This window comes from Agrobacterium sp. rho-13.3, assembly GCF_033957765.2.
GTDB lineage: Bacteria > Pseudomonadota > Alphaproteobacteria > Rhizobiales > Rhizobiaceae > Agrobacterium.
Genome location: NZ_CP192774.1, coordinates 2,425,001 through 2,655,686 on the forward strand (window position 1 = coordinate 2,425,001; position 230,686 = coordinate 2,655,686).

Below are 230,686 nucleotides of genomic sequence, written 5' to 3' on the forward strand. Positions count from 1 at the left end.
TATTCAATTGTCAAAAAACAGACACCTAATCGTGTCAAAAAACCTAAACCAAAACCCGAAGGCCTTGATAATAAAGACTAAACTCATTCGCTCAGTCTTCGGTTTTCTCTAGAACGAAGGACATCGTCGCTAGCAGCGCCGCCGCCCTCGTTCAGTGAGCGGGTTATAGAACTACACCCAATACATAGTCAACAGGGCTCCTGTAAAAAAACTGACATATTTATCAAGGTACTGATTTTAAAGATTATTTTCGACACCACATATCTCAGTGGTCATTTAGGCCTCTGGAAAGCCAATACTGGCCCTGCTTTGTGAAACATGCGATAGGATAAGCCAGTTCCCCCGGCCATCCATGCCGGTCATTGCCATTATATAGGATTGGACATCCCGTGCGCATTCTTACAGAAGCCGTCATTCCCGAACTTCCCAAATATTATCGCGGCAAGGTTCGCGAGAATTACGACCTGCCTGACGGCAACCGGATCATCATCTCCACAGACCGCCTTAGCGCCTTCGATCGCATATTGACCTGCATTCCTTATAAGGGGCAGGTTTTGACGCAGACGGCGCACTACTGGTTCGAGCAAACAAAAGACATCTGCCCCAACCACGTCGTGTCCTATCCCGACCCCAATGTCGTGATAGGCAAACGCCTTGATATTCTGCCGGTCGAAGTTGTCGTGCGTGGATATCTCGCCGGAACCACCGGCACGTCTATTCTGACACTCTATAAGAAGGGAGAGCGCGACATGTACGGCGTGACCTTCCCGGATGGTATGAAGGACAATCAGATATTACCGCAGCCCATCATCACGCCGACCAGCAAGGAATTCGATGGCGGTCATGATGAACCCCTCACACCTGCCGACATTATTGAAAAGGGATTGTTGACGCAGCAACAGTGGCAGACACTCTCCACCTATGCGTTGGCGCTCTTCAAACGTGGACAGGACGTTGCTGCCCGCCGCGGACTTATTCTCGTCGACACCAAATATGAGTTCGGCACCGATGAAAACGGCACCATCATTCTGGCCGATGAGATTCACACACCCGATAGCAGCCGTTACTGGATGGCAGATAGTTACGAAGAAGCCTTCCAAAATGGAACGCGACCAGCGAGTTTCGATAAGGACTTCGTCAGAGCATGGGTCGCCGAGCGTTGCGATCCGTATAAAGACGACATACCGGAAATTCCAGAAGACCTCGTGCTGGACACCTCGAAAGTGTATATAGAGGCTTATGAGCGCATTACCGGCCAACCCTTTCATCAGGATGATACGGAAACATCACCTCTTGAAAGAGTACGGAAAAATCTGGAGCCATTTTTCCAAGGAGCGTAATCTTGGCTAGAGCAATCGGTCAAACATCACCATCGCGGAAAGACGAAGCGGGCGGCCGACAAATCCGCCCGCGTCGTTCGGCAGAAGAAACCCGCTGCGATATTCTGACAATGACCGAGCGGCTTTTCCGTGAGCGTGGATTCGGTGCCGTATCGATTGCAGATATCGCTGCCGCGCTCAGCATGTCGCCCGCCAACATCTTCAAGCATTTTCACTCGAAGAACGCGCTCGTTGACGCAATCTTCCTTCAGCAAATCCGGCTTCTGGAGCAGAAGATCGATCTGCTGGACGCCAGCCACTCTCCATTTGAAAGACTGCGGCATCTGGCACGAAATCTCATGGAGAACCACCGTAGCGATCTCAACGACAATCCTTACATCTTCGAAATGATTTTGATGACAGCCAAACGCGAACTTGCGTGTGGCCGTTATTATGAGAATGTGATCACCACACTCCTGGAAGATATCATTCATGGTGGCGTGGAAGAGGGTATTTACCCCCAAACGGACGCCAACAAAGCCGCACGCGTAGCCCTATATGCCTTTACAAGCATTTTGCATCCCGCATTGATCGCCCATGAGGAACTCGACATTTTGGCAACACGATGCGAGGAACTCGCCGAATTCGTAGATGCTGCACTGCGATATCGGATTGCTAAGTGACGATGCGGCCTATACGTCACTTACTCCATTTTGATAGCCTCATCCGCTATTTGCGAGTGCAGTGAACGAACTGAAGTTTTCGCCGGGCACTTTAAAGAAACCGAGATTCGATCGTTGGACATGAGAAAAATGATGAAAAGACGTCTATATCCTCTATTCACAACATTGCTCATGGCAGGCGTTATCGCCGGATGCAGCGACAGCGGCGATAACAAGCAGGCCGCTGGGCAAAACCAGCGCCCGCCCTCTCCGGTCAGCGTCATCACGATGAAATTGAGCGAATATCCGCTCACCACCGTTTTGCCCGGCCGTGCAAGCGCTTTCCAGACCGCAGACATCCGGCCGCGGGTAACCGGCATCATCCGCGAGGTTCCGTTCAAGGAAGGCAGCGAAGTCAAGCAAGGTGACGTTCTCTACCAAATCGAAGACGACACCTATCTCGCAGAGGTGGCGCAGGCCCAGGCAAGCCTTTCCAAAGCCGAGGCCGGCATTCCGGGTGCGCAAGCCAATCTTTCGCGTTACGAGCGGCTTGTGAACAGCGGCGCGACGCAGATCGAATTCGAAAACGCCAAGACGACCTTGGCGCAGGCGCAGGCCGATGTCGCTCAGGCGAAAGCCGCCCTCGATACGGCAAACATCAATCTCGACCTGACAAAAATCCGCGCGCCCTTCGATGGCATAACCTCATCGACCAATTTCACGATCGGCAATGTGGTTACGGCGAACCAGACATCTGCGCTGACCACGCTGCGCCGCATTGATCCGATCTACATTGGTCTCATCGAATCCAGCACCAACCTGTTGCGCTTGCGCAATGCCATGTCATCCGGCCAGGTCGGTCAGGGTGACAAAACCGCCGCTATTCACCTGACATTGGAAGACGGAACCGAATATTCGCAGGACGGCAAGATCGATATGGCAGACATGTCGGTCAGCGAAACGACCGGCACCTTCTCCATTCGCGCCCTTTTCCAGAACCCGAACAATCTCATCCTGCCCGGCACCTATGTGCGTGCAACATTGACGATCGGCAATGAAAAAGGCTTCGTCATTCCGCAACGCGCCGCATCCAGAAACGCCAATGGCGAACTGACGGCGAAATTCGTGACTGCGGAAAACAAGATCGAAACGCGCATCTTCCCGATCAGCCAGCAGTCTCGTAATTCCTGGCTGGTGACGGAGAATGTGAAAGAGGGCGACAAGCTGGTCGTGGATGGTTTCCAGTGGATAACCGAGGGAGCGACCGTCGCGCCCGTGGAAGCCACAATCGATGAGCGTGGCATCGTCGTGCCGCAAAAACCGGCGCAACCGGCCGCTGCACCGGCAACTCCCAAGTGAAGCTCAACACAAGCTCGTTTCTCCCATTCAGAAATTCCGAAAAAAGGTAAGGCGCAGTTCATATGGCCCACTTTTTCATAAGGCGCCCCGTTTTTGCGTGGGTTATTGCAATCGTCATCATGCTTGGCGGTGTGTTGGCAATTTCCACGCTGTCCATCTCGCAATACCCTGAAATCGCGCCAACGACGGTGCGCATCAGTGCGAACTACAATGGTGCGAGCGCCGAAACGGTCGAGAAGTCAGTCACTACAGTCATCGAAGACGGCATGACCGGCCTTGATGACCTGACCTACATGACGTCATCGTCATCCACCGGCAGCTCATCCGTGACGCTGACATTCGGCAACAGCATTTTGCCGGATATCGCGCAGGTTCAGGTTCAGAACAAGTTGCAGCTTGTGCAATCCCAGTTGCCTGATGTCGTGCAGCAGCAAGGTATCGAAGTCAGCCGTTCGACCTCGAGTATCCTGATGGTCGGCGCGCTGATTTCCACCGATGGAAAACGCACATCTGCCGATCTTGGCAACGTGTTCTCGGTCAGCCTTGAAGACCAGATCAAACGTCTGGAAGGCGTGGGCAGCATCAACGTCTTCGGCTCCGAATATGCCATGCGTATCTGGCTGGATCCCTTCAAGCTCAACAAATACCAGTTGACGACATCGGACGTGACAAGCGCGATCGAAAGCCAGAACACGCAGGTTTCGGTCGGCTCTCTCGGCGCGTTGCCAGCCGTTCCCGGCCAGCAACTCAATGTCACCATTACCGCGCAAAGCCAGCTCACCACCGTTGCTGATTTTGAATCGGTCATTCTCAAAGTCGAAAAAGACGGCGCTGCTGTTCGCCTCAGCGACGTCGGACGCATTGAGATCGGCCAGGAAACCTATGGCGGTGATTCGCGTTCCAATGGCCGTCCTTCTGCGGGCTTCGCCGTCAATCTGGCAACCGGCGCAAATGCGCTTGATACCGCAGCCCGCGTAAAAGGCGCTCTCGCCGCGTCTGAAGGCTCGCTGCCGGAAGGCGTTGTCATTGAATATCCTTACGACACGACGCCATTCGTGAAGCTCTCCATCGAAAAAGTCGTGCACACGCTGATCGAAGCGATCATCCTCGTCTTCGTGGTGCTTCTGGTGTTCCTCCAGAATCTGAGAGCGACGTTCATTCCGATGATTGCGGTGCCTGTTGTGCTGCTTGGCACATTCGGCATTCTGGCGATAACGGGTTATTCGATCAACACGCTGACGATGTTCGCCATGGTACTGGCCATCGGCCTTCTGGTGGACGATGCCATCGTCGTTGTCGAAAACGTCGAACGCATCATGTCCGAAGAGGGATTGTCTCCGCTGGAAGCGACGGAAAAGTCGATGGGCGAGATCACCGGTGCCATCATCGGTATCGCCCTTGTTTTGACGGCCGTGTTTATTCCCATGGCGTTCTTCGGCGGCTCGACCGGCATCATCTATCGCCAGTTCTCCGTTACAATCGTCTCGGCCATGCTTTTGTCCGCCGTCGTCGCCATCGTTTTGACGCCCGCGCTTTGCGCAACCATGCTGAAGCCGATCAACCACGAAAAAAAGCAGCGTGGTCCCGGCGCATGGTTCAACCGTAAATTCAACCGCACGACGGATGGCTATGTTTCCTCCATTGGATATCTGCTCAAGCGTCCGCTGCGCGTCACGATCCTTTTCCTCGTGGTCATCGGCGGCTGCGCGTGGTTGTTTACCCGCCTTCCAAGCTCGTTCTTGCCACAGGAAGATCAGGGCGTTCTGCTGACGATCGTTCAAACCCCGACGGGTTCGAACATCGAGCGCACGAACGACGTTGTGAAACAGGTTGAAAGCTACTTCCGTGAAAAGGAAGGCAACAACGTCGAATCGGTGTTTGGCGTTCTGGGCTTCAGCTTCGGTGGGTCCGGTCAGAACAACGCGATCGTGTTTACGCGTCTCAAGGACTTCTCCCTGCGCACAGCGCCTGAACAGCATGCTTCCGCAATCATCCAGCGTGCCATGGGCACATTCCTGTCTATCCGCGATGCACAAGTCTTCCCGCTTCTGCCTCCGGCCATTCAGGGCCTTGGCAACTCCAGCGGTTTCTCGATGTATCTGGTGGATAGCGGCAAGAACGGCACTGACGGGCTGACGGCGGCATCGAAAGAGCTGATACAGCTTGCTGGCAGCAACCCGAACCTCAGTTCCCTGCGCAGCAACAGCCGCGATGAAGAATCTCAGATGAAGATCAATCTTGATCAGGAAAAGATGGGCGCGATGGGTGTGAACCTCGCATCGGTCAACCTCATGCTCTCGACGATCTTTGCTGGCCGCGATGTCAACGACTTCACACTGAACGGCGAACTCAAGCCCGTCTATGTTCAGGGTGACGCACCTTATCGTATGCAGCCAGACGACCTCAAATACTGGTACGCCCGCAATACCAATGGCGAAATGGTGCCCTTCTCGTCGTTCAGCGAAGTCTCATGGTCCAACGGACCGCCGACGCTGGCTCGTTACAACGGCACAAGCGCCATCTCCATGGAAGGTGCCGCAGGGCCCGGCGTTGCCTCCGGTGACGCCATGAACGAGATGGAACGCCTGACGGCAAGCCTGCCAGGTGGTTATACGGTGGCATGGCAGGGCATTTCCTATCAGGAACGGCTCTCCGGTTCGCAGGCACCCATGCTCTATGCGTTGTCTGTCCTGATCGTCTTCCTGTGCCTTGCAGCCCTTTATGAAAGCTGGTCCATCCCCTTCTCCGTCGTCTTGGCTGTGCCGGTGGGTGTGCTGGGCGCTTTGACTGCCGCGCATTTCTTCGGGCAATCGAACGACGTCTACTTCAAGGTGGGGTTGCTGACGACGATAGGCCTTGCGGCGAAAAACGCGATCCTGATCGTGGAGTTTGCAAAGGAACGGCAGGAGCATGGATTGAGCCTGCTGGAAGCGACACTCGAAGCCGCAAAGCTTCGTTTGCGCCCGATTATCATGACGTCGCTTGCCTTTATTTTGGGTGTCGTGCCGCTGGCAATCGCCAATGGCGCAGGCTCTGCGGCGCAAAACGCAATCGGTATAGGCGTTTTGGGTGGTATGCTTTCTGCAACACTCCTCGGAATTTTCTTCGTTCCATCCTTTTTCGTCGTTATTCGGAGGCTATCGAAGCGTTAACAAACTTAAAATATGCTAGTAAAGCAGGAAGACGTTGATAAAACTGTACCAGATTCGTAATTCTGGATGTTTCTTCAGCGTACAGCTACGCTACGCTCGTTTTGACTGAGGCTGCCAAGTGCGCCAACATTAATTGGGATAACTTCATGCTGTCTATTCGCGTTGCCATTCCGCTCACCATGCTCCTGCTTTCGGGTTGCGTTGTTGGTCCAGATCACAAAACGCCTGAAATCCAGTTGCCGGGTAAATTTGCGGAAGGTGGAAAAACCAGCAACGGCGACGTTGCAACCGTTGCTTGGTGGAACGCGTTCGGCGATAGCCGTCTGAACGGCTATGTTTCGACAGGCCTTGCCCAGAACCTCACGGTCCTGCAAGCTCTGGAGCGCATCAATCAGGCGGAATCGAACATCACCGTTGCGGGCGCTGGTGCGCTGCCAAGCCTGACTGCCTCTGCTTCCCATTCCACAAGCCAGACCAAAGGCAGCCTCGCGACAGCCGATACGCCTGTGCGGAACGTGACCAGTGGTGGCGCTGACGTTTCCTGGCTGCTTGATCTTTTCGGCCAGTATCGCCGACAGAAAGAAAGCGCCAGTGCGTCTCTCGACCAGGCCTATGCCACTGCCGACGTTCAGCGCCTGACGCTGATTTCTGCCGTTGCTTCTGCCTATATCGATGTTCGTTATTATCAGGAACGTCTGGCAATCGCCCGCAAGAACCTTGGTTCGCGCCGCGAAACACTCGATCTGACCAAGCTTCAGCTGGAAGCGGGTGCCGCCTCTCGTCTGGACGTCGTTCAGTCCGAAGGTCTCGTGAATTCCACGCTGGCTGAAATGCCGAACCTGGAAACCAACTTCCGCCGTGCTGCGCACCGCATCGCCACATTGCTTGGTATGCCTGCTTCATCACTTGTTACGGAACTTCAGCGCAGCGCGCGCCAGCCCGTAGCCCGAAGCGTTCCCCGCACCGGCATTCCGGCTGATCTTATCCGCAACCGTCCGGACATTCGTGCAGCCGAGCGTGCGCTTGCCGCCGCAGTCGCCAATATTGGCGTTGCGGAATCCCAGCTTTACCCGAGCATTCAGCTTAGCGGTTCCATCACGCCAAGCTTTTCGCGTTTGAGCGGCGTCAACAGCGGCACGTCGAATGCGTGGTCGTTCGGCCCCAACCTTGTTCTTCCGATTTTCGATGGCGGCCGTATTCGTGCCAATATCGATATCGAGAAGTCACAGGCACGCGAACAGTATCTCGCATGGAAATCGACGGTTCTTAACGGGATCGAAGAAGTTGAAAATGCGCTCGCAGCCGTTAATCGCGATCAGCAGACAGCAAACGCGTATCGCAAGACTGTAACATCCTATCAGGAAGCCCTGTCCCTCGCGACCGCAAGCTATCGCGATGGCGCATCTTCGCTGCTGGACGTTCTTGATGCACAGCGTCAGGTGTCGGTTGCGCAGGCCAATCTTGCAACAGCAGTTCAGCAGACCGCGCAAGATTATGTCGCCCTCAGCATCGCACTGGGCGGCGGTTATGCCGTTGGTACTCCACAAGCTGTTGCCAACACAAAGATTGCAGCAAACGTTCCCAAGGGCATGTAATCCTTCGATCGACATCTCGATTAAATCATCCCGCAACTTCGGTTGCGGGATTTTTTGTTTGTGACCCAGGCAATAAAAAAGCCCCGGATCACTCCGGAGCTTTTTCAACCATCAGATCAAACCAAAAAGATCAGTCCTTGGCGCGCTCGACGTAGGAATTGTCTTCCGTCAGAACGACAACGCGAACACCGGCATTGACGTGCGGCGGCACCATCGTGCGAATGCCGTTGGAAAGAATAGCAGGCTTGTAGGAAGACGACGCTGTCTGCCCCTTCACGACCGGCTCGGTTTCAACGATTTCAAGCGTGGCGTGGCGCGGCAGTTCCATGGAAAGAGCCACACCTTCGTAGATCGAAAGAATGACAGTCATGCCTTCCTGAAGATAGGCCTTCTGCTCACCAATGGTTTCAGCGTCAACTGCAACCTGATCGTAGTTCGCAGGGTTCATGAAGTGGAAGCCTTCGCCGTCTTCATAAAGGAACTGGAAGTTAACATCCTCAACGAAAGCGCGTTCAACCTGCTCGGTCGTGCGCCAGCGCTCGGACACCTTCACGCCGTCGACGATGCGACGCATATCGACCTGCGTAACAGGCGTGCCCTTGCCGGGGTGAAAGTTATTGGCAGTGAGAACGACGTAGAGCTTGCCCTCAACTTCGAGAACGTTACCCTTGCGGACGGATGAGGCGATGACCTTGACCATATGATTTCCTTGTAACTCAATGAAATGCGTCGTAAAGGACGGCGCGATTGCACTGACCCAACGGACATTTTGTCTGTTTTCTGGGGCGCAACTACCTTAAATTTGCAAGAATTGCCAGCCTTCAAGAGAACAGACGGAAAAGAAAGCATCAAATGGGCTCGAGCATCGACACAATGTCTGCATGGTGGACGCCCGATGTGCATCTGGATCGCCGTCCCTTCCTTTTGGGACGCAACGCCATCCAGTCTGCCATGCGCGGCTTCTTTGCAGCCCGGGGCTTTCTGGAGGTCGACACCGCGACCTTACAAATCTCCCCCGGCAACGAAGCTCATCTCCATGCATTCGCAACGACCGGCATAACAACGAGCGGTCATCCAACGCCGCTCTACCTGCATACATCACCGGAATTTGCCTGTAAAAAGCTGTTGGCGGCGGGTGAAAAACGCATCTCTTGCTTTGCCCATGTTTACCGCAACCGCGAACGTGGGCCTCTGCATCATCCCGAATTCACGATGCTGGAATGGTATCGCGCAGGCGAAACCTATGAAACGCTGATGCGCGATAGCGCCGAGCTAATGGCGCTTGCGGCAGACATCATGAAGACGAAGACCTTCACCTATCGTGGTCGCGGCGTTGATCCCTTTCTTGAACCGGAACGGCTGAGTGTTGCCGAGGCCTTCCAGCGCTATGCCAACATCGATCTGCTGGCGACAATCGACAGTGATGGCGGAACGGATCGCGATCATCTGGCTACAAAGCTGAAAGACGCAGGCATTCGTGTTGCAGAGGATGATAGCTGGGCGGATATGTTCAGCCGCGTCATCGTGGAGCGTGTTGAGCCGGAACTGGGGTTCGGCAGGGCGACGATCCTTGACGAATACCCGACCAGTGAAGCGGCCCTTGCCCGCCGGTCGCCTAAAGACAGCCGCGTGGCGGAACGTTTCGAGCTTTATGCCTGTGGCGTGGAACTGGCCAATGGCTTCGGCGAATTGACGGACGCGGCAGAACAACGCCGCCGCTTCGAAGCCGAAATGCTCGAAAAACAGCGCGTCTATGGCGAAACCTATCCGCTCGATGAAGACTTCCTCGCTGCCCTGACAATCATGCCTCCAGCCAGCGGCATCGCCCTTGGTTTTGACCGGCTGGTCATGCTGGCAACCGGCGCGCCGCGCATCGATCTCGTTATGTGGGCACCCGTTGCGGTTTACGGCTCATGACAGGACAAAGCTTGAAAACGGCGCATGATCTTTTCGATGCCGGCTTGATCGACGAGCCAACGCTGGATCGCATTCGCCCGGTCGTGGAACGATATGCCGTGGCGCTGACATCCACCGTTGCCAATCTGATCGATACGCATGATGCAAACGATCCCATCGCGCTGCAATTCATTCCCCGTGACGCGGAGCTGGTGCAGACACCGGAAGAACGCGCTGATCCCATCAGCGATGAGGCGCACAGCCCCGTCCACGGCATAGTCCATCGTTACCCGGATCGCGTTTTGCTGAAAGCCGTGCATATCTGCCCGGTCTATTGCCGTTTCTGTTTCCGCCGCGAGATGGTCGGGCCGCAGGGCAATGGGACGATGAGCGCCGATGAACTTGCAGCAGCGCTGGCGTATATTCGCGACCATGAGGAAATCTGGGAAGTAATTTTGACGGGAGGCGATCCGCTCGTTCTCTCGCCGCGCCGCCTGACCGCCATCATGGAAGGCTTGAAGGCCATTTCGCATGTCAAAATCGTTCGGTTCCACACGCGTGTTCCCGTGGTCGATCCAGAGAGAATCGATGCTGATCTTGTCGAGGCGCTCAAAGCCAGCGGCAAAACCACTTATATCGCGCTTCACGCCAACCATCCGCGTGAAATGACAGACGAAGCACGAGACGCCTGCGCACGGCTGATCGATGCCGGGATTGCCATGGTCAGCCAGTCTGTCCTTCTCAAAGGCATCAATGACGATCCCAGCATCCTTGCGCAGTTGATGCGCGCCTTTGTCGAAACGCGGGTCAAACCCTATTATCTGCACCACCCGGATCTCGCACCGGGCACCAGCCATTTCCGGCTGGACATCGAAGAGGGGCAGCGAATCGTCTCTGCTTTGCGCGGCCATATCTCCGGTCTGTGCCAGCCAACCTATGTTCTGGACATTCCGGGTGGACATGGAAAAGCCGTCATCGGCCAAAATGCGGCGACGAAACATGCCGATGGTTGCTACGCCGTTTCGGACTTCAACGGCAAGGATCACCTCTATCCGCCGTCTTCGGAATAAGAAAAACCGCAAAATCGATGTTTCTTAGGGCCTTCGTACACAACCGGCCCGATGAAACAAAAATTTCACAATTTCGCCTTCCTCCTGTCATCATAAAGAAAAATATTCTACCTATATTGATAATCATTGATTCCGAAGCAAATCCGGGATATCAATGTTTCAACTGGAGAGTGATTCTCCGGTATTCCGGATCAACACGCAAGCAAGGAGAGTGTCATGTTTAAACTTAAATGCATCACCGCGATCCTTGGTCAGCGAATTCCGAATGCCGGGCGCACGTCCATGTGGTCCCGCTGCTGTCGAATGTGACCTAACCCGTCCACCAATCTTTCAAAATTCGACTCGATGAAATGCTGTGAAAAAAGCCACGGCGGGAGAATGTCTATGTTTAAGCAAGTTATTGAATTCGCAGGTGAAGCAGTGGGTATCGTTGTTCCAGAGGACAACCGCCTGAAGTTCATCGCCGTAAAATTCCACGTCCACGATCTAGACGAGCAGCGCTTCGATAGCGCAGACGATGTGCGGATTGCCATTCGCAACCTCGTTCGCGACCGCAATGTTGCAGCCCTCGTGTAAGACATGGCAGAAAGCCATGCAGGAATGCCGGTTTTCAGTGTGAAACACCGGGACGCTAAAAAACACAAAAGGCGTTGCCTCCATTTCGGGACAACGCCTTTTTCATGCTTTGCATAAACCAATCAGAACGCCGTGAAGGTCAGCGTCGTCAAGGATCGGACAATACCGGGAATGCTGACGATATTCTCATTGATGAATTTGCCGACATCCTGCTCCGGCGCGACATAGACCTTCAAAAGAAGATCATATTCCCCGCTGGTGGAATAAAGCTCGGAAACCAGTTCCGTTTTGTAAATAGCATCGGCAACATCATAGGTCTTGCCGGGTGTGCATTGAAGCTGCACGAAGATGGGCTTCATGATCCGTTTCCCGTCATAGATTGAAATCAGCACAAACCGCAGACCGCCTTGCGCGCATTCCGCACTATTGTCCGAGCCGGGTGATGGTTTCAAGCACATTCCCTTGTGGCATGACATAATGACGATATGTCGGTATTCACAAGTGAAACGCGGTTGTAAGCTCGGCAATAATCGTGATCCCTGAGCCGCGCTTTGGTGACAGGGCATTGCGCATGACCTTTCGTTTCCTGGGTGATTTCGATGTACAACGATCCACGCTCTCACGGCCTTTGGGAAAAAACTGCACCGAAACCGCCTGTCACATCCATGCTTCAAAGCGCGGAAAAAGCCGAGGTCGTGGTCGTGGGCGGTGGCTTTACCGGCCTTTCCGCAGCGCTGCATCTGGCGGAACGCGGCATTCGGGTAATCGTGCTGGAAGGCAAGGAAATCGGTTTTGGCGGCGCAGGTCGCAATGTCGGCCTTATCAATGGCGGCATGTGGGTCATGCCCAAGGAACTGCCAAACGTCCTTGGTCCGATCTATGGCGAAAGGGTCCTCGATCTTTTGGGCAACGCACCCTTCGTCGTGCGCGCTCTGATCGAACAACACCAGATCGAATGCGAACTTGAAAAGAACGGTACGCTGCACTGCGCCGTGGGTGAAAAAGGGCTGGTGGAAATTCGTGAACGTTGCGCGCAATGGGCAGCACGCGGAGCACCAGTTCGCGTTCTTGATGCGCAGGAAACCGCTGCGCGTATAGGTTCCACAGCCTATTCGGGCGCGTTACTGGATGAACGTGCCGGAACGCTGCAACCGCTTGCCTATGTTCGCGGACTGGCCCGCGCCGCGCAAAAAGCGGGAGCAACCATCTACACCTCCAGCCCGGTGATCGGCACCGAACAGCAGGGCAATGGCTGGACAGTCAAAACCGCCAATGGCTCAGTGTCTGCAGACTGGATTGTGGTTGCCACGGAAGCTTACAGCACCGGCCCTTGGGAAATCATCCGCGAAGAACAGGTCTACCTGCCCTATTTCAATTTCGCAACGAAGCCGCTGGGCGACAATCTGCGTCAATCCGTGCTGCCAAACCGCGAGGGCTGCTGGGATACGAAAGAAATCCTGTCCTCCTTCCGTATGGACAAGGCCGGACGTTTGGTTTTCGGCAGCGTCGGCGCTTTGCGCAACACGGGTGCTGCCGTCCACCGCGCATGGGCGAAGCGCTCACTCAAGCGTCTCTTCCCGCAATTAGGTGAGGTGGAGTTCGAATGCGAGTGGTATGGCCAAATCGGCATGACCGACAATGCCGTTCCCCGCTTTCACAAATTCGCGAGAAATGTCGTCGGTTTTTCCGGTTATAATGGTCGCGGCATCGCGCCGGGCACGGTTTTCGGTAAGACACTTGCCGCCCATATTGCCGGTGACATCAACGAAGACGCCCTTCCCCTGCCGATAACTGCGCCGGAAGCCCGGAGTTTGCGGGCCTTGAAGGAAGCCTATTACGAAGCAGGCGCACAAATCGCCCACATTGCTGGCGAACGGATTTAGACGAAACGCAATAAACAGCCTCTGAAACGAAGCTTCTCATGATCATCGATATATTCTTGAAAATATAAAGATGCCCCTCTATGACAGTCGTTATATTTATCAAAATATCTCGAAAAGGGGCAAGGGAATGAACGTTCTTCGTCGTAATCTGATCAGAACCACAGTGGCAGCCGTTGCGGGCGTATGGCTAGCAACCGTTGGTGTGGCCACGCCAGTCTTCGCACAGGAAAAAGTCACGGTTTTCGCCGCCGCCAGCATGAAAAATGCGCTCGACGCTGCCAATGCGGAGTGGACCAAACAGTCTGGCAACAAAACGACGGTTTCCTATGCCGCAAGCTCGGCACTGGCAAAACAGATCGAAGGTGGCGCACCGGCCGATCTCTTCATCTCCGCTGACCTTGCCTGGATGGACTATGTCGCGGGCAAAAAGCTGATCAAGGAAGACACGCGCACCAACCTGCTGGGCAACCGTCTGGTTCTCGTTGCCCCTGCGGACAAGGCCACGCCTGTCGAGATCAAACAGGGCTTCGACCTTGCAAAGCTGGTGGGTGATGGCAAGCTGGCCATGGGCGCGGTGGATAGCGTGCCTGCTGGCAAATACGGCAAGGCAGCACTGGAAAAGCTCGGCGTCTGGTCATCGGTTGAAGGCAAGGTCGCAGGCGCGGAAAGCGTTCGCGCAGCGCTCGTTCTCGTGTCTCGCGGTGAGGCACCTTACGGCATCGTGTACCAGACCGATGCTGCTGCCGATCAGGGCGTCAAGATCGTCGGATCCTTCCCGCAGGAAAGCCATGAGCCCATCATCTATCCGGTCGCCATCCTGTCTGAATCCAAAAGCCCGGCTGCTGCCGCCTATCTCGATTTCCTGAAGTCAGCAAAAGCAGCACCTTTCTTTGAAAAGCAGGGCTTTACTATTCTCAAGTAAGATCAAATCATCACATTGATCGTTATGGCTCTGGCCGCCGCCAGAGCCATAACCCGTCGACGGGAATGGCATAGTGGACTGGTTATCGCTCAGCGCGGAAGAATGGACGGCGATACGGCTCAGCCTCTGGGTGTCCAGCATCGCCATGTTTGCCAGCCTTCCCTTCGGTATACTCATTGCATTGGCGCTGGCGCGCGGCCAGTTCTGGGGCAAGTCGTTGCTCAACGGCATCGTCCATCTGCCGCTCATCCTGCCGCCCGTCGTTACCGGCTTCATTCTTTTGGTCGTATTTGGACGCCGGGGCGTTATCGGCCAGTTTCTCGACCAATATTTCGGTATCGTTTTCTCATTTCGCTGGACAGGTGCTGCACTCGCCTGCGCCATCATGGCGTTCCCGTTGATGGTGCGCTCCATCCGGCTTTCGATTGAAGCGGTGGACCGCAAGCTGGAAGAAGCTGCCGGAACGCTGGGCGCAAGTCCGCTCTGGATATTCCTCACCATTACCCTTCCACTGACCCTGCCTGGTATCATCGCAGGCATGATCCTCGCTTTCGCAAAAGCCATGGGCGAATTCGGCGCAACAATCACCTTCGTGTCGAACATTCCAGGCGAAACACAAACGCTGTCAGCGGCGATCTATACCTTTACGCAGGTTCCGGGCGGCGATGCGGGCGCGTTGCGACTGACACTGGTGGCCATCGCGATATCCATGATCGCCCTGTTGGCCTCAGAGTTTCTGGCCCGCATCGTCGGCAAACGGGTGAACGCGGAATGACCCTTTTATTCGACGTCAAACATAGGCTTGGCTCCTTCACACTGGACGCAAACCTCTCGACTGGCAAAGGCGTCACGGCGCTGTTTGGCCGCTCCGGCTCTGGCAAAACCTCGGTCATTCGCATTATTGCGGGCCTGACGAAACCGGAGCACGGCAGAATAGAACTCGATGGCGAAGTTCTGGCAGATAGCCAAAAGCGGCTTCTCGTTCCCTGCCACAAACGCCGCTTTGGTTATGTCTTTCAGGAAGCGCGGCTGTTCCCGCACCTGACCGTCGAACAGAACCTGCATTATGGTTGGCGGTTTTCCGGCAAAACGGCAGAGCAAACGGAAAGCGCAAAGATTATCGATATGCTCGGCATCGGCGACTTGCTGAAGCGTCGCCCGGAAAAATTATCGGGTGGTGAAAAACAGCGGGTTGCGATTGGCCGCGCCCTTTTATCATCACCGCGCCTGCTGTTGATGGATGAGCCATTGGCCGCGCTGGATGAAGCGCGCAAGGCAGAAATCATCCCCTATCTGGAGCGGCTTCGCGACGAGACTAAAATCCCGATCATCTATGTCAGCCATTCGGTCAGCGAAGTCTCACGCCTGGCAGATACAATCGTTGTGATGAAAGACGGCAAGGTTGATGTTGCGGGACCGGCAGCGGAAATCCTGTCTCGCCCGACGTTCAGCACTCATCTGGAGCGTCGGGAGGCTGGAAGCATTCTTTCGGGCCGAGTCGCTGCTTTTGACACCACGCACAGCTTGGCATCCATCGAACTGACCGGCGTAACGTTGCACGTCCCGGCCCCATCAGCAGCGGTGGGCAAACAGGTTCGCGTCCATATTCCCGCTCGCGACGTGATGCTGGCAACGGTGAAGCCCGAAGGTTTGAGCGCACTCAATATTCTTCAAGGCCATATTGCGGAAATAACATTGTCGGATGACGGAATGGCGATGGTGCAGGTGGATTGTGGCGGCGATATCGTCCTGTCACGCATCACCAGCTTGTCGGTCGAAAGACTGGCGCTGGAGCCGGGGAAACCGATCTTCGCCATCGTCAAATCGGCAGCGCTGGATCCCTATTGATCAGAATTGCGACTGGCGTCCAGCCAGTCCAGATCGGCTTGAAGCGCGTCTTTCAGGCGTTGCTCCATGCCACGATAACGCTCAAGCAACTCCTGCCCGAACGTGGTTAGTGCGGCCCCGCCGCCCTGCTTGCCACCGCGCTGCGATTCGATGACCGGCTCTTTAAACATATGGTTCAGCGCATCTACCAGCAGCCATGCGCGGCGATAAGACATGTCCATCGCTCGCCCGGCAGCGGAAATGGAGCCTGATGAGGCGATCAATTCCATCAGTTGGATTTTGCCACGGCCAAGCCTGTGGTCTGGCGGAAAGTCGATGCGAAGCACGGTTTTCAGCGGCAGTCTCTCCCTCATTCAGTGCGCTCCCCGAAATGATCCCGCCATGATGTCTGCGCGCCCTCATGCGGCAAGGCGGTCGCCTCATAAACCCCGCGTGCAATGGCCCGGCTCATGACGATGCTGGCAAGATGGCACAGTTCCGTAAAATCGCTCGCGGCACTCAAGGGCTTTTTACCGGTCGCAGCGGCAAACATTGTGTCACCATCACTGGAGAGATGCGATGGCAGAACGGCCCGTGCCAAACCACCATGCGCCATAATCGACAGCCGGTACGCCTGCGCTTTCGTCAAAACCGCATCGGTCACGACGGCGCCTATAGTCGTTGCTATCAGCGTCACGCCTTTGATGCGCAAGGCCGTGTCGGCAGCAGCGAATTGAGGTGAAAAACCCAAGCCACCAAACTCGTCTTCTCGCTCAAACGGCGCTGCCCAAAAATGTCGGCTGGCTCCCACGGTCGCGGAACCCATCGCGTTAACGGCAACGATGGCCGCAATCTTGTGCCCACCAGACGTCACGGCGCTGGCAGAGCCAAGCCCACCCTTGAGCGTCGCGGTGGTTGCACCCGTTCCCGCGCCAACGCTGCCTAGAGAAAACGGCTGATTGGACGCGGCTTTGAAGGCTTCATATCCCATATCGCGATAGGGCGAATGCAGGCCCCAATCCTTGTTGCCACTATTCAGCAGGTCCATCAGAATGGCCTGCGGTACGATGGGAACGCGGGTTGAACCGACCTGAAATCCACGCCCAATTTCCCGCAGCCCGGCCTGCACGCCACCGGCAGCATCCAGACCGAAGGCCGAGCCACCGGACAACACAAAAGCATCGACCTTTTCCACCGTCATGGATGGATCAAGCAACGCCGTATCCCGCCCTCCCGGCGCACCGCCCAGAACGGAACCGGAGGCAATGGCCGGTTCATCGAAGATGATGGCGGTCACGCCCGATCCCAAGTTGAGGTCGGTCACATGACCAACCGCAATGCCGTCAATATCGGTCAGCAGATTGTGCAAGGGCGGAATACTCCTCTGTCTCTGCCGGTATCCCGCCCTAAAGCGTGGTTGTCAACGTCAGGAAAACACGGCCGTACCGATAACGGGTGTCGATGGCACAGCCATATCGCGTGGCTCTAACATGCCTGCCAGATAAGCCTCGCGGCCCGCCGTCACCGCCTTGGCGAAAGCCCCCGCCATGATGACCGGATTGCCTGCACCGGAAACCGCCGTGTTCAGAAGTACCGCATCGTACCCCAGTTCCATCACCGTTGCGGCATGGGATGGGCGTCCCAATCCGGCATCGACGATCATCGGCACATTCGGGAAATGCGCCCGCATAGACCGCAACGCCGTGATGTTCAGCGGCCCCATCGCGCTGCCAATCGGCGCGCACCACGGCATCAAGACCTTGCAACCGGCATCGATCAGCTTTTCCGCCACCACCAGATCATCGGTCGTATAAGGAAACACCTCGAAACCCTCGTCGCTCAAAATGCGCGCCGCGTCCACCAGCCCAAAAACATCCGGCTGAAGCGTATCGTGATTGCCGATCACTTCCAGCTTGATCCAGTTGGTCTTAAAGACCTCCCGCGCCATTTTGGCGGTCAAAACGGCTTCCTTGGCGGTGTGGCATCCTGCCGTATTGGGTAAAATATGGCGGTCCAATTCACGGATCAGTTCGAAAAACTGCCCACCCTTTTTACCGCCCGCCGTTTCCCGGCGCAGAGAAATAGTCAGAATATCCGTCTTGCTGGCCCGCACCGCATCCGCCAGCACCGCAGGCGAGGGATAGCGTGCCGTGCCAAGCAGAAGGCGGGAACCAACCTCACGTCCATAAAGCGTCAGCATGGTCTATCCTCCCTGCATGGGTGAAAGAACTTCGATTTTGTCGAAGTCCTTCAACTGAAAATCGGAGCGATCCTCGGCATGGACGAGATCACCATTCACGGCTGTCGCCAGCCAATCGCCTTCATAGTCCAGCACGGTCAGAAGCTGAGACAGCGTGGCGGTGGCAAGATCATGCTCTTGCCCGTTTACGAGAATTCTCATGGGAAAACTCCTTTAGAAAAACAATGTCGGAGGCCTGCCGTGCCATGGCGGGCGAAAGCAGAAAGCCGTGCCGATGTGCGCCGTTGATGAAGAGCGTGTCGCCTTTCTGGCTGATCGCAGGAAGATTGTTGGAGAAAGCCGGGCGGATGCCTGTCCCCGTCTCGATGATTTGAGCCTCCCCAAACGCTGGATGAAGCGCATAGGCGGCATTGAGAAGTTCCATCATCGAGCGCGCCGAAATCGGTCCCGCCTCGTCCGTTTCAATCATCGTCGCACCCACCATAAAACGTTCCGCTGCACGCGGCACGATGTAAAGCGGAATGCGCGGATGAAGCAGCCGCACGGGGCGTGAAAGCGTTACCTCTGTCGTAACCAGATAAAGCATCTCGCCGCGCACGCCGCGAAGCCCAGTCAACTTGCCGGTCTGCGCGTGGCCCGTGCAATCAACGACGCAGTCGAACGCAGTTTCGTCCGTTTGCTCACCAAGATGGAAACCAACGCACATCGAAATGAGGCGTTCGTAAAGCGCAGTCAGAGCGAGGCGTGGATCAAGATGCCCTTCGCCCGAAAAGAACAGACCCGCGCGGAACCGTCCTGCAAGGTCCGGTTCCAACGCTGCGATCTCATCCTCATCAACCCAGCGATACCCCGAGGTGCGGGAGGCGAAGCGGGAAAGCTCCGCCTTGTCCCGCGCCGGTGCCACCACCAGCGTACCCTTGCGCGTCACCAGCCCCGGCGTTGCCTCATCCCACCAATCAAGCGCAGATTGGCCTAATGTCAGCACGGCCTCCTCTGCACTTTCACGCTCACACCAAGGCGCCAGCATGCCGCCCGCAAACCAGGACGCACCGCGCCCCGGTTTGTTTGCCAGATCGCAGACTTCGACACCCACGCCCCGGCGCGCAAGTTCAAGAGCAGCCGTTAGACCGGAAACGCCTGCACCTTTAACCAGAACGCGCATCTCATTCCCCCGCCACCGGCTTTTCCAGCGGCATATAAAGATCGCCACCCTGCTGGAATTTTTGCGCCATGGCCTCCAGACCTTCCTTTTGCGCCTCGGCACGAATGTCGTGCGAGATCCGCATGGAGCAGAATTTAGGTCCGCACATGGAGCAGAAATGCGCAACCTTGTGCGCTTCCTTCGGCAATGTCTCATCATGGTAGGAGCGTGCCGTTTCCGGGTCGAGCGACAGGTTGAACTGGTCTTCCCAACGGAACTCGAAACGGGCACGAGACAAAGCATTGTCGCGGATTTGTGCTGCCGGATGACCCTTGGCAAGATCGGCAGCGTGGGCGGCAATCTTGTAGGTGATGACGCCGACCTTCACATCATTGCGGTCCGGCAGACCCAGATGCTCCTTTGGCGTGACATAACAAAGCATCGCCGTACCGAACCAGCCGATCATCGCCGCACCGATGCCGGACGTGATGTGGTCATATCCGGGCGCGATATCCGTCGTCAGCGGTCCAAGCGTGTAAAAAGGCGCTTCGCCGCAGACCTTCAGCTGCTTGTCCATATTCTCTTTGATCTTGTGCATCGGCACATGGCCGGGGCCTTCGATCATGACCTGGCAGTCTTTTGCCCAAGCGATCTTCGTCAACTCACCCAGCGTTTCCAACTCGGCAAATTGCGCCGCATCATTGGCGTCGGCAATCGAACCCGGCCGCAGGCCGTCGCCCAACGAGAAAGACACATCATAAGCGCGGCAGATATCGCAGATTTCATCGAAGTGCTCATAGAGGAAGGATTCCTTGTGGTGATGGAGACACCACTTGGCCATGATCGAGCCGCCGCGTGAGACGATGCCGGTGACGCGATTGACGGTCAGCGGAATGTAATGCAGCCGCACGCCGGCATGGATGGTGAAATAATCCACACCCTGCTCGGCCTGTTCGATCAGCGTATCGCGGAACACGTCCCAGTTCAGATCTTCAGCAATGCCATTGACCTTTTCCAGCGCCTGATAGAGCGGAACTGTGCCAATCGGCACCGGCGAATTGCGGATGATCCATTCGCGGATGTTGTGAATGTTGCGACCCGTTGAAAGGTCCATCACCGTATCGCCACCCCAGCGAATGGCCCATACCATCTTGTCGACTTCATCCGCCATGGAAGACGTGACCGCCGAGTTACCGATATTGGCATTGATCTTGACGAGGAAATTGCGCCCGATAATCATCGGCTCGGCTTCGGGGTGGTTGATGTTGGCGGGGATAATCGCCCTGCCCGCCGCCACTTCCTGACGCACAAATTCCGCGGTCACGAAATCTGGAATATGCGCCCCAAAACTTTCACCATCGCGTGCCAGCGTTTCCTTTGCCGCCTCGCGCCCGATGTTTTCGCGAATGGCAATGAATTCCATCTCAGGCGTAATGATGCCCGCCCGCGCATAGGCAAGCTGCGTGACCGCTTTGCCGTCCTTGGCCTTCAATGGCTGATGACGTAGAGAAAATTCCGGCGTCAAACGTTCGCCGGTGGCAAAGCCATTGTCCTCCGGTTTGACGTGTCGGCCCTCGTAAGCCTCGACATCGCCGCGTGCCACAACCCAGTCATGGCGCACACGCGGCAAACCGCCTTCGATGCTGACCGTGTGGGATGGATCGGTATAAGGACCAGAGGAATCATAGACCGTAACCGGCGGTTCGCCAGCGGTGGGGTGCACCGCAATTTCACGCATCGGTACGCGGATATGGGGATGGATGATGCCCGGCTTGTAGATTTTGGTCGAAGCGGGAAGCGGACCTGTCGTGACAACAGGGGAGAGATTTTTAGCAGCAATGTTCATCGTGAGGCTCCAAAGCAAAAACAGTGGAGACCCAGTTCGAGCATGAAAGACGAAAAACCACGGGAAAGGCAAGCCGATGATTCGGCCCAGTTGCTCGGCACTGCCGAACTGCTTTTCCCGCGTTTGCACCGTCCCTACGCCAGTATGAACTGGATCAGGTTCAACGGGTCACTGCGCGCTGTAGCAGTATCTCAGCCCCTTGACGGGACTCCCCTGGTGAATGCCTAATCAGAAACCGGCCATGCCACTTTGTCAAGTATGCTGTGGATGAAGTCACATAATCGCGTTGGGTTACACCAAATTAACCTAGCCATTTATTAGGATGTTATTTTTTAGGGTGTAACTTGAAGAATGCGCTATGATAGCATCCGATCGAGGGAGACTACTTGAGATGAATTCAACTATTCGTGAAATACTATCTAAATTCGGCCAACTCCCGGTACCGATCGATACCATCGCCGACGAATCTGATCTTTACGCAGCCGGACTTTCTTCTTTCGCATCCGTACAATTGATGCTTGGCATAGAAGACGCGTTCGATATCGAGTTCCCGGACAATATGCTCAACCGCAAGTCTTTCGCCAGCATCAAGGCGATTGAAGAAACCGTGAAAACAATTCTCGACGGCAAAGAGGCGGCGTGATGAACCTGTCTGTCGCCCCACCGAATGCCACGCTGTCTGCGCGCGCATCGCGTGTTGCGGCGATCGCCGCGCAACACGCTGACGATGTAGACAGCGCCGCACGTTTCCCAAGAGAAGCTGTGGAGGCCATGCGCGCTGAGCGCCTTCTCGGCATTCAAGTTCCCTTGCATCTGGGCGGCGAAGGCGCAAGTCTGACGCAAATCGCCGATATTTGCTGCACGCTTGGCCAGTCCTGCTCGGCCACGGCAATGATCTTCGCCATGCACCAGATCAAGGCATCCAGTCTGGTGGAGCACGGAGAGACAAGCGAATGGCACACCGGCTTCATGCGCCGTGTGGCCGCTGAACAGCTCCTCATTGGTTCTGCCACCACCGAAGGCGGCATTGGCGGAAATCTGCGCAATTCCATTTGCGCCATTGACGTTGACGGGGCCAATTGCTCTTTGGAAAAAGACGCGACCGTCATTTCCTATGGCAGCGAAGCCGACGTCATTCTCATCACCTCCCGCGCCCATGCGGATGCCGCACCTGCCGATCAGGTGATGACGGTTTTTCTTAAAGACCAATATAGTCTTGAAAAAACGCATGTCTGGAACACGCTTGGCATGCGCGGCACCTGTTCCGATGGTTTCCTGTTCAAAGGCAAGGCGCCTTCGGAACAGATTTTTCAAAAGCCGTTTGCAGAAATCGCGGCACAATCCATGCTGGCCACATCGCATCTTTTGTGGAGCGGTGTGTGGTATGGCATTGCGGCAGATGCCGTGTTGCGGGCGCAGGCTTTCGTTCGCGCAGCCGCCCGCAAATCACCCGGCGTCACGCCACCCGGTGCTATCCGTCTGGCGGAAGTGTCCAACAAGCTTCAGATCGTCAAATCCAACGTGATTGCCGGTCTAAAAGCGTACGACGATACCAAGTCCGATCCGGACAAGCTGATGTCGATGGGGTTTGCCGTTGCCATGAACAACGTCAAGATTTGTTCTTCCGAAACGGTTCTGGAAATCATCAATCACGCCATGCTGATTTGCGGCATCATGGGCTACAAGAACGGCACGCCTTACAGCCTCGGCAGGCATTTGCGTGATGCGCATTCCGCCCAGCTGATGATTTCAAACGACAGAATTTTAAGCAATTCCGCCCATCTCCTGCTTGTTCAGAAGCAGGACACCAGCCTTTCAGGATAAGCACCATGGACATGCAAACATCGTTTCTCGATCGCCTGTTCGAAAAGGGCCTGCTGATCGATACTGGCGTGGACGGCCTTTATGGCCGCAGCGGCCAGTTTGAAGACGTCATCGTCGCTTTTGAACGGTTGATCGACACCGTCGGCGGCCCGGACAAGGCGGAAGCCATTCGCTTCCCGCCCGGCATTAACCGCGCTTTTTTTGAAAAAAGCGGTTACATGAAAAGCTTCCCGCAACTGGCGGGCACGGTCCATTCGTTCTGCGGCTGTGAGTTGGATCATGTCAGCCTGCTGAAAAGCATGGACGAGGGCACGGACTGGACGAAAGATCAGAAGGCGACCGATATCGTCTTGACGCCTGCGGCCTGCTACCCGCTTTACCCCACCATTGCCAAGCGCGGAAACCTGCCCGCTGGCGGCGGTCTTTACGACATTCAATCCTATTGCTTCCGCCATGAGCCTTCCAAGGATCCGGCCCGCCAGCAACTGTTCCGTATGCGCGAATATGTCTGCATGGGCACGGAAGCAGATGTCACGGAATTCCGCCAATTGTGGATGGATCGCGGCGTGGCAATGATGGAAAAAATCGGTCTCGACGTGAAGATCGATATCGCCAACGACCCGTTCTTCGGGCGCGCGGGCAAGATGCTGGCCAACAACCAGCGTGACCAGAATTTGAAGTTTGAACTGCTGATCCCGGTCACATCGACCACCAACCAGACCGCCTGCATGAGCTTCAATTACCACCAGGACGCTTTCGGCACCAAATGGGGTCTCAATCTCGCAAACGGCACTGTGGCCCACACCGCCTGCGTCGGTTTTGGTCTGGAGCGTATTGCGCTGGCACTGTTTGCGAAACATGGACTGGATGTGGATGCATGGCCGCAGCCGGTTCGGGATGTGCTTTGGGGCTGAAGACGAGATGGCAAGCATTTTTCCGGCCCTGAGCGCTGAAACCTATGTTCCGCACCAGCTCCACGCATCTGAGCGGATGTGGCCGGAAACCAATTGTTATGTAGATCTGTGGATCGAACTTCTGGCCTCCAGCGGTTTGCCGCCGGAAGCCATGCTCGGCTTTACGCTGACACAGGATTTCGAGGGCGACCAGTTCACTTTCTTTAAAGTACCGCTGGAAGACCTTGAGGCGCTGTATGGCATCCGCGTCACTGAACTGGCAATTTTCGACAGGCTGGAAAGCCATATCGCAACACAGTTGCAGCGCGGTCGTATCTGCCTGATCGAAATGGACAGTTTCTACATGCCGGATACCCAAGGTGTGGGTTATCGTAAGGAACACGGCAAAACGACGGTCGCCATCAACCGCATGGACTTGGCAAACCGCAAGCTGGAATATTTCCACAATGGCGGCTACTACGCGCTGGAGGGTGATGATTTCTCAGGCATTTTCCAACACCACCTCACGCAAGACGATCTTCCGTTTTTGCCCTACACCGAATTCGCGAAATTTCCCGAAAAGCCCGTGTCCGATAAAGAACGACGCGCAATTGCGCTGCGGCTTTTGGCATTACATTTTGCAAAACGGCCCGAGCAAAATCCGATCAAGGCCTTCGCCGAGGTCTTTCCGGGGCAGGTGGAAAAAGTGGCCGACCGGCCCTTCGGATTTTTCCACAAATATGCTTTCAACACGCTTCGCCAGTTCGGCGCCAATTTCGAGCTGACCGCCACCCATCTGGAATGGCTGGGTGGAGACAAACAGTTCGGCGAGGCGGCAAGCCACGCGCTTCGCATTTCGGAAGTGGCGAAATCCGTCCAGTTCCAGCTTGCCCGCGCCATCGCCCGTCGCAAGTTCGAACCACTCGCGACCGTTCTTGACCCGGCTATCACGGCTTGGGACGAGTTGATGGGCGCACTGGAGACATCGCTGAGCAAAACAAGCGAGGCGGCGTGACCGCGCCCTTCGCTTTGCATGTGCCGGGTGGGCAATTGTTGAGCGAGGGTTGGACCCTGACGCTAACGCTGCCGCATGCTTTCACCACACCGGTCGATATTCCATTTGATGTCGAGGTCATCACGGCGCCCGTTCCCGGCACTGTTGCGCAAGCACTGGAAACCGTCGGAAAATTTGATCGCCTTCTTCCACAACCGCTGAACAATCAGGATGCCTGGTATCGCCTGACCCTCGTTTCCGACGAAACCGGACCGGCTATTCTGCGCTTCGAAGGTCTGGCAACGATTGCCGAAATTTTTCTGAACGGAACACTGGTCGCCCATGCCACCAGCATGTTTGAAGCGCTGGACGTGCCCTTTGAATTGAGCGGCGCGGATGAGCTTGCCATCTGCTTTCGCGCCCTTGCCCCACGGCTGGAGAGACCTGGCCCCCGCGCCCGCTGGCGTCCACAGATGATGAGTTCTCAAGGCCTGCGGCTGATCAGAACAACCGCGCTCGGTTACATGCCGGGCTGGTGCCCGGAAATCCATGCCGCTGGACCATGGCGTCCCATTCGGCTTATTCGCGAAAACCAATCCGCGTTCGAACTCCTGTCTTTTCAATCGGAGCTGGGTGCTGATGGAACGGGGCATCTGCGTATGTCCGTTCGCAGCCACCGCCATATTGGATCAATGGACATCGGCTGCGCCGACCGCTGGGCAAGGCTACAGGCGACCAGCGAGGATGTCTTCGAAGGCGAATTGTGGCTGGAAAACATCGAACCATGGTGGCCCGCCACCCATGGAACGCCAGCGCTTCACGATCTCAGCCTGCGCCTGGATGGACAAACCCACTCCATAGGAAAAACCGGGTTTCGCCGTATTGAGATCAATCCCGGCACCGACGGAAAAGGTTTCGGGCTGAAGATAAACGGTCAGCCCATTTTCTGCCGGGGAGCGGTGTGGACGACTGCCGATATCGTGCGCTTGGGCGGTGAGCGCAAAGATTACGAACCCTGGCTCCGCCTCGCTGCTGAGGCGGGTATGAACATGATCCGCATCGGCGGCACAATGGCCTACGAGACCCCGGATTTCTTCGCGCTTTGCGATGAACTCGGCATTATGGTGTGGCAGGACATGATGCTCGCCAATTTCGATTACCCGGCTAAGGATGAGGCTTTTCTCGCCCATGTCGAAAAAGAAATCTCGCAGCTTCTCAAGACCACAGCGCTGTCGCCCTCCCTCGCCGTGTTGTGCGGCGGCAGTGAAATGTACCAGCAAGGCGCAATGCTGGGGCTTTCCGAACAGTTTTGGAAAGGTCCGCTGACGGAAGATATTCTTCCGGACCATGTCAGGCGTTTACGGCCGGATATTGCCTATGTGCCGAACTCACCCTTTGGCGGTGCATTACCCTTTGTCCCCAACGAAAAGGTCGGCCATTATTACGGTGTCGGCGCCTATTGCCGACCGCTTGAAGATGCCCGCCGTGCCGATGTGCGGTTTGCAGGCGAGTGCCTCGCCTTCGCCAATGTCCCTCAACAGTCCACGCTGGACGAATTTTTGCCCGCCCGCCCGGTTCACGACCCACGGTGGAAAGCCCGCGTACCGCGTGACAGAGGCGCGTCCTGGGATTTCGAGGATGTGCGCGACCATTATCTGAAACTGCTTTACGACGTTGACCCGGCAACCTTGCGCCGCGAAGACGCGGACCAATATCTAGACCTCTCCCGCGCCGTATCCGCAGAGGTTATGGAAGCAACATTCGCTGAGTGGCGGCGTGATGGGTCATCTTGCCAGGGTGCGTTGGTATGGACGTTGCAAGATCTCCAGCCCGGTCCCGGCTGGGGCGTCATCGACGCGACCGGCGAACCCAAACCGGCTTGGTATGGATTGAAACGTGCTTTCCGGCCCGTGAACATCCGCCTTATCGACGAAGGCACAAACGGCCTCGATATTCATCTCAACAATGAAACACCGCAAAATATCAATGTGATGGTAGAGATCACATGCTTGCGGGATGGTCTCCAGCCAGTCGTCACCGGCAGGCGTGCACTGGCTTTGGATGCCCGCCAAAAGCTGAAAATCGCCGCAACCGATTTGTTCGGCGCATTTTTTGACACTACCTATGCCTATCGTTTCGGACCGCCCTCTCACAACGTCACCGTCGCACGGCTTTTGGAGCCGGAGACTGGCGCGCTTTTGGGTGATGCCTTCCATTTTCCACTCGGGCGTCGCTCTGTCATGCAGGCCGTCACGCTTCAAACCGAACTGAAGCAAGACAATGATCGGTGGTTCCTGCATCTGAACACAGACCGCTTCGCGCAATCTATCCATATCGAAACGGAAGGTTTCCGCCCCGCAGATGACTGGTTTCATCTGGCTCCCGGTCAAGGCAAGCAGGTGGAACTTCTGGCTCTTGACCTACAAAACACAAAAGCACCACAGGGTGAAATTCGCTCGGTTGGAAGCAGCCACGTATTTCGTTTTTGACGAAACACGCTATAACGCAGCCTATTCATGAATATTTGTGACAGAACGAACCACGACATCATCAGTGTCGTATGACGCTTTTTCCACTGCAAAACACGCATCAGCGTTCATTTTCGAAGCTGCATCCCCGACAGGCAACTGCGGCTTTGACGCAATCGAAAACATCAACTACCCTCGATCCAGAGCGGGATTTAAGGCGAAAAATGTCAGCGGTTTTCGCCTTAAATCCCGCTTTGTTTTTTTAGATGATCATCAGGATTGTTTCTCCTGATCTCGCCCTGCAAGGCATAGAAGTCCTCCATGGAAAAAAACTTAACACGCTATATCTGGACGCATACGAGACGGCAGCAGCTTTCCATTCTGCTGATTGTCGCCCTGTCGATGATACCCTATTTTCTGGCCTTCGATCTTCCCAAGCAGATCGTCAACGGACCGATACAGGGCGATGGTTTTGAGGGCGTAAACTCCACACAGCTTTTCATGCATCTGACCATGGATATTCCCTATCTTGGAAAGATCACGCTTTTTCCAGGCATCGAACTGACGCGTCTTGGCATGTTGATGGGACTGAGCCTGACATTTCTGGCGCTCGTCATCATCAATGGCCTCTTCAAATATTACATCAATACCTACAAGGGTCGCCTTGGCGAACGCTTGTTGCGCCGCATACGTTTCGAGCTAATCGACCGCATCCTTCGGTTCCCGCCCAGCCATTTCAAAAGGGTGAAGGGCGCGGAAATTTCCAGTATGATCAAGGACGAAGTGGAGCCACTGGGCGGCTTTACGGGTGATGCCTTCGTTCAGCCTGCTTTGCTGGGCGGACAGGCGCTATCGGCCCTGTTCTTCATTCTCTTCCAGAATTTCTGGCTTGGCCTGATCGCCGCTTTTATGGCCGCCATTCAGGTCGGCATCATTCCCAAAATGCGCCGTCGGCTGATCGAACTCGGCAGGCAGCGCCAATTGGGCGCACGGCAACTGGCGGGCAGAATCGGCGAGATGGTGGACGGCATCGGCACGATCCACGCCTATGACACCTCGAATTACGAGCGCGCCGACGCGGCCCACAGGCTCGGTGAAATCTTCAAGATTCGCTACGATCTGTACCAGTGGAAGTTCATCGTCAAATTCATCAATAACTTTCTTGCCCAGCTGACACCGTTTTTCTTTTATGCGCTCGGCGGTTATCTGACGCTCAGAGGCAGTCTCGATGTCGGTCAGCTCGTGGCTGTTATCAATGCATACAAGGAACTTCCCGGACCCTTGAAAGAACTGATCGATTGGGATCAGGCGCGTCAGGACGTTCAAGTCAAATACGAACAGGTCTTCGAACAGTTCGATTCTCCAAGCATGATCGACCCAAAGATACAGGCGCTTTCTCCAGAAGCTGCGGCAGCTATTGCCGGGCCAATCGTCATCGCCGGGCTTTCGCTGGATGACGATAGCGGCACACGTCTGCTGGATAATGCCTCTTTGACGATCAATCCCGGGCAAAGCATCGCAATCGTCGGCGCGTCCGGTGCGGAAGCTCTTGCCGATGCGCTTGGCCGCACGCTCTGGCCAACCTCAGGCAAGATCACGCTCGGCGACATAGACCTTCACGAATTGCCCGAATCCGTCACCGGCCGGCGCATATCCTATGTGTCTGGCGATACCTATTTCTTCCACGCCAGCCTCAAGGAAAACCTTGTCTACGGCTTGAAACATGCTCCCCTAAAAGCGCGCGAATACGCCGGTGCTGAGTTGGAGCATCGCAAATGGGAGATCCGTGAAGCCAAAATGGCCGAAAATCCGAACATCGACATCAACAGCGACTGGATAGATTACGCATCCAGCCCGTCTGGAAGCGATGACGAGGACAAGTTCCTCAAGTCGATGCTGGCCGTTCTTGATACGGTTCAGCTTTCACCGGATATTCTCGAATTTGCCCTGCGATCTTCCATCGATCCGCTGACCGATCTGCATCTGGCCGCCCGGATTGTGGAGCTGAGACAGGCGCTGCGCACCGAGTTGGAGAAGGAGAACCTCAGCGGTCTCATCGTTCCGTTCGAGCCGAACAGCTACAATGCCGAGGCAACGGTTGGCGAAAACATCATGTTCGGAACCATGCGGGACGCCTCGGTGGCCAGCCGTATGATTATCGATAGCAACTATTTCCGCTCGCTGATGCGCGGCAGCGGATTGTCACAAACGCTGTTCGACATGGGGTATACGATTGCGGAAAACGTGGTCGAAATCTTCAGCGATCTGCCGCCTGATCACCCGTTTTTCCAGCAACTCACCTTCATGACAGCGGATGATATTCCGGGCTACCAGCAGATGCTGCAACGCCTTCAGGGCAAAAGCTACAATGACGCGACCGAGGCAGAACGGCGGGCAATGTTGCGGTTGAGCTTCTTCTATATCGAGCCAAGACAGCGTTTCGGCCTTCTGACACCAGAGGTCATGCAGAAGATCGTCGATGTCCGGCACATGTTCCATGAAAAGCTGCCGGATGATTTGCGCAGCTGGATCGAGCCATACGATCCCGGCAAATACGCAGCCTCGACCAGCCTTCTGGACAATATTTTGTTCGGCAAAATCAGCCATCGTTATGCGGATGCCTCACGACGGATCACAAAGATCGTTGCCGATGCCATGAAAAAGCAAGGGCTTTACGAGAGAGTGCTAGCGGTTGGGCTTGAATTCAACCTTGGGGCTGGCGGCAAGCGCCTTGGGCCGTTGCAGCGGCAGAAACTCAATCTGGCGAGAGCACTGATCCGAAAATCGGACTATTATGTTCTGAACCGACCTCTCCCCGGCCTTGATCATCGTTTGCAGCAGGAAATTGTTGAGAATGTCATCACGTTCCTGAGAAGCAATGGCGCCAATCCTGCGATATTGTGGGTGCTTTCCAACGCGGCGCTGTCAAAAATGTTCGATCGGGTCGTGGTCATCAATCAGGGGTCGATCATTGCCGATGGAACATACGAGACTCTTGTGGAAGAAAACGGTACATTCAAGGAAATGATCGCGGCTTGAGTGGCTTAGCGTGAACAATCAGGAACACGGACAGGAAAAGGCAATGCTTTTCAAAGACGAAATTCAGATGCTGAAACGCGTTCCCTTCTTTAGCGAGATGGAACCATCCAAGCTGAAGTTGCTCGCTTTTGCGTCGGACCGGGTGTCCTACCACGCCGGGGACGAGTTGTTTCGGCAAGGCGATATCGGTGATGCCGCTTACGTCCTTCTGACGGGCAAGGTCGATGTTCTGATCGACTCCCCTTCTGGCCAGATCAAGCTGACCGAAATGAGCGGCAACGCCATCGTGGGTGAAATCGCTATCCTATGTGACAGTGTCAGAACCGCCACCGTTCGCGCCTCCACCTCCGTTGAGGCATTGCGGATCGGCAAGGAGCAATTCTTCAAGCTGATGTCCGATTTCCCAGATGTCACAATCAAGGTCATGCGCGTGTTGGCCGAACGTCTGACGCAGACGACCACAGAGTTGAGCAAAGCACGGTCGGGTTCCAACGCTTAAACGAAACAGTGTTTTCAATAGCCACCAGTCACCAGAAAAATAAAAGTGGTACTATTGTAATAAAACTGAAATGCTGGTCGGAGTAAGGACTAGACAGTAGAAGGGCCGGCTCCATGGGAGTTGGAGCAGCGGCTCTTGTTTGGCGTCTGAAAGGACGCAACGGCGCTCTGGCGGAGGAAGCTTGAAAGAGTGCCCGTGATGTAATTTGGGGTGTATCATGGCGTTGAATTCCGACGGTCTGCGTCGGGACAGTGAGCAGGAATTTCGGGTTAAGATCTGGGGTGCGCGGGGAACGCTTCCTGTATCGGGAGAAAAATTCCGTAAGTATGGTGGAAACACGATCTGCATCGAAGTGAGGTGCGGAAAGCACGTTCTTCTGTTCGATGCAGGCTCGGGTCTTTTGCCGGCTGGTCAGGCGCTGAAGGCTGAAGGCATTGGCGACGTGAACATGTTCTTCTCCCATTGCCATTACGACCACATTGTCGGCTTTCCTTACTTCAAACCCTTTTTCAACCGTGAAAACGATGTGCGTATCTGGTCTGGCCATCTGGCAGGACAGAAGACGACCCGTGAAATGCTGGGCGAATTCATGAGTCCGCCATGGTTTCCCGCACCGCTCGACATTTGCTGCGCGCAGATCAGCACCAGAGATTTCAAGGCCGGGGACGTGCTACCAGTTCATCCCGATCTGAACATCACGACCGGCATGCTCAACCACCCCGGAAATGCCATTGGCTATCGCATCGACTGGCAGGGCCGCAGCTTCGCGATCATCACCGATACGGAACATGAGCAGGCCAAGCCGGACAAATCCGTTTTGAAGCTGATCGATAACGTGGACCTGTTTCTCTACGATGCAAGTTTCACCGAAGCCGAAATGGAAACATACCGAGGCTACGGCCATTCTTCATGGCAACAGGCCGTCCGTCTGGCCAAGCTGGCCAATGCCAAAAGCGTTGGTCTCATTCATCATGCACCTTTTCGCACCGATGATGAGCTGGATGTTATCGATGCCGATGCCAAAAAGGAGTTTGCCGGTGCATTTGCAGCGCGGGATGGCCAGACGATAGACCTTTGAAGGCAACCGTCGACCGGGCCGTCGCAACGCTCTTAAAAAATGCCGATGACGTGATCGCCGCGCTATTCTGATTTTTCAATCATGGGAGTATAGCAGCGAGCGGTTATCCAGCAGAGATGTCTCCCTGGCGATCCACCGAGAGACAACCCGGAGACAGCGAGCATGGCTTACATCGTGTCGGAAACGTCGCTCAGACGTGCACGATTGCTGTCGGGCCTCATCATGCTGGCCTTTGTTTTCACGCACTTTTCGAACCATGCGCTGGCGCTCGTTTCGATTGACGCTGCCGAATATGGTCGCATGTGCTTCAGCCTCGTCTGGCTTAATCCCCTCAGCAGCCTGATACTCTATGGTTCGGTGCTGACCCACATCGTGCTGGTCTTGCGCTCCATCTATCTGCGCCGCTCGCTCAAAATGCCCATGCGGGAAGCGCTTCAGATCATCATTGGCCTTCTTATTCCCTATTTGATCATCGATCACGCCACCAGCATTCGCCTCTCGCGGATGCTCTACGGCATCGATATTGGATACGAGAACGTCATCTACAATTTCTGGGTTCGCAACCCGTTTTTGGGCCTGCGACAAAGCTTTGCCGTGGTGCTGATATGGGCGCACGGCTGTCTCGGCATATTTTTCTGGCTGCGCTACCGCGACTGGTACAAGAGGATTTCGCCCTATCTGCTGACGGTGGCCGTGCTCTTGCCGATCCTCGCCCTGCTGGGCTTCAGTGATGCGGGCAGGGTTATGGAGCAGAACCCTCCACCGCCTCGCACCATTCATGCCAATCAGGCGGAAATCGAAGCAAAGGTCGAACAATTCACCAGCATGGCGAAAATGATATTCGGCGGATCTGTTCTGCTGGTTTTTGCTCTGCGCGGGGCTCGCAGTTGGCGGCAGAGATCGAATTCCATTGAGATACGTTATGATCACGGCGCGCTTGTTCGTGCGCCTATCGGCCTCAGTGTGCTGGAAGCCAGCCGTTCGGGTGGAGTCGCCCATTTTTCAGCGTGCGGCGGCAAAGGGCGATGTTCCACCTGCCGGGTGCGGATTATCGATACGGAAGGACCATTGCCGGAACCCTCCTCGATGGAAAGCGCAACACTCCAGCGTATCCACGCCGATTCAGATGTCAGGCTAGGATGCCAGCTTCGGCCAAAGCACAATCTGAATGTTGCCTTGCTGCTGTCATCCAAACAACAGAACGACATTCCCGCCAGCGGCGAGCCGATCCGCCCGGGCCGCGAAGAGGAAATCGCGGTCCTGTTCTGCGACCTGCGCAATTTCACGGCGCTGTCCGAAGCGCGCTTGCCTTACGATATGGTGTTTCTTCTCAACCGTTACTTCACCGTCGTTGGGCAGGCCGTTGAGCAGGCGGGCGGCAGGCTTGATAAATTCATCGGCGATGGCGCTATGGCGCTGTTTGGCCTTGAAGCCAACAAGGACACCGCAAGCCGCGATGCCTTGAAGGCTGCCGCGCTTATCCTGCGCGATATCGATATGCTCAACGAGGAACTAGAAAAACAGTTTTCTGTCAAACTACGGGTCGTGGTTGGCATCCATGCCGGTCCATCGATCGTGGGCGTCATGGGTTACGGGGCGGCCAAAAATCTGACCGCCATCGGCGATACGGTGAATGTTGCCAGCAGATTGGAAACCGTCGCCAAGGAATTCGGCACAGCAATTGTCGTGTCCGAACCGGTCATGATCCAGTCAGGGCACGACGCCAAGGCGCTGCAAAGCCGCACCATACCCATCCGTGGCAAACGCTGGGAAATGAAGGTTTTTCTGATTTCCGAGACGGAAAGCCAGCAGTTTTTGTAGCTTGCCTATAGTTTCCGGTAGAGGAAATAGCGGTCTGTTGGAACGGATGCGGGAACGGGAAGTGGGTTGAGGCTTTTTTCTTCCAGCGGAAGTCCGCTCACCGCGACACCGCCTTTTGCCAGCATTCCCGCCACAAGCTGCGGCAACCAGGTCAGCGTAACGGCGTCTTTCTCCGGATAACCCGTGCCGATATCGGCATGCACCAGCGCCGCTTCCACACCCAGATAGACCTGTGCCGTCTGCGCGATTTCGCCAATCACCAGATCGTCTTCATCCGGCACCGATGACGCGTGCGCACCCATCGCCCGGTCGAACGCAACGATGCGGCGATCCGGAAAAAGTTCGCGTAGATGGTTGAAGGTGCGCCCGTTGCCAAGTCCGATTTCCATAACCGGACCATCTGAAGGAATATTCAGATCGGCATGGACGTGATTGAGAATATCCCGCTGCGCCGTCAAACGGCGAATGAAGCTGTCCAGTCTGCTCATCTGTTGCTTTCTTCCGTCAGGCTTTGATGATGTGGCTTGCGACGATGCTGCGCCGCGCAAAGGCATTGCGCGTATCGATAATCAGCGGCGACCATTCGGCAAGGCTTTGGTAATCGATATTGTCATGGTCGGTCGCCACCAGAACCGCATCAAAATCGCTTATGGTTTTTTTGTCCCAAGCCACGGATTTCATGCCCAGCAGATCGCCATATTCGCGGGTCTTGGGAATTTCCGCCACATAAGGGTCGAAATAGGACGGCTGACCGCTTCGCTCCAGAATGAGTTCGATGAGCTTCAAAGATGGGCTTTCACGAATATCCGGTACGTTTTTCTTGTAGGCCAACCCGACGATCAGAACCTTGGAACGGCTGAGCGCCTTGCCGCGGTGGATATCCAGCGCTTCCGCAAGCCGACTGACAATATGGCGCGGCATGGCAGTGTTGATCTGGCCGGCCAACTCGATGAAGCGCGTCGGCAATTCATATTCGCGCGATTTCCACGTCAGGTAAAATGGGTCGATGGGGATGCAGTGCCCGCCAAGCCCCGGACCGGGATAAAACGGCATATAACCGAACGGCTTGGTTTTGGCCGCATCGATCACCTCCCAGATATCAATGCCCATCGCCTCGTAAACGACCTTCAATTCGTTAACGAGCGCGATATTGACGGCACGGAACACGTTTTCAGTGATCTTTACCGCTTCCGCAGTCGCATTGGTGGAGACCGGAATGACCGTTTTGACGACAGAGCCATAAAACGCCGTCATCACTTCAGCCGCATCCGGTCCTTCACCAGCAATGACCTTGGGAATGGTCGAGGTCTGGAAATCACGATTGCCGGGGTCTTCCCGCTCTGGCGAAAAACCGAGGAAGAAATCGGCAGCGGATTTAAGCCCGGTCTTTTCCAGAATGGTTTTGACCACACCATCCGTCGTGCCGGGATAGGTGGTGGATTCCAGCACCACAAGCTGGCCCGGACGAAGCGTTTTGGCGATTTCCCGGCAGGTATTTTCCACGTAGGAAAGGTCCGGATCGCGATATTTCGTCAGCGGCGTCGGCACACAAATGGCGATGACATCGCAATCGGCAAGCTTTGCGAAATCGCACGTCGCCACGAAACCATCATTCTCACGGGCCGTCTTCAAAACTTCGTGCGGCACGGCCTCGATATAACTTTCACCGGCATCGATGGCGGTGATCTTGCCGGGATCGATATCAAAACCCACCACCTTGAACCCGGCGTGAGCGATGGTCATGGCCAGCGGCAGTCCGACATAACCGAGGCCGATGACGCCCGCCGTGGCCTTTTTGGACTGGATGAGGTCGAGAAGTTGCTGTGCGTTTGAAGAGGAAGTCAAAGCTGATTGCGCCCCGCGCATGGATAAAACATGCCCATCAGTTGGGCGAGAACAGCCGCACTGTCAAGGTTTGGCGCAGTCGAAATCCAGACGGCAAATTCAGGTTGACGAAGTGTTGAGCGGCAACGCAAAACTCAAGCCATGAAAATCGCATTCTATTCTCCGCTGAAATCCCCCAACCACCCCGTCCCATCCGGTGACCGGCTGATGGCGCGTCTTTTGATGAAAGCCATGCGTCTCAGTGGTCATGAGGTGGAGGTGGTTTCAGAGCTACGCAGCTTCGTGCGTGAGCCTGATGGAGAGGATGCGCAAACTCTGAAGATTGCGGCAGAGGCAGAGAGAGATAAAATCGCCACCACATGGGCGACAGGCGAGACACCCGATATCTGGTTTTGTTATCACCCCTATTATAAAGCGAGAGACCTGCTGGGGCCTGTGCTTTGCCGAGATTTCAATATCCCCTACGTCACAGCGGAAGCCTCCTATTCTCCGAAACGCAACACCATGGGTTGGGGAGCGGTTCAGGCAGAGCTTCTGGCCGACCTTCATTTCGCCGCTGTGAATATTTGCTTCACGAAGCGCGACCACGACGGTCTTGAAAAGGCGGACGTGAATATCCGCTGTGCCATGCTGCCTCCCTTTATCGATGCTTGCGCCTTTGCGAAAATCCTCCCATCGCCCACCCGCTATCGCTTGGCGACCGTCGCGATGATGCGTCCCGGCGATAAGCTCAGCAGCTATCAGGCACTGGCGAACGCGTTGAAAACAGTGCCGAGTGATCTGCCATGGACGCTGGATATCATCGGCGACGGCCCGGAACGCGAGGCTGTGCATGGTTTTTTCAACGAAATCGATCAGAGCCGCATTATCTGGCACGGCGAACAAAAAGCCGAAAAGATAGCCGATATCCTGTCGTGTGCATCCCTCTATGTCTGGCCGGGCCACGGCGAAGCTTACGGCCTTGCCTATATGGAAGCACAGGCTGCGGGCTTGGCGGTGATCGCCGAACGCATCGCCGGTGTACCGGAAGTCGTGAGAGATGGTGAAACAGGTATTCTGACCGACCCCGGCGACGTGAAAGCCTATGCAGATGCGCTGATAAAACTCATGACGGAAGACGATTTGCGTCAGACGATGGCTACAAATGCCCGCCACTTTGCAACTGTTGAACGCTCGCTTGAAAACGCTGCCATCACACTGAATAAAATTCTCAAAAACCTGCCGGAGCAGACATCATGAGCGAAAAACTGCTTCTGGAAACACTGGATGATTTCGCCAGCAAAAACATCATCGCGGACCTTTGGCTGCGGGATGATGATGCGACGCTTCCCGGCCCGGCACTGGACCGACTTCTTGATCTTTCGGAACGATTTTCCGTGCCGATGACGCTCGCCGTCATCCCAGAACCAACAGGAGAGGCACTGGCGAGGCGCATTGAGCAGACGACAAATATCGATATAGCGGTTCACGGCTGGGCACACCAAAACCATGCGAGGCCGGATGAGAAAAAACGGGAACTGGGTTTGCACAGACCGCTGGACACCGTGCTTGATGAGCTGCAAACCGGCCGGACGAAACTCCAGTCGCTGCAGGGCTCTCGCTTCGTGCCAATGCTTGTGCCGCCATGGAACCGGATAGACCAAGTCGTTGTCGAACAGTTGCCGCAGGCAGGTTACAAAGCACTGTCTGTTTATGGCCCTGAAAAAACGGGCGGCATTCCACTTCTCAACACTCATATCGACGTCATCGATTGGCGCGGAACACGCGGTGGTAGGGATCACGACCTGCTGTTTGCCGAAATAGCTGCCCGGTTACGCGCAGCGCAAGACACCAAAGGAATGGCGGGCATCCTCACCCATCATCTGGATCACGATGATAGCGTCTGGGCTTTTCTTCAATCGCTTTTCAGCCTCACGGCCAATCACCCTGGTTGCCGCTGGCGCTCCTCGCGGCAATGGGTAGAAGGGCTTTCACCATGATTTCCAGGCAATCAGCAAGCCATCGTCATTTGCGTCCAGAGTAGAGCGAACCGCTTCCACCTCACTGAAGGGTGCGCGATCCGCCACGAATGCCGCGACGAAATTCCCGCCAGCCAGACACACCGAACCTGACCGCGCGACGACCGTAAAAATCAGCGGCCCCGTCGCCCACCAAGCGGGCGCCTTTGGCAGTTTCTGGAAGATTTCGGGAAAAGCATCCAGCATCCGGGCAAACACTGGATGGCCGGGCGGCGTGGCGATAAAGGAATTGGCCAGCAGCACACTGCCCTGCCCGGTCTTGCGCGGCACGTCTTCGGCAAAAGCCGTCAGTCCGATCATCGGCAGCACATCATCAAAACTCAGATCATCGCGGGCAGGATAAAAATCGCAGTCCAGATAGATGCCGCCAAACCGCGAAAGGATGATGTACCGCGCCACATCCACCGCACCGGGATAATCTCCATCCGCCAGCATGGCAGCAAATATCGGGTTGGAGAGAATACCCGCCCGCTCAATATCGGCTTCACGCCACAGCCGATATTCAAGCCCATGTTTGTCCGCATGTGCTGCCCAGGCCTCGGTCGACACGGGCACTGGCCTGTCGCCGATCCATATCTGGTGGATAATCTTCGGCACCGCCTCGCGGTTTTTGGCGGCAATGACCCGACGCTCCTCAGCGGAAAAACGGCCATATGACTCAAAAACCTCCGGTGGCGGAACCAGCAGATATTGATAGCCGGTGCGGCTCACCACATCATTCTCCGCTTTGGCAAGTTTGAGAAACGCGGAATGAAGCTTGCGTGGAAGCCCCAGCGCCGTCCGCTCCCCCATTAGGTTTTGGTCAGCCTCCTGCGAAAGCTGATCGAGAATCCTGCGGGCTTCGTCAAAATTTCTCTCGACAAGTAATTGCCGCACCGAAGCAAGCTTTGCATCAAAATAAACCTTGTCGGGCATAGCCGCTCCCTGCGCTTGTAATAACTCAGACATATCTTCCGAATAGACGTTTTTCTACAGGCCCATAACCTATGCAAGTTCCCAAAATTTTCGCTGTTTCAGGAGCATAGACAGAACTACATGCCTGCGTTAACGTAACTTTGATGGCCCTTGAAATGACTGCCACAGCTAAGAATAAGAAATGGTGAGGACACCTCTGGCATGAGTGCAGGCGCCGATTTGCTTCGTATTGAAAATCTACAGGTTTCGTTCTCCATCATGGGCGGAAAAATCGAAGCTGTGAGAAATGCCAGCCTGCGCATTTTGCCGGGTAAGGTCACCGCGCTTGTCGGTGAATCAGGCTCCGGTAAATCCGTCATCGGCCAGACCATCATGGGCATTCAGCCACGCACGGCAAGCGTCAAAGGCCGCGTGTTGTTTTCCGATCCGCTGCGTCCTGACGATGGCCCTGTCGATCTGCTGAAGCTGGAACCCGATGGCAAACCCATGCGTGCGATCCGGGGAAACCGCGCCGGTCTGATTTTTCAGGAACCGATGACGTCGTTCTCACCGCTGCACACCATCGGCAACCAGATCGATGAAGCCCTGAGAATCCATTCCGTGCTTACGCCCAAAGAGCGTCAGGAAAAGCTTGAGGAAACACTCGATCTCGTCGGCTTTCCCAATCCGGTAAAGATTTGCAACATGTACCCGTTCGAGCTGTCGGGAGGCATGCGCCAACGTGCCATGATCGCCATGGCGCTGATCTGCCGTCCCGCGCTTCTCATCGCCGACGAGCCTACCACGGCACTCGATGTCACCATACAAGCACAAATCCTCAAGCTTCTGCGCGATCTGCAAAGCCGCCTGAACATGAGCATGCTGCTGATTACGCACGATCTTGGCGTCGTTGCCAACATCGCCGATGAGGTCGCCGTGATTTATCAGGGCGAGATCATGGAGGCGGGAACGGTTGATGAAATTTTCCGTGCGCCCTCTCACCCCTATCTCAAAGGACTGATGGCTGCCGTGCCGCATTTCGATATGAAACCCGGCGAACGTCTGAAAGCGCTGCGTGAAGTCGTCATCGACAAGGAAAGCCTGATCGGCAAAAAAACCGCCACCGTCGATAAGGCGGAAGGCGTGCTTTTGACCGTCAACAATCTCAACAAGACCTTCACCACCCGCAAATCAAGCTGGTTCACCGCTGGAAAAGCCAGCACAACCAAGGCTGTCGATGGTGTCAGTTTCGAAATCCGGCGCGGTGAATGCCTTGGTCTGGTGGGTGAAAGCGGCAGCGGCAAAACCACTGTCAGCAAAATCCTCATGCGTGCGGTACGACCGGATGAAGGCTCCATCACCTTCCACAGCCGCACTGGCGATATCGATGTTCTGGACGCCAAGGGCGATGACCTTCGCGAATTGCGAACCAAGATACAGATGGTGTTTCAAGACCCCATCTCGTCGCTTTCACCGCGCATGACGATCAGCAATATTTTGAGCGAACCTCTGGAAATTCACGGTCGTGGTGATGCGAAATATCGGGCTGAGAAGGTCCGGGGACTTCTGAAAGCCATCGGCCTTGGTGAAAGCGCGCTGAACCGTTATCCGCACAGCTTTTCCGGCGGCCAACGCCAGCGTATCGGCATTGCCAGAGCGCTGACTTTAGGGCCAGAGCTTCTGATCTGCGATGAGCCGGTCTCCGCTCTTGACGTGTCAGTACAGGCACAAATTCTCAATCTGCTGAAGGATTTGCAAAAAGACCTCGGCCTCACCTACCTCTTCATTTCGCACAATCTTGCCGTGGTGGATTACATGGCAGACCGCGTGGCGGTGATGTGTGAAGGCAAGATCGTGGAACTTGCGCCGCGCGAAACGCTGATGCGCAACCCGGTTCACCCCTATACGAAATCACTGCTGGCTGCCGTGCCGTTTCCCGATCTGGACAGGCCGCTGGACTTCAGCACGATTGCGAAAATCAGCGCTACAGGCAAATTCGACTGGGGCAAAGAGTTTCGCGATAGTGGTGATGGCGATATGGTCACCGCTGATCTTGGCGGCGGCCACCTCGTGCTTGCCAATGGAAATGCGGATATCAGGGAGTTACGCTCGTGATTACGCGCCGCACCACGCTTGCCTTGCTCGCTTCGGTTTTTGCGCCGTGGAAGGCATTTGCAGCCTATATCGAATCCGACTTCTTCAAGGAAAAACGCGAGAAAGGTGATCTGCCGCCGGTCGATCAACGGCTGCCGAAAAATCCGCGCGTCATCAATTTGAAAAACCTCGGACGTGAACCGGGCAAACACGGTGGTTCTGTGCGTATGCTCATCGGTGGTCAGCGCGATATCCGCCTGATGCCGATCAACAGCTATGCGCGACTTGTGGGTTATGACGAGAGCTTCAACTTCCAGCCGGATATTCTGGAAAGCTATACCGTCGACGAAGAGCGTATCTTCACGCTGAAACTGCGCGATGGCCACAAATGGTCAGATGGCAGCGATTTTACCACTGAAGACTTCCGTTATTTTTGGGAGGACGTGGCGCTCAACCGTGAAATCCACAAGGGTGGTCCACCAATCGAACTGCTGGTTTATGAGAAACCGCCCGTCGTTGAAGTCGTCGACCCCCTGACCGTTCGCTACACATGGGAAGGTCCAAACCCGGATTTCTTGGCCAAGCTTGCCGGTGCGTCACCCGCCCGCGTTTGCCTGCCCGCCGTCTATATGAAGCAGTTCCACGTCAAATATCAGACGCCTGAAAAACTTGCCAAGCTGATCAAGAAAAACAAGGTGGATGACTGGAGCAGCCTGCACATCAAGATGTCGAGGCAGCTTCGTCCGGAAAATCCCGATCTGCCGACGCTCGATGCCTGGCGCAACATCACGCCGCCGCCCGCCGAGCAGTTCATTTTCGAGCGCAACCCTTATTATCACCGCGTCGACGAAAACGGCCTGCAACTGCCTTATCTCGACCGTTTTCTGCTCAACATCACCTCCTCGGAAATCATCGCTGCGAAAACCGCGTCCGGCGATAGCGACCTGCAATTCATGGGGCTGGATTTCAACGACTATACCTATCTGAAGGATGCCGAAGATCGGTTTCCGTTGAAGGTGAATTTGTGGAAACGCAGCCAAGGTTCGCGTGTCTGCCTGTTGCCGAACCTGAATTGCGGCGACGACGTCTGGCGCAATCTGTTCCGTGATGTGCGCATGCGTCGCGCTTTGTCTGTTGCCATCGACCGGCACGAGATCAACATGGTCTGTTTTTACGGACTGGCCAAGGAGAGCGCCGATACGGTTCTGCCGGAAAGCACGCTGTTTCGCCCGGAATTTGCAGCGGCATGGGCGCAGTTCGACCCGGATATGGCCAATGCGCTGTTGGATGAACTCGGCCTGACGAACCGCAATGACCGCGGCGTTCGGCTGCTTCCAGATGGACGACCCGCCCATATCATCGTGGAAACCGCAGGCGAAAGCACACTGGAAACCGATGTGCTGGAACTCGTGACCGATCATTGGCGGCATATCGGCATATCGCTTTCCAGCCGACCCACCCAACGCGATGTTTTCCGCAAGCGCGCCATGGGCGGCGAGGTTATGATGTCGGTCTGGTTTGGCATGGACAATGCCGTGCCGACACCGGACATGCTGCCAGCAGGCCTTGCGCCCACGGGTGACGATCAGCTGCAATGGCCGGTCTGGGGCGTGCATTACCTGTCAGGCGGTCGCGAAGGCAAGGAGCCGGATTTGCCGGAAGCCGCCCACCTTCTTGCCCTGCTCAAACGATGGCGTCGTAGCGTGACGGAAGAAGACCGTCGCGCCATCTGGCTGGAAATGCTAGCGCTTTATTCGCAGCAGGTGTTTTCCATCGGCATCGTCAACAGCGCCCTTCAACCCATCGTGCACACCACGAAGATGCGCAATGTGCCGGACAAGGCGCTCTACGGTTTCGAGCCCACCTCCTATCTCGGTGTCTATATGCCAGACGCGTTCTGGTACGACGGAGACGCATGACATGCTCAGATATATTCTAGGGCGCCTGCTCGTCATGATCCCGACACTGATCCTCATCTCGATGCTGGTCTTCACCATCATCGAACTGCCGCCGGGTGATTATTTCGAGAGCTATGTCTCGGAAATGAGGGCCATGGGCGAAACCGCCAATCTGGCGGAAATCGAGGAGCTGCGCGTCCGTTACGGCTTCGACCAGCCAGCACCCATTCGGTATTTCCGTTGGGCGACCGGGATGCTGGTGGGCGATTTCGGCTTCTCCTTCGAATATCAGCTGCCCGTCAACGAAGTGGTGGGTGACCGCCTTTGGCTGACCATGCTGGTATCTTTCGTCACCATCATCGTCACATGGATCGTCGCTTTCCCCATCGGCATCTATTCCGCCACGCATAAATATAGCTGGAGCGATTATAGCCTGACGTTCCTCGGGCTTCTCGGCATAGCGATCCCGAACTTCATGCTGGCGCTGATCCTCATGTACTTCGCCAATATCTGGTTCGGAACGTCCATCGGCCACCTTATGGACCGCGAATATCTGAACCAGCCGATGAGCTGGGACAAGATGAAGTCCATTCTGGAGCATCTGTGGATCCCCGTTCTCATCATCGGAACGGCGGGCACGGCGGGCATGATCCGCAGATTGCGCGCCAATCTTCTGGATGAACTACAGAAGCAATATGTCGTCACGGCCCGCGCCAAAGGCCTGCATCCGTTCAAGGTTCTGACGAAATATCCTTTGCGCATGGCCCTGAATTTCTTCATCTCGGACATCGGCTCCATTCTGCCTGCCATCATCTCTGGCGCAGAAATCACCGCCGTCGTTCTGTCGCTGGAAACAACCGGCCCGATGCTAATCCGCGCGTTGCAAAGTCAGGACATGTATCTGGCAGGTTCATTCCTGATGTTCCTAGCCTTCCTGACGGTTATCGGCGTTCTGGTGTCGGATATCGCGCTGGCTATTCTTGATCCTCGCATCCGCTTTGGGGGTGGAAACATTAAATGACCGCCTCAATTCCAAAGCCCGGCGAAGCATTGCCGCATTACGTATCGACAGCGCCTTTCGATCCTAACCTTGTAGAGCCAACGACATCGGGCCTTGCTGCATTCAGCAGGGCATCGCAGTTCAAGCTCATGTGGTGGCAGTTCCGACAGCACAAGCTCGCGGTGTATTCCGGCGCGTTCCTGCTGTTTGTTTATGTGTCCATCGTCATCTGCGAATTTCTGGCGCCGTATAATCTCCACACGCGCAACGTCGAAAATATCTATGCGCCACCGCAGGCGATCCACCTTTTCCATGATGGTGAATTTGTCGGGCCGTTCGTTTACGGGCGCAGCATGAGCCTCGATATGGAAAACCTGCGGCGCGTTTACAATGATGTGCCGACCGATGTGCAGAAGCTGCGATTTTTCTGCCGCGGCGACGACTACATGTTCTGGGGTCTGTTCAATAGCAATGTGCATCTCGTCTGCCCGGCAGAAGGCGGCCAGATGTATCTGCTTGGAACCGATCGTCTGGGCCGCGATGTTCTATCGCGCATTATTTATGGCGCCCGTATTTCCCTGACCATCGGCCTGCTGGGCGTTGCCATGAGCTTCGTTCTCGGCATCGTGATCGGCGGTTTGGCCGGTTATCGTGGTGGTGTGTTCGACCTCATCGTGCAGCGTATTATCGAAGTGCTACAATCCATTCCCAGCATTCCGCTCTGGCTGGCGCTGGCCGCCATCATGCCGGTGACGTGGAGCCCGCTTGTCGTTTATCTCGGCATTACCGTCATCCTTGGCCTGCTGGACTGGACCGGACTTGCCCGCGCCGTGCGCTCCAAACTGCTGGCGTTGCGCGAGGAAGATTATGTTCTTGCCGCACAATTGATGGGTGCCAGCACGCCCCGCATCATCGGCAGGCACCTCATTCCCGGCTTCATGTCCCATCTCATTGCCTCTGCGACCCTGACAATTCCGGGCATGATCCTGGGTGAAACAGCGCTCAGCTTCCTTGGCCTTGGCCTGCGTCCACCGATCACAAGTTGGGGTATTCTGCTCACGGAAGCGCGAAGTGTCAGTGTGATTGCCCTGTATCCATGGCTTCTTTTGCCCACCGTTCCGGTCGTGCTGGTTATCTTGGCCTTTAATTTCTTTGGCGATGGACTACGTGATGCGGCAGACCCTTTTAAATAATCACGGACTTTCCAGTGAAACATCGATCCAACAACCGTACGAATCACCCGACCCGGAACAAGAGGTGCAGCCAGTGAGCACACGTCTCAACGACGCCCGCATCCTCATGTACAGTCATGATTCGTTCGGTCTCGGGCACCTGCGCCGTTGTCGCACCATCGCCCATGCGCTGGTCGAGGACTATCGCGGGCTCAACGTCCTGATCATTTCTGGCGCCACCATCGCCGGCGCTTTCGATTACCGCGCCCGCGTCGATTTCGTGAAAATACCGAGCGTCATCAAGCTCAGAAACGGCGAATACACATCGCTTGATCGGCATATCGATCTTCAGGACACGCTAAAAATGCGCCGTTCGATCATCTATCACACCGCGGAAAGCTTCCAGCCGGATATCTTCATCGTCGATAAGGAGCCCATGGGCCTGCGCGGTGAAGTCGAAGAAACGCTGAGCTATCTGAAGGAACGAGGCACAAAACTCGTCATCGGCCTTCGGGACGTGATGGATGCGCCGCAACTCCTGGAGGCCGAGTGGAAACGCAATGATGTTCTGAGCAAGATCGAGCATTATTACGATCACGTCTGGGTCTATGGTCCACCCGATTTCCACGACCCACTGACCGGGCTGGATGTGCCGCCGACGGTGCGCGACAAGATGGACTTCGTCGGCTTCCTGCAACGCTCGAAAACACAGTCGGAAAGTACGTCTCACCGCACCGAAGGTGACTATATTCTGATCACGACCGGTGGTGGCGGTGACGGCAGCGAACTGATCGACGACGTGATCAACGCCTATAAGGCCGACCCGGAACTGACGCACAAAGCCCTGATCGTGCTTGGCCCCTACATGCCGGGCGAACAGCGGCTACGTTTCATGCAGAACACCTCGGATATCCCCCATATCGAAATCATCGAATTCGACAATCGTATGGAAGATATCGTTGCGGGTGCAAAGGCCGTCGTGTCCATGGGCGGATACAACACCGTTTGCGAAATCCTGTCTTTCGATAAACCGGCCCTCATCGTACCCCGCATCGTGCCACGTGAAGAGCAGTTGATCCGGGCCAGCCGCGCATCCGACCTCGGCCTGTTCGATATGCTGTTGCCGGAAGATGCCGAAAATCCGCTGCTTATGGCGCAGGCTCTCAAAGATCTTCTCAAACGTGCACCACCATCCGCCAACGGCAGGAACCTGAAGCTGGATGGGCTGGAAAATATCTCCAGACGGGTTTCCGAATGGCTACAGCCAGACGACGCCAACCAAGGCGTGAGCGTTAACGCTTAAAACGCGGAAAATCACCTGACAGAAAGAGACGCGGACATCGTGACCGTAAACAAAAAAATCGTGGTCTTGCTGAAGGGATATCCGCGCCTTTCAGAAACCTTCATCGCGCAGGAGCTTCTGGGTCTGGAAAAGGCCGGGCTGGCGTTAGAACTCGTGTCCATGCGCCGCCCGACCGACAAAAAGCGCCACCCTGTGCATGACGAAATTCGTGCAGCCGTTTCCTACCTGCCGGAATATCTGCATGAAGAGCCGTTGCGTGTGCTGAAAGCCTTGTGGGCTTGCCGCACGAAACCCGGTTTTGGAAAAGCTCTGCGCCGTTTCGCCTGCGACCTGCGCCATGATTTTACCCGCAATCGCTTTCGCCGTTTTGGGCAAGCCGCCGTGCTAGCGCATGAATGGCCCGCTGACGCAGCGTGGCTGCACGTGCACTTCATTCACACACCCGCATCCGTCGCTGCCTACACGCACCTGATTGCCGGCGTTCCGTGGACGATTTCGGCCCACGCCAAGGATATCTGGACCTCAAGCGACCGCGATCTTTCTCGCAAGCTAGACAGCGCCCGCTGGGCTGTGACCTGCACCGCCAGCGGTTTCAGGCACCTGCAAAATCTCTCTGGCGACAAGGGTAATGTGCACCTCAGTTATCACGGCCTTGATCTGACGCGCTTCCCGCATTTCGAAGAGACCCGCACGCCCCGCGACGGCTCTGATCCTAACGATCCGGTCCGCATTTTGAGCGTCGGCCGCGCCGTGAAGAAAAAGGGTATCGATATTCTTTTGCGAGCGCTGGCTTCCCTGCCATCTTCGCTGCACTGGCGTTTCACCCACATTGGCGGTGGCGATGAGCTTGCGACGCTGAAGGCGCTGGCAGATGAACTTGGTCTTGCCAACAGGATTGTCTGGACCGGTGCGATGGATCAGAAACAGGTGCTGGAACACTACCGGCAGGCTGATCTGTTCGCGCTGGCCTGCCGCATCACCAGCGATGGTGACCGGGATGGCCTGCCGAACGTGCTGGTGGAAGCCGCAAGCCAGAACCTCACCTGCGTCTCCACCCATATTTCAGGCATTCCCGAATTTTTCATCGATGGTGAAAATGGATTACTAACTGCACCGGACGATGCGGCGGCTTTCGCGCAAGCACTTCAAACTGCTATCACCAATCCGCAGCTTCGCGCACGCCTTGGTGCGGCGGCGGAAAATCGGGTTCGCACCTCTTTCGACCACCGCAACAGCATCACCGAGTTAAAGGCGCTGTTTGAGCAGGAATGGGAGAAACCCCTTTGACATCAGCCAAATCCGCCCCCCGCGTTTTCTTTTATGTGCAGCATCTGCTTGGCATCGGCCACATTGCCCGCGCCAGCCGCGTTGCCCGCGCCTTGGTTGCAGATGGTTTCGATGTAACTTTGGTAACAGGTGGCACGCCGGTTCCGGGCTTTCCCGGTGAGGGCATTCGCCATATCGAACTGCCACCGATCGCCGTCAGCGATGGTAATTTTTCCGGCCTTGTGGATGCCACGGGACAGCCGGTGGATGACGCGTTCAAGGATCATCGCACGAGCATGTTGCTGGGTGCCTATCACGGGGCAAGGCCCGATATCGTCATCATCGAAGCATTCCCGTTTGGGCGCCGACAAGTACGCTTCGAACTTATGCCTTTGTTGAGTGCTATCGAGAAAAGCCTTGAGCGCCCGTTGGTGATGACGTCTCTGCGCGATATTCTGCAAGAGCGTGCCAAACCGGGTCGTGATGAAGAGACCATCGCGCTCGTCAAAAAACACTTCGACACGGTTCTGGTGCATGGCGACCCCAACTTCGTGCGGTTGGAAGAAACCTTTCCGCTGGCAGACCAGATCAGCCAGCGCATCGTCTACACCGGCCTCGTTTCTCCGCCTAAGCCGGAAAAACCACGGGAACGTTTCGACGTGGTGGTGTCCGCAGGTGGCGGTGCCGTTGGCTCCACCCTCATCCGTGCCGCGCTCGACGCAGCACCGTTGATTGATGGCGTCAAAAGCTGGTGCCTCATCACCGGACCGAATATGCCGCAGGCGGATTTCGATGCGATTGCGGCACAGGGATGCAATGGCATCTCTGTCTTCCGTTTTCGCAAGGATTTCGCCAGCCTGCTTGCCGGTGCACGTCTTTCCATCTCGCAGGCGGGCTACAACACGGTTTGCGATATATTGCAGGCCAAATGCCGCTCGCTGCTCATCCCCTTCGCTTCCGGTGGAGAAACGGAACAGGACGCACGGGCTTCCCGCCTCGCAAAGCTGGGGCTGGCGCATGTGCTGGAAGAAAGCGCGATTACCCCGCAGTCCATGGCACAAGCTATTGACCTAGCGCTCAAACTTCCAGAACCGGGGCATATCGATCTCGATCTCGATGGCGCAGCAGGAACTGCCCGGATACTGCGCCGCCTTTACGACGAGCGTTAGAGCCAATCAGTATTTCAGCTTCTCCCGCCGAAAGCCGAGACCGATCAAGCGGCCTGCCAGATGCGCCAGCAACGGAAAACGCATGATGGCCAGCACGAAGGCGGGTGGGCCTTTGGATGTTTTGGCATCGGACTGATGTTTTTTGTTCTTGCTGCGCATCATCAACTGCAAGCGTTGTGTCGCCTTTGTTGGGAAAGACCGGCGTTTTTCGATGGCCGCAAGATCGGCATCGGAAATGGAACGGCCAACTGCCAGAACCGGAATCAGTACATTCGCAGCCGCCACCGCATCCTGAATGGCCAGATTGACGCCCACCCCGCCAATCGGCGACATGGCGTGGGCCGCATCACCAATGCAGATCACACCCGGTTTCCACCATTGTTTCAGCCGGTCGATGCGCACGGTTAAAAGGCTGACGTCATCCCAACTTTTGATTTCCAGCAAGCGCTCACGCGGCAGCGGGCAAACCTCGGCCACACGGTCGCGAAATGCTTCCAGACCCTTGGTTTTAATGTCTGCGAAGAACCCCTTGCGCACGACATAACCGCATTGCCAATAATCGCCACGGTCTATCAGCACGAAACCCTGCTGCGGCCCGGCATGTCCCATCGTCTCGGTCGGATCATCTGGTTGTTTTGACAGGCGCATCCAAAGCACTTCGGTTGCAACGCCGAAGCGTTGAATTTCCAGTCCTGCTTTTTCCCGAACCACGGAATTGCGCCCATCTGCACCGACCACCAGATCGGCCTCGACGGTCATGGTTCCTTCCGGTGTCGCGAGCTTAAGGCCGCGCACCCGGCCATTGTGCTGAACCAGATCCGTCACCGGCGCATTCATCAGCAGACGAAAGTTTTCATATTGCCCGGCCTTTCCGGCCATGAAGTTCAGAAAATCCCATTGCGGCATGAAAGCGATGAAGCGGTTCTTCACCGGCAGCCATGAAAAGTCAGCAATCGTTACCTTCTGATCGCCAATTTCCGCGTGAAGTTTTTCCGCCTGCGTATGGGGAAGCGCCAGAAACTCCTTGATGAAGCCGAGTTGCTCGATGATTTCCAGCGTCGAGGGATGGATCGTATCACCACGAAAATCCCGCAGAAAATCACCGTGTTTTTCAATCACGGTGACGTCCACACCGGCACGGGCCATCAAAAGGCCAAGCATCATACCGGCAGGCCCACCGCCCGCGATCGCGACTGTGGTTTTTATGGACTGCACTGAACGAATTTCCGTATTTTCCATTAGCAATCCCGTTAAGCCGTCGGACGTGGTTCGTTTTTCGGATGCGGCCAGCCGTTCGCATCGAAACGAAACAGCCACTCCGCCCGCGCAAAAATGAAAGCAAAAGCCATCGCCGTCCATGTGCCAAGCAACAGACCCGCCGCCACATCACTCGGATAATGCGCGCCGACGATAACGCGCGACACGCCGATGACCAGCGCAAGAGCGATGAACACGAAACGGAAGCGCGGTGCCAGCATCAGGAAAGCCCCGAAGAATGCACCCGCCGCCGTGGAATGACCGGACGGAAAGCTCTCATAGAGATCATTGCCGGTAAAAGGCGTGAGGCGGTAAGCCCCCAACTCCGGAAACAATTCAGGCCTTGCGCGACCAATGAGGAATTTTAGCAAATGCACCAATATGCCAGCAGTGGCGATTGTCAGAAAGAAATAGAGAAACAGTCGCCATGCCGTACGGATGCGGCTGGCATATGAATGGGTCGTAAGAACACGCGCCACGATATAGGCAATAATCGCTAGCAGACCAGTGCTATAAAGCATCCAGCGGAAGGTGCCGAAATTGGTAATCTCTTTGTTGAAACCAACAACGGGGCCGGGAAGTGCCTGCGCCTTTTGAGAAATGCCCGCGTCAAACGGAATGAAGACCAGCACCAGAATAAAGGTCGCCGCGAAAATCCATCCACTGGAAACGAAAAAGCGTCGCATGCAATTCCTCTGTTTCAACAGCTTGGACTATGTATCTCGGAGGTAGCAAAAACAATAGCGGGGTTTTCCTCCTTGTTATGCCCACCTTTCACTTGTAGAGGCTTGAAAGACGTCGTTAAGAAAATCCGGATTGACATGACCAACCCACAGGGCACGCCTTCGCCTGAAAAACTGACCATTCTTGGCTCCACCGGCTCCATTGGAACCAACACGCTGGATGTCATCCGCCAACTGGGCGGGCTTGATCGTTTCAACATCATGGCGCTCACCGGCGCGGGCAATATTGCGCTTCTGGCACAACAGGCTATCGCTTTTGGCGCCAAATTGGCCGTCACGTCAGACGATGAAAATTATCTGGCGTTGAAGGACACGCTTGCGGGCAGCGGTATTCAAGTTGCCGCTGGCAAAAGCGGTTTGCAGGAAGCAGCTGCCATGGAGGCCGATTGGGTCATGGCCGCTATCGCAGGCACCCCCGGTCTTGAGCCGACACTAACGGCTGCCAGGCGCGGCGCAAATATTGCGTTGGCCAACAAGGAATGCCTCGTTTCCGCAGGCGATGTTTTTATCCGCACCGTCAACCATGGTGGCGGCACGCTGATACCGGTGGACAGTGAACACAGCGCCATTTTTCAATGCCTTGAGCCGGCAAACAAACAGAACGTCGAACGCATCGTGTTGACGGCATCCGGTGGACCATTCCGCACCTTCAGCCGTGAACAGATGGCTGGTGTCACGGCAGATGTCGCCCGCGCTCACCCCAACTGGTCGATGGGCCTGAAGGTTTCCATCGGCAGTGCCTCCATGTTCAACAAGGCACTGGAAATGATCGAGGCGAAATATCTCTTCGATCTCCGTCCGGACCAGATCGAGGTGATCGTACATCCGCAATCGATCATTCATTCCATGGTTGCTTATACGGATGGCTCGGTCATCGCCCAGCTTGGCTGCCCGGATATGCGCACCGCCATCGCCTATGCCCTGACCTACCCTGCCCGTGGAAAGATCGATGTCGAACGACTGGATTTTGCCAAACTTGCGCGGCTGGATTTTGAGGCACCCGACGAGGTTCGCTTTCCGGCTCTGCGGCTGGCAAGAACCGCATTGCAACGCGGCGGCGCACAGGGGGCGGTGTTGAACGCAGCAGATGAGACCGCGTTTCACGCATTTGTCGATGGCCAGATCGGTTTCCTCGACATGGCCGAGATTGTGGAGATCGTCATGGACCGGATGAATGACGGGCAAAAGGCCGACACGATCGAAGAGGTTTTTGCTGCCGACGATCAGGCCCGCATCTATGCGCAGGAAGTGATTCTGCAAAAGCAAAAGGCCGCATAAAAACCGCTCCTGATCAGCAAATCGAGACAGGCTTTTTTATATTGGCACTTGTCAGCAGAGAGAAAGCAAGGATATAGTTGCATCATTCAACTATATCCTTGAGGCCCTATGTCTGCCCCATCACCGATCATCGATCACATCCGTCTTGCATCGCGGCAGCTTGTTCGTGAACTGGGTTTCATGGGAGGACCATTTGCAGGAACGGCCCTTCCGCCCTCCGCTGTCCATGCGCTGATTGAAATCGAAGCAAGTCAAGGCATTACCGCCCAAGAGCTTGCGGTACTTTTGCGTTTGGAGAAGTCGAGCGTCAGCCGGATGCTGCGCAAGCTTGTGTCATCGGGAGATGTTCTTGAAACACCGTCCAAACTCGACAGCAGACGCAAACACCTGACCGTAACCGCCGACGGAAACCGACGCGTGGCCGCAATCCATGACTTTGCCCGCTCTCAAGTTGCCCGTGCGCTTGATCGCCTTCATCCCGGCGATGAGCAGGTGGTGTTCGACGGGCTTCGCCTTTATGCCAAGGCACTCGCCGCTGAAGAACAATATCCGCAGCCGCCACAGATCAAAATCGTCTCCGGTTATCGAACCGGCTTGATCGCAAGCATTACCCAGATGCATGCGCTGTATTACGCTCGCACCTCCGGTTTCGGCCAGCAGTTCGAATCCGTCGTCGCCAGCGGCCTTGCTGAGTTTTGCAATCGCCTCGACCGCCCGGTCAATGCGATATGGCTGGCACTGCGCGGTGCTGAGGTTGGCGGTTCTATCGCCATCGATGGAGAAGATATGGGATCGGGAGTTGCGCATCTGCGCTGGTTTATTGTCGATGACAGCATTCGCGGCGGTGGTATCGGCAAGACGCTATTGGCGTCCGCCCTGTCATTTGTCGATGAAAGGGGATTTTCGGAAACCCACCTTTGGACCTTTTCAGGTCTTGATGCCGCCCGCCGTCTTTATGAGGCGAGCGGTTTTTCCATCATTGAGGAACGTCCCGGCAACCAATGGGGTAGCAAAGTGATGGAGCAGCGATTTGTACGAAAGCGCCCCGCTCACGAGCCATGATAAGTCTCAGGCGACCGCCCTTGCCAGCGCGCAGCGCGCCCACAGCTGGTGAAGCGCTCCGACCAGATGCTCCAGATCGGCATCGCTGTGCAGCGGCGTGGGCGTGATGCGCAAACGTTCCGTTTTGCGTGGCACCGTGGGATAGTTGATCGGCTGCACGTAAACGCCGTGGTCATCCAGCAGAATGTCGGAAATCCATTTGCACTTCGCCGCATCACCCACCAAGACAGGCACGATGTGGCTGGGGTTTGGCATATGTGGAATACCGCTTTTATCCAGCATCGAGCGCAATGTGCGCACGCGTTCCTGATGACGTGCGCGCTCAAACGGGCTTGCCTTCAGGTGCTGAATAGAGGCGACCGCACCGGCGGCCAATGATGGCGGCAGCGCTGTTGTGAAGATGAAGCCGGACGAGAACGAGCGAATGAAATCGCACAGCGCTTCGGACGCGGCAATATAACCGCCCATCACGCCAAATGCTTTGCCGAGCGTTCCCTCGATGACCGTCAGGCGATGCATCAGGCCTTCGCGCTCGGCAATGCCACCGCCGCGAGGGCCGTACATGCCAACCGCATGGACTTCATCAAGATAGGTCATGGCGCCGTATTTATCGGCCAGATCGCAAATGTCCTTGATCGGAGAAATATCGCCATCCATAGAATAAACGGATTCGAACGCAATCATCTTCGGCGCGGCAGGGTCGGCTGCTTTCAGCTTCGCCTCAAGGTCCTCAAGATCATTGTGCTTCCAGATGACCTTTTCACAACGACCGTAACGAATACCTTCGATCATCGAGGCATGGTTCAGCGCATCGGAAAAAATAATCAGTCCAGGAATTTTTTGGCCCAGCGTCCCAAGTGTCGCCCAGTTGGAAATATAACCGGACGTAAAAATAAGCGCCGATTCTTTGCCGTGCAGGTCAGCAAGCTCTTGCTCCAGCTTGACGTGATAATGGTTGGTGCCAGAAATATTCCGGGTGCCTCCCGCACCCGCGCCACAGTGATCGATGGCTGCCTTCATGGCCTCGATGACTTTGGGGTTCTGGCCCATGCCGAGATAGTCGTTGGAGCACCAGACGGTCACGTCTTTTTTTACGCCATTGGCATCATACCGTGTCGCGCGGGGAAAGTTCCCCTGCTGCCGTTCCAGATCGGCGAATACGCGGTAGCGACCTTCCGAATGCAAACCATCCAGTTCGGTCTTGAAGTATGCCTCAAAGTCCATTCCATGCTCCAGAATTCTTAATCGCCGTTGTCGGTCCACGCCCCTAAACCGTCAACCCCCTTGACGCTGTTTGCGACAAACTGCGTCAATTCGCCTCCACTTTTGAACCATTCCAAGAAACATTTATAGAAGATTTTTTAAAGCGTAAAATTGATTCACATCAAACCATCATAAAAATGGAACTTTTATCTCTTGACCCCGTTCAGTAGGGCACAATCGATTTGGGCCGGGAGCGTAGCCTCACATAAGGAAAGGCTTCCATAAACACATTCGACTTGTTAGATATCTGTTGCGGTCGGAGGTTGCAGTCGCCGCAGACATCTATGGGACGCCTACCAAGAGCCATAGAGCTCATTTGTAACGTTGGAGAGAGTTCATGAAAAAGGCTATTATTTTCGCCGCTATCGGCTTGGCGCTTGCAGGCTGCACGCAGACTGAAAAGACCACAGGCGGCGGTGCCGTCATCGGTGCTTTAGCAGGTGGCGCAATCACCGGTAACGTTCGCGGCGCAGCTGTCGGCGGCCTCATCGGTGGCGCAACGGGTTACCTGATTGGACGCGCTTCCGAACCTGGCTACTGCTATTATCGTGACCGTAACGGCGATCGATACACTGCACGTTGCCGCTAACATCGCCTAAAATGGCATGTTTGGAAGCCCCGGTTCGCCGGGGCTTTTGCGTTTCTGGGTATAAAAGGCGCTTTTCTGGGTGCCCAATATGACCTTTTATGATTAAGCTGGCATATTAACGGACGGGAAACCGGTGGGGCCGATAATAAATGCTCAACCATAAAGTAGCGTATGTCGATTACACGGACTGACCAGAAAAAGAGTATGGCGTACTGGAAGGCAGGCACTGCGATCGCGGTCGCGGCATCCATGGTCCTATATCCGGGTTTCGTTCGTGAGGCTTATGCTCTCAAGATATTCGGCATCAATCTTTGGGGGTCGGACAAGGAAGAAGAACAGTTTCTCGATCCGGTTTCCTTCAAAGTCACGCTGAACGCGCCGGGCGCCGACGAGAAGCTGAAGCAGAGCCTTGAAAATAGCTCGCTGCTGACATCCGAACCCGACAAGCCCGCATCCGGTGATCTCGGCCTTCTTATCCGTGCACGTGATGACCGCGAAAGACTGATCGCTTCGCTTTACGAAAACGCCCGGTATGGCGGCATCGTCAAAGTGACCGTCGCCGGTCAGGATATCGATTCCATTCCGCCCAATCCGTCTTTCAATCGCTCCGGCCCTGTCCCCGTTGTTATAGACGTCACACCCGGCCCGGTTTTCACGCTTGGAAACATTCGCCTTGAAGGCGATGTCGTTGGGCGCGACCTTGCCGAATATGGACTAGTCGCAGGCGGCGATGCTGGCTCTCTGGCGATCATTCGTGGCGGCAACAAGCTTATCGACGATCTGAAATCGGAAGGTCGCCCACTTGCGAAATTGACCAAGCGGGAAGCGGTCGCCAATCACGCCAACAACACGGTTGATCTGACCTTGTCTGCCGAAGGCGGCCCAGTTGCGCCTCTGGGCGACGTCGCTGTCAAAGGTCAGCGTACGGTCGATGAGGATTTCATCCGGCGTTATTCGCGTCTGAACGGTGGTGAACCCTATTCGCCGGAAAAACTGCGCAAGGCCTCAGATCGCCTGCGCAAACTCGGTGTGTTTTCCAGCATCACCATCAAGGAAGCCAATGCGCTGTCACGCAATGGCAGCATTCCGCTGACCATTGAAGTGTCGGAAGGAAAACACCGTTACCTCGGCGTTGGCGCGCAATATTCCACGACGGAAGGCATTGGCCTTCAGGGATATTGGGGCCACCGCAATCTGTTTGGAAAAGCAGAATCCCTGCGTATTGAAGGTGCCATTTCACGGCTCGGCGAAGCATCCAATGTGCAGGATATGGACTATTCCGCCGGGATTATCTTTACGAAACCGGGCGTGTTTAATCCCGCCACGACATTCACCACCAGCCTGAAGGCCAAAACCGAGCATCCTGATACTTATGACGCACGATCCGTCACCGGTTATGCTGGCTTCTCTTACGAGTTCAACGACTACGATACCGCATCAGCCGGACTGGAAGTCGAGTGGACCGATACGGATGATGCATTCGGCAACAACCAGTATCTGACAACATCCATACCGCTGGAATTCGTGCGGGATATGCGTAATGACAAACTGAACCCGACAGAAGGGTTCCGCGCTTCGGTTTCTGCGAAACCGAGTTATGAGGCGCTGAACGGCACATTCTTCTCCACCTTTGAAGGTTCGACGACGGGCTATAAGGGCCTAGGTTCAGACGATCAGGTGGTGCTGGCCGGGAAGGTCGCAGCGGGTGTTCTGGTTGGCGCAAGTGCGCTGGAAGACGTTCCCGCCACGAGACGCTTTTATGCAGGCGGTGGTGGCTCGGTGCGTGGCTACAGCTATCAGGAAATTTCGCCGTATAACGCGGCGGGTGATGCGACGGGCGGGCGGTCTTATGTCGTCACCTCGCTTGAAGCACGCTTCAAGGTCACGGAAACCATCGGCCTCGTGCCGTTTGTGGACGCAGGTGTGGTATCGTCCGATATTGCGCCGGATTTCTCCGATATTCGCGCCGGTGCAGGCATAGGTCTTCGATACGCCACGCCTTTTGGCCCGTTGCGTCTTGATGTCGCCATGCCGCTGAAAAAATATGAAGGCGGAAGCAACTTCGGCATCTATGCCGGAATTGGACAGTCGTTCTGATAAGAACGGCATCACGAGATAACCTTAGAGTGTAGATTACCTTTGATGACCGCATTGATTCGATTGCTGAAATGGTTCGTCTACATTGCTCTTGGCAGTGTTGGTTTGCTGATGCTCGCAGTTCTGTTCATCGGTTTTACGCCAACAGGCGCGCGCTTTGCTGCCGATAAGATTTCCGCACTCGTTTCCACACCCGACCAGACAATCGAACTCTCGACACCGACGGGGCTTCTGACTGGCGATCTTCGGCTTGGCAGTGTGGTACTTTCAGACCGTGAAGGCGTCTATGCACGCCTCGGCGGTATCGAGGTCGACTGGACGCCCTTATCTCTTCTACGCGGCACATTTCACGCGGAACGGATTGCCGCTGGCAGCGTCGAATTCGACAGGCTTCCCCTACCTCCGACAGAACCATCTCCAGAAACGTCGAGTGGCTTTTCTTTACCTGTAAACGTCGCCATCGATAGTCTTTCCTTGCCGGATATCAGTCTGGGAGAAAAACTCGCCGGTCGCCGGTTTGAACTGGCAGCAACAGGAAACGGCACCGCGACCAGCAACACGATTGCGCTGTCCCTTTCGGCCAACCGCAAGGATGAGCCGCGGGCGCTGGTGACGGCAGACATTGCCTTTGTGCCCAATGAAAACGTGTTGAAACTGGACGCAGCCCTCAACGAACCGCAGGGTGGGTTGCTGGCAACCCTATTGCGCCTGCCGGATGCTCCGGCTGTGGCGCTGAACGTCAACGGCGAAGGCCCGCTTTCCAACTGGACTGGAAAGGTCAGCGGCGCGGTCGCGGGAAACAAGGTTCTCGATCTGACAGGCCTTCATCAGCTTGCGGCTGACGGCACGCGCCGTGTCGAGCTTCATGGTGGTGGCCGGCCCGATATGCTACTTCCGCCGCTGGTACGCCAACTGTTTGCGGGCCAGACGAAGCTTGATCTGGCAGCAACACTCACACCTGAAGGCCGCGTCAGTGTCGAAAGCGGCAATCTGGAAACCGGAAAACTGCTGCTCACCGCATCCGGCGTGCTGGACCCCCAGGGGCAGAATGATCTTGCGGCAAATCTCATCGGCACAAATGGGCCGGTCGATATTCGCTTTCCGCTGGACGGTGGAGACCTGAATGCGCTGGTCAACGGTATTGACCTGACCCTTCGCGGCAATGCGCGTGCGGCCCGTCTGAATATGACGACATCGCTTCGGTCTCTGGACATACCGCAGGGCCGGTTTGATGAGGTCAAAGTGTCGGCAACCAGCGACGATCTCAATCTCGCAAGCCAGACCGGAACAGTGAAAACCTCCGTGAGTGTCGCGCAATCGGCGATGACGTCGTCCGATCTTGAGCGAGCCATCAAAGCGCCGTTAAAGCTGAACGCACCACTGCGTATCTCGCCGCAGAACATCTCATTTGAAGGCGCCACCCTGGAAAGCGCCAGCATTGGCGGCACTGGCAGCGGCACCTATGATCTGTCTGCGCGCAATATCGCAACCAATCTTCGTCTTTTCATTCTTCCGTCCGTCTTGCCTCCGGCGCTCGCTGAAAAATTCGATACGACCATCGCCGTCGATGCCTATGTGAACAGCACGATTGGCGGGGCGACCCGTGTTGAGAACCTCGTCGTCAAATCCGGCACTGTCGAAGCAAATGGCAATGTTGCGCTGGAGAACGGCAATGTGGTCGCAACGCTTGGCGGGCGCTTGCCCGCGCTTGAAAAGCTGACGCCACAGGCAGCCGGTGCACTGGGCTTTTCGCTGGAAGCCAATGGCCCACTGACCGCTGCCGATTTCAAGGTCAGCCTCAATTCGGCCAAAGCCACGCTGGCAGGTCGCGCGCTTGAAGCGCTGAAGGTCTCTGCCAACGGCAAAGCCGATCTCAACGCGCCGCAAGCACAATTGCAGGCCAGCGGTTCGCTGGATGGGCAGGTCATCGATGCTTCCGCTCAATTGCTTCAAGCCGAAAACGGCACCGCGATCCCGCAACTGAATGTCACGGTTGGGCGCAATGTGCTGACTGGCAATTTGCAATTCACACCACAATTCCTGCCATCCGGCACTCTCAGCTTCGACTTCCCCGACGTTTCGTTGCTGGCGGCGCTTGCTGCCCAGCAGGCCAATGGTGATGTAAAGGGCGACGTGGCGCTTTCCAATGCGGATGGCAAGATAGCCGCAACCATCCGTGCTATCAGCGGCACCATCGGTCAGGGAACCACCAAGGTTTCCAAGCTTGTGGCCGATCTCAAGATCGATGATTTGGTCGCACTTGCAGCCAATGGCAAGGTGACGGCGGAAACGATCAATGCCGGTGCTGCCAACATTTCCAGTTTGAACCTCGATATCAATCACGCTGGAACGGCAACCGCATTCGACCTGACTGCGCGTTACGACAACGCACCGTTGGTGCTCAAAGGCAGCGCCGATACGGGTGCAGCCCCGATGACGGTGAAGGTCGATGCCTTTTCGGCTTCGCCCCTCGGCATTCCGGTGAAACTTGCGCAGCCGACCTCTATCGCCATTAACAACGGCACGGCGCGTATTGCCGGCCTTACCATTCAGACCGGAAATGGGCGTGTGGACGTCAACGGCACGGCAGGATCGGCGCTTGATATCAACGCCACCATACGCGCCCTCCCCGCCAGTCTGGCCAATGCCTTTTCCCCAGGCCTCGATGCGGCTGGAACCATATCCGGCACGATAACCGCGAAAGGTGCCTCCGCTGATCCGTCAGTCGATTATGACCTGACATGGGCCGATGCGGCGGTCAGCCAAACCCGTGCAGCCGGTCTCGATGCGCTTGGCATCAAAGCCAACGGCCGTTTTGCAGGCGGCACATTGCGTCTGGACACCAGTGTCACCGCGCAGGGTGGCCTTGCGCTGTCCGGCGGTGGCACGCTCGGCATTAGTGGCAACCGGCCTTTGTCGATGGCGTTCAAAGGCAATTTGCCGTTTGGCGCAGTGGCTGCGCAAACAGCGGCACAAGGGTTTGATGTCGCTGGCTCTGCCGCTATCGATGTCAAGATAGAAGGCACCGCCAGTGCTCCCATCATCACCGGCGGCATCACCACAAATGGCACGCGCGTCACCGATGTGCGCCGCAACCTCACGGTCAACAACCTTGGTGCCGCGATCAGTTTTGATCGCGATAGGGCCACGATTTCCAGATTGACCGGCCAGCTTGCGGGCGGGGGTACGATATCCGGCTCGGGCACCATCGGCATCACGCCCGGCTCCGGTTTCCCTGCCGATATCACCATCACCCTCAATCGCGCCGCCTATAATGACGGAACGCTGTTCACCACCAATGCCAGCGGCACCCTGACACTGAAAGGCCCTGCCCTGAACTCTCCTGTGCTGGGCGGCACGATTACGCTTGAGAAAAGCGCTATCACCATTCCAGAACGTCTGCCCGCGTCTCTGGCGCAAATCGATATGAAGCACAAAAACGCGCCCGCCGCCGTGCGTTTGCAGCAGCAAAAGCTGAACGCCGACAAGGGCGGCAGCGGCAGTTCCTCCCCCATCACCCTGGATCTTCAGGTCAATGCGCCGAGCGGTATCTTCGTTCGTGGCCGTGGCATCGATGCGGAGCTGACGGGTAGCTTGACGGTCAAAGGCACAGCCGTTGACCCGGTGGTGTCCGGTGGCTTCGAGATGAAGCGTGGCAGATTGGAAATTCTGACCCGGCGTCTGGACTTCACCACCGGCGACATCACCTTTGGCGGGGGCCTTGTGCCCGTCCTCAATATGGCCGCGGAATCGACGGCCGGTTCCACGACCGTCACGATTTCAGTCACCGGAAACGCCAACGATCCGGCTTTTGCATTCACCTCATCGCCAGCCTTGCCGCAAGACGAAGTGATGGCGCAGCTGATTTTCGGACAATCCATGTCCAAGCTTTCGGCTCTGCAAATCGCAAGGCTGGCAGATGCCGCAGGGCAGTTGGCGGGCGGGCGCTCGACATCGCTCTTTGATAGCCTGCGCAGCAATCTGGGCATTGACGATCTCGACATTTCCACGGATTCGGAAGGTCAGGCGCGTGTTTCTGCCGGCAAATATTTGAATGAACGCACCTATCTGGAACTTCAGCAGAGCGGAAGCTCCGGCGCCAAAGCCATCATCAATCTGGATGTCGGGCGCGGCGTGAAGTTGCGCGGAGAAGCGGGCGGCGACGGAGAAGGTGCGGCAGGTATTTTTTACGAAAAAGAGTACTGATTTTGTTACAGGCAAAGCCGCCGTTACTATTTTTTGCGTAAAGCTTTAATCGAATGTCAACATTCAGCAAATTCAGATATTCTTAAATATGTTATTGTAGATGAATTGTTGTTGCCTTGAACAGTTGGCGGTTAGAACGAAGCCAAACTGATCTTGTCCGCGCGCAACAGCAAAAGCCGCAGGGGCACGGGTTGCTCATTGCAACGGAGTTTCATCCACATGCTCTCTTTTCTTGGAACGCATGCAAAATCTGTTCTCACTGCTTTGGGCCAGTCCCAAGCAATGATCGAGTTCGATACCAACGGAAAAATTCTGTCTGCCAATGAAAACTTCTGCCGTGCGATGGGCTATAGCGCCGAGCACATTCTTGGCAAACACCACAGCATGTTTTGCGAACCGGCCTATGTGCAAAGCCCGGAGTACCGTACCTTCTGGAAAAATCTGGGCGAAGGCAAATACGACGCGCAGCAGTACAAGAGAATTGCCAATGGTGGTCGCGAAATCTGGATTCAGGCGTCCTACAACCCCATCATCATCGGCGGTAAGGTCAAGAGCGTCATCAAGCTCGCAACCGTTATCACAGATGCACGGCTCAAATCCGCTGAAGACGCAGGAAAACTCGATGCGATCTCGCGGGCTCAGGCGGTTATCGAATTCACGACCACGGGTGAAATCATCACCGCCAACGAAAACTTCCTCTCCTGCCTCGGATACAGCCTGAACGAAATTCGCGGTCAGCACCACCGCATTTTCTGCGAGGAAGAGTTCCGAAACAGCACTGCGTACAAAGACTTCTGGCACAATCTCGCTGCAGGCGAGTTCATCTCTGCCGAGTTCAAACGCATTGGCAAGGGCGGCAAAGTGGTGTGGATTCAGGCCTCTTATAATCCGATCATCGATGAGGATGGCAAAGTCCTCAAAGTCGTGAAGTTTGCCACGGACGTGACCGAACGGGTGCGCGCGGTTGACGAGCTTGCCGAAAGCCTCACAGCGCTTTCCAATGGCGATCTGACAGCCACGATCCACACGCCCTTCATACCCACACTGGAAAAGGTCCGTCAGGATCTGAACAGTTCGCTGGAAAAATTGCAGGGCGCGATGCGCAATGTCGCTGACAGCGTGGGCGGCATCGCAACCGGATCACGGGAAGTCAGCGAAGCCTCGGACAATCTAGCCAAGCGCACGGAGCAGCAGGCGGCAGCTGTCGAGCAAACCTCTGCGGCGCTGAATGAAATCACCAGAACCATCGCCCAGAACACGGTGCGCGCCGAGGAATCGGGGGAACTGGTTGCAAAGACAAAGGCAGGGGCGGAACATTCCGGGGCCGTGGTCAGCAAAGCCATTCAGGCGATGGGCCGTATTTCGCAATCCTCGAACGAAATCAGCAATATTATCAGCGTCATCGACGACATTGCGTTCCAGACCAACCTTCTTGCGCTGAATGCTGGTGTCGAGGCCGCCCGCGCCGGTGAGGCGGGTAAAGGCTTTGCAGTTGTTGCACAGGAAGTGCGTGAACTTGCGCAACGCTCTGCGCGGGCCGCCAAGGAAATCAAGACGCTCATCACCACATCGTCTGAACAGGTCAAAGAAGGCGTCGATCTGGTGGGAGAAACCGGCAAGGCGCTGGACAAGATCGTTATGCAGGTTGCAGAGATCAACAACAACGTCGTTGCAATCGTGGAAACAGCTCGTGAACAGGCCGGCGGCCTGAAAGAAATCAACCATGCTGTTGAGGCAATGGACATCAATACGCAGCAAAATGCGGCGATGGTGGAAGAAACAACGGCTGCCAGCCACAGCCTTGCACATGAAGCTGATGTTCTGCGCGATTTGTTAACTCAGTTTAGATTTGGGAAACAATCTTCTGTTATGAATACGCGAATGAAGCCGGAAGAAAGAGCACCGGTTGTTCGTACACCAGGCAGGATGCCAAAATCCGGATACGCAAGCGTCGGTGCGCTTGCACTAGCCCAGAACAAGGATTGGGAAGAATTCTGATGGTTACGATTAATTCTGCGAATTTCGGCGGCGACACTCTGGAAATCATTGCGTTCCGGCTGCACGATCAGGAGTTCTGCGTCAAAACCACCACGATCCGTGAAATTCGTGGCTGGGCTCCCTCGACACCTATTCCTCATGCCCCCAAAGACGTCATCGGCGTGATGAACCTGCGCGGCTCGGTTATTCCGATTATCGATCTTGCCTACAAGCTCGGCATGAAAAGCACTGTCGCCAATGAGCGCAGCGCCATCGTCGTTGCTGAAGTGCACAACATGGTCATCGGCATGTTGGTGGATCGCGTATCGGACATTCTGACGATCCCTGCGATCCAGGTTCAGCCCGTGCCGGAAGTATCCGCGTCTTTTGACAAGTCCTTCTCGGAAGGTATCATTGCCAATGAACATGGCATGATTTGTTTCTTGAACCTCGCCAAGATGTTCAAGGGCTCGGACTTGGAAGATTTGGCTGCTTAAGTGCCGCTTCTCCAAAAATCCGCAATAAAAGTTGAACACGCTGCCTGAATAATTCGAGCGGCGTGTTTTTTGGTTCTACTTCGGCTTCGCGCGCCATAAAGCGCCATTGTGCTGCAATTTAAAAATTGAACTTACTTCCTTAATCTCGTCAACGTAGTTTTAATATTAATAATATCTAATAAAACTAGAGAATGAAATTTATCGTTCCCGCAACTTGACCCGGGAATCAACACGCACGCGACATTGAATTAAAATGCACTGCCGCGGCATTTCAGCTCGTTTGGAGGCACTATGCTTTGGCTGGGAAAAAACGCGGATAATAGAAACGTCCTGAATGCTTTTTCGATGTCTCAGGCCATGATCGAATTCGATCTGACGGGCACGATCCTGACTGCCAACGAAAATTTCTGCGCGGCACTGGGGTATACGCTGCAGGAAATCGTCGGCCAACATCATCGTATTTTCTGTGATCGCGAATACGCCGACTCCGCAGATTACGCCGCTTTCTGGAAAAGTCTTGGCGGCGGAAAATTCGATGCCAGCCAGTACAAACGCGTCCGAAAAGACGGCAAAGAAATCTGGATCGAGGCGTCTTACAACCCTGTTTACCGCAACGGCAAGGCCTACAAGGTCGTGAAGATCGCCACCGATATCACCGCCAAAAAACGCAAGGCTGAGGAAGACAATAGCAAACTGGAGGCCATATCCCGGTCTCAAGCGGTCATCGAATTTACACCGACCGGTGAAATCATCACCGCCAATGAAAATTTTTGCAAAACACTAAACTATAATCTAGGCGAGATTGTTGGCAAACATCACCGTCTGTTCTGCGAGCCATCCCATGCTGCCTCCAGCGCCTATGCGGACTTCTGGAAACGTCTGGCCAGCGGAGAATTTATTTCCGACGAGTTCGTGCGTTACGGCAAAAACGGCAAGGAGGTCTGGATTCAGGCCGCATACAATCCCATCCTCAATGATAAGGGCCAGGTCTACAAGGTTGTAAAATTCGCGACCGACGTAACGCCGCGCATGAGTGCAATCTCGACACTGGGACATGCCTTGCGTTCACTGGCCGAAGGTGAACTTCGCCAGCATCTGGATACGCCGTTCGTTCCCAGCATGGAGGCCCTGCGGGCTGACTTCAACGAGGTCATCAAGACGCTACGATCGACGATGCAGACGGTGTCGCATAATGCCTCAACCATAGCCTCCGGCTCCTCAGAAATTCGCGCCGCCGCAGACCAGCTGGCCCGCCGCACCGAGCAGCAGGCTGCCTCTCTGGAGGAAAGCGCGGCGGCACTGGAAGAAATCACCACGACTGTGACGGATTCCAGCCGGCGCGCCGATGAAGCAGGCAAGCTGGTGAGTTCCACCAAGCAGAGTGCCGAGCGCTCCGGTGCCATCGTTCACCGCGCCATCGGCGCCATGGACGAGATTTCCCAGTCCTCTGGCGAAATCACAAACATCATCGGCGTCATCGACGACATCGCCTTCCAGACCAATCTGTTGGCTCTGAATGCCGGCGTGGAGGCCGCGCGTGCAGGCGAGGCTGGAAAGGGGTTTGCGGTGGTGGCGCAGGAGGTTCGTGAGCTTGCCCAACGCTCCGCAAGTGCCGCCAAGGAGATCAAGAATCTGATCAATAAATCACGCGAACAGGTTTCCAATGGCGTGGAACTCGTCGGCCAAACGGGTGATGCGCTGAAACAAATCGCAGAACAGGTCGGCCAGATCGATATGAATGTTTCGGCAATTGTTGAGGCAACGCGAGAACAGGCCACCGGACTTGCTGAAATCAATGACGCCGTGAACCTCATGGATCAGGCCACCCAGAAAAATGCCGCGATGGTGGAAGAGACCACCGCCGCAAGCCATGGCCTCGCCCGTGAAGCGGAAAGCCTGCGGCAATTGCTGACGCAGTTCAATGTGGGGCACACGACGGCAGCAACGCAAGACAATGCCACCAGCACGCACGATGCCTCGCCGGTTCATCGGCTGGTGTCCGCAGCCAGACACGGCATCTCCGCATCATCATCGTCTGCGGCAGCAAAATGGACCGAGTTCTGACAATCAGACCTCACAAATGCAAAAAGGCGGCCCGAAAGCCGCCTTCTTTTTTTGCTCTGATCAGGTGAACAGAACGAACGTCTTCTGCAACGTGATCCAGATGCCCCAGACAATCGGGATACCGACAACGGCCCAGGCAATCGCAGCCTTGGCGTCAAAGCCGCCCTTGCCAATGCCGAAGGAGCCGGATGGACCGCTGCTTGCAGCCGTTGTTTTGGCCTGAAGTGCCGCCACTTCCGCGTCCGACATGTACCACTTGTCCTCAAGTGGCTTGACGAGCAGGTTGGCGATGAGGCCGAGAACCAGCATGCCGGCCAGAATATACATGGTGAAGTCATAGACCTGCGCACGCGGAATGCCGGCCGCGATCTGTGCTTCACGAATGTAATTCACCACGACCGGACCGATGATGCCAGCCGTTGCCCACGCCGTCAGCAGACGTCCGTGAATAGCACCGACGAATTGCGTACCGAAAATATCGGCCAGATAGGCCGGGATCGTCGCAAAACCACCGCCATACATCGAAACGATGATGCAGAGCATACCCACGAACAGCGCCTTGTTGCCAATGCCTGCCGCCCAAGGCGCAGATGCATAAAGCACGATGCCGAGAGCAAAGAAGGTAAAGTAGGTTGCCTTGCGGCCAATGCGGTCAGACAGCGACGCCCAGAAGAAGCGACCCGCAATATTGAAGACCGACAGCAGACCGGTGAAACCGGCGGCAATGGCGGCAATCGATGCCAGCTGTTCGGTGTTCAGATCCGCAAACTTCACATCCGGCAAACCGAGAAGCGAACCGGCAAAGATTTCCTGCAACATGGGCGATGCCATGCCGAGAACACCGATGCCTGCCGACACGTTGAGGCAGAGAACCAGCCAGATCATCCAGAACTGCTTGGTCTTGTGCGCGTTTTTCAGGTGAACGTGACGGGTGGTGATCATCGAGTTTTTGGCAGCAGGTGCTGTCCAGCCTTCAGGCTTCCAGCCCGCAGGCGGAATGCGATAACCAAATGCACCGGCCATCATGAATACGAAATAGATCGCCGCCATGACAAGGAACGTTTCCCAAACGCCGATGGAAACATCGGTGCGGAAATGGCGCATCAGCGCGTCCGCAAGCGGCGCACCGATCATCGCACCACCACCGAAGCCCATGATGGCCATTCCGGTTGCCATGCCGCGACGGTCCGGAAACCACTTGATCAAAGTAGAAACCGGAGAAATATAACCGAGGCCAAGGCCAATACCGCCGATGACACCGGCGCCGAACCACATCAACCACAATTGGTGTGTCATGATGCCGATGGCAGCAACCGTCATGCCACCGCACCAGCAAATCGCCGAGACGAAACCGGCCTTACGCGGCCCGGCCCGTTCCAGCCAGCCACCCCAGATGGCCGCAGAGCAGCCCAAAAGCACGAAGAACAGCGTATAAATCCAGCCAAGGTCGGAAACGCGCCAGTCGCAGGTCGTCGTAAACAGAGCCGAAGCAAGATTGAGATCGGTACAGGCGACCGATGAGGTGATGCCGATAGCCTTGGTCAGCGGCAGCCAGAATACCGAAAAGCCATAGGCCATGCCGATGCAAAGGTGGATGGCAAGCGCCGCTGGTGGAACCAGCCAACGGTTGAAGCCAGGTTTGGCGATGATTCTTTCACGGTCCAGAAGACCGGCATTCGTCGCCCCTGGCGCGAATGTTTCGTTGGTCGCAGTCATGTGTGTGTCCCTCCATTCATCGCAGCCAATGCGATGAATTTGGATGTTGCTATTCGCTTCGGTCCTCGTTGCGTGACCTGCGGCTGAACTTGCAGGCCACGCCCTCACCCTTCCGAAACAATGTCCCAAGCCCACGGACCAATGCGCGGCGGCTCCTTCTTCGGGACGCTCTTACACAAAGGCCTAGTGTTGCCCACACCTCTCAGCAATTCGCGTGCCAGACACTAAATTGTTGTTTATCAAAACGATAGCTCTAAGGGATTGGTCTATTGAGACAAAATGTCCAAGGCGGCGCGACAAAATGTCCATATGTCCGCCGTTTTTTCGTCCGTGTTAGATGGGCGGAAACACCAGTCAGCGCGCCTGCGGCAACCACACCGTAAATGCCGTTCCGGCACCCAACGCGCTTTTCACGCTGATCTCCCCGCCCTGACGCGCAATCAACATTTGGCTGACGGAAAGACCAAGGCCCGTACCTTCTTGGCGTTTCGTCGTGAAGAAAGGATCGAAAATTCGGCCCACCACTTCTTCGCTCATGCCGACACCCGTATCAGACACAGTGATGGCCACGCCTTGAGAGCCATGCCGGTCCTCGTCCACGCAACCAAGCGAGAGGGTGCCGCCATCCGGCATCGCATGTGCGGCATTGACGATGAGGTTAACCAGCACCTGCTGCAATTCCGTCCGGTTCATGGCCAGAAGCCCCATCGCCTCGTCGCGACGTATAACCTCAATGCCAGCCCGGTTGAGCACATGTTTCACCAACGGCATACAGTCCGAAATGACAGTCGAGGGGCTTTGACGCTCTACGTAGCCGGCAAATTCTTCCGGTCGGGCAAATTGCAGAAGTTTGCCGACAATTCTACTGATGCGATCAACCTGCTCGTCGATCAGGTTGAACTCGGTTTTCGCCACATCGGCCTGATCACCCAGCATGCTGCGCGCCACTTCCAGATTGCCCTGAATGACGGCGATGGGGTTGTTGATCTCATGCGCGACGCCAGCCGTAATCTCGCCGATGGTCGCCAGCTTTTCGGACATGACCAGTTGTTTGGTGGTGGCCTCGAGGCGTAAGTTCGCAAGCTGCAATTCCTGCGTCCGCTGCTCTACACGCACGTTCAACTCTTCATTCCAGGCCCGAAGTTCCCCTTCCCGCTGCTGAAGCCGCTCCAGCAACTCATCCAGATGCACGGCCACCTGACCGATTTCATCTCCGGTTGGGGCAAGCCCGGTGCGCGCGCCCAGATCACCCTCATCCACCTGGGAAATGGTCTGCGTCATCCGCTCCAGAGGTTTGAAGATGCCTCTCGCCCAACGCAGGAACACCGGAATACTGAGAATGGTGATGCCCAAAAACGCCGCGATAACGGAGCCCAGTGTTTCGTATTTTGCCCGCGCAAATGGCGCTTCCAGAAAGCCGACATACAGCATACCGACACGTTTGCCGTAGCTATCCACCAACGGTTCGTAGGCGGAAATATACCAGTCATTGACGACAAAAGCGCTATCCAGCCAGACCTGACCCGCGCCGAGCACGGCGGAATGCACCGCCTCTGACACCCTAGTTCCCAAAGCCCGGCGATTTTCAAAAAGCCGGACATTGGTGCTGATGCGCACGTCATCCAGAAACAAAGTCGCTGTGCCTTGGCTGCCTTCGGGCAGGCTGGCCTCGCGGTATACAAGATCGTTGATCGTATCGATGAAATCGAGGTTTTGATTGAGCAGCTTGCCGCCGACCAGCGCCATCGGCTCGCTACCCGGCAGACGCAAGGGGCTTGCCGCGTGGATCATCATCCCACGCGTTTCGACTTTGTGTGCTTCACTGTCCACATTCGTCGTCGAAACAATCTCCAGCCGCGCCCTTTTAGCCAAGGACGGAGAAAGAGCCTGCAATTCCTTTTCTGAGAAAACATCCATCGCATAGGATGCTTTGCCGGCAAGAGCCGTGGACCGTACCGGCCAGTCAACACGCAATTGCGTTGCTGCCGTGCCAGCACTTGCGGTCACGGCACCCTTGCCATCGACAACCAGCAAAAAATCGAGGCCCAGTTTTTCGCGGTTTTCTTCCAGAAAGCCTGCCAGCGGGGCAGCTTGTCCTTCAACAACAATGTCGCGCAAACGCGATGAACCGGTGATGGCCTCCAGACGCTCTCCGGTGTTTTCCAGAATGGTCGCTAGATATTGGTGCGCCACTGTCAGGTCGCTATTGACCTTGGTGATGAGCAACGCATCGAACTTGCCGCTCCATCTCACCATGGTCACACCGAGCAACAACGGCAATATCACCAGCGTCGGCAACAGCGCGATGGCCAGCAACCGAAAACGGACTGACCGCACAGGGTTTATGGGGTTGGGCGCAGCCGGTTTCTCAGCCATGCCAGAACGACATTTTGCGGTCTATCGTTTTGCGGGATATGCCGAGCCTCCGCGCCGCCTCGTCCCGGTTACCCGCTACTTCCTCCATCACCGCCAGAATATGCCGCCGCTCCACCTCTTCCAAAGTGCCGGATGCGGTGGGGGCGGAAACGCCACCCCGCAAGTCCAAGGGAAAACGACCGAGAATAAGGCTGCGCTCAATGAAGTTGCGCAACTCCCGCACATTGCCCGGCCAATGATAGGCGAGCAACATGGCCCGCACCGTATCATCAATGGCAACGGGCGGCATACCGAGTTGTTGCGATAACTTATTCATGAAAAGATCGGTCAGTTCGAAGACGTCATGTTCGCGGTCTCGCAGCGGCGCGAGATAAATCTGCATGACGTTGATGCGATAAAACAAATCCGCCCGGAACCGCCCGCCCTCCACCTCAGCCGCCAGATCGGCATTGGTGGCGAAGACGAAACGTATATCGACAGGAACTTCCCGCTCGGCACCCACCGGTCGCACCTTGCGGTCTTCGATCACACGCAGCAGCTTGCTTTGCAACGCAACGGGCATTTCGCCAATCTCATCCAGAAACAGCGTGCCGCCCTGCGCATGCAGAAACAGCCCCTCACGACGACTTTCTGCACCGGTGAAAGCGCCTTTGACATGCCCGAACAGTTCCGTTTCCAGCATATCGGCAGGGATGGCCGCGCAGTTGATCGGAACAAAGGGTTTGCTGGCCCGGTCCGACAATTCATGGATGGAGCGCGCAAGAACCTCCTTGCCCGTACCGGATTCGCCGGTCAGCAAAACCGAGGTCGGAAGTGGTGCGACGCGGCTGATCATATCGCGCGTCTGTTGAACCGTAGCGGAACTCCCCACCAGCCGATCACGCAGGAAAATATGGTCGGACGCGGTTTTCAATTGGTATTTCAGCGCGGAATTTTCGCGCCGCAGATTGGACCTGTCCAATGCACGCGAGATGGCATTGAGGATTTGGTTGGATCGAAACGGCTTCAGCACGAAATCAGCAGCGCCAGCCCGAATGGCCTGAATGGCCGTATCAAGATCGGCATAGGCGGTCATCAGGATGGCGTCCGCGTAAAAGCCGATCGCCCGCTGCTCCGCCAGCCATTCCAAGCCGGTTTTCTTCGGCATGATATTGTCGAGAATCACGATATCGAAATGCCGCTCATCCAGCTTGCGGCTGGCTTCTGCGGTATCGGCGGCTTCATCCACAAAACCGCAACGGCTTTCCAGCGTTCGCATGAGGAAATTACGCATGCCCGGTTCGTCATCGATAATCAGCACGGATGCCTTGGCGAGCCACGGACCAAAATCGGTCTCCGGGGCAACGCTGCGCACTTTCGGAATCATGTCATGCTGCATATGGCTCTCCCGGAACAAGCCTCACAAGGCAGCCCGTGCCGCTATTTCGGGTATGATGCATATGACGAATATCAAAGCCGACGCGAAATTCAAAATGAATGCTGGCTATTACTCGACATCGAGCCCGTCTATCTCGATCCGGCTTGAATGCGTGAAGATTTCCAGATCATCCCCTCGCACAAGCGCAACGAGGGTCATTCCGGCTTTATCTGCGGTTTCGATGGCAAGCGCCGTGGGGGCGGACACCGCCGCCAAAATCGGACTGCCAATAATGGCGGCCTTCTGCACCATTTCCACAGAGATACGGCTGGTGACAACCACCACGCCTTCTGACCCCCTGCGGCCTGCACGCATCACCGCACCGGCCAACTTATCCAACGCATTGTGCCGTCCCACATCTTCACGAACCGCAACCAGGCCCTCACCCGGAATATAGAAACCGGCTCCGTGAACGGCGCGCGTCTCGCGATAAATCGGCTGCGCATCATTCAATGCGCTCATCGCAGTGGTCAGTTCATCGGCATGCAACGTCAGCTGCGACCGTGAGACATCGGGAATAGGACGCACGGCCTGCTCAATGGATTCGATGCCACAAAGCCCGCAGCCGACCGGCCCGGCCATATGACGCCTACGGGCGCGCAAGGCATCGGCCTGCTCATTGAACAGCGTCACCTGCACATCGTAGCCCTGCTCGGTTTGTAACACCTCAATGGACTCGATTTGGGAACGGTCCGCAATAATTCCTTCTGTCAGGCTGAAGCCAATGGCAAAATCCTCAAGATCGGCAGGGGTTGCCATCATCACCGCATGGGTCGATCCGCCATAGGAAAAAGCCACCGGCACTTCTTCTGGAACAGCGCGATTGCCCACTGAGACCACACCATCGCGCCGGGATATACGGTTTACCATTTGATAAGCAGATTTCGCGGACATTCCAAAACCTCGAACGATCGACAACGCAACTGACCCGGAGCGGAAAGATATTCATCTCTACAGACTTCGTACGCATAGAAAACCGCAATCATGCGCAATATCTTAAAAACAAAAAGCGGCCCATAAGGGCCGCTCGATGTTTCCGCTTTTGTGGGCAGTCATTCTTTCGAACCCGCCCGGTGCTTTCAAGCGGCGACGAGAACCTCATGCAGGTTCGTCAATTCATAGAGATGCTTTTCGAGCTTGGTGAGATGCTCGTGGTGATGGTTGCCTTCCTGAATTTCAGAGCGGGCAGCATCGATACGCTTCTGCAAATCATCCGGGCTGATATCATCAGCCGATGTCGCGGACTCGGCAAGCAGGGTGCAGCCGGTCTGCAAAATATCTGCGAAGCCACCGAAAACCACGTATTTGTGTGTTTCACCAGAAGCAAACTTCACGGTCACCAGACCCGGCTTGATGGTGGTCATCACAGGCGCATGGTTCGGCAGAATTGTCATTTCGCCAAGCGTGGCCGGAATGACAACTTCAGTGACCGTTTCGGATACGAGCAGGCGCTCCGGAGAAACAAGTTCGAATTTGAAAGTGTCGGCCATGGCTATTCACTTCTTCTATGTTGCGCGACGGGCAAAGGCGCGTGAAAAAGCCACGCGCCCTTTTGATAGATTATCAGGCGACTTCAGCAGCCATCTTCTTGGCCTTTTCGACGGCTTCTTCCATCGAACCGACCATGTAGAACGCAGCTTCCGGCAGGTGATCATACTCGCCGTTAACCAGACCCTTGAAGCCCTTGATCGTGTCTTCGAGAGCCACGAGCTTGCCCGGAGAACCGGTGAAGACTTCGGCAACGAAGAACGGCTGGGACAGGAAGCGTTCGATCTTACGAGCGCGCGCAACAGCCAAACGGTCTTCTTCAGACAGTTCGTCCATGCCGAGGATGGCGATGATGTCTTGAAGAGCCTTATAACGCTGCAAGGTCGACTGAACCTTACGGGCGATATCGTAGTGCTCCTGGCCAACGATCAACGGGTCGAGCATGCGCGACGTGGAGTCGAGCGGGTCAACAGCCGGGTAAATACCCTTTTCAGCGATCGAACGCGACAGAACCGTCGTTGCGTCCAAGTGGGCGAACGATGTTGCTGGCGCCGGGTCGGTCAAGTCATCGGCAGGCACGTAAATAGCCTGAACCGAGGTGATCGAACCCTTGGTCGTGGTGGTGATGCGTTCCTGCATCTGGCCCATGTCGGTTGCCAACGTGGGCTGATAACCCACAGCTGAAGGAATACGACCCAGAAGAGCCGACACTTCAGAACCAGCCTGCGTGAAGCGGAAGATGTTGTCCACGAAGAACAGAACGTCCTGGCCCTTGTCGCGGAAGTCTTCAGCGATTGTCAGACCTGTCAGAGCAACGCGCGCGCGCGCACCTGGGGGTTCGTTCATCTGGCCGTAAACGAGCGCAGCCTTGGAGCCTTCGCCGCCGCCCAGCTTGTTCACGCCGGACTCGATCATTTCGTGGTAAAGGTCGTTGCCTTCGCGGGTACGTTCACCCACGCCAGCAAACACCGAATAACCACCGTGCGCCTTGGCGACGTTGTTGATCAGTTCCATGATCAGAACGGTCTTGCCAACGCCGGCGCCGCCGAACAGGCCGATCTTGCCGCCCTTTGCGTAAGGCGCGAGAAGGTCGACGACCTTGATGCCGGTTACAAGAATCTGGCCTTCGGTGGACTGATCAACGTAGGAAGGCGCTTCCTGGTGGATTGCGCGCTTGCCGGATGTGACCAGCGGACCTGCTTCGTCAACCGGCTCGCCGATGACGTTCATGATACGGCCGAGTGTCTCAGGACCAACAGGAACGGTGATCGGTGCGCCCGTGTCACGAACGGCCTGACCGCGAACCAGACCTTCGGTCGAGTCCATGGCGATCGTGCGAACAACGTTCTCACCGAGGTGCTGAGCGACTTCGAGAACCAGACGGTTGCCGTTATTGTCAGTTTCTACCGCGTTGAGGATCGCAGGCAGTTCGCCTTCGAACGCCACGTCGACAACAGCGCCGATAACCTGCGTAACCTTGCCGGTCGCGGTTGTGCTCGCTGCGGTTTTCTTGGGGGTAGCTGCCTTAGCCATTATCCTTACCCTCTTTCCTTAACCTCAGAGCGCTTCCGCGCCCGAAATGATTTCGATCAGTTCCTTGGTAATCTGAGCCTGACGTTGACGGTTGTAAGACAGCGTCAACTTGTGGATCATTTCACCGGCGTTGCGCGTGGCGTTATCCATCGCGCTCATTTTAGCACCCATTTCGCCCGCAACGTTTTCGAGCAGTGCCCGGAAAACTTGAACCGAAATGTTGCGCGGAATAAGGTCTTCCAGAATGGAAGCCGCATCCGGCTCATATTCATATATTGCGGTCGTCGCGTTCTGCTCAACCTGAGTGGCAGGAACCGCAGCAGGAATAAGCTGCAAACCTGTCGGAATCTGGCTGATAACCGATTTGAACTCGGAATAGATCAGCGTGCAGACGTCGAACTCACCGGCATTGAAGCGCGCGATGATCTTCTTGGCGATGCCATCCGCGTTTTCGAAACCAACCCTCTTCACGTCGCGCAGTTCAATGCGCTCAATGATGTTGGATGAGAATTCGCGGCGCAGGCTGTCGTAGCCCTTTTTGCCGACGGTCATGATCTTGACCGTCTTGCCTTGGGCGATCAGCTTGCGGGCTTGATCGCGGGCAAAACGGGAAATCTGGCTGTTGAAACCGCCACAAAGCCCGCGCTCGGCTGTGCAGACGACGAGCAGATGCACATCGTCCTTGCCCGTGCCAGTCATCAGAACCGGAGCAACGTCTGCCTCTACCGCCTGAGCGATATTGGCGAGCACGGCACCCATGCGCTGCGAGTAAGGCCGGGCGGCCTCCGCAGCTTCCTGGGCGCGCCGAAGCTTCGCCGCAGCGACCATTTTCATCGCCTTGGTAATCTTCTGCGTCGCCTTTACGGAGGCAATGCGGTTTTTCAGATCCTTTAGTGAAGGCATCCGTTATCCGTCCCAGTCATGAGCCTAATCAGGAGAAAGACTTGGCGAAGGTCTCAAGAGCAGTTTTCAGCTTGCCCTTGGTGTCGTCGCTAACAGCCTTTTCCGTGCGGATGGTGTCGAGGATCGCCTTGCCTTCCGAATGAAGGTAGGAAAGCAGACCCTGCTCGAACCGGCCGATGTCGGCAACAGGAACCTTGTCCAGATAACCGTTTACACCAGCAAAGATCACGGCAACCTGTTCTTCCGTCTTGAGCGGGGAGAACTGTGGCTGCTTGAGCAATTCTGTCAGACGTGCACCACGGTTCAGCAAACGCTGCGTGGAGGCATCAAGGTCAGAACCGAACTGGGCAAACGCTGCCATTTCGCGGTACTGAGCAAGCTCGCCCTTGATCGACCCGGCAACCTGCTTCATCGCCTTGATCTGCGCGGCAGAACCAACGCGGGACACCGACAGACCGACGTTAACAGCCGGGCGGATACCCTGATAGAACAGGTCGGTTTCAAGGAAGATCTGGCCGTCGGTGATCGAGATCACGTTGGTCGGAATAAACGCGGAAACGTCGTTACCCTGTGTTTCGATGACCGGCAGAGCCGTCAGCGAACCGTTGCCAGCAGCGTCACCCATCTTGGCAGCACGCTCGAGCAGACGCGAATGCAGGTAGAAAACGTCGCCAGGATAAGCTTCGCGGCCCGGAGGACGACGCAGAAGAAGCGACATCTGACGGTAAGCAACAGCCTGCTTGGAAAGGTCGTCGTAACCGATCAGCGCATGCATACCGTTGTCACGGAAATATTCACCCATCGCGCAACCGGCAAACGGTGCGAGATACTGCATCGGAGCAGCGTCGGACGCCGTTGCAGCAACGATGATCGAGTACTGGAGAGCGCCACGCTCTTCCAGAACCTTCACGAACTGGGCAACAGTCGAACGCTTCTGGCCGATAGCAACGTAAACGCAGTACAGCTTTTCGCTGTCCGGGCCATTGTCGTGAATGGCCTTCTGGTTCAGAATCGTATCGAGAATGATCGCGGTCTTGCCGGTCTGTCGGTCGCCGATGACGAGCTCGCGCTGGCCACGACCAACCGGGATCAGAGCATCGATGGCCTTGAGGCCGGTCGACATAGGCTCATGAACCGACTTACGCGGAATGATACCAGGCGCCTTGACGTCAACGCGCGAACGGCGTGTTGCGTTGATTGGGCCCTTGCCGTCAATCGGGTTACCGAGAGCGTCGACCACGCGGCCGAGAAGCTCTGGACCGACAGGAACGTCAACGATAGCGCCAGTCCGCTTTACGGTGTCGCCTTCCTTGATGTCACGGTCAGAACCGAAAATAACAACACCGACGTTGTCGTTTTCGAGGTTGAGTGCCATGCCGCGAATGCCGCCTGGGAACTCCACCATTTCGCCGGCCTGAACATTGTCGAGGCCGTAAACGCGGGCAATACCGTCACCGACGGAAAGCACCTGACCGACTTCCGAGACTTCCGCCTCGTTGCCGAAATTTTTGATTTGATCTTTTAGAATTGCGGAAATTTCCGCGGCGCGGATATCCATCAGCCAACCTCTTTCAGTGCAAGCTTAAGGGTGGAAAGTTTGGTGCGAAGAGACGTATCGATCTGGCGCGAACCAACCTTGACGATAAGACCGCCAAGAACGGATGGATCAACGGTCAAAGCAACCGTTACATCCTTGCCAGTGACGCTCTTCAGCGCCGCTTTCAGTTCAGTTTCCTGCGCTTCATCCAGCGCATGTGCCGAGGTAACTTCGGCAGTGACTTCGCCACGATGAGCGGCAGCGATTTCGCGGTAGGCAGTGATCATGCCGGGCACGGCAAACAAACGGCGATTGCCCGCAACGACCTTTAGAAAATTAGCCGACAGACCGGAGATACCGGCCTTTTCTGCAATGGCGGAAATAGCCCTTGACTGCTCTTCGGCGGAAAACACCGGGCTCGCAACCAGACGCTTCAGGTCCGCGCTTTCATCAAGCATAGCCTGAAACGTGTTCAGGTCGGAGCTGACTGCCTCAACAACACCCGCTTCCAGAGCAAGCTCGAAAAGCGACGACGCATACCTTTCCGCCACACCGGATGTTCTATGGGAGGTATCTGCCACGGGCACCTTTTCCCTGCTAATCGTCCAAGAAGCAGCCGCCGATCCCTCGGCGCGCCAAATTCTTGAAATCGTTTCAATTTCCCCGAAAAAGGCCGGAATTCCCCCCTGCCTTATCTCGATTTCGCGGTCCGTCTAGCATAGGATGCCGGGACTCGCAACACGCGTAGTAACGGAAAGTGTCTTTTGGACAAGACCTAGCGCGTTAAATTTTCACAATTACGCACTCGTGACCACCAACAGCGGCATAATTGACGCAAAACGCGTCTTACACCAATCCGAAAACGTAAATCAGCGGCAAAGCGGCAAGCACCGAATGCACAACCAGAAGTAAGCAATTCCGCACAGTTGCGCCTCCATCCGACAGAATGGAGAGAACGCCACCGAAGACCGCAAGCGCAAAAGAGGCGCCGAATGCGAGGTAGACCATCGGCTGCGCGAGCAGCAACGCACTGGCTCCAAAACCGAGATAGAAGCCCGCAAGCGAAGAGCGGATCAGCACCAGACTGTCACGACGCTCTCCAGCAAATTGCAACCCAAAAAGACGAAACGTCAGGCTGGGCGCAAACATGATGACCAGGCCGATGACCGCCGAGAACAAAGCGGCACCGAATGCCAGTTGTTCGCCAAATTCTGTTGGAAAATAAAATTCCATAACTGTCCCCAAATCAGTATTCCCCTGCCGCCTTATGGCACGGCGGGCCTTGCATCGAAAGAAGGTCAGAGAAAACTTTGCGGATCGATATCCACCTGCACATGGATCGAACCACGCTCTTTCGGCCCACCGGCCAGCATGGCGCGCATGAAGGACTGCATGTCCGAATTGCGTTTGCCGTGAACCAGCAGCCGGAAGCGATAACGTCCTCGGATCAGCGCCAGAGGCGCTTCGGCGGGCCCAAGCAGCATGATGCCGGAAGCCTGTGGCGCAGAGGCACGCAAACCGCGCGCATGGGTTTCCGCCTCGGCACGGGTATCAGCAGAAACAATAAGCGACGCCAAGCGCCCGAATGGTGGCAGCAGCGCTTTTTCGCGCTCAATCACTTCCCGCTCATAGAAAGCGGCGGCATCGCCCGACACGATGGCCTGCATGACGGGATGTTGTGGCTGATAGGTTTGCAACAGGCCGTGGCTCTTCAGACCCGTTCGGCCCGCGCGGCCCGTCACCTGCGACAGCAATTGGAACGTACGCTCTGCCGCACGTGGATCACCGTTGGCAAGACCAAGATCGGCATCGACGATGCCCACCAAAGTCATCAGCGGAAAGTTATGCCCTTTGGCCACCAGTTGCGTGCCAATGACGATATCCGCCTCACCCTTGACGATGGCTTCCAGCTCCAGCCGCAGACGTTTGACGCCCATCAAATCGGAGGACAGCACAATGGTTCTAGCGTCCGGGAAATGTTTCTCGACCTCTTCGGCAATACGTTCAACGCCCGGTCCGCAGGCGGCCAGATGATCGAAGGTGCCGCATTCCGGGCAGTGGTCGGGTGTCGGCTGGTGATATCCGCATTGGTGGCACTGTAGCTGGCTGCGAAAACGGTGTTCCACCAACCAGCTTGAACATTGCGGGCACTGGAAACGATGGCCGCACACACGGCACAGTGTCAGTGGCGCATAACCACGCCTGTTGAGGAACAGCAGCGACTGCTCCCCCTTTTCCATGGTTTTAGCCATGCCGCGCAGCAATACCGGCGACAGAAACCCACCCCGCTCTGGCGGGTGGCGGCGCATATCGACCAGATGCAGATCCGGCATCGCCGCATCACCAAAGCGCGTGTGCAGATGAATGGTGTTGTAACGGCCCGACGTTCCGTTGACCTGGCTTTCCACAGAGGGCGTTGCCGACACCAGCACCACCGGAAAATCTGCGATTCGCGCTCTGACGACGGCCATGTCACGGGCATTATAGTAGACGCGATCTTCCTGCTTGTAGGCCGGGTCGTGCTCTTCATCGACAATGATAAGGCCAAGATTATCGAAGGGCAGGAACAGTGCGGAGCGCGCACCGGCCACCACACGCACCTCACCCGTTACCGTCTGACGCCAGACCTTTTCGCGCATACGCGGCGATAGATCAGAGTGCCATTCGGCGGGTTTAGAGCCGAAACGATCGTGAAAACGATCCAGAAACGACGCGGTCAACGCGATTTCGGGCAGCAGAATGAGAACCTGTTTGCCCTGGCGCAGCGTTTCGGCAACGGCCTCGAAATAGACTTCCGTTTTGCCGGAACCCGTCACGCCATCAATCAGCGAAACCGCAAAGCTGCCCTTCTGCACGTCCTCCAGAATTTCAGAGGCGGCCTGTTTTTGCGGTCCTTCGAGGCGCGGCTCCGTATAATTCGGGTCCGGTTCTGCCACAACCGGCGGAGCAGGCAGGAAAACACTTTCGAAAATGCCCTGTTTGGCAAGACCATCGATGACGCTGGTGGAAACGCCCGCTGCATTGGCGAGACCGCTTTTGGTCCAGGCATGTCCTTCCGCAGCAAGCTCCATCACCCGCTGACGCGCAGGCGTCAGCCGCTCGGGCCGCGCTTCCGTCAGCCGCAGGCCTTCGATCATCGGTTCAGGGTCGAAGGCGGCAGGCGCACGCAGTGCCATGCGCGCCACCAGACCCGGTGGCGACAGCGTATAGGCGGCCACCCAATCGATAAAACGGCGCATTTCATCGCGCAAAGGCGGGCAATCGAAGCTTTTGGTAATGGGACGCAGCTTTTTCGGATCGACGGGCTTGTCGTCGCTGTTATCCCAAACGATGCCGATCACTTGCCTGGGACCAAGCGGCACCTGCACCACAGACCCCGGCACCACCACCATATCATCAGGCACGGAATAGCTATACGGCCCCGGCGCCGGAAGCGGCACCAGAACCGGTACGGCCGTAGTGGCGGCAGACGGGGCGGGCTTTTGCTGATCAAACAGCGCCCCAAACAGATCGGTCGAATCTTTTGCCATGATTGCGGCGACAATGCCTTTTTGGAAACGGAAAGGGAACCTCTAGCGCATCGGCCCGAAAATCGGAATCGATTTTCGGAAAGCACGATGGCTCTTTTTATTCCTTCGATGGCTCTGGCCTGTCATCCGCATTTTAACCAAATGCAGATGGCAACTGTTTTAGTATGCGCTTGAAACGATGGGACACGACCTTGGACGAAATCCTCACCTTTGCCGATCAAGAGCTGTTGAACGAGCGACAGGCGTGGCTTTCTACGCTCGAAGGTGAACGCCGGCTGGCGGATAACACGCTTGAGGCCTATGAGCGCGACACAAGGCAATTCCTGATGTTCATGACCGGTTATCTCGGTAACTCGACCCGGATCAGAGACATCCACAATCTGCGTCCGGTCGATCTGCGTGCCTTTCTGGCATCGCGCAGAAAAGAAGGGGCAGGCGCACGGTCGCTCGGTCGCCATCTTGCCGGGCTTCGATCTTTTCTGCGACATCTGGAAAAGAAAGGCCTTGTGAATGCGGCGGGTGCCACCGCCATGCGATCACCAAAACAGCCGAAATCCCTGCCCAAACCGCTGACGGACCGACAGGCGTTAAATATCACAACGGTGGATGCGCAGCTTTCCGAAGAGCCTTGGATTGCAGCGCGCAATGCAGCCGTGCTGGCTCTGCTTTATGGTTGCGGGCTGCGCATTTCCGAGGCTTTGAGCCTCACACCAGCGGATTTGACCCCGGGAACACGCAGCCTTCGAGTTACGGGTAAGGGCAACAAGATGCGGATCGTGCCGCTTCTTCCAGTCGTTCAGGAAGCAGTCGAAACCTACCGCAACCTCTGCCCGTATCATCTGCCCGCTGATGAACCGCTTTTTCTCGGCGCACGCGGCGGAAAGCTTCAACCGGCCATCATTCAGCGGGAAATGCAGAAATTGCGCGGTGCCTTCGGCTTGCCGGATAATGCCACGCCGCACGCTCTGCGCCACTCTTTCGCAACCCATCTTCTGGCCGGTGGCGGTGATCTTCGCACCATTCAGGAATTGCTTGGCCATGCCAGCCTGTCCACCACGCAGATCTATACAGGCGTGGACACGGCACGGCTGCTGGAGATTTACGACAACGCCCATCCGCGTGCGTAAATTTCGTTAACCATAGACGTTAACCGTCCGTGCAAATGCCCGGCCTTATAAGCGATGGCAGAAAACCGGGGTGATTCGATGACCGTTCTTTCCAGGCCTCAAAACCTGACATCGCTGCTGATGGGCCGCATGGGCGATGCGCTGTTGTGGCTGTTTGCCTCAATGCATGTCGCAGCGCTCGCTATTCTGCTTGTGACGTTGGTATCGCTGAGTGAAGCCAATGCGGCGGAGCAGCCGATCACCTGCGCTGGAAGTGATCTGCTGGTCGACATGCAGAAAAACGATCCGTCAGGCTATGCTGCCCTCGTTGCTGAGGCAAAAAAAATTCCGAATGGCGAAGGCATATTCTGGAAGATAGAAAAGGCCGGTGCTGAACCCTCGTGGCTTCTCGGCACAATGCATATTTCCGACCCGCGCGTGGTGCAAATGCCGAAAGGCGCAAAGGAGGCTTTTGCCAAGGCAGGCACAGTCATTGTCGAGTCAGACGAAATCACCAACGAGAAGAAGGTTGGGTTGTCGCTTCTGACGAGACCGGAACTGACGATGTTTCTCGACGGTCAATCCATAACCGATATGCTGTCCAAAGACGACGTCTCAAAGCTGGAAAGCGGCCTGAAAGATCGCGGCATACCCCTCAATGCCGTCATCAAAATGAAGCCGTGGATATTAGCGAGCTTCATTGCCCTTCCCGCATGTGAATTTGCCCGTAAGGCAAAAGGCGCAAGCTTTCTGGATATGAAGCTGGCCAATGACGCGGTTTCCGAAGGCAAACAACTGATTGGCCTCGAAACACTTTTGGAGCAAATGACGGCGCTGTCCGAACTGCCGATGTCCTTTCACATGCAAGCTCTCATCGACACATTGCAACTCGGCAACCGGATGGAAGATGTCATGGCAACGATGATCGACCTTTATCTGAAAGGCGATGTCGGCATGATCATGCCTTTGATGAAAAGTCTCGACCCCACGAAACAGTCCGATGGACAGAATGAATATGCCGCCTTCGAACAGCGCATTATCGATGATCGCAACCATGTGATGGCGGACGGTGCGGCGCCGCATCTGGAAAAAGGCAATGTCTTCATGGCCGTGGGTGCGTTGCATCTGCCGGGCAAGGTTGGTGTTATCGAGCTTTTGCGTCAAAAGGGCTTCACGGCTACGTCCGTTCAATAGCGCCATTTCCACCACTAACCCACTGTAAATTTAGAATATTCTAAATCTAAAGATGAGCGCGCCATGCAACTATCTGGCGCGCAATTCATTCTCCCTCGCATGGCATCGCGCAAGCGTTGCTGGACGCATGCATTTTCGAGAGGGGACAGATATGGCTGAACAGGAACCAGTCGCGCCAAAAAGGCGCGTGGGTTTAACCGAGGGCGTCAATAAACCCGTCTTCATATGGTCCGTCGCGCTGACGCTGGCCTTCGTCATCGCGGGCGTGGTGACGCCGCAGGGATCAGCCGCTGTTTTCAGTGGCGTTCAGTCGTGGATTGTCCGGGAACTCGGCTGGGTCTACCTGCTTTCCGTCGCCGTTTTCCTGATGTTCATGCTGTATCTCGGTTTTTCCAGCCATGGCCGCATCAAGCTTGGTCCCAACCACTCGGAACCGGATTACAGTTACGGCGCGTGGTTCTCCATGTTGTTTGCCGCGGGCATGGGCATCGGCCTTGTCTTCTTTGGCGTTGCAGAACCTGTCAAACATTTCACCGCGCCGCCAACCGGTGATCCTGCAACCATCGAAGCTGCGCGTACCGCCATGGAAATCAGCTATTTCCATTGGGGCCTTCATGCATGGGCGGTTTATGCCGTCATCGGCCTCTCGCTTGCCTATTTCTCGTTCCGCCATGGTCTGCCGCTGACCATGCGCTCAGCGCTCTATCCGCTGATTGGTGACCGTATTTACGGCCCGATTGGCAATGCCGTCGATATCTTCGCGGTGATCGGCACGCTGTTCGGCGTCGCGACATCGCTCGGGCTTGGTGTGTTGCAGGTCAATGCCGGTTTCAACCACGTCCTCGGCTGGCCGATCAGCTTCTGGATACAACTGCCGCTAATCGTCGTGATCACGGGCATGGCGACTGTCTCCGTGGCAACAGGTCTGGATAAGGGCATCAAGTTCCTATCAAACCTCAACATGCTGATGGCCGTGGCGCTGATGCTGTTCGTGTTCGTCATGGGACCGACGACCTTCCTTCTGCGCGCTTTCGTGCAGAACCTCGGTGCCTATCTCGACCATTTCGTTATGCGCACTTTCTACATGTATGCCTATGCACCAGATCAGGGACCAGCCGACTGGCTGGGTGACTGGACATTGTTTTACTGGGGCTGGTGGATCGCGTGGTCGCCTTTTGTCGGCATGTTCATCGCCCGCATTTCGCGTGGCCGCACCATCCGCGAATTCATCGCTGGTGTGCTGCTAGTTCCTGCCGGTTTCAGCTTTGCATGGATGACAGTGTTTGGAGACACCGCCCTGTCGATGCATCTCACCGGCGCGACAACCGCCGTGTCAGAAGCGGTGGCAAATGATGTGACCCTTGCGCTTTTCGTTTTCCTCGAGCAGTTCCCGCTAGGCGTTTACGTCTCATGGTTCGCCATGGCGCTCATCGTGTTTTTCTTCGTCACAGGTGCCGATTCGTCTGCTCTCGTCATCGATACGCTGACATCCGGCGGTCGCGAGGATGGACCTGTTGCGCGGCGGGTATTCTGGGCCATCGTCTCAGGCATCATCGGCGCAATTCTGCTCTCGACAGGAGGACTGGACGCCTTGCAAACGGCCTCGATTGCCGGCGCTCTGCCCTTCACTTTTGTCATGCTGCTGATGTGCTGGGGTCTGTGGAAGGGTCTGCAACGCGAAGGCTTGCGCCAGAATGCGCTCGTGCAAAGCTTAAGGCCGCGTCAATCTGCCAGCTGGCAGCGCCAGTTGCAGGGTATTCTCAACCATCCCGGCAAGGCGGAAACGGAGCGTTTCATGCAGGAAACCGCAACACCCGCCTTGGAAGCGGTTGCTCTTGAGCTGGAAAAACGCACGCTCACGTCACAGGTGGATAACAAGCCGGATCGTCTGAAACTCATCGTGACGCCGGGCGAAGCGGAAGAGTTCATCTATGGCATCCGCATGCGCCGTTATGAAACGCCGGGCTACAGTTTCTTCGAGAGTCAATCAAACCGCAAGCGCGCCGAATATTATTACCGCGCAGAGGTTTTCCTTTCAGACGGCGGGCAGGATTACGATGTGATGGGCTTCACCAAGGAAGAACTCATACAAGACGTGCTGCAACAATATGACAGGCACTTCCAGTATCTCCACGCCATCCGGGTTTAATCCGGGCGGCGAATATTGGCTCAATAAAAAAGGCCGCAGTCCTAAGGATATTTCCCAAGGACTGCGGCCTTTTTTGTGAGTCTGGAAGCTTACATATGGATCGGCTTGAAGAAGGTGGCGAGTGCCGCTTCTTTCACTGCTTCCGACATGGTCGGGTGCGCGTGGCAGGTGCGGCCGAGGTCTTCGGAGGAACCGCCGAATTCCATCAGCACGGCGATTTCGTGGATCAATTCGCCAGCGCCGAAGCCAACGATGTGGCCACCGAGAACACGATCCGTGTCCTTGTCAGCCAAAATCTTCACGAAACCATCCGTGACCTGCATGGCGCGGGCGCGACCGTTTGCCGTGAAGGGGAACTTGCCGACCTTGTAGGCAACGCCTGCGGCCTTCAGTTCTTCTTCAGTCTTGCCGACGGATGCGACTTCCGGCTGCGTGTAAACAACGCCCGGAATGACGTCATAATTCACATGGCCATGCTGACCGGCCAGAATTTCCGCCAGTGCAACACCTTCATCTTCTGCCTTGTGTGCCAGCATTGGACCCTTCACCACATCACCAATGGCGAAAATGCCAGCAACGTTTGTCTTGAAGTGACCGTCGATTTCAACGCGGCCACGGCTATCCAGCGCAACACCAGCTTCAGCCAGACCCAGACCTTCGGTGAAAGGTCTGCGACCGGTGGAGATCAGAACGACATCGGCGTCCAGCGTTTCAGCAGCGCCGCCCTTAACAGGCTCGAACACGACCTTCGCGCCATTGCCGGACTTTTCAACGGCAGTGACCTTCGCGCCCAGTTTGAAGTCGATACCCTGCTTGGCAAACAGGCGCTGTGCCTGCTTGGATACTTCGCCGTCCATGCCACCCAGAATGTTGTCGAGATATTCAACAACAGTCACCTTCGCACCGAGGCGCTGCCAGACGGAACCGAGCTCCAGACCGATAACACCACCGCCAACAACGATCAGCTTTTCTGGAACCTTGGAAAGCGCAATCGCACCTGTGGACGAAACGATCACCGTTTCATCGATGGCTACCTGAACGCCCGGAATGCCCGCAACGTCAGAACCCGTCGCAATAACAATATTCTTAGCTTCGATTTCCTGAACTTCGCCCTTGTCGTTGGTGACGGAAACCTTGCCAGCAGACACGACTTTCCCGAGACCCTGGAACGCATCGATCTTGTTCTTCTTGAACAGGAAGGCAACGCCATCGACATTGGCCTTCACGACGCCGTCCTTGTGGCCCATCATCTTTTCAAGATTAAGCTTAGGGGCTGCAACTTCGATGCCGAGGCTATCGACGCCATGGGAAACATGCGCGAACACTTCGGATGCGTGCAGCAGTGCCTTGGATGGAATGCAGCCAACGTTGAGGCAAGTGCCGCCGTAGGTCGCGCGCTTTTCCACCACAGCGACCTTGAGGCCCAGCTGGGCAGCCTTGACCGCACAAACGTAACCACCGGGGCCGGTGCCAATAACAACTACATCATATGCCATGTTTCTGTTCCTGATTGATTGCGGACAGCACAATAAGCCGCCCTACTTTCACTTGGTCTGAAAATCAGACCGACTTTTCCGTTGCAAGTTTGATACCGAGCGCGATGAACACCACGCCGCTGGTGCGGTCGATCCACTGGCTCGCGCGGGCAAATGCCGCCCGCATCCGTGGCGTCGTCATGAACATGCTGACGCCGACGAACCATAGGATGAGGCAGCTTGCCATGACGAGGCCGTAGCCGAATTTGATCGGAACCGGCGTATGGGCATGCACCACAGTCGAGAAGATCGACAGAAAGAAGAACACTGGTTTCGGGTTCAGCGCATTGGCCGCAAAACCGAGTGTGAATGACTTGAGCGCAGACTGGCGTTTTTCGACCACGACACCATCACCGACCTCCGGCAGTTCCGTCTTGCCAGCCCGCAATGCCTTGATGCCGATATAGATCAGATAGGCAACGCCCAGCCATTTGACGATGTTGAAGAGGTAGATCGACTGGGAAATGATCAGCCCAAGTCCAAGGATCGTGTAAGTCACATGGAACATTAGCGAGGTGCCGACGCCGAAGCTGGTGATGATCGCTTCGCGACGTCCATGCACCATGGCCTGACGCATCACCATGGCCAGATCGGCGCCCGGAGACACGATGGCAAAGGTGAAGATTGCCATGAGAGATGCAAGTTCGATCAGATACTGATGCATGCGCTGTGCTCCGCCGACCATAAAAGCGGGGGCAACGTTGCCGCAGCCCCCGGCTTGAATTCTGCTTAGAGATCGAGAACCAGACGTTCTGGATCTTCCAGGCTTTCCTTGACGCGAACGAGGAAGGTCACGGCTTCCTTGCCGTCAACGATGCGGTGATCGTAAGACAGTGCCAGATACATCATCGGGCGGATGACGACCTGACCGCCGATGGCGACAGGACGTTCCTGAATCTTGTGCATGCCAAGAATACCGGACTGCGGTGCATTGAGGATCGGCGAGGACATCAACGAGCCGTAAACACCACCATTGGTGATGGTGAAGGTGCCGCCCTGCATGTCCGCCATGCCCAGCGAACCGTCACGCGCCGACTTGGCAAGACGACCGAGTTCCTTTTCAACGCCAGCGATGGACAGCTGATCGGCATCACGGATAACCGGAACCACAAGGCCCTTGTCCGTGCCGACAGCCATGCCGACGTGACAATAGTTCTTGTAGATGATGTCTGTGCCGTCGATTTCAGCGTTAACGGCAGGCAGTTCCTTCAGCGCGTGGGTCACGGCCTTGGTGAAGAAGCCCATGAAGCCGAGCTTGACGCCATGCTTCTTTTCGAAAACGTCCTTGTAGCGGTTGCGCAGGTCCATAACCGCCTTCATGTCCACTTCGTTGTAAGTGGTCAGCATGGCAGCCGTGTTCTGCGCGTCCTTGAGGCGACGCGCGATGGTGGTGCGCAGGCGCGTCATCTTCACGCGCTCTTCGCGAACCGCATCATGCTCGGCAGACACCGGACGTGGTGCAGAAACAGGTGCCGGTGCTGCGGCAGGAGCTGAAACGCCCTTGGCAACAGCCGCCAGCACATCACCCTTCAGAACCTGACCGCGCTTGCCGGAACCATCGACCTGATCGGCAGACAGATTGTTTTCAGACAGAAGCTTTGCAGCGGAAGGCGCAGCCGGAACAGCAGCGCTTGCAGCAGGCGCAGGCGCCGAAACGGCAGGTGCGGCGGCAGCTTTTGGTGCTTCTGCGGCAGCAGGAGCCGATGGGGCAGCGCCAGCAGCACCTTCGGCGATGTTGCCGAGAAGCGCGTCGAGACCAACCGTGTCGCCATTCTGCGCAACGATTTCAGTCAGAATGCCGGACTTTGGCGAAGGAACTTCAACTGTAACCTTGTCGGTTTCCAGCTCTACCAGTGGTTCGTCAGCCTTGACGAAGTCGCCAACCTTTTTGAACCAGGTTCCGACAGTCGCTTCGCTGACGGACTCGCCGAGGGTTGGTACGCGGATTTCAGTGGCCATGATCTAGTTCCGTTTCATCAGATGTCTGTTTTGCGAGGGTGCGTGCGGGAGAGATTTACTCTCCCAACGCGTCTTCCAAAAATGCCGCGAGTTGCGCGAGGTGCTTGGACATCAGGCCCGTTGCAGGCGATGCAGCAGCCGGACGGCCGGTGTAACGAACCTTCTGGTACTTGGCATCGATGTGCGCCAGAACCCATTCCAGGTAAGGGTCGATGAACGACCACGCACCCATGTTCTTCGGCTCTTCCTGGCACCAGACCATCTCGGCATTGCGGAAGCGGGACAGCTCGTTGATCAGAGCCTTGGCCGGGAACGGATAGAGTTGCTCGATACGCAGCAGGTAGACGTCGTCGATGCCACGCTTTTCGCGCTCTTCGAGAAGATCGTAATACACCTTGCCGGTGCACAGCACGACGCGGCGGATCTTCGAATCCTTCTGGAGCTTGATCGGACCGTCCTTGATGACCTCCGCATCATCCCACAGCAGGCGGTGGAACGACGATTCACCAGCCAGTTCGGCCAGCGAAGACGTTGCACGCTTGTGACGCAGCAAGGACTTCGGTGTCATCAGGATCAGCGGCTTGCGGAAGTCGCGCTTCACCTGACGGCGCAGAATGTGGAAGTAGTTGGACGGAGTGGTGACGTTTGCGACCTGCATGTTGTCTTCGGCGCACATCTGCAACCAGCGTTCCAGACGGGCAGACGAGTGTTCCGGACCCTGACCTTCATAGCCGTGCGGCAGAAGGCAGACGAGACCGGACATGCGAAGCCACTTACGTTCACCAGAGGAGATGAACTGGTCGAACACGACCTGCGCACCGTTTGCGAAGTCGCCGAACTGGGCTTCCCACAAGGTCAGCGCATTCGGGCGGGCCAACGAGTAACCATATTCGAAACCAAGGACGGCTTCTTCCGAAAGCATCGAGTTGATGACTTCGTAGCGGGCCTGCGTTGGCGCGAGGTTGGCCAGCGGAATGTAACGCTCTTCGCTTTCCTGATCGTAGAGAACCGAGTGGCGCTGCGAGAAGGTGCCGCGTTCGCAATCCTGACCGGACAGGCGGATCTTGTGGCCGTCGACAACGAGCGAGCCGAAAGCAAACGCTTCCGCCATGGCCCAATCGAGGCCTTCACCGGTTTCCACCATCTGCGCACGGTTTTCCATAAAACGCTGAATGGTGCGGTGCGCCTTGAAGCCTTCAGGAATGGTCGACAGCTTGCGGCCGATTTCCTTGAGCTGCTTCATCGGAGCGCCCGTCTTGCCACGACGCTGCTCATCGGCATTGTCGGCGGCACGAAGACCGGACCACTGACCATCCAGCCAGTCAGCCTTGTTTGGCTTGTAGCTCTGGCCTGCTTCGAATTCCTGCTCAAGATTGGCGCGCCAATCAGCCTTCATCTTTTCGAATTCGCCATCGGTCAACAGACCTTCGGCAATCAGACGCTCGGCATAAATGGCCGCAACCGTCTTGTGTGCACGAATGACCTTGTACATCTTCGGCTGCGTGAAGGAAGGCTCATCGCCTTCGTTATGGCCAAAGCGACGATAGCAGAACATGTCGATGACGACAGGCTTGTGGAACTTCATACGGTATTCTGTCGCAACCTTAGCCGCATAGACCACAGCTTCCGGATCATCACCATTGACGTGGAAGATCGGTGCTTCGATCATCTTCGCAACGTCGGACGGATAAGGCGACGAACGCGAGAAGCCCGGATTGGTGGTGAAACCGATCTGGTTGTTGATGATGACGTGCATGGTACCGGCGACGCGGTGACCGCGCAGGCCGGAAAGGCCGAGAATTTCAGCAACAACGCCCTGACCGGCAAATGCAGCATCGCCGTGCAGCAGAAGCGGTAGAACCTTGGCACGCTCAGACAGCGGAATGGTATCGCCGTCCCAGATTTTCGCCAACTGGTCCTGCTTGGCGCGGGCCTTGCCCATGACGACAGGGTTGACGATTTCAAGGTGCGAAGGGTTGGCTGTCAGCGACAGGTGAACCTTGTTGCCATCGAATTCGCGGTCGGAAGACGCACCGAGGTGGTACTTCACGTCGCCCGAACCTTCGACGTCATCCGGCTTGAAAGAACCGCCCTTGAACTCGTGGAACACGGCGCGGTGCGGCTTGCCCATGAAGTTTGTCAGAACGTTCAGACGGCCACGGTGAGCCATGCCCAGCACGACCTCTTCCAGACCTTCCTGACCGCCACGCTTGATGATCTGCTCCAGCGCCGGGATCAACGATTCACCGCCATCCAGACCAAAACGCTTGGTGCCCTTGAAACGAACGTCAAGGAACTGCTCGTAACCTTCGGCTTCAACCAGCTTGGACAGGATTGCCTTCTTGCCTTCTGCGGTGAAAGCAACGCCCTTATCCGGGCCTTCGATGCGCTCCTGAATCCAGCCTTTTTCTTCCGGGCTGGACATGTGCATGAACTCGACGCCCAGCGTGGAGCAGTAAGTACGCTCCAGAATATCGATCATCTCACGAACGCTGGCATATTCGAGGCCGAGCACGTTATCGATGAAAATCTTGCGGTCGTAATCGCTTTCTTCGAAGCCATAGGACTTCGGCGACAACTCATTGTAGTCCTCAACCGCACTGGCAATACCCAACGGGTCGAGCTTGGCGTGGAGGTGGCCGCGCATACGGTAGGCACGGATCATCATGATGGCGCGCACGCTATCGCGTGTCGCCTGAAGAACTTCGGCTTCGCTGACGCCCTTGCCCGTCGCAGCAACCGTGGCTTCGGCCTTGGCCTGAACCTTCTTCTCGATGGCCTTTTCGACGGTTGCCCAGTTGCCATCAAGAGCCGAGATCAGATCGCCATTGGCGGCAATCGGCCAGTTCTTGCGCTGCCAGGACGCGCCCTTGGCCGCCGCCTTCACGTCATCAGGATTGTCGGCGAGCGCTTTAAAAAAGCTCTGCCACTCCGGCGATACGGAAGAGGCGTCCTCTTCGTACCGGGCATAGAGCTGCTCGATATAGGCTGCATTCGCGCCGTCGAGAAACGACGTGACCTGAAACTGCTCGTTGGCTTCTTGCCTTGCCATGGTGTTTTCGCAGACGTGTCCGTCCGCCTCCTCAATCCCGTTGATGACCGTTACCGGCCTGCCGCTTCATTCGACGCCACCTTGGTATTCTTAACCAACGCAGCGCTTAGTCCTTGTTATTGCGGCTTCGGGCAGGCTGCCGTTTCCGACCCCTGCCCGCTGCCAAATTCTTGCTATCTCAGCCCTTGAGGACTTCAACCAGCGTCTTGCCAAGGCGTGCCGGGGAAGGCGAAACCTTGATGCCCGCTGCTTCCATGGCAGCGATCTTGGATTCTGCGTCGCCCTTGCCGCCAGAAACAACAGCACCGGCGTGACCCATGGTGCGGCCCTTTGGAGCGGTACGGCCAGCGATGAAGCCAGCCATTGGCTTTTTGCGGCCCTTCTTAGCTTCGTCGATCAGGAACTGTGCTGCTTCTTCTTCAGCCGCGCCACCGATTTCGCCGATCATGATGATCGACTGTGTGGCTTCGTCTGCAAGGAACATCTCAAGCACGTCGATGAACTCGGTGCCCTTGACCGGGTCGCCACCGATGCCGACAGCCGTTGTCTGGCCGAGGCCTTCGTTGGATGTCTGGAACACGGCTTCATACGTCAGTGTGCCGGAGCGCGAAACGATACCAACCGAACCCTTGCGGAAGATGGAGCCCGGCATGATGCCGATCTTGCACTCTTCCGGCGTCATGATGCCTGGGCAGTTAGGGCCAAGCAGGCGCGACTTGGAGCGATCAAGGCGAGCCTTGACGCGAACCATGTCCAGCACTGGAATGCCTTCGGTGATGCAGGTGATGAACGGAATTTCGGCTTCGATGGCTTCGATGATCGCATCTGCGGCACCGGCTGGCGGCACGTAGATAACTGAGGCATCAGCGCCGGTCTTTTCCTTGGCTTCCGCAACGGTCGCGTAAATCGGCAGGCTTTCGCCCTTCGATCCGGTCCATGTTTCGCCACCCTTCTTGGGGTGAATACCGCCGACCATCTGCGTGCCGTAATAAGCAAGCGCCTGTTCGGTGTGGAAGGTGCCGGTCTTGCCGGTCAGACCCTGAACAAGGATCTTTGTGTCTTTATTTACAAGAATAGACATTATTTCCGGTCCTTCAATTAGCCGTTGATCGCCGCAACGATCTTCTTGGCTGCATCGTCCAGGTCGTCAGCAGCCGTAATCGCAAGACCCGATTCGTTCAGAAGCTTCTTGCCCAGCTCAACGTTGGTGCCTTCGAGACGCACAACGAGAGGAACCTTCAGACCGACTTCCTTCACCGCAGCAATAACGCCCTCGGCAATGACATCGCACTTCATGATGCCGCCGAAGATGTTGACCAGAATGCCTTCAACCTTCGGATCAGCCGTGATGATCTTGAACGCTGCCGCAACCTTTTCCTTGCCAGCGCCGCCACCGACGTCGCAGAAGTTTGCAGGCTCTTTGCCATACAGCTTGATGATGTCCATGGTTGCCATGGCAAGACCAGCGCCGTTGACCATGCAGCCGATGTTACCGTCGAGAGCCACGTAAGCGAGATCCCACTTGGATGCTTCGATTTCCTTGGCATCTTCTTCGGTTTCGTCGCGCAGCAACTTCACGTCGTCGTGACGGAAAATCGCATTGCCATCGAAGGACATCTTGGCGTCGAGAACGCGCAGGTGGCCGTCAGTCATGACGATCAGCGGGTTGACTTCGAGAAGAGCCATGTCCTTTTCAACGAACGCTGTGTACAGCGCTGGGAAAAGTGCCTTGGCGTCTTCGGCAGCCGCGCTCGACAGCTCGAGAGCCTTGGAAATGGCTTCGATGTTTTCAGCCGTTACACCGGCTTCAGGCGAGATAGCGATCGTGTGGATTTTCTCAGGCGTATCGTGAGCGACAGCTTCGATGTCCATGCCGCCTTCCGTGGAAACCACGAATGCGATCTGACCAACCGAGCGATCCACCAGCAGCGAGCAATAGAGTTCGCGGTCGATGTCTGCGCCGTCTTCGATGTAGAGACGGTTAACCTGCTTGCCAGCATCGCCGGTCTGCGCTGTTACCAGCGTGTTGCCGAGCATGTCCTTGGCGTGAGAAACGACTTCCTCGATGGACTTTGCAAGGCGAACGCCGCCCTTGGCGTCTGGGCCGAGTTCCTTGAACTTGCCCTTACCGCGGCCACCAGCATGGATCTGGCTTTTGACGACGTAAAGCGGGCCGGGAAGCTGCTTTGCTGCAGCTTCGGCTTCTTCAACCTTAAGAATGGCGACCCCTTCGGCCACCGGCGCACCATAGCCCTTCAGAAGAGCTTTGGCCTGATACTCATGAATATTCATGGATTAATCCCTGTTTACAGCCGAAAAGGCAATTACTTCAGCGACGGAGCAATGTTGATGCAGGCTTCGCAAAGACCAGCAACCGCGCCGACGGACTTCTGGAAGGCAGCTTCCTCGTCCTTGTTGAGTTCGATTTCGATGATACGCTCGATACCGCCGGCACCGATGATTGTCGGAACGCCGACATACATATCGTTCACGCCGTACTGGCCGGAAAGGTAAGCAGCGGCAGGAAGAACGCGCTTCTTGTCCTTGAGATAGGATTCAGCCATTTCGATAGCCGAGGCGGCAGGCGCGTAATAGGCAGAGCCCGTCTTGAGAAGGCCAACGATTTCAGCACCGCCATCACGGGTACGCTGAACGATCTCTTCCAGACGCTCGGCTGTGAGCCAGCCCATCTTCACGAGGTCCGTCAAAGGAACGCCGCCAACTGTCGAGTAACGTGCCAATGGAACCATGGTATCGCCATGACCACCGAGAACGAACGCTGTGACGTCCTGAACGGAAACATTGAATTCTTCAGAGAGGAACAGGCGGAAACGCGCGCTGTCGAGAACGCCAGCCATGCCGACGACCTTGTTTTTTGGCAGACCAGAGAACTTCTGGAGAGCCCAGACCATTGCGTCGAGCGGGTTGGTGATGCAGATCACGAAAGCGTTCGGGGCATATTTCTTGATGCCAGCGCCGACCTGTTCCATGACCTTGAGGTTGATGCCGAGAAGGTCATCGCGGCTCATGCCAGGCTTGCGGGCAACGCCTGCGGTGACGATGCAAACGTCTGCACCTTCGATGGCGGCGTAATCAGAAGCGCCCGTCAGCTTGGCGTTGAAACCTTCAACCGGACCGGACTGGGCAATATCGAGGCCCTTACCCTGTGGAATGCCGTCAGCAATATCGAAGAGGACGATATCGCCCAGTTCTTTCAGGCTGGCCAGATGCGCCAGCGTGCCGCCGATCATGCCAGAACCAATAAGTGCAATCTTTTTGCGAGCCATCGAATGCTTCCTCTAGAGCTTCAATTCAATTTCACCGCTTAATGTATGGCGGCCTTAAATTGTCGCACTCGACTTAGCTTTATTGACCTTAAATGGCAACAGATTCTTTATGCGCAAGGATTTTCAATCGTTTAGATGATAAAAATCTTACGTAAACGTAAGAAAATAAGTTACAAATCTGTCATGAACTTGCCCGTTTTTCGTTATGCAAGGCCAGATAATCGGCGCTGCGCATCTCAAACAGCCGAGATGCGGTTCGGTCGAACTCGAAACCTTCCGTCCCCTTGCGCTTGCCCAGCAGGGCTTCGGGCATGGCAGCAGCAGAGGCAAACAACCGCACGCTGTGGTCGTACAATGCGTCGATAAGGATAATAAACCGTTTCGTCTCGTTGCGTTTGTCTGCATTCAGCAGCGGAATATGGTCGATGAATATCGTGTCGAAACGATCTGCGATTGCCAGAAAATCCGATGCGCCAAGCGGCTTTTCGCACAGGTCGGTAAACGAAAAACGTGCCGTCCGGCCTGCCGCCTTTGGCACAAGGATCAAACGACCCTTCATCGGAATTTCGGTCGGTGCGGCGACGTGGCCTGCCGTCAACTGGTTCCATGCCATGTCCATGGCCTGATCCGCATGTGCATCCAGTGGCGTGACATACACCGGCAGGCTCTTGATCTTTTCCATGCGGTAATCGGTCGGGCTGTCCAGCGTCACCACCTCGACATGTTTTTTGAGCATATCAACGAAGGGCAGGAAAAGTCCGCGATTGAGCCCGTCCTTATAGAGATTATCGGGCACCACATTCGACGTCGTCACCAACGTGCAGCCATGGGCAAACAGCTCGGTGAAAAGCCGCGCCAGGATCATCGCATCGGCGATATCGGTCACTGTAAATTCATCAAAGCACAGAAGCTCTGCCTCTGCCAGAAGCTGAGCAGCAACCGGCGGAATCGGGTCCGCCTGCTTCGTTTCGCCACTCTTCAATTTCTGACGATGGGCGTGAACGCGATTGTGCACATCGGCCATGAATTCATGGAAATGGCAGCGACGTTTCTTTTCGACTGGAGCAACCTGAAAGAACATGTCCATCAGCATGGTTTTGCCGCGACCGACGCTGCCGTGAACATAAAGACCCTTCACCGAGGGGGCCGGGCCTGCCTTTTTGGCAAACATCCACCCAAGCGCACTCTTTTTCTTGGCCGGCTTACGGATTTTGAGGTCAGTGAGGATACGATCCAGATGTGCCGCCACATCCAACTGCGCGGCATCGGCTTTCAACTCGCCAGACGCCGTCAACGCGTTGAGCTGTTCAACGACACTATGATTGTAATCGGGCAATGGCTGCATGGATGCGCCTCATACGCGGGCACCAGAAGCACCCGCGTGACAGGAATTATCGGCTGAGGCTGAGCGGCTGGCCAATGTTGGTGGTGCCGTCATAACGTGTCGTGCCGGTCTTGTAGACGCGACCGATCGTATCGCCAGACCGGTTCTTGAACACAACCGTCTTGGCAGACACTTCCCATGACCCCATGGACGACAGTTCGCCTGCGCAACCGCGCGTACCGCCGCGTGAACCGCTGCCCAGATTGGTCAGCGTCAGGAACATATCGCAGCTCGCGCCGCCATTCGAAACGCGCCAGTTACCGACCATGGATTCCTTGGTGACATCCAACGCCGTCGCAGGCGCTGCCGACGCGACATTGACGCCACCAGGTGCAGCACCACCAGCAGGCGCTGTCGGGAACTGACCGGGAGCAGCAGCACCAGGAGGCGGAAGCGCACCGGACTGAACGGACGGCACAGGCTGTGCCTGAAGCGGCGGCGTATAACCGGGATTGTTGTTAGGGGTGCTGTTGTAATCGTAAGAGGTACGCTGGCAACCGGCGAGGCTCATAACCACCGCAAGACCCGTCACCACATATCTGAATTGCATCTCTAGCTCCCGATTCTCTGCATTTCGGAAAGAACATGTCTACACAAAACGGCTGAATTATTACCAAAGGATTAGCTAAGGCAAGCTACCGCCACGATAATTGCCATTTCAGTCGAATTTTATAGAAAATTTCCGCTTCTGTTATTACCAAACAGGCCACGACTGGAAGTCGCGGCCTGTTTGTAGCGTTCAATTTTTGGGGTGCATTTAAACGCGGCGCTCGACCATCATCTTTTTGATTTCGGCAATCGCCTTAGCCGGGTTCAGACCCTTGGGGCAGGCTTGCGCGCAGTTCATGATGGTGTGGCAGCGATAAAGGCGGAAGGGGTCCTCGAGGTTGTCGAGACGCTCACCCGTCGCTTCATCACGACTGTCGATCAGCCAGCGATAGGCTTGCAGCAGAACGGCTGGACCGAGGTAACGGTCGCCATTCCACCAATAGCTGGGACAGGAGGTGGAGCAGCAGGCGCACAGAATGCACTCATAAAGACCATCCAGTTTCTGGCGGTCGTCATGGCTCTGCTTCCATTCCTTGGCAGGTGCTGGCGAAACCGTCTTCAACCAAGGTTCGATAGAGCGGTGCTGCGCGTAGAAGTTCGACAGATCGGGAATAAGGTCCTTCACGACAGGCATATGTGGCAAGGGATAAACCTTAACCGTGCCCTTGATTTCTTCCATGCCCTTGGTGCAGGCCAGTGTGTTCGTGCCATCGATGTTCATGGCGCACGAACCACAAATGCCTTCACGGCAGGAGCGGCGCAGCGTCAATGTCGGGTCGATGTTGTTCTTGATGTACAAAAGCGCATCGAGAACCATCGGGCCGCAATCATCGATGTCGATATAATAGGTATCGATACGCGGGTTCTGACCATCATCAGGATTCCAGCGATACACCCGATACTCGCGAACATTCTTCGCGCCAGCAGGCTTCGGCCAGACCTTGCCCTCGGTCATTTGAGAGTTTTTAGGAAGAGCGAGTTCAACCATGTCCAGTTCCTCTCAAATCAGTAGACGCGCGCTTTTGGCGCGATCTTCTTGGGATCGATGCCATCAGCGATGAGTTCGGTGTGAACCGGACGATAATCGAGCTTCACGTCGCCCTCGGCGTTAACCCAGGCCAGCGTGTGCTTGCGCCAGTTGACGTCATCGCGACCGGCAAACGGACCATCGACGAAGTCTTCGCGCGCATGGCTTCCACGGCTTTCCTTGCGGGCTTCCGCGCCGTAAACCGTGGTGATGGCGTTGGCCATGAGGTTTTCAAGCTCAAGCGTTTCGACCAGATCGGAGTTCCAGACCATCGAACGGTCCGTAACCTTGATGTCCGGCAATTCCTTCCAGATGGCGGAAAGACGCTGGCAACCGCTTTCCAGCGATTCCTGCGTGCGGAACACGGCAGCATCGTCCTGCATGGCGCGCTGCATCTTGTCACGCAGAACGGCCGTTGGTGTGCTGCCATTGGCGTTGCGCAGACGGTCAAAGCGCTCCATGATCTTGTCGCACGCAGCGATGTTCAGTTCAGGAACGGGCGAAGCGCGGTCGATAACTTCCGCAGCACGGATTGCAGCAGCGCGACCGAACACGACAAGGTCGATCAGCGAGTTGGAGCCGAGACGGTTTGCACCGTGCACCGATGCGCAACCTGCTTCACCGACGGCCATCAAGCCCGGCGCGACGCGCTCTGGATTGTTGGCATCCGCGTTCAGTACTTCACCCCAATAGTTGGTTGGAATGCCACCCATATTGTAATGAACCGTCGGCAGAACCGGGATGGGTTCGCGCGTGACGTCCACGCCCGCAAAAATCTTGGCGCTTTCGGAAATGCCCGGCAGACGCTCATGCAGGATGGCCGGATCAAGGTGATCCAGATGCAGGAAGATGTGATCCTTGTTCTTGCCAACGCCACGGCCTTCGCGGATTTCCATGGTCATGCAGCGCGAGACAACGTCACGCGAGGCAAGATCCTTGGCGGAAGGTGCATAACGCTCCATGAAGCGCTCGCCTTCAGAGTTGACGAGATAGCCGCCCTCACCACGTGCACCCTCGGTAATCAGGCAGCCCGCACCGTAAATGCCGGTCGGGTGGAACTGAACGAATTCCATATCCTGAAGCGGTAAGCCGGCGCGTGCAATCATGCCGCCGCCATCGCCCGTGCAGGTGTGCGCGGATGTTGCAGAGAAATAGGCGCGGCCATAACCGCCGGTCGCCAGCACCACCATCTTGGCAGAGAAGCGATGGATCGTACCGTCATCGAGGTTCCAGGCGACAACGCCCGTGCAACGGCCATCATCGGACATGATGAGGTCGAGCGCGAAATATTCGATGAAGAATTCGGCGTTGTTGCGCAGGGACTGACCATACAGCGTGTGCAGAATGGCGTGGCCGGTACGGTCGGCGGCAGCGCATGTGCGCTGTACCGGCGGGCCTTCACCGTAATTCTGCATGTGGCCGCCAAACGGGCGCTGGTAAATCTTGCCTTCGGCGTTACGCGAGAAGGGCACGCCGTAATGCTCCAGCTCATAGACCGCCTTTGGCGCTTCCATGGCGAGATATTGCATGGCGTCGACGTCGCCCAGCCAGTCAGAGCCCTTGACGGTGTCGTAAAGGTGCCATTGCCAACAGTCAGGCGTCATGTTGGTCAGCGAGGCGGCGATGCCGCCCTGCGCCGCAACAGTGTGCGAACGGGTTGGGAAAACCTTGGTGATGCAGGCCGTTTTGAAGCCCTGCTCGGCCATGCCGAGCGTGGCGCGTAGACCCGCGCCACCTGCACCCACGACAATCACATCATAGGAGTGGTCGACGTAGGTATAGGCCTTGCCGTTCTGAGATGGTGAACTGATCGATGCCATGACGGATTATCCTGCGAATGCGATTTTCAGAACGGCGAAGAGACAGAGACCGCCCACGATCACCGTGAAGAAAGTGTTGAGCATCAGAAGCACGAGCTTTGGAACTTCGGCGTGTACATAGTCTTCGATGATGACCTGCATGCCAAGCTTCATGTGAATGAGGCCGGAAATCACCACCAGTGCCATCGTCACCGCAACAAGCGGATTGGACAGGGCGGAAGCAACCTCTTCATACGGTGCGCCGCCGTACATGACGAGGAAAACAACGAAGAACAGCAACAGAGGAACGTTGGCAACGGCCGTGACACGCTGGCGCCAGAAATGCTCTGTGCCTTCCTTGGCGGAACCAAGACCGCGAACCTTACCGAGAGGTGTACGCATATCCATGACAGTATCTCCTCAGCGCACGATCAGGGCAACGACCCAGATCAGCGCGGTCAGACAGATCGACGCCACAAAAGAGGCCTTGGCCATCTTCGTGGTAAAATGCTTATCGAAACCATGCCCCAGATCCCACATGAAGTGGCGCAGACCGCCGAGCAGGTGGTGGACGAGCGCCCATGTGTAGCCGATCAAAACGATCTTGCCGATGATGGAGCTCATGGCCCACTGGACCCAGCTATAGGCATCGACACCGGATGCGGCCGCGACCAGCCACCAGGCAACGAGCAGTGTGCCGAAATACAATGCACTGCCGGTAATGCGGTGCACGATAGACGCAATCATCGTTGGAATAGGCTTATAAATTTGAAGATGCGGCGACAGAGGCCGATTGTTTGTCGTATTCGCCATATGAACCTCACGGCGTTTCTTGGCACTCCGAATTTCGAGCGCCCCCAAACAACACACATGACGAAAGAATGTGCATTGCACCAACCGCGACCTTTAATCGCCAGATGCCATCACCACAAGCACAATTGACAGTCGAATTGAATTTAATCGATTGTGTATGGGCGAATCTTTGAAAAAAGATGGATCGAAAATAAAATATCCAGCGTTTCCAAGTCTCACAAAGGTAAAATTCTTACGTTTACGTAAATAAATAACGCCAGATCGATGGTCGACAGGGCGTAAAAATCCGGAGGATATCGCTCATGTTATCGACCCGAATCGCAGCCATAACCATCGCAATGACAGCCTTCATATCTGGCAATTCTAACGCCCCTGCGACGGAAGCACCACGTTATAAAATGAACAGGCATCAGGAGCGCTCTTTCTATGGTGGCGATGGTTTGCCAACTTATCTGAGAGGAATTGGCACCTATGTCGGAGGCATTTCTGGGGTCCGTGCGCCCTATAATGGCATCTATTTTGCGAGAGATGGCGGCAGATATTCGGACGCACCCTCGGCGAACAATGCCCCGAGATCTCGCATTATTCACGTCAATCAAAGAACAGTGGGGGCAGAATGCTCGTATGAAGCAGGGGTCTGTATCATCCGCGGTCGATAGCGAACTTAAACGAACTGCCAGACGGTGGTTTTCTTGACTTCACTGTCTTCCAGCGAACGCGTGACCGGCACCTTGTAAGTAGCACAAGCTTGTAATTGCTCTTTCGGCAAATAGGCGCGACCGGGATCGCCGACCAGAACGGTGACACCTTTCCGAGCCAGCGCAGACAACCATGGCGTCAACGCCTCGGCAAAGGAACGATCATAAAATACATCGCCCGCCAGCAGCACATCTGCGTCGATATCCGTGCCGATGATATTCTCACCAGAAAAACCGATCGCCACGCTATTTTCCGCAGCGTTGAGTGACACAGCGGTTTGCGTCCACGGATCGATATCAACCGCCTTCACCGCAAGCGCACCGGCCTTCGCGGCCGCGATTGCCACCAGCCCGGAGCCGCTGGCAAAATCCACCACACGCTTGCCCGCCACAACATCGGGATGATCCAGAACATAACGGGCAAGTCCCTGCCCGCCAGCCCAGGCGAACGCCCAGAATGGCGGCGGCAGGCCGATCTCCTGCAATTCCTCTTCGGTTTTCAGCCAAAGCTCATGCGCTTCGCTGGCCAGATGCAGCCTGATTTCCGGCACATGCGGCGGCGCCATGACGCTCGTATTGGCGAGGATGAATTGCCTGGGATCGGTCTTCAAACGATCTTCAATCCGGTGAACGCGGCGGGTTGTCGACGTTGCCCATGCGGCAGACTTCCAGATATTCCTCCAGCAGAACCGGCTGAACGGAAAGCCGCATGGAGGTGACGAGAGACATCTTGGCGAGCTTTTCGCTGGCCTTCACATCCTTGAGCGTAACCGGTTTCGGCACATCGCAAACGGCTTTGATATGCACACAGTCCCAGCGGGCATCGCCTTCAGCCGTGGAATCTGGCCTCGACAACTCACAGACTTCCACGATGCCGACGACCTCCAGCCCCTCATTGGAGTGGTAGAAGAAGCCTTTATCGCCAATTTTCATGGCGCGCATATTGTTGCGCGCCTGATAATTGCGGACGCCGCCCCACTCTTCGCCTGCCTCGCCCTTGGCCTTCTGCTGCGCCCACGACCATGTGGACGGCTCGGACTTGAAAAGCCAATAATTCGCCATATCCAATCACGCTCCCGGATTGTTGAAGACCCAATTATAGGGCTTCACGTCAACGCTTTCGAACAGACCAGCCTTTGCGTAAGGGTCCGCATCGGCCAACGCCTTCGCCGCATCGATATCGGCGGCCTCAACGATAATCAGGCTGCCATTCGGCTTGCCCTCGGCATCCAGAAACGGACCGGCAATTTTCAAGGTGCCCTCGGCGTTCAATTTGTTCAGGTGCTCCAGATGCACCGGACGGGTTTCCATACGCACATGCAGATGGTCGGGCTTGTCTTTGCAGATGAAGGCAAACAGCATTTTCGTCTCCTCTTGAGCGCATCACTCGGTGGTAATGGGCCGTGTCATCAATTGTTGAATGGCGGTTTTGATATCGAGCCGTCCGTCGATAATCGCCGCAACAGCATCGGTAATCGGCATTTCGATGCCTAGACCATCCGCAAGGCGTGAGGCGACGGAGGCGGCATAAGCGCCTTCCACCAACCCGCCATGGAAGGATGCCGGATCACCGCCCTGCCCCAACAAAATGCCGAAACGCAAATTGCGCGATTGATGGCTGGTGGCCGTCAAAACCAGATCGCCAAGGCCCGAAAGACCGCTCACCGTATCTGCCTTGCCACCCATGGCAACGACCAGCCGCGACATTTCCGCCAGGCCACGCGAAATCAGGGCGGCACGTGCCGAATCTCCAAGGCCCGCCCCTTCGACGATACCGGCGGCAATCGCCAGCACGTTTTTCAACGCTCCGCCAAGCTGTACACCAGTGCGGTCCGTCGAAGCATAAAGCCGAAAGGTACGCCCGGAAATCGTTTGCGCCAATTGCTCGGCAATGGCCGTGTCGTCAGCAGCAACAGCCATGGCGGTTGGCAGGCCCTTGGCAATATCGGCAGCAAAACCGGGGCCGGAGAGAACGCCGACCGGGTGATGCGGCAATTCCTGCTCCAGCACATCCGTCAACAAATACCCGGATGAACGGTCGATACCCTTGGCACAGGTCACCACAACGGCATCCTTAGCCAGATAAGGACCGTAGTTGCGTGCCGCGTCAGCCTGCGCTTGCGATGGCATGGCGAAGAGAACGATGCCAGCGTTCCGCAGCACCTCAGGTTCCGCAGAATAGTGAAGCGAATCCGGCAATGCGATGCCCGGCAGCGCCGCATCGTGCACGCCATCAGTCTGCAAATCCGCCATCAGAGCAGGATCACGGCCGAGCAATGTCACATCATGACGGTTTTCCAGCGCCACCATCACGGCAATCGCGGTCCCGAAGGCACCTGCACCAATGACCACGACTTTTTGGCGTGCCGTCATGCTTTCGCTCCGCGCTTGCCAAAACCAATCAGCGTTTGCGCCTGTGCGTCCAGCGGCCAGCGGGAGCGCGGCTGAACATCGAAATCGTCCGGCTCTAGTCCTTTAGCCATACGCTCCAAACCGGCCCAAGCAATCATCGCGGCGTTGTCGGTGCAAAGCTGCAAGGGCGGCGCGATAAAACGGAAGCCATTTTTGTCGCACAGTTCCTGAAGGGTGCGGCGGATTTCCTGATTGGCAGCGACACCGCCAGCAACCACCAGCGCCGGGCCGCCATCCACATCGCGAAATTCTTCGAGGAAGCGTTGCAGGCCACGGCCTATCCGGTCTCTCAAGGTGCGCGACACCGCCTTCTGGAAAGAGGCGCAGATATCGGCAATATCCTGATCGGACAGAGGCGCAATCGCCGTCGCCGCTTGTCTCACAGCCGTCTTCAAACCGGAGAAAGAAAAATCGAGCCTTGTTTCACCCACCATCGGGCGTGGCAGGGCAAAACGATCCGGGTTGCCATTTGCCGCCGCCTTTTCCACCGCAGGCCCACCGGGATAAGGCAAGCCGAGCAGCTTCGCGGTCTTATCGAAGGCCTCACCCAGCGCATCGTCAATCGTCGTGCCCCAGCGCTCATAGTGGCCCACGCCACGCACGAGAATGAGCTGCGTATGCCCGCCGGAAACCAGCAGCATGAGGTAGGGGAACGAAAGCCCGTCCGTCAGCCGCGCGGTGAGCGCGTGGCCTTCCAGATGGTTGATGGCATAGAGCGGTTTATCCGCCGCTTTGGCAATTGCCTTGCCGGTCATCAAACCGACGATCAACCCGCCGATCAACCCCGGCCCGGACGTGGCAGCAACGGCATCGATATCGGCAAGCGTCACGCCTGCCTCGGCCAATGCTTCTTCCACCAGCGTGTCGAGTGCCTCCACATGGGCGCGCGCAGCGATTTCCGGCACGACGCCACCATATGCGCTATGTTCTTCAAGCTGCGACAAAACGACGTCGGAGGCGATCTCACCGCGCCCGTCCACATGCCGAACCACCACGGATGCAGCGGTTTCGTCACAACTTGTCTCAATGCCGAGGATACGAAGAAAGGGGGTCATCAGCCGGTTCGTTCATTGCGGTGCTTCGGAAACTTAGGTACGAACACCTCCGGTAACAACGGATAGAAATGGATGCAAACAAAACCTTTCCGAATCGGCACACGCGGCAGCCCCTTGGCGCTTGCTCAGGCGTTTGAAACCCGTGACCGGTTGATGCAGGCGCATGGCTTGCCAGAAGCGATGTTCGAGATCGTGCCAATCACCACCAAGGGCGACCGCATCGCGGATCGCGCTCTGTCAGAGGTCGGCGGCAAAGGCCTGTTTACCGAGGAGCTGGAAACAAAACTTCTGTCCGGTGAGCTGGATTTTGCGGTGCATTCTTCCAAGGACATGGCGACGACGCTGCCGGAGGGCTTGCATCTTTCCGCCTTCCTTCCCCGTGAAGATGTTCGCGATGCCTTCATCGGGCGCGCCGCCTTAAAGCTGATCGAACTGCCGCACGGCGCTACTGTCGGTTCCGCATCCCTGCGCCGACAGGCGCTGATCCGCCGTGTCAGGCCAGATCTCAACGTCATTCTCTTTCGCGGGGCTGTAGCAACCCGTCTGCGCAAGCTGGAAGACGGTTTGGCAGATGCGACATTGCTGGCCTTCGCCGGTCTCAAGCGCCTCAACATGGCAGACGTCCCCACCGAGCTTTTGGAAATCAAGGACTTCCTCCCCGCCCCGGCGCAGGGCGCGATCGGTATTGAAAGCCGTATCGGCGATACCCGCGTCAACGATCTGCTGTCTGCCATCAATCACTGCCCTACCTATGACGCTGTGTCCTGCGAGCGCGCTTTCCTGTCGGTGCTGGATGGCTCCTGTCGCACGCCGATTGCCGGTTATGCCGTGTGCGATGGTGATGACCTGCATTTCTCGGGGCTTATCCTGACGCCAGATGGACGGACGGAGCATGGCATCGAACTATCCGGCAAACGCGGGCAAGCGCTGGAACTCGGCAAACAGGCCGGTGAACAGGTTCGCACTGCGGCTGGCACCGGCTTTTTCGAAGGCTGGACGTAACCATGCGCGTCGTCGTCACCCGCCCGGAACGTTCGGGTCAAAAGACGGCGACACTTTTGCGTGAACGCGGGCATTGGCCAATCCTGTTATCGCTCACAGCACCTGTTCATTACGCCGAGGTCGCCATCGCGGCCTTGGCAAAACAGCCCGCAGCGTTGGCAGTGACAAGTGCCGAAGCCATTCGTGCACTGTTAGAAACGGACATTTCTGCCATTCGTCACACGCTTTTGTTTGCGGTCGGCCCGGCATCGGCAGGCGCAGCCCGCGATGCGGGCTTCCAAAATATCGTCGCTGGTGAAAGCGACGGCTCGGCACTGGCGCAATTGATAGCGCAGGCACAGGCACCAAAAGCCTCGGTTCTCTATCTGGCAGGCAAGCCAAGAGAGCCCGGCTTTGAAGACAGGCTTTTCGCGCTGAACGTGCCGTTCGAAACAGCCGAAATTTACGAGATGCAGCCCGTGTTTTGGACACGCCCGCAACTCGAAGACCTCCTCACGGCATCACCAATCAACGCCGTGCTTTTTTACTCCACCGAAGCTGTGCGAATATTCTTTGCCCTCATGTCAGAACACGCACTTTTTGAACGGCTGAATACATGCAAATTCATTTGCATCAGCAGCAAGGTGCTTTCCCATATTCCAAAAGCGTTTCAACACGCAGCGCAGGCCAGTGCCACGCCAAGCGAAGCCGAAATGTTCGATCTTCTTGATCGCGCAGCGGGAACCTAATTCCCTCTAGCCCCTTTCCTTTGCCGCCATCACTGACTAGATTTAAGGAAATGCAGGCAGAATGAGGTTGTCATGGTAACGGGAAAACCGCCACGCCACTCCAAGTCCACAACCGAGCCGGTCACAATTGACCTGGACGCCAAGGACGTGACGGCTATCAGCGAAGACAAGGATGCCGTTTCCTCCGAGGCCATGGCTCAATCCGTACCAGAGGTGCCGAAGGATACGGCATTTAACCCGGCTGGCGCTTCGAAAGAAAACCTCAAGCCTGTTTGGGACCAACCGGTCAAAACCCCGATTGAGCCGCAGCCGAACGTTCAGAAATCGGATGAAACCGTCGGGTCTGAATCATCTGCGAAAACGACATCTGCTCCACCCCTGAAATCTGAAGCGCCAAAGACGTCCGAGACCAAACCGGAACCGCCGAAACCAAAGCCAACCCCACAAGCTTCAGAGGCCAAACCATCCAGCAGCACGCCGGCCACAGCCAAAAGTGACACGGCACATCGCGCCGGAAATTCCGGGCTTGTTGCCGCTGGCATCGTCGGCGGGTTGATTGCGCTTCTGGCCGCCGGCAGCATGCAGTATGCCGGTTATCTGCCACCGTTTTCCAGCAACAGCAGTTCCGCAAGTGAACTTGCCACACTGAAAACACAGGTCGCCAGCCTGCGTGAGCAGATTGCCAACGCGCCACAGGCAACGGCGGACACATCGGCGTTGGAGACACGCCTCGCTGCTTTGGAAAGTTCCACAGCGTCCAGCAGCGGTAGCGATCTCGCGGGTAAGCTCACGGCGCTTGAAAGCACGGTTTCGACACTGCAATCAGAAAAATCGGCGCAGGACACCGCCAATGCAGAGCTGATACGTCGCTTGACTGACGCAGAAACCAAGATCAACGAACCGCGTGACGATATCGAGGTGGCCCGCGCCATCGCATCCGCCGGTCTGAAAGCGGCAATCGATCGCGGCGGCCCGTTCCTCACCGAACTCGACACGCTGTCCCGCGTCACACCGGATGACCCTGCCATCCAGTCATTGCGACCCTTCGCCAATACGGGCATTCCGTCGCGCTCCGAATTAACGCGGAATTTCCCGGATGTCGCCAACGCCATGTTGAATTCCCTCAATCAGACGGACCCCAATCAGGGCATATTTGACCGGCTGACGGAAAGTGCGCTTTCGCTGGTCAAGGTTCGTCCCGTCGGCAATGTCGAAGGTGAAGGCGCAGACGCCAAAATCGCCCGCATGGAAGACAAGCTGCGCAATGGCGACCTCAAGGGCGCGACATTGGAGTGGGATGGCCTGCCTGAGCCAGCCAAAGCTGTCTCTGCCGATTTCAAAAAATCGCTGGATGCCCGCGTTCAGGTGGAAGACCTTGTGAACGGTACGCTCACACGCGCCATCACCAGCACCGGCCAGCAGGGATAAGACATGACAAAAATCATCAGTTTCGTCGTCATCGTTCTTCTCATCGGCTTCGGCTTCTCATGGCTGGCGGATCGCCCCGGCGTGCTGTCGATTGTCTGGCAGGGCCAGCTCATTGAAATGAGCCTGATGGTTGCCGCCTCCATCGTTGCGGCGCTGATCGCGGCGGTTATGATCGTCTGGTGGCTGTTCAACACGGTCTGGAATTCTCCCCATGCGGCGCGCCGCTACTTCCGCGCCCGCAAACGGGACCGTGGTTATCAGGCGCTATCCACCGGCCTCATCGCAGCCGGTGCAGGCAACGCTATTCTCGCCCGCAAGATGACCGCCCGCACACAGGGTCTGCTGAGTGCCGATCAGGAACCTCTGATCCATCTCCTAGAAGCACAGGCCGATCTTATCGAAGGTAAATATGATGCCGCCCGCCGCAAGTTCGAGGCGATGGCGCAAGACCCGGAAACGCGCGAACTTGGCCTACGTGGCCTCTACATGGAAGCGCGCCGTCAGGGTGCCAACGAAGCAGCCCTTGAATACGCAGCCGATGCCGCCAAGAACGCCCCCTATCTGCCATGGGCCGCACAAGCGACGCTGGAGACAAAATCCCGCAACGGTGAATGGGATGATGCCATCCGCCTGCTCGACCAGCAGAAGGCAGCACAGGTTATCGAACGCGGCGAGGCAGAGCGGCTGAAAGCAGTTCTGTTGACAGCGAAAGCCGAAGAGAAATTCGAGGCGGACCCCAAAGCTGCGCGTGAGGATGCCAAACAGGCGCTGAAACTGTCCAAGGCTCTGGTGCCCGCGGCGCTGGTGGCCGCGAAGTCCTATCTGCGTGAAGACAATTTGCGCAAGGCAGCGTCGGTTCTGGAGCCGGTGTGGCGCATTGCGCCGCACCCGCAGATCGCCCAGCTTTATGTTCGCGCCCGCAGCGGCGATACAGCTGTTGACCGTCTGAAACGCGCCGAGCGGCTGGAAAGCCTGAAACCCAACAATGTCGAGGCATTGTTTGCCGTGGCGCAGGCCGCCCTTGATGCACAGGATTTTGGCCGTGCCCGCGCCAAGGCCGAAGCCGCCGCTCGCATAGAACCGCGCGAAAGCGTTTTCCTGCTGCTGGCGGATATCGAAGAAGCCGAAACCGGAGATCAGGGCCGCGTTCGCCACTGGATGGCGCAGGCTCTGCGCGCACCACGCGACCATGCGTGGGTGGCCGATGGCATCGTTTCGGAAAAGTGGCTGCCCGCATCCCCCGTCACCGGTCGTCTCGACGCCTTTGAATGGAAAATGCCCTTCGGCCAACTGGAAGGCCCGGTGGAAGATGTCAGTGTCGATAGTGCACTGGCGTCGTTGCCAGCCGCGGTAAAGCCTGAAATTCGCGAAAAGATCATCGAAATTCCGGTTCCGGTAAAGGTCGTTGAACCCGCAGCACCTGCTGTCGTGGAAAAACCCGCTGTTGCGAAAAATGACGCCGCCAAAACCGTGGAAGAAAATCGACCGAATAAACAGCCGGAACCCGTTGCCTTTTTCGGCGGATTGCCTGACGATCCGGGTGTAAAAAAACAAAATATTGAACCTGACGAAAAAACGCGCCTCAAGTTGTTTTAAATCATTCAAGGAAACCCATGCTCGAACGTATCCAGTCGTTTTTCCAGAACCTTGCGCATGGAGGGTCATCGCAGGAGTTTCCGCCGGATGATTTGCGCGTTGTTATCGCCGCTCTCTGTTTTCAGGTAATGGAGGCCGATGGCACGGTTTCAAAGGTGGAACGCGAACGACTGAGAGAGCTGCTTCAGGAGCATTATCACCTCAGCTCCGGAAAGCTGGATGCGCTTATGGAAGCCGGCCGCGAGGCTGGTCGGGAGGCGGTGGATTATTATCGTTTCACCGCAGACATTCGCCGCCATCTGAACGAAGATCAACGGATCGAACTCATCGGCATTCTGTGGGACATCGTCTACGCCGATGGCGAACGCAACGAGATGGAAGACCACGTCATCTGGCGGGTTGCCGATCTGCTCGGCGTTTCCGTCCGTGACCGCGTCCTGCAACGCCAGCAGGCTGCGACCCATAAAAATGTTTCCGAAGAAAGCGAAAACACGCAAGATGCTGTTTGACCCCGCCCGTCAACAGGCCAGACAAGACAGCATTTTGATCGTCCTCCACCAAGAGCGGTCCACACCCGGCAGGGTCGGGCAGATGCTGGTCGAAAAGGGCTACAGGCTGGATATTCGTCGCCCTGCGCTGGGTGATGAGCTTCCCACGTCCTTATCCGCCCACAAGGGTGCAATCATTTTCGGTGGCCCCATGAGCGCCAACGATCCCGATCAATTCGTCAAGAAAGAAATCGACTGGCTGGATGTGCCGTTGAAAGAGGGCAAGCCGTTTCTTGGCATCTGCCTCGGTGCGCAAATGCTGTCGAAAAACCTCGGCGGCAAAGTGCATCCGCATAAGGAAGGCAAAGTCGAAATCGGCTGGTATCCCCTCCAGACCACCGAAAAAGGCCGCCTGCTGATGAAGCACTGGCCGCAGATGGTTTATCACTTCCACCGTGAAGGTTTTGATCTGCCGCGTGGTGCAGACCTGCTTGCTTCGGGCGAAACCTACCCCAATCAGGCGTTCCGTTACGGACACAATGCCTGGGGCGTACAATTTCACGCTGAACTGACCCGCGCCATGATGCACAGCTGGGTGGTGCGCGGTGCCGGGCGTTTCGGAATGCCGAATGCGCAGGTGGGCAGCCAACATCTGGAAGGCCGCATGTTGTTCGATACGGCCCTTAAAGCGTGGTTATCGCATTTTCTCGATCTGGTCTTCGAAGGCACGCCGCAGCGTTAGACATAGCGCTATCAGGTGCGCAACACTTCCGTCAGCTTGACCCCGATGATGTTGTCGTGATGATCAGACACGATCTCACCCCTGCCGATGGTCTGCCCGTTAACCCTGATTTCCACCGGGTCGCCAAACCGCTTGTTGAGCAGAATGACCTGATCCCGCGTCAGCGACATGAGCGCGGAGACCGGCACCTGCGCCTGCCCTATCACCACGTCCATCGTCAGCGGAATTTCCTCGAAGCTTTTACCGGCGGCCTGCTGCAAGCCAGCAATCACGCGGCCACCATCGTGAGCGGGTTTACCCCAATCCGTCAGCTGCGCCCGAACCGCCTGCGGCCCTGAAGCCGGGATGCTCTTCGCAACCTCGACACTGTAAGGCTGGTTAAAACCGGCACCGAAAGCTGGCCACGCGAAGGGCGCGGTATCGTCATTTGAATCCATCATGGAACACCCTCAGCACATCGAATCAGCCCCGCTTTCGTGGGTCGATTGCATTTTAGTGTTCTGATTAAAGCGAGTGGTTAGAAATTTATTAAACAGTGAAGCGACAGTTAAGGAAGCTTTAACATCCACAGGCTGCCACCCTTGGGCGCTGGCCACCGGTGATAACCGCATCAAAATGGCACGGATTTTCAAATTGACGCAATCCTTGAATGGGCATTCAGCAACAGTGTCACATCGCCGTACACTCCGCCGTCCATCGTCATAGACCACGCGCATGGTGAGAGAGGCGCATTCGGAAAATCGAGAAAACAACTGAATGCCCCGTCACAAAGGCCGCAAAATACGCGGCCACTTGCCGGTTGGTTCGCTAATGTCTAAATGTCATCCAACACATGTTATGGAGACATTGATGCTTGCCCTGTTTCAGACAATCGATCTGGCCTTGAACCTTTATACCTGGGTGTTGATTATCAGCGCCATCTTCTCCTGGCTTTACGCCTTCAATGTCATCAACTCTTCGAACCAGTTCGTGAGCGCGATCGGCAGCTTTCTTTATAACGTCACCGAACCGGCGCTACGCCCCATCAGGCGCGTTCTGCCGAACCTTGGCGGGATCGACATTTCGCCTATCATTCTGCTGCTGATCATTTTCTTCATCCGTTCGCTGATGTGGAACACGATCTACCCGCTGGTTGCGTAAGCGGTAGACATCAGACGAGACGAACAAAAAATCCTCCGGGTCGATACCGAACCGGAGGATTTTTGATGTTTAGCGCAATGAGATGTGCCGCTAATATCAGGCCTGCGCTTTGTAGCGCTCAATGGCTTCAACAATCAGCTTCTTGGCAACGGTCACGTCCTGCCAACCAGCGATCTTGACCCACTTGCCAGGCTCCAGATCCTTGTAGTGCTCAAAGAAGTGCTCGATCTGCTTCAGTGTGATTTCCGGCAGGTCTGTGTAATTGTTGACCTTGTCGTAACGCTGCGTCAGCTTTGGTGCAGGCACGGCGATGATCTTTTCATCCTTGCCGCCATCGTCTTCCATGATCATCACGCCAATCGGGCGGACATTGATGACACAGCCTGGAACCAGTGGGCGTGTATTACAGATCAGAACGTCAATTGGATCGCCATCTTCCGAAAGCGTGTGCGGCACGAAACCGTAGTTACCCGGATAGGTCATCGGGGTGTAAAGGAAACGGTCAACGACCAGAGCGCCGGCTTCCTTGTCCATCTCGTACTTGATCGGATGGCCGCCAACTGGCACTTCAACGATCACATTGACGTCATCCGGCGGGTTCTTGCCGATAGAAATTGCATCGATACGCATTCGCTTCCCTCGATTAGGTGGGTTGAACTGGCATGTCGATACTGGGAAAGTCACAGCTTTGCAACACGGCATTGTCACCATGTAGTTCGCACATGTCGGGAAAAGGCTGAAAAATCAGCGCCAGACGAAACCAAGCTTGCGCAACTGCGTGCCGGCAAAGTCTTCCATGCCTTCGGCAACATCTTCCCCGCCATGCGAGCGGAAAAAGCGGCCCGCGACATCGCTGTCTTCAAGGCACCACACCACCACCCCGTTGCAGCCCAGAGATGTCAGCAGACGGCGCGCTTCGGTGAACAGATAGGAACCCAGCCCGATACCCTGATATTCGGGCAGAAGGTAAATCTCATAGATTTCGCCGTCATAGGGCAGCCCACGGGCGCGGTTGAGGCCAAGCGTTGCGTAACCGGCCACCACGCCTGCGACATCGACCACCAGCATGGTCGCTGAGCCGCGTGTGGCCTTGCGCCACCATGCTTCGTCACGACGCTCCACCATCTGCCTGAGCGGTTTATGGGGAATGAGACCCGCATAGGCCTGCTGCCACGACGATCTGTGCGCATCGGAGATGGCACGCGCGTCACTTGGCTCTGCTCGGCGAATATCTATGGATAACGTTTTCATAACGCGATTCTGGCCCCGGCGGAGGAAACTTGCCAGCCATAAAGGTTAACGGCACCAAGCTTACCCACAGCCTATTCATGTGGACGACCGGAAAAAATTAACGCAATTTTTACCATTGAGACAAGGTGCTTCGACTCAATCCCACACAAAAAATCAGGCCCACACAAAAAATCCGCCAATAAACAAAAAACCCGGCACAAAGGCCGGGTTTCTCAAAGTGTCGATGGTGGCAGCAATCAGCCAGCAAGCTTTGCCTTGTCGAAGCGCTTGCGGTCGTTTGCGTCCAGGAACATCTTGCGCAGACGGATGGACTTTGGTGTCACTTCCATCAATTCGTCGTCCTGAATCCAGGAGAGCGCGCGGTCAAGCGTCATGCGGATTGGCGGTGTCAGCTTCACGGCTTCATCCTTGCCAGCGGCACGAATGTTGGTGAGCTGCTTGCCCTTCAATACGTTGACTTCGAGGTCGTTGTCGCGTGTGTGAATGCCGATGATCATGCCAGCGTAAACCTTTTCGCCTGGCTCGATCATCATCGGGCCGCGATCTTCAAGGTTGAACATGGCGTAAGCAACAGCTTCACCGGAACCGTTCGACAGCAGAACACCTTGGACGCGACCAGCGATAGCGCCCTTGAATGGCTGGTAGTCATGGAACAGACGGTTCATGATCGCCGTGCCGCGTGTGTCTGTCAGAAGTTCAGACTGATAGCCGATAAGGCCACGGGTCGGAGCGAGGAACTTCAGACGAACGCGGTTGCCGCCGGATGGACGAAGCTCGGTCATTTCAGCTTTGCGCTCAGACATCTTCTGAACAACGATACCGGAATGTTCTTCATCCACGTCGATGACGACTTCTTCGATCGGCTCGATGGTCTGGCCGTTCTCATCCTTCTGCATCACAACGCGAGGACGCGAAACGGCAAGTTCGAAGCCTTCGCGACGCATGGTTTCGATCAGAACAGCAAGCTGCAATTCGCCACGACCGGACACGAAGAACGAGTCCTTGCCTTCGGCTTCTTCGATCTTCAGCGCAACGTTGCCTTCGGCTTCCTTGTACAGACGGTCGCGAATAACGCGGGACGTCACCTTGTCGCCTTCGGTGCCAGCCAGCGGGCTGTCGTTGACGATGAAGGACATCGTCACGGTTGGCGGATCGATTGGCTGCGCCTTCATCGCTTCGGTGACGGAAGGGTCACAGAACGTGTCGGCAACCGTGCCCTTGGACAGACCAGCGATAGCGACGATGTCGCCTGCATGGGCTTCGTCGATGGCAGTGCGCTCGATGCCGCGGAATGCGAGGATCTTGGAAATACGACCTGTTTCGATCGTCTTGCCGTCCTGGCCCAGAACCTTGACAGCCTGGTTCGGCTTGATCGAACCGGAAGCGATACGACCAGTGATGATGCGACCGAGGAACGGGTTGGCTTCAAGGATCGTGCCGATCAGACGGAACGGACCTTCTTCAACTGTTGGCTCAGGAACGTGCTTCAGAACCAGATCGAGCAAAGGTGCAAGACCTTCATCCTTCGGGCCTTCCGGGTTGACGTTCATCCAGCCATCGCGACCAGAACCGTAAAGGATCGGGAAATCGAGCTGCTCGTCAGTTGCGTCGAGGTTTGCGAAGAGGTCGAACACTTCGTTGATGACTTCCTCATGGCGGCCATCCGGACGGTCGATCTTGTTGATCGCAACGATTGGGCGCAGACCAACCTTGAGAGCCTTGGACACCACAAACTTGGTCTGCGGCATTGGGCCTTCAGACGAGTCAACGAGAACGATCGCGCCGTCCACCATCGACAGAATACGCTCAACTTCACCGCCGAAGTCGGCGTGGCCGGGGGTGTCTACGATGTTGATGCGAACACCCTTCCACTCAACCGACGTCGCCTTGGCGAGAATGGTGATGCCGCGTTCTTTTTCGAGGTCGTTGCTGTCCATGACGCGTTCTGCAACGCGCTGGTTTTCGCGGAACGAACCGGACTGTTTCAGAAGCTCGTCAACGAGCGTCGTTTTGCCATGGTCAACGTGCGCGATAATCGCGATGTTGCGAATTGCCATTGTTCAAGATCTCTGAGGTTGGGCGCTATCAATTGAGTGTGCGCCAATTTAGTTTTGCGCGCTCATAACCTTTTTTTTGCAAATATGAAAGGGGGCCTATGACATAAGCCCCTTGCGAAAACGCTGTAGCAGAGTTGTGTGACCGTTTTTTACGACCGCAAAAGACCTCAAATGACCTGGTAAACGATGTCAGGCCGTAACCAGCCCCCGCTTTTTCAGCATAGCATCCGGGCTTGGCATCTTGCCGCGAAACGCCTTGTAGGTTTCTTCCGCGTCGACCGAGCCGCCAACCGAATAGATATTGTCTTTCAGTTTGCGCGCCAGGTCAGCGTCGAAAGCGTTGCCGGTTTCCTCAAATGCCGCAAAGGCGTCGGCGTCCAGCACTTCCGACCACATGTAGGAATAATAGCCGGCGGAATATCCATCGCCGGAAAACACATGCTGGAAATGCGGGGTGGCGTGGCGCATGACGATGGATTTCGGCATGTTGAGCGCCGCCAGAACCTCACCCTGCACCGCCATCGGGTCGGCAACCTCGCCACGCGTATGAAACGCCATGTCCACCAGCGCCGATGAGGTGAACTCAACCGTGTTGAACCCGGCATTGAATGTTTGCGCAGACAGAACCTTGTCCAGCAATGCCTTTGGCATCGGTGCGCCGGTTTCGTAATGCAGGGCGTATTTTTCGAGGATTTCAGGCACGGTCAGCCAGTGTTCGTAAAGCTGCGACGGCAGTTCCACGAAATCGCGGGACACGCCGGTTCCTGAAACGGATGGGTACGTGACGTTGGACAACATACCATGCAATGCATGTCCAAATTCATGGAACAGGGTGCGCGCATCGTCCAGCGAGAGCAGCGCGGGCTTGCCCTCCGACGGCTTGGCGAAATTGCAGACATTGTAGATGATCGGCAGTTCGCCGGTCACGCCGTTCTTCAAAGGCAATTTGTGCTGCGACTGGAATGAACTCATCCATGCACCCGAGCGCTTTGAAGGCCGGGCGAAATAATCGCCAAGGAACATCGCCGTGAGGTTGCCTTTTTCGTCACGAATTTCAAACGTCCGCACATCCGGGTGATAGGCCTTGGCACCTTTCAGCTCAAAGGCGCGAATGCCGAACAAACGCTCGGCCACATCGAAACTGGCTTCAATGATCTTTTCCAGTTGCAGATAAGGTTTCAGCTCGGCTTCGGAAAAACTGAATTTCTTTGCGCGCAGCTTTTCGGAATAATGGCGCCAGTCCCATGGCATAACATCGTGGTTCTTGCCTTCGTCGGCAATCAGCGTTGCCAGTTCGGCCTCTTCTTCGCTAGCCCGGGCTACGGCCTTTTCCCACACTTGGGTCAGCAGCGTGTTGACCGCATCCGGCGTTTTCGCCATCGTGTCATCCAGCTTGTAGGCGGCGAAACCCGCATAGCCCAAAAGCTTGGCCTTCTCCTCACGCAGTGCCAGCGTGCGTTTCACCGTCTCGCGATTGTCTGTTTCACCGCCGTTCTCACCCCGCGCCACCCACGCCTTGAAGGCCTGTTCGCGCAGGTCGCGACGCTCTGAGAACGTCAGAAACGGTTCAATGATCGAACGCGACAGCGTCACGGCAAATTTTCCATCTTCGCCATGCTCACGCGCAGCACCGGCCATCGCGTCGCGCAGGAAATCGGGAATACCGGCAAGCTCGTCGTCGGTGGACAGAAACAGTTTCCAGCTTTTTTCGTCGGCCAGAACATTCTGCCCGAATTTCGCGCCAAGCCCGGCAAGTTCCTCATTGATCGCGGCAAGCCTTTCCTGATGTGGCTTGGCAAGCCTGGCACCGGCGCGCACAAAACCCTTCCAGTGCCGTTCCAGCACGCGCAATTCCTCACCGGTGAGACCCAGCGTGTCGCGGTTTTCCCACAGCGTGTTGATGCGCTTGAACAGGGCTTCATTCATGCCGATCTTGGAATAATGCCGCGACATTTTGGGTGCAACATCGCGTTCCAGCGCCTGAATCTCCGGGTTGGTGTGCGCGCCAGCCTTGTTCCAGAACAGCGCCGAAACACGCGACAACTCATCCCCCGCTGTTTCCAGCGCAATGATGGTGTTGGCAAAGCTTGGCGTTTGCGCATCATCCGCAATCGCGTCGATCTCCAGATCATGTGCCGCTAGTGCCGAATCGAAAGCACCAGCAAAATCCTCGTCACGCACCGCCTCAAATCGTGGCAGACCGTTGGTGCCGTTCCATTCGGTCAGGGCGGGATAATGCGCGGCGGTGGATGTCATCGGTCAAGTCCTCATGCAGATGCGATTATTGAGGCATATGGGCATGACTGCCACCGCGTTTCAACTCTAAGGCCGCAAAACTATTTCTTTCCAGCCGGCCCAACGGCCTGGGCGAAGCTTGCCAGAAGGCCGCGGAAATTTTAGTAAGAAACACTTACGGAACAGGCGCGCCATGAACACCCCATCCGAAAAAGAATCGCTGGCGTTTTTGCTGAACAGCAGCACCCGCTTTTTAAACAGCGCTTTTGAACGGCGCATCAGCGAGGCGGGTCTGGGCCTGACACCGGGCGAGGCCCGCGCCCTTTTGACGGTTGCCTCCATCAATGGCAGCAAACAGGCGGACATCGCCGCGCGGATCGGCCTGGAGCCTATGACGGTCTGTACCTATCTCGACAAGCTGGAGCAGCTCGATCTGGTGGAGCGCAGGCCCAACCCGGATGATCGCCGCTCCAAATGTATTTTTCTGACGGAAATATCGTCGGATCTGCTCATCGCCGTGCGTGCCGAAGTCGATAGCCTCATCAATCAGGCGACCGATGGTTTCAGCCAAAGCGATATCGCCAAATTTCATGATCTCCTGACGATCGTGCAGAAAAACCTGCAATTGTCCGTCGGCGACAAGAACAAGCAAAACCCGGAATGACCAGCACCGCCCCCATCATGTCGGTTCGCCGCACGGCCATGCTCGGCGCGATGTTGACGGCTCTCGGCCCTGTTTCCATGGCGATCTACACGCCTGCCATGCCGGAACTGGTGAGGGCATTTGCCACCACCGAATCCGCTATCAAAATGAGCCTGACGCTCTATTTCGGCGGCTTTGCCATCGCGCAGCTTGTGTCCGGCGCAATGTCCGATGCTTTCGGTCGGCGCAAGGCAACCATTGCTTTTCTGCTGATTTATCTGGCCGGCGGACTTCTGGCTGCCTTTGCGCCCAATGTCGACGTTTTGCTGGCAGCACGTCTCATTCAAGGGATAGGCGCATCGGTGGGTGTCACCGTTGCCCGTGCCGTGGTGCGGGATCAGTTCAGCGGCGCTCAGGCGACCGGCATCCTCAACCTCATTGGCATCATGCTGGCGGTTGGCCCGGCGGCAGGCCCGACAATCGGCGGCCTGTCACTACTGGCCTTTGGCTGGCAATCGGTCTTTGTGCTGATGCTGGTCTTCGGGCTGGTATCGGTTATCACCATCGTGCTTTGTCTACGAGAAACGACGATCCCGGACCCAACCCGCCTTTTTCCATCACGGCTGCTGAGTGCTTACCGCGAACTTCTGGCCTCGCCACGTTTTCTGCTTTCGGCGCTGGTGCTGGGCGGTTCGGTCGGCGCGCTCTTTGCGCAATCGACGATGCTACCGTTCGTGCTGATCAACGAGGTTGGCCTTTCACCAACCGCCTTTGGAGTGGGAATGCTGATGCAATCCGGCTCCTATTTTACGGGGTCGATAGCCTTGCGCTTCATTGCGCGCAGGATCGGCAATCGCCACGCGGCATTGATCGGGATTTGCATGTCGGCAACAGGGGGTGTGCTGATTTTCCTGTCCATCCATTTCATTCCAGCGTCGTTCCTATCCGTTATGGCACCGGTTGGCGTGGCGACATTCGGGCTGGCACTGATAACGCCCTACATCATCACCGCTGGCATGGCTCCCTTCCCGCATATTGCAGGGTCGGCCTCCGCCATGATGGGCTTTATCCAGATGAGCGCTGGGTTTACGGCAGGCGTCGCAGCCTCTTTGCTCGGTTCGCCGCTGACGAGCTTCGGCACCATTATCCCGTTGATGGAATTGAGCGCAGTCGCCAGCTACATTGCGTTTGAGATCATCATCCGCAAGCAGACATGAAAAAGCCCCGGAGAACCGGGGCTTTGAACTTTGTATCACCGCAGACGCTTATTTTGTCAGATTGCGCTTTGCCAGCGTGCGCAGGCGAAGGGCGTTGAGCTTGATGAAGCCCGCAGCGTCCTTCTGGTCGTAAGCGCCCTGGTCGTCTTCGAACGTCACCAGCTTGTCGGAATAGAGCGACTTTTCGCTCTCACGACCGATGACCATGACATTGCCCTTGTAGAGCTTCAGCGTCACTTCACCGTCGACATGTTCCTGGCTCTTGTCGATCAGCGCCTGCAACATTTCGCGCTCTGGCGAGAACCAGAAGCCGTAATAGATCAGCTCGGCGTAACGCGGCATGATCTCGTCCTTGAGATGCGCTGCACCACGGTCGAGCGTGATGGATTCGATGGCGCGGTGCGCTGCCAGCAGGATTGTGCCACCCGGTGTTTCGTAAATACCACGGCTCTTCATGCCAACGAAGCGGTTCTCGACCAGATCGAGACGGCCGATACCGTTGTCACGACCGTAATCGTTCAGCGTCGCAAGGATCGTCGCAGGCGACAGTTCGACGCCGTTGATGGATACCGCGTCACCCTTGCGGAAACCGACCTTGATGATGGTTGCCTTGTCCGGGGCTGCTTCCGGCGAAATGGTGCGCATGTGCACATATTCCGGCGCTTCCACCGCTGGGTCTTCCAGAACCTTGCCCTCGGACGACGAGTGCAGCAGGTTGGCGTCGACGGAGAACGGAGCCTCACCCTTCTTGTCCTTGGCAACAGGGATCTGGTGCTGTTCCGCAAAGTTCAACAGGTCGGTGCGGCTCTTGAACTCCCAGTCGCGCCAAGGCGCGATGATCTTGATGTCGGGGTTCAAGGCATAGGCCGAAAGCTCGAAACGAACCTGATCGTTACCCTTGCCGGTCGCACCGTGGGCAATCGCGTCAGCGCCGGTCTTTTTGGCGATGTCGATGAGGTGCTTGGAAATCAGCGGGCGGGCAATCGATGTGCCCAGCAGATAAACGCCTTCGTAAACGGCGTTGGCGCGGAACATCGGGAAGACGAAATCGCGCACGAACTCTTCGCGTACGTCTTCGACATAGATTTCCTTGATGCCCAGCAGCTCAGCCTTTTTGCGCGCTGGCTCAAGCTCTTCGCCCTGGCCGAGATCTGCGGTGAAGGTTACGACTTCCGCACCGAGTTCGGTCTGGAGCCATTTGAGGATGATCGAGGTATCAAGCCCGCCGGAATAGGCGAGAACGACTTTCTTAACGTCTTTCGGAAGTGCCATCAGTGAAATCCATTTGCGTGCCGGCGAAGATCGGAACTCGCCATTTCCTTGGGAATGCGGCACTTTTAGCGGGTTTCTCTTTTGTTGCAACAAAAATGCAAATGTGAAGACAGATGGAACGCTTTCATCGCCCTGTGACTTAAAAGGCTAAAAATACTAAACTTCACACCGCGTAACGAAAACGCATGGTTCCATGGGACGTCACTGCCGGAGATTTGAAGCGGTAGTGAAAAGGAGAAACCAATGACGACACTTCACCCCGCATTCGTTGAGGATAACGTGGCCGTTGTCACCGGTGCCGCTTCCGGCATCGGCCTGGCTTCTGCGCACAGGTTTGCAAGCTTCGGCATGAGCGTCGTGCTGGTCGATCTGGACGGCGAGAAACTGGCCGCCGCGCAGCGCGAGATTGCCGAACGCACGGAAGATGGCGAGGCAAAAATCGTCGCAATTCCGACCGATGTGTCCAAACTGGAGGAGCTGGAGGCGCTGGAACGCGCCGTCATCCAGCGCTTCGGGCGTGTGCATGTGTTGATGAACAATGCAGGCGTTCAACCCGGCAGCGCCATTTTCGGGCCGCAAGCCAACTGGGAAAAGGTTCTGGGCGTCAATCTTTTCGGCGTTGTGAATGGCAGTCGTGTGTTTGGTTCAGGCATGGTCACACACGGTGAGCCGGGGCTTATCATCAACACCGGCTCCAAACAGGGCATCACCACACCGCCGGGTGATCCAGCCTATAATGTCTCCAAGGCCGGCGTCAAAGCCTTCACCGAGGCGTTGCAGCATGAGCTTCGCAATACAAAGAACGGTGCAATCTCAGCCCATCTGCTGATCCCCGGTTTCGTTTTCACCGGCCTGACTGCCAATGGCCGGACCGAAAAACCATCGGGCGCTTGGACGCCGGAAGAAACGGTGGACTTCATGGTCGACAGCATCAGAAATGGTGATTTCTACATCCTCTGCCCGGATGGTGAGGTGGACCGCAAGACCGACGAAAAACGCATTCTCTGGGCCGCAGCCGACATCGTGGAAAACCGCCCGCCCCTGTCGCGCTGGCACGAAGACTTCACGGATGATTTCAAGTCGTTTTTGAACGGCTGAACATTCGTTTGAACCAGCAGTTGGCAGGCTTTGGAAACGGCGTTATGAACATGCATCAAACCTTTGCGAGTGGTGCTGCCGTGGATTTCATACCAAGCCTGCCAACCCTGATTGCCTTTACCATTGCTATCCTGCTTCTGGCCGTCACACCCGGCCCGGACATGACGCTGTGGATCAGCCGGTCACTGCGCGAGGGCCGGACATCCGGCTTCATGACACTGATCGGCACCAATCTTGGCATTACCGTCCACACCCTGCTCGTTGCCTTCGGCGTGGCGGCGCTCATCGTTGCTTCTCCCACTGCTTTCATGGTGCTGAAAACGGGCGGCGCTGCCTATCTCGTCTGGCTGGCCATTCAGGCCATCCGCAAGGGCTCGAACTTTGTGATGGAACGCCCGAAAGAGCTGAAGACACAAAGCTCCAAGAGTGCAGCTTTGTTGAACGGCGTGTGGGTCAATCTTCTCAACCCAAAGGTCATCATCTTTTTCATGACCTTCCTGCCGCAATTCGTCAGCGCGTCTGATCCACATGTCACCGGCAAGCTGATCTTCCTCGGCCTGTGGTCGATCATCGTCGCTCTGCCCATCGGTATTGGCATTGTCGTGGCGGCGGATGGTCTGTCCGGCTGGTTGCAACGCAACCGCAAGGTTCTGCGCGGGCTAGATTATACGATTGCCGGGGTCTTTTCGATTTTCGCGATCAAAATTTTCTTCACGCAGGCGAAATAGCGGCTTGGCGACCCTTTGGGCTTGTGGCGGGATGAAGTGATGCGGCACGATGACCTGAACACTTTGATAGGCCGCGTTGCATTGTCGGACCGCAAAGCATTTGTTTCACTTTATAAACAAACGAGCCCGAAACTTTTTTCCATATGCCTGCGTATACTCAAAGACCGGACGGACGCCGACGAGGCGCTGCAAGAGGTCTATGTCAAGATTTGGCAGCGTGCTCGATTGTTCTCGGCCATGGCCGGTACGCCAGAAAGCTGGCTGGCAACGGTTGCGCGCAATCAGTCCATCGACATGATCCGCATGCGCAAACCCATCGCCAGCGAACTGGACGACGTGCCTGATCTGGCAGACGGTTCACCGGACCCGGAGCAGGCGACTTTGAACAGAGATATGGGTCGCAGCATCGACCTGTGCCTTGCAGAACTGGAAGACAGCCGTGCAGACGCCGTGAGGCACGCCTACCTGGATGGCATGAGCTATCAAGAGCTTGCAGAGCGTTACGCGGTGCCACTGAATACGATGCGGACATGGTTGAGGCGCAGCCTCATCAAACTCAAAGAGTGCATGGAGAGATGACGGCATCCGAGCAAAATAACGGGGAAACACCCCGCGATGAGGTGATAGCCGCAGAATATGTTCTGGGCGTTCTGTCCTCTGACGACCGCAAACAGGTCGAAAAACGCATTGTTGCCGATGATGCTTTCGCACGTCTCGTACAGGGTTGGGAGACACATTTTTCCGGCCTGAACAGCGCCTATGAGCCAGTTGCACCGCCTGCTGCCATATTGCCGCAGATCGAAAAACGACTGTTCGGCGCTCCAGAGGAAACACGCGGTCTTTTCCCCGGACTGTGGGGTTCACTCGCCTTCTGGCGCGGCATGACGGCCACGACGACCGCTGCTGCCGCAGTCGCTTTGGTCATCACCACCGTCAATGTACCGCAGCAGCCAACACGCATGTCCTACATGGCCGAACTGTCTTCACCGGATGTCCCGATGGCGGTGATGGTCGCATACAATGCGCAATCGGGAAAAATGGTGCTGACGCCGATGGCCTCCGGCGGCACCGAACAGAAGTCGCTCGAACTCTGGCTGGTGAATGCAGACGGAACGCCGCGTTCTCTGGGCGTCATCGATCCGCATAAGGATGCGGAAATGGTCGTTCCCGTGGAAATGCGCGATCAGCTTCGCGATGGCATGACCCTTGCGGTCAGCCTTGAGCCTTACGGCGGTTCTCCCACCGGCAAGCCGACCGGTCCGGTTCTGGCCAGCGGCACCACACGCCAACTGTAAGCTCAAATCTTTTCTTAATCTTTTTTTAAAAAGATTTGCCGCGGCTGAAACTTCGTGTGAACACCATCCGTACTTCCTCATGTACCGGATACGTCACTTGCAAAAACGCATGTGACGATTGGCGGACCAGAGGAGAAAACGCCATGATAAAGTCCAGCCTGCGCACACTCGCGCTTGCAGCAGCCGTTTCCACCGTTGCATTCGCAGCGCAAGCCAAAAACCCGATGGTTGGCGGCGCCGCGATGTACGAAAATAAGAACATCGTCGAAAACGCTGTAAACTCCAAGGATCACACCACATTGGTTGCTGCCGTAAAGGCTGCCGGACTGGTGGAAACTTTGCAGGGCAAAGGCCCGTTCACCGTTTTCGCTCCCACCAATGAAGCTTTCGCCGCCCTGCCAAAAGGCACGGTAGAAACGCTGCTAAAGCCTGAGAACAAGGCAAAGCTCACAAAAATTCTCACCTGTCACGTCGTTGCGGCTGACGCCATGTCCTCAGCCATCGAAAAGATGATCAAGGACGATAACGGCACACACGACGTGAAAACCGTTGGCGGCTGCGTGCTGAAAGCCAAATACGACATGAAAAAAATCACGTTGACCGACGAAAACGGCAACGTCGCGCATGTCACCATCGCTGACGTCAAGCAGTCGAACGGCGTCATCCACGTTATCGACAAGGTCTTGCTGCCAAAAATGTAATTTGTATCGGTGCAAGAAAAAACGCCGTGCGTCCTCATGGATGCACGGCGTTTCTGTGACGTCGGATATTATCCGATCAGCAATTCATCGTCATCGATGGTCTGTCCGCGTATCTTGCGGAACATCTCGATCAGGTCTTCCACCTGTAGACCCTTGCGGCTTTCGCCAGACACATCCAGCACGATCTCGCCGCCATGCAGCATGATGGTGCGGTCACCGTAATCCAGCGCCTGGCGCATGGAATGCGTCACCATCAGCGTGGTCAGCTTGCGCTCTTCCACCACTTTCTGGGTCAATTGCATCACGAATTCCGCCATGCCGGGATCAAGCGCTGCCGTGTGTTCGTCGAGAAGCAGAACATCAGAACCGGCCAGCGTGGCCATGACCAGCGAAACCGCCTGCCGCTGACCGCCAGAAAGCAGGTCCATGCGGTCTTTCAGACGATTTTCCAGCCCGAGGTTCAGCGATGCTATCCGCTCCTTGAAGAAAGCGCGTCGCCCGCCACCAAGAGCGGGAAGAAGCCCGCGCGTTTTTCCACGCGCCGCAGCCAGTGCGAGATTTTCTTCAATGGTCAAAGCGCCACAGCTTCCCGCCAATGGGTCTTGAAACACACGGGCAACCTGGCCTGCACGGCTTGCGGTGGGCTTGCGCGTGACGTCCACGCTGCCAATCGTTACCTTGCCGGCTGTGGGCAGAACATCCCCCGCCAGCACGCCGAGCAATGTCGATTTTCCCGCCCCGTTCGAGCCGATAACAGTGACGAACGAACCGTCTTCGATGGTCAGATCGATCTTGGCCAGCGCCTGTTTTTGCAGCGGTGTGCCACGTCCGAAAATAACCTGAATATCGGAAAGCGAAATCATGATGTTGCTCCCCCACGGCGCAGGCGCGGCAGGATCAGCGCAACGGCGACCAGTACGGCGGTGACAAAATTGAGGTCGGAGGCTTTCAGGCCAAGCGCGTCGCTGGACAGTGCAAGCTGGATAGCCAGACGATAAGCAATCGAACCCAGAACACAGCCGATCAGCGCAATCAGAATTCCACGCGCCCCAAACAGTGTCTCACCGATGATAACGGCGGCAAGACCGACAACGATGGTGCCGACACCGGCAGTCACATCGGCAAAACCATTGGTCTGTGCAAACAGGGCACCACCAAGCGCCACCAGCGCATTGGAAAGCGCCATACCGAGATAGATCTGGTTGCCCGTCTTGATACCCTGTGCCCGCGACATACGTGCATTCGCGCCGGTTGCCCGCATCGCAAGGCCCGCGTCGCTTTCCAGAAAACGCCAGACGAGAATAACGGCGATTAAAACCAGCGAACCGACGAACAATGGGCGCACCAGATATTCTGCCAGACCGAGCCCGTAAAACGGCTCAATCACCGTTTCCTGATTGAGCAGCGCGATATTCGGCTTGCCCATCACCCGCAGGTTCACGGAAAACAGCGCGATCATGGTCAGGATCGAGGCCAGAAGATTGAGGATTTTGAACCGGACATTCAGCACCGCCGTCACCATACCGGCAGCGGCTCCCGCGACCATTGCGATACCCGTGGCCAGCCAAGGGTTCAGCCCCGCGACGATCAGCACGGCTGCCACCGCGGCACCGAGCGGAAACGATCCGTCCACGGTCAGGTCCGGAAAGTCGAGCACGCGGAATGCGAGATAAACGCCGATAGCGACAAAGGCAAAAACCAGCCCCAGTTCGACGGCACCCCAGAAGGCGATTTGGCTCACGAGATAAGTCCTTGGTTTACCCGCCGCATACCAGATTGTGTCGGCTGGGATAGCAAAAGTGCCGCACGCATGCGGCACTCAAGATTGATTGCAAAGTTTTCCTCCGTCATCCCGGACCTGATCCGGGATCCAGTGCGATCAAGTCCTTGATCGCAGGAGACTCTTTCTCGCCGCAGACGCGGCGAACTGGATTCCGGCTCAAGGCCGGAATGACGGAAATATTTTAGTCGATGATCTTTGTCGCACGCTTCGTCACCGCCTCAGGGAACGTCACGCCAGCCTTGGCAGCAGCCGTCTTGTTGAGAACCAGATCAGTGCCAACAGCCACAGTCGCCGGAATCTCGCCAGCCTTCTCACCCTTGAGGATGCGAACCACGACAGCGCCGGTCTGTTTGCCAACATCGAAATAGTTGAAGCCGAGAGCGGCAACAGCGCCACGCGCAACGGAATCCGTATCGGCAGCAAACAATGGAATCTTGGCTTCGGACGCAACACCGGCAGCGGCTTCAAAAGCGGAAACGATGGTGTTGTCGGTCGGAACGTAGATCACGTCTGCCTTGCCCACCAGCGCACGGGTTGCGCCCTGCACTTCGGCAGATTTCGTCGCGACGGATTCAACGACCTTCAAGCCAGCCTTTTCTGCTTCAGCCTTCAAAAGCGCCAGCGTGGAAACGGAGTTGGCTTCGGCAGAGTTGTAGATGTAGCCTATCGTCTTGGCGTTAGGGACGATTTCCTTGATCAGCGCCAGATGCTCGTTGACCGGCAGCGCATCGGAAAGACCCGTCACGTTGCGACCAGGCTTTTCCATGGACTTCACCAGCTGCGCGCCGACAGGATCGGACACGGCGGTGAAGACCACAGGAATATCGCGGGTCGCAGCAGCGACGGCCTGCGCTGATGGTGTGGAAATCGGCACGATGACATTAGGCGCATCACCAACGAACTGGCGGGCGATCTGTGCTGCCGTGCCGGGGTTGCCCTGCGCGGACTGGTAGACGAATTTCAGATTTTCGCCTTCCTTGTAACCTGCTTCTGCCAGTGCAGCCTTGACGCCGTCACGGGCCGCGTCGAGCGCTGGATGCTCAACGATGGCGGTAACGGCAACGGTAACGTTTTCTGCCTTGGCAGGCAGAGCAATGGCCGTGGCCGTGGCAAGTGCCAGAATCAATGAGCGCATGGGTATCCTCCGATTGTTTTCTCTTTTCCCGCTCTCTTTAAGAAAGGGTTAAGTCGAAATCAATCGCACAAGTCTGAACTGACCAATCAATTCTTTTTAAGTCATCGGACCGAAAAGTGCGAAGCGGTTTTCGGATAATCCGATGCGTCGGGAAAAATGTCAGTCGTCCGCGCCGTGATTGGCGATCATCATGGCTTCGAAAGCCATCCGCTCGGTCTTGCGCATACGCTCGGATTCAGACTTCAACTGCCCGCAAGCCGCCAGAATGTCCCGTCCACGCGGCGTGCGGATTGGCGAAGCGTAACCTGCGTGATTGATGAAATCCGCGAATTTCTCGATCTGTTCCCAGTCCGAACACTGGTAATTTGTGCCCGGCCACGGATTAAACGGAATGAGGTTGATCTTGGCCGGAACGCCCTTGAGCAGTTGCGTCAACATCTTGGCGTCTTCCAAACTGTCATTGACGTCCTTCAGCATCACATATTCAAAGGTGATACGGCGGGCGTTCGAGACACCGGGATAGTTGCGGCAGGCTTCGATCAGCTCTTTCAGCGGATATTTCTTGTTGATCGGCACCAGCATGTCGCGCAGGTCGTCGCGCACGGCGTGCAGCGAGATCGCCAGCATCACGCCGATTTCATCGCCCGTGCGGAAAATTTCCGGCACGACGCCCGAGGTGGACAGCGTCACGCGGCGCTTGGACAGAGACAGGCCATCGCCATCGGTCGCAATCAACAGCGCCGTCTTCACATGCTCGAAATTATAAAGCGGCTCGCCCATGCCCATCATCACGATGTTGGAGACCTTGCGGCCTTCCGCTGGCATGATCGTGCCCTGCGGCGCTTCGCGGTCTGGAAAATCGCCCAGTCGATCACGCGCCACGAGAAGCTGCGCCAGAATTTCTTCCGCCGTCAGGTTGCGCACCAGGCGCTGCGTGCCGGTGTGACAGAAGGAGCAGGTCAGCGAGCAGCCGACCTGGCTCGAAATGCACAGCGTGCCACGACCTTCTTCGGGAATATAAACGGTTTCGATTTCCACCGGACGACCAGCGCCACGCGGCGGAAAGCGCATCAGCCACTTGCGGGTGCCATCGTTGGAGACCTGCTCCTCGACGATCTCAGGGCGGGCGATGGTGAAATGGCTTTTGAGCTTTTCGCGCAGGTCTTTCGCCACATTGGTCATGTGGTCGAAATCGGAGACGCCGCGCACGTAAAGCCAGTTCCACAACTGGCTGACGCGCATCTTCGCCTGCTTCTGCGGAACGCCGACGTCCAGCAGCGCATCCGCCATCTCTTCGCGCGTCATGCCAATCAGCGTCGGCTTGCCGGACATGGCATCGCTGTTGGATACCATCGGGTGTTTAATTGCCAAACCGGCAGTCGCTTCCAGTACGGACATCGTCCTCTTATCCCATGATCCATTGCAGAGCGGAACCAGCCCGAAAGAGAGGCTGAAATTCGTTTGCATGTCGAGAAAAAATCAAAGGCGAACGGCTTTTCGCACGAGCACCTGTCTATGTTGCCGGGCCTTTAGCATCAAAACAGCCAAAACGCAAATGGCCGGTCAATGACCGGCCACTCCAAAATTCGATATGACAAGCTTACTTGCAGGTTTCAATCTGCTTGAAAGCAGCCGAAATGCCGGACAGCGAATAGGAATAGGACGTTGCCGTGCCACGAAGGGATACGGCTTTCACCGTCATCGACTTGCCGGTCTTCATCGCGGCGACGAGGGCTGGCTCTTCAGCAGCGTTCTCGACCCAGGCGGCCTTGTCCTTGGTAAACATCACAAACGTCTTGTTGTCGATGATCACATTGACTTTGGAACCTTCTTTCAGCGTATAGCCGACCATCGCTTGCGGCTCATAGGAGATATTCTGGCCCGGACGCTGTGATACGATGAAGAAGATATCGCCGTGATCAACGCTGGCTGGCTCCTTGGCCGTGGGGATGGAAAGAACATAGCAAACGGTGCTTTTACCCGACTTGTACGAATAGGCACCCCAAGCATTGAACTGCTGGATGCGCGTGGGCGACTGTGCAGATGCTACACTGATGCTGGCCAGCAAAATGGCGACTGCGGTTGCTACACTTCTTACAAACATTGAATTTCCTGCCGGGTTTAGTGTCTTCCAGTTGGCCGAATGGGCTATGCCGGGCCGATGCTACCGCGTTTAACGATCTTTCAGATCGCGATACGCTTTAGTGTTTTTTGCTTTTCGCATGTCGTTGTCGCAAAACCGCTTCACACTTTTGCGCGACATGCTGCGTTAAGTCCGTCATCCTGATAATGGCTAAAGATCGGTTACCAAACCGTCAACGCCAACGTTAAAATCCGAGAATTGCACTGCTGTGTAACAGAATGGCGACGTTTCACGTCGTTGCGAAGCAAACACAGACGTGCTTGCGTCATCAGCACTGACACAAGAATTCAGGCAAGAATTTGTCAGTCTTTATAACAGCTTCAAACAAAGCATCACAGAGCCGTTACTCTGTCTTCAACCGCTCGATTGCGGCGTCGGCCGCTTCGTAGTGTTCCATTTTGATATGGGCGCGGATCATCGCAAGCGCTGCCGTCAACACGGCAATGTCATCGGTAAAACCAACCACGACAAAGATATCAGGCACCACATCGACGGGCAGGATGAAATATCCAAGGGCGGCCAGAAGAATACCCTTGGCGCGAAGCGGTGTCTCGCGGTCCATTGCGCAGTAATAAGCTGCCGCCGCATCGCGTGCGAAGGGCACCTTGCTCATCACCCGCTTCAACTTCGGCCAGAATTTGGCGCGAACGTCATGTTCGCGCTTCTCCTGCGTGTCCGGCTCACCCGGCAGAAGAATTTCACCGATTTTCACGTCATCCATTGTCGTGTGCCCTTTGATCATAAACTGAATATAGGGGACGGGCCGCCTTGTTCAATCACTTCGGCCCGCCGAAGCCTTCTGCATGGCCGTTGCCAGAAGAATGTCGCGTTCGGTAATGCCCTGAGAATCATGCGTCGTCAGGCACACTTTCACCCGCGAATAAACATTCGACCATTCGGGATGGTGATTGAGCTTTTCAGCCACCAGCGCGCATTCCGCCATAAAACCGAAGGCCTCCGCAAAGTTGGAAAATTTGAACGCCCTGACGATGGCAAGACCGTCCTCTCGCAAAGACCAACCCTCCAGCTTGGCAAGCTCACTATCAATGGCGTCTTTATCGAGTTTGGGATATTTCATGAACAGTCCTTTTCATTGGTACGGGTATATGAAACGCACAGCAGTCCTATTTGTTTGCATGGGAAATATTTGCCGCTCGCCGTTGGCGCAGGGCATCTTCTCACATCTTGTCGAAAAACAGCAAATTCGCGAGCGTTTCACGATCGACTCCGCCGGAACCGGCGGCTGGCATGCGGGAAATCCACCCGACCCCCGATCCATCGCGATTGCACACCGTCACGGCATCGATATTTCAGGCCAGAGCGCCCGGCAAATCCACCAGGCCGATTTCGAAATCTTCGATCTCATCCTTGCTATGGATGAGGATAATCTGGCTCGGCTCCGCGCATCATGCCCGGAGCAACACAGACATAAACTACATCTCTTCAGCCACTATGCGTCCGGTCGCCGCGAAAGCGTCCCGGACCCCTATTACGGCAGCGAAGACGGCTTTCAGACCGTCTACAACATGCTCTTTGATGGATGCATATCCGTACTGGAAAAGATGGGGTTGGGCCGCGCCTCGTGAAGAGGAAAGGCCTCTTCCACGATGTAAGGTCCACCACCGACCGATTCCTTGGATGACATCAGCACGAAACGCCCGACCTTGAACGGCGAAGTGCGAAAATCACCTCTTCCAGAGAGATAATGCACCACATCATCCAGTCTGGAGTTTCGGAGCCGCGCCAGTGTGACGTGCGGCGTAAACTTGCGCGGGTCTGGCGGCAGGCCCAGACGCTGGCAGATACGCTCGATTTCTCCTTGCAACGCCGTCATTTCCGCAGAGGCCGAAACACCGGCCCAAATGGAGTGCGGTTTTTTGGAGCCGAACGACCCTATGCCCGTCAGATTGACCTGAAATTCAGGTCTATCGATGCGGTCTAACCTGTTCACCACCTCATCGGCAGTGCGACCGTCGATATCTCCGATAAAGCGCAGAGTTACGTGGTAATTCTCCACATCAATCCACCGGGCACCCGGCAGACCACCGCGCAACAATGAAAGGCTCATCGCCGCATTGCGCGGAATTTCGAGGGCGGTAAACAGTCTCGGCATGGCGAGCTCCCCGAATCTCTTGGCAGAACAAGTACAGCGAATCATGCAACGCTGTCTGGCGCAAGCGCTTATTTTTTTTGCGCACTGATACCGTTAATGAACGCAGTTACCGTGGGCATCGATTTGTCGACCATCACACCTATACCCTTGGTATTGGGATGCATTCTGTCTTCCAGTTGCAGACTTTCATCCAGCACGACGCCATCCAGAAAGAACGGGTAAAGCGGCAAGCCATGCTTTTCCGCAAGGCGTGGATAGATAGCATTGAACTTTTGGGCGTAATCATCGCCCATATTCGGCGGCGCCATGATGCCCACCAGAAGCACCGGAATATTGCGCGTCTTGAAACCTGTAATCATGGTTTCAAGGTTCTTTTCCGTGTCATCGGGAGAAATGCCGCGCAGCGCGTCATTCGCGCCAAGCTCGAGGATCACTCCGTCCGCTCCATCCGGCACGGACCATTCCGCCCGCGCCAATCCGCCAGAGCTTGTGTCACCCGAAACGCCGGCATTGGTGATGGTCACATCAACGCCCTTGGCCTTCAGGGCGGTCTCAAGCTGGGCGGTGTAACTGTCTGTCGGCGGCAGTTGATAACCGGCCATCAGACTGTCGCCTAAACCCACCAATTGCAGTGTGCGGCCTTGCGCCTGCACCACCGTTGCCGACAGCAGGGCGGAGCAAATGACAATGAATTGAGCGGCTACGGCTTTAAAACGCATGACGGCTTCCCTAATTTGTCTGGCAGTATCCGAAAAATCTCATTTTCCGTAAGACGACCCTTCTCCCTATATATAGGAACGTAAATTGTGACGAAAAGCATCATTGAGCTAAACAAGGCCGATCTCACCTTGGGGAATGCCGCCGCGTCCGTTCACGTTCTCAAAACCATCGATCTGAGAATAGGCGAAGGCGAAGCCGTTGGTATCGTTGGGCCTTCCGGCTCCGGCAAATCCACGCTTCTCATGGTTTTGGCCGGGCTGGAGCGTCTGGATAGCGGCGCAATCACAATTGCGGGAACCGAGCTTCACAAGCTGGGGGAAGACGCCCTTGCCGAATTTCGCGGCAAGAATGTCGGCATCGTTTTCCAGTCATTCCACCTCATCGCCAATATGACGGCGCTGGAAAATGTCGCCGTACCGCTGGAATTGGCCAATGTCGCCAATGCTTTCGACATCGCAAAAAAAGAACTTGTCGCCGTTGGCCTTGGCGAACGCCTCAACCATTATCCCGGCCAGCTTTCCGGTGGTGAACAGCAGCGCGTGGCCATTGCCCGCGCCCTTGCCCCCTCGCCCGCCGTGCTGATTGCCGATGAACCAACCGGCAATCTGGACACCGACACTGGCAAACAAATTGCCGATCTTTTGTTTTCCAAACAGGCCGAGCGCGGCATGACGATGATCCTCGTCACGCATGATGCCTCGCTTGCCGCCCGCTGCTCGCGCCAGATCAAGGTGCGCTCTGGCCAGATCGAAGGCGATAGCGCCAAAACTGCCGCCATCCAGGCGGTTTCCGCATGAGCCTGGTACCGTCACTGTTCAACATTCGCAACGCGCTGCGTCTTGCCCGGCGGGAAATCCGCGGCGGCTTTCGCGGTTTTTACATTTTCCTCGCCTGCATTGCGCTTGGCACCGGCGCAATCGCTGCGGTGAACTCCGTGTCCCGCGCCATCACCAGCTCCATCGCCACCCAAGGTCAATCCATTCTGGCCGGTGACGTAAGGTTTGAGCTTCGCAATCGTGAGGCAACAGCGGAAGAACGCGCCTATCTGGATAGCCTCGGCCAAGTGGCCGTCTCCACCGGCCTGCGCTCCATGGCCCGCCTTGCCGATGGGTCGCAACAAACGCTTGCGGAAGTGAAAGCCGTCGATGGCGCCTACCCGCTGTTTGGCGATTTTGCCGCAGAACCCGCCGCGCCGCTCCCGCAATTGCTGGCAAAACAGGGTGAGACCTACGGCGCGGTCGCAGCACCGCTGCTGCTGGAGCGGCTTGGCATCAAGATCGGCGATGAATTGCTGCTCGGCAATGTCCGCTTGAAGCTCAGCGGAACCGTCGTCGACGAACCGGATGCCCTGTCGGACGGGTTCGGTTTCGCGCCACGTCTGCTGCTCAGTCGCGATGCGCTTTTCGCATCGGGCCTTGTCCAGACCGGCAGCCTTGTCGAACATGCCTATAAAATCCGCCTCACCGACACGTCGAAACGCGCCACCATCACCGAAGACACCAACCGCGAATTCCCCAATGCGGGCTGGTCCATCCGCACCAGCGACCGCGCCGCACCGTCGCTGACGGAAAACGTCAATCGTTTCTCGCAATTCCTCACACTGGTCGGCCTTACCGCGCTCATCGTCGGCGGCGTGGGCGTTGCCAATGCGGTGCGCGCTTTTCTGGATTCCAAACGCACCACCATCGCCTCGCTCAAATGCCTTGGCGCACCAGCCAGCGTGGTGACGATGACCTATCTGTTCCAGATCGCTTTCATCGCCTGTATCGGCATCGCCATCGGCCTAGCGCTCGGTGCCATCACGCCGCTGATCGCCATGCGGTTCCTGGAAGGCGTTTTGCCGGTGCCGGATGAGCTGGCCTTCTACCCGGTCGCATTGTTCCTTGCAGCCCTCTTCGGTCTGCTGACCACACTCGCCTTCGCCGTTCTGCCTTTGGGCCAAGCCCGCGAAGTACCCGCCACGGCGCTGTTCCGCGAACAGGGCTTTGAAGAAAACAAGCTGCCCTCCTGGCCCTATCTCGTCACCACTGCCATTCTTCTGGCGGCGCTGGCCGGGCTGGCCATCTTCTCGGCGGAAGAGCGTTTTATCGCTTCCGTTTTCCTCGCCGCCGTTGCCTTTGCCTTCGTTGTGCTGCGGCTGGTGGCGTGGGGCATCAAGGCCATTGCCAAACGAAGCCCGCGTGTTCATTCCGCAGCACTGCGCCTTGCCATCGGCAATATCCACCGCCCCGGCGCGCTGACCCCATCCGTTGTCCTGTCACTTGGCCTTGGCCTGACCCTTCTGGTGACGCTGACGCTGATCGACGGAAACCTGCGGCGTGAACTGACCGCCAATCTGCCGGAACGCGCCCCGAATTTTTTCTTCGTCGATATTCAGGGCACCGAACGCGATGGTTTCCGCAGCCTCGTTCAACGCGAAGCACCGGAGGGCACGCTAACCGAAGTGCCGATGCTGCGTGGCCGTATTCTGGCGCTCAACGGGCAGGACGTCACGAAAATCGACGTGCCGCCATCCGGCCGCTGGGTTCTGCGCGGCGACCGTGGCATCACCTATGCGCAGGACATGCCGGAGAACGCCAAGCTGGCATCCGGCACATGGTGGGACAAGGATTATAGCGGCGAACCGCTCGTCTCCTTCGCCGCCGAAGAAGCGGGTGAACTTGGCCTGACCATTGGCGATAGCGTTACCGTCAATGTTCTGGGTCGCAACATCACCGCCAAGATCGCCAATCTGCGTGATGTGCAGTGGGAATCGCTGTCGCTTAATTTCGTCATGGTGTTTTCGCCCAACACCTTCCGCGGTGCGCCTCACGCTTGGCTGGCAACACTGGCCGATCCTTCTGCGACACCTGCCAAGGAAGGTGAAATTCTGCGCGCCGTCACCAACGCCTATCCCACCATCACCAGCGTCCGGGTGAAAGATGCGCTCGATGTGGTCAACCGTCTGGTCGATCAGCTCGCCACCGCCATTCGCGCCGCCGCTGCTGTTGCCCTCATTGCTTCGGTTCTGGTTCTGGCCGGTGCGCTGGCTGCGGGCAACCGCGCCCGCACGCATGATGCCGTCATTCTGAAAACACTCGGCGGCACCCGTTCCATGCTCATCCGCGCTTTTTCTTACGAATATATGATGCTCGGGTTGGCAACGGCGGTCTTTGCGCTGTTGGCGGGTGGCGTCTCCGCATGGTTCGTCATCGCCCGCATCATGAAGCTGCCATCCAGCTTTCTGCCGGATGTCGCCGTTGGCACCATCGTCGTCGCACTGGTCATGACGGTCGGCATTGGCCTCATCGGCACATGGCGCATTCTGGGGCAGAAAGCCGCGCCTGTGCTGCGGCAGGCGGGCGAATGAGAGAGCGGATGGGTTACGACTGAACTTTAACGATTAAATGGCGATCATGATCGCCAAAACGTTATCGATTTTCGCGCATACGGTGTTTTTTCGTTTCTGAAAGCTCTTGTAACTGAAACAGGATACCATCATATTCTTTGCTAGGCTTGCTGTAGCTCCGCAGCGGCGCCTGGGATATAGTCGGAACGACGTCACATCCCGACACCGTAGCAATTCGGAGCTCAAAAGAGGAAACAATGGCTGACTTCAACAACTACCAGAACCGTGTGGCCCAGGGCCGTGCACAATCTGGTGCGGAGATCGATGCAGGTCTACGCGCCTACATGGTCAAGGTTTATAACCTCATGGCGCTTGCGCTGGTCATCACCGGTGTAGCTGCTTTCGGCATGGCGTCCCTCGCGACGACAAACGACCCGTCTCTCGCTGTCGCGACTCTCCCGAATGGCACGATGCTAACCTCGCTTGGAGCGCTGGTTTATGGCTCTCCATTGCGTTGGGTCGTTATGCTCGCTCCTATCGGTCTGGTGCTCCTGCTGAGCTTCCGCATTCAGAAGATGAGCCTTCCCGCTGCACAGGCAACCTTCTGGGGTTATGCCGCGCTGATGGGTCTGTCCCTGTCGTCGATCTTCCTGGTTTACACAGGCCAGAGCATCGTCCAGACATTCTTCATCACGGCTGCTTCGTTCGGCGCGCTGTCGCTTTACGGCTATACCACGAAGAAGGATTTGTCCGGTCTCGGCTCGTTCCTGATCATGGGTCTGTTCGGCCTCATCATCGCGTCGATCGTCAACATCTTCTTGCAGTCGTCGGCCATGGGCTTTGCGATCTCCGCCATCGGCGTGTTGATCTTTGCTGGTCTTACCGCCTATGACACGCAGAAGATCAAGGAAATGTATTTCGATGGTGACGACGTTGTCGCGGCTGGCCGCAAGGCCATCATGGGTGCCCTGACGCTCTACCTCGACTTCATCAACCTCTTCACGTTCCTTCTTCAGTTCCTGGGCAACCGGAACAACTAAGAAGATCGAAATAGAATAGGAAAAGGCGGCTCTCGGGCCGCCTTTCTTGTTGCCTTGTAATCGCGCCGATCACTCGATCAGTTTCAGAACCTTGTCGAACACCTTCAAAACCTGCGGCAACTCATGACCGCGTTTCAGAATACGCCCGTCGGTATTCACCACGCTGAACGCGCCCTGTTTCGCTGCCAGCTTTGGATCTTTCTCAATGCGAAACAGCGGCATTTCGCCAGACCGTTTGAACACCGAAAAAACCGCCTTGTCTTTCAGGTGATCGATGGCGTAGTCGCGCCACTCGCCCTCGCCCACCATGCGCCCGTAAATGCGCAAAATGGCATCCAGCTCGCGGCGATGAAAGGTGATCGGCAGAACGTCCTTGCTCTGCTTGTATTCCCGAAGGTCGATGACGGATGAGCTATCTCTTTGAGATGAAGTTGCGCGCTGCAAATCCGGCTTATCAGTCATCAAGCAACCTCGCTCAACTGCAAATGACGGTTATGCGACAGTCTGACCTTGCAATGGAGAAATTGCAAGCCTCGTTGACGCATCCTGAAAAGCACGACGCGGTAATCATTTAGGCAAGCAGCACCGGTGCAATTGCCCTATTTCGGTCAAATCATGGCCCGAATTGAGTGGAATATTGCTATTGTCAATTGATGCCTCGGCACCAACATGACCCGGTCCGGTGCATTGACCCTTTACCCCCAGCCCCCAATGCCCGGATCGGATCTCCTGACCCACAGATGTGGGCAACTTATCAATCCGATGGTAGAAGCACGCTGGCGCCGATAATGGCGGCTGGATTGCCTTGGGCGTCCGTGGTCTGCAACAGAACCGCGCAGCCACCATTTTTCGCCTTGCTCATAACACTTGCAGGCAGCTTCACGGTCATCGATGATCCGTTCCACATTCCCACCGTCTGAACATCATAAACGCTGTGCCAGTAGGAAATTTTCTTGCCCTGGTTTTCACCCTTCTGCACGTCCACGATCTGCTCGCGTGTGAAATAGGCCACCACGACATCCGCCTTGCCTTGACCGGCACCGATATCGATCTCGATTTCGTCACTCAGGCGCTGCGCCTTCACAGGCACATTCAGGCCCTCGCCCGCATTCTTGAAACTATCGAGCTTTTTGTAGATCGCCTGTATATCCGCGCCCTTGACGTGGTCGCGACCGTTGACAACGGCTTGTGGGGTGTAGACGTTGTTGCGCCCTAGAGCGCGCGCATATCCATATTGCCGCTCGGTATTTTCCTTGGATGCCAGCGAATCCGCCCAGCCCAGATAATTCCAGTAATCGACGTGATAGGACAAGCCGACAACATCGCCCTTCTGAATGAGTTTGCGCAAAGTCTCGTCAGCAGGCGGGCAGGATGCGCAGCCTTGCGATGTAAAAAGCTCCACAACGCCCTTCAACTGTTCTTGCGCATAGGCTGACGACCCGGCAAATGCACCAAGCAAGCATAGGGAAAGACCAAATTTCAAAGGGCCATATCTGAGAGGCCCATATTTCAACGGCATTGCGAAAACCTTTGTCTGGACGCTTATCCAGACCATTGATGCAATCAATATAAGCCGGGATGCAAGGCCGAAAATAACGCCTAAGTCCCTTCAATAGAAAGTAACGATGGGGTGAGAGCCGATCACAAGATCAACGGCATCTTTTACCGCATCATTTCAAGAAAAAACGCCGGGATTGCTCCCGGCGTTTTTCTATTCAGAGATCGCGACGATTAAGCGGCCAGATCACGAAGAACGGTTTGCAGAATGCCACCGTTGTTCATGTAGATCACTTCGTCCAGCGTATCGATGCGGCAAAGGAGTGGAATTTCCTTCACGGTGCCGTCGCCGTAGGTGACCTTGGCAATCTTCTTCTCGCGTGGCTTGATGTCGCCTTCGAGACCATCGATCTCGACGGTTTCATCACCCTTGAGATTGAGGCTTGCCCATGTCGTGCCGTCTTCGAAGGTGAAGGGAACAATGCCCATGCCGACGAGGTTGGAGCGGTGAATACGCTCGAACGACTGCGCGATCACAGCCTTGACGCCGAGAAGGTTTGTACCCTTGGCAGCCCAGTCACGGGACGAGCCGTTGCCGTATTCCACGCCTGCGAAGATGACGAGCGGAACGCCCTCAGCCTTGTAGGCCATGGCCGCATCGTAAATCGACAGCTCTTCCTTGGACGGATAGTGGATGGTGTAACCACCTTCCTTGCCGTTTGGCCCAAGCATGTGGTTGCGAATACGGATGTTGGCGAACGTGCCGCGCATCATCACTTCGTGGTTGCCACGGCGTGTGCCGTACTGGTTGAAGTCGGCCACAGCCACGCCATTGTCGGTGAGATAAGCACCGGCAGGAGACGCCGCCTTGATCGAACCGGCCGGAGAAATATGGTCGGTGGTGATCTTGTCGCCGAAGAGACCGAGAACGCGCGCGCCCTTGATATTCTTCAAGCCCGTGCCGGTCTTGCCCATGCCCACGAAGTAAGGCGGGTTCTGCACATAGGTGGACTTGTCGTCCCATGCGTAGGTTTGGCCCGGAGGAACCTGAACGGCCTGCCAGTTCTCATCGCCCTTGAACACGTCTGCGTATTTGGACTCGTAGAGTTCACGCGTGACGTATTTCAGGATGAATTCCTGGATTTCGGCAGATGTCGGCCAGATATCCTTGAGGAACACCGGCTGTCCGTCCGAACCGATGCCAAGCGGCTCGGTGGTCAAATCCTTCTGAACCGTACCGGCCAGTGCGTAAGCGACAACCAGTGGCGGAGAAGCAAGGTAGTTCGCCTGAACGTCCGGCGAGATACGGCCTTCGAAGTTACGGTTGCCAGACAGAACGCCAGCCGTGATCAGACCCTTATCGTTGATGGTCTTGGAAATCGCCGCAGGCAACGGACCGGAGTTACCGATGCAGGTCGTGCAGCCAAAACCAACAAGGTTGAAGCCGAGCGCATCGAGATCCTTCTGCAAACCGGACTTGGTGAGATATTCACCAACGACCTGTGAGCCGGGAGCAACCGATGTCTTGACCCAAGGGGCGGTTTTCAGACCCTTGGCAACCGCGTTGCGGGCCAGAAGTCCCGCAGCAATCAGAACCGATGGGTTGGATGTGTTGGTGCAGGATGTGATGGCGGCAATGGCAACGTCGCCATGGCCGAGATCGAACTCCTCGCCTTCAACCGCATAACGGGTGTTGAGCTGGCCGGGCTTCTTGTAGTCGTTTTCAAGCGCCGTCGCGAAGTTCGGTGCGATGGTTTCCAGCGGCAAGCGGCCTTCCGGACGCTTTGGACCCGCCATGGATGGCACGACGTCGCCGAGGTCGAGTTCCAGCGTGTCGGTGAACACGAGATCGGAACCGTCGCCGGTGCGCCACATGTCCTGTGCCTTCGAATAGGCTTCGACCAGTGCGATACGGTCCTTGGTGCGGCCAGACATGGTCAGGTAGTTGATGGTTTCGCCGTCAACCGGGAAGAAGCCGCAGGTCGCGCCGTATTCCGGGCCCATGTTGCCGATGGTTGCGCGGTCGGCCAGTGTCATCGAATCAAGGCCTGGGCCGAAGAATTCAACGAACTTGGAAACAACGCCCTTCTTGCGCAGCATCTGCACAACGGTCAGCACGAGGTCGGTGGCAGTCACGCCTTCCTTCACCTTGCCGGTCAGCTTGAAGCCGATAACCTCTGGCAAAAGCATGGACACCGGCTGGCCAAGCATGGCCGCTTCGGCTTCGATACCACCAACGCCCCAGCCCAGAACGCCCAGACCATTGATCATGGTCGTGTGGCTGTCCGTGCCAACGCACGTGTCTGGATAAGCGATGGTCTCGCCGTCTTCTTCCTTGGTCCAGACGGTCTGGCCAAGATATTCAAGGTTCACCTGGTGACAGATGCCGGTGCCCGGAGGAACAACGCGGAAGTTCTTGAACGCCTGCTGGCCCCACTTGAGGAAGCGGTAACGCTCGCCGTTGCGCTGATATTCCAGCTCAACGTTGCGGGCAAAGGCTGTCGGGGTGCCGAATTCATCGACGATCACCGAGTGGTCGATGACGAGATCGACAGGAACCAGCGGGTTGATCTTTTCAGGATCGCCACCCAGTGCCACCATCGCATCGCGCATGGCAGCAAGGTCGACAACGGCTGGAACGCCGGTGAAGTCCTGCATCAGAACGCGGGCAGGGCGGTAAGCGATTTCGTTTTCGACGAGACCCTTGTTGTCCAGCCATTCTGCCACGGCAACAATGTGCTCCTTGGTAACGGTCTGGCCGTCTTCAAAGCGCAGCAGGTTCTCCAACAGAACCTTCATGGAATATGGGAGCTTTGAAACGCCCGTCAGGCCGTTCGCTTCCGCTTTCGGCAGGCTGAAATAAATATAGTCCTTACCATCAACGGTAAGAACCGAACGACAATTGAAACTGTCGAGAGATTTAGCCACGGATAAAACCCCGCTTCCTCTGCTAGCCAACACGCGCGTGCAGACCCCTGTGCACAGGTGCACATTATGTGCACTCGTGCACATCAGGATGCGGGTACGGTCATTTCCGCTGTCCGCACGAGAGGCTGCTTTCGCAACCTTCAGGTTCGGCGCTATATGATGATCACGCCGACCGCTGGCGTGGTTGACACCATATAGATAATTTCTCGGAAACGTGCCAGACCGGAAAAAGACCTAAATCGATTTTTTTGCCATCGAGATGATTAAAATCTTAAAAGAGATGAACCCATGCTGCTAACAGCAGAAAATCTCTCCGCCAAACGCGGCGAAGATTTAATATTCATGAATGTTTCCCTCAAGTTAACAAGCGGTCAAGCTCTGGTTTTGACGGGGCCGAACGGGTCGGGAAAATCCACGCTGTTGCGCGTCATTGCCGGGCTTTTGCGGTCCGAATCAGGAACCATCACAATCGCTGGCGAAGGCATCGAAAAAGATGTCCGCCCCTCCGAAGCCAGCCATTATCTCGGCCACCGCAACGCCATGAAACAGGAACTGACCGTTGCGGAAAATCTCCGTTTCTGGAGGGATTTTCTGGGCGATTTCAATGGCGGAAAGTCATTTGGCATCGAAGAGGCCGCAGACATGGTCGGCCTGTCCGGCATCACGCATCTTCCTTTCGGTTATTTATCCGCTGGCCAGCAACGCCGATTCGCCATGGCCAAACTGCTGGTCGCATGGCGACCGATCTGGATCTTGGATGAGCCAACTGCGGCATTGGATGCCAGTGCGGACGTGATGTTTACCGGGTTGGTCACATCGCATCTTGCCAAGGGCGGGATTGTGATTGCTGCGACCCATCAGCCGCTGGGACTGGAGAATGCGCAGGAATTGCGGATGACAGGGTTTGCTGGGGTGGAGATAGCGTGGTGATTGACGTCGAGTATGCCGCTGCCCCCCTCTGCCCTGCCGGGCATCTCCCCCACAGGTGGCGAGATCGACTCGTAGCAAACTCTCGACCATCTCGAACCTTGAGAATGGAGCGATGGACGCGCGCCCTGCCAATCTCCCCACATGTGGGGGAGATGCCCGGCAGGGCAGAGGGGGGTAGCCACCCCCACCACCCTCAAACCATCTCCGCCACCTCCCAAAAAGGCGGCACATCATGACCGCCCTCTTCCTCCGCGATCTCAAACTCTCCATCCGCGCAGGCGGCGGCGCGCTCATCGGCGTGTTGTTTTTCATGACCGTGGTTGCCGTCATCCCCTTCGGTGTCGGCCCCGATCTCAATCTGCTGTCGCGCATCGGCCCCGCCATCGTCTGGATCGGCGCTCTGCTCGCGGCCCTTCTCGGCCTCGACCGGTTGTTTCAGGCGGAACGTGATGACGGTTCGCTCGACCTTATTCTCATGCATGAAAACCCGCTTGTCCTCACCATCTTCGTAAAGTGCATTGCGCACTGGACAGCAACCAGCCTGCCATTGGTCATCGCCTCGCCCCTGCTGGGCCTGTTCATGAATATGAGCGAAGTCGCTATCGGTGCGGTGATGCTGACATTGCTGGTCGGCTCACCCGCGCTCACCTTTATCGGCGCGGTGGGTGCGGCGGTGGCGGTGGCGTTGCCCCGTGGCGGCTTGCTGGTGTCTATCCTCGTTCTGCCGCTGGCCATTCCGGTGTTGATTTTCGGGGTCAGCGCATCTTATGCCGCCGTGCAGGACCCTGCCCCGTTCATGCCACCATTCCTGATTCTCATTGCGATCACGCTCTTTTCATCTGTCGTCGGTCCGTTCTTCGCAGCTTTGGCATTGCGCAGTTCCATGGATTGATAAGGATCAATTGCGACAACCTCTTACCCGTTGTAGAAAGACGCCATGAACGACACGAGCCTTGCCATTACCAAGTTCAGCGATCTCGCCAACCCCACGCGGTTTCTGGCATTGGCATCGCGGCTTTTGCCGTGGCTGGCCGCGTTGTCCGCGCTCTGTCTCATCGCTGGCCTCTATATGGCCTTCACCACCGACGGCGATTACCAGCAGGGCAACACTGTTCGCATCATGTATGTGCACGTTCCCGCCGCCTGGCTGTCGATGATGTGTTATACGGTGATGGCCGTCTCGGCGATTGGAACTCTGGTCTGGCGTCACCCTTTGGCGGATGTCGCCCACAGATCCGCAGCCCCCATCGGTGCCGCGTTCACGCTGATTGCCCTCGTCACCGGCTCCCTCTGGGGCAAACCCATGTGGGGAACGTGGTGGGTGTGGGATGCACGGCTGACCTCGGTGTTCATCCTGTTCCTGATGTATCTCGGCCTCATCGCCTTCAACAAAGCGATGGACGATCCCTCCAAAGCAGCCCGCGTCAGCGCGGTTTTGATCCTCGTTGGGTTTGTGAACATCCCGATCATCAAGTTTTCGGTCGAGTGGTGGAACACGCTGCATCAGCCGGCCAGTGTCATACGCCTGAATGGCCCGGCCATTGCGCCGGAATTTCTCTGGCCTTTGCTGACCATGGCGATTGGTTTCACCCTCTTGTTCTTCACCCTGCATATCGCCGCCATGCGCAATGAAATCTGGCGCCGCCGCATTGCCGCCCAGCGCCGTTTGGCCGCGCGCATGGCTGGCAATACGACTGGCAAGGACGACGCAAAACCATGAGCCACGCTTTTTACATCGGCATGTCCTACGGACTGACGGGTTTGATCGTATCCATCCTGATCGCATGGATCTGGGTGGATGGTCGCGGCCGCAAACGTGAACTGGCCGAACTCGAAGCCTCCGGCATTCGCCGCCGTGCGCGCTCCACCACTTCGGATGGAGCATCCGCATGACCAAGGATAGCCAAGCCGCGCCCGCCGCATCGGGCAAAAAGGCGCGTTATATTCTGGCGCTTCTGCCCTTGCTGGCATTCGGCGGTTTTGCCGCCATTGCCGCGAAAATGCTCTATGAGCAAGACGTCAACGGCCTGGATGTCAGCGCCATTCCATCCGCCTTGATCAACACCAAAGCCCCGGCGCTTTCGTTGCCACCCCTTGAAGGGTCCGGCCTTCCGGCGCTGACGGATGAAGCCGTCAAAGGCAAGGTCACACTGGTCAACGTCTTTGCCTCATGGTGCGTGCCGTGCAGGCAGGAGCATCCTATGCTGAAGGAGCTGGCAAAGGACGAGCGCCTCAATATGGTGGGTATTAATTACAAGGATAAATCCGACAACGCCCTGCGGTTTCTCGGTGAACTCGGAAATCCCTACGACGCCGTCGGCATCGATCCGAACGGCAAAGCCGCCATCGATTGGGGTGTCTATGGTATCCCCGAAACCTACCTCGTCGGCGCAGATGGCACGATCATCTACAAAAAGGTCGGGCCAATCGATACCTTGACCTACCAGCGGGACATGATTCCGGCCATCGAGAAAGCCCTCGCCGGAGACTGAGGACCGTTACGGTGTCGGCAGTGCGTTCTGCCATTCCTTGACCGCGTCGATGGGCGAGACCAGCATCAGCACGTTCAATGTCAGATTATCGCGGATCAGCCAGCCGGTGAAAAGCTCGAACACAATGGCAATCGTGATTGTCAGCCAGAGTGGTACGCGGGCAGCGAACAGGAAACCCAGCGCCATGAAAATCGTGTCCATGGCCGAGTTCAAAATGCTGTCGCCATTATAACCCAGCGCCATGGTGGCGGTGCGGTAGCGGTCGATGATGATGGGCGAATTTTCGAGAATTTCCCACGCCGCTTCAATCAGCACGGCAAAGGAAAGCCGCATGGACAAAGGCTGTTTGCGAAACAACAGCCATGCCAGCCCATAAAACAGGAAGCCATGGATGATGTGCGACGGTGTGTACCAGTCCGCCAGATGCTGCGAATTGCCCGGCGTGTTGACGCCCGGTTCGAACAGCTTGATATAGCCGCATTCGCAGATCGGAATCCGGCCCATAAAATGCAGAATGACGATTTGCGCGAGAAGCAGTGCAGCCGCGACGCCGAACCATTTCAATGAGGACGAACGCGAAGCAGGCATCTCGGCAAGGGTCATTTCTTTTCCTTGATCAACGGCTCAATCGAATGACGCATGATGAGCGGCATTTGCGCCATGGTGAAGATGACGGTGATGGGCATGGTGCCCCAGACCTTGAAAGCCACCCATTGATCGGTCGTGAAGTTGCGCCAGACGACTTCGTTCAACACCGCCAGAAACAGGAAAAATACGCCCCAGCGTAGCGTCAGCTTGCGCCAGCCCTCATCCGTCAGCTTGAATGCGGAATTGAAGACATAGCCGAGCAGCGACTGGCCGAACAGCAAGCCGCCAAGCAGGATGGCACCGAACAGCGCGTTGACGATGGTGGGCTTCATCTTGATAAAGGTATCGTTCTGCAAATAGAGCGTCAGCGCGCCGAAGACCAAAACGACGATGCCTGATATCAGCGGCATCATCGGCAGGGTGCGGGTCAATATCCACGAGACGGTGAGCGCCAGCGCCGTGGCGATCATAAACAGGCCGGTGGCGATGAAAATCGGGCCGCCGAATTCATGCAGGACGGGCAGTTTTTCCGCCAGCCATTCCCCACGGGAATTGGCGAAGAAAAACACCACCAGCGGCCCGAGTTCCAGCACGAATTTCAACAGCGGGCTGATTTCCCGCACCATCTTTTCGCTTTCGCGCTGGTTGCTTTCCACGTCCATACTCAAACTCCTGCAATCGCATTGGCGAAATCTTCCGCCTCGAACGGCTCCAGATCGTCCACGCCTTCGCCCACGCCGATGAAATACACCGGCAGCTTATGTTTGGCAGCAATGGCAACGAGAATACCGCCGCGTGCCGTGCCATCCAATTTTGTCATAATCAGGCCGGAAACCCCCGCCACGTTGCGGAAAATCTCCACCTGATTGAGCGCGTTCTGGCCGGTCGTCGCATCCAGCGTCTGCAAGACAGTATGCGGTGCATCCGGGTCGAGCTTGCCCAGCACGCGCACGATCTTTTCCAGCTCGGCCATCAACTCGGTCTTGTTCTGCAAACGACCAGCCGTATCGATGATCAGAACATCGCTCTTTTTCGCCAGTGCCTGCTCGTAAGCGTCATAAGCCAGACCCGCCGCATCCGCGCCGAGCTTGGTACCGATGAATTCCGAACCGGTGCGATCCGCCCAGATTTTCAACTGCTCGATGGCCGCAGCGCGGAACGTATCGCCCGCCGCCAGCATCACCTTCAGGCCGGAACCGGACAGCTTTGCTGCCAGCTTGCCTATGGTCGTCGTTTTGCCGGTGCCATTGACGCCGACGACGAGAATGACATGCGGCTTGTGGCTAAGGTCGAGTTCCAATGGCTTGGCGACCGGTGCCAGAACCTTGGTGATTTCACCCGCCATGATGCGGGCCACGTCTTCGCCGCTGACATCCTTGCCGTACCGTTCAGACGACAGCGCACCGGTGATGCGCATGGCGGTTTCGACGCCGAGATCGGACTGGATCAGCAGGTCTTCCAGCTCATCCAGCGTATCCTCATCCAGCTTGCGCTTGGTGAACAGAGCGGAAATCTGGTTGGTCAGTTGCGATGAGGTGCGGGCCAGACCGGCGCGCAGGCGCTGAAACCATGTGAGTGTCGGCTGCGGTGCAACCTCGACAGGCGCCACACGATCGCTGGCAGAGGAGAAGCCTTTTGGCAGTGCTGCGACGACGGGTTCAGCAATCGTCGCCGATTCTGCCTCGTCCAGCAATTCATCCATGGCTGCTTCATCAAGCGGCGCATCGATTGCAATCAGCTCTTCAACGGCGGGGGCCGTTTCGTCTTCAGCTGCGGCTTCCGCCTGCAACAGCGAAAGCGGCACCATGCCGATATCGCCCACCTGCTCTGCCCCCGGCAGAAGCGCAGCGTCATCGTCCAAAGCCTCTTCATCGTCCAAAGCGTCCGGTGCGGGGCCACCCGCAGTTTCCATTTCCACATCGGAAACCGGATCTTCCACCGTTGGCGCATGGGCCTCGGCTTCGATCAATATATCTTCAAACGACGTCGGGTTTTCGATGCTCTTTTCAAGACCGGAATCACTGTCCGGCCCATTCGCTTCGGCTTTGTCCGTTGCGGCCTTATCCTTGCCGAACGAGAAGACTTTTTTGATGAAGCCAAGGGCCATGACTGTTCCGTATGTTTAAATCAGGCCGCTTGCGCTGCCAGACATTGCATTTCCAAGTGTTTTCCGTTGTGGCCCGTAATCACAACCTGCGCAAGTGTGCGTGGCGCAAGATCAGGGGCGGCAACAAGCGTGAAATTGTTCGTGTGGGCAAAGCCGTTATTCTCAACCAGAATGGTTTGCTGACTGCCGACCATGCTGTCGAGATGGGAAAGCCGCAAAATCTCGCCGCGTTGCCGTAGCCGTGCGGCCCGCTCTTTGACGAGGCCGCGATCAAGCTGCGGCATACGGGCGGCGGGTGTGCCGGGACGCGGGCTGTAAGGGAAAACATGCAGGCTGGAAATGCCGCATTCTTCCGCAAGCGTTGCGGCGTTCTCGAACATCTCTTCGGTTTCCGTCGGGAACCCGGCGATCATATCCGCACCGAAAATCATATCGGGTCGCAGCGCCTTCACCTCATGACAGAACTGGATAGCATCGGCTCTGGAATGGCGCCGCTTCATCCTTTTCAGGATCATGTCATCACCATGTTGCAGCGACAGGTGCAGATGCGGCATGAAGCGCGGCTCATCCGCAATCAGGTCCATCAGGTGCTTGTCCGCTTCGATGCTGTCGATGGAAGACAGCCGCAGCCGTAGAATTTCCGGCACCTGTTTCAGCAGCGTCTTGGCCAGATATCCCAGTGATGGTTCACCCGGCAAATCCGCGCCGTAGCTGGTGGCATCCACGCCGGTCAGCACGATTTCGCAATAACCGCTGTCCGTCAGCTTACGGGCCTGCTCCACCACGGCACCCATGGGCACGGAGCGGGAATTGCCGCGACCATAAGGAATGATGCAGAAGGTGCAGCGGTGGTCGCAGCCGTTCTGCACCTGGATGAAGGCGCGCACGCGGCCATCGATGTGCTTGATCATCTGCGGCGCGGTGGCCTTGATGCTCATGATATCGTTGACGCGCAGCTTTTCTTCCGCAGACACGCCGAAATCCGGCAAAGCGCGATAGGAGGCGCTTTTCAGCTTCTCCTCATTGCCCAGCACCACGTCCACTTCCGGCATTTCGGCAAAGGTCTGCTTTTCCGTCTGCGCGGCGCAGCCGGTGACGATGATGCGGGCGTGCGGATTATCGCGGCGTGCCTTGCGGATCGCGTGGCGCGCCTGGCGCACCGCCTCGCCTGTCACGGCGCAGGTGTTGACCAGCACGGCATTGTTCAGCCCCGCCTTTTCGGCCTCGGCCCGCATAACTTCCGATTCGTAGGTGTTGAGGCGACAGCCGAAGGTTATGACTTCGACGCCGCTCATAATGCCGCCTTTTCTGGGGCCGCATCACGAGACCAGGTGCCGGTGACAGGATCGACGGCGCCAGCCCATTCCCATGCGGCCGGGCCGGTCATGATGACGTGATTATCCTCGCGCCATTCGATGGTCAGCGGAATGCGAACCGGGCTGGAGGCGACATCGATGCTCACCGTGCGGCCTGTGCGACCCGTGCGTGCAGCCGATACGGCGGCGGCGCAAGCGGCGGAACCGCAGGCCAGCGTCAACCCCGCGCCACGCTCGAACGTGCGGGTCCGCAAGGCGCTTTCGGAGATGACCTGCGCCAGCGTGATATTGGCCTTTTCCGGGAACATCGGGTGGTTCTCAAGCAGCGGCCCGAAGCGCTCCAGATCGAACTCCATCGGATCGCCGTCCACCCAGAACACCGCATGGGGATTGCCAATCGACATCACGGCAGGCGAATGCAGGATGGGATTGTCGATCGGCCCGATCTGCAATTCGATGCGGCTGGTATCGTGGAATTCTTCAGATAGAGGAATGTTTTTCCAGCCGAACTGTGGCTGACCCATATCGACCGAAATCATGCCGTCTTCATGTTCGGTAGCGTTCAGAATGCCGGCCACGGTCTGGAAGGTGAAGGCCTTTTTGCCGGTTTCGGAGGACAGAGCCTGCACCACGCAGCGCGTACCATTGCCGCAGGCCTGCGCCTTGGAACCATCGCAGTTGAGAATATCGATATAGGCGTCGGTGCCCGCAGCACGCGGATCGTGGATCGCCATGATCTGATCGAACGCGGTCTGCGGATCGGCATTGAGCGCTATGGCAGCTGATGGTGTCACCATGTCTTTGCGGCCGCGCATATCGACAACGAGAATCTTGTTTCCAAGCCCGTTCATCTTTGCAAATTCGACCGTATTCGTCATGACCCTGAACCTGTTTGAGATTGATACGCAGCCGCGCTGCCGCATTTGCCTCTATATGGCGGAAATGTTGGCGAATTACCAGTGTTGGGTGAGGGGGAGAGTGAAGCGGCGCGTGTTGCTGGCTTGCAAGATTGGCCGGCCTTGGAGCAAGCTCGCCCCCTCCATCCTTTACTGGCCCACTCCTCGCCACTTGCTCCATCCTCATGCTGAGGTGCTTTGGCCGAAGGGCAAAGCCTCGAAGCATCCGATGGTTGGCGCACGCGTCCCGCACCCCTCGTCCTTCGAGGCCCATACGGGGCACGTCAGGATGAGGGATGCTACCGTTGCGCCCTTAGCCCCACCCTCCGGCGTTACGTCTTACTCCCTGCCACACCCACCACCCTCATGCTGAGCAACCATGAGACAAAGTTTGTCTGTCATTGGGGAATTTCGGTCCACGGCTTGCGTCTTGCGAGGACAGCGTTTGCGAAGTGGACGAGCTTTCTGGCGCAGGCAATCACGGCGACCTTGTGGCTCTTGCCGGCATCGATGAGGCGCCTGTAAAGAATGCGCAGGGCCGGATTGTGTTTCTGGCTGCCGGAGAAGGCGGCCATGAAGACGACCTTGCGCAGCCGCACGCGCCCTCCGGCAATATGCCTGTCGGACGAGGACGCGCCGCTGTCCTTGTTGTAGGGCGCAACGCCGACAAGGGCTGCAGCCTCGGCTCGGCTGAGATGGCCGAGCTCGGGCATGCGGATGATGAAGGTCACCGCCGTTGCCGGTCCGATCGTGGGGATGCTTTGCAGCAGGTCCAGCTTTTCAGCCAGATCGGGATGGGCTTTCAGCCGTTTGGTCAGGTGCGCCATCCGCTTGACCTTGAGCTTGACCAGCCGCTTGATATTGTCATCGATGAGCTGCAGATTGGCCTTTGCACTGTAACGCTCGCGCCGTGTTTTGAGACGGCAAATATCCTCGGCAATCTGCTCGATCATGGTCAGATCCTCTGCAAACGACGGCATGCGCGGGTCCGGTGCCTGACGGTCGGGAGCCAGGAGGCTGACGGCAGCCAGAATGAGCTGGGCATCGATTCGGTCGGTCTTGGCCTTGCCATTGCGGAATTTGCGAAAGCCGTGGATCTGGCGCGGATCAAGGACAAGCACGGTAAAGCCCGCCCTTCGCAGGGCAGCAACAGCCGCTGCCTCATAATTGCCGCTGGCCTCAAGGCCGATGCGTGTGACGCCTTCGCTGGCGAAACGGTCAATCAGCCGCTGGTGACCGGCACTGTCATTGCTCTCGCTCAACACCGCTTTCATGCCTTCGATTGCAATATCCAGTCTGTTCTTGGAAACGTCGATACCAGAATGTTTCATGATCATGCGATCCTCTCCGTCGACCCCGCCTTGCGTTCATGCGAACCTAAAGTTCAGACAACCATTCGGGTCCTGTGGGAAAAGGCCAGTCCGATCCGGCTCAGCAACAGCCCTGAAGGCTAAGGTGGCAACGATCCGAAACCAGCCGCACCCAGGAAGCGGCCGCCCCCTCAGTGCGAGGCTATGTTACAACGGTTTTCTTATACAAGGTGGCGCGCAGCGCCCTCGAAGCATCCGGCAACACGCTCAACCGCAAATCCAATCCTCAAAAATCCCAGCCAACTCGTACCCAAGCTTCGCCGTTCACGCGGCAGCGTCTGCCCGTGGTGTGATCTTCATTCAGTGTCCATCGCCTGGTCGGCCATGGTATGTCGGACGGGGCGCAGAAAGTTGCCTCGTTGGGTAGTTCAAGAATGGCACCTCTCAGCGCCCCGCTCGGCTGTTGTTGCCGGACAGCAATCCACTTGCCATGGCTGGCAATCCCGGAGGGCGAAGGGAAAACCTTGCCGGAGAACCGGTCGGACATGATCAAGGTCCAACCCTTCCCATCCGGGTGGCAATATCCTGTTTCCAGAACACCGCCTGCCAGTTCGGCCCCATCTGCCTTCGATTTGCTCCCGCGCCGATAATCAAGGGGCGGGAGGATCGATCCGTTTTTCGCAAAGACGTCCCGCTGCACCAACGGCTGCGGGTCGTCCTCGCGATCCGTCCGCGCCGTATCGCTACGGTGCGGGGCAGATGCAGCGTGTTCCTGTGTACCGCCTGACTTTCGCCTCTCACCCGATGGTCGCGTTCGACCACAAGACGATGAGCTGTCGGTACACCCGGCGGCGGTTAAGCCTTTCGGGCATCGGGACGATAACGCCAGCCGGTCCGCAACCGGCGTCATCCTCCTCCCGTTGCCGCCGGGGGGATTTGCTGCCCGGCCCCGGCGGTGAAGGTTTGCGTAACCCCTTCACCGCCAGCACCGATCCCGCCTCGCCGCAACGCCTTGCGGTGTATCCGAGGGCGGAACGGGGGTATTATCTCTCAGGTTTGGAGCGTGTGGAGAAAGTTGCGAAAATTTCATATTACGTGGTTTTATCTTATAAAGCATTGATTTTATTTTATATTTTTGTGACAGTGGGAATTTTGATGGGCGTGCCTTACCCTCCATCCTCATGCTGAGGTGCTTTGGCCGGAGGGCAAAGCCTCGAAGCATCGGTTGGTTGGCGCATGTCGCCCGCATCCCTCGTCCTTCGAGGGTCGCTTCGCTCCCGCCTCTCCTTCGACAAGCTCAGGATGATGGATGAGGGATGAGGGATGCTGCCATAGCACCCTTGGCCGCACCCTCGCTATTACGTCCCACTCCTCGCCAAATCCTCCGCCCTCATGCTGAGGTGCGCAGGCGAAGCCAGAGCCTCGAAGCAGCCGTTGGTTGACGTATGCGTTCCGCATCCCTCGTCCTTCGAGGGTCGCTTTGCTCCCGCCTCTCCTTCGACAAGCTCAGGATGATGGATGAGGGGTGCTGCCGTTACACATTGGCTCGGCGATTACAGTCCACCAAAGCCACACCCTCCAACCTCATCCTGAGCTTGTCGAAGGATGTGGGAGCGGAGCGAGCCTCAAAGCATCCGGCCACGCACTCCGACTACAAACAAACTCAAACCGATGGCACATCGAACACTTCACTCGGGCGCATTGGGCGGAACCGCCCCTCGGCGACACCCTGCTCCACCAATGCCGCTTTCAACGCAACAATCGGTGCGTCAATCGCCTCGTCGGTGAGTTGCACGGTGCCCCAATGGTGGCCGCAGGCGTAAGCGGCGCCGGAGATTTTCATGCCTTCCACCGCTTCTGCCGGGTTCTGGTGCTGGCCTTTCATGAACCAGCGGGGCTCGTAGGCGCCGAAGGGCAGGTTGGCGAGGCGGAAGGGGCCGTGTTTTTTGGCGGCGGCGTGGTAGTTGAGGCCGCTGTGGAAACCGGTGTCGCCGATGTGGTAGATTTTGCCACCCGGCGTTTCGATGACGAAGGCGGCCCAGAGTGCCATGCGCCGGTCGTTGACGCCACGGGCCGACCAGTGATGGCAGGGTTCGAAATGGATTTTCACGTCAGGGCTGACGGACAGCGCATCGCCCCAATCGCCCGTCGAAATTTTGGCGGCCTGGACACGGGTACGAATGATGGCGTCATTGCCCAAAGGCGTGATGAAATGCGGCTTATGGGCGATGTGAAGCTGGTGCAGCGTTTCCATATCCAGATGGTCATAATGATTGTGCGTGACCAGCACGAGATCGATGGGCGGCAAATCGTTGAACTGGATGCCGGGCGGGTTGACGCGTTTGGGTCCGGCAAAGCTGAAAGGGCTGGTGCGCTCCGACCACACCGGATCGATCAGGATATTGAGGCCCGCCGTCTGGATGAGGAACGAGGCGTGGCCGACGAAGGTGACGCGCAGGTCCGTGCCGTTGACCCGTTCACCCGGTTTGACGAATGGAAAAGGGCTGGGATAGGCATCTGGCCATGTGGCTTTTTCGCCGTTGAAACGCCACTTCATCAAATCGAGAAAACCGCCGGGTGTTTCGCCACCCGGATTGAAGAAGCGCACGCCATCGAAATGGTCCGAAAGCGGACCTTTATAATAGGCGCTGGCATTGGACTGGCGCGCATAAAGACCGCCACCCGCCAGAAGTGCACCGAGAAACGACAATTTGAAAAATTTGCGCCTGTTCATGGTAAAGCTATAAGAGTGCGGCATGGCGCGTTCAAGCGGGCACTTTGTCGTTGGGGCTATTTTCACGAAGACGTCAGCCGGCGCACTTTCGTGAAAAATGGCGCTTTGCCTTGACTCATGCGAGGTTTTGCTGTTAACCCGCGCCGATCAGCTGGCAGTTTCATGACCGCAGCCGCCGACCGGGACCCGCAAGGTATAAAGAGATCCCGGAGGCAAACATCCGACAGCGCAATGCGCCCTCGGGTGCTTTTTGGCTATGCCCGTTCTCGGGCGTCTTGTTTTTGACAGCAAAAGCACCGACGTTTCGGGAACCCCGAAACGAAGAAGGAAGAAGCGATGTTTGAAAACCTCCAGGACCGCCTTGGCTCCATTTTGAATGGACTGACCGGCCGTGGCGCGCTTTCGGAAGCCGATGTGACGGCGGCCTTGCGCGAGGTACGCCGTGCGCTTCTGGAAGCCGACGTCGCGCTGGAAGTCGTTCGCTCCTTCACCGACAAGGTGCGTGAGAAGGCCGTTGGCGCTTCCGTTCTGAAATCCATCAAGCCCGGCCAGATGGTCGTCAAGATCGTTCATGACGAACTTGTCGAGATGCTGGGTTCGGAAGGCGTCTCCATCGATCTTCACGCCGCGGCGCCCGTCGTCATCATGATGGTGGGTTTGCAGGGTTCGGGTAAAACAACGACCACCGGCAAGATTGCCAAGCGCCTGACAGACCGCGACAAGAAGAAGGTGCTGATGGCATCTCTCGACACGCGGCGTCCGGCAGCGCAGGAGCAGTTGCGCCAGCTCGGCGTTCAAACCGGCGTCGATACGCTGCCGATCATCGCCGGACAGTCTCCCACCGATATCGCGTCGCGCGCCGTGCAGGCTGCCAAGCTCGGTGGCCATGATGTCGTGATCCTCGACACCGCCGGTCGTACCCACATCGACGAGCCGTTGATGCTGGAAATGGCCGACATCAAGAAAAAGGCCAATCCGCACGAAATCCTTCTGGTCGCGGATTCGCTGACCGGTCAGGACGCCGTCAATCTGGCCCGCAACTTCGATGAGCGCGTGGGCATTACCGGCCTTGTCCTGACCCGTATGGACGGCGATGGCCGTGGCGGTGCAGCCCTTTCCATGCGTGCCGTGACCGGCAAGCCGATCAAGCTGATCGGTACCGGCGAGCGCATGGGCGAGCTGGATGAGTTTCATCCACGCCGTATCGCCGACCGTATTCTCGGCATGGGCGACATTGTTTCGCTGGTCGAAAAAGCTGCCGAAAACATCGATGCGGAAAAAGCCGCCGCGATGGCCAAGAAATTGCAGTCGGGCAAGTTCGATCTGAACGATCTGGCAGACCAGCTTGGCCAGATGAAAAAAATGGGCGGCATGGGCGGCATTATGGGTCTGATGCCCGGTATGTCCGGCATGAAGGACAAGATGGCGGCATCCGGTCTGAACGACAAGATGTTCGACCGTCAGATTGCCATCATTTCCTCGATGACCAAGGCCGAGCGCGCCAACCCGGATATGCTCAAGCACAGCCGCAAGAAGCGCATCGCTGCCGGTTCCGGCACGGATGCCGCCGAAATCAACAAGCTGCTGAAAATGCACCGTGGCATGGCCGACATGATGAAAGCCATGGGCGGCAAGGGCAAGGGCGGCATCATGAAACAGATGATGGGCGGCCTTGCGGGCAAGATGGGCCTTGGTGGCGGAATGGGTGGAATGCCCGACCTCGCAAACATGGACCCCAAGCAGCTTGAGGCGCTTCAAAAGCAAGCCGAGGCTGCTGGTCTTGGCAAGCCGGGCGGTATGCCTCCGGGTCTTGGTGGGCTTCCGGGTGGATTGCCGGGTTTGCCCGGCCTGGGCGGACCTAAGCTGCCGGGTCTCGGTGGACTTCCTGGTCTGCCAGGTTTTGGCAAGAAGAAGTGAGGGCAACCATGACCGACGCAGATGTAAAAGCCCAGCTATCCCAATATCGCCAGTCCATCGACAACATCGATGCGGCACTGGTGCATATGCTTGCAGAACGGTTCCAGCGCACCAAGGCGGTTGGGGTTTTGAAAGCCAAATACGAATTGCCGCCGGCAGACCCGGCGCGCGAAGAATACCAGATCGAACGCCTGCGCCATCTGGCAAAGGACGCCAATCTGGACCCGGATTTTGCTGAGAAGTTTCTGAACTTCATCATCAAGGAAGTCATCCGGCATCATGAAGCCATTGCCGCTGAACACAACGGCACAGAAAAAACCGCCTGATCGGCGGACAAACCATTCTTAAGGAGAATACAACATGGCACTGAAAATTCGTCTCGCCCGCGGTGGTTCCAAGAAGCGCCCTTACTACCAGATCGTTGTTGCTGACGCCCGTTCGCCACGCGACGGCCGCTTCCTCGAGAAAGTTGGCGCCTGGAACCCAATGCTTGCCAAGGACAACGCTGATCGCATCCAGATCAACGCTGATCTCGTCAAGGAATGGATTGCCAAGGGCGCACAGCCAACAGACCGCGTTCTGCGCTTCCTCGCAGAAGCTGGCATTGCAACACGCGACGCCCGCAGCAACCCTGAAAAGGCAAAGCCAGGCAAGAAGGCTGTTGAGCGCATTGCCGAGAAGCAGCAGAAGATTGATGACGCCGCTGCTGCTGCCGCAGAAGCATCTGCTGCTGAATAATTTCAGTTAGCGACCATATGAAACGGGTGGCGTGGATTCCGCGCCGCCCGTTTTATGTTTATTGAGAGCATTTCCAGCAAAAGTGCGAAGCGGTTTTGCGTTCGGAGAATGCGTTAAAACAAATAGCGAGAGCGTTTTCGCGTTTCGAAGAAAGGCGGAAATGCTCTAGACTATAACAAGCGTACAAAGTTTTAGACGACAAACACCGGAAAGCGGACGACCGATGGCAAAGCTGGAACACCCTATCCTCATGGCCAAGATCGGCGCGGCGCAAGGCCTGCGTGGCGAAGTGCGGGTGAGTTCCTACACGGATGATCCAACCGCGCTGGGCGAATATGGCAATCTGATTGCCGCCGATGGCCGGGTGTTCGAGATTCTTGAAATTCGCGAAGCCAAGACGGTGGTGATCGTGCGCTTTCGCGGCGTCAACGACCGCAATGCGGCTGAGGCTCTGAACGGCCTGGAGCTTTTCGTAGAGCGCGACAATCTGCCGGACGAAGAGCTGGAAGAGGACGAGTTTTATTATACCGATCTGGAAGGGCTGGAAGCCGTCGACGCCGAGGGCAAAAGCTATGGCTCCGTCAGCGCCGTCCATGATTTTGGCGCGGGCGACCTGCTGGAATTAAAGGGTGCGGGACGTCGCCCGGCGCTGATTCCGTTTTCCGAAGCGGCGGTTCTGGAAATCGATCTTGAAGGCGGAAAAATCCTGATCGATCCGTTTGCCGCTGGCCTGATCGACAATCCCGAAGACGGCAAGGACGACCCGGATCATCCGATTTTCGGCAAGAGCAAGAAATAAGCCGATGAGCTTCAAGGCAACCGTGCTGACACTGTACCCGGAAATGTTTCCGGGGCATCTGGGTCATTCCCTCGCAGGCAAGGCGCTGGAGCGCGGCCAGTGGGCAATCGAGCCGGTGCAGATCCGCGACTTTGCGACCGACAAACACCGCAGCGTGGATGACACGCCCGCCGGTGGTGGCGCAGGCATGGTGCTGAGGCCGGATGTGCTGGCGCGCGCTATCGATCATGTTTCGGAGAATGACACCCGCCCGCGCCTGTTGATGAGCCCGCGGGGCAAGCCCTTGACGCAGGACCGTGCGCGCGAACTGGCGGCGGGTGATGGCGTGATCATCATCTGTGGGCGCTTCGAGGGTGTGGACCAGCGGGTGATCGACGCCCGCAATCTCGAAGAGGTCTGCATTGGCGATTATATTCTGTCCGGTGGTGAACCGGCGGCGCTGACGTTGCTGGATGCCGTGGTGCGGATTCTGCCCGGTGTGATGGGCAATGATCTTTCCGGCGTGCATGAGAGCTTTGAGGGTGGGCTGCTGGAGCACCCGCATTATACCCGCCCGCAGGTGTGGGAAGACCGCGATATTCCAGAGGTTCTGACCTCTGGCAATCACAAGCTCATCGAAAAATGGCGACATGAGCAGGCGGTCAAGCTGACGAAGGAACGCCGCCCCGACCTGCTGGCAAAGCCGTCTCAGGACGTGACGAAATAATAGACCGTCAGCAATAGACCCACAGCGATCACCATCGTGCGGATGAGCCATTGCGGCACGCGCCGCGCCAGATAGACGCCGCAATACCCGCCCACGGCGGACGCGGGGATCATGATGAGTGCCGCTGGCCACGCCACAACACCGCCGCCGACAAACACGACGATGGCGACGGCGGCGATGACCACTGCCAGCAGGTTTTTCAACGCATTGAGGTGGTGATAGGTGCCGCCAGCGGTGAGACCCAAGACGGCCAGCATCATGATGCCCATTCCCGCACCGAAAAATCCGCCGTAGATCGACGTGAAGAACTGGCCGATGAGGCTTGCGACATTGCTGGTGGGATGGTCCGCGCTGGAGCGTGGGCGCAGCCAGGGACCGGCGGCAAACAGCAGTGTCGCCGCTAAAAGCAGCCACGGCACGAGTTGGCGGAAGGAGGGGTTGTCGAGCGACAGCAGTAGCAGCGCACCCGCCGTCGAGCCGAGGATGGACAGCACCGACAGGAACACGGCACCTTTCCAGTGGGCGCGAATTTCCGGCCAGTAGGCGATGACCGAGGTGACGTAGCCGGGAAACTGCACGATGGAGGATGTGGCGTTGGCGGAAATGGGCGCGATGCCTGCGATGGTCATCGCCCCAAAGGTCAGGAATGTGCCGCCGCCGGCAATGGCATTGACGGCACCGGATAAAAAGCCGCTGGTCAACAGCAGCATGATGATGAATATGGACATGGACCCTCCCGAGGTTGTCATTCCATATCCGCAGAAAAGATTTCCGGCAATTGGTCGTCTCACCGCAAAATAATGCGGCGCAAGGGATGACAAATTGTGAAACTTGATGTATGCCCCCGCGTGGAATTGGGGTTTACCCCTTTAACCGTAAGCAAAGAATGGTGAACCCGCTCCTGCCGCAAGGCATGGTCCCAAGGCAAGGTCCAAGGGATGACAGTTGAGCGCTCTGGCTGTTTCAGAAGAAATCAGAGGTTAATATGACCAACATTATCGAACAGCTGGAAGCCGAACAGGCTGCCAAGATTGAAGCAAAGCGTACGCTTCCAGAATTTTCTCCAGGTGACACCGTTCGCGTAAACGTGCGCGTTACGGAAGGTACACGTACCCGTGTACAGGCTTACGAAGGCGTCGTTATCGCCCGTTCCGGCGGCGGCATCAACGAGAGCTTCACCGTTCGCAAAATCTCCTACGGCGAAGGCGTCGAGCGCGTATTCCCGGTTTACTCTCCGCTGGTTGAAGGCGTTGAGATCGTTCGCCGCGGTAAGGTCCGTCGCGCCAAGCTGTACTACCTGCGCGACCGTCGCGGTAAGTCTGCTCGTATCGTTGAAGACACGGGCGTTCGCGCACGCAAGCTGAACGAATCCGAGCGCACAGCCGCTGCCCAGGAAAAGGCGCGTCTGGAAGCTGAAAAAGTAGCAGCAGCACAGGCACTGGCCGCCGAAAAGGCAGCAGCAGAAGCCGCAGCAGCCCAGGCCGCTGAAGAAGCAGCCGCTGCAAAGGCCGCTGAAGGCACAGCTGAATAAGATTTTCCCTCACCGGGAATTTTGAGAAAGGCGGTCTTCGGGCCGCCTTTTTTATTGCGTGTTTTGGGGGATGGCGTTCGCCCGGATGTAACGTCATAGCGTTGGTGGACAGCTATCGCTGCAACGGTAGTATCCCTCATCCATCATCCTGAGCTTGTCGAAGGAGAGGCGGGAGCGACGCGACCCTCGAAGGACTAGGGTGCGTGACGCAGTGCGCCAACCAACGGCTGCTTCGAGGGTCGCTTTGCTCCCACCTCAGCATGAGGGCGGAGCAAGCGGAGAGGAATGCACGGTGCCGCCCCCATGCCTGATCCTGAGCTTGGTGGCGGAGCCACACCCGTGTCGGTCATGCTCGGGCTTGTCCCGAGCATCTGCTACGTCGAAATTTTGGCGACGTGATCAGATCCTCGGGACAAGCCCGAGGATGACGTCGAGAAGGCATAGGGCCACCTTTTGTATTTGGAGCGTGGACACCCCTGGCCGCAACGGTAGCGGCTCTCATCCTGAGGCGGGAGCGAGCGGAGAGGAATGCACGGTGCCGCCGCCATGCCTGATCCTGAGCTTGGTGGCGGTGAGCCACGCCCATGTCCGTCATGCTCGGGCCTGTCTCGAGCATCTGCTACGTCGAAATTTTGGCGACGTGATTAGATCCTCGGGACAAGCCCGAGGATGACGTCGAGAGGGCATAGGCCACCTTTTGTATTTGGAGCGTGGACACCCCTGGCCGCAACGGTAGCGGCCCTCATCCTGAGGCGGGAGGGTGTGGTTTCCCCTTGCATCTACCTCTTGCCCTAAAGCTTCAAACCATGTCATTTTCCTGTGTTGCCAGCAGGAGAAGCCAAATTGTTCCGACGCTCGTTTTTTGTCGCCATTGCCGCCACGATCTTTTCACCCGTTCTCGCATTCTCCGCCGATCTGCCGGACCTAAAGGGCCGCACGGTTGTGGTGGTGACGGAAAATGCCTATCCGCCATTGCAGTTCGTCGATCCCAAATCCGGCAATGCGATTGGCTGGGAATATGATGCGATGGGCGAGATTGCCAAGCGGCTAAACTTCAAGGTCGAGTATCAGAACACATCCTGGGATGCGATGATCCAGGCCGTGTCCGATGGGCAATACGACATCGGCATGACCGGCATCAGCATCAAGGAAGAGCGCAAGGCGAAGGTGGATTTTTCCGATTCCTACATGCACTCGGAAATGTTCATGCTGGTGCGGGCCGATGAGACCCGCTTTACCGATGCCAAAAGCTTTGGTGCTTTCGAGAAGGGTTTTGTTGGCGCACAGGCTGGCACCGCACCGTTCTACACCGCCATCTATGAAATTCTGGATGGCAATGAACAGAACCCGCGCGTGAAGCTGATGGAAACCTTTGGTGCGACCGTGCAGGCGCTGAGAGCCGGCGATGTCGATCTGGTGTTGACCGATGGCGTGGCAGGCAAGGGTTATGTGGACGCATCCGAGGGCAAGCTGAAGCTGATCGGCGCGCCTTTAGGCGGTGATGATTTCGGCTTTATCTTCAAGAAAGGGTCTGATCTGGTTGCCCCAATCAACGCCGCCATTGCCGCGCTGAAAGCGGATGGCACGTTGACCGCACTCGAAAAGACGTGGTTTCTGGACTATAAGCTTGGCCAATAAGCCGGTGCTTCTCTCTCATAGAAAGATGGCTGCGTGAGCGCCCGGCCACGGCATTCAACCACGGATGATTTTCCGTGGTGGCTGGTGGCGCTTGTCATCATCGGCCTTGTGCTGGCCGTGGTGATTGCCGTCAACGACATCTATGCGCAGGTGTTCAACATCGTCATCAAGGGCATTGGCATGACGGTGTTCGTCACGCTGGTGGCTTTTGTGCTGGCATCGCTGTGGGGCCTGGCGATTGCGGTGCTGGGCATGGCGGACAATATCATGCTGCGCCAAGGCGCCCGCTTTTACATTGAAACAGTGCGCGGCATCCCCATTCTGGTGGTGCTGTTCTACATTGCCTTTGTTGGCGCGCCTGTTATCGTCAGCCTGTTCAACTGGATGATAACGCCACTCGTGCAAGCCGGATGGGTTGACGCGATGCAAGTGCGGGATTTTTCGCTGACATGGCGGGCCATTCTGGCGCTGACCATCTGTTACGCTGCATTCATTGCTGAAATCTTTCGCGCCGGTATCGAAGCTGTGGATCAGGGGCAGGTTGAAGCGGCAAAAGCGCTTGGGCTTAACCGCGTTCAGCGGTTTCGGCTGGTGGTTTTTCCGCAGGCGATCCGTACGATCTTTCCGCCGCTGTCCAATGATTTCGTATCGATGGTGAAGGACAGCTCGCTGGTGTCGGTTCTGGGGGTGATGGATATCACGCAGCTCGGCAAGGTCTATGCGGCGGGTTCGTTCCGGTTTTTCGAAACCTATTCCATCGTCGCCTACATCTACCTGATCCTGACGCTGGGGCTTTCACTGGTGTTGCGCCGCGTGGAAAAATCCCTGCGGCGCAGTCCTCGCGGTTAAATCATTGCGCCTTGAGGGCTGAGTCCCAATGCTCGTCTGCCTTACCATCCACAAAGCGCCATGTGTCGTACCATGTCGTGGTGTAGGTCTTTAATGGATCTTTCGGATCCTTATATTGACGCACGGAGCCGACAGTGACGAGATCACCCTCTGCGGATACAAAAACCACGGGCGAACTGGTCTTTTCCGGAATGGGCTTTGGCTGCACCTTCAAAACCTTGGTGAAATAAGTCACCACGCCATCGCGACCCGATGCGGCGTTGGGATTATGCTGGATATAACGTTCGGTCAGATATTGATCGGCCTTATCCCAATGGCCTGCTTCCAGAAGATCGCGGATGATCTTGTAGGTGACCTGCTTGTTGGCGTGCAGTTTCGGATCGGGACTGGTGAAGAGCGCTTCGACATCCGCCGCCTTGACCACGGCCTCCTGCGCGTGTGCAGTCAGGCTGGTGAGTGGCCATGCGGGTAAAGCCAGCGCTACGCCAAGCACGATGTTTTTGAAGAGGCGGGTCATGACGGTCTCCTTGATGATGCGGGCGGTGGACACGCGCAACATAGGCAGTGGAGAACGGACCTGAAAGAAGGCAGGTTTTCCGCCGCTGGTTACGCAAAGGGAACCAGCGGCGAATTGTTCGATCAGGCGTTGGCACCCGCGTGCTTTTTCGCCTGGGTCGCAATCATGCGACCGGCGATGATGACCAGCACACCGGCCACGGCAAGGCAGGCGGCCAGGAAGAACATCGGCGCGATGGTGCTTCCCGTCTGGTCCTTGATCCACGGAACGACGTTCTGGGCGATGAAGCCGCCGAGATTACCGACCGAGTTGATGGCCGCAAGACCGGCTGCCGCACCGGCACCCTTAAGGAAGCGACCGGGCAGGCTCCAGAACACCGGCTGACCGGCAAAGATGCCTGCCGCTGCAATGCAGAGGAAGGTGAACTGCAAGACCGGGCCAGTTACCAGCGCCGACATCAATAGGCAGAATGCGCCAACGAAGGCAGGGCCGACGATGAACGGGATCTTGTTCTGCGAACGGTCTGCCGCCGAAGGAACCACATAAAGCGCGATGGCAACGGCAATCCAAGGAATGATGTTGATGAAGCCGTTCATCGTGTTGGATACGCCGAAGCTTTTGACGATGGTGGGCAGCCAGTAGCTCAGACCATAAGCCGCCAGCGGGAAGCCGACGAAGCAGAGCGACATGAACAAAACGCGCGGATTGATCAGCGCCCGGAAACCGTCATCGGCATTGTCTTCCATGCCGGAATTTTCAGAGGCGATGCGCTTTTTCAGCCAATCCTTCTCATCTTGCGTCAGGAACTTGGCCTTGTCTGGCGTGTCATCCAGATAGAAGATGGTGACGATACCGGCGATGACGGCAGGAATGCCGGTGGCGAGGAAGACCCATTCCCAACCCTGATAGCCCAACAGACCATCCAGATCGAGCAACATGCCGCCCAAGGGAGCGCCGATGGCGTTGGCAAGCGCGCTGAAAATCATGAACAGGCCAACCATGCGGGCGCGGTAATCGCGCGGGAACCACAACGTCAGAAGGTAGAGAACACCGGGGAAGAAGCCAGCTTCACACACACCCAGCAGGAAGCGCAGGATATAAAACATCGTCGGGCTGCTGGTATAGGCCAGCGCGATGGTGACCAGACCCCAGGAAATGATAATGCGGGCAAACCAGCGGCTGGCGCCAAAGCGGGTCAGCAACAGGTTGCTGGGCACTTCGAAGATGAAATAGCCGATGAAGAACAGCGATGCGCCCAGACCATAGGCATATTCGGTGAGGCCCAGATCGCCGACCATTTGCAGCTTGGCATAGCTGACATTTTGCCGGTCGATATAGGCAATGAGGTACAGAAGCCCGAGGAAGGGCATCAACCGCCATGTGATTTTTGAAATGAGTGCTTTTTCAGATACCAAAACGTATCCTCCCTGTCAGTTGCACCGAGGCACAGACTGAGTACAAAAAAAGGACCGGAAATTCACGCAGACGTTACGACGCCATAATATTTCCAAGTCTTCGCCATCTTAACGCGCAAGACGGGGATTTTATCCACATTGCAGCAAAAGAACGGCGATCCATGTTGCAATGCACACAAAATTGGCAAACGAAAGGGTTTTGCGTGTAGTTTTCTTGAGCAGCAGCAATATTGCTGTTGAAAAGCCGATCTGCTATGAAAAGCCTATGGGATCGAAATTCGGATGTCTCGCGCAAAACATTTTCGTGTTGCAGGACCACAAGCGTCTGCCGGCACGCTTTTTTGCGCGCATGTGCGGCGCGCTGAATAGCCGACTTACGTTCGCCTGACAGCTCTTCCGAGAGGCTGTCAGCCTTTTTGCGAATCCTAATCTCTTTTTTCAAAATTCGATGGATAAAGCCATGAGCGCACCCCGCACCCTGTATGATAAAATCTGGGATGACCACGTCGTCAATCGCGACCCGGACGGAACCTGTCTTCTCTACATTGACCGTCACCTCGTTCACGAAGTGACGTCACCTCAGGCCTTTGAAGGTTTGCGTCTGGCCGGTCGCCCGGTGCATTCGCCATCGCGCACGCTGGCTGTGGTCGACCACAACGTTCCGACCACCGCTGACCGTCTTGAGGGCATCAAGAACGAGGAAAGCCGCATTCAGGTGGAAGCGCTGGCGCAGAATGCTGCGGAATTCGGCGTCGAATATTATTCCGAGCGCGATAAACGCCAGGGCATCGTCCACATCGTTGGCCCGGAACAGGGTTTCACGCTGCCCGGCATGACGATTGTGTGCGGTGACAGCCACACGTCCACGCATGGCGCTTTCGGCGCGCTGGCGCACGGCATCGGTACATCTGAAGTGGAACACGTTCTGGCGACCCAGACGCTGATCCAGAAGAAGGCCAAAAACATGCTGGTGCGTGTGGACGGCAAAGTGCCACAAGGGGTGACGGCCAAGGACATCATCCTGGCCATCATCGGCGAAATCGGCACCGCAGGCGGCACCGGCCACGTCATCGAATTTGCCGGTGAAGCGATCCGTTCGCTGTCCATGGAAGGCCGCATGACGGTCTGCAACATGACCATCGAGGGTGGCGCTCGCGCTGGTCTGGTTGCACCTGACGAAACCACATTCGAATACATCAAGGACAAGCCGCGTTCGCCGAAGGGCGAAGTGCTGGATCAGGCCATCGCCTATTGGAAAACGCTGAAATCCGACGAAGGCGCGCATTACGACAAGATTGTCGTGCTGGATGCCGCCAATCTGCCGCCTATCGTGTCTTGGGGTTCGTCCCCCGAAGACGTGGTATCCGTGCAGGGTATCGTTCCTGATCCGTCTGAAATCACCGACGAAAACAAGCGCAACTCCAAATATCGCGCCCTTGAATATATGGGCCTGAAGCCCGGCACGAAGATGACGGATATCGCCATCGACCGTGTCTTCATCGGCTCCTGCACCAATGGCCGCATCGAGGATTTGCGCGCTGCTGCCAAGGTCGTTGAAGGCCGCAAGGTGGCACCGACGGTTTCTGCGATGATCGTTCCCGGCTCCGGCCTCGTGAAAGAACAGGCGGAAAAGGAAGGTCTGGACAAGATTTTCCTCGAAGCAGGTTTTGAGTGGCGCGAACCCGGCTGCTCCATGTGCCTTGCCATGAACGACGACCGCCTCGCCCCCGGCGAACGTTGCGCCTCAACCTCCAACCGCAACTTCGAAGGCCGCCAGGGCTATAAGAGCCGCACGCACCTCGTGTCCCCTGCCATGGCAGCGGCAGCGGCTGTTGCGGGTCACTTCGTCGACGTGCGCGACTGGCATTAAGAACGCCATCGTCATGCTCGGGCTAGTCCCGGGCATCTGCGGCGTCGAATTTTGTATCGGCGTGAGTAGATCCTCGGCACAAGGCCGAGGATGACGAAGGAGAGGTTTTCGCACTCCTTTGACCCAACCCCGGAGCAATCCGGGGTTTTTTATTCGGCGATGATCTTGACGCGGTCGCCGGGTTGGACCACGGCTGTTGCGCTCATGGCGTTGAGGACGCGGAAGAGTTCGATCTTGCGATCGGTGCCCATCATGCGGGCGGCGAGCGATGCGACGGTTTCGCCGGGTTTGGCGGTGACGACCCGTACGCGCAGCGGCTTGAGGGCCGAAATCTCTGCCGGTGTCATTTTGCGGAAGCTGGTGCGCAGCACATTGGCGACGCTATCCAGCTGCGGGCTACCCTTCGGCACCGCTGTCAGGAAGCGGAATATCTGCTGACCGACACGAATGACGGTGACATCGAAATCCCATTTATCCGCGGAGGCACGCGCCGTTGCGGCGGGCAGACCGTTGATTTCCGTTTCGCGAACCGTTTCCGGAATGAGACCTGCAACCCAGCCGCTGGTGAGATAATTGGTCAGCGTCGACTGCTTGGGGTCGGCCACGCCATCGAAACGGATGGCCATTTCGCCGGGGCCGGTTGCCAGAACCGCCTCGACCTTGTTGTCGATCTGGAAACCTTCCGGCACATCGAAACGAATGCCGAGACTGCCATGCAGGAAGGTGTTGCCACGCACATACCCCTCTTGCGGGCTGTCGCCATACAGCAGGCCGTCAATGCCGTTCAGGAACCAGTCGCGGCCCTTGTCGCCCACCTGGCCCTCCTGCCCGAAAGCACGCGCGTGGCGGCGGGCAAGCTCGATGCGCTGCGGCGTGTTGGGGTGGCTGGAAAGGAAGTCGAGGCTCTGGTCGCTATCGGGATCAGCCGAGGTGAAACGGGCGTAAGCGGCCATGGAATCAAGGAAACGCGGCGAAGCGTAAGGATCATATCCCGCTTCGCCCAGCATCCGCACGCCGATCACATCCGCCTGCAATTCCTGCTGGCGGGAGAAAGCGGCGAGGCGCAGTTTGCCACGCGCCAAGGCCTGTTTTCCGGCCAGATCGCTGGACAGAACTTCCGCCACAACACGGCTGGCGATGACTTCGGCTTCTTCGCGGCGCTGGCGCTCGATGCCGTGGTTGGCGGTGACGTGGCCCATTTCATGCGACAGAACGGCGGCAACTTCAGAGGCGTCATTGGCAAGCGCCAGAAGGCCGCGTGTCACGTAAAGATAACCACCCGGCAACGCAAAGGCATTGATTGCGGGAGAATTCAAAATGGTGATGCGGTAGGATTGCTGCGGATTTTCCGACACCGCCGTCAGCGCCCCGGTGATTCGGGCCACGAGGCGTTCTGTCTTGTCGTCGTGATATTCGCCGCCATAACTTGCAACGATCCGCGGGTGTTCGCGGGCGCCCATCTGCGCGCGCGGATCATTTTTCTGCACTTCTTCCACGGTCTGGGGATTATCAGAGGGCTTCAACGTGGACTGGTAAGACGGGCTGAACAGCGACTGGCACGATGACAGGACAAAACCGGCGACCGCAAGCGCGAGCACGCGTCTTGACGCCCTGCCCCATTGCCACGCGTTTTGACCGAAGGTGTGGCTTTGCGGAGCCTTCACACACGTCATCATTCTGCTTGTCTGCTCCTAACGTTCCTGATCATCCGTTAATTGCAGACCAGAATACCAGATTACCCGTACGGGCACTTGAATGCTCAAACACTGAAAACGATCCATCATGCGGAAATATTTCAAGGGGAGAAATTCTTCGCTTAGCTTTCAAGCAGTTGATTAGAATTCGCAAGTGCAAAATTTGAGCATCGACTTCGTGTTTTTGAAGGATTGACAGCCACCCGCGTCGAAATTGTGACGATTTGTTTCTTCGCATGTCGTTGTTGAAAAACCGCTACACACTTTTACGCGACATGCTTACACCGCCAGAAACGTGTTGATCTCTTCTACATCTTTGGCGGCAAAGAAATCATCGACACTGCCTTTGTAAAGAATGCGACCGGCAGACAGAAAAACAACGGACTGGGCAAGACGCCTGATATCATCCGGATGGTGCGTGACCAGAAGAATGGTGTTTTTCATCTCGCCGTGAAGGTCTTTGAGAAGACCAGCCATGCCAGCGCGCAGACCGGGATCGAGCGCTGCAAATGGTTCATCCAGCAACATCAAGGACCGTTTGCGCACCAAGGCTCTGGCCAGTGCCGCCCTTTGCCGCTCTCCACCCGACATGCTGGAGGGCAGACGTTTTTCGAAACCGGCAAGGCCGACGCGGGCGAGCGCAGTCTTCACCGATGTTTTTTCATCCTGCGACAGTTTCAAAGACGGGTTCACGCCCAGCCCGACATTGGTAAAAATATCCAGATGCGCAAAGAGATTATTGTCCTGAAAAATCAGCGAAACGGGCCGTTCTGAAGGGTCCAGCCCATGCATGTCCTGCCCGTCGATCAGGACGCGGCCCATATCGGGCGCTTCGAACCCGGCGACGAGATTGAGCAGCGTGGATTTTCCAGACCCGGATGGCCCGACGACCGCCGTAACCTTGCCGCGCTCAAACCCGCAATCGAAGGCGAAATCCTGATTGCCGAGTTTCAGCGTGATGTTGTCGAGGCTGGCACCCCAATCATGCAAATTCATGCGACCGCTTTCGCTGAGGTGGATTGCCGCGACACACCGCCCACTGCCAGGCAGAGGCAGATGACACCGAGAATGACCGCATAACCTGCCGCGTCATTGGTTCTGTAACTGCCCATATTGCTATAGACCAGCCAGGGCAAAGTCACGAAGCTTTCAGAGCCGAACAGGGCAACGGCACCCAGATCGCCCAGCGAAAGCGCCATGGCGAAGGAGAAGGCCATGGCGATGGGACGCCACAAAACCGGCCAATCGACAAGCCGAAGCCGGGAGAACCCGGAGACACCGAGGCTGGCAGCCAGATGGCCCGTTCGAGCCTGATGGGTGATGAAGGCAGGTTCCAGCACCCGCATGACGAAGGGCAGCGCCATCAGCATATTGATGGCGGCGACCAGTGCGGGCGCAAACAGGGCGACATCACCGAAGGGCCTTAACAGCAGAAACCAGCCACTGCCCAACACCACCGGCGGCACCAAAAGCACCAGCGATGAGCCAGCACCAAGCGCCGTGGAAAAAGCATTCAACGGCGCGCTGACGTTTCTGCGGGCGGCGATGACTTGGCGGGCGCGAATGAGCGCGGTGGAAAGGAGAAGCGCAAGCGATGCCGACACGAGTGCGACCGTAAGGCTCGTGGCAAATGCCTGCCAGAAGGTGTGCTCAGTCAAAAGACGAGGCAGATCAGCAGACAGACCGGAAGATGCGACGGCAATCAATGGAAGGCCGACCAGCAGCAAAGCCAGCAGAATGACAAGGCCATCCCACAGGCGCCGCACAAATCCTTCGCCATCAAACCGCCGAACCGCGCGGCCTTGCGTTTGAGCCTCGGCATCGGCGGAAGGCAGTAGCGCCAGAAGCCCAAGCAGAACACCCGTCACCGCAATTTGCATCAAAGACAGCGCAATGGCGCGGGGTGGATCGAAATCGAACCGCAATGCCTGATAGATCGCCACCTCGATTGTCGTGGCCGCTGGCCCACCGCCGAGCAGCAGGACGAGGGTGAAGCTGGTGGCGCAGAGCATGAAGATCAGCCCTGCGATGCCCGGTATCAGCCGCGCCACGGCTGGCCATTCAATGAACCGAAAGGTGGAAAGCGGCGCCATGCCGAGGCTGGCGCTCATGCGCCAGTATTCGCCCGGAATGCGTTCCAGCCCGGCCAGAAAAAACCGCACGGCCAGCGGCAGGTTGAAGAACACATGGGCGATGAGAATGCCGGACAGGCCGTAAATGCTGAAGGGCTGCTCTGCCCCTGCGGACAAAAGCATCGTGTTGAAAACGCCCTGCCTGCCCCAGATGGCAATGATGCCAAGCGCGCCGACAATAACCGGCAGACCCATCGGCACCGCCATCAACCGGATGATCCAGATGCGGCCCGGAAATGCCCGTTGGCGGGCAAGCGCCAGCGCCACCGGTAATCCCAACAGAATGGAAATGAGGGTGGAAAGCGTGGCCTGCCACAGCGTGAAACGCAGGATGCGCAGCGTATAGGCATCCAACAAAGCCTCGGACGCCGCACCCGTATCGAAAGACAGAAGTGCCGCGACGGCAAGGCCCATGAACAACAGAACGGCGGCAAATGCCACCGCCCCGCTCAAGATGAACCTGCGACGATCACGGCGCTCAATCATGGAGGCAACGTTACTTCACGCTCATGGCAGTCAGCCATTCGTCGATCCATGCCTTGCGATTCTTGGCCACCTCTTCCGGCGACATCAGGAACGTCTTGGACGGCTGCACCAGCTTGGAAAAGGCATCCGGCAGAGGTGTGGAGGTGGCGGCAACCGGCATCATCCAGTTGTTTTCAGGAATGGCATCCTGAAAACCTGTTGTCAGCACGAAAGAGAGGAACTGCTTTGCCAGTGCCTGTTCCGGCGCATTCTTCATGATGCCTGCGACTTCGATCTGGATATAATGACCTTCCTCGAAGCTGGCCGCCTGATAGCGATCCGAGTTTTCTGCGACCATATGGTAGGCGGGCGAGGTGGTGTAGGACAGCACCATCGGCACTTCGCCCTTGGTGAACAGGCCGTAGGATTCCGACCAGCCGGGAGTGACGGTCAGCACGCGGTTCTTGAGCTTTGCCCATGCTTCCGGTGCCTTGTCGCCGTAAACCGACTTCACCCATAACAGCAGGCCAAGGCCGGGTGTCGAGGTGCGCGGGTCTTGAATGGCGATCTTCTGCGAGGGATCGCCTTCCACCAGTTCCTTCAGACTTTTTGGCGGATTCTTCAGGATCTGGGTATCGTAGACAACGGCGAAGTGGCCGTAGTCATAAGGCACGAAAACATCGTCCTTGAAGCCGCCCGGCACTTTGGCCGCAGACGTATCGACGCCCGAGGCTTCGAACAAGCCGGTCTGCTTGGCTTCTGCTATGAGGTTCGTGTCGAGACCGACCACGACATCGGCCTTGGAGCTGGTGCCTTCCAGTTTCAGCCGGTTCAGCAGCGCCACGCCATCGGCCACACCCACAAAATTGACGGTGCAATTGCAGGTCTTTTCGAACGCCTCTTTCACCTTGGGACCGGGCCCCCATTTGGAAACGAAGCTTTCATAGGTATAGACGGTCAGCGTCTTTTTATCCTGCGCCACCGCAATAGCGGGCAGCAAGAACGACACGGCAACGAGAGACTGAACGAAAAAACGACGAAACATCAAGAGCACCTCCTTGAAATGGGTAGCAGGAATAGGCGCCTTGGATGGAAGCCGTCTAATCCCTCCGCCGGTGTTAACCGGATCAGGTTCTTCGGGTTGGCAAAGCCTCTCAGCCTTGTTCCGTTGGAACAAAGCACCCCGTTAGAGCAAGCGAAGATGTAATCTGAGTATAGTGGATTGGCAAGATGGCTTCGTGTTACGCCTGTGCCGGCATATGCACGAGTTCCCAGACATGACCATCCGGGTCTTGAAAGCTGCCTGCATACATAAAGCCATGATCCTGCGATGGCTTCCACGCATTGCCACCGGAGGCGAGTGCCGTGGCAATCGTCTGGTCGATCTCTTCCCGGCTTGCAGCGGAAAGGCAGGTCAGCACTTCCTTGGTGTTCTTGGCATCGGCAATATCGCCATTGATGAAATCACGGAACCGCTCTTCCTGAAGCAGCATGACGAAGATGTTTTTATCGACGATCATGCAGAGCGTGCGCTCATCGGAATATTCCGGATTGAAGTTGAAACCGAGCGCGGTGAAAAAGGCTTTCGAGATTTCGATATTCTTGACGGGCAGATTGACGAAAATCATACGCATGTTCAGAACTCCTCCGTTTTGAAAACAGCAAAGCTTAATAGGCTTTCCTATCAAAGATGGGAGGCGAGTCTCCTTTGCGCAACATTATGCTCCCTCCGTCATTCCGGCCTTGAGCCGGTATGAGGGAAGAATGGATTTCAGCTTTCCAGCTCTTCGCGCAGCATTTCCAGCTCCAACCACTCTTCTTCCATGGTTTCCAGCTTTGCGCGCAACCGCGACATTTCTTCGGCGAGCTTGCTGAACGCGTTGGGGTCCTTGGCGAAAAGATTGGGGTCGGCCATGCGCTCTTCGCGTTTGGCGATCTCGCCCTGGGCTTTTTCCATTTCCTTCGGCAGATTTTCGAGCGCGAATTTCTGCTTGAAGGACATTTTGACCTTGGCTTTTGCCGGGTCAGAAGATGAAGCAGAGGACGAAGAACCCTTGGCCTTTTCCTGCTTTTCGGCTTTTTTCTTCTCGTCGGACGCGCCCTTGCGCTGCGCCATCATGTCCGAATAGCCACCGGCATATTCGATCCAGCGGCCATCCGGCGCATCCGGGTTTGCGGGGGCGATGGTGGAGGTGACGGTGCGGTCGAGAAAGTCGCGGTCGTGGCTGACGAGAATGACGGTGCCGGTGAAGCTGGCAACGATTTCCTGCAACAAATCCAGCGTTTCGATATCCAGATCGTTGGTCGGCTCGTCGAGGATCAAAAGGTTGGTCGGACGCGCCAGAATGCGCGCCAACATCAAACGTGCGCGCTCACCACCGGACAGATTGCGGATGGGTGTGCGGGCCTGTTCCGGCTGGAACAGAAAGTCCTTCATATAACCGGTGACGTGCTTCAGCTCATTGTTGACCAGAAGGTTCTCGCCGCGCCCATCCGTCAGATAATGCGCCAGTGTATCGTTGGGGTTCAAATCCTCACGCTTCTGGTCCAGCGTGGCGATTTCCAGATTGGTGCCGAGCTTGACCGTGCCGGTGTCCGGCTCAAGCTGACCCGTCAGCATCTTCAACAGCGTTGTCTTGCCCGCGCCGTTTGGTCCGACAAAACCGATGCAGTCCCCGCGATGGACACGCAGCGAAAACGGGGCGACGATGGTGCGTTCACCATAAGACTTGGTGATGTTGTCGGCTTCGATCACCAGCTTGCCGGACTCGCGACCTTCCGCCGCCGTTGCCTGCACGGAGCCTGTCGGCCCCTTGTGGCCACGATAATCCGCGCGCATGGCCTGAAGTTCACCCACGCGGCGCATGTTACGCTTGCGGCGCGCGGTGACGCCATAGCGCATCCAGTGTTCTTCGCGCTCGATGGCTTTGCCGAGCTTGTGCTGTTCCAACTCTTCTTCTTCCAGCACCTTGTCGCGCCATTCCTCGAAATGGCCGAAACCACGGCTGAGGCGACGCGCCTGACCACGATCCAGCCAGACGGTGGCAGTGGACACTTTTTCCAGAAAACGACGGTCATGCGAAATCAGCACCAGCGCGCTGCGCGTCTGTTGCAATTCACCTTCCAGCCATTCGATCGTCGGCAGGTCCAGATGGTTGGTCGGCTCGTCCAGCATCAAAATATCGGGTTCGGGTGCCATGACCCGCACGAGGGCGGCACGGCGCGCTTCACCACCGGAAAGGCTGGAGGGATGTTCCTGACCCGTCAGCCCCAGATGTTCCAGCAGATAGGTCACACGGTAATGGTCGTCGCCCGGCCCCAGACCTGCTTCGGCATAGGCCTGCACCGTCTCGTAACCGGCAAAATCCGGTGCCTGATCCAGATAACGGATGGTCGCGGACGGATGCCGGAAAATTTCACCCGACTGCGCCTCAACCAGACCGGCGGCGATTTTCATCAGCGTCGATTTGCCGGAACCGTTGCGGCCAACCAGACAGATGCGGTCGCCGGGTTCCACTTGCAGATTTGCACCGTCCAGCAGCGGGGTAACGCCGAAGGTCAGCATGATATTGTCGAGTTTCAGAATGGGGGGTGCCAAGGGTTCAGGCTCCGGTCAGGTCATAAGGACGGGCAAGCACGATGGCTTTGCCGCTTTTCAGGCGAAAGCGCAAAGCGCCCTCCGCCACGTTGGAAATAGTGCGCGATGAGCCGAAAGCAAGCGCAAAATCGGCCAAGGGGTAACGGGCATTCTCAATATCGAGGCCATCAAGCGCGGTGAAACCGGCGACGGAAAACAGCGATCCGGCAGGCAGATCAAGCTCGAAAGCGCCTTCCAGCAGCGGATAGGCCTCTTCCTCACCCGAGGTCAGCACGACCTCGAAACCACGCTCCGCCAGAGAAACGGCATAAAGCAGATGAAACACCGCATGGTCGGATCGTTCACCGGCCAGCGCGCCCACCAGCGTCAGCCGCTTTGCGCCGCGTGCCAGGGCTTCCGAGACGGCAATCTCGCCATCCGTCACGCCTTTTGCGGCCGGGAAAGGCTGCTGCGTGACATCGGGCCAGCGCTCGAGCAACGCTTTGTCAGAGGAATCGAAATCCCCCACCCACAGTTCCGGCACAAGGCCAAGCGCATCGGCATGGCGCATTCCGCTATCTGCCGCAATCACACGGGCGCCCGCCACCGCTTTTTGCAAGCGATGCGTGACGGTAATGGTACCGCCGAGCAGAATGGTGAAGTGGTGCGCTGTCATGCCCTGCAATATCCTGCACGGCGCAACATTGGAAGGCCGAAAAGCCCTGTAATGCAGCGATATTGATTTTCGATCCCAACAGGATTAAGACACAGGCCAGTGGTGATTTGCCGACCGGCTTGCAGCCACTTTAAAGAAGTTGCTAAATGGTCGAGGAAACAGGCAATTTCCGAGGACCGGCTGCGATTTCGCTGCCGGTTTTTTTGTTTTCTAGGCCTTTTGTCGCCGTGAAAGTGAGTTCGAGATGCCGATTAAGATACCCGATACGCTGCCTGCCTACGAGACTTTGGTACAGGAAGGCGTGCGCGTCATGACCGAAACGGCGGCTGTGCGGCAGGATATTCGCCCGCTGCAAATCGGGCTTCTCAATCTCATGCCGAACAAGATCAAAACCGAGGTCCAGATGGCGCGTCTGGTCGGAGCTTCCCCGCTTCAGGTGGAGCTATCGCTGGTGCGTATTGGCGGCCACCGGGCCAAGAACACGCCGGAAGAACATTTGCTGTCCTTCTATGAAACATGGGAAGAGGTACGCCACCGCAAGTTCGATGGCTTCATCATAACAGGTGCGCCCGTTGAAAAGCTGACCTATGAGGACGTGACCTACTGGGAAGAAATGCAAAAGATTTTCGACTGGACGGAAACCAATGTTCATTCAACACTCAACGTCTGCTGGGGCGCCATGGCCGGAATTTACCATTTCCATGGTGTGCCGAAACATGAGCTGAAGGAAAAAGCCTTCGGCGTGTATCGCCACCGCAATCTGAGCCCCTCGTCCATCTATCTGAGCGGCTTTTCAGATGATTTTCAGGTGCCGGTTTCCCGCTGGACGGAGGTGCGCCGCGCCGACATCGAGCAGCACCCGGAACTGGAAATCCTGATGGAATCCGAAGAAATGGGCGTGTGTCTGGCGCATGAAAAACGCGGCAAGCGGCTCTATATGTTCAACCATGTGGAATATGATTCCACATCGCTGTCAGATGAGTATTTCCGCGATGTGGATGCGGGCGTACCCATCAAGCTGCCGCATGATTATTTCCCGCACAATGATCCGGCGCTGACGCCGCTGAACCGCTGGCGCAGCCACGCCCACCTGTTCTTTGGCAACTGGATCAACGAGATATACCAGACAACGCCGTATGAGCTGGACGCCATCGGCAAAGAGGCGGCTTAATTCCGAGCCGTTCCATTTAAGATTGCGCAGGGCCGGAAAATAAAGCAACGTCCGGCCCGGTTCTATCGAATGGGAGAGACACGATGAGTGACGGCGGCGCACGGGAAAATTTCGGAATAACGTCAACGGGCGAGAAGGTCGAGCGCGTGACGATTTCTGCAGGCGGGCTGACCGCCAACGTCATCACCTGGGGCGCGGTCATTCAGGATTTGCGGCTTGACGGCCACCAGCCACCGCTGGTTCTGGGCTTCGACAAGTTTGATGATTACCCGAAATATTCCTCCTATTTCGGCGCGACGCCGGGCCGCAATGCCAACCGCATCGACAGCGGCAAATTCAGCATCGATGGCAAATCCTATCAGCTTGAGCTGAACGAAAAGGGCGTCACCCACATTCATGGCGGCAGCGATGGCATCGGCAAGCGCAACTGGCTGATCATGGAACATGGCCCAAGCCATGTGGTGTTGCAGATCGTCGATCCCGATGGCCGCGCCGGATATCCCGGCAATTGCGCCATCACCGCGACCTATACGATCCGCGACGGTGGTGTGCTGTCCGTGGTCTATGAGACGACCACCGACGAGCCTAGTATCGCCAATATCTGCCAGCATTCCTATTTCAATCTGGATGGCGCGGAAACCGCGCTCGGCCATGAGATCGAAATCGCTGCCGATCATTATCTGCCAACGGACGAGCGGCAAATTCCGACCGGCGAAATCCGCCCCGTGGACGGCACCGGCTTCGACTTGCGCCAATCAGGCTCCATGAAGCGGCTGGAAAACGGCGAACAGGTTCTCTACGACCATAATTTCTGCCTTTCGCCGGAACGTGTGGCAAAGCGCAAAGTGGCGCGGGTCTATGCGCCTGCCTCCAACATTGCCCTTGAAGTGCAAACGACCGAGCCGGGCGTACAGTTCTACTCCGCATTCAAACTGAACACAGCGGTGCCGGGTCTGGATGGACGCCATTACGGCCCGTTTGCCGGTTTCTGCCTTGAAACGCAGATCTGGCCGGATGCCGTCAATCATGAAGCTTTCCCGAACGGCGTCTTGCGCCCCGGCGAGACTTTGCGGCAGGAAACGGACTACATCTTCACGAAGGGCTGAGGTTTTTCAGTCCAATACGCAGCCGACATATGCGCCCGAACCGCGGGCGCGTCTTTCGATAAGTCCCGCTAAACGTTGCATTCCCCGACCCGGCTTGCTGGCCACACGGTCAATCGGGTTGGGAAGCGCCACAGCCAAAAGGGCTGCCTGCCGGGAACTAAGCTTTGAGGCCGACACCTTGAAGTGATATTGCGACGCCGCTTCGATGCCGTAAATGCCCGGCCCCCATTCGGCAACGTTGAGATAAATCTCCATCATCCGCTTTTTCGACCAGATGAAATCGGACACCACCGCCAGCGGCAGCTCCAGTCCTTTGCGCAGAAATGAACGGCCATTCCAGAGAAACAGATTTTTTGCCGTCTGCATGGGAATGGTGCTGGCCCCGCGTGTCGCCTCGCCATCCAGCGCGCTGCTGACCACGGTTTGCATCTGGCCCCAGTCCACACCGGCGTGAGAACAGAACTGCCCGTCTTCGGACATCATTACCGATTGAACGAGGCGCGGCGAGATATTTTCGAGTGGCACCCAGCGACGGTCATAGCCCTGAAACGTCACCAGTTCCGCCAGCATCAGCGTGGAAACCGGGCGCATGAAGGGCAGCGCGTAGATGACGATCAACAGGTAAGGCACGACCAGCAGCGCAAGTCCGACGATAAGAGCACGTCTGATGAGGCTTCGAACATCCACCTTCGGTTTGCTCCCGCTTTCAGCAAGCGCTTCATAATCCGTCTCGCTGTCCGGCGTGCTGGTCAAAAACCCTGTCCCCACTTGGCTCACCATAGAGTCTGCTTGGAAACCCGCCTGCTCTCAGCCACCGAGTTTCCAAGCGGACTCTATGAGCCTTTCATATCCTGCATGGGCCATCAAGGCTACTCACACGATGGAAGTTCCGCATTGCGTTCACAAAAACCATTGCCAGCCTTTTTTCCCCATGCCAAACAGCCAGCGTGGTTGAGGCCAAAAGGCTGAGGAATACGGCATTATGACATTCGAGACGCGGCTGCGCGACAATGCGGCAAGAACCGAAGCCTTGCTAGGCACGCTGCTCTCCGGCGACACGCACGCCGACGAAATCACCCGTCCGAAAAACCTGCTGGATGCCATGCGCCACGGCGTTTTGAACGGCGGCAAGCGACTTCGCCCCTTTCTGGTCATCGAAACATCAGCCCTTCTCGGTGGAGATTCTACCGCAGCCCTTTATGTCGGTGCGGCGCTGGAATGCCTGCATTGTTATTCGCTCGTCCATGACGACCTTCCCGCTATGGACAATGATGACATCAGGCGCGGCCAGCCGACCGTTCACAAAAAATTCGATGAAGCCGTGGCGATTCTGGCGGGTGATAGCCTGCTGACACTGGCCTTCGACATCATCGCCGCACCGGAAACACCCTTGCCGGATGACCGCAAAGCCGCCCTCGTCCTCGCACTGGCAAGAGCCGCAGGCATCGGCGGCATGGCAGGCGGACAGGCGCTTGATCTGGCAGCGGAAAAACAGGCCCCGGATGAGGCGGGTATCGTGACATTGCAGGCGATGAAAACCGGCGCATTGATCCGCTTCGCCTGCGAAGCCGGTGCGATCATCTCCGGAAGTGACGCGACCGAGCGGCAGAGACTACGCCGATTCGGCGAAAAAATCGGCCTCGCCTTCCAACTGGCCGACGACCTCCTCGACCTCACCTCCGACACCGCCACCATGGGCAAAGCCACCGGCAAGGATGCCGCGCGCGGCAAGGGCACGCTTGTGGCGCTGCGCGGAGAAGACTGGGCACGCACGCGATTGCGCGAACTGGTGGCCGAAGCGGCGGAGTTGCTGACACCTTATGGCGAGAGCGCTACCGTCCTCATTGAGACAGCGAAGTTTGTTGCGGAACGGAAAAGCTAACTACGCTAAGCCAATCGAGATGTTTTAGATCCTCGGGACAAGCCCGAGGATGACGTTGCGTGTGACATAATACCGTTTCTGAACGGATTACATCATCAAAGATCAACCCTGCTTCAGCGGCGAAATCAGCACTTCGACGCGGCGGTTCTGGGCGCGGCCGTCTGGTGTTGCGTTGGAGGCAACCGGCTGCGATGGGCCGTAGCCGAGGGTGGAGATGCGGCGCTGGTCGATGCTGCGTGAGCCGAGATAGTTGGCGACCGATGCGGCGCGACGTTCCGAAAGCGCCTGGTTATGCGCAAGGCTGCCTGTCGAGTCGGTATGGCCGTTGATGTCGATCAGGGTGCGGTTGAACTTGTTCAGCACGATGGCGACCGAGTCCAGCGTTGGATAGAATGGCGGGATGACCTGATCCTGATCGGTTGCGAAGGTGATGTTGGAAGGCATGTTGAGAACGATGCTGTCGCCACGACGGGTGACCGAAACGCCGGTTCCCTGAAGCTGCTGACGAAGTTCGGCTTCCTGATTGTCCATGTAACCGCCGATAGCGCCACCGGCCAGAGCGCCGATACCGGCACCGATCAGCGCGTTGCGGCCCTTGTTGCCGCCACCGATCACGAGGCCACCGAGCGCACCGGCAACAGCGCCGACACCGGCACCACCTGCCATGTTGGAAACCTTCTGCTCACCGGTATAAGGGTCCGTCGTGGTGCAGGCCGAAAGAAAGGTTGCGGCAAGCGCAAGAATGGCAAGTTTCTTGATCATGAATTCCAGTGCTCCGTAAGTTTTAGGAGGTAAGACAGATGAATTCCGGCATTTTCACGGTCGATTGTTATTCTGCCGCGTCCTTTCGGCCGAAACGTTTTTCGATGTAGTCGATCACCAGCGCTTCAAAATCCTGCGCGATGTTGGGGCCACGCAGGGTCAAAGCCTTTTCACCATCGATAAAGACGGGAGCAGCAGGGTTTTCGCCGGTGCCGGGCAGCGAAATGCCGATATCGGCATGTTTGCTTTCACCCGGACCGTTGACGATGCAGCCCATGACGGCAACGTTGAGTGCTTCAACGCCCGGATATTTATCGCGCCAGACCGGCATATTTTTGCGAAGATCGTTCTGAATGTTCTGCGCCAGCTCCTGAAACACCGTCGAGGTCGTGCGTCCGCAGCCGGGACAGGCGGCAACCACCGGAACGAACTGGCGGAAACCCATGACCTGCAAGATTTCCTGCGCCACCTGCACTTCGCGGGTGCGGTCGCCATTCGGCTCGGGCGTCAGCGACACACGAATCGTATCGCCAATGCCGTGTTGCAGCACGTAACCCATGGCCGCAGACGAGGCGACGATGCCCTTTGACCCCATGCCTGCCTCTGTCAGGCCCAGATGCAGCGCGTGGTTGGAGCGCTCCGAAAGCATGGAATAAACCGCAATCAAATCCTGCACCTGGCTGACCTTGGCAGACAGAATGATGCGGTTGCGCGGCAGGCCGATCTCTTCGGCAAGCTCGGCGGAAATCAGCGCCGACTGGACGATGGCTTCGCGTGTGACCTGACGGGCGGACAGCGGAAAACCCTCGACCTTGTTTTTGTCCATCAAGGTCGTCAGCAATTCCTGATCGAGCGAGCCCCAATTGACGCCTATTCGCACCGGCTTGTCATAACGGATCGCCATTTCGACGATATCGCCGAACTGCTTGTCCTTTTTGTCCTTGAAGCCGACATTGCCGGGATTGATTCGGTATTTGGCCAGTGCTTCGGCGCAGGCCGGATGATCCGCCAGCAGCTTGTGACCGATATAATGGAAATCGCCGACCAAAGGCACGTCCAGACCAAGGCGCATAAGCCGGTCACGGATTTTCGGAACGGCAGCCGCACTTTCATCACGATCCACCGTGATGCGGACGATTTCGGACCCGGCGCGGAACAATGCCGCCACCTGCTGCACGGTGGCATCGATATCTGCCGTGTCCGTATTGGTCATCGACTGCACAACCACAGGCGCACCGCCGCCCACGATAACACCACCGACATCGACGGCAACGGAAGCGCGGCGCGGTTTGGGATCGTAATCGGCGTGTGACGTCATGTTTGTCTCGGGCAATTGTGGTAAAATCTCATCTTTCAGGTGGAACAAGGCGCGCGCCTTGTCAACATCCAACCAATCAACTCCTAGAGCGGCAGCGGTAAAACGGAACTGGTCCCGCCGCTCTAGATATGTGTTGAAGCATCGGATTGTCCGAAAACCGCTTCGCACTTTTCGGTCCGATGCTGTATTTTACCGCAATCATGGCGAAATTCGAGATGGTTAGTGATTGGCAGCGCCATCCGCGTGACGAGCCAGCTTGGAAAGCAGCAAAACCACCACATGCAGCACAGGCAGGCCGATGAAGACGGCGGCAAGACCCGTATGTTCCGCAATGAAGCCGATGGCAGAAGGCGCAACCAGAATGCCGGAATAGCCCATGGTCGTGACCACGGACAGGCCGATGCCCGGTGCCAGCCCCGGCATGTTGCCCGCGGCGGAAAAGGCAATCGGCACCATGTTGGAAATACCGATACCGGCAATCGCAAACCCGGCAATCGCGATAAGGGAATTCGGCGCGAAGCCAGCAATCAGCAGGCCGGTGATGGAGATGACCGAGCAAACCTGCAAGGTGCGAACAGCACCGAAACGATCCCGCACCAGATCCCCCGCGAAGCGCATGATGGCCATGGTCAGCGAGAATGCCGCAAAAGCAAAGCCGGACAAGGTGACGGATGCGGTGAGTTCATTGCGCAGATAAAGCGCGCCCCAATCCAGAATGGCACCTTCAGGGATCATCGAAAACAGCGCCATGATACCGATGATCCAAGGCAGCGGCGTCATGGGCAGGCCACCCTTGGGACGCTGTTCTTCCGGATGAGGGCGATCCGCGAGGACCCGCGGCCATGCCACAGCAAGCAGGGCGGCCGCGATGAGCGTCAAGGTGATGGCGTGGCCGTAAATACCCGTTTTGGTGATCAACAGACCGCCAAGACCCGCACCCAACAATCCACCCAGGCTCCAGAACGCATGGCAGGACGACATGATGGCACGGCGCATATTGCGTTCCACCGCCACGGCATTGGCATTCATGGCAACATCCATGGCACCAGTTAGCCCGCCGAACACAAATACAGCGATGACACCGGCCCACAAGGCGTTCGATATCGTGATCAACAACAGCGTCGGTACCATGATGAGTGCAACCGCCAAAGTCACGGTTCGTGAACCGAGGCGACCGATTTGCGAGCCCGCAACAGGCATGAAGGACAGCGACCCGAGGCCATAGGCAAGGATGACGAGACCCAAGGCGCTTTCGCTAAGCGAAAAACGTCTGGCGAATTCGGGTATCATGGGTGCCCATGAGCCCATCATGAAACCATTCATGAGAAAGAGCAGCGAAACGCCGAGGCGTGTTTTGGTCATATAAGGCGCGCGCGTGGGCGCGGATGTTTGCGTGGCAGAGCCGGTCATCGGGACAGGTCCTTCAGTCTTTGTTTGAGACATGGGTGCCGGATTTTTGTCCGGCCAGATGGAGTTCGATTCCGGTTTGAGACAGCGCACCGACAAATGGGTCGTCGGCATCCTGTTCCAGAACCAGCGCCAGCGATGGCGAGAGGGGAGCAACGTGAAAGGCGGCTTTGGTGCCGAGTTTTTCCGTGGTGATGGCAGCGATGCTTTTTCCGCTGGCCTGACAGGCAAGGCGTTTGAAGACCGCATCCTCGTAAATATCCGCGCATAAGCCGTTTTCCAGCGTCAGGCCACAGACGCCGACGATGCAGATATCAGGCCGGATTTGTTCAAGCTGGCGGATGGCGGTGGTGTCAATGGCGGCACCAACGGCGGGATCAACCCTGCCACCGATCAGGATCAGTTCCACATCGGTGCGCAAGGCAAGCTCGGCAGCAATGGCTGGCGTGTTGGTAATGACCGTCAGTTTCAAACCAGCGGCCAAATGTTTTGCGATCGCGAGATTTGTGGAGCCTGCATCGATGAACACTGTCATGCCATCCTGCAACAACGCCGCAGTCGCCTGCCCGAGAACCGCCTTACGATCCGGTATTTCGCTGAGGCGCGTTTTCAAAGGTACGGTTTTGCCCGAGGCCAGCAGAGCGCCGCCATAGACCCGCTCACACTCTCCCCGCGCCGCCATTTCGCGCAAATCCCGCCGCACGGTGTCTTCCGACACGTCGAATGTCTGGGCGAGTTCCTGCGCCAGCACACGGCCTTGCTGCTGCAACGCGGCAAAAATCAGCGCCTGTCTTTCACTTACAAAATGGTCAATCTTGGACATGTCGGAATCAATCGGAACAATCGTGCATAAACACGCATAACCCGACACGACATTTTCCACAAGCAAAAATGCCCGCCGAGCGGCGGGCATTTTTATCAACTCATGAAAAAAGTGCTTATTCGCCGTAAGCGATCAACAAATCCTTGGCGTCGATCTGGTCACCGGGGCGCACCAGCACTTCGGTGATTTTGCCATCACGCTCCGCATGAAGAGCGGTTTCCATCTTCATTGCCTCGATGGAAAGCAGCACATCGCCCGCCTTGACGTCCTGACCCGCATTGACGAACACGCGGGAAATGACGCCCGGCATCGGTGCGCCGATATGGGCGGCATTGCCGGGTTCAGCCTTGCGGCGCACAGCAGAACCGGTTGCACCATGGGCGCGATCCGGCACCTTGATACGGCGCGGCTGGCCGTTGATTTCGAAGAACACCGTGACCATGCCTTTTTCATCCGTGCCGGATGAGGCCTGATTGACGATCACCAGCGTCTTGCCGCGTTCCAGATCGGCAAACAGCTCTTCGCCATCCTCCATGCCGTAGAAATAGGCATGGGTTGGAAGAACGGACACAGGGCCATAGGTTTCGGATGCAAACGCAAAGTCCGTAAAGACCTTTGGATACATCAGGTAGGACGCGAACTCGAAATCATTGACCGAACGTTCCAGCTTGGTTTCGATCTCTTTGCGCTCCGCATCCAGATCGGCATCCGCCAACAGTGAACCGGGACGGGCTGTGTAAGCCTCATCGCCCTTGAGCGCCTTTTTCTGCAAAGCCTGCGGCCAGCCGCCCGGTGATTGACCGAGATCACCCTTGAGCATGGAAACGACAGAATCCGGGAAGGACACTTCCTTGTCCGGGTTTTCGACATCGGCAACGGTCAAATCCTGACTGACCATCATCAGCGCCATATCGCCAACAACCTTGGAAGACGGCGTGACCTTGACGATATCGCCGAACATCTGGTTGACGTCCGCATAGGTCTGCGCCACTTCGTGCCAGCGGCTTTCAAGACCGAGCGAACGAGCCTGTTCCTTGAGGTTGGTGAACTGACCACCCGGCATTTCGTGAAGATAAACTTCCGATGCCGGACCCTTCAGATCGCTCTCGAAGGCGGCGTACTGGCCGCGAACCGCTTCCCAATAGAAGGAAATGCGACGAATCCACTCGGTATCGAGACCGGTATCACGCTCGGAACCCTTGAGCGCTTCGACGATGGAGCCGAGGCAAGGCTGCGATGTGTTGCCGGACAGCGCGTCCATGGCCGCATCCACAGCATCCACGCCCGCTTCGACCGCAGCCAGAACCGTGGCTGCGGAAATGCCGGATGTATCATGCGTGTGGAAATGGATCGGCAGGCTGGTCGCTTCCCGCAGCGCCTTGAACAGAACCTTCGCGGCAGCCGGTTTCAACAGACCGGCCATGTCCTTGACGGCGATGATGTGCGCGCCCGCCTTTTCGAGTTCGGCAGCAAGACCCGTGTAATATTTGAGATCATATTTCGGGCGGGCAGAATTCAACAGATCGCCCGTGTAGCAGATGGTCGCTTCGCAGAGCTTGTTTTCCTCTGCGATGGCGTCCATCGACACACGCATATTCTCGACCCAGTTGAGGCAATCGAACACGCGGAACAGATCGATACCGCCTTGCGCTGCCTGACGGACGAAATATTTGACGACATTATCCGGATAATTTTTGTAGCCGACGCCGTTTGCGCCGCGCAGAAGCATTTGCAGCAAGAGGTTTGGCGCGCCTTCACGCACCTGCGCCAAACGTTCCCACGGATCTTCGGTGAGGAAGCGCATGGACACGTCGAATGTCGCACCGCCCCAGCATTCCAGCGAAAGAAGCTGCGGCAAAGCCTTGGCGTAGACGCTCGAAACACGGGCAATGTCATGCGTGCGAACGCGGGTGGCCAACAGCGACTGGTGGCCATCACGCATGGTGGTGTCCGTCACCAGCACGCGCTTTTCATTGCGCATCCAGTCGGCAAAACCCTTTGGCCCTAGCTTGTCCAGCAACTGCTTGGTGCCTTCGGGCGTTGGCTGATCGATATAGGGAATGATGGGCTTTGCGGCATTTGCAGCCGGTTTGACGCGACCCTTCGTTTCCGGGTGACCGTTGACGGTCACATCGGCAAGATAGGTCAGCAGCTTGGTGGCGCGGTCCTGACGTTTGACCTGCTCAAACAGCTCCGGTGTCGAATCGATGAAGCGCGTCGTGTAGGTGTTTTCACGAAAGCTGTCATGGTTGATGATGGCTTCAAGGAATGTGAGGTTTGTCGCCACGCCACGAATACGGAACTCGCGCAAAGCACGATGCATCCGGCTGATGGCTTCATCCGGCTTCGGTGCCCAGGCCGTGACCTTGACCAGCAAAGGATCGTAATAGCGGGTGATGATGGCGCCCGCATAGGCCGTGCCGCCATCCAGACGGATGCCGAAACCCGACGCCGAACGGTAGGCGGTGATGCGGCCATAATCGGGAATGAAATTATGTTCCGGGTCTTCCGTGGTGATGCGGCACTGAAGCGCATGGCCGTTGAGCCTGATATCCTTCTGCTCCGGCACGCCCGACTCAGGTGTCCCGATGGCCGCACCTTCCAGAATGTGGATTTGCGCCTTGACGATATCGATGCCGGTAACGACTTCGGTAACGGTATGCTCCACCTGAATGCGGGGATTGACCTCGATGAAGTAGAATTTCTGGGTGTCGACATCCATCAGATATTCGACCGTGCCGGCGCCGATGTAATTGGTCGCGGCGGCGATTTTCAGCGAATAATTGGCAAGCTCTTGGCGCTGCGCTTCCGAAAGATAGGGCGCTGGCGCGCGCTCGACCACCTTCTGGTTACGGCGCTGGATGGAACAATCACGCTCGAACAGATGCACGACATTGCCATGCGTATCGCCCAGAACCTGACTTTCGACGTGGCGGGCACGTTCCAGAAGTTTTTCCAGATAGACCTCGTCCTTGCCGAAAGCGGCCTTCGCCTCGCGCTTGGCTTCCGTCACCTCGCGGGCGAGGTCTTCCTTTTTGCGGATGGCGCGCATACCGCGACCACCGCCGCCCCAGGAGGCTTTGAGCATCACCGGATAACCGATTTCCTCGGCCATGCGCTCGATTTCGGCGATGTCATCCGGCAAGGGCTCGGTCGCAGGCACCACGGGCACATCAACAGAAATGGCCAGATTGCGCGCGGCAACCTTGTTGCCCAGCTGGCGCATCGTCTCTGCGGTCGGGCCAATGAAAATAACGCCGGCCTTGTTGCAGGCCTCCACGAATTCCGGGCTTTCCGACAACAGCCCGTAGCCGGGATGGATGGCATCCGCTCCCGACAATTTGGCAACGCGGATGACTTCTTCGATGGAAAGATAACTTTCGATCGGTCCCATATCCTTGGACAGATGCGGGCCACGACCAACCTGATAACTCTCATCCGCCTTGAAACGGTGCAGCGAAAGCTTGTCCTCTTCCGCCCAGATCGCGACCGTTTTTATGCCCAGCTCATTGGCAGCACGGAACACACGGATCGCAATCTCGGATCGATTGGCGACAAGGATTTTCGATATTTTCAAGACGGCCTCCCAGAACCTCGCAGCCAAACCTATATGCTGCACCGCGAAATTAATCAGTAATTGCGACAGTTGGAAAGGGCGTTTTTGACGATCCCCGTACGGAAGACGAAACGACAGGGTCTCAGGCGATAATCCCGTGACGAAGTGCAAGCGCCACAACATGCTGACGGTTTCTGGCATCAAACTTGCGTTGTATGCCGTTGATGTACCAGTCGACCGTATGACTGGAAATTTCCAGGCTCTTGCCGATTTCCGGCGATGTCTTGCCCTGAGCCAGCAGCGTCAGCACATCTAGCTCGCGACGGGTGAGCTGTGTGGCCGACAGGTTCGGGAGCGACAAAAGCTCGCTCGCCTGACCCGCAAACTCCAGCAGGCGCCAGAAGACCGCGCGCATGGCAGACTCGACAATCAACAATTCCGAACTGGAAAACTGGCGACCATCGCCAAAAATGAACACACCCCCCAGCAACCCGCTGCGACCATGGATGGGAAACGCATAGCCATCATGAAGACCAAAGCGTGCGGCATCCTGAAACAACTTGGCGGCGCGCTTTCGTTGCGCTGCTTGGGGCAGAAGACCGATGACATCGCGGCATCGAAACGGTTGATGCAGCAGACCAAGCGTGCGCTTGACCGGATCGGCCCCACCATACTTCTTCGCGTGATAGACCTCTTTCCAACCCTCCGGCAAATATTCGGCGAGAATATTTCCTGTCAGTGTCAAATCTTCAGCGTCTCGGCGCGTCACGCGGTAAAAACCGAAGCCGAGATAACGCATCAACTCGTGAAACGCTGCCAGAAACTCGTCCTCGGTGTTCTGCTCACCGCACAGGGTCAAAAACTGCAAAACATTGTGCATTGATGCGAACATCCAGAAAAAAGTGAGGGAACATCGACGTTTTTTTGAAGGAAACATCCTTCCCGACACTTCATGTTACTCGGATCGCTCGCCAAAATGAACTTGTACCTCATAAAGTTATAAATGATTAAAACCGCGCCACGAAATCTAGCAGTTTTGCATATGGACCAATTCACAATCGCGCGATTCGATTTATTTTCGTCGGATCGGGCTCCAGACCTCTCCGTTAAGCGCACATTCATGTAGAAAAAGCGATAAAACAACGACTTGCATTGCTTATATCGCCATGGCGAATAAATGCGGGGATATCCGCGTCTGGAATGACGCTGCTGGACGGACATGAAGACGGGATTTGGGAATTGACACTGTTTCAGGTTTATACTCGCGCCCTGCGCTACCTCGCCAACAACAAGTGGCGCGTGGCCATCGTCGTTTTGGCAAACGTCATTCTGGCCGCAATCACCATTGCCGAGCCTATCCTTTTCGGCCGCATCATCGATGCCATCTCGTCTGGATCGGATGCCACGAACATCCTCATTCTCTGGGCGGCATTCGGCGTATTCAACACGATTGCCTATGTGGCCGTGGCGCGTGAGGCGGATCGCCTTGCCCACGGACGCCGAGCATCGTTGCTGACCGAAGCCTTTGGCCGCATCATTTCCATGCCGTTGTCCTGGCACCATCAGCGCGGCACATCCAACGCATTGCATACGCTTTTGCGCGCCAGCGAAACGCTGTTCGGCCTGTGGCTTGAATTCATGCGCACGCATCTGGCGACATTCGTGGCGATTTTGCTGCTCATTCCAACCGCAATTGCCATGGACCTGCGCCTCAGCCTGGTGCTGCTGGCCCTTGGTACGGTCTACTGGTTCATCGGCAAATGGGTGATGAACCGCACCAAGGAAGGTCAGGCTTCCGTTGAAGAGCATTACCATTCGGTGTTTGCGCATGTCAGCGATTCGATCAGCAACGTTTCGGTCCTGCACAGCTACAACCGCATCGAAGCGGAAACCAAAGCGCTGAAATCCTTCACCGAACGCCTGCTCAGCGCGCAGTACCCGGTTCTGGACTGGTGGGCATTTGCCAGCGCCTTGAACCGCACAGCCTCGACACTGTCCATGATGATTATCCTCATCATCGGTACAATTCTCGTCAAAAACGGCCAGTTGCGCGTCGGTGAAGTCATCGCCTTCATCGGCTTTGCGAACCTTTTGATCGGTCGTCTTGACCAGGTGCGGGCTTTCGCCACCCAGATATTCGAAGCACGGTCCAAGCTGGTGGACTTCTTCACGCTGGAAGATTCCGTGCAGGAACGCGAAGAGCCGACCACCGCCATTGAACTTGGCCATGTTTCCGGCAAGGTGGAATTCCGCAACGTGAATTTTGGCTTTGCCAACACCAAGCAGGGCGTTCACGACGTCTCCTTCACCGCAAATGCTGGCGAAACAATCGCAATCGTCGGCCCGACAGGTGCAGGCAAGACAACGCTCATCAATCTGTTGCAGCGTGTGTATGACCCCAATGGCGGCCAAATTCTGGTGGATGGCACCGATATTTCCACCGTCACACGTCAGTCGCTGCGCCACTCCATTGCCACTGTCTTTCAGGATGCCGGCCTTCTCAACCGCTCGATCCGCGACAACATCCGCCTTGGCCGTGAAAGTGCGACCGATGACGAAGTGGCTCAGGCTGCTGCTGCCGCTGCTGCAACGGACTTTATCGACAGCCGGATGACCGGCTACATGACGCAGGTGGGTGAACGTGGCAACCGTCTGTCCGGTGGTGAACGCCAGCGTATCGCCATTGCCCGTGCCGTGCTGAAAAACGCGCCGATCCTCGTTCTGGATGAGGCCACCAGCGCGCTGGACGTGGAAACCGAAGCCCGCGTGAAGGACGCTGTCGATGCCCTGCGCAAAGACAGAACGACCTTCATCATCGCCCACAGACTGTCGACCGTCCGCGACGCCGATCTGGTGCTGTTCATGGACAATGGCCGGATCGTTGAAAAGGGCACGTTCGATGAACTCAGCCTGCGCGGCGGTCGCTTCTCCTCGCTGTTGAGAGCCAGCGGCCTGCTGAACGACGATGAGAAATCCGGTGCGCCGGTGCTGTCCCTGCCTGCACGAAGCGCTTGATCCTTCGGGTAGTCAGCTTTTAAGCCACCTCAACAAAAAGCCCCGGTCGATGCCGGGGCTTTTTTATATTTGTGTTGAAAGCAGAAGACTCAGAAGTTGTCGTCTTCGTCTTCGTCCTTGCGGGTAGACTTGAGCGCGCTGAGCTTGGCGAAAACGGCGTTGGCGTCGATTTCTTTTTCTTCTTCAGGCTCGTATTTGTAAGCCAGGCTTTCGGTGACGGCTGCTGGCTGCAATGTTGCGCCCAGCTCTTCGGCTGTTGGCAACGGGCGGCCGCGCGACGCGCGTTCGACTTCAAGGTCCAGATCGATCTGGCTGCAAAGACCGAGCGTCACCGGATCCATCGGCGCCAGATTGGCGGAGTTCCAGTGACTGCGGTTGCGAATCTGCTCGATGGTGGATTTGGTCGTGCCGACGAGGCGCGAAATCTGCGCATCCTTCAGTTCGGCGTGATTGCGCACCAGCCACAAAATAGCGTTCGGGCGATCCTGACGCTTGGACACCGGCGTATAACGCGGTCCACGACGCTTGGATTCAGGCACGCGAACCTTCGGCTCGGAAAGCTTGATCTTGTGATTCGGGTTGGCTTCTGCGCGTGAGATTTCATCGCGGGAGAGCTGTCCGGTCGAAATGGGGTCAAGCCCCTTGATGCCTTGCGAAGCTTCGCCATCGGCGATTGCTTTGACTTCAAGCGGATGCAGCCTGCAGAACGTGGCGATCTGTTCGAAAGACAACGCGGTGTTATCCACGAGCCAGACGGCCGTCGCTTTCGGCATGAGCAATGTTTGAGCCATAGATACAGTCCTTCTGTCCGTCCGCTCCGGTGGCGCGGGCCGTGGGTGATAAACCACTGATTTCCGGGATATGAAGCGCTCTATAACTGGATTGCTTCAGAATTGCAATTCTTTGCAATAGAAATGACCTTTGTCTAATTGCCGGATGTCACTGAACTGGTATGAATCTGGCACATAACTGGAGCAAAGGAGTCTCCGGTCGCGACAAGCAAGCATTGGTCTGAGGAGGAATTTATGTCTGCCAAAATCTATCCGGTTCTAAAGTCCGCGAAAACGCGCACGCTGATCGACAATGACCGTTACCTGAAATGGTATCAGGAAAGCGTGGAAGACCCGGAGAAGTTCTGGGACAAGCATGGCAAGCGCATCGACTGGTTCAAGCCTTACACCAAGGTCAAGAACACATCCTTCCGGGGCAAGGTGCCGATCAAGTGGTTTGAGGACGGCCTGACCAATGTGTCCTACAACTGTATCGACCGCCATCTGAAAACCCACGGTGAAAAAACCGCGATCATCTGGGAAGGCGACAATCCCTATATCGACAAAAAAATTACCTATAATCAGCTGTATGATTCGGTCTGCCGCCTCGCCAATGTGCTGAAAAAGCATGGCGTCAAGAAAGGCGACCGCGTCACCATCTATATGCCGATGATACCGGAAGCGACCTATGCGATGCTGGCCTGCGCCCGTATCGGCGCGATCCACTCGGTCGTCTTCGGCGGCTTTTCACCCGAGGCGCTGGGCGGCCGTATCGTCGATTGCAAGTCCACTTTCGTCATCACCTGCGATGAGGGCGTGCGCGGCGGAAAACCCATTCCGCTCAAGGAAAACACCGATAAGGCGATCGACATCGCCGCGCGCCAGCATGTCATCGTCAACAAGGTGCTGGTCGTGCGCCGCACCGGCGGCAAGACGGGCTGGGCACCGGGCCGCGACCTCTGGTATCATCAGGAAGTTGCCACAGTGAAACCGCACTGCGAACCGGTCAAGATGAAGGCGGAAGACCCGCTGTTCATTCTTTACACCTCCGGCTCCACCGGCAAACCAAAGGGCGTGCTGCACACCACCGGCGGCTATCTCGTCTATGCCTCGATGACGCATGAATATGTGTTCGACTACAAGGACGGCGATATTTACTGGTGCACCGCCGATGTCGGCTGGGTCACGGGCCATTCCTACATCGTCTACGGGCCGCTCGCGAATGGTGCGACGACGCTGATGTTCGAAGGCGTGCCGAATTTCCCGGATCAGGGACGGTTCTGGGAAGTCATCGACAAACATCAGGTCAATATTTTCTACACCGCACCGACCGCGCTGCGCTCGCTGATGGGCGCTGGTGATGACTTCGTCAAACGCTCCTCACGCTCCAGCCTGCGCCTGCTCGGCACGGTGGGCGAACCGATCAACCCGGAAGCCTGGGAATGGTATTACCACGTGGTCGGTGAGGACAAGAGCCCGATCGTCGACACCTGGTGGCAGACGGAAACCGGCGGCATTCTCATCACGCCATTGCCCGGCGCAACCGACCTCAAACCCGGTTCGGCCACCCGCCCCTTCTTCGGCGTTCAGCCACAACTGGTCGATGCCGAAGGCAATGTGCTGGAAGGTGCAGCCGACGGCAATCTCTGCATCGTCGATAGCTGGCCGGGCCAATCCCGCACGGTTTATGGCGATCACCAGCGCTTCATCGAAACCTATTTCTCCACCTATAAGGGGAAATATTTCACCGGCGATGGCTGCCGCCGCGATGAGGACGGGTATTACTGGATCACCGGGCGCGTGGATGACGTTCTGAACGTCTCCGGCCACCGGCTTGGAACCGCGGAAGTGGAATCGGCGCTCGTTTCCCATCATCTGGTGTCGGAGGCCGCTGTCGTCGGTTATCCGCATCACATCAAGGGTCAGGGCATCTACTGTTATGTGACCCTGATGGCGGGACAGGTGGGCGACGATGCGCTGCGCGCCGAACTCGTCAAACACGTTCGCAACGAAATCGGCCCTGTGGCAACACCGGATAAAATCCAGTTCTCCCCTGGCCTGCCCAAAACCCGCTCCGGCAAAATCATGCGCCGCATTCTGCGCAAGATCGCCGAAGATGATTTCGGATCATTGGGAGATACGTCTACGCTTGCCGACCCGGCTGTCGTGGATGATTTGATTCAGAACAGGCAGAATAAGGCCGTTGCTGCGTAGGGCTGCTCAATCCCCACCAAACCCAAATTCGTCATCCTCGGGCTTGTCCCGAGGATGACGGAGAGTAAAAGTCAAAGCAAACCGCGCTTCGCCAGATTGCGCATCAGAGCCACTGTGCCAAACGTCCACTCCGGGCACTCAGTCGTACTGGCAACCCAGTTGACCAGCTTGCCGAGCTTTGGTGACGAGATTTCCACGCGGTCGCCTTTGGCATGGGTGAAGCCGAGACCGGGGCCGTGGCGGTCTTTTACCGGCGCAAACATCGTGCCGAGGAAAAATACCGCTCCATCTGGATATTGATGATCGCGGTTGAGGAGTTGTGACACGAGATTTTCCGGCGTGCGGCTGATGGCTTCCATGGCGCTAACACCCGTCATGGTGAAGCCATCCTTGCCTTCGACCGCCAATGAAATCCTGGCCTTTTCCACATCGTCCAGCGAGAAATTCGCATCGAACAGGCGAATGAACGGACCGATGGAGCAGGATGCATTGTTGTCCTTCGCCTTGCTGAGCAGCAGGGCAGAACGGCCTTCGAAATCGCGCAGGTTCACGTCATTGCCAAGAGCAGCGCCAAGAATGCGGCCATTGGAGGCAACAGCAAGCACGATTTCCGGCTCGGGATTGTTCCACTGCGATTTCGGATGAACGCCGATCAGTGCACCGCAACCGACAGACGACATAGGCTGCGCCTTCGAAAAGATTTCCGCATCCGGGCCGATACCGACTTCCAGATATTGCGACCAGACGCCCAATTCCTGAAGCAGCTTTTTAACCTCGGCGGCTTTTTCCGACCCGGCTTCCAAGCCTTTCAGATTATCGCCCAGAACCGGCGCCAGTTTGACACGGATTTCCTGCGCACGCAGCGGATCGCCCTTGGCTTGCTCTTCGATGACCCGTTCCAGCATACTATCAGCAAAGGTTACGCCAGCGGCTTTCACGGCCTGAAGATCGTTCGGTGCCAGAAGCTCACCGGCAGAGCCATCCAGAAACGCCTCAAGCGTGCCAAGGGCTGGAAATTCCAGCACCGACCCAAGCAAAGCAACCAGGTCCGGTTTTTCCAGAAGCTCTGACATCGTGGGCGCGACCTTCGAAAGATCGTAAAGCACACCATCCTTGAACAGCACCGGGCACGGCCCGCCCTCCGATTTCGACCACACACGACCAATCAGAAGCGCATCCTGATAATCCTCCGGCAAAATCCCGTTCGCATCGACAATCCCTGCACCAGCCACACTCTTCCTCCCAATTTGTAGACCAATCATGCCACCCTATCCAATTGTCCGGATGTCTGACAACCAGAATAATTTGATATCAAAAACAGGCGTAGAATGTCAGCCGAATGTCTCAAGCTCGAGGTTGACGCGCCGTGCCGCACCCAACAGGTGGACGCGCATGGCATCGCGGGCGGCAATGGCATCGGACGCCGCAATCGCATCGTAAATGGCAACATGCTCGTCAATGGTGGCGTTGAGAATATCGCCGAAGACCGCACGCGCAAATGCAGTGTTGATCGCCGAGGTTACCCGCTCGGAAATAAACCCGATAAACATCACGAAATATCCGTTTTTCGTCGCCTCGGCGATGGTTCGGTGAAAATCAAGATCCGCAGCGACGCCGTCTTTTCGCCAGTCTGGCGAGATGCGCATGGCATCCAGCGCCACTTTCAGTGTTTTCAACTCAGCCGGTGTGCGGTGCATCGCCGCCAGCCCCGCCGCTTCGATTTCCAACGGAATACGCAACTGAAACAGGTCACGAAAATTTTCGAAATCATCCAGCTTGGAACGCTCGATGCGAATCGATGAACGCTGGCGCGGATCTGTGACAAAAGCGCCGACCCCTTGGCGCGTTTCCACGAAACCCTCGTTGCGCAACTGCGCAATCGCTTCGCGCACGACCGAGCGGCTGACACCGAATGTCTTGGAAAGAATGAGTTCCGTGGGCAGCCTGTCACCCGGAGACATTTTTGCGTCATTGATCTCGCGCGCGATTTCAGCGGCGATCCTGCCCGGCAGGTTATCATTGCGGCGGATATGGTTGAATTCCAGCGTCATTGGCTATTCTCGCATTAAACGGAAATGGTCCGCGTTGCCACTTCCTGTCTCTGTTTCTAGCTCGTTTTTCGCGCCATCATAAGGCAACCGTCATTCATCAGAAGACTATACCGAATCCGATTTCCGCACCAAACCTCTTTCTAAGACAATATTAATATGCACATTGAGCGCCCATCGGCAGGATTGCCGAAATGGGACGTGATATCCGCTCAATCTGGCAGCGGTAAAACGCACAGGGAATTATTTGCAGATCTTGTCGTATGGTGACTTTCGCCAAGAGATAATATGACATAAGGTCGCCGCCGGCTTCGCCGCATCATTTTCCTGGTGCGGCGTCATAAATCAATGACCGAAAGGTCTTTCATAAAGGCGGGGTGGCGCATGGAAGCGGCCGCTTCAGCATGAAAGGGAGCATTTTCATGACTATCCATCAGAACCTTATTGGCGGCGAGTGGATCGGAGCCGACACTTCGAAAAACATCAATCCGTCCGACACCAATGAAGTCGTTGGTCTTTACGCACAGGCAAGCGCAGAAGACGCCAAACAGGCGATTGCTGCTGCCAAGGCGGCGTTTCCGGCATGGTCGCGCTCCGGCATTCTGGAACGTCACGCGATCCTGAAAAAGACGGCCGACGAAATTCTCGCCCGCAAGGAAGAGCTGGGCGCGCTTCTGGCCCGGGAAGAAGGCAAGGTTCTGGCCGAAGGCATCGGCGAAACCATTCGTGCCGCACAGATTTTCGATTTCTTTGCCGGTGAAGCGCTGCGCCTTGCAGGCGAAGTCATTCCTTCGGCCCGCCCCAACATCGGCGTTGAAGTCACCCGCGAACCGCTCGGCGTTATCGGCATCATCACGCCGTGGAACTTCCCGATTGCCATTCCGGCCTGGAAGATCGCGCCGGCACTTTGCTACGGCAACACCATCGTCTTCAAACCTGCCGATCTGGTGCCGGGCTGCGCATGGGCGATCGTTGACATTCTGCACCGCGCCGGTCTGCCAAAGGGCGTTCTCAACCTCGTCATGGGCCGTGGCTCCGTCGTCGGTCAGGCCATGCTCGACAGCAAGGATCTGGCTGGCATCACGTTTACCGGTTCGACAGGCACAGGTCAGCGCGTTGCCGCGTCCTCGCTGCCATTCAACCGCAAATTCCAGCTGGAAATGGGCGGCAAGAACCCCTTCGTCGTTCTGGACGATGCCGACCTTGGCGTGGCCGTTGAAGCAGCCGCCAACTCCGGCTTTTATTCCACCGGACAGCGCTGCACGGCCTCGTCGCGCCTCATCGTCACCGAAGGCATCCATGATAAATTCGTGGCAGCCCTTACCGAGCGCCTGTCGAAGATCAATGTCGGCAACGCGCTGGACAAGGACACCCATGTCGGCCCGGTTGTGGATGAAAAGCAGCTGAAGCAGGACACCGATTACATCGAGATCGGCAAAAACGAAGGTGCAAAGCTTGCGTTCGGCGGCGAAGTCGTCAAGCGCGACACCCCCGGCTTCTTCCTCCAGCCAGCGCTGTTTACCGAAGCGACCAACGACATGCGGATTTCGCAGGAGGAAATCTTCGGACCTGTCGTTGCCGTCATTCGCGTCAAGAATTACGACGAAGCGCTGGCGGCTGCCAACGACACGCCATTCGGCCTGTCTTCGGGCATCGCCACCACCAGCCTCAAGCACGCAACGCACTTCAAGCGCAATGCAGAAGCGGGCATGGTGATGGTCAACCTGCCAACCGCAGGTGTGGATTTCCACGTTCCGTTCGGTGGTCGCAAGGCGTCGTCCTTCGGCCCACGCGAACAGGGCAAATATGCGGCCGAGTTCTTCACCACGGTCAAGACGGCCTATACGCTGGCGTAAAGCGCCTGTCCCAAACCATAATCCCCGGCTTCGTCCGGGGATTTTTTTTGACCCTTTTACAGTGGCAATTTCTGCTTATGGTGGGTGCTGAAACACATCACGACACGGGGACAGCATGACAGATATTTCGATGATCGAAGCAGCGCGCCAGCGCATTGGCTCACAGGCAATTCGCACGCCTTTGCTCTCATCACATTTTCTGGACGAGATCGCAGGGCGAAAGATTTTCGTGAAGGCGGAATGCCTGCAACGCACCGGTTCGTTCAAGTTTCGCGGCGGCTGGTCGGCGGTTTCAGGACTTGCACCGGATGTGCGCCAACGTGGCGTCATCGCCTTTTCGTCCGGCAATCACGCGCAGGGCGTGGCGCTTGCCGCCAAGCTGCACGGCGTGCCTTCTGTCATCATCATGCCGCATGATGCACCAAAAATTAAAATCGAAAATACCAAGGCCTATGGCGCAGAGGTCGTGCTGTTCGATCGCGCCAAAGAGGACCGTGACGCCATCGGCGCGAAACTCTCGCAAGAGCGCGGGCTGACGCTGATCAAGCCGTTCGACGAGCCTCTGGTGATTGCCGGACAGGGCACCGTGGGTCTGGAAATTGCCGAGCAGGGAAAAGAACTGGGCATCGAAAAAGCCGAAGTTCTCGTTCCTTGTGGCGGGGGCGGACTGACGTCAGGCATTGCGTTGGCGCTGGACGCCAAAGCCCCGACCTACAAGGTGAGAACCTGCGAGCCGGAAAAATTCGATGACGTCGCCCGCTCGTTGGCTTCAGGCAAAATCGAGCGCAACGATGCTTTGGCAGGCTCCATCTGCGATGCGATTATCACGCCCCAGCCCGGCAACATCACCTTCCCGCTGATGCTGAACCTGTGCGGCAAAGGCATTGCGGTGACGGAAGACGAAGCTTTGAGGGCGATGGTGCTGGCATTTCTGCGATTGAAGATCGTGGTTGAACCGGGCGGTGCGGTTGCGCTGGCCGCAGCCCTGTTTCATGGCGATGAGCTGGAAGCAGACACACTCATCGTCGTGGCATCCGGTGGCAATGTCGATCCTGATGTCATGGCATCGGCACTGGTGCGTTTCGCCTGATGAAAGCATTTCCAGCAAAAGTGCGAAGCGGTTTTGCGTCTGGATAATGCGTTAGAACAAATGGATAGAACGTTTTCGCGTTTCGGAGAAAGGCGGAAATACTCTAGACGAGATGGCGAGACACCTCCGGGGCAATTGCCAAGGATGCCGTCAGCCCCGGACTTTCGATGCCGAACAGATTGACGAGGCCGTCAACCCCATGTGTTTGCGGCCCGTCGATACGGAAATCCATCGCCGGATCATCCGGTCCTGAAATTTTGGGCCGAATGCCGGAATAGGCAGGCGCCAGCGCGTGATCAGGGAGGGAGGGCCAATAACGCCGAATGGCATCATTGAAGCCCGCTGACCGGCGTGGATCGACGGCATAGTCGATGGCATCGACCCATTCCACGTCCGGCCCGAACCGCGCATTGCCGCCAAGGTCCAGTGTCAAATGAACGCCAAGACCATGATTATGGGGTGCCGGATAGATCAGCCGTGAAAACGGTGATTTTCCCGACAGTGAGAAATAGGAACCCTTGGCAAAGCGGGCGACAGGCACATGGTCGGCTGAAAGGCCGTCGATCTTTCCCGCAACATCTGGCGCATAGAGACCCGCCGCATTGACCAGTGACCGGCAGGTCAATTGCATCGGCTCGGCACCTCCAACGAAAACCTGGAAGCCACCATCGCAGATTTCCGCCCTTAGAAACGGCGCATGATAGGCGATCACCGCACCAGCCTCTTCCGCATCGCCCAGAAGCGCCAGCATATAGGCGTGGCTGTCGATGATGCCGGTGGAGGGGGAAAACAGAGCCGCTTTGCAGGAAAGCGCAGGCTCCATCGCCTTTGCCTCGGCTGCATCGATCAGCACAAGATCATCGCAACCGTTTTCGACGCCACGTCGCTTCAGGTCTTCCAGAAGGTTGATGTCATCGACATCCGTGGCAACGATCAGCTTGCCGCAACGTCGATGACCCACACCATGGCTTTCGCAGAATTTGTAAAGCTTGTGCCGGCCTTCGACGCACAACCGCGCTTTCAGACTGCCCTTCGGATAATAGAGACCGGCGTGAATGACCTCGCTGTTGCGAGACGAGGTTTCGGTGCCGAACTCACCCGCTTTTTCCAGCAGGATGACGGACCGACCCCGCATCGCGAGGTCGCGCGCGACAGAAAGGCCCACGACCCCTGCCCCGATGATGATGACATCGATATCCGCCAATCTCTTCGCCGTTAACTTTTGTGTTGAACCGGAAATGGTCGTTGCGCGTTGATAATGACAAATCGGGTAGATCGATGCGCGCTGGGAGGCAAGTGACGATCAGTATTTTTCCCGATTGGCGCAACAAATGGAAAATTATCTCTACAGAAATACTGGGAAATAGCGATATTCTACCACTGAGAACCAGAGGGCCGCCTAAAGCGGCCTAAGATCAACAAGGGAGGGTGCGATGTCTTATTCCAAAGCCGGAAAAGTAAAAGATTTCACGCCATCGTCTGCGCCTCAGCGCGACTGGCACGTGACACTCCATACAGCCCTGGTCGGCATCTGCTTTGCCTTCGTTGCTGCAATCATCCTCGGTCTGGTACCTTAATCCTCCCGTATCAAGACCTTGAGAAAAGGCCGATCAGTGATCGGCCTTTTTCATTTAAGCGACCTTCAGATAATCTTCTGCAAGCTCGACCCAGAACGCCGTTCCGATCGGCAAAATATCGTCGTTGAAATCGAATTTCGGGTGGTGGAGCGGTGGATCTTTCTCGGTGCGCTTCGTGCCAAGGAAGAAATAAGCGCCGGGACGCTTCTCCAGCATATATGCAAAGTCTTCCGCTCCCATGGTCGGGCGCGGCATTTCCAAAACCTTGTCGGCCCCGGCAAAGCGCGTCGCCAGATTAACGATATAATCCGTTTCGGTCTTGTGATTGACGGTGGCGTTATAGCCACGCTGATAATTCAGCGTCACGCCCATGCCATAGCTCGCCGCCTGACCTTCGGCGATCAACCGAATACGTTTTTCCAGTTCGTCGCGGGCGGCAGGATCGAAAGAGCGGATCGTCAGCAGCATCTCCGCCGTTTCGGGAATGACATTGCTGGCTATGCCCGCATGAAAAGCGCCGACCGTCACCACCGTCGGCGTCAACGGGTGGATGTTGCGAGACACGATGGTCTGAAGCGCCATGACGATGCTGGCACCGGCGACGATGGGATCAAGCGCGCTCTGCGGTTCGGCGCCATGCCCGCCATAACCGTTGACGGTAATCCTACACTCATCCACAGCCGCCATAATCGGCCCATCACGCAGCACGAAGTGGCCGAAAGGCTGGCTGGGATCATTGTGAAGCGCAAACACCGCGTCGCAGGGAAAACGATCGAACAGGCCGTCTTCGATCATGATGCGTGCGCCGCCAAAGTTTTCTTCGGCGGGCTGGAAAATCAGATGGATCGTGCCATCGAAATTGCGGCGCTCGGCAATGATTTTGGCAGCCCCCAGCAGCATGGCGGTGTGTCCATCATGGCCGCAGGCATGCATGACGCCGGGCGTGAGGCTGGCATACTCGGCGCCTGTATCCTCATGGATCGGCAGCGCATCGATATCGGCACGAATACCCACGGTTTTTCCGCTGGTGCCGTTTCGCAACGTTGCCACAACGCCGGTGCCTGCAAGGCCGCGCGTCACTTCATAGCCCATCGCTTCCAGTTGGGAGGCAACAAAATCCGAGGTCTTGAACTCTGACAAGCCAATTTCGGGATTGCGATGCAGATGGTGGCGTATCGCCAGCACATCCGGCATGTGATTGGCAAATGCGGCAGTGTTTTTGGAATGGATTGTCATGTTTGGAACTCGGCGTGTTGTAACAAATGCTGTCGTTTCGACCCGCTTTTGATGGGCCGCATCAGCAGATATTCATAGAGCTAGCATGGAAAGACAAGAGCGCGATATCGTCCCATCCATTTCGCCGCTTGCGCAGAAGCAAAACAGGTGGCATGGAACTGATAGCGCTTTTAACCATTCCCTCCCTCGGGTGGTGTCCTGCCGTTTCAAAAGGGCATGAACATCCAAGGGGTTCAGTGACGAGATGGGATAAAGTGCGACATGACGTGTTTTCGCTTTGGGGGAGTTTGCGAAGTATCTCATGAATGGCGAGGCGCGACCGCGCGCTTTACCGGCTGCTTCTCCGCCAAATCGTTGATTTTATTTAGAAGTGAAGACTTCTGCCCAGAAATACCATGGTAATGGGCAACACGGTTTTATGCGATCATCGTTCGCTGGTTCGCGATGGTTCAGCAAAGGTTCAGGATCAGCACGAAATAAAGCTGCCAAAGTTGTTTCAATTTCCAAAAGCAATCTGAAACAAGTTCCGGTTAAGTCAAACCAGATCCTCACCAGAGTGCAGAATACGAGCCGATGTCATTTCATATTACGCCGACCGCCGCCGCCCGTGATTCCGAAGCAAAGCAGATCGATCACAATGATTCGATCCGCTCCGTTTACTTCACCATTGAAGAGCTGAGGGACTGCGGAGCCGAACTCTCAAAGTCCGGTGCCGATGGCCTGCCGGGTTTCATGGAATTCGATTTTTTCGCGCGCCACCGTGAAAACGAGAAGGAAATCCTTCGCGTTTACCGCACAACGGCGGTGGATTCCGAAAATGGCCAGACGATAACGCCCGCGGCGGAATGGTTGCTGGACAACCACTACGTCATCGAAGAAGCGATCCAGGAAGTGCGCCGCGATTTTCCGCGCAAATTCTATCGCCAGCTTCCGACGATCAAGATCGGCAATTCCGAAATACCACGCGTCATGGCGCTTGCCTGGCTCTACGTGGCGCACACGCACAGCACGATTTCCCGCGAAAGCATGACGGCGCTGGTCGAGGGTTATCAGACTTCGAAAACATTACAGATCGGCGAGCTTTGGGCTCTACCGTCGATCCTGCGTTTCGTTCTGATTGAAAACCTGCGCCGCATTTCCATCCGCGTCGAGCGTTCGCGCCGTATGCGCCAGAAGGCCAATGAGGTCGTTGATGAAATCATCCGCCTCAACGATGCCGAGGCCTCCGCTGCACTTTTGAAGCAGATCGACAATCTGGTCGATGACCCCACCTTCTCCACCCAGTTCCTGTACCGCCTCAGAAACGGTTCGCAGACCTCCGGCTTTGCGGTGAACTGGCTGGAAGAACGCCTTCACAGCGCCGGGACAGACGCTGAAAACATCATGATGGCGGAACATAACCGCCTTGCCTCCGGCAATGTGACAATGGGCAACATCGTCAAGAGCCTGCGCGAAATCGACGATACGGAATGGTCTGTCTGGTTTGAAGAAGTCAGCCATATCGACAAGGGCCTGCGTGAGCATACCGACTACCAGACGCTCGATTTTGGATCGCGCAACACCTATCGCAACACGGTGGAGCTGTTGGCCCGCCGGTCATCCAAAACAGAAATCGAAGTGGCGCAAACTGCCGTCGATATGGTGACGGAAACAGCAAATTCAGATCAAAAATATCATCATGAGCCGAATGTCGGCAGCTTCCTGATTGGTGAACGCCGTCAGGAACTGGAAGACAGAATTGGTTACAAGCCGCTGTTTTCGCAGCGCGTTGCGCGTGTCATGCGCCGGTTCAACTGGCTTTCGGTTGCCGTTCCCGTTACCGCCGTCACGGCATTGGTCATGGCCATTGTCGGCTGGTTCCTCGCAGAAGCCGGTATGCCCTGGTACGTGGTTACGGCATTCCTGCTGATGTTTGCCGTGCCTGCATCGGAAGGTGCAACGGGTCTCTTCAACACGGTTGTGACTTTCTTCGTCAAACCCTTCCGTCTGGTTGGTTACGAATTCAAGGAAGGCATTCCACAGGACGCCCGCACATTGCTGGCCGTGCCGTGCATGTTGACCAGCCGTGACGCCGTGGACGAGATGGTTCGCAATCTGGAAGTCCACTATCTTGCCAACCCGCATGGCGAGATTTATTTCGCGCTGATCAGCGACTGGCGCGATGCGCCGTACGAGCAATCAGACGAAGACAACGAAATTCTGGAATATGGAAAGCGCGAAATCGCCGCTCTGGGTGCGCGTTATGCGTCCGAAGGCAAAAACCGCTTTTTCCTTCTGCATCGTCGTCGTCTCTACAATCCGGCTGAAGGCAGCTGGATGGGCTGGGAGCGCAAGCGCGGCAAGCTGCATGAACTGAACATGCTGCTGCGTGGCGACAAGGACACCACCTTCCTCAACGGCGCCAACATGGTGCCGGACAACGTCAAATACGTGATGACGCTGGACGCCGACACACGCCTTATGCGCGATGCCGTGACCAAGCTTGTCGGCAAGATGCACCACCCCATCAACCGCCCGGTCCACGACCCCGAAACGGGCCGTGTCATCCATGGTTATGGCCTGCTCCAGCCGCGTGTGACACCGTCGCTGACTACAGGCAAGGACGCATCGGTCTTCCAGCGCGTCTTCTCCATCAATCGCGGCATTGACCCTTACGTCTTCACCGTATCTGACGTTTATCAGGACTTGACCTCCGAAGGCACCTTCACCGGCAAGGGCCTTTATGACGTCGACGCTTTCGAAACCGCACTGAAAGGCCGGATCGATGAGAACGCCGTTCTCTCCCACGACCTTCTGGAAGGCTCGTTTGCCCGTTGCGCGTTGGTAACGGACGTTGAACTGGTTGAGGATTTCCCGACCCGTTATGAAGTCGAAGTCTCGCGTCAGCATCGCTGGGCACGTGGCGACTGGCAGCTTCTGCCTTACATCATGGACGCCAAGCGCGGCGTTACCGCCCTTGGCCGTTGGAAGATGGTCGACAATCTTCGCCGTTCGCTGACACCGGTTGCCTGGTTCCTCGCTTCGGTTCTCGGCTGGTATTATATGGGCCCGCTTGGCGCGCTGATCTGGCAGATCCTGCTGATCTTCTCGCTGTTCGTTTCGCCCACGCTGTCCTTGCTGTCCGGTATCGTTCCCCGGTCCACCGATATCGTTCCGCAGGCGCATTTCCATACGCTGTGGTCAGAAATCCGTGCGACGAATGCGCAGGTCGCTCTGCGTATCGTTTTCATCGCCGACAGCGCCTGCCTGATGGTGGATGCCATTGCGCGCTCGCTCTACCGCCTGTTCGTCAGCGGCAAGCTGATGCTGGAATGGCGCACCGCCGCCAGCATCCAGTCCAGTGCGCAGGGCAGCATTCTCGATTATTACCGCCAGATGTGGCATGCGCCGGTCGTTGCTTTGCTCGGCCTTCTGTTTGCATCGCTGCCGGGCGACAATGCGTTTCTGGTCGGCCTTCCCTTTGCGCTTCTGTGGGTCTTTTCGCCCGCTGTCGCATGGTATGTCAGCCAGTCCGCCGAAACCGAAGACCGCCTGTTCGTGTCGGAACACGTCTCCGGCGAATTGCGCAAGATTGCGCGCCGCACATGGCGATATTACGAAGCCTTCGTCACAGCCAGTGAGAACTATCTGCCGCCGGACAACTATCAGGAAACGCCTGAGCCCGTTGTTGCCAGCCGCACCTCGCCAACAAATATCGGCGTCTACCTGCTGTCGGTGATTTCGGCCCGCCAGTTCGGCTGGATCAGCTTTTCTGAGACCGTTGAGCGGATGGAAAAAACCATCCAGACGGTTGAAAAGATGGACAAATATCGCGGCCATCTGTTCAACTGGTATCACACGGATACGCTCCAGACGCTCGGACCGCGTTATGTTTCTGCCGTCGACAGCGGCAACCTCGCCGGTCACCTGATCGCCATTTCCTCGGCCTGCCGCCAGTGGGCGGAAGCGCCGTCCGCCCATCTTCAGGGCAATCTGGATGGTATTGGCGATGTCGCCGGAATTCTGCGCGAAACGCTGAAGGAACTGCCGGACGACCGCAAAAACCTGCGTCCCCTGCACCGCCGTCTGGAAGAGCGCATCATCGGCTTCTCCAACGCCCTTGCTTCGGTGAAGCGCGAACACGAATTCGCGTCCATCCGCGTCATCAATCTGGCCGTGCTGGCACGCGATATTCAAAAGCTCGCAGCCAATCTCGATCTGGAGGTGAAGTCGGAGCAAAGCACGGAAGTGACCCGCTGGGCACAGTCGCTGGTCGATTGCTGCGAAGCGCATATTTCCGACAGCGCCTTTGATCTCTCCACCATCGATCCGCTGCGTGACCGGTTGAACTCGCTGCGCGACCGCAGCCGCAATCTCGCTTTCTCGATGGATTTCGCCTTCCTGTACCGCAAGGATCGCCGTCTGCTGTCCATCGGTTACCGCGTCGACAGCAAGGAACTGGACGAAGCCTGCTACGACTTGCTGGCGTCGGAATGCCGTCTGACCAGCCTGTTTGCCATCGCCAAGGGTGATCTGCCGACAGAACACTGGTATCGTCTGGGCCGTCAGGTCGTACCGATCGGTGCGCAGGGCGCGCTGGTGTCCTGGTCCGGTTCGATGTTCGAATATCTGATGCCGCCTCTCGTCATGCAGGAGCGTCACGGCGGTATTCTCAACCAGACCAACAATCTGATCGTCAAGGAACAGATGAACCACGGCCGCCGTCTCGGCACGCCATGGGGCATCTCGGAAGCGGCGTTCAACGCCCGCGATCACAACATGAACTACCAGTATACCAACTTCGGCGTGCCGACGTTGGGCCTGAAACGCGGCCTCGGCCAGAACGCGGTGATCGCGCCTTACGCCTCGATCCTGGCTTCGCAATATGATCCGGATGCAGCGCTCGAAAACCTGCAAAAGCTGCGCAAGCTGGGTGCTATCGGCAAATACGGCTTCTATGATGCAGTCGATTTCACACCGACCCGCGTGCCTGACGGCAAGGTCTGTGCGGTGGTCTTCAACTATTATGCCCACCACCACGGCATGTCGATTGCCGCTGTGGCCAACGTTGTGCTGGACGGCATTCTCCGTGAACTCTTCCACGCCGACCCGGTGATCGAAGCGGCAGAACTGCTGCTTCAGGAAAAGGCACCCCGCGAAGTGCCTGTCATGAGCGCCAAATACGAGCCGGAAACACCCGGCAAGGAACAGGCCGATCTTCTGCGCGCAGAAGTTCGCACCATCGCCGATCCGGCCGTGCGCGACCGCGAAGTCGTGTTCCTGTCCAACGGCCACTACTCCACCATGCTGACATCCACGGGTGCGGGTTATTCCAAGTGGAACGGTCTGGCGATCTCTCGCTGGAAGTCCGATCCGACCGAAGATCGTTGGGGAACATTCCTGTTCCTGCGCGATACCGTCTCTGGCGATTGGTGGAGTGCGACCGCAGAACCGCGCGTTGCCGTTGGCGAAAAGACCAAAACGGTCTTTTCGGACGACAAGGCCGAGTTCCACAAGACGGTTGGTGATTTGCAAAGCGTGGTAGAGTGCATCGTCGCTACGGAGCATGACGCCGAAGGCCGCCGTCTGACCTTGCTCAATGTCGGTTCGGAAGATCGCTACATCGAAGTGACCTCCTATATGGAACCCGTCATTGCCAATGAGGATGATGACAACGCCCATCCGCTGTTCTCGCGCATGTTCGTGCAGACAGAAATCGGCAAGCGTGGCGATGTCATTCGGGCATGGCGCAACAAGCGGTCTCCAAGCGAAGCGAGCACGGTGATTGCGCATCTGGCCGCTGACAATGCCGGCCCGGCACGTCCGACCGAATTCGAAACCGACCGCGCCAAGTTCATCGGACGCGGACGTTCGCTCAGCGAAGCGGCGGCATTCGATCCGGCAGCGACGCTGTCCGGCACGGATGGCTTTACGCTTGATCCGATCCTGTCGCTGCGTCGCGTGGTGCGTGTACCGGCGGGCAAGAAGGTCAGCGTCATTTTCTGGACGATTGCCGCACCAAGCCGCGAGGAAGTGGACAAGGCAATCGACCGTTACCGCCACCCGGATGCGTTCGCGCATGAGCTGGTGCATGCGTGGACCCGTACACAGGTGCAGATGCGCCATGTGGGCGTGACCTCGCAGCAGGCGGCGGCGTTCCAGCATCTGGCCCGCTACCTTGTCTATCCAGACATGCACCTGCGTGCCGATGCCGATACGCTGAAAACCGGTCTTGCCTCGCAGCGTTCGCTCTGGCCGCTGGCCATCTCCGGCGACTTCCCCATCTTCAGCCTGCGTATCAACGACGATATGGACATGGATATCGCCCGCGAAGCCTTGAGTGCGCATGAATATCTGCGCTCGCGCGGCGTGATTTTCGATCTGGTCATCGTCAATGAACGCGCAGCCTCCTACGCGCAGGATATGCAGCACGCTCTGGATTTCATTTCCGAAGCGCAGCGCCGCATCAATCCTGCCGATGGCGGCAGACCGCATGTGTTCTCCGTGCGTCGCGACCTGATGGACGAAGAAACATGGTCGGCGCTGCTGGCTGCATCCCGTGTGGTTCTTCACGTTCGCAACGGCAAGATCGTGGATCAGGTCAACCGGGCCGTATCCCTGTTTGCAGCCCATCGTGGGCCTGATGGCAGCGATTTGGCGCAGGCGCGCCTTCCAGCACGGACCTTCCCGCAAGGGGAGGCCGTGGAAGATGCCCATGATCTGGACTTCTGGAACGGCTTCGGCGGCTTCACCAAGACCGGCGATGAATATGTCGTGCGCCTGCACGGCGGCCAATCGACGCCGCAGCCTTGGATCAACGTGATCTCCAACGACAAGTTCGGCTTCCACGTTTCTGCCGAAGGCGCAGCCTTCACCTGGAGCCGCAACTCCCGCGACTATCAGTTGACACCGTGGAGCAACGACCCGGTCAGCAACCGTCCGGGCGAAGCGATCTATGTGGCCGATGTGGAAAGCGGCAAAATACACTCGCCGTTCGCCGCACTCTCGCGCAATCCGGACGCAATTTTCGAGACCCGCCACGGTCTTGGATATTCCGTCTTCAGAAGCATTGAAGACGGTCTGGATATCGAGGTTACGCAAACGGTCGACCGTGAAAAGCCGGTCAAACTGTCCCGCCTGACCATCCGCAACGTCGGCACACAAAACCGCCGTTTGAAGACCTACGGTTATGTGGAGTGGGTGCTGGGAAACAACACCCAGAAGTCCGCACCGTTCATCCTCAGCAGCCATGATGACGAAACCGGCGCGCTGTTTGCGTCCAACCCTTACAGTATCGATTACAATGCCCGCACCGCGTTCCTCTCTCTGGAAAGCCCGGCAGGCAACTTCACCACCAGCAAGCGGGAATTCATCGGTCGTTACGGCTCGGTGCAGGCACCACAGGCTGTCGTCTCCGGTGCAGCCCTTTCCGGCAGCGTGGAACTGGATGGCGCACCCTGCGCCGCCATCATGCAGGAAATTCACCTGAAGCCGGGTGAAGAGCGGCGTGTGCTGTTCTATGTGGGTGATGCCGATACGGTTGAAGAAGCCCGCACGCTGGTCAAGGATATCCGCCAGTCGGATTTCGACGCCGTGCTGGCCGCAAACAAGGAATTCTGGAACGGCTTTACCGGCCAGTTGCAGGTCTCCACGCCGGATGCCGGTTTCAACCACATGGTCAACAACTGGCTGCCGTATCAGGCGCTGGCCTGCCGTATTCTGGCACGCACCGCCTTCTACCAGTCCAGCGGCGCATTCGGCTTCCGTGACCAATTGCAGGATACGCTTGCCTTCCTGCTCTATCAGCCAGACCTCGCCCGCAGCCAGATCCTGCGTGCAGCCGGACGTCAGTTCCCGGAAGGGGATGTCCAGCACTGGTGGTTGCCACTGACGGGTGCCGGTGTTCGCACCACCATCTCCGATGACGTGGTGTGGCTTGCCTATGCCGCGCATCAATACATTGCCGCCACCGGCGACAAGGCCATCCTTGAGGAGAGCATTCCGTTCCTCAAAGGTCCGGCTTTGACACCCGGCCAGCACGATGCCTTCTTCCAGCCGGAAACCAGCGAAAAGTCTGTCAGCCTCTACGAACATGCGGCACTGGCGCTTGATCTTGCCATTCACCGCACCGGCGAAAACGGCTTGCCGTTGATGTTGGGTGGTGATTGGAACGATGGCATGAATCGTGTGGGTGTGGCGGGCAAAGGCACCAGCGTCTGGCTCGGCTGGTTCCTCGCCGGCACCCTTCGTGATTTCATCGAAATTGCCGAGGAGCGCCGTGATCTCGACCGTGTCGAGAAATGGAGAACCCACCGCGACAAACTCCGTGCTGCGCTTGAAACCGCAGGCTGGGACGGTGACTATTACCGTCGCGGTTACTTCGATGATGGCACTCCGCTTGGGTCCATCACCAGCGAAGAATGCCGCATTGATTCGCTCGGCCAAAGCTGGAGCGTTCTGTCTGGCGAAGGCGAGGAGCAGCGTTCCGCTCAGGCTATGGATGCGGTGATGAAACAACTGGTCGATGAAAAGACCGGCATCATCCGCCTCTTCACCCCCGCCTTTGCACGTTCGCCACAGGATCCGGGTTATATCAAAGCCTATCCGCCGGGTGTACGTGAAAATGGTGGTCAATATACCCACGCCGCAACATGGGTCGTTCTGGCGCTGGCAAAACTGGGCCGCAGCGAAGATGCATGGAAGTGCTTCTCTTTGCTCAACCCTGTTAACCACGCGCTTGATCGTCAATCGTCCGAAACCTACCGTGTCGAACCCTATGTGGTGACGGCGGATGTTTATGGCGAAGGCGCCTATGCCGGTCGTGGTGGCTGGAGCTGGTACACGGGCTCCGCCGGCTGGCTCTACCGCGCCGCCGTCGAAGGCATCCTCGGCATCACCCGTATCGATGGCAAGCTGCATATCTCGCCGTCGCTGCCGGAAGCCTGGGATGGTTTCTCTGCCAAGATCACGCTGGAGGGCAAAGTTCGCGAAGTCGCGGTCAAGCGCACCGCAGGATCGCCGGATATCGAGGTGTCGCTGGATGGCGCAACGCTGACCGGCAAGGACAGGGCTATTCCTTTTGACTAGGAGTTTCGGGGCTTAGGCTCCGACCACTCATTAAAAAGCCACGGTCCCGACAGGAACCGTGGCTTTTTTGTTAGAAAAAAAACGATGTTCAGCGCGTGCCGAAAATCGCCGAACCGACGCGAACGCTGGTGGCACCGAATTCCACAGCGGTCTCAAAATCACCCGACATGCCCATGGACAGCTTCTGAACGCCGCATTCCTTGGCAAGCTTTGCCAGCAACGCGAAATGCGGGCCGGGATTTTCATCGGCCGGCGGAATGCACATCAGGCCTTCTATAGTCAGCTTCAGCTCATCACGGCACATCGTCACAAAAGTTGCCGTTTCACGCGGATCAATGCCCGCCTTCTGTGGCTCCAATCCGGTATTGACCTGCACGTAGAAACGCAGCGCCCTGCCCTGCTTCTGGCATTCATCAGCCAGCGCCCGGGCAATCTTTTCGCGGTCCACGCTCTGGATCACATCAAACAGCGCCACGGCGTCCGCAGATTTGTTGGATTGCAGCGGCCCGATCAAATGCAGCTCAATGCCTTCAGTCTTTTCTTTCAACGCTGGCCATTTGCCTTGCGCTTCCTGCACGCGGTTTTCACCGAAAACGCGCTGGCCGCAATCGATCACCGGCTGAATGGCATCGGCTTCAAAAGTCTTTGAAACGGCAACGAGGCTGACGCTGCCCGGTTTACGATCTGCTTGTTCCGCAACCGCTGCAATCCGCTGCAAGACATCTTCAAGGCGTGCTTCGATTTCCATGACCAGACCTTCTTTGACAAATTTTTCCCGTTGGAGCGCACAGCGCTCCAACTATCTAAATTTACGCATCGTGCTTTACGAAAATCGACTCCGATTTTCGCGCCGATGCGCTAACTAGACGCGGTTTGCCTTGATGCCAAGCAGCATTGTCACCATTTGAGCGCTATAGTTCCAAGATTGCACCCACCAAAGCCCCACTAACTTGACGCCTAGGCCGTTTCATGGTGAAGGTCAGCGCAAATTTTCCCCTCGATACCCGGATTTCAGAAGTATGGCCATCGAACGTTATAATCCTCGCGACGCCGAGCCGCGCTGGCAGCAAAAATGGAACGAAGACAACGTCTTCGTGACCGACAACAGCGATCCGCGCGAGAAATATTACGTTCTAGAGATGTTCCCGTATCCATCTGGCCGCATCCACATGGGCCATGTGCGCAATTATGCCATGGGTGACGTTGTGGCGCGTTACAAACGCGCCCGCGGTTATAACGTTCTGCACCCTATGGGTTGGGACGCGTTTGGTATGCCTGCGGAAAATGCCGCCATGCAGAACAAGGTTCACCCGAAAGACTGGACCTACCAGAACATCGCCACCATGCGCGGCCAGTTGAAATCCATGGGTTTGTCTTTGGACTGGACCCGTGAATTTGCGACCTGCGACGTGGAATATTACAGCAAGCAGCAGGCGCTGTTCATCGATTTCATGGAAAAGGGGCTGGTTTACCGCAAGCAGTCCAAGGTCAACTGGGACCCGGTCGACCACACGGTTCTGGCCAATGAGCAGGTGATCGATGGTCGCGGCTGGCGCTCCGGCGCCCTGGTGGAACAGCGTGAGTTGACGCAATGGTTCTTCCGCATCACCGATTTTAGCCAGGATTTGCTGGATGAACTGGACCAGTTGGACCAGTGGCCGGAAAAAGTCCGCCTGATGCAGAAAAACTGGATCGGCAAATCGGAAGGCCTGTCACTGCGCTGGCAGACGGTTGCCTCTACGGCACCTGCCGGTTTCGACGATATCACCGTTTACACGACACGCCCGGACACGCTGTTCGGCGCATCGTTCTTGGCCATCGCGGCGGACCATCCGCTGGCGAAAAAGCTGTCTGAGAACAACGCTGAACTGGCCGAGTTCTGCGACGAATGCCGCCGTCAGGGCACCTCGTTGGCAGCCCTTGAAACAGCCGAAAAGCGCGGTTTCGACACCGGCGTCAAGGTTCAGCATCCGCTCGACCCATCCTGGGAAGTGCCGGTTTACATCGCCAATTTCGTGCTGATGGACTATGGCACCGGCGCGATTTTCGGTTGCCCGTCGGGAGATCAGCGCGATCTGGATTTTGCCCGCAAATATGATTTGCCGGTTGTTGCCGTGGTGATGCCGGAAGGCGAAAACGCAGAGACATTTTCGGTTGGCGATGTGGCCTACGTCGATGACGGCGTGATGATCAATTCGCAGTTCCTGAATGGGCTGACGACCACGGACGCCTTTGAAGCTGTCGTTTCGAAACTGGCAGCGCAAACGCTGGGCAACGAGCCGCAGGCGGAGCGTAAGGTCAACTTCCGTCTGCGCGACTGGGGCATTTCCCGCCAGCGTTATTGGGGTTGCCCGATCCCGGTCATCCATTGCGAAGTCTGCGGCGTTGTGCCGGTTCCAAAGAAGGACTTGCCGGTCAAGCTGCCGGATGACGTGACCTTCGATGTGCCCGGCAATCCGCTGGACCGCCACCCCACATGGCGGCACGTTTCCTGCCCGCAATGCGGCCATGCTGCACGGCGTGAAACCGACACGATGGATACGTTCGTGGATTCGAGCTGGTATTTCACCCGCTTCACAGCGCCGTGGGAAGACAACCCGACCGATCCGAAGGTGGCCAGCCACTGGTTGCCGGTGGATCAATATATCGGCGGCATCGAACACGCGATCCTGCATCTGCTCTACTCGCGTTTCTTTACTAGAGCGATGAAGGCAACCGGCCATGTGGACGTGAAGGAGCCTTTCAAGGGCCTGTTCACGCAGGGCATGGTCGTGCACGAAACATACCGTCTCGGCGAAGGCCAGAACGGCCAATGGGTCGTGCCTGCGGATATTCGCATTGAAGAAACCGATGGCAAGCGCCGCGCTTTCCTGCTGTCTGGCGGTGATGAAGTGCAGATCGGCTCCATCGAAAAAATGTCGAAGTCGAAAAAGAACGTCGTCGACCCGGACGATATCATCGCATCCTACGGCGCCGATACCGCACGCTTCTTCGTTCTGTCCGACAGCCCACCTGACCGTGACGTGATCTGGTCGGAAGCTGGCGTGGAAGGCGCGCATCGTTTCGTGCAGCGCGTCTGGCGTATCGTTGGTGAAGCCGCCGAAGAATTGAAGACCGTCAAGCCTGCTCCAGCTTTGCAGGGCGAAGGCTTGGTCGTGTCCAAGGCCGCCCACAAAACGCTGAAAGCGGTTCAGGACGATCTGGACAAACTGGCCTTCAACAAGGCGATTGCGCGCATCTATGAACTGGTCAACACGCTGGCCGGTCCCTTTGCCGACGTCGCAAACGGTGGCAAGCCGGACGATGTGAAGGCTGCTGCCCGTGATGCCGCTGAAATTCTGGTGTGTTTGATTGCACCGATGACCCCGCATCTGGCAGAGGAATGCTGGACAGCTTTGGGCAATGAAGGTCTTGTTGCACAAAGCGCATGGCCGGTATTTGTGCCTGCACTCATCGAGGAAAATGACGTCGTGATGCCGGTTCAGATCAATGGCAAGAAGCGTGGCGAATTGACAATCGCGCGTGATGCAGATCAAGATACCGTCCGCGCGGCAGTTCTCGAACTCGATGCCGTGAAAGCTGCGCTGGCCGGGGGCGAGCCGAAAAAGATCATCGTGGTTCCACAAAGGATTGTGAACATTGTTGTCTGATGCCTATTCCAGATGGGGCCGCTTAGCTGCCGCAATTTCTGTCGTTCTGTTCGCTGGTCTTCTTGCAGGCTGCCAGGTGCGTCCGCTTTATGGCGAGGCCTCCGGCACGCGCCAGAAGCTTGAAACCGTAAACTTCGCGTCGGCCAACGACCGGATCACGCAGGAAGTTCGCAACCACCTTGTGTTCCTCACTTACGGCGGCGCTGGCGCTCCGGCGACCAAGGATTACGAGGTCAAGTTGATCGTGAAGTCCAGCGCGACATCGACGGAAGTTACCAACGACACCAGCCTGTCGGTCGCCAAGAACAACTATGACGGCCCCTTTCCGGGTCGCGTGACGATGACCGGCAAATATGTGCTGACACGGATTTCGGATGGTCAGGTTCTGCGCGCCGCAACGCGCGTCGTGACCGCCATGCTCGATCTGCCACAGCAGGAATTCGCCAAGATTCGCGCCATTCGTGATGGTGAAAACCGCGCTGCACGAGAGCTTGCCGAGATCATCCGCACGGATATCGCCGCCACGCTCAGCCGCTAAGACACTGGCTGATGACGGAAATAAAATCCCATGAATTCGAACGCTTCGCCGAGAAACCGGCGGAGCGTTTTCGTGTTTTCGTGCTTTATGGGCCAGATCGCGGCCTTGTGTCCGAGCGTGCTTCGCTGATTGCGTCCAAGACCGATATCGACCCCAACGATGCCTTCGCATCGTTGAAGATGACGGCTTCCGATCTGCAAGGCGATCCGGGGCGATTGCTGGATGAAATCAACTCCATAGGCCTGTTCGGTGGTGAAAAGCTGGTCTGGGTTAAGGGGGCTGCCAACGAAAAAGCGTTGGTGGACGCACTGCAAATTCTGTCAGACAAACCGCCGGAAGCCAGCTTTCTGATTATCGAAGCGGGTGACCTGAAGAAAGGCACCGGCCTTCGCAAGATTGCCGAACCTTCGCGATCCATCGCCGCCATTCCCTGCTACGCCGATGATGCTCGCGCATTGAACGCGCTGATCGATCAGGAGCTTTCAACCGAAAACCTCCGTATCGCGCCAGCAGCCCGCCAAAGACTGAGCGAATCGCTCGGCGGCGATCGCATTGCGTCACGCAATGAAGTACGCAAACTCGCACTGTATTGCAAAGGGCGAGACGTCATCGAAGAAGAGGATGTGCTGGCGATCATCGGCGATGCCAGCACGGTGTCTGCCGATGATGCGGTGGATGCCATTCTCAAGGGCGATCGCAATGCGTTTTTCCACGCAACGCAAAAGATCATCGCATCGAAGACGCCGATCTTTCTGGTGCTGCAAGGTTGCCTGCGGCAATTCCAGTTGCTGGACCAGATGCGGGCTGAAATGGATGAGAAGAAATTGCAGGCCGGTCAGGTCATGCAGACGCTGGGACGCGGTGTCCACTTCCGCCGCAAACCCGTCATCGAACGCGCGCTGCGTACATGGCAGCCAGCAGCGATTGCGCGTGAGATGAACCGATTGCAGGCAGCAGTCCTCCAAAGCCGTCAGCGGCAAAGCCTGGAGGAAAGTGTGGCCTTGATGACGCTGCTGGCGACGACTTTGCAGTCCGGTCGCGGGCAGTAGCTTTATCCACCCTATAAAAAGCCACCGCAGCACATGCCGGGAGGCTCAGTTATCTCTTCCGTCTTGCCGGACTTGATCCGGCATCCAGCAGCGCCGCGTCTGCGGTGCGAAAGAGTCTTTTTCGATCAAGGACTTGATCGAACTGGATCCCGGATCAAGTCCGGGATGACGAAGTCAAAAAGGAAAATCAGTCACCCTTGCCGGGCTCTGCGGAGAAATAAAGCTCCAGCTTGCCTGTGACGCCGTCCATTTCCTTGGCTTCGTCCATGGCATCACGCTTGATGGTGATGTTGGGCCAGATCGCGGCATATTCGGCGTTGAGGGTCAGCCATTTGTCGAGACCTGGTTCCGTGTCGGGCTTGATGGCCTCGGCAGGACATTCAGGTTCGCAGACACCACAATCGATGCACTCATCGGGATTGATCGCCAGAAAATTCTCGCCCTCATAGAAACAATCAACGGGGCAAACTTCAACACAGTCGGTATATTTGCAGCGAATGCAGTTATCGGTCACGACATACGTCATGATGGACTCCAGAATATGCGGGCCGGGTTGCAGGGCTTCGGAACACAAGCCGTCGCCCGGAATTCAGACAGGGCATTTTTGCAAGTGACGTAATGCCTTTGCCACAAGATAGCAAGGATAAACAATCCTGAAAAACAGGCTCATCTGAGTGGTTTATTCCAAAGCGGGCAGATGTCTTTCATATTAGCTTCGGCGCGCCGTTTTAAGCATACCATTAACACGAAACAACCAACACTTTTTCGCGATCGACGCTATTCGAAACCTTCACCACTGTCGGAGATGAACCTATCGAGTGCGCGCCGTTCTTTTTTGGTGGGGCGTCCGCTGCCCGGTTCACGCATCGCCTGTTCCAGCGGCGTCATAAGGTCGCTTGGCTCCCGCGGTGGTGTGAGGTCATCATAAAGAAGCTTGGCTTCCTCGTAAGGTCCGCGACGTTCGCCGGATGCCTTGACCACGAGAGTGCGGTCCATACGCTCGAAAGACAGTTCGAGCTTGTCGCCCACCTTCACCATGTGACTGGACTGGCGAACGCTGCTGCCGTTGACCGCCACTTTGCCTGATTGAATATAGGCTTGGGCGACGGAACGGGATTTTGCCATACGGGCGAAGAACAGCCACTTGTCGAGGCGCTGGCGCGCTGCGTCATGTGGCTGGTTCTTCTCGCCCATCGAGCATTTCCAGGAAAAGTGCGTCGCGGTTTTCCGTCCGGACATGCGTTAGAACAAAAGAGGTAAAGCCTCCTGCTTTTCAACTAAGCAGGAGGCTTTACCGTTATTTCTTCAGCTGTTCCTTCAGAGCAGCGAGCTTTGCGAAAGGTGAATCCGGGTCAAGCGGCTTCTCCTTGCGCGGTGGCTTTGCTTCGAAACGCTGCTGACCCTGTGGCTTGCCACCACGGTCATTGCGCTCCGGGCGATCCTTGCGCTCGCCGCGATCAGGACGATCGTTGCGGTTGTTGTTTGCGTTGCGATCCGGACGTCCGCCGCCCTCGCGCTTGCGGTCGCCCTCACGCTTAGCACCGTCACGATTGGCACCATCCCGATTGCCGCGTGGCTGAGCAGGACGATCTTCGCCACCTTCGGCACGGCGTTCGCCCTGGCCACGGTTTTCGCCGTTGCGATTGCCGGGACGCCTGACATCGCTGCGCTGGTTGTCGTTGCGACCACCCGGACGCCACAGGAGAACCGGCTTCGGCTCGGCAGCTTCGACAGGTGCCGCTTCCGCAACCGGCGCTTCTTCTGCCTGTACTTCGGCAGATGCTTCAACAACAGCTTCCGCAAGAGCTGCTTCTTGCGAAGTCGCCTCTGCATCAGCATCGTCATGCGTGGCGTCTTCAGCGGGTGCCGCATCAACCGTCTCGGTCTTGGCGGCATCAGTCGTCGGGCCACCAAGGAAAGCAGCGGCCTCTTCAGCCGTTACCTGATCGGCGCGGTAGCCCAGACCTTTGAGGATTTCTTCCATGTCATCCAGCGTTGCGCCGAGAATGGAAAGCATCGCGGTTGTCGTGGTGAAACGGCGACCGTCATAGGCACCTTCCGGGCGCGGCTGTGTGCCAGGCTTCCACTGCAACAGCGGACGGATGAGGTCTGCAAGACGTTCCAGAATGTCGATACGAACAGCGCGTTTGCCAAGGAACCGGAAACCGGCCAGCTTGTAGAACGTGCGCTCGAAGCTTGGATCGGTCACAACCGAGGTGCGACCGGCAGCCAGAACGGGAATGAGATCGCCGTAACCCGGCTTTCCAAGACCATCATTCTTCAAGGCCCAGAGCAGCGTCACGAGTTCCGCAGGTGCTGGCTTCAGCAGTGCTGGCAAAAAGACGTGGTAAGCGCCGAAGCGAATGCCGTAACGACGCATAGAGGCGCGTGCATCCTGATCCAGCGTCTTCACCTCTTCGGTGACGTCGCGGCGAAACAGAACACCAAGATTTTCCACGATCTGGAACGCCAGCCCCTTCGCCAGACCCTGAAGGTCTTCGGCGCGGGAAATATCGTCCAGCGGCTTTAGCACAGTGGCAATCTGGTGGTTCACAAAACGCTCGATGCGGGCAACCGCATGATCACGCGCATTGCCGCTCAACTGTTCGTCGGCAAGCATGATGACACGCGGCTTCATGATATTATCGCCGGAGGTCAGACGAGCGACGGGCTCTCCCAACCAGCGGACCAGGCCGTCCGAGCTTAACGCAAGATCGCCATTGCCACTGGCATGAAGACGCGCAGCACGCGCCTCATATTCCAGCGCAAGCGCTTTCTGCGCTGCTCCCTGCACCGCCTTGGCATCTGGCCCTTCGGCTCCTGCAACCGGCGTAAACCGGAATCCAGCCAACTGGCCGACATGATGTCCTTCAACAAAGACATCACCATTCACACTGATTTCAGCTTCAAGCATCGCATTCTCTCTTAGGCGCCTCATGAGCACAGATGTCCTGCGATCAACAAAGCGTTTCGTCAACCTTTCATGTAAAGCATCGGACAATCGATCTTCGATTTCCCGAGTCTTTTCTTGCCAGTGTGTCGGATCGGCAAGCCATCCTGGGCGGTTAGATACATACGTCCATGTTCTGATCTGCGCAATCCTTGCAGAAAGCGTATCGATCTCTCCGTCCGTGCGGTCCGCCCGCCGCACCTGTTCGGCCATGAAATCCTCGTTAACCGCACCGCGTTTGACGAGGTCGAAGTAAAGTGTCGAAATCAAATCCGCATGTTGTGCGGGCGCGATGCGGCGGTAATCGGGAAGCGCACATGCTTCCCACAACTTCTCCACACGCGCAGCGTTGGTGGTTATGTCCACGATTTCCGGGTAACGCGCAAGGTGTTCCAGCGCCTGTTGGTCGATTGCAGGCAAAGCACGGGTCAGTCCCTGCACCGTCGGGGCCGTATCAAGGCTTGCCCGCAAGTTGCCGATGGACGAATAGTCGAAATTCTTGGTGCGCCATTGCAGCACTTTGACCGCATCGAACTGGTGCGATTCGACTCGGTGAACCAGTTCATCGTCAAACGGATCAACCTGTCCCGTCACGCCGAACGTGCCATCGCGCAAATGCCGACCCGCACGACCGGCAATCTGGCCCATTTCACCGGCATTCAGATTGCGGAATTGATAACCGTCAAATTTGCGATCCTGCGCAAAGGCAACGTGATCGACATCGAGGTTGAGACCCATGCCAATGGCGTCGGTCGCGATCAGATATTCAACGTCGCCAGACTGATAAAGCCCCACTTGCGCATTGCGGGTGCGCGGAGACAGCGCACCCAGAACAACGGCTGCCCCACCGCGCTGGCGGCGCACCAGTTCGGCAATGGCGTAAACTTCATCAGCCGAAAACGCAACGATGGCCGTGCGCCGTGGAAGACGTGTGATCTTTTTCTGTCCGGCATAAAACAGCTGCGAAAGCCGTGGCCGCTCCACAACAACAATGCCCGGCAGCAGCTTTTCCAGAATGGGCCGCATGGTGCCAGCACCCAGAAGCAGGGTCTGTTCACGCCCTCGAAGGTGCAGAATGCGATCCGTAAAGATATGGCCGCGTTCCAGATCGCCAGCCAGTTGCACTTCATCAATGGCGACAAACGCCGCCGTGGTTTCACGCGGCATGGCCTCGACGGTGCAGACGGAATAGACGGCCTTGGGTGGAGTGATTTTCTCTTCGCCGGTGATCAGCGCCACATTGGGCGCGCCAACCTTCTCCACAAGGCGCGTATAGACCTCGCGGGCAAGCAACCGTAGAGGCAGGCCAATGACACCGCTTCCATAGGCAACCATGCGCTCAATGGCATAGTGCGTCTTGCCGGTATTGGTCGGGCCGAGAACGGCCGTAACACCGCGGCCGCTCAAGATCATGGGGCGAGAATTCAACGTATTATCCGCGAGGTCGACTCAATGGTTATTGCACGACGCCCTCGCAGGTTACGAGACGGCGCCTTTCCTCACACATGGCAATCGCCACGGCCAAAGGCAAGGAAGGAATGCGCGAAAGGTGGTTTAGCAATGATTTTTGCGGTTCAACGCACCCATTTCGAAGATTTGGAACAGGATGCGAACGAATCGGCGACGAATCACTGACTCGCTGTGATTCAGCTTTTGTTCACGGCCATATGTGGACAGGGCGATGGTTGGAGCCACCACATCGTGAATCGATGAAAATGATCTCGTCTCGTTTCAGAGATGATAACCGGCCAGCAATCGCGGTCCATTTTTCTCGGACGTGCCTGCGGCCTGCCCGATGAAATAGGATTTCAGACCCGGAATCCGGTCCACAATGCCAAGGCCAAGATCACGCGCAACACGGATTGGCCCGACATCGTTGGAGAACAGCCGGTTCAGCACATCGGTGGTGATGCCCATGCGCACCGTATCGAAACGCCGCCAGGATTGGTAACGCTCCAGCACATTCAGCGATCCGATATCGAGGCCAAGGCGATCCGCCTCGACAATGGTTTCGGCCAGTGCCGCCACATCCTTGAAGCCGAGATTAAGCCCCTGCCCCGAAATCGGGTGAATACCGTGCGCGGCATCTCCTGCCAGCGCTAGACGCGGGGCGACAAAGGCGCGGGCCAAGGTCAACCCCAGCGGAAATGCGCGGCGTGGGCCGACCGGCTTGATAGGGCCGAGCTTATGGCCGAAACGGCGCTCCAGCTCTTCCTCAAACACCAGATCGTCGGATGCGACCAGCCGGTCGGCATCCGCCGTGCGTTCTGTCCACACCAGTGACGAACGGTTGCCCTTGAGCGGCAGAATGGCGAACGGACCCGACGGCAGGAAATGCTCTTCCGCGCAGCCGTGATGCTCACGTTCATGCTCCACCGTGGTGACGATGCCGGACTGGTCGTATTTCCAGTGCACAGTCTTGATGCCGGCCATGTCACGCAGCGCAGACCGCACACCATCACACGCCACCAGCAATCGTGTTTCCAGCGTGGAACCGTCAGACAGCGTCACGACATTGCTCTGATGTCCCGCATCAAAACCGGAAACGCTCAAGCCATGGCGAATGGTTACGCCCAGCCGTTCGCAGAGGCCACGCAGCGCGCCCACCATGGCGACATTGGGCACCATATGCGCAAAGGGCTGGCCTTCGGCCACGTCACCATCGAATGTCAGGAAAACCGGGCGTACGGGATCGGAGGTTTTCGAATCGGTCACGATCATTTTTTTGATCGGCTGTGCTTCCGGCTCCAGCTCATGCCAGATACCGAAGACCTCCAACATGCGCGTGGCGGCGGCGATGATGGCCGAGGCGCGCATATCCTTTTTCCAGACGTCTTCCGGTGCAGCTTCGATGACCTGCACATCGAGATGCGGAGCGGCCTGCTTGATGGCCACCGCAACGCCAAGCCCGACATATCCGCCACCGGCAACCACGACATCAAGCATTGCGTCTTCTCCTGCATTCTTGTGAATATCACGCCCGCACTATAGACCATCAATCCAAGTCTTCCTACAGCCGGAGCATGTCGAAAATGTCGCGCCCAACCGAAAACGCCGCTCCGATGGAAAAACTCATTTCCACGCTGGATCTTGAAAAGCTGGAGGAAAACCTGTTTCGCGGCGTTAGCCCGCAGGTGGGCTGGCAACGGGTTTTCGGCGGCCAGGTCATCGCTCAGGCGTTGATGGCAGCGCAGCGCACGGTGGACAACAACCGTTTCGTTCATTCCCTGCACGCCTATTTCATGCGTCCGGGCGATCCGCTGGTGCCGATCATCTATCAGGTCGACCGCATTCGTGATGGTGGGAGTTTTGCCACGCGACGCATCGTTGCCATCCAGCATGGCAATGCGATTTTCTCCATGTCTGCGTCGTTCCAGATCGATGAAGGCGGTTTCGACCATCAGGTTTCGATCCCGAACGTTCCTCAGCCCGAACAGTTGCTGAGCGAAGACCAGATGCAGGAGGCATTTCTTGCCAAGGCACCGCCCGCCATCCGCAAATACTGGGAAAACAAACGCCCCATCGAAATCCGTCCGGTGTCGCTCACGCATTATATCTCGAAGGAAAAGCTCGATCCCCATCAGGATATCTGGGTCAGAGCCGTGGGCGAGGTGCCGGATGATCGTCATTACCAAGCGGCGGTCCTTGCCTATCTCTCCGATATGACGCTGCTCGACACATCGCTTTTTGCCCACGGCACGACCATTTTCGACCCTGCCGTTCAGGCCGCGAGCCTTGACCACGCCATGTGGTTTCACCGCCCCTGCAAGCTGGATGACTGGCTGCTGTACACGCAGGATAGTCCCAGCGCCTCGGGCGCCCGCGGACTGACACGAGGCAGCCTTTTTACCCGTGACGGCGTGCTGGTCGCGTCCATGGCGCAGGAAGGCCTGATCCGCAAAAGAGCAAATGATTAATTAATAGGCGATTTTATAAATCTGCATATTAATTGCGCGCATAACGCGTAAACGACTGCCTATTTTAAGGACGAATTTATTATAGCCTTTACTTTTCAATAACTTATCCAACCACCCTTTAAACTGGCACGCGCCTTGAATGTAACGGTTAAGTCGCTGTTACTGATCTGCCAGCGGCGAGGAGATTCGGCTCTGTGCCGAGGACAAACAAAGGATGGGAAACCAGATGAAAATTGTGATGGCCATTATCAAGCCGTTCAAGCTGGACGAGGTGCGCGAGGCACTTACCGCTGTCGGTATTCAGGGCCTGACCGTAACCGAGGTCAAGGGTTACGGGCGCCAGAAGGGACATACCGAAATTTATCGCGGCACCGAATACGCGGTCAGCTTTCTTCCCAAGTTGAAGATTGAAATCGCCGTTGCTTCCGACCTCGTTGAGAAGGCCGTCGAAGCTATCGCGGCCTCCGCAAAAACCGGACAGATCGGCGATGGCAAGATTTTCGTCTACTCGATTGAACAGGCCGTGCGCATCCGTACCGGCGAAACCAACACAGAAGCGCTTTAAGCACGGCTGACAGGGGAGTTCTCACACTATGCAATTCAACAAAATTTCCACACTCAGCGCTCTTGGCGCCAGTGCGGCGGCCCTTCTGGCCCCGATTGCTGCTTTTGCGCAGGACGCCGCAGCACCTGCTGTTGCAGCCGCCGCCGCAGCGCCCGTGCCTGAAAAGGGCGATACCGCCTTTATGTTCCTGGCCACCATCCTCGTGCTTTTCATGATCATACCGGGCCTTGGCCTGTTCTACGGCGGTCTGGTCCGCAGCAAGAACATGCTGTCTGTTCTGATGCAGTGCACGGTCATCGCGGCTTCGGTCATGATTATCTGGGTCGTTTATGGTTACTCTTTCGCCTTCGGCGGATCTGAAAGCCCTTTCTTTGGCGGTTTTGCCAAGATCTTCCTCTCTGGCGTCACCAAGGACAGCACGGCGGCAACCTTCTCGCAGGGTGTCGTCATTCCTGAATACATCTTCGTGATGTTCCAGATGACATTCGCCGCCATCACCCCGGCGCTGATCATCGGCGCGTTTGCTGAACGCATCAAGTTCTCCGCTTCGGTCCTGTTCTGCATCCTCTGGGTCACCTTCGTTTACTTCCCGATCGCCCACATGGTGTGGGACGCAAAGGGCTACCTCTTCGGCCTCGGCGCTCTCGACTTCGCTGGCGGCACGGTTGTTCACATCAACGCCGGTGTTGCTGGCCTGATCGGCGCAATCATGGTTGGCAAGCGCACTGGCTTCGGCAAGGACATGATGGCGCCGCACTCCATGACACTTACCTACGTCGGTGCAGCCATGCTCTGGGTTGGCTGGTTCGGCTTCAACGCCGGTTCCAACCTCGAAGCCTCCAGCGGCGCGATGCTCGCAACCGTCAACACCTTCGTTGCCACGGCAGCGGCTATCCTGTCGTGGTGTGTGGTTGAAAGCTTCACACGCGGAAAAGCATCCATGCTGGGCGCCGCTTCCGGCATGATCGCAGGTCTGGTTGCCATCACGCCTGCCGCCGGTATCGTTGGACCGATGGGCGCCATCGTTATGGGCGCGCTCGTTTCCCCGCTGTGCTACTTCTTCGTATCGGTTGTGAAGAACAAGTTCGGTTATGACGACACGGCAGACGTCTTCGGCGTTCACGGCGTTGGCGGCATCTTCGGCGCTCTGGCGACCGGCATCTTCGCAAGCGCATCGCTCGGCGGCGTTGGTTACGCTGGCGAACAGACGATGAGCGGCCAGTTTCTGGTTCAGGCACAGGCTGTTGTCGTGACGCTTCTGTGGACCGGTATCGGCTCCGTCATCCTCTACAAGATCGTCGACCTGATCGTTGGTCTGCGCGTCCCGGTGGAAGCCGAACGCGAAGGTCTCGACCTCGCATCGCACGGCGAAGCCGCTTACCACTCGTAAGCGTCGTCTTCACCAATTCAAAGCGCAATGGAAAGCCCGGCAATGCCGGGCTTTTTGCTGTTTGGGCACATAGTTTACGTTGTCGGCAGAGAATGATGCATGGTTAATGCCATATTAACCACCAAGCCGTTATTTTGCCCTGTCATCCCGATTACCGCTTTGGGTAATTTTGGAAGAAACAAAAGCATTTTCAGGAAAAAGGAATACCGTTTTTCCGCCCGGAAATGCGAAACGATCTAAGGAACGACGGGCTCAAGACATGGACAGAGTGAATACTCCGACATTCGATGGTCGTGATAGCCGCTTCATACTGACGGCATTCGTCGTGCGTCAGATTTTGGCTTTGTGCGGTTTTGGCCTGCTGGCAATCCTGGCGCTTGGCATCACGGCCTTGGCAACATGGAATGTCGCCGACCCAAGCCTGTCCTATGCCACCGGCAACGAACCCACCAACCTTCTCGGTTACAGCGGCGCAAGCTTTGCCGATATCATGATGCAGTTTTTAGGCTTGTCATCCCTCATCGCCATGCTGCCCATTCTGGCATGGGCGTTCGGGCTGATCTCCGGTCGCAAATTCAACCGCGTTCCCGCCCGTCTAGTCGCATGGATCAGCGGCGCGTTTATCGCGTCCGCATCGCTCGGCTGCTTTCCCGCACCCCTGACGTGGCCACTGCCGAACGGCATCGGCGGCGTTATCGGCGACATGATCTTGCGTTTCCCGGCTCTCTTCATCGGCGCCTACCCCACCGGCACCTTCGCCACAGTTCTCGGCGCAATTTTCGCAGTCCCTGCGGCATGGTTCATGCTGTTTGCATCCGGCCTTATCGGCACACCGGATGAAATCGACATTGTGCAGGAACAGCCGTCGTCGCCCAGCAAGGCCCGGAAGGTACAAGAGCCGGATGATGAAGAGGACGATGGTGACGGTTTCTTTGGCAGCCTTCTCGCCTTCGGTGCCATCGCCCATTACTGGTACATCACGCAGGCGCGTTTCCGCCGCCTGTTTGGTATGAAACCGAAATCCCTGCGCAACGACTTCGAGCAGCCTTACGACTTCAACAATTATGAATTCGGCACGCTGAACGAGCCATCACGTCTGAAAACCGCCATCAACCGGCTGGATCAGCGCTCTGAACCGTCCTTCGAAGAACGCGCAGAGGCACGCGCGCGCCGCGAAATGTCACCACCACCCATCTCGATGGGAGACGAGCCAGACGACGAAGAGCCAACTTTGGACGATGAAGACCGTGTGCCAGACGGCGTCTTGTCCACCGACACAACGTTTTCTCCACGCCCGTCATCTGGCCAGACCCGCATCACACCGCCACCGCCACGCCCCAAGCCAAGCGAGCGTGTGGCCCGCGATGCACAGGCCTCGTTCATCAAACCGGATGGCTTCCAGCTGCCGTCCATTCACCTTCTGGCCGAACCCAAAAGCGTCGTGCGTGACACGACACTCAATGCCGAGGTTCTGGAACAGAACGCCCGCAGGCTGGAAGGCGTGCTGGAAGATTTCGGCGTCAAAGGCGAAATCATCCATGTTCGCCCCGGCCCTGTGGTTACGCTCTACGAACTGGAACCCGCACCGGGCATCAAATCCTCCCGCGTTATTGGTCTGGCAGACGATATCGCCCGCTCTATGAGCGCGATTGCTGCCCGTGTTGCCGTGGTGCCGGGCCGGAATGCCATCGGCATCGAACTGCCGAACCGGACGCGCGAAACCGTTTATCTGCGCGAAATGATCGGCTCTCGCGATTTCGAGACGACAAAAGCCAAGCTGCCCATGTCTCTCGGCAAGACAATCGGTGGTGAACCTGTGATCGCCGATCTGGCAAAGATGCCGCATTTGCTGGTGGCTGGTACCACCGGCTCCGGTAAATCCGTTGCCATCAACACCATGATCCTGTCCCTGCTCTACCACCTGAAGCCTGAACAGTGCCGCCTGATCATGATCGACCCGAAGATGCTGGAACTGTCGATCTATGACGGCATCCCGCACCTGCTCTCCCCTGTTGTAACCGATCCGAAAAAGGCTGTCGTCGCACTGAAGTGGACAGTGCGCGAGATGGAAGAGCGCTACAAAAAAATGTCGAAGATCGGTGTTCGCAACATCGATGGCTTCAACACCCGTGTCCAGCAGGCGTTGGATAAGGGCGAAGTGCTGACCCGCACCGTGCAGACAGGCTTTGACCGCCAGACCGGCGAAGCCATGTATGAAACCGAAGAATTCGACCTGAAGCCCTTGCCCTACATCGTTGTCATCATCGACGAAATGGCCGACCTGATGATGGTGGCCGGCAAGGATATCGAAGGTGCGGTGCAACGTTTGGCACAGATGGCCCGAGCCGCTGGCATTCACGTCATCATGGCAACCCAGCGCCCATCGGTCGATGTCATCACCGGTACGATCAAGGCGAACTTCCCGACCCGCATTTCCTTCCAGGTCACCTCCAAGATCGACAGCCGCACCATCCTTGGTGAACAGGGTGCGGAGCAGCTGCTCGGCATGGGCGACATGCTCTATATGGCTGGCGGCGGCCGTATCCAGCGTGTCCACGGCCCATTCGTGTCCGATAATGAAGTCGAAGAGATCGTGTCCTATCTGAAGACACAGGGATCGCCGGAATACCTCGAATCCATCACCGAAGAGGATGATCAGGAGGACGGCGACGGCCCCGCAGGCACGGGCAATATGGCTGAATCCGACGATCCTTACGACCAGGCTGTGGCTGTTGTCCTGCGCGATGGAAAAGCATCCACCTCCTACGTTCAGCGCCGCCTCGGCATCGGTTATAACCGCGCCGCATCGCTGATTGAACGCATGGAGCAGGAAGGCATCATCGGCCCTGCCAACCATGCCGGCAAACGCGAAATTCTCGTGCCAACCGAGTCGGACTGATAAATAGAGCCAATCGTTGCTTCGGTTGCTGAATACCGCGCAGCTTCAGCAACCAAGCCACGTTTCTGGCGTTATTACAGATGTTCTATGTCATGAAGCCGCCGCGTTTTTTTGACATATGGAATGCGATAAAGGAGAAAAAAATGAAGAAGAATATTCCGGTCGTTTCCTCAAAGGCTTCTGGCTTGGAAAACAACATGACGCGCCGTGGCGTGATTACGCTGTTTTCGGCAGCGGCAGCAATGGCCGCTCTCCAGCCGATGTCCGCGTTTGCACAAGCCTCTGGCGAAACTGCCACCGCGCAGAAAATTGCCAACCACTTCTCATCCGTCAAAACCATGATGGGTGAATTCGTGCAGTTCGGCCCGCGTGGTGAACAGACCGGCGGCAAGTTTTATATCGCCCGCCCCGGCAAGCTGCGCTTCAACTATGAAGACCCCTCGCCCATGCGCGTGATTTCCGATGGCAAGAATGTCGTCATTGGCAACAACAAGCTGAAAACATGGGATTTGTATCCCCTGTCCAAAACGCCACTCAGCCTGCTGTTGTCGGATAAGATCGATCTGGGAAATCAGAAGGTTCGTGACGTCAAACAGGAATCCGACCTGACCACCATCGTGCTGGGCGACAAGAGCGTTTTTGGCGATAGCACCATCACGCTGATGTTCGACCCGAAAACCTTTGATCTCCGCCAGTGGACCACCACCGACGCGCAGAACAAGGACACAACGGTGATGATTTTCAACGTCCAGACCGGCGTTGCCCTGGACGATAAGGTCTTCGCCATCAATTATGAAGAAGTCCGCAATCGCGGTTGATATGAAGTTGAGAAAACGATTCCCGTTGACCGCCTGATGCGATAAGCCTGCCTCCAACCTTCCTGAAGGACCAACGGAGCGCAGGCATGACCTTTTCGATCACCACATGGAACATCAACTCGGTGCGGCTGCGCATGCCAATCGTCGAGCAGTTTCTGGTGCGTTACAAGCCCGACGTCATCTGCCTTCAGGAGACGAAATGCCAGAATGGCGAGTTTCCACTCAAGCCCTTAAGAGCCTTGGGGTACGAGCACATCATTATCCACGGCCAAAAAGGCTATCACGGCGTTGCCATCGCGTCGAAACTGCCGCTGACCGAAGACCACCGGCAGGATTATTGCGGTATTGGCGATGCCCGCCACATCTCCGGCATCGTGCAGGTCGGCTCGCGCAGAATTCGCCTGCACAATTTCTACGTCCCTGCCGGTGGCGACGAGCCGGACCGCAGCATCAACCCGAAATTCGGGCACAAGCTGGATTTCGTCGAAGAGATGAAGGCACTGAGCGCTGACGGCGTTCCCGGCACGTCCTCCATTCTCGTCGGTGATCTGAATATCGCCCCGCTGGAAAACGATGTCTGGTCCCACAAACAGCTTCTGAAAATCGTCAGCCACACGCCAGTTGAGACCGAAGGACTGCTGGAGATCATGAAAAAGGGCAACTGGCTCGATCTGATGCGCCTGAACGTGCCGGACAGCGAGAAAATCTACACCTGGTGGAGCTACCGCGCCAAGGATTGGGAAGCCGCAGACCGTGGCCGTCGTCTGGACCACATCTGGTCATCACAAGACCTCGGCCCATCGCTGGAGCGCATCGACATCCTGCGCGAAGCCCGCGGCTGGAACCGACCATCCGACCACGTCCCCGTAACGGCGCATTTCAAGTTTTAAAGTTTAGGAGAAACGGCTCTGGAGCGCGGTTGCTCCAGAGGCCAGAGACGCGATGTTATCGCGTATGCGTGCAAAGACGACCTCCGCAACATCTGGAAACTCTTCGATCATACGATGGAAGAGAATGCGGGTGATGCGGATAACCTCGGAGTCTTGCGTCGCCACAGCGGTATATTTGCGCTCGCACAGCGTAAAAAGCGCAAGCTCCGACAACATCGTGCCCGCCACCGGCTTTGCCTGAAGTTCAGCCTTGCCGCTACGCCCGGCTCTATAAAGATCAAAGCCGCCGCGCGCGATGACGAAAGCGCATTCGGCGGGGGAGTGTTCCCGAAACAGCGCCTGTCCCTCGGCAATTTTGCGCCGCTCGGCACCAAAGGCGACCAGACGCAGCTGGTCGTCGGTAAACCCTTGAAACAAGGGCACCTGCGCCAGCAGTTGAATATCGTCCGTTAACGCCATGCCGTTCGAAACTCCGAAACGTAATTATAAACGTTCTCGAACAACCGCGCGGCCAAGACAAGGGCCGCGCCGTCAGATTTTCAATCAAGGAACAATCTTGTAGCCGCCATTCTCGGTGACGAGAAGCTCGGCATTCGAAGGATCCCGCTCAATCTTTTGGCGCAGACGGTAGACGTGGGTTTCCAGCGTGTGCGTTGTGACGCCGGAATTATAACCCCAGACCTCTTCCAGCAGCACATCGCGGGTCACCACCGCACTGCCTGCGCGGTAGAGATAACGAATGATGGCCGCTTCTTTCTCGGTCAGACGGATTTTCTTTCCGTCATCGGTCGTCAGCAATTTCTGGCTCGGTTTGAACTGGTAAGGACCGACGGTAAAGACCGCATCCTCGCTCTGCTCATACTGGCGCAACTGCGCACGAATGCGGGCCAGAAGCACGGCGAAACGAAAAGGCTTGGTCACATAATCATTCGCGCCAGCTTCCAGACCCAGGATCGTATCGGAGTCCGTGTCGTGGCCGGTGAGCATAATGATCGGCGCTTTGAAGCCGTTTTTGCGCAGAAGCTTCACAGCCTCGCGCCCATCCATATCCGGCAAACCGACATCCATGATCAAAAGATCGACCTGCGTGGATTTTGCGGTCTGGATCGCAGCGTTGGCATTGGCGCCGGTCAGAAGCGAAAACTCTTCATAGGGAGACAGTTGCTCGGCAAGCGTCTCGCGAAGATCGTCGTCGTCGTCTACCAGAAGAAGTGTACGGGCCGTCATGGGATTTCTCAGCCTTTCATTGTGTATCAAGCATATCGCGCAAATGTGTAGAGCGGGTTTGCGGTATCAATATGCTACTCTTTAATGAGCCAATTCAGCGGTTTGACGCGCCAACGTCAACCCTTTGTCAGCAGATAACGAAGTGCTATGACGTCACGTTGGAACACCTACAAAGCAAAATCTCGTGAAAATGGCGATGATTAAAACAAAAACACCGCAAAAAATGCTTTCAAAGCTGATTGTCCGCGCCGCACCACGCATCAAAAGCCGAGCGCTTCTGCAACTCGGCCACCTGACATTTCAAGCCGCGATTGGCCGCAACGGGCGCACGGCCTTCAAACGTGAAGGCGATGGCAAAACACCCATTGCCACCCTGCCCCTGCTCTACGGCTTCCATCGCGGTGAACGAATGGCCTCGCTTCAAACATCGCTGACGATGTATCGTACACAGCCGAAGATGCTCTGGTGCGATGCACCGGATAGCCCCAACTATAACCGTTTGGTCAAAGCCCCCTTCAAACCCAGTCACGAAGAAATGCAGCGGCAGGACGGCCTTTACGATGTTTGCCTCGTGCTGGACTGGAACATCACGTCGCGAAAACGCAATCGCGGCTCAGCCATTTTTATGCACATGATCCGGCCCGGTTATGAACCCACTGCCGGATGCGTGGCACTGCACCCAAGAGACATGCGCCGGGTGCTGCCGTTTCTGCGCAGAGGTGGAACGATAACAGTCGTATAACAAACAACCGCCATGTTTGGCGCAGAAACAAAAAACCCGCCTCGGCGGGCGGGTTCTTTGACAGTATCGAACGATGGAAGCTTACGCCGCTTCGTCCTGGGAGTCGTCTTGCGAGTCCTGAGCGTCGTCTTCTTCAACGGTCTTGCCGCGCTTTGGTCCCTTATTGAGATTGATCTCAATGAGGCGAACGGCTTCCGTATCGGACATCTTGTTCACGGCAGCGATTTCGCGGGCCATGCGGTCGAGGGCAGCTTCGTAAAGCTGACGCTCGGAATAGGACTGCTCAGGCTGATTTTCGGCGCGGTAAAGATCGCGCACCACTTCAGCAATGGCGATGAGATCGCCGGAATTGATCTTGGCATCATATTCCTGTGCGCGACGCGACCACATGGTGCGCTTGACACGAGCCTTGCCCTGAACAACTTTCAGTGCGCGCTCGACGAAATCTCCTTCGGACAGTTTGCGCATGCCGATGGTGACAGCCTTGGCGACAGGAACCTTAAGGCGCATCTTGTCCTTTTCGAAATCGATGACGAAAAGTTCGAGCTTCATGCCCGCAACTTCCTGTTCTTCAATTGTCGAAATGGTGCCGACACCATGTGCGGGATAAACGATCGCTTCGCCGGTCCGGAAACCGTGACGCGCTGGAGATTTTTTCTGCTGGGTCGTCATTCGTTCTAAAAACTCCCTGTTACGTACACCCGGAGAGGTCTCCGAGGGTCGGGTCGGTCAGGCCCGGATGAGACGGGGGAAACCGTCAGATAACTTCGTACTGGTACAGACGTGCGCTCAAAAATAATTCATCTCGCAACCCGCAGGTCGATAACACAACAATCGATATGTCACGGAAACCGCGTGCAAGTGGTGGGTTGCTTTCGTGGTGTTTTTGGGCACGCAAATGCCACGCTGTGGATCAGTTTTTATGGTGTACCACAAAAATACGTGGAAATCAATAATTTGCTTCTACCGTGACTATGACGTCACAATAGGGTCTCTCAGACGTTAACATCCGTCAGCAAATCGATACTTCGGAAAGTAAGCCTATAAAGCACGAAATTGCTTTTTAAATCGAATAAAATTTCTTATCGGCGTTTAAAGCATTGATTGCCACTTAAACTATTCACAATTCCGCGCCAATATCCGATTCGAATTTGATGGAAATGACGATTTTTTCGATTTTCCGGAATAATCCCTCATCATTTTGAAGGAAAAAAGGCAAAATGGGCTACCGAAACAATCCAAAACGCGACAAACAGCTCGAAAAATCCAGAAAACTGGCGGAAGCCTCCAACAAGCCTTTTATCGATCCGGATACTATTTTCAGTCGTGCCAGCACCGACGATATAGAACATTATTCTCCAGAAATGCTGTCAGTCGCGGTGCAACACACCGCGCTTGAGCTTTCGCGCTGGAAAAAAGACACCGCCCATATCGGTATCGCCCATGTCGACGGTGTGACGCCACGCGAAATTCCCGTGTCTGTTCTGACCGTTATCGGCCAGAACATGCCGTTCCTCTACGATTCCATCATGGGGGAAGTGACCAGCAGCTATCGCGGCCTCTATCTTGCCGTCCACCCCATTCTGGTTGCGGACGTGAATGCTGTCGGCGGATATCGGCTTGCCGATCCCGAGACGGATGCGCCGCAAGACAATATCAGCCTTATCCAAATCC

General features: G+C 56.7%; 192 protein-coding genes and 3 riboswitches (1 of these 195 only partly in view). Of the genes, 93 read left to right on the plus strand and 99 right to left on the minus strand.

Annotated features, from left to right (window positions below):
• Positions 1-389 precede the first annotated feature (389 nt).
• The 5 genes from RMR16_RS11935 to RMR16_RS11955 all read left to right on the plus strand — a co-directional run bounded on the left by RMR16_RS11935 (position 390) and on the right by RMR16_RS11955 (position 8,087).
• Complete coding sequence (locus RMR16_RS11935) at positions 390-1,340, plus strand: phosphoribosylaminoimidazolesuccinocarboxamide synthase (protein ID WP_320201465.1); 951 nt, start codon at positions 390-392, stop codon at positions 1,338-1,340.
• A gap of 2 nt (positions 1,341-1,342) precedes the next feature.
• Entirely contained in the window at positions 1,343-2,002 is a 660-nt protein-coding gene (locus RMR16_RS11940) for a TetR/AcrR family transcriptional regulator (RefSeq protein WP_320201464.1), read from the plus strand.
• Positions 2,003-2,134: 132 nt separating this feature from the next.
• Complete coding sequence (locus tag RMR16_RS11945; protein WP_320201463.1) at positions 2,135-3,340, plus strand: efflux RND transporter periplasmic adaptor subunit; 1,206 nt, start codon at positions 2,135-2,137, stop codon at positions 3,338-3,340.
• Between the two features lie 62 nt (positions 3,341-3,402).
• Complete coding sequence (locus tag RMR16_RS11950) at positions 3,403-6,492, plus strand: efflux RND transporter permease subunit (protein WP_320201462.1); 3,090 nt, start codon at positions 3,403-3,405, stop codon at positions 6,490-6,492.
• A 146-nt stretch (positions 6,493-6,638) separates the two neighbouring features.
• A complete protein-coding gene (locus RMR16_RS11955) occupies positions 6,639-8,087 on the plus strand; it encodes an efflux transporter outer membrane subunit (RefSeq protein WP_320201461.1) in 1,449 nt (482 codons plus the stop codon).
• 130 nt (positions 8,088-8,217) lie between these two features.
• On the opposite strand, the gene efp is transcribed toward RMR16_RS11955, so the two are convergent.
• Complete coding sequence (gene efp, locus RMR16_RS11960; RefSeq protein WP_320201460.1) at positions 8,218-8,787, minus strand: elongation factor P; 570 nt, start codon at positions 8,785-8,787, stop codon at positions 8,218-8,220.
• A 152-nt stretch (positions 8,788-8,939) separates the two neighbouring features.
• Between efp and epmA the strand changes: the two genes are divergently transcribed.
• The 3 genes from epmA (at position 8,940) to RMR16_RS11975 (ending at position 11,629) form a co-directional block, all read left to right on the plus strand.
• Positions 8,940-10,004 carry an EF-P lysine aminoacylase EpmA gene (epmA, locus tag RMR16_RS11965; protein WP_320201459.1) on the plus strand — a complete coding sequence of 355 codons (1,065 nt, stop codon included), beginning with the start codon at positions 8,940-8,942 and terminating at the stop codon, positions 10,002-10,004.
• On the plus strand, positions 10,001-11,053 hold the full coding sequence (locus RMR16_RS11970; RefSeq protein ID WP_320201458.1) for a lysine-2,3-aminomutase-like protein: 1,053 nt from the start codon (positions 10,001-10,003) through the stop codon (positions 11,051-11,053). The genes epmA and RMR16_RS11970 overlap by 4 nt, the downstream gene beginning before the upstream one ends.
• 384 nt (positions 11,054-11,437) lie before the next feature.
• A complete protein-coding gene (locus RMR16_RS11975; RefSeq protein WP_320201457.1) occupies positions 11,438-11,629 on the plus strand; it encodes a hypothetical protein in 192 nt (63 codons plus the stop codon).
• 122 nt (positions 11,630-11,751) lie between these two features.
• Here the strand turns inward: RMR16_RS11975 and RMR16_RS11980 are convergent, their stop codons facing one another.
• Positions 11,752-11,988: an Lrp/AsnC family transcriptional regulator gene (locus tag RMR16_RS11980; RefSeq protein ID WP_320201470.1), complete on the minus strand. Its 237-nt coding sequence runs from the start codon at positions 11,986-11,988 to the stop codon at positions 11,752-11,754.
• 240 nt (positions 11,989-12,228) lie between these two features.
• Between RMR16_RS11980 and RMR16_RS11985 the strand changes: the two genes are divergently transcribed.
• The 4 genes from RMR16_RS11985 (at position 12,229) to modC (ending at position 16,282) form a co-directional block, all read left to right on the plus strand.
• The gene (locus RMR16_RS11985; RefSeq protein WP_320201456.1) at positions 12,229-13,512 is read left to right on the plus strand and encodes an NAD(P)/FAD-dependent oxidoreductase; all 1,284 of its coding nucleotides are present in this window, start codon (positions 12,229-12,231) and stop codon (positions 13,510-13,512) included.
• Positions 13,513-13,639: 127 nt separating this feature from the next.
• Complete coding sequence (modA, locus tag RMR16_RS11990; protein ID WP_320201455.1) at positions 13,640-14,434, plus strand: molybdate ABC transporter substrate-binding protein; 795 nt, start codon at positions 13,640-13,642, stop codon at positions 14,432-14,434.
• A gap of 73 nt (positions 14,435-14,507) precedes the next feature.
• The gene (modB, locus tag RMR16_RS11995) at positions 14,508-15,209 is read left to right on the plus strand and encodes a molybdate ABC transporter permease subunit (RefSeq protein ID WP_320201454.1); all 702 of its coding nucleotides are present in this window, start codon (positions 14,508-14,510) and stop codon (positions 15,207-15,209) included.
• Complete coding sequence (modC, locus tag RMR16_RS12000) at positions 15,206-16,282, plus strand: molybdenum ABC transporter ATP-binding protein (protein WP_320201453.1); 1,077 nt, start codon at positions 15,206-15,208, stop codon at positions 16,280-16,282. Before modB ends, modC begins: the two co-directional genes overlap by 4 nt.
• On the opposite strand, the gene RMR16_RS12005 is transcribed toward modC, so the two are convergent.
• The 6 genes from RMR16_RS12005 to thiC are packed head-to-tail and all read right to left on the minus strand — an operon-like array spanning position 16,276 to position 21,448.
• Positions 16,276-16,635 (minus strand): winged helix-turn-helix domain-containing protein, encoded by a 360-nt coding sequence (locus RMR16_RS12005; RefSeq protein WP_320201452.1) that lies wholly within the window; start codon positions 16,633-16,635, stop codon positions 16,276-16,278. The genes modC and RMR16_RS12005 overlap by 7 nt on opposite strands.
• On the minus strand, positions 16,632-17,639 hold the full coding sequence (locus RMR16_RS12010; protein ID WP_320201469.1) for a P1 family peptidase: 1,008 nt from the start codon (positions 17,637-17,639) through the stop codon (positions 16,632-16,634). Before RMR16_RS12010 ends, RMR16_RS12005 begins: the two co-directional genes overlap by 4 nt.
• A gap of 48 nt (positions 17,640-17,687) precedes the next feature.
• Positions 17,688-18,461 carry a thiazole synthase gene (locus RMR16_RS12015; protein WP_320201451.1) on the minus strand — a complete coding sequence of 258 codons (774 nt, stop codon included), beginning with the start codon at positions 18,459-18,461 and terminating at the stop codon, positions 17,688-17,690.
• Between the two features lie 3 nt (positions 18,462-18,464).
• Positions 18,465-18,662 (minus strand): sulfur carrier protein ThiS, encoded by a 198-nt coding sequence (gene thiS, locus RMR16_RS12020; RefSeq protein WP_320201450.1) that lies wholly within the window; start codon positions 18,660-18,662, stop codon positions 18,465-18,467.
• Positions 18,631-19,623 carry a glycine oxidase ThiO gene (thiO, locus tag RMR16_RS12025; RefSeq protein WP_320201449.1) on the minus strand — a complete coding sequence of 331 codons (993 nt, stop codon included), beginning with the start codon at positions 19,621-19,623 and terminating at the stop codon, positions 18,631-18,633. Before thiO ends, thiS begins: the two co-directional genes overlap by 32 nt.
• A 1-nt stretch (position 19,624) precedes the next feature.
• Complete coding sequence (gene thiC, locus RMR16_RS12030) at positions 19,625-21,448, minus strand: phosphomethylpyrimidine synthase ThiC (protein WP_320201448.1); 1,824 nt, start codon at positions 21,446-21,448, stop codon at positions 19,625-19,627.
• Between the two features lie 113 nt (positions 21,449-21,561).
• Positions 21,562-21,673, minus strand: a riboswitch (TPP riboswitch).
• 166 nt (positions 21,674-21,839) lie between these two features.
• Between thiC and RMR16_RS12035 the strand changes: the two genes are divergently transcribed.
• From RMR16_RS12035 to RMR16_RS12075, 9 genes are all read left to right on the plus strand, one after another.
• Positions 21,840-22,091, plus strand: a complete 252-nt coding sequence (locus tag RMR16_RS12035) for an acyl carrier protein (protein WP_320201447.1) — start codon at positions 21,840-21,842, stop codon at positions 22,089-22,091.
• The gene (locus RMR16_RS12040) at positions 22,091-23,272 is read left to right on the plus strand and encodes an acyl-CoA dehydrogenase family protein (RefSeq protein ID WP_320201446.1); all 1,182 of its coding nucleotides are present in this window, start codon (positions 22,091-22,093) and stop codon (positions 23,270-23,272) included. The genes RMR16_RS12035 and RMR16_RS12040 overlap by 1 nt, the downstream gene beginning before the upstream one ends.
• A 5-nt stretch (positions 23,273-23,277) precedes the next feature.
• Positions 23,278-24,186, plus strand: a complete 909-nt coding sequence (locus tag RMR16_RS12045; protein WP_320201445.1) for an amino acid--[acyl-carrier-protein] ligase — start codon at positions 23,278-23,280, stop codon at positions 24,184-24,186.
• A gap of 7 nt (positions 24,187-24,193) precedes the next feature.
• A complete protein-coding gene (locus tag RMR16_RS12050; protein ID WP_320201444.1) occupies positions 24,194-25,180 on the plus strand; it encodes a DUF1839 family protein in 987 nt (328 codons plus the stop codon).
• On the plus strand, positions 25,177-27,648 hold the full coding sequence (locus RMR16_RS12055) for a glycoside hydrolase family 2 protein (RefSeq protein WP_320201443.1): 2,472 nt from the start codon (positions 25,177-25,179) through the stop codon (positions 27,646-27,648). Before RMR16_RS12050 ends, RMR16_RS12055 begins: the two co-directional genes overlap by 4 nt.
• A gap of 300 nt (positions 27,649-27,948) precedes the next feature.
• The gene (locus tag RMR16_RS12060; RefSeq protein ID WP_320201442.1) at positions 27,949-30,666 is read left to right on the plus strand and encodes an ABC transporter ATP-binding protein; all 2,718 of its coding nucleotides are present in this window, start codon (positions 27,949-27,951) and stop codon (positions 30,664-30,666) included.
• Positions 30,667-30,709: 43 nt separating this feature from the next.
• Complete coding sequence (locus RMR16_RS12065; RefSeq protein WP_320201441.1) at positions 30,710-31,165, plus strand: cyclic nucleotide-binding domain-containing protein; 456 nt, start codon at positions 30,710-30,712, stop codon at positions 31,163-31,165.
• A 217-nt stretch (positions 31,166-31,382) separates the two neighbouring features.
• Entirely contained in the window at positions 31,383-32,243 is an 861-nt protein-coding gene (locus tag RMR16_RS12070; RefSeq protein ID WP_320201440.1) for an MBL fold metallo-hydrolase, read from the plus strand.
• 162 nt (positions 32,244-32,405) lie between these two features.
• The gene (locus RMR16_RS12075) at positions 32,406-34,064 is read left to right on the plus strand and encodes an adenylate/guanylate cyclase domain-containing protein (protein WP_320201439.1); all 1,659 of its coding nucleotides are present in this window, start codon (positions 32,406-32,408) and stop codon (positions 34,062-34,064) included.
• A gap of 5 nt (positions 34,065-34,069) precedes the next feature.
• On the opposite strand, the gene RMR16_RS12080 is transcribed toward RMR16_RS12075, so the two are convergent.
• Together RMR16_RS12080 and RMR16_RS12085 are read right to left on the minus strand one after the other, a co-directional pair.
• The gene (locus RMR16_RS12080) at positions 34,070-34,552 is read right to left on the minus strand and encodes a class I SAM-dependent methyltransferase (protein ID WP_320201438.1); all 483 of its coding nucleotides are present in this window, start codon (positions 34,550-34,552) and stop codon (positions 34,070-34,072) included.
• A 16-nt stretch (positions 34,553-34,568) separates the two neighbouring features.
• Positions 34,569-35,909: a nucleotide sugar dehydrogenase gene (locus tag RMR16_RS12085; protein WP_320201437.1), complete on the minus strand. Its 1,341-nt coding sequence runs from the start codon at positions 35,907-35,909 to the stop codon at positions 34,569-34,571.
• A 141-nt stretch (positions 35,910-36,050) separates the two neighbouring features.
• Between RMR16_RS12085 and RMR16_RS12090 the strand changes: the two genes are divergently transcribed.
• Both RMR16_RS12090 and RMR16_RS12095 read left to right on the plus strand, forming a co-directional pair.
• Positions 36,051-37,148: a glycosyltransferase family 4 protein gene (locus RMR16_RS12090; protein WP_320201436.1), complete on the plus strand. Its 1,098-nt coding sequence runs from the start codon at positions 36,051-36,053 to the stop codon at positions 37,146-37,148.
• On the plus strand, positions 37,145-37,888 hold the full coding sequence (locus tag RMR16_RS12095) for a polysaccharide deacetylase family protein (protein WP_320201435.1): 744 nt from the start codon (positions 37,145-37,147) through the stop codon (positions 37,886-37,888). The genes RMR16_RS12090 and RMR16_RS12095 overlap by 4 nt, the downstream gene beginning before the upstream one ends.
• On the opposite strand, the gene RMR16_RS12100 is transcribed toward RMR16_RS12095, so the two are convergent.
• The gene (locus RMR16_RS12100) at positions 37,880-38,842 is read right to left on the minus strand and encodes a glycosyltransferase family 32 protein (protein ID WP_320201434.1); all 963 of its coding nucleotides are present in this window, start codon (positions 38,840-38,842) and stop codon (positions 37,880-37,882) included. The genes RMR16_RS12095 and RMR16_RS12100 overlap by 9 nt on opposite strands.
• Positions 38,843-39,043: 201 nt before the next feature.
• Between RMR16_RS12100 and RMR16_RS12105 the strand changes: the two genes are divergently transcribed.
• The 7 genes from RMR16_RS12105 to RMR16_RS12135 all read left to right on the plus strand — a co-directional run bounded on the left by RMR16_RS12105 (position 39,044) and on the right by RMR16_RS12135 (position 48,723).
• Positions 39,044-40,936, plus strand: coding sequence for an ABC transporter ATP-binding protein (locus RMR16_RS12105; RefSeq protein WP_320201433.1), 1,893 nt, complete (start codon positions 39,044-39,046; stop codon positions 40,934-40,936).
• On the plus strand, positions 40,933-42,834 hold the full coding sequence (locus tag RMR16_RS12110; RefSeq protein ID WP_320201432.1) for an ABC transporter substrate-binding protein: 1,902 nt from the start codon (positions 40,933-40,935) through the stop codon (positions 42,832-42,834). Before RMR16_RS12105 ends, RMR16_RS12110 begins: the two co-directional genes overlap by 4 nt.
• A gap of 1 nt (position 42,835) precedes the next feature.
• The gene (locus RMR16_RS12115; protein WP_320201431.1) at positions 42,836-43,834 is read left to right on the plus strand and encodes an ABC transporter permease; all 999 of its coding nucleotides are present in this window, start codon (positions 42,836-42,838) and stop codon (positions 43,832-43,834) included.
• Positions 43,831-45,006 (plus strand): ABC transporter permease, encoded by a 1,176-nt coding sequence (locus tag RMR16_RS12120; RefSeq protein ID WP_320201430.1) that lies wholly within the window; start codon positions 43,831-43,833, stop codon positions 45,004-45,006. Before RMR16_RS12115 ends, RMR16_RS12120 begins: the two co-directional genes overlap by 4 nt.
• A gap of 73 nt (positions 45,007-45,079) precedes the next feature.
• Entirely contained in the window at positions 45,080-46,288 is a 1,209-nt protein-coding gene (locus RMR16_RS12125) for a glycosyltransferase family protein (protein ID WP_320201429.1), read from the plus strand.
• 39 nt (positions 46,289-46,327) lie between these two features.
• The gene (locus RMR16_RS12130) at positions 46,328-47,575 is read left to right on the plus strand and encodes a glycosyltransferase (RefSeq protein WP_320201428.1); all 1,248 of its coding nucleotides are present in this window, start codon (positions 46,328-46,330) and stop codon (positions 47,573-47,575) included.
• Positions 47,557-48,723 carry a glycosyltransferase family protein gene (locus RMR16_RS12135; protein WP_320201427.1) on the plus strand — a complete coding sequence of 389 codons (1,167 nt, stop codon included), beginning with the start codon at positions 47,557-47,559 and terminating at the stop codon, positions 48,721-48,723. The genes RMR16_RS12130 and RMR16_RS12135 overlap by 19 nt, the downstream gene beginning before the upstream one ends.
• 6 nt (positions 48,724-48,729) lie before the next feature.
• Here the strand turns inward: RMR16_RS12135 and RMR16_RS12140 are convergent, their stop codons facing one another.
• Together RMR16_RS12140 and RMR16_RS12145 are read right to left on the minus strand one after the other, a co-directional pair.
• Positions 48,730-49,962 (minus strand): FAD-dependent oxidoreductase, encoded by a 1,233-nt coding sequence (locus RMR16_RS12140; protein ID WP_320201426.1) that lies wholly within the window; start codon positions 49,960-49,962, stop codon positions 48,730-48,732.
• An 11-nt stretch (positions 49,963-49,973) separates the two neighbouring features.
• Entirely contained in the window at positions 49,974-50,666 is a 693-nt protein-coding gene (locus tag RMR16_RS12145; RefSeq protein ID WP_320201425.1) for a phosphatase PAP2 family protein, read from the minus strand.
• 135 nt (positions 50,667-50,801) lie between these two features.
• Between RMR16_RS12145 and dxr the strand changes: the two genes are divergently transcribed.
• Together dxr and RMR16_RS12155 are read left to right on the plus strand one after the other, a co-directional pair.
• Positions 50,802-52,001, plus strand: a complete 1,200-nt coding sequence (gene dxr / locus RMR16_RS12150) for a 1-deoxy-D-xylulose-5-phosphate reductoisomerase (RefSeq protein WP_320201424.1) — start codon at positions 50,802-50,804, stop codon at positions 51,999-52,001.
• Between the two features lie 108 nt (positions 52,002-52,109).
• Positions 52,110-53,063 (plus strand): bifunctional helix-turn-helix transcriptional regulator/GNAT family N-acetyltransferase, encoded by a 954-nt coding sequence (locus tag RMR16_RS12155; protein ID WP_320201423.1) that lies wholly within the window; start codon positions 52,110-52,112, stop codon positions 53,061-53,063.
• Between the two features lie 6 nt (positions 53,064-53,069).
• On the opposite strand, the gene hemA is transcribed toward RMR16_RS12155, so the two are convergent.
• Positions 53,070-54,287, minus strand: coding sequence for a 5-aminolevulinate synthase (gene hemA / locus RMR16_RS12160; protein ID WP_320201422.1), 1,218 nt, complete (start codon positions 54,285-54,287; stop codon positions 53,070-53,072).
• A 376-nt stretch (positions 54,288-54,663) separates the two neighbouring features.
• Between hemA and RMR16_RS12165 the strand changes: the two genes are divergently transcribed.
• The 6 genes from RMR16_RS12165 to RMR16_RS12190 all read left to right on the plus strand — a co-directional run bounded on the left by RMR16_RS12165 (position 54,664) and on the right by RMR16_RS12190 (position 65,756).
• Complete coding sequence (locus RMR16_RS12165) at positions 54,664-54,915, plus strand: glycine zipper domain-containing protein (RefSeq protein WP_320201421.1); 252 nt, start codon at positions 54,664-54,666, stop codon at positions 54,913-54,915.
• 171 nt (positions 54,916-55,086) lie between these two features.
• A complete protein-coding gene (locus tag RMR16_RS12170) occupies positions 55,087-57,012 on the plus strand; it encodes an autotransporter assembly complex protein TamA (RefSeq protein WP_320201420.1) in 1,926 nt (641 codons plus the stop codon).
• A gap of 45 nt (positions 57,013-57,057) precedes the next feature.
• Positions 57,058-61,218, plus strand: coding sequence for a translocation/assembly module TamB domain-containing protein (locus RMR16_RS12175; RefSeq protein WP_320201419.1), 4,161 nt, complete (start codon positions 57,058-57,060; stop codon positions 61,216-61,218).
• A gap of 219 nt (positions 61,219-61,437) precedes the next feature.
• Positions 61,438-63,216 (plus strand): methyl-accepting chemotaxis protein, encoded by a 1,779-nt coding sequence (locus RMR16_RS12180; protein WP_320201418.1) that lies wholly within the window; start codon positions 61,438-61,440, stop codon positions 63,214-63,216.
• Positions 63,216-63,692 carry a chemotaxis protein CheW gene (locus tag RMR16_RS12185; RefSeq protein WP_320201417.1) on the plus strand — a complete coding sequence of 159 codons (477 nt, stop codon included), beginning with the start codon at positions 63,216-63,218 and terminating at the stop codon, positions 63,690-63,692. Before RMR16_RS12180 ends, RMR16_RS12185 begins: the two co-directional genes overlap by 1 nt.
• Positions 63,693-63,983: 291 nt before the next feature.
• Positions 63,984-65,756 (plus strand): methyl-accepting chemotaxis protein, encoded by a 1,773-nt coding sequence (locus RMR16_RS12190; RefSeq protein ID WP_320201416.1) that lies wholly within the window; start codon positions 63,984-63,986, stop codon positions 65,754-65,756.
• A 60-nt stretch (positions 65,757-65,816) separates the two neighbouring features.
• Here the strand turns inward: RMR16_RS12190 and RMR16_RS12195 are convergent, their stop codons facing one another.
• The 11 genes from RMR16_RS12195 to RMR16_RS12245 form a co-directional block, all read right to left on the minus strand.
• Positions 65,817-67,472 carry an OFA family MFS transporter gene (locus tag RMR16_RS12195; protein WP_320201415.1) on the minus strand — a complete coding sequence of 552 codons (1,656 nt, stop codon included), beginning with the start codon at positions 67,470-67,472 and terminating at the stop codon, positions 65,817-65,819.
• A gap of 354 nt (positions 67,473-67,826) precedes the next feature.
• Positions 67,827-69,848 carry a sensor histidine kinase gene (locus RMR16_RS12200; RefSeq protein ID WP_320201414.1) on the minus strand — a complete coding sequence of 674 codons (2,022 nt, stop codon included), beginning with the start codon at positions 69,846-69,848 and terminating at the stop codon, positions 67,827-67,829.
• Entirely contained in the window at positions 69,841-71,226 is a 1,386-nt protein-coding gene (locus tag RMR16_RS12205; RefSeq protein ID WP_320201413.1) for a sigma-54-dependent transcriptional regulator, read from the minus strand. The genes RMR16_RS12200 and RMR16_RS12205 overlap by 8 nt, the downstream gene beginning before the upstream one ends.
• A gap of 108 nt (positions 71,227-71,334) precedes the next feature.
• A complete protein-coding gene (fdhD, locus tag RMR16_RS12210) occupies positions 71,335-72,159 on the minus strand; it encodes a formate dehydrogenase accessory sulfurtransferase FdhD (RefSeq protein WP_320201412.1) in 825 nt (274 codons plus the stop codon).
• A 185-nt stretch (positions 72,160-72,344) separates the two neighbouring features.
• Entirely contained in the window at positions 72,345-72,755 is a 411-nt protein-coding gene (locus RMR16_RS12215) for a F0F1 ATP synthase subunit epsilon (RefSeq protein WP_320201411.1), read from the minus strand.
• 73 nt (positions 72,756-72,828) lie between these two features.
• Positions 72,829-74,286 (minus strand): F0F1 ATP synthase subunit beta, encoded by a 1,458-nt coding sequence (atpD, locus tag RMR16_RS12220; RefSeq protein WP_320201410.1) that lies wholly within the window; start codon positions 74,284-74,286, stop codon positions 72,829-72,831.
• A gap of 24 nt (positions 74,287-74,310) precedes the next feature.
• Positions 74,311-75,189, minus strand: a complete 879-nt coding sequence (locus RMR16_RS12225) for a F0F1 ATP synthase subunit gamma (protein WP_320201409.1) — start codon at positions 75,187-75,189, stop codon at positions 74,311-74,313.
• A gap of 28 nt (positions 75,190-75,217) precedes the next feature.
• Entirely contained in the window at positions 75,218-76,747 is a 1,530-nt protein-coding gene (gene atpA / locus RMR16_RS12230) for a F0F1 ATP synthase subunit alpha (RefSeq protein WP_320201408.1), read from the minus strand.
• Positions 76,747-77,313 (minus strand): F0F1 ATP synthase subunit delta, encoded by a 567-nt coding sequence (locus RMR16_RS12235; protein ID WP_320201407.1) that lies wholly within the window; start codon positions 77,311-77,313, stop codon positions 76,747-76,749. The genes atpA and RMR16_RS12235 overlap by 1 nt, the downstream gene beginning before the upstream one ends.
• Before the next feature lie 259 nt (positions 77,314-77,572).
• Positions 77,573-77,959 (minus strand): DUF4345 domain-containing protein, encoded by a 387-nt coding sequence (locus tag RMR16_RS12240; protein WP_320201406.1) that lies wholly within the window; start codon positions 77,957-77,959, stop codon positions 77,573-77,575.
• A gap of 65 nt (positions 77,960-78,024) precedes the next feature.
• Positions 78,025-80,256, minus strand: a complete 2,232-nt coding sequence (locus tag RMR16_RS12245; protein ID WP_320201405.1) for a primosomal protein N' — start codon at positions 80,254-80,256, stop codon at positions 78,025-78,027.
• Between the two features lie 164 nt (positions 80,257-80,420).
• Between RMR16_RS12245 and RMR16_RS12250 the strand changes: the two genes are divergently transcribed.
• The 3 genes from RMR16_RS12250 (at position 80,421) to RMR16_RS12260 (ending at position 84,705) form a co-directional block, all read left to right on the plus strand.
• Positions 80,421-81,383 (plus strand): tyrosine recombinase XerC, encoded by a 963-nt coding sequence (locus tag RMR16_RS12250; RefSeq protein WP_320201404.1) that lies wholly within the window; start codon positions 80,421-80,423, stop codon positions 81,381-81,383.
• A gap of 78 nt (positions 81,384-81,461) precedes the next feature.
• The gene (locus RMR16_RS12255) at positions 81,462-82,556 is read left to right on the plus strand and encodes a TraB/GumN family protein (RefSeq protein ID WP_320201403.1); all 1,095 of its coding nucleotides are present in this window, start codon (positions 81,462-81,464) and stop codon (positions 82,554-82,556) included.
• Between the two features lie 151 nt (positions 82,557-82,707).
• The gene (locus tag RMR16_RS12260; RefSeq protein ID WP_320201402.1) at positions 82,708-84,705 is read left to right on the plus strand and encodes a BCCT family transporter; all 1,998 of its coding nucleotides are present in this window, start codon (positions 82,708-82,710) and stop codon (positions 84,703-84,705) included.
• Between the two features lie 89 nt (positions 84,706-84,794).
• Here the strand turns inward: RMR16_RS12260 and lpdA are convergent, their stop codons facing one another.
• The 18 genes from lpdA to tsaD all read right to left on the minus strand — a co-directional run bounded on the left by lpdA (position 84,795) and on the right by tsaD (position 104,275).
• Complete coding sequence (lpdA, locus tag RMR16_RS12265; RefSeq protein WP_320201401.1) at positions 84,795-86,201, minus strand: dihydrolipoyl dehydrogenase; 1,407 nt, start codon at positions 86,199-86,201, stop codon at positions 84,795-84,797.
• 64 nt (positions 86,202-86,265) lie between these two features.
• The gene (locus RMR16_RS12270; protein WP_320201400.1) at positions 86,266-86,904 is read right to left on the minus strand and encodes a LysE family translocator; all 639 of its coding nucleotides are present in this window, start codon (positions 86,902-86,904) and stop codon (positions 86,266-86,268) included.
• Positions 86,905-86,969: 65 nt separating this feature from the next.
• Positions 86,970-88,199: a 2-oxoglutarate dehydrogenase complex dihydrolipoyllysine-residue succinyltransferase gene (gene odhB, locus RMR16_RS12275; protein WP_320201399.1), complete on the minus strand. Its 1,230-nt coding sequence runs from the start codon at positions 88,197-88,199 to the stop codon at positions 86,970-86,972.
• A 55-nt stretch (positions 88,200-88,254) separates the two neighbouring features.
• The gene (locus RMR16_RS12280) at positions 88,255-91,251 is read right to left on the minus strand and encodes a 2-oxoglutarate dehydrogenase E1 component (protein WP_320201398.1); all 2,997 of its coding nucleotides are present in this window, start codon (positions 91,249-91,251) and stop codon (positions 88,255-88,257) included.
• Positions 91,252-91,429: 178 nt separating this feature from the next.
• The gene (gene sucD, locus RMR16_RS12285; protein ID WP_320201397.1) at positions 91,430-92,332 is read right to left on the minus strand and encodes a succinate--CoA ligase subunit alpha; all 903 of its coding nucleotides are present in this window, start codon (positions 92,330-92,332) and stop codon (positions 91,430-91,432) included.
• 17 nt (positions 92,333-92,349) lie between these two features.
• Entirely contained in the window at positions 92,350-93,543 is a 1,194-nt protein-coding gene (gene sucC, locus RMR16_RS12290) for an ADP-forming succinate--CoA ligase subunit beta (RefSeq protein WP_320201396.1), read from the minus strand.
• A 32-nt stretch (positions 93,544-93,575) separates the two neighbouring features.
• Positions 93,576-94,538 carry a malate dehydrogenase gene (gene mdh, locus RMR16_RS12295; RefSeq protein ID WP_077102972.1) on the minus strand — a complete coding sequence of 321 codons (963 nt, stop codon included), beginning with the start codon at positions 94,536-94,538 and terminating at the stop codon, positions 93,576-93,578.
• A gap of 181 nt (positions 94,539-94,719) precedes the next feature.
• Positions 94,720-95,883: a cell division protein ZapE gene (gene zapE, locus RMR16_RS12300; protein ID WP_320201395.1), complete on the minus strand. Its 1,164-nt coding sequence runs from the start codon at positions 95,881-95,883 to the stop codon at positions 94,720-94,722.
• Positions 95,884-95,929: 46 nt separating this feature from the next.
• The gene (locus tag RMR16_RS12305; protein ID WP_320201394.1) at positions 95,930-96,472 is read right to left on the minus strand and encodes a protease inhibitor Inh/omp19 family protein; all 543 of its coding nucleotides are present in this window, start codon (positions 96,470-96,472) and stop codon (positions 95,930-95,932) included.
• 207 nt (positions 96,473-96,679) lie between these two features.
• Positions 96,680-97,459 carry a succinate dehydrogenase iron-sulfur subunit gene (locus RMR16_RS12310; protein ID WP_320201393.1) on the minus strand — a complete coding sequence of 260 codons (780 nt, stop codon included), beginning with the start codon at positions 97,457-97,459 and terminating at the stop codon, positions 96,680-96,682.
• Positions 97,460-97,476: 17 nt separating this feature from the next.
• Positions 97,477-99,318 (minus strand): succinate dehydrogenase flavoprotein subunit, encoded by a 1,842-nt coding sequence (gene sdhA / locus RMR16_RS12315; protein WP_320201392.1) that lies wholly within the window; start codon positions 99,316-99,318, stop codon positions 97,477-97,479.
• A gap of 6 nt (positions 99,319-99,324) precedes the next feature.
• Positions 99,325-99,705: a succinate dehydrogenase, hydrophobic membrane anchor protein gene (sdhD, locus tag RMR16_RS12320; RefSeq protein ID WP_320201391.1), complete on the minus strand. Its 381-nt coding sequence runs from the start codon at positions 99,703-99,705 to the stop codon at positions 99,325-99,327.
• A gap of 12 nt (positions 99,706-99,717) precedes the next feature.
• Positions 99,718-100,110, minus strand: coding sequence for a succinate dehydrogenase, cytochrome b556 subunit (sdhC, locus tag RMR16_RS12325; protein WP_320201390.1), 393 nt, complete (start codon positions 100,108-100,110; stop codon positions 99,718-99,720).
• Between the two features lie 664 nt (positions 100,111-100,774).
• The gene (locus tag RMR16_RS12330) at positions 100,775-101,419 is read right to left on the minus strand and encodes a class I SAM-dependent methyltransferase (protein WP_320201389.1); all 645 of its coding nucleotides are present in this window, start codon (positions 101,417-101,419) and stop codon (positions 100,775-100,777) included.
• A gap of 7 nt (positions 101,420-101,426) precedes the next feature.
• Positions 101,427-101,870 carry an EVE domain-containing protein gene (locus tag RMR16_RS12335; RefSeq protein ID WP_320201388.1) on the minus strand — a complete coding sequence of 148 codons (444 nt, stop codon included), beginning with the start codon at positions 101,868-101,870 and terminating at the stop codon, positions 101,427-101,429.
• A 6-nt stretch (positions 101,871-101,876) separates the two neighbouring features.
• Positions 101,877-102,170: a YciI-like protein gene (locus tag RMR16_RS12340; RefSeq protein WP_320201387.1), complete on the minus strand. Its 294-nt coding sequence runs from the start codon at positions 102,168-102,170 to the stop codon at positions 101,877-101,879.
• 21 nt (positions 102,171-102,191) lie between these two features.
• On the minus strand, positions 102,192-103,181 hold the full coding sequence (locus RMR16_RS12345) for an NAD(P)H-dependent glycerol-3-phosphate dehydrogenase (protein WP_320201386.1): 990 nt from the start codon (positions 103,179-103,181) through the stop codon (positions 102,192-102,194).
• Positions 103,178-104,275, minus strand: a complete 1,098-nt coding sequence (gene tsaD / locus RMR16_RS12350; protein WP_320201385.1) for a tRNA (adenosine(37)-N6)-threonylcarbamoyltransferase complex transferase subunit TsaD — start codon at positions 104,273-104,275, stop codon at positions 103,178-103,180. The genes RMR16_RS12345 and tsaD overlap by 4 nt, the downstream gene beginning before the upstream one ends.
• Before the next feature lie 72 nt (positions 104,276-104,347).
• On the opposite strand from tsaD, the gene hemC reads away from it, so the two are divergent.
• The 6 genes from hemC (at position 104,348) to RMR16_RS12380 (ending at position 110,259) form a co-directional block, all read left to right on the plus strand.
• Positions 104,348-105,277 carry a hydroxymethylbilane synthase gene (gene hemC / locus RMR16_RS12355; RefSeq protein WP_320201384.1) on the plus strand — a complete coding sequence of 310 codons (930 nt, stop codon included), beginning with the start codon at positions 104,348-104,350 and terminating at the stop codon, positions 105,275-105,277.
• 2 nt (positions 105,278-105,279) lie between these two features.
• Complete coding sequence (locus RMR16_RS12360) at positions 105,280-106,005, plus strand: uroporphyrinogen-III synthase (protein ID WP_320201383.1); 726 nt, start codon at positions 105,280-105,282, stop codon at positions 106,003-106,005.
• Positions 106,006-106,077: 72 nt separating this feature from the next.
• Positions 106,078-107,433, plus strand: a complete 1,356-nt coding sequence (locus RMR16_RS12365) for a COG4223 family protein (protein ID WP_320201382.1) — start codon at positions 106,078-106,080, stop codon at positions 107,431-107,433.
• Between the two features lie 3 nt (positions 107,434-107,436).
• Positions 107,437-109,029, plus strand: coding sequence for a heme biosynthesis protein HemY (locus RMR16_RS12370; RefSeq protein WP_320201381.1), 1,593 nt, complete (start codon positions 107,437-107,439; stop codon positions 109,027-109,029).
• A gap of 17 nt (positions 109,030-109,046) precedes the next feature.
• Entirely contained in the window at positions 109,047-109,538 is a 492-nt protein-coding gene (locus tag RMR16_RS12375) for a TerB family tellurite resistance protein (protein ID WP_320201380.1), read from the plus strand.
• Positions 109,528-110,259 (plus strand): glutamine amidotransferase, encoded by a 732-nt coding sequence (locus tag RMR16_RS12380; RefSeq protein ID WP_320201379.1) that lies wholly within the window; start codon positions 109,528-109,530, stop codon positions 110,257-110,259. Before RMR16_RS12375 ends, RMR16_RS12380 begins: the two co-directional genes overlap by 11 nt.
• A gap of 11 nt (positions 110,260-110,270) precedes the next feature.
• On the opposite strand, the gene RMR16_RS12385 is transcribed toward RMR16_RS12380, so the two are convergent.
• Positions 110,271-110,699, minus strand: coding sequence for a FliM/FliN family flagellar motor switch protein (locus RMR16_RS12385; RefSeq protein ID WP_320201378.1), 429 nt, complete (start codon positions 110,697-110,699; stop codon positions 110,271-110,273).
• Between the two features lie 409 nt (positions 110,700-111,108).
• Between RMR16_RS12385 and RMR16_RS12390 the strand changes: the two genes are divergently transcribed.
• Entirely contained in the window at positions 111,109-111,399 is a 291-nt protein-coding gene (locus tag RMR16_RS12390; protein ID WP_320201377.1) for a YggT family protein, read from the plus strand.
• 96 nt (positions 111,400-111,495) lie between these two features.
• Here RMR16_RS12390 and ppa read toward each other — a convergent pair whose 3' ends face one another.
• The 4 genes from ppa to RMR16_RS12410 form a co-directional block, all read right to left on the minus strand.
• On the minus strand, positions 111,496-112,029 hold the full coding sequence (gene ppa / locus RMR16_RS12395) for an inorganic diphosphatase (RefSeq protein WP_320201376.1): 534 nt from the start codon (positions 112,027-112,029) through the stop codon (positions 111,496-111,498).
• A 114-nt stretch (positions 112,030-112,143) separates the two neighbouring features.
• A complete protein-coding gene (locus RMR16_RS12400; RefSeq protein WP_320201375.1) occupies positions 112,144-112,650 on the minus strand; it encodes a GNAT family N-acetyltransferase in 507 nt (168 codons plus the stop codon).
• A 236-nt stretch (positions 112,651-112,886) separates the two neighbouring features.
• The gene (gene typA / locus RMR16_RS12405; RefSeq protein WP_320201374.1) at positions 112,887-114,707 is read right to left on the minus strand and encodes a translational GTPase TypA; all 1,821 of its coding nucleotides are present in this window, start codon (positions 114,705-114,707) and stop codon (positions 112,887-112,889) included.
• A 189-nt stretch (positions 114,708-114,896) separates the two neighbouring features.
• Positions 114,897-116,963 carry a M3 family metallopeptidase gene (locus RMR16_RS12410; protein ID WP_320201373.1) on the minus strand — a complete coding sequence of 689 codons (2,067 nt, stop codon included), beginning with the start codon at positions 116,961-116,963 and terminating at the stop codon, positions 114,897-114,899.
• Between the two features lie 172 nt (positions 116,964-117,135).
• Between RMR16_RS12410 and RMR16_RS12415 the strand changes: the two genes are divergently transcribed.
• Both RMR16_RS12415 and RMR16_RS12420 read left to right on the plus strand, forming a co-directional pair.
• Complete coding sequence (locus RMR16_RS12415; RefSeq protein ID WP_320201372.1) at positions 117,136-117,606, plus strand: MarR family winged helix-turn-helix transcriptional regulator; 471 nt, start codon at positions 117,136-117,138, stop codon at positions 117,604-117,606.
• Between the two features lie 17 nt (positions 117,607-117,623).
• Complete coding sequence (locus RMR16_RS12420) at positions 117,624-118,802, plus strand: multidrug effflux MFS transporter (RefSeq protein WP_413786038.1); 1,179 nt, start codon at positions 117,624-117,626, stop codon at positions 118,800-118,802.
• Positions 118,803-118,850: 48 nt separating this feature from the next.
• On the opposite strand, the gene RMR16_RS12425 is transcribed toward RMR16_RS12420, so the two are convergent.
• Positions 118,851-120,074: an argininosuccinate synthase gene (locus RMR16_RS12425; protein WP_320201370.1), complete on the minus strand. Its 1,224-nt coding sequence runs from the start codon at positions 120,072-120,074 to the stop codon at positions 118,851-118,853.
• A gap of 243 nt (positions 120,075-120,317) precedes the next feature.
• Between RMR16_RS12425 and RMR16_RS12430 the strand changes: the two genes are divergently transcribed.
• From RMR16_RS12430 to RMR16_RS12450, 5 genes are all read left to right on the plus strand, one after another.
• Positions 120,318-121,172 carry an SDR family NAD(P)-dependent oxidoreductase gene (locus RMR16_RS12430; RefSeq protein ID WP_320201369.1) on the plus strand — a complete coding sequence of 285 codons (855 nt, stop codon included), beginning with the start codon at positions 120,318-120,320 and terminating at the stop codon, positions 121,170-121,172.
• Positions 121,173-121,252: 80 nt separating this feature from the next.
• The gene (locus RMR16_RS12435; RefSeq protein ID WP_320201468.1) at positions 121,253-121,900 is read left to right on the plus strand and encodes a LysE family translocator; all 648 of its coding nucleotides are present in this window, start codon (positions 121,253-121,255) and stop codon (positions 121,898-121,900) included.
• A 39-nt stretch (positions 121,901-121,939) separates the two neighbouring features.
• Positions 121,940-122,479 carry a sigma-70 family RNA polymerase sigma factor gene (locus RMR16_RS12440; protein WP_320201368.1) on the plus strand — a complete coding sequence of 180 codons (540 nt, stop codon included), beginning with the start codon at positions 121,940-121,942 and terminating at the stop codon, positions 122,477-122,479.
• Positions 122,476-123,195 carry an anti-sigma factor gene (locus RMR16_RS12445; protein WP_320201367.1) on the plus strand — a complete coding sequence of 240 codons (720 nt, stop codon included), beginning with the start codon at positions 122,476-122,478 and terminating at the stop codon, positions 123,193-123,195. Before RMR16_RS12440 ends, RMR16_RS12445 begins: the two co-directional genes overlap by 4 nt.
• Positions 123,196-123,338: 143 nt before the next feature.
• Positions 123,339-123,896 (plus strand): fasciclin domain-containing protein, encoded by a 558-nt coding sequence (locus tag RMR16_RS12450; protein WP_320201366.1) that lies wholly within the window; start codon positions 123,339-123,341, stop codon positions 123,894-123,896.
• Positions 123,897-123,964: 68 nt separating this feature from the next.
• On the opposite strand, the gene RMR16_RS12455 is transcribed toward RMR16_RS12450, so the two are convergent.
• From RMR16_RS12455 to RMR16_RS12485, 7 genes are all read right to left on the minus strand, one after another.
• Positions 123,965-124,759, minus strand: coding sequence for an ABC transporter ATP-binding protein (locus RMR16_RS12455; RefSeq protein ID WP_320201365.1), 795 nt, complete (start codon positions 124,757-124,759; stop codon positions 123,965-123,967).
• Positions 124,756-125,637, minus strand: coding sequence for an ABC transporter permease (locus tag RMR16_RS12460; RefSeq protein ID WP_320201364.1), 882 nt, complete (start codon positions 125,635-125,637; stop codon positions 124,756-124,758). Before RMR16_RS12460 ends, RMR16_RS12455 begins: the two co-directional genes overlap by 4 nt.
• Positions 125,638-125,860: 223 nt before the next feature.
• Positions 125,861-126,814, minus strand: coding sequence for an ABC transporter substrate-binding protein (locus RMR16_RS12465; protein ID WP_320201363.1), 954 nt, complete (start codon positions 126,812-126,814; stop codon positions 125,861-125,863).
• Positions 126,815-126,973: 159 nt separating this feature from the next.
• The gene (gene rlmN, locus RMR16_RS12470) at positions 126,974-128,167 is read right to left on the minus strand and encodes a 23S rRNA (adenine(2503)-C(2))-methyltransferase RlmN (RefSeq protein ID WP_413786037.1); all 1,194 of its coding nucleotides are present in this window, start codon (positions 128,165-128,167) and stop codon (positions 126,974-126,976) included.
• A gap of 247 nt (positions 128,168-128,414) precedes the next feature.
• Positions 128,415-128,918, minus strand: a complete 504-nt coding sequence (locus tag RMR16_RS12475; protein ID WP_320201361.1) for an invasion associated locus B family protein — start codon at positions 128,916-128,918, stop codon at positions 128,415-128,417.
• 382 nt (positions 128,919-129,300) lie between these two features.
• The gene (locus tag RMR16_RS12480) at positions 129,301-129,678 is read right to left on the minus strand and encodes a YkvA family protein (protein ID WP_320201360.1); all 378 of its coding nucleotides are present in this window, start codon (positions 129,676-129,678) and stop codon (positions 129,301-129,303) included.
• A gap of 51 nt (positions 129,679-129,729) precedes the next feature.
• Positions 129,730-130,035, minus strand: a complete 306-nt coding sequence (locus RMR16_RS12485; RefSeq protein WP_320201359.1) for a 4a-hydroxytetrahydrobiopterin dehydratase — start codon at positions 130,033-130,035, stop codon at positions 129,730-129,732.
• A gap of 28 nt (positions 130,036-130,063) precedes the next feature.
• Between RMR16_RS12485 and RMR16_RS12490 the strand changes: the two genes are divergently transcribed.
• Positions 130,064-130,543, plus strand: coding sequence for a low molecular weight protein-tyrosine-phosphatase (locus tag RMR16_RS12490; RefSeq protein WP_320201467.1), 480 nt, complete (start codon positions 130,064-130,066; stop codon positions 130,541-130,543).
• Here RMR16_RS12490 and thpR read toward each other — a convergent pair.
• Positions 130,477-131,070, minus strand: a complete 594-nt coding sequence (thpR, locus tag RMR16_RS12495) for an RNA 2',3'-cyclic phosphodiesterase (RefSeq protein WP_320201358.1) — start codon at positions 131,068-131,070, stop codon at positions 130,477-130,479. The two genes, RMR16_RS12490 and thpR, sit on opposite strands and share 67 nt — an antisense overlap.
• Positions 131,071-131,138: 68 nt before the next feature.
• Positions 131,139-131,789, minus strand: a complete 651-nt coding sequence (locus tag RMR16_RS12500; RefSeq protein ID WP_320201357.1) for an arylesterase — start codon at positions 131,787-131,789, stop codon at positions 131,139-131,141.
• A gap of 87 nt (positions 131,790-131,876) precedes the next feature.
• Here RMR16_RS12500 and RMR16_RS12505 point away from each other — a divergent pair, with 87 nt between their 5' ends.
• The 3 genes from RMR16_RS12505 (at position 131,877) to RMR16_RS12515 (ending at position 136,158) form a co-directional block, all read left to right on the plus strand.
• Entirely contained in the window at positions 131,877-132,587 is a 711-nt protein-coding gene (locus RMR16_RS12505) for an ABC transporter ATP-binding protein (protein ID WP_320201356.1), read from the plus strand.
• A complete protein-coding gene (locus RMR16_RS12510; protein ID WP_320201355.1) occupies positions 132,584-135,139 on the plus strand; it encodes an ABC transporter permease in 2,556 nt (851 codons plus the stop codon). The genes RMR16_RS12505 and RMR16_RS12510 overlap by 4 nt, the downstream gene beginning before the upstream one ends.
• Positions 135,140-135,375: 236 nt before the next feature.
• The gene (locus tag RMR16_RS12515) at positions 135,376-136,158 is read left to right on the plus strand and encodes a Bax inhibitor-1/YccA family protein (RefSeq protein WP_320201354.1); all 783 of its coding nucleotides are present in this window, start codon (positions 135,376-135,378) and stop codon (positions 136,156-136,158) included.
• Between the two features lie 69 nt (positions 136,159-136,227).
• On the opposite strand, the gene RMR16_RS12520 is transcribed toward RMR16_RS12515, so the two are convergent.
• The 3 genes from RMR16_RS12520 to acnA form a co-directional block, all read right to left on the minus strand.
• A complete protein-coding gene (locus RMR16_RS12520; protein WP_320201353.1) occupies positions 136,228-136,620 on the minus strand; it encodes a DUF2794 domain-containing protein in 393 nt (130 codons plus the stop codon).
• Positions 136,621-136,912: 292 nt separating this feature from the next.
• Positions 136,913-137,677 carry a DUF1223 domain-containing protein gene (locus RMR16_RS12525; protein ID WP_320201352.1) on the minus strand — a complete coding sequence of 255 codons (765 nt, stop codon included), beginning with the start codon at positions 137,675-137,677 and terminating at the stop codon, positions 136,913-136,915.
• Between the two features lie 212 nt (positions 137,678-137,889).
• Entirely contained in the window at positions 137,890-140,583 is a 2,694-nt protein-coding gene (gene acnA, locus RMR16_RS12530) for an aconitate hydratase AcnA (RefSeq protein ID WP_320201351.1), read from the minus strand.
• Between the two features lie 288 nt (positions 140,584-140,871).
• Between acnA and ccmA the strand changes: the two genes are divergently transcribed.
• From ccmA to RMR16_RS12555, 5 genes are all read left to right on the plus strand, one after another.
• Complete coding sequence (gene ccmA, locus RMR16_RS12535; protein WP_320201350.1) at positions 140,872-141,513, plus strand: heme ABC exporter ATP-binding protein CcmA; 642 nt, start codon at positions 140,872-140,874, stop codon at positions 141,511-141,513.
• 232 nt (positions 141,514-141,745) lie between these two features.
• Positions 141,746-142,405 (plus strand): heme exporter protein CcmB, encoded by a 660-nt coding sequence (ccmB, locus tag RMR16_RS12540; protein WP_320201349.1) that lies wholly within the window; start codon positions 141,746-141,748, stop codon positions 142,403-142,405.
• A gap of 45 nt (positions 142,406-142,450) precedes the next feature.
• The gene (locus RMR16_RS12545; protein ID WP_320201348.1) at positions 142,451-143,233 is read left to right on the plus strand and encodes a heme ABC transporter permease; all 783 of its coding nucleotides are present in this window, start codon (positions 142,451-142,453) and stop codon (positions 143,231-143,233) included.
• A complete protein-coding gene (ccmD, locus tag RMR16_RS12550; RefSeq protein WP_320201347.1) occupies positions 143,230-143,406 on the plus strand; it encodes a heme exporter protein CcmD in 177 nt (58 codons plus the stop codon). The genes RMR16_RS12545 and ccmD overlap by 4 nt, the downstream gene beginning before the upstream one ends.
• Positions 143,403-144,005, plus strand: a complete 603-nt coding sequence (locus tag RMR16_RS12555) for a DsbE family thiol:disulfide interchange protein (protein ID WP_320201346.1) — start codon at positions 143,403-143,405, stop codon at positions 144,003-144,005. Before ccmD ends, RMR16_RS12555 begins: the two co-directional genes overlap by 4 nt.
• A 6-nt stretch (positions 144,006-144,011) precedes the next feature.
• Here the strand turns inward: RMR16_RS12555 and RMR16_RS12560 are convergent, their stop codons facing one another.
• From RMR16_RS12560 to RMR16_RS12595, 8 genes are all read right to left on the minus strand, one after another.
• A complete protein-coding gene (locus tag RMR16_RS12560; RefSeq protein WP_320201345.1) occupies positions 144,012-144,608 on the minus strand; it encodes a DUF2585 domain-containing protein in 597 nt (198 codons plus the stop codon).
• Positions 144,605-145,255: a septation protein A gene (locus RMR16_RS12565; RefSeq protein ID WP_320201344.1), complete on the minus strand. Its 651-nt coding sequence runs from the start codon at positions 145,253-145,255 to the stop codon at positions 144,605-144,607. Before RMR16_RS12565 ends, RMR16_RS12560 begins: the two co-directional genes overlap by 4 nt.
• A 2-nt stretch (positions 145,256-145,257) precedes the next feature.
• Positions 145,258-146,700 carry a signal recognition particle-docking protein FtsY gene (ftsY, locus tag RMR16_RS12570; RefSeq protein ID WP_320201343.1) on the minus strand — a complete coding sequence of 481 codons (1,443 nt, stop codon included), beginning with the start codon at positions 146,698-146,700 and terminating at the stop codon, positions 145,258-145,260.
• 20 nt (positions 146,701-146,720) lie between these two features.
• A complete protein-coding gene (gene mtaB / locus RMR16_RS12575) occupies positions 146,721-147,995 on the minus strand; it encodes a tRNA (N(6)-L-threonylcarbamoyladenosine(37)-C(2))-methylthiotransferase MtaB (RefSeq protein ID WP_320201342.1) in 1,275 nt (424 codons plus the stop codon).
• Positions 147,992-148,894: a diaminopimelate epimerase gene (dapF, locus tag RMR16_RS12580; RefSeq protein WP_320201341.1), complete on the minus strand. Its 903-nt coding sequence runs from the start codon at positions 148,892-148,894 to the stop codon at positions 147,992-147,994. Before dapF ends, mtaB begins: the two co-directional genes overlap by 4 nt.
• A gap of 416 nt (positions 148,895-149,310) precedes the next feature.
• Entirely contained in the window at positions 149,311-150,249 is a 939-nt protein-coding gene (locus tag RMR16_RS12585; protein ID WP_320202252.1) for an IS110 family transposase, read from the minus strand.
• A gap of 259 nt (positions 150,250-150,508) precedes the next feature.
• A complete protein-coding gene (locus tag RMR16_RS12590; RefSeq protein WP_432353715.1) occupies positions 150,509-151,132 on the minus strand; it encodes a hypothetical protein in 624 nt (207 codons plus the stop codon).
• A 753-nt stretch (positions 151,133-151,885) separates the two neighbouring features.
• A complete protein-coding gene (locus RMR16_RS12595; protein ID WP_320201179.1) occupies positions 151,886-152,956 on the minus strand; it encodes an MBL fold metallo-hydrolase in 1,071 nt (356 codons plus the stop codon).
• Between the two features lie 336 nt (positions 152,957-153,292).
• Between RMR16_RS12595 and ffh the strand changes: the two genes are divergently transcribed.
• The 5 genes from ffh (at position 153,293) to trmD (ending at position 157,116) form a co-directional block, all read left to right on the plus strand.
• Complete coding sequence (gene ffh / locus RMR16_RS12600; protein ID WP_320201162.1) at positions 153,293-154,873, plus strand: signal recognition particle protein; 1,581 nt, start codon at positions 153,293-153,295, stop codon at positions 154,871-154,873.
• Between the two features lie 8 nt (positions 154,874-154,881).
• Entirely contained in the window at positions 154,882-155,199 is a 318-nt protein-coding gene (locus tag RMR16_RS12605; RefSeq protein ID WP_320201161.1) for a chorismate mutase, read from the plus strand.
• Positions 155,200-155,233: 34 nt separating this feature from the next.
• On the plus strand, positions 155,234-155,611 hold the full coding sequence (gene rpsP, locus RMR16_RS12610; protein WP_320201160.1) for a 30S ribosomal protein S16: 378 nt from the start codon (positions 155,234-155,236) through the stop codon (positions 155,609-155,611).
• A gap of 223 nt (positions 155,612-155,834) precedes the next feature.
• Positions 155,835-156,410 carry a ribosome maturation factor RimM gene (gene rimM, locus RMR16_RS12615; protein WP_320201159.1) on the plus strand — a complete coding sequence of 192 codons (576 nt, stop codon included), beginning with the start codon at positions 155,835-155,837 and terminating at the stop codon, positions 156,408-156,410.
• A gap of 4 nt (positions 156,411-156,414) precedes the next feature.
• A complete protein-coding gene (gene trmD, locus RMR16_RS12620) occupies positions 156,415-157,116 on the plus strand; it encodes a tRNA (guanosine(37)-N1)-methyltransferase TrmD (protein WP_320201158.1) in 702 nt (233 codons plus the stop codon).
• On the opposite strand, the gene RMR16_RS12625 is transcribed toward trmD, so the two are convergent.
• Positions 157,098-157,844: a sulfite exporter TauE/SafE family protein gene (locus RMR16_RS12625; RefSeq protein WP_320201157.1), complete on the minus strand. Its 747-nt coding sequence runs from the start codon at positions 157,842-157,844 to the stop codon at positions 157,098-157,100. The two genes, trmD and RMR16_RS12625, sit on opposite strands and share 19 nt — an antisense overlap.
• A 257-nt stretch (positions 157,845-158,101) precedes the next feature.
• Between RMR16_RS12625 and rplS the strand changes: the two genes are divergently transcribed.
• From rplS to RMR16_RS12640, 3 genes are all read left to right on the plus strand, one after another.
• Complete coding sequence (gene rplS / locus RMR16_RS12630; RefSeq protein WP_320201156.1) at positions 158,102-158,647, plus strand: 50S ribosomal protein L19; 546 nt, start codon at positions 158,102-158,104, stop codon at positions 158,645-158,647.
• Positions 158,648-159,490: 843 nt separating this feature from the next.
• On the plus strand, positions 159,491-160,285 hold the full coding sequence (locus RMR16_RS12635) for a transporter substrate-binding domain-containing protein (RefSeq protein WP_320201155.1): 795 nt from the start codon (positions 159,491-159,493) through the stop codon (positions 160,283-160,285).
• A gap of 33 nt (positions 160,286-160,318) precedes the next feature.
• Positions 160,319-161,134 carry an amino acid ABC transporter permease gene (locus RMR16_RS12640; RefSeq protein ID WP_320201154.1) on the plus strand — a complete coding sequence of 272 codons (816 nt, stop codon included), beginning with the start codon at positions 160,319-160,321 and terminating at the stop codon, positions 161,132-161,134.
• Between the two features lies 1 nt (position 161,135).
• Here the strand turns inward: RMR16_RS12640 and RMR16_RS12645 are convergent, their stop codons facing one another.
• A complete protein-coding gene (locus RMR16_RS12645) occupies positions 161,136-161,651 on the minus strand; it encodes a nuclear transport factor 2 family protein (protein ID WP_320201153.1) in 516 nt (171 codons plus the stop codon).
• Between the two features lie 122 nt (positions 161,652-161,773).
• Positions 161,774-163,066, minus strand: coding sequence for an MFS transporter (locus tag RMR16_RS12650; protein WP_320201152.1), 1,293 nt, complete (start codon positions 163,064-163,066; stop codon positions 161,774-161,776).
• 460 nt (positions 163,067-163,526) lie between these two features.
• Here RMR16_RS12650 and leuC point away from each other — a divergent pair, with 460 nt between their 5' ends.
• A complete protein-coding gene (gene leuC / locus RMR16_RS12655) occupies positions 163,527-164,936 on the plus strand; it encodes a 3-isopropylmalate dehydratase large subunit (protein ID WP_320201151.1) in 1,410 nt (469 codons plus the stop codon).
• A 149-nt stretch (positions 164,937-165,085) separates the two neighbouring features.
• Here the strand turns inward: leuC and RMR16_RS12660 are convergent, their stop codons facing one another.
• From RMR16_RS12660 to RMR16_RS12690, 7 genes are all read right to left on the minus strand, one after another.
• Positions 165,086-166,609 (minus strand): M48 family metalloprotease, encoded by a 1,524-nt coding sequence (locus tag RMR16_RS12660; RefSeq protein ID WP_320201178.1) that lies wholly within the window; start codon positions 166,607-166,609, stop codon positions 165,086-165,088.
• Between the two features lie 300 nt (positions 166,610-166,909).
• Entirely contained in the window at positions 166,910-167,626 is a 717-nt protein-coding gene (locus tag RMR16_RS12665; protein WP_320201150.1) for a thiamine ABC transporter ATP-binding protein, read from the minus strand.
• Positions 167,623-169,248 carry a thiamine/thiamine pyrophosphate ABC transporter permease ThiP gene (gene thiP / locus RMR16_RS12670; RefSeq protein ID WP_320201149.1) on the minus strand — a complete coding sequence of 542 codons (1,626 nt, stop codon included), beginning with the start codon at positions 169,246-169,248 and terminating at the stop codon, positions 167,623-167,625. The genes RMR16_RS12665 and thiP overlap by 4 nt, the downstream gene beginning before the upstream one ends.
• A gap of 10 nt (positions 169,249-169,258) precedes the next feature.
• On the minus strand, positions 169,259-170,272 hold the full coding sequence (gene thiB, locus RMR16_RS12675) for a thiamine ABC transporter substrate binding subunit (RefSeq protein ID WP_320201148.1): 1,014 nt from the start codon (positions 170,270-170,272) through the stop codon (positions 169,259-169,261).
• A 42-nt stretch (positions 170,273-170,314) separates the two neighbouring features.
• A riboswitch (TPP riboswitch) is annotated at positions 170,315-170,423 on the minus strand.
• Between the two features lie 45 nt (positions 170,424-170,468).
• The gene (locus RMR16_RS12680; protein WP_320201147.1) at positions 170,469-170,861 is read right to left on the minus strand and encodes a VOC family protein; all 393 of its coding nucleotides are present in this window, start codon (positions 170,859-170,861) and stop codon (positions 170,469-170,471) included.
• Positions 170,862-170,998: 137 nt separating this feature from the next.
• Positions 170,999-172,825, minus strand: coding sequence for an ABC-F family ATP-binding cassette domain-containing protein (locus RMR16_RS12685; protein ID WP_320201146.1), 1,827 nt, complete (start codon positions 172,823-172,825; stop codon positions 170,999-171,001).
• A 4-nt stretch (positions 172,826-172,829) separates the two neighbouring features.
• Positions 172,830-173,480 carry a thiamine diphosphokinase gene (locus tag RMR16_RS12690; protein WP_320201145.1) on the minus strand — a complete coding sequence of 217 codons (651 nt, stop codon included), beginning with the start codon at positions 173,478-173,480 and terminating at the stop codon, positions 172,830-172,832.
• An 89-nt stretch (positions 173,481-173,569) separates the two neighbouring features.
• Positions 173,570-173,646, plus strand: a riboswitch (SAM riboswitch).
• Positions 173,647-173,724: 78 nt separating this feature from the next.
• Here RMR16_RS12690 and metA point away from each other — a divergent pair.
• Both metA and RMR16_RS12700 read left to right on the plus strand, forming a co-directional pair.
• On the plus strand, positions 173,725-174,651 hold the full coding sequence (metA, locus tag RMR16_RS12695) for a homoserine O-acetyltransferase MetA (RefSeq protein WP_320201144.1): 927 nt from the start codon (positions 173,725-173,727) through the stop codon (positions 174,649-174,651).
• 83 nt (positions 174,652-174,734) lie between these two features.
• Positions 174,735-175,757, plus strand: coding sequence for an aldose epimerase family protein (locus tag RMR16_RS12700; RefSeq protein WP_320201143.1), 1,023 nt, complete (start codon positions 174,735-174,737; stop codon positions 175,755-175,757).
• 6 nt (positions 175,758-175,763) lie between these two features.
• Here RMR16_RS12700 and mtgA read toward each other — a convergent pair whose 3' ends face one another.
• On the minus strand, positions 175,764-176,510 hold the full coding sequence (gene mtgA / locus RMR16_RS12705) for a monofunctional biosynthetic peptidoglycan transglycosylase (protein ID WP_320201142.1): 747 nt from the start codon (positions 176,508-176,510) through the stop codon (positions 175,764-175,766).
• A gap of 229 nt (positions 176,511-176,739) precedes the next feature.
• Here mtgA and RMR16_RS12710 point away from each other — a divergent pair, with 229 nt between their 5' ends.
• Entirely contained in the window at positions 176,740-177,639 is a 900-nt protein-coding gene (locus RMR16_RS12710) for a polyprenyl synthetase family protein (protein ID WP_320201141.1), read from the plus strand.
• 102 nt (positions 177,640-177,741) lie between these two features.
• On the opposite strand, the gene RMR16_RS12715 is transcribed toward RMR16_RS12710, so the two are convergent.
• The 6 genes from RMR16_RS12715 to RMR16_RS12740 all read right to left on the minus strand — a co-directional run bounded on the left by RMR16_RS12715 (position 177,742) and on the right by RMR16_RS12740 (position 186,385).
• Complete coding sequence (locus tag RMR16_RS12715) at positions 177,742-178,401, minus strand: OmpA family protein (protein WP_320201140.1); 660 nt, start codon at positions 178,399-178,401, stop codon at positions 177,742-177,744.
• Between the two features lie 67 nt (positions 178,402-178,468).
• Positions 178,469-179,719 carry a flavodoxin-dependent (E)-4-hydroxy-3-methylbut-2-enyl-diphosphate synthase gene (gene ispG / locus RMR16_RS12720; RefSeq protein WP_320201139.1) on the minus strand — a complete coding sequence of 417 codons (1,251 nt, stop codon included), beginning with the start codon at positions 179,717-179,719 and terminating at the stop codon, positions 178,469-178,471.
• 219 nt (positions 179,720-179,938) lie between these two features.
• A complete protein-coding gene (locus RMR16_RS12725; RefSeq protein ID WP_320201138.1) occupies positions 179,939-181,129 on the minus strand; it encodes an MFS transporter in 1,191 nt (396 codons plus the stop codon).
• A gap of 13 nt (positions 181,130-181,142) precedes the next feature.
• On the minus strand, positions 181,143-181,949 hold the full coding sequence (locus RMR16_RS12730; RefSeq protein ID WP_320201137.1) for a DeoR/GlpR family DNA-binding transcription regulator: 807 nt from the start codon (positions 181,947-181,949) through the stop codon (positions 181,143-181,145).
• Positions 181,950-182,064: 115 nt separating this feature from the next.
• Positions 182,065-185,526 carry a pyruvate carboxylase gene (gene pyc, locus RMR16_RS12735; RefSeq protein ID WP_320201136.1) on the minus strand — a complete coding sequence of 1,154 codons (3,462 nt, stop codon included), beginning with the start codon at positions 185,524-185,526 and terminating at the stop codon, positions 182,065-182,067.
• Between the two features lie 121 nt (positions 185,527-185,647).
• Positions 185,648-186,385 (minus strand): helix-turn-helix transcriptional regulator, encoded by a 738-nt coding sequence (locus RMR16_RS12740; RefSeq protein ID WP_320201135.1) that lies wholly within the window; start codon positions 186,383-186,385, stop codon positions 185,648-185,650.
• 320 nt (positions 186,386-186,705) lie between these two features.
• Between RMR16_RS12740 and RMR16_RS12745 the strand changes: the two genes are divergently transcribed.
• Positions 186,706-188,520 carry a glucan ABC transporter ATP-binding protein/ permease gene (locus RMR16_RS12745; protein ID WP_320201134.1) on the plus strand — a complete coding sequence of 605 codons (1,815 nt, stop codon included), beginning with the start codon at positions 186,706-186,708 and terminating at the stop codon, positions 188,518-188,520.
• An 89-nt stretch (positions 188,521-188,609) separates the two neighbouring features.
• Here RMR16_RS12745 and RMR16_RS12750 read toward each other — a convergent pair whose 3' ends face one another.
• A complete protein-coding gene (locus tag RMR16_RS12750; RefSeq protein WP_320201133.1) occupies positions 188,610-189,311 on the minus strand; it encodes a DUF1013 domain-containing protein in 702 nt (233 codons plus the stop codon).
• A 234-nt stretch (positions 189,312-189,545) separates the two neighbouring features.
• Here RMR16_RS12750 and acs point away from each other — a divergent pair, with 234 nt between their 5' ends.
• Positions 189,546-191,504, plus strand: coding sequence for an acetate--CoA ligase (gene acs / locus RMR16_RS12755; RefSeq protein WP_320201132.1), 1,959 nt, complete (start codon positions 189,546-189,548; stop codon positions 191,502-191,504).
• A gap of 71 nt (positions 191,505-191,575) precedes the next feature.
• On the opposite strand, the gene RMR16_RS12760 is transcribed toward acs, so the two are convergent.
• Both RMR16_RS12760 and RMR16_RS12765 read right to left on the minus strand, forming a co-directional pair.
• Positions 191,576-192,736: a fumarylacetoacetate hydrolase family protein gene (locus RMR16_RS12760; protein WP_320201131.1), complete on the minus strand. Its 1,161-nt coding sequence runs from the start codon at positions 192,734-192,736 to the stop codon at positions 191,576-191,578.
• Between the two features lie 99 nt (positions 192,737-192,835).
• A complete protein-coding gene (locus RMR16_RS12765) occupies positions 192,836-193,555 on the minus strand; it encodes a FadR/GntR family transcriptional regulator (RefSeq protein ID WP_320201130.1) in 720 nt (239 codons plus the stop codon).
• Positions 193,556-193,974: 419 nt separating this feature from the next.
• Here RMR16_RS12765 and RMR16_RS12770 point away from each other — a divergent pair, with 419 nt between their 5' ends.
• Both RMR16_RS12770 and RMR16_RS12775 read left to right on the plus strand, forming a co-directional pair.
• Positions 193,975-195,408 (plus strand): aldehyde dehydrogenase family protein, encoded by a 1,434-nt coding sequence (locus RMR16_RS12770; RefSeq protein ID WP_320201129.1) that lies wholly within the window; start codon positions 193,975-193,977, stop codon positions 195,406-195,408.
• Positions 195,409-195,523: 115 nt separating this feature from the next.
• Positions 195,524-196,498: a threonine ammonia-lyase gene (locus tag RMR16_RS12775; protein ID WP_320201128.1), complete on the plus strand. Its 975-nt coding sequence runs from the start codon at positions 195,524-195,526 to the stop codon at positions 196,496-196,498.
• A gap of 103 nt (positions 196,499-196,601) precedes the next feature.
• Here RMR16_RS12775 and RMR16_RS12780 read toward each other — a convergent pair whose 3' ends face one another.
• Complete coding sequence (locus RMR16_RS12780; protein WP_320201127.1) at positions 196,602-197,702, minus strand: NAD(P)/FAD-dependent oxidoreductase; 1,101 nt, start codon at positions 197,700-197,702, stop codon at positions 196,602-196,604.
• 229 nt (positions 197,703-197,931) lie between these two features.
• On the opposite strand from RMR16_RS12780, the gene RMR16_RS12785 reads away from it, so the two are divergent.
• Positions 197,932-198,075, plus strand: coding sequence for a hypothetical protein (locus RMR16_RS12785; RefSeq protein ID WP_320201126.1), 144 nt, complete (start codon positions 197,932-197,934; stop codon positions 198,073-198,075).
• A gap of 54 nt (positions 198,076-198,129) precedes the next feature.
• Here the strand turns inward: RMR16_RS12785 and RMR16_RS12790 are convergent, their stop codons facing one another.
• Positions 198,130-199,311: a M20 aminoacylase family protein gene (locus tag RMR16_RS12790; RefSeq protein WP_320201125.1), complete on the minus strand. Its 1,182-nt coding sequence runs from the start codon at positions 199,309-199,311 to the stop codon at positions 198,130-198,132.
• A 573-nt stretch (positions 199,312-199,884) separates the two neighbouring features.
• Between RMR16_RS12790 and RMR16_RS12795 the strand changes: the two genes are divergently transcribed.
• Complete coding sequence (locus tag RMR16_RS12795; RefSeq protein WP_320201124.1) at positions 199,885-208,377, plus strand: GH36-type glycosyl hydrolase domain-containing protein; 8,493 nt, start codon at positions 199,885-199,887, stop codon at positions 208,375-208,377.
• An 88-nt stretch (positions 208,378-208,465) separates the two neighbouring features.
• Here RMR16_RS12795 and RMR16_RS12800 read toward each other — a convergent pair whose 3' ends face one another.
• On the minus strand, positions 208,466-209,125 hold the full coding sequence (locus RMR16_RS12800; RefSeq protein ID WP_320201123.1) for a YggS family pyridoxal phosphate-dependent enzyme: 660 nt from the start codon (positions 209,123-209,125) through the stop codon (positions 208,466-208,468).
• 271 nt (positions 209,126-209,396) lie between these two features.
• Between RMR16_RS12800 and leuS the strand changes: the two genes are divergently transcribed.
• From leuS to holA, 3 genes are read left to right on the plus strand one after another with little or no spacing between them, the layout of a single operon-like run.
• A complete protein-coding gene (leuS, locus tag RMR16_RS12805) occupies positions 209,397-212,027 on the plus strand; it encodes a leucine--tRNA ligase (protein WP_320201122.1) in 2,631 nt (876 codons plus the stop codon).
• Positions 212,017-212,565 carry an LPS assembly lipoprotein LptE gene (locus RMR16_RS12810; RefSeq protein WP_320201121.1) on the plus strand — a complete coding sequence of 183 codons (549 nt, stop codon included), beginning with the start codon at positions 212,017-212,019 and terminating at the stop codon, positions 212,563-212,565. The genes leuS and RMR16_RS12810 overlap by 11 nt, the downstream gene beginning before the upstream one ends.
• An 11-nt stretch (positions 212,566-212,576) precedes the next feature.
• Entirely contained in the window at positions 212,577-213,614 is a 1,038-nt protein-coding gene (gene holA / locus RMR16_RS12815; RefSeq protein WP_320201120.1) for a DNA polymerase III subunit delta, read from the plus strand.
• A gap of 187 nt (positions 213,615-213,801) precedes the next feature.
• On the opposite strand, the gene fdxA is transcribed toward holA, so the two are convergent.
• The 4 genes from fdxA to RMR16_RS12835 form a co-directional block, all read right to left on the minus strand.
• Positions 213,802-214,140: a ferredoxin FdxA gene (fdxA, locus tag RMR16_RS12820; RefSeq protein ID WP_320201119.1), complete on the minus strand. Its 339-nt coding sequence runs from the start codon at positions 214,138-214,140 to the stop codon at positions 213,802-213,804.
• Between the two features lie 251 nt (positions 214,141-214,391).
• Complete coding sequence (locus tag RMR16_RS12825; RefSeq protein ID WP_320201118.1) at positions 214,392-214,808, minus strand: RNA-binding S4 domain-containing protein; 417 nt, start codon at positions 214,806-214,808, stop codon at positions 214,392-214,394.
• A gap of 103 nt (positions 214,809-214,911) precedes the next feature.
• Complete coding sequence (locus RMR16_RS12830) at positions 214,912-217,977, minus strand: helicase-related protein (protein WP_320201117.1); 3,066 nt, start codon at positions 217,975-217,977, stop codon at positions 214,912-214,914.
• 318 nt (positions 217,978-218,295) lie between these two features.
• Positions 218,296-219,510 carry a ubiquinone biosynthesis hydroxylase gene (locus tag RMR16_RS12835; RefSeq protein ID WP_432353735.1) on the minus strand — a complete coding sequence of 405 codons (1,215 nt, stop codon included), beginning with the start codon at positions 219,508-219,510 and terminating at the stop codon, positions 218,296-218,298.
• Between the two features lie 86 nt (positions 219,511-219,596).
• On the opposite strand from RMR16_RS12835, the gene tesB reads away from it, so the two are divergent.
• The 6 genes from tesB to RMR16_RS12865 all read left to right on the plus strand — a co-directional run bounded on the left by tesB (position 219,597) and on the right by RMR16_RS12865 (position 227,043).
• Complete coding sequence (gene tesB, locus RMR16_RS12840) at positions 219,597-220,481, plus strand: acyl-CoA thioesterase II (RefSeq protein ID WP_320201116.1); 885 nt, start codon at positions 219,597-219,599, stop codon at positions 220,479-220,481.
• A gap of 214 nt (positions 220,482-220,695) precedes the next feature.
• The gene (locus RMR16_RS12845; RefSeq protein ID WP_042615577.1) at positions 220,696-221,046 is read left to right on the plus strand and encodes a P-II family nitrogen regulator; all 351 of its coding nucleotides are present in this window, start codon (positions 220,696-220,698) and stop codon (positions 221,044-221,046) included.
• Positions 221,047-221,074: 28 nt separating this feature from the next.
• Positions 221,075-222,436: an ammonium transporter gene (locus RMR16_RS12850; protein ID WP_320201115.1), complete on the plus strand. Its 1,362-nt coding sequence runs from the start codon at positions 221,075-221,077 to the stop codon at positions 222,434-222,436.
• A gap of 259 nt (positions 222,437-222,695) precedes the next feature.
• A complete protein-coding gene (locus tag RMR16_RS12855) occupies positions 222,696-225,335 on the plus strand; it encodes a DNA translocase FtsK (RefSeq protein WP_320201114.1) in 2,640 nt (879 codons plus the stop codon).
• Positions 225,336-225,478: 143 nt separating this feature from the next.
• Complete coding sequence (locus RMR16_RS12860; RefSeq protein WP_320201113.1) at positions 225,479-226,153, plus strand: outer membrane lipoprotein carrier protein LolA; 675 nt, start codon at positions 225,479-225,481, stop codon at positions 226,151-226,153.
• Positions 226,154-226,239: 86 nt separating this feature from the next.
• Positions 226,240-227,043, plus strand: a complete 804-nt coding sequence (locus RMR16_RS12865; protein ID WP_320201112.1) for an exodeoxyribonuclease III — start codon at positions 226,240-226,242, stop codon at positions 227,041-227,043.
• 3 nt (positions 227,044-227,046) lie between these two features.
• Here RMR16_RS12865 and RMR16_RS12870 read toward each other — a convergent pair whose 3' ends face one another.
• Positions 227,047-227,502 (minus strand): cyclic nucleotide-binding domain-containing protein, encoded by a 456-nt coding sequence (locus RMR16_RS12870; RefSeq protein ID WP_320201111.1) that lies wholly within the window; start codon positions 227,500-227,502, stop codon positions 227,047-227,049.
• An 84-nt stretch (positions 227,503-227,586) separates the two neighbouring features.
• Complete coding sequence (locus RMR16_RS12875; RefSeq protein ID WP_320201110.1) at positions 227,587-228,270, minus strand: response regulator transcription factor; 684 nt, start codon at positions 228,268-228,270, stop codon at positions 227,587-227,589.
• Positions 228,271-228,466: 196 nt separating this feature from the next.
• Here RMR16_RS12875 and RMR16_RS12880 point away from each other — a divergent pair, with 196 nt between their 5' ends.
• Positions 228,467-229,012: a L,D-transpeptidase family protein gene (locus tag RMR16_RS12880; RefSeq protein WP_320201109.1), complete on the plus strand. Its 546-nt coding sequence runs from the start codon at positions 228,467-228,469 to the stop codon at positions 229,010-229,012.
• 81 nt (positions 229,013-229,093) lie between these two features.
• Here the strand turns inward: RMR16_RS12880 and RMR16_RS12885 are convergent, their stop codons facing one another.
• A complete protein-coding gene (locus tag RMR16_RS12885) occupies positions 229,094-229,684 on the minus strand; it encodes a CarD family transcriptional regulator (RefSeq protein WP_320201108.1) in 591 nt (196 codons plus the stop codon).
• A 548-nt stretch (positions 229,685-230,232) separates the two neighbouring features.
• On the opposite strand from RMR16_RS12885, the gene RMR16_RS12890 reads away from it, so the two are divergent.
• Positions 230,233-230,686, plus strand: the beginning of a protein-coding gene (locus RMR16_RS12890) for an NAD-glutamate dehydrogenase (RefSeq protein ID WP_320201107.1). 4,310 nt of this gene lie beyond the right edge of the window; only the first 454 of its 4,764 coding nucleotides appear in the window; the start codon lies at positions 230,233-230,235; its stop codon lies beyond the right edge, outside the window.

Excerpts from the sequence above, each read along its gene's own strand:
- RMR16_RS12165 (WP_320201421.1), top strand. The coding sequence starts at position 54,664 with ATGAAAAAGGCTATTATTTTCGCCGCTATCGGCTTGGCGCTTGCAGGC.
- RMR16_RS12005 (WP_320201452.1), bottom strand. The coding sequence starts at position 16,635 with ATGAGGGAGAGACTGCCGCTGAAAACCGTGCTTCGCATCGACTTTCCG.
- RMR16_RS12710 (WP_320201141.1), top strand. The coding sequence starts at position 176,740 with ATGACATTCGAGACGCGGCTGCGCGACAATGCGGCAAGAACCGAAGCC.
- ccmB (WP_320201349.1), top strand. The coding sequence starts at position 141,746 with ATGACCGCCCTCTTCCTCCGCGATCTCAAACTCTCCATCCGCGCAGGC.
- ppa (WP_320201376.1), bottom strand. The coding sequence starts at position 112,029 with ATGCGTATCGATGCAATTTCTATCGGCAAGAACCCGCCGGATGACGTC.
- RMR16_RS12515 (WP_320201354.1), top strand. The coding sequence starts at position 135,376 with ATGGCTGACTTCAACAACTACCAGAACCGTGTGGCCCAGGGCCGTGCA.
- RMR16_RS12645 (WP_320201153.1), bottom strand. The coding sequence starts at position 161,651 with ATGACCCGCCTCTTCAAAAACATCGTGCTTGGCGTAGCGCTGGCTTTA.
- fdxA (WP_320201119.1), bottom strand. The coding sequence starts at position 214,140 with ATGACGTATGTCGTGACCGATAACTGCATTCGCTGCAAATATACCGAC.
- RMR16_RS12660 (WP_320201178.1), bottom strand. The coding sequence starts at position 166,609 with ATGACGTGTGTGAAGGCTCCGCAAAGCCACACCTTCGGTCAAAACGCG.
- odhB (WP_320201399.1), bottom strand. The coding sequence starts at position 88,199 with ATGGCCACTGAAATCCGCGTACCAACCCTCGGCGAGTCCGTCAGCGAA.
- RMR16_RS12060 (WP_320201442.1), top strand. The coding sequence starts at position 27,949 with ATGGAAAAAAACTTAACACGCTATATCTGGACGCATACGAGACGGCAG.
- RMR16_RS12255 (WP_320201403.1), top strand. The coding sequence starts at position 81,462 with ATGACCGTTCTTTCCAGGCCTCAAAACCTGACATCGCTGCTGATGGGC.
- RMR16_RS12360 (WP_320201383.1), top strand. The coding sequence starts at position 105,280 with ATGCGCGTCGTCGTCACCCGCCCGGAACGTTCGGGTCAAAAGACGGCG.
- ccmD (WP_320201347.1), top strand. The coding sequence starts at position 143,230 with ATGAGCCACGCTTTTTACATCGGCATGTCCTACGGACTGACGGGTTTG.
- RMR16_RS12870 (WP_320201111.1), bottom strand. The coding sequence starts at position 227,502 with ATGGCGTTAACGGACGATATTCAACTGCTGGCGCAGGTGCCCTTGTTT.
- rpsP (WP_320201160.1), top strand. The coding sequence starts at position 155,234 with ATGGCACTGAAAATTCGTCTCGCCCGCGGTGGTTCCAAGAAGCGCCCT.
- RMR16_RS12280 (WP_320201398.1), bottom strand. The coding sequence starts at position 91,251 with ATGGCAAGGCAAGAAGCCAACGAGCAGTTTCAGGTCACGTCGTTTCTC.
- lpdA (WP_320201401.1), bottom strand. The coding sequence starts at position 86,201 with ATGGCATATGATGTAGTTGTTATTGGCACCGGCCCCGGTGGTTACGTT.
- RMR16_RS12730 (WP_320201137.1), bottom strand. The coding sequence starts at position 181,949 with ATGTCCAAGATTGACCATTTTGTAAGTGAAAGACAGGCGCTGATTTTT.
- RMR16_RS12440 (WP_320201368.1), top strand. The coding sequence starts at position 121,940 with ATGCGGCACGATGACCTGAACACTTTGATAGGCCGCGTTGCATTGTCG.
- RMR16_RS12270 (WP_320201400.1), bottom strand. The coding sequence starts at position 86,904 with ATGCATCAGTATCTGATCGAACTTGCATCTCTCATGGCAATCTTCACC.
- RMR16_RS12545 (WP_320201348.1), top strand. The coding sequence starts at position 142,451 with ATGAACGACACGAGCCTTGCCATTACCAAGTTCAGCGATCTCGCCAAC.
- RMR16_RS12785 (WP_320201126.1), top strand. The coding sequence starts at position 197,932 with ATGTCTTATTCCAAAGCCGGAAAAGTAAAAGATTTCACGCCATCGTCT.
- RMR16_RS12565 (WP_320201344.1), bottom strand. The coding sequence starts at position 145,255 with ATGGACGTGGAAAGCAACCAGCGCGAAAGCGAAAAGATGGTGCGGGAA.
- RMR16_RS12525 (WP_320201352.1), bottom strand. The coding sequence starts at position 137,677 with ATGCCGTTGAAATATGGGCCTCTCAGATATGGCCCTTTGAAATTTGGT.
- RMR16_RS12625 (WP_320201157.1), bottom strand. The coding sequence starts at position 157,844 with ATGTCCATATTCATCATCATGCTGCTGTTGACCAGCGGCTTTTTATCC.
- RMR16_RS12475 (WP_320201361.1), bottom strand. The coding sequence starts at position 128,918 with ATGTTTGTAAGAAGTGTAGCAACCGCAGTCGCCATTTTGCTGGCCAGC.
- RMR16_RS12825 (WP_320201118.1), bottom strand. The coding sequence starts at position 214,808 with ATGGGCGAGAAGAACCAGCCACATGACGCAGCGCGCCAGCGCCTCGAC.
- sdhC (WP_320201390.1), bottom strand. The coding sequence starts at position 100,110 with ATGGCGAATACGACAAACAATCGGCCTCTGTCGCCGCATCTTCAAATT.
- RMR16_RS12190 (WP_320201416.1), top strand. The coding sequence starts at position 63,984 with ATGCTTTGGCTGGGAAAAAACGCGGATAATAGAAACGTCCTGAATGCT.
- RMR16_RS12305 (WP_320201394.1), bottom strand. The coding sequence starts at position 96,472 with ATGCAATTCAGATATGTGGTGACGGGTCTTGCGGTGGTTATGAGCCTC.
- rplS (WP_320201156.1), top strand. The coding sequence starts at position 158,102 with ATGACCAACATTATCGAACAGCTGGAAGCCGAACAGGCTGCCAAGATT.
- RMR16_RS12240 (WP_320201406.1), bottom strand. The coding sequence starts at position 77,959 with ATGGAATTTTATTTTCCAACAGAATTTGGCGAACAACTGGCATTCGGT.
- RMR16_RS11975 (WP_320201457.1), top strand. The coding sequence starts at position 11,438 with ATGTTTAAGCAAGTTATTGAATTCGCAGGTGAAGCAGTGGGTATCGTT.
- RMR16_RS11950 (WP_320201462.1), top strand. The coding sequence starts at position 3,403 with ATGGCCCACTTTTTCATAAGGCGCCCCGTTTTTGCGTGGGTTATTGCA.
- RMR16_RS11985 (WP_320201456.1), top strand. The coding sequence starts at position 12,229 with ATGTACAACGATCCACGCTCTCACGGCCTTTGGGAAAAAACTGCACCG.
- efp (WP_320201460.1), bottom strand. The coding sequence starts at position 8,787 with ATGGTCAAGGTCATCGCCTCATCCGTCCGCAAGGGTAACGTTCTCGAA.
- RMR16_RS12095 (WP_320201435.1), top strand. The coding sequence starts at position 37,145 with ATGAGCGAAAAACTGCTTCTGGAAACACTGGATGATTTCGCCAGCAAA.
- atpD (WP_320201410.1), bottom strand. The coding sequence starts at position 74,286 with ATGGCTAAGGCAGCTACCCCCAAGAAAACCGCAGCGAGCACAACCGCG.
- RMR16_RS12875 (WP_320201110.1), bottom strand. The coding sequence starts at position 228,270 with ATGACGGCCCGTACACTTCTTCTGGTAGACGACGACGACGATCTTCGC.
- thiP (WP_320201149.1), bottom strand. The coding sequence starts at position 169,248 with ATGATTGAGCGCCGTGATCGTCGCAGGTTCATCTTGAGCGGGGCGGTG.
- RMR16_RS12560 (WP_320201345.1), bottom strand. The coding sequence starts at position 144,608 with ATGACCCTTGCCGAGATGCCTGCTTCGCGTTCGTCCTCATTGAAATGG.
- RMR16_RS12335 (WP_320201388.1), bottom strand. The coding sequence starts at position 101,870 with ATGGCGAATTATTGGCTTTTCAAGTCCGAGCCGTCCACATGGTCGTGG.
- rlmN (WP_413786037.1), bottom strand. The coding sequence starts at position 128,167 with ATGGTATCCAACAGCGATGCCATGTCCGGCAAGCCGACGCTGATTGGC.
- RMR16_RS12795 (WP_320201124.1), top strand. The coding sequence starts at position 199,885 with ATGTCATTTCATATTACGCCGACCGCCGCCGCCCGTGATTCCGAAGCA.
- RMR16_RS12885 (WP_320201108.1), bottom strand. The coding sequence starts at position 229,684 with ATGACGACCCAGCAGAAAAAATCTCCAGCGCGTCACGGTTTCCGGACC.
- RMR16_RS12855 (WP_320201114.1), top strand. The coding sequence starts at position 222,696 with ATGGACAGAGTGAATACTCCGACATTCGATGGTCGTGATAGCCGCTTC.
- rimM (WP_320201159.1), top strand. The coding sequence starts at position 155,835 with ATGGCAAAGCTGGAACACCCTATCCTCATGGCCAAGATCGGCGCGGCG.
- acs (WP_320201132.1), top strand. The coding sequence starts at position 189,546 with ATGTCTGCCAAAATCTATCCGGTTCTAAAGTCCGCGAAAACGCGCACG.
- RMR16_RS12415 (WP_320201372.1), top strand. The coding sequence starts at position 117,136 with ATGAACACCCCATCCGAAAAAGAATCGCTGGCGTTTTTGCTGAACAGC.
- RMR16_RS12700 (WP_320201143.1), top strand. The coding sequence starts at position 174,735 with ATGAGTGACGGCGGCGCACGGGAAAATTTCGGAATAACGTCAACGGGC.
- RMR16_RS12065 (WP_320201441.1), top strand. The coding sequence starts at position 30,710 with ATGCTTTTCAAAGACGAAATTCAGATGCTGAAACGCGTTCCCTTCTTT.
- RMR16_RS12075 (WP_320201439.1), top strand. The coding sequence starts at position 32,406 with ATGGCTTACATCGTGTCGGAAACGTCGCTCAGACGTGCACGATTGCTG.
- RMR16_RS12425 (WP_320201370.1), bottom strand. The coding sequence starts at position 120,074 with ATGGCACTTCCGAAAGACGTTAAGAAAGTCGTTCTCGCCTATTCCGGC.
- mdh (WP_077102972.1), bottom strand. The coding sequence starts at position 94,538 with ATGGCTCGCAAAAAGATTGCACTTATTGGTTCTGGCATGATCGGCGGC.
- RMR16_RS12215 (WP_320201411.1), bottom strand. The coding sequence starts at position 72,755 with ATGGCCGACACTTTCAAATTCGAACTTGTTTCTCCGGAGCGCCTGCTC.
- RMR16_RS12380 (WP_320201379.1), top strand. The coding sequence starts at position 109,528 with ATGCTGTTTGACCCCGCCCGTCAACAGGCCAGACAAGACAGCATTTTG.
- RMR16_RS12140 (WP_320201426.1), bottom strand. The coding sequence starts at position 49,962 with ATGGAAAATACGGAAATTCGTTCAGTGCAGTCCATAAAAACCACAGTC.
- RMR16_RS12100 (WP_320201434.1), bottom strand. The coding sequence starts at position 38,842 with ATGCCCGACAAGGTTTATTTTGATGCAAAGCTTGCTTCGGTGCGGCAA.
- RMR16_RS12860 (WP_320201113.1), top strand. The coding sequence starts at position 225,479 with ATGAAGAAGAATATTCCGGTCGTTTCCTCAAAGGCTTCTGGCTTGGAA.
- RMR16_RS11955 (WP_320201461.1), top strand. The coding sequence starts at position 6,639 with ATGCTGTCTATTCGCGTTGCCATTCCGCTCACCATGCTCCTGCTTTCG.
- fdhD (WP_320201412.1), bottom strand. The coding sequence starts at position 72,159 with ATGTCCGCGAAATCTGCTTATCAAATGGTAAACCGTATATCCCGGCGC.
- mtaB (WP_320201342.1), bottom strand. The coding sequence starts at position 147,995 with ATGAGCGGCGTCGAAGTCATAACCTTCGGCTGTCGCCTCAACACCTAC.
- RMR16_RS12080 (WP_320201438.1), bottom strand. The coding sequence starts at position 34,552 with ATGAGCAGACTGGACAGCTTCATTCGCCGTTTGACGGCGCAGCGGGAT.
- RMR16_RS12465 (WP_320201363.1), bottom strand. The coding sequence starts at position 126,814 with ATGCGCTCATTGATTCTGGCACTTGCCACGGCCACGGCCATTGCTCTG.
- RMR16_RS12520 (WP_320201353.1), bottom strand. The coding sequence starts at position 136,620 with ATGACTGATAAGCCGGATTTGCAGCGCGCAACTTCATCTCAAAGAGAT.
- RMR16_RS12800 (WP_320201123.1), bottom strand. The coding sequence starts at position 209,125 with ATGGAAATCGAAGCACGCCTTGAAGATGTCTTGCAGCGGATTGCAGCG.
- dxr (WP_320201424.1), top strand. The coding sequence starts at position 50,802 with ATGACCAACCCACAGGGCACGCCTTCGCCTGAAAAACTGACCATTCTT.
- RMR16_RS12155 (WP_320201423.1), top strand. The coding sequence starts at position 52,110 with ATGTCTGCCCCATCACCGATCATCGATCACATCCGTCTTGCATCGCGG.
- RMR16_RS12850 (WP_320201115.1), top strand. The coding sequence starts at position 221,075 with ATGCAATTCAACAAAATTTCCACACTCAGCGCTCTTGGCGCCAGTGCG.
- RMR16_RS12205 (WP_320201413.1), bottom strand. The coding sequence starts at position 71,226 with ATGCAGCATGACATGATTCCGAAAGTGCGCAGCGTTGCCCCGGAGACC.
- RMR16_RS12595 (WP_320201179.1), bottom strand. The coding sequence starts at position 152,956 with ATGAACAGGCGCAAATTTTTCAAATTGTCGTTTCTCGGTGCACTTCTG.
- RMR16_RS11945 (WP_320201463.1), top strand. The coding sequence starts at position 2,135 with ATGAAAAGACGTCTATATCCTCTATTCACAACATTGCTCATGGCAGGC.
- atpA (WP_320201408.1), bottom strand. The coding sequence starts at position 76,747 with ATGGATATCCGCGCCGCGGAAATTTCCGCAATTCTAAAAGATCAAATC.
- RMR16_RS12450 (WP_320201366.1), top strand. The coding sequence starts at position 123,339 with ATGATAAAGTCCAGCCTGCGCACACTCGCGCTTGCAGCAGCCGTTTCC.
- RMR16_RS11970 (WP_320201458.1), top strand. The coding sequence starts at position 10,001 with ATGACAGGACAAAGCTTGAAAACGGCGCATGATCTTTTCGATGCCGGC.
- RMR16_RS12750 (WP_320201133.1), bottom strand. The coding sequence starts at position 189,311 with ATGGCTCAAACATTGCTCATGCCGAAAGCGACGGCCGTCTGGCTCGTG.
- thiO (WP_320201449.1), bottom strand. The coding sequence starts at position 19,623 with ATGCGCGTTCTGGTTAAAGGTGCAGGCGTTTCCGGTCTAACGGCTGCT.
- hemC (WP_320201384.1), top strand. The coding sequence starts at position 104,348 with ATGCAAACAAAACCTTTCCGAATCGGCACACGCGGCAGCCCCTTGGCG.
- RMR16_RS12830 (WP_320201117.1), bottom strand. The coding sequence starts at position 217,977 with ATGATCTTGAGCGGCCGCGGTGTTACGGCCGTTCTCGGCCCGACCAAT.
- RMR16_RS12865 (WP_320201112.1), top strand. The coding sequence starts at position 226,240 with ATGACCTTTTCGATCACCACATGGAACATCAACTCGGTGCGGCTGCGC.
- modC (WP_320201453.1), top strand. The coding sequence starts at position 15,206 with ATGACCCTTTTATTCGACGTCAAACATAGGCTTGGCTCCTTCACACTG.
- RMR16_RS12880 (WP_320201109.1), top strand. The coding sequence starts at position 228,467 with ATGATTAAAACAAAAACACCGCAAAAAATGCTTTCAAAGCTGATTGTC.
- RMR16_RS12180 (WP_320201418.1), top strand. The coding sequence starts at position 61,438 with ATGCTCTCTTTTCTTGGAACGCATGCAAAATCTGTTCTCACTGCTTTG.
- ccmA (WP_320201350.1), top strand. The coding sequence starts at position 140,872 with ATGCTGCTAACAGCAGAAAATCTCTCCGCCAAACGCGGCGAAGATTTA.
- RMR16_RS12605 (WP_320201161.1), top strand. The coding sequence starts at position 154,882 with ATGACCGACGCAGATGTAAAAGCCCAGCTATCCCAATATCGCCAGTCC.
- RMR16_RS12690 (WP_320201145.1), bottom strand. The coding sequence starts at position 173,480 with ATGACAGCGCACCACTTCACCATTCTGCTCGGCGGTACCATTACCGTC.
- ispG (WP_320201139.1), bottom strand. The coding sequence starts at position 179,719 with ATGACGTCACACGCCGATTACGATCCCAAACCGCGCCGCGCTTCCGTT.
- RMR16_RS12070 (WP_320201440.1), top strand. The coding sequence starts at position 31,383 with ATGGCGTTGAATTCCGACGGTCTGCGTCGGGACAGTGAGCAGGAATTT.
- RMR16_RS12765 (WP_320201130.1), bottom strand. The coding sequence starts at position 193,555 with ATGACGCTGGAATTCAACCATATCCGCCGCAATGATAACCTGCCGGGC.
- RMR16_RS12225 (WP_320201409.1), bottom strand. The coding sequence starts at position 75,189 with ATGCCTTCACTAAAGGATCTGAAAAACCGCATTGCCTCCGTAAAGGCG.
- RMR16_RS12175 (WP_320201419.1), top strand. The coding sequence starts at position 57,058 with ATGACCGCATTGATTCGATTGCTGAAATGGTTCGTCTACATTGCTCTT.
- RMR16_RS12340 (WP_320201387.1), bottom strand. The coding sequence starts at position 102,170 with ATGCTGTTTGCCTTCATCTGCAAAGACAAGCCCGACCATCTGCATGTG.
- RMR16_RS12400 (WP_320201375.1), bottom strand. The coding sequence starts at position 112,650 with ATGAAAACGTTATCCATAGATATTCGCCGAGCAGAGCCAAGTGACGCG.
- RMR16_RS12585 (WP_320202252.1), bottom strand. The coding sequence starts at position 150,249 with ATGATCATGAAACATTCTGGTATCGACGTTTCCAAGAACAGACTGGAT.
- thpR (WP_320201358.1), bottom strand. The coding sequence starts at position 131,070 with ATGCCGAGACTGTTTACCGCCCTCGAAATTCCGCGCAATGCGGCGATG.
- RMR16_RS12420 (WP_413786038.1), top strand. The coding sequence starts at position 117,624 with ATGTCGGTTCGCCGCACGGCCATGCTCGGCGCGATGTTGACGGCTCTC.
- hemA (WP_320201422.1), bottom strand. The coding sequence starts at position 54,287 with ATGGACTTTGAGGCATACTTCAAGACCGAACTGGATGGTTTGCATTCG.
- leuS (WP_320201122.1), top strand. The coding sequence starts at position 209,397 with ATGGCCATCGAACGTTATAATCCTCGCGACGCCGAGCCGCGCTGGCAG.
- thiS (WP_320201450.1), bottom strand. The coding sequence starts at position 18,662 with ATGAGAATTCTCGTAAACGGGCAAGAGCATGATCTTGCCACCGCCACG.
- RMR16_RS12485 (WP_320201359.1), bottom strand. The coding sequence starts at position 130,035 with ATGAAATATCCCAAACTCGATAAAGACGCCATTGATAGTGAGCTTGCC.
- RMR16_RS12195 (WP_320201415.1), bottom strand. The coding sequence starts at position 67,472 with ATGACTGCGACCAACGAAACATTCGCGCCAGGGGCGACGAATGCCGGT.
- modA (WP_320201455.1), top strand. The coding sequence starts at position 13,640 with ATGAACGTTCTTCGTCGTAATCTGATCAGAACCACAGTGGCAGCCGTT.
- RMR16_RS12015 (WP_320201451.1), bottom strand. The coding sequence starts at position 18,461 with ATGCTGACGCTTTATGGACGTGAGGTTGGTTCCCGCCTTCTGCTTGGC.
- RMR16_RS12510 (WP_320201355.1), top strand. The coding sequence starts at position 132,584 with ATGAGCCTGGTACCGTCACTGTTCAACATTCGCAACGCGCTGCGTCTT.
- RMR16_RS12045 (WP_320201445.1), top strand. The coding sequence starts at position 23,278 with ATGGACATGCAAACATCGTTTCTCGATCGCCTGTTCGAAAAGGGCCTG.
- RMR16_RS12375 (WP_320201380.1), top strand. The coding sequence starts at position 109,047 with ATGCTCGAACGTATCCAGTCGTTTTTCCAGAACCTTGCGCATGGAGGG.
- tesB (WP_320201116.1), top strand. The coding sequence starts at position 219,597 with ATGTCGCGCCCAACCGAAAACGCCGCTCCGATGGAAAAACTCATTTCC.
- RMR16_RS12835 (WP_432353735.1), bottom strand. The coding sequence starts at position 219,510 with ATGCTTGATGTCGTGGTTGCCGGTGGCGGATATGTCGGGCTTGGCGTT.
- RMR16_RS12455 (WP_320201365.1), bottom strand. The coding sequence starts at position 124,759 with ATGATTTCGCTTTCCGATATTCAGGTTATTTTCGGACGTGGCACACCG.
- thiC (WP_320201448.1), bottom strand. The coding sequence starts at position 21,448 with ATGAACATTGCTGCTAAAAATCTCTCCCCTGTTGTCACGACAGGTCCG.
- RMR16_RS12185 (WP_320201417.1), top strand. The coding sequence starts at position 63,216 with ATGGTTACGATTAATTCTGCGAATTTCGGCGGCGACACTCTGGAAATC.
- RMR16_RS12250 (WP_320201404.1), top strand. The coding sequence starts at position 80,421 with ATGCGCTTGAAACGATGGGACACGACCTTGGACGAAATCCTCACCTTT.
- RMR16_RS12410 (WP_320201373.1), bottom strand. The coding sequence starts at position 116,963 with ATGACATCCACCGCCGCGCATTATCCCGCCCTGACCGAATGGAACGGC.
- sdhA (WP_320201392.1), bottom strand. The coding sequence starts at position 99,318 with ATGGCATCGATCAGTTCACCATCTCAGAACGGCAAGGCCTATACCTAC.
- leuC (WP_320201151.1), top strand. The coding sequence starts at position 163,527 with ATGAGCGCACCCCGCACCCTGTATGATAAAATCTGGGATGACCACGTC.
- metA (WP_320201144.1), top strand. The coding sequence starts at position 173,725 with ATGCCGATTAAGATACCCGATACGCTGCCTGCCTACGAGACTTTGGTA.
- RMR16_RS12365 (WP_320201382.1), top strand. The coding sequence starts at position 106,078 with ATGGTAACGGGAAAACCGCCACGCCACTCCAAGTCCACAACCGAGCCG.
- RMR16_RS12775 (WP_320201128.1), top strand. The coding sequence starts at position 195,524 with ATGACAGATATTTCGATGATCGAAGCAGCGCGCCAGCGCATTGGCTCA.
- ffh (WP_320201162.1), top strand. The coding sequence starts at position 153,293 with ATGTTTGAAAACCTCCAGGACCGCCTTGGCTCCATTTTGAATGGACTG.
- RMR16_RS12200 (WP_320201414.1), bottom strand. The coding sequence starts at position 69,848 with ATGGCTGAGAAACCGGCTGCGCCCAACCCCATAAACCCTGTGCGGTCA.
- RMR16_RS12345 (WP_320201386.1), bottom strand. The coding sequence starts at position 103,181 with ATGACGGCACGCCAAAAAGTCGTGGTCATTGGTGCAGGTGCCTTCGGG.
- RMR16_RS11980 (WP_320201470.1), bottom strand. The coding sequence starts at position 11,988 with ATGAAGCCCATCTTCGTGCAGCTTCAATGCACACCCGGCAAGACCTAT.
- trmD (WP_320201158.1), top strand. The coding sequence starts at position 156,415 with ATGAGCTTCAAGGCAACCGTGCTGACACTGTACCCGGAAATGTTTCCG.
- RMR16_RS12120 (WP_320201430.1), top strand. The coding sequence starts at position 43,831 with ATGACCGCCTCAATTCCAAAGCCCGGCGAAGCATTGCCGCATTACGTA.
- RMR16_RS12115 (WP_320201431.1), top strand. The coding sequence starts at position 42,836 with ATGCTCAGATATATTCTAGGGCGCCTGCTCGTCATGATCCCGACACTG.
- RMR16_RS12430 (WP_320201369.1), top strand. The coding sequence starts at position 120,318 with ATGACGACACTTCACCCCGCATTCGTTGAGGATAACGTGGCCGTTGTC.
- RMR16_RS12145 (WP_320201425.1), bottom strand. The coding sequence starts at position 50,666 with ATGCGACGCTTTTTCGTTTCCAGTGGATGGATTTTCGCGGCGACCTTT.
- RMR16_RS12480 (WP_320201360.1), bottom strand. The coding sequence starts at position 129,678 with ATGGATGACGTGAAAATCGGTGAAATTCTTCTGCCGGGTGAGCCGGAC.
- RMR16_RS12715 (WP_320201140.1), bottom strand. The coding sequence starts at position 178,401 with ATGATCAAGAAACTTGCCATTCTTGCGCTTGCCGCAACCTTTCTTTCG.
- RMR16_RS12590 (WP_432353715.1), bottom strand. The coding sequence starts at position 151,132 with ATGACGCCGGTTGCGGACCGGCTGGCGTTATCGTCCCGATGCCCGAAA.
- RMR16_RS12385 (WP_320201378.1), bottom strand. The coding sequence starts at position 110,699 with ATGATGGATTCAAATGACGATACCGCGCCCTTCGCGTGGCCAGCTTTC.
- RMR16_RS12105 (WP_320201433.1), top strand. The coding sequence starts at position 39,044 with ATGAGTGCAGGCGCCGATTTGCTTCGTATTGAAAATCTACAGGTTTCG.
- RMR16_RS12260 (WP_320201402.1), top strand. The coding sequence starts at position 82,708 with ATGGCTGAACAGGAACCAGTCGCGCCAAAAAGGCGCGTGGGTTTAACC.
- zapE (WP_320201395.1), bottom strand. The coding sequence starts at position 95,883 with ATGCAGCCATTGCCCGATTACAATCATAGTGTCGTTGAACAGCTCAAC.
- RMR16_RS12170 (WP_320201420.1), top strand. The coding sequence starts at position 55,087 with ATGTCGATTACACGGACTGACCAGAAAAAGAGTATGGCGTACTGGAAG.
- RMR16_RS12390 (WP_320201377.1), top strand. The coding sequence starts at position 111,109 with ATGCTTGCCCTGTTTCAGACAATCGATCTGGCCTTGAACCTTTATACC.
- RMR16_RS12740 (WP_320201135.1), bottom strand. The coding sequence starts at position 186,385 with ATGCACAATGTTTTGCAGTTTTTGACCCTGTGCGGTGAGCAGAACACC.
- RMR16_RS12845 (WP_042615577.1), top strand. The coding sequence starts at position 220,696 with ATGGGAAACCAGATGAAAATTGTGATGGCCATTATCAAGCCGTTCAAG.
- thiB (WP_320201148.1), bottom strand. The coding sequence starts at position 170,272 with ATGTTTCGTCGTTTTTTCGTTCAGTCTCTCGTTGCCGTGTCGTTCTTG.
- RMR16_RS12745 (WP_320201134.1), top strand. The coding sequence starts at position 186,706 with ATGACGCTGCTGGACGGACATGAAGACGGGATTTGGGAATTGACACTG.
- dapF (WP_320201341.1), bottom strand. The coding sequence starts at position 148,894 with ATGACGAATACGGTCGAATTTGCAAAGATGAACGGGCTTGGAAACAAG.
- RMR16_RS12040 (WP_320201446.1), top strand. The coding sequence starts at position 22,091 with ATGAACCTGTCTGTCGCCCCACCGAATGCCACGCTGTCTGCGCGCGCA.
- RMR16_RS12725 (WP_320201138.1), bottom strand. The coding sequence starts at position 181,129 with ATGACCGGCTCTGCCACGCAAACATCCGCGCCCACGCGCGCGCCTTAT.
- RMR16_RS12490 (WP_320201467.1), top strand. The coding sequence starts at position 130,064 with ATGAAACGCACAGCAGTCCTATTTGTTTGCATGGGAAATATTTGCCGC.
- RMR16_RS12090 (WP_320201436.1), top strand. The coding sequence starts at position 36,051 with ATGAAAATCGCATTCTATTCTCCGCTGAAATCCCCCAACCACCCCGTC.
- RMR16_RS12310 (WP_320201393.1), bottom strand. The coding sequence starts at position 97,459 with ATGGTTGAACTCGCTCTTCCTAAAAACTCTCAAATGACCGAGGGCAAG.
- RMR16_RS12790 (WP_320201125.1), bottom strand. The coding sequence starts at position 199,311 with ATGACAATCCATTCCAAAAACACTGCCGCATTTGCCAATCACATGCCG.
- sdhD (WP_320201391.1), bottom strand. The coding sequence starts at position 99,705 with ATGGATATGCGTACACCTCTCGGTAAGGTTCGCGGTCTTGGTTCCGCC.
- RMR16_RS12770 (WP_320201129.1), top strand. The coding sequence starts at position 193,975 with ATGACTATCCATCAGAACCTTATTGGCGGCGAGTGGATCGGAGCCGAC.
- holA (WP_320201120.1), top strand. The coding sequence starts at position 212,577 with ATGACGGAAATAAAATCCCATGAATTCGAACGCTTCGCCGAGAAACCG.
- epmA (WP_320201459.1), top strand. The coding sequence starts at position 8,940 with ATGGGCTCGAGCATCGACACAATGTCTGCATGGTGGACGCCCGATGTG.
- RMR16_RS12035 (WP_320201447.1), top strand. The coding sequence starts at position 21,840 with ATGAATTCAACTATTCGTGAAATACTATCTAAATTCGGCCAACTCCCG.
- RMR16_RS12050 (WP_320201444.1), top strand. The coding sequence starts at position 24,194 with ATGGCAAGCATTTTTCCGGCCCTGAGCGCTGAAACCTATGTTCCGCAC.
- sucD (WP_320201397.1), bottom strand. The coding sequence starts at position 92,332 with ATGTCTATTCTTGTAAATAAAGACACAAAGATCCTTGTTCAGGGTCTG.
- RMR16_RS12680 (WP_320201147.1), bottom strand. The coding sequence starts at position 170,861 with ATGCGTATGATTTTCGTCAATCTGCCCGTCAAGAATATCGAAATCTCG.
- typA (WP_320201374.1), bottom strand. The coding sequence starts at position 114,707 with ATGGCAATTCGCAACATCGCGATTATCGCGCACGTTGACCATGGCAAA.
- ftsY (WP_320201343.1), bottom strand. The coding sequence starts at position 146,700 with ATGGCCCTTGGCTTCATCAAAAAAGTCTTCTCGTTCGGCAAGGATAAG.
- sucC (WP_320201396.1), bottom strand. The coding sequence starts at position 93,543 with ATGAATATTCATGAGTATCAGGCCAAAGCTCTTCTGAAGGGCTATGGT.
- RMR16_RS12500 (WP_320201357.1), bottom strand. The coding sequence starts at position 131,789 with ATGCGTTTTAAAGCCGTAGCCGCTCAATTCATTGTCATTTGCTCCGCC.
- tsaD (WP_320201385.1), bottom strand. The coding sequence starts at position 104,275 with ATGACCCCCTTTCTTCGTATCCTCGGCATTGAGACAAGTTGTGACGAA.
- RMR16_RS12135 (WP_320201427.1), top strand. The coding sequence starts at position 47,557 with ATGGGAGAAACCCCTTTGACATCAGCCAAATCCGCCCCCCGCGTTTTC.
- RMR16_RS12370 (WP_320201381.1), top strand. The coding sequence starts at position 107,437 with ATGACAAAAATCATCAGTTTCGTCGTCATCGTTCTTCTCATCGGCTTC.
- RMR16_RS12555 (WP_320201346.1), top strand. The coding sequence starts at position 143,403 with ATGACCAAGGATAGCCAAGCCGCGCCCGCCGCATCGGGCAAAAAGGCG.
- RMR16_RS12445 (WP_320201367.1), top strand. The coding sequence starts at position 122,476 with ATGACGGCATCCGAGCAAAATAACGGGGAAACACCCCGCGATGAGGTG.
- RMR16_RS12665 (WP_320201150.1), bottom strand. The coding sequence starts at position 167,626 with ATGAATTTGCATGATTGGGGTGCCAGCCTCGACAACATCACGCTGAAA.
- RMR16_RS12245 (WP_320201405.1), bottom strand. The coding sequence starts at position 80,256 with ATGGCAAAAGATTCGACCGATCTGTTTGGGGCGCTGTTTGATCAGCAA.